This window comes from Sphingopyxis flava (assembly GCF_900168005.1).
Classification (GTDB): domain Bacteria; phylum Pseudomonadota; class Alphaproteobacteria; order Sphingomonadales; family Sphingomonadaceae; genus Sphingopyxis; species Sphingopyxis flava.
The window spans coordinates 1-177275 of the sequence record NZ_FUYP01000007.1; the positions used below are offsets into that span (position 1 = coordinate 1).

General features: G+C 63.7%; 161 protein-coding genes, 1 tRNA gene, 1 other RNA gene, 1 pseudogene and 2 riboswitches. Of the genes and pseudogenes, 121 read left to right on the top strand and 43 right to left on the bottom strand.

Annotation, left to right across the window (positions count from 1 at the left end; translation table 11 throughout):
- Window positions 1-434 (bottom strand): pirin family protein (locus B5X69_RS07135; protein WP_425441508.1); only part of this gene is annotated, 434 nt, incomplete at its 3' end.
- Here B5X69_RS07135 and B5X69_RS21895 point away from each other — a divergent pair.
- The 4 genes and pseudogenes from B5X69_RS21895 to B5X69_RS07155 all read left to right on the top strand — a co-directional run.
- Window positions 390-650: pseudogene (locus B5X69_RS21895) on the top strand (LysR family transcriptional regulator); the annotation flags it as partial. The gene B5X69_RS07135 and the pseudogene B5X69_RS21895 overlap by 45 nt on opposite strands.
- Window positions 651-734: 84 nt before the next feature.
- The gene (locus B5X69_RS07140; protein WP_245798671.1) at window positions 735-1439 is read left to right on the top strand and encodes a LysR substrate-binding domain-containing protein; all 705 of its coding nucleotides are present in this window, start codon (window positions 735-737) and stop codon (window positions 1437-1439) included.
- 1268 nt (window positions 1440-2707) lie between these two features.
- Complete coding sequence (locus B5X69_RS07145) at window positions 2708-3199, top strand: MgtC/SapB family protein (RefSeq protein ID WP_079638172.1); 492 nt, start codon at window positions 2708-2710, stop codon at window positions 3197-3199.
- A gap of 321 nt (window positions 3200-3520) precedes the next feature.
- Window positions 3521-4918: a methyl-accepting chemotaxis protein gene (locus B5X69_RS07155; RefSeq protein ID WP_079638034.1), complete on the top strand. Its 1398-nt coding sequence runs from the start codon at window positions 3521-3523 to the stop codon at window positions 4916-4918.
- On the opposite strand, the gene B5X69_RS07160 is transcribed toward B5X69_RS07155, so the two are convergent.
- The 7 genes from B5X69_RS07160 to B5X69_RS07190 form a co-directional block, all read right to left on the bottom strand.
- Window positions 4909-5334 carry a GFA family protein gene (locus B5X69_RS07160; RefSeq protein ID WP_079638035.1) on the bottom strand — a complete coding sequence of 142 codons (426 nt, stop codon included), beginning with the start codon at window positions 5332-5334 and terminating at the stop codon, window positions 4909-4911. The genes B5X69_RS07155 and B5X69_RS07160 overlap by 10 nt on opposite strands.
- A gap of 4 nt (window positions 5335-5338) precedes the next feature.
- Entirely contained in the window at window positions 5339-6184 is an 846-nt protein-coding gene (locus B5X69_RS07165) for an AAA family ATPase (protein WP_053554883.1), read from the bottom strand.
- A gap of 144 nt (window positions 6185-6328) precedes the next feature.
- A complete protein-coding gene (locus B5X69_RS07170) occupies window positions 6329-7000 on the bottom strand; it encodes a DUF6975 family protein (protein ID WP_079638173.1) in 672 nt (223 codons plus the stop codon).
- A 285-nt stretch (window positions 7001-7285) separates the two neighbouring features.
- On the bottom strand, window positions 7286-7570 hold the full coding sequence (locus B5X69_RS07175) for a PspC domain-containing protein (RefSeq protein WP_079638174.1): 285 nt from the start codon (window positions 7568-7570) through the stop codon (window positions 7286-7288).
- A 439-nt stretch (window positions 7571-8009) separates the two neighbouring features.
- On the bottom strand, window positions 8010-10016 hold the full coding sequence (rpoD, locus tag B5X69_RS07180; RefSeq protein ID WP_079638036.1) for an RNA polymerase sigma factor RpoD: 2007 nt from the start codon (window positions 10014-10016) through the stop codon (window positions 8010-8012).
- A gap of 35 nt (window positions 10017-10051) precedes the next feature.
- A complete protein-coding gene (dnaG, locus tag B5X69_RS07185; protein ID WP_079638037.1) occupies window positions 10052-11929 on the bottom strand; it encodes a DNA primase in 1878 nt (625 codons plus the stop codon).
- A 55-nt stretch (window positions 11930-11984) separates the two neighbouring features.
- Window positions 11985-12434: a GatB/YqeY domain-containing protein gene (locus B5X69_RS07190; RefSeq protein ID WP_079638038.1), complete on the bottom strand. Its 450-nt coding sequence runs from the start codon at window positions 12432-12434 to the stop codon at window positions 11985-11987.
- A 132-nt stretch (window positions 12435-12566) separates the two neighbouring features.
- Here B5X69_RS07190 and carA point away from each other — a divergent pair, with 132 nt between their 5' ends.
- The 5 genes from carA to B5X69_RS07215 all read left to right on the top strand — a co-directional run bounded on the left by carA (window position 12567) and on the right by B5X69_RS07215 (window position 18809).
- Window positions 12567-13739: a glutamine-hydrolyzing carbamoyl-phosphate synthase small subunit gene (gene carA, locus B5X69_RS07195; RefSeq protein WP_079638039.1), complete on the top strand. Its 1173-nt coding sequence runs from the start codon at window positions 12567-12569 to the stop codon at window positions 13737-13739.
- Window positions 13736-14041: a hypothetical protein gene (locus tag B5X69_RS07200; protein WP_139375700.1), complete on the top strand. Its 306-nt coding sequence runs from the start codon at window positions 13736-13738 to the stop codon at window positions 14039-14041. The genes carA and B5X69_RS07200 overlap by 4 nt, the downstream gene beginning before the upstream one ends.
- Before the next feature lie 219 nt (window positions 14042-14260).
- Window positions 14261-17581: a carbamoyl-phosphate synthase large subunit gene (gene carB / locus B5X69_RS07205; RefSeq protein ID WP_079638041.1), complete on the top strand. Its 3321-nt coding sequence runs from the start codon at window positions 14261-14263 to the stop codon at window positions 17579-17581.
- 95 nt (window positions 17582-17676) lie between these two features.
- Window positions 17677-18153, top strand: coding sequence for a transcription elongation factor GreA (greA, locus tag B5X69_RS07210; protein WP_053554874.1), 477 nt, complete (start codon window positions 17677-17679; stop codon window positions 18151-18153).
- 20 nt (window positions 18154-18173) lie between these two features.
- Window positions 18174-18809 (top strand): rhomboid family intramembrane serine protease, encoded by a 636-nt coding sequence (locus tag B5X69_RS07215; protein WP_079638042.1) that lies wholly within the window; start codon window positions 18174-18176, stop codon window positions 18807-18809.
- Between the two features lie 19 nt (window positions 18810-18828).
- Here the strand turns inward: B5X69_RS07215 and B5X69_RS07220 are convergent, their stop codons facing one another.
- From B5X69_RS07220 to B5X69_RS07240, 5 genes are all read right to left on the bottom strand, one after another.
- Window positions 18829-19389, bottom strand: coding sequence for an NUDIX hydrolase (locus tag B5X69_RS07220; protein WP_079638043.1), 561 nt, complete (start codon window positions 19387-19389; stop codon window positions 18829-18831).
- A 113-nt stretch (window positions 19390-19502) separates the two neighbouring features.
- The gene (locus tag B5X69_RS07225; RefSeq protein ID WP_079638044.1) at window positions 19503-20183 is read right to left on the bottom strand and encodes a TPM domain-containing protein; all 681 of its coding nucleotides are present in this window, start codon (window positions 20181-20183) and stop codon (window positions 19503-19505) included.
- A gap of 12 nt (window positions 20184-20195) precedes the next feature.
- Window positions 20196-21014 (bottom strand): TPM domain-containing protein, encoded by an 819-nt coding sequence (locus B5X69_RS07230; protein ID WP_079638045.1) that lies wholly within the window; start codon window positions 21012-21014, stop codon window positions 20196-20198.
- Window positions 21011-21523, bottom strand: coding sequence for a TPM domain-containing protein (locus tag B5X69_RS07235; protein ID WP_079638046.1), 513 nt, complete (start codon window positions 21521-21523; stop codon window positions 21011-21013). The genes B5X69_RS07230 and B5X69_RS07235 overlap by 4 nt, the downstream gene beginning before the upstream one ends.
- A 1-nt stretch (window position 21524) precedes the next feature.
- Entirely contained in the window at window positions 21525-22121 is a 597-nt protein-coding gene (locus tag B5X69_RS07240; protein ID WP_079638047.1) for a LemA family protein, read from the bottom strand.
- A gap of 121 nt (window positions 22122-22242) precedes the next feature.
- Between B5X69_RS07240 and mscL the strand changes: the two genes are divergently transcribed.
- Both mscL and ssrA read left to right on the top strand, forming a co-directional pair.
- A complete protein-coding gene (gene mscL / locus B5X69_RS07245; protein WP_079638048.1) occupies window positions 22243-22659 on the top strand; it encodes a large conductance mechanosensitive channel protein MscL in 417 nt (138 codons plus the stop codon).
- A gap of 38 nt (window positions 22660-22697) precedes the next feature.
- Window positions 22698-23055, top strand: a transfer-messenger RNA (tmRNA) gene (gene ssrA, locus B5X69_RS07250).
- Between the two features lie 92 nt (window positions 23056-23147).
- On the opposite strand, the gene B5X69_RS07255 is transcribed toward ssrA, so the two are convergent.
- A complete protein-coding gene (locus tag B5X69_RS07255) occupies window positions 23148-23420 on the bottom strand; it encodes a hypothetical protein (protein WP_079638049.1) in 273 nt (90 codons plus the stop codon).
- A gap of 165 nt (window positions 23421-23585) precedes the next feature.
- Here B5X69_RS07255 and B5X69_RS07260 point away from each other — a divergent pair, with 165 nt between their 5' ends.
- The 3 genes from B5X69_RS07260 to B5X69_RS07270 all read left to right on the top strand — a co-directional run bounded on the left by B5X69_RS07260 (window position 23586) and on the right by B5X69_RS07270 (window position 29429).
- Window positions 23586-25343 carry a class I adenylate-forming enzyme family protein gene (locus B5X69_RS07260; protein ID WP_079638050.1) on the top strand — a complete coding sequence of 586 codons (1758 nt, stop codon included), beginning with the start codon at window positions 23586-23588 and terminating at the stop codon, window positions 25341-25343.
- 88 nt (window positions 25344-25431) lie between these two features.
- The gene (locus B5X69_RS07265; protein ID WP_079638051.1) at window positions 25432-28410 is read left to right on the top strand and encodes a DUF2339 domain-containing protein; all 2979 of its coding nucleotides are present in this window, start codon (window positions 25432-25434) and stop codon (window positions 28408-28410) included.
- A complete protein-coding gene (locus tag B5X69_RS07270) occupies window positions 28407-29429 on the top strand; it encodes a formylglycine-generating enzyme family protein (RefSeq protein ID WP_079638052.1) in 1023 nt (340 codons plus the stop codon). Before B5X69_RS07265 ends, B5X69_RS07270 begins: the two co-directional genes overlap by 4 nt.
- Here B5X69_RS07270 and hutU read toward each other — a convergent pair.
- The 4 genes from hutU to hutI are packed head-to-tail and all read right to left on the bottom strand — an operon-like array spanning window position 29419 to window position 34599.
- Window positions 29419-31077: a urocanate hydratase gene (hutU, locus tag B5X69_RS07275; RefSeq protein WP_079638053.1), complete on the bottom strand. Its 1659-nt coding sequence runs from the start codon at window positions 31075-31077 to the stop codon at window positions 29419-29421. The two genes, B5X69_RS07270 and hutU, sit on opposite strands and share 11 nt — an antisense overlap.
- Entirely contained in the window at window positions 31074-31877 is an 804-nt protein-coding gene (gene hutG, locus B5X69_RS07280) for an N-formylglutamate deformylase (RefSeq protein ID WP_079638054.1), read from the bottom strand. The genes hutU and hutG overlap by 4 nt, the downstream gene beginning before the upstream one ends.
- Window positions 31874-33391: a histidine ammonia-lyase gene (gene hutH / locus B5X69_RS07285; protein ID WP_079638055.1), complete on the bottom strand. Its 1518-nt coding sequence runs from the start codon at window positions 33389-33391 to the stop codon at window positions 31874-31876. The genes hutG and hutH overlap by 4 nt, the downstream gene beginning before the upstream one ends.
- Entirely contained in the window at window positions 33388-34599 is a 1212-nt protein-coding gene (hutI, locus tag B5X69_RS07290) for an imidazolonepropionase (RefSeq protein ID WP_079638056.1), read from the bottom strand. The genes hutH and hutI overlap by 4 nt, the downstream gene beginning before the upstream one ends.
- Window positions 34600-34628: 29 nt before the next feature.
- Here hutI and B5X69_RS07295 point away from each other — a divergent pair, with 29 nt between their 5' ends.
- The 6 genes from B5X69_RS07295 to B5X69_RS07320 all read left to right on the top strand — a co-directional run bounded on the left by B5X69_RS07295 (window position 34629) and on the right by B5X69_RS07320 (window position 40632).
- On the top strand, window positions 34629-35978 hold the full coding sequence (locus B5X69_RS07295) for a formimidoylglutamate deiminase (RefSeq protein ID WP_079638057.1): 1350 nt from the start codon (window positions 34629-34631) through the stop codon (window positions 35976-35978).
- Entirely contained in the window at window positions 35975-36670 is a 696-nt protein-coding gene (locus tag B5X69_RS07300; RefSeq protein WP_079638058.1) for a histidine utilization transcriptional repressor HutC, read from the top strand. The genes B5X69_RS07295 and B5X69_RS07300 overlap by 4 nt, the downstream gene beginning before the upstream one ends.
- Window positions 36670-37860: an FAD/NAD(P)-binding protein gene (locus B5X69_RS07305; protein ID WP_281250923.1), complete on the top strand. Its 1191-nt coding sequence runs from the start codon at window positions 36670-36672 to the stop codon at window positions 37858-37860. Before B5X69_RS07300 ends, B5X69_RS07305 begins: the two co-directional genes overlap by 1 nt.
- Window positions 37861-38130: 270 nt before the next feature.
- A complete protein-coding gene (locus B5X69_RS07310) occupies window positions 38131-39048 on the top strand; it encodes an NAD(P)H-dependent flavin oxidoreductase (protein ID WP_079638060.1) in 918 nt (305 codons plus the stop codon).
- 19 nt (window positions 39049-39067) lie between these two features.
- A complete protein-coding gene (locus B5X69_RS07315) occupies window positions 39068-39844 on the top strand; it encodes an SDR family NAD(P)-dependent oxidoreductase (RefSeq protein ID WP_079638061.1) in 777 nt (258 codons plus the stop codon).
- On the top strand, window positions 39841-40632 hold the full coding sequence (locus tag B5X69_RS07320; protein ID WP_079638062.1) for an enoyl-CoA hydratase/isomerase family protein: 792 nt from the start codon (window positions 39841-39843) through the stop codon (window positions 40630-40632). The genes B5X69_RS07315 and B5X69_RS07320 overlap by 4 nt, the downstream gene beginning before the upstream one ends.
- A gap of 10 nt (window positions 40633-40642) precedes the next feature.
- Here the strand turns inward: B5X69_RS07320 and B5X69_RS07325 are convergent, their stop codons facing one another.
- A complete protein-coding gene (locus B5X69_RS07325; RefSeq protein WP_079638063.1) occupies window positions 40643-41494 on the bottom strand; it encodes an HTD2 family dehydratase in 852 nt (283 codons plus the stop codon).
- Window positions 41495-41616: 122 nt separating this feature from the next.
- Between B5X69_RS07325 and B5X69_RS07330 the strand changes: the two genes are divergently transcribed.
- Window positions 41617-43449: an arylsulfatase gene (locus B5X69_RS07330; protein ID WP_079638064.1), complete on the top strand. Its 1833-nt coding sequence runs from the start codon at window positions 41617-41619 to the stop codon at window positions 43447-43449.
- Here B5X69_RS07330 and B5X69_RS07335 read toward each other — a convergent pair.
- Window positions 43446-44039 carry a TetR/AcrR family transcriptional regulator gene (locus B5X69_RS07335; protein WP_245798666.1) on the bottom strand — a complete coding sequence of 198 codons (594 nt, stop codon included), beginning with the start codon at window positions 44037-44039 and terminating at the stop codon, window positions 43446-43448. The genes B5X69_RS07330 and B5X69_RS07335 overlap by 4 nt on opposite strands.
- A 684-nt stretch (window positions 44040-44723) precedes the next feature.
- On the opposite strand from B5X69_RS07335, the gene B5X69_RS07340 reads away from it, so the two are divergent.
- The 52 genes from B5X69_RS07340 to B5X69_RS07585 all read left to right on the top strand — a co-directional run bounded on the left by B5X69_RS07340 (window position 44724) and on the right by B5X69_RS07585 (window position 91877).
- Window positions 44724-47213: a DNA-directed RNA polymerase gene (locus B5X69_RS07340; RefSeq protein WP_079638066.1), complete on the top strand. Its 2490-nt coding sequence runs from the start codon at window positions 44724-44726 to the stop codon at window positions 47211-47213.
- A 93-nt stretch (window positions 47214-47306) separates the two neighbouring features.
- A complete protein-coding gene (locus tag B5X69_RS07345) occupies window positions 47307-47603 on the top strand; it encodes a hypothetical protein (RefSeq protein ID WP_079638067.1) in 297 nt (98 codons plus the stop codon).
- Between the two features lie 186 nt (window positions 47604-47789).
- Window positions 47790-48131, top strand: coding sequence for a Lar family restriction alleviation protein (locus B5X69_RS22415; protein WP_425441510.1), 342 nt, complete (start codon window positions 47790-47792; stop codon window positions 48129-48131).
- Between the two features lie 5 nt (window positions 48132-48136).
- The gene (locus B5X69_RS07350) at window positions 48137-48817 is read left to right on the top strand and encodes a hypothetical protein (protein ID WP_139375701.1); all 681 of its coding nucleotides are present in this window, start codon (window positions 48137-48139) and stop codon (window positions 48815-48817) included.
- Between the two features lie 27 nt (window positions 48818-48844).
- Window positions 48845-49255, top strand: coding sequence for a RusA family crossover junction endodeoxyribonuclease (locus tag B5X69_RS22420; protein WP_176141536.1), 411 nt, complete (start codon window positions 48845-48847; stop codon window positions 49253-49255).
- Entirely contained in the window at window positions 49252-49659 is a 408-nt protein-coding gene (locus B5X69_RS07360) for an N-acetylmuramoyl-L-alanine amidase (protein ID WP_079638070.1), read from the top strand. The genes B5X69_RS22420 and B5X69_RS07360 overlap by 4 nt, the downstream gene beginning before the upstream one ends.
- Window positions 49656-49793, top strand: a complete 138-nt coding sequence (locus B5X69_RS21370) for a hypothetical protein (protein WP_176141537.1) — start codon at window positions 49656-49658, stop codon at window positions 49791-49793. Before B5X69_RS07360 ends, B5X69_RS21370 begins: the two co-directional genes overlap by 4 nt.
- 121 nt (window positions 49794-49914) lie before the next feature.
- On the top strand, window positions 49915-50214 hold the full coding sequence (locus tag B5X69_RS07365; protein WP_079638071.1) for a hypothetical protein: 300 nt from the start codon (window positions 49915-49917) through the stop codon (window positions 50212-50214).
- 106 nt (window positions 50215-50320) lie between these two features.
- Entirely contained in the window at window positions 50321-50578 is a 258-nt protein-coding gene (locus tag B5X69_RS07370) for a hypothetical protein (protein WP_079638072.1), read from the top strand.
- Window positions 50579-50729: 151 nt separating this feature from the next.
- Entirely contained in the window at window positions 50730-52241 is a 1512-nt protein-coding gene (locus B5X69_RS07375) for a toprim domain-containing protein (RefSeq protein WP_342745790.1), read from the top strand.
- Window positions 52242-52494: 253 nt separating this feature from the next.
- Window positions 52495-52992, top strand: a complete 498-nt coding sequence (locus B5X69_RS07380; protein ID WP_139375702.1) for a dATP/dGTP diphosphohydrolase domain-containing protein — start codon at window positions 52495-52497, stop codon at window positions 52990-52992.
- Complete coding sequence (locus tag B5X69_RS07385) at window positions 52989-53285, top strand: hypothetical protein (RefSeq protein ID WP_139375703.1); 297 nt, start codon at window positions 52989-52991, stop codon at window positions 53283-53285. The genes B5X69_RS07380 and B5X69_RS07385 overlap by 4 nt, the downstream gene beginning before the upstream one ends.
- The gene (locus B5X69_RS07390; RefSeq protein ID WP_079638076.1) at window positions 53282-53587 is read left to right on the top strand and encodes a hypothetical protein; all 306 of its coding nucleotides are present in this window, start codon (window positions 53282-53284) and stop codon (window positions 53585-53587) included. Before B5X69_RS07385 ends, B5X69_RS07390 begins: the two co-directional genes overlap by 4 nt.
- Before the next feature lie 113 nt (window positions 53588-53700).
- A complete protein-coding gene (locus B5X69_RS07395) occupies window positions 53701-55743 on the top strand; it encodes a DNA polymerase (protein WP_079638077.1) in 2043 nt (680 codons plus the stop codon).
- A 43-nt stretch (window positions 55744-55786) separates the two neighbouring features.
- Window positions 55787-56227, top strand: coding sequence for a hypothetical protein (locus B5X69_RS20905; RefSeq protein WP_139375704.1), 441 nt, complete (start codon window positions 55787-55789; stop codon window positions 56225-56227).
- Window positions 56224-56496, top strand: coding sequence for a hypothetical protein (locus tag B5X69_RS20910; protein WP_139375705.1), 273 nt, complete (start codon window positions 56224-56226; stop codon window positions 56494-56496). Before B5X69_RS20905 ends, B5X69_RS20910 begins: the two co-directional genes overlap by 4 nt.
- On the top strand, window positions 56496-56915 hold the full coding sequence (locus B5X69_RS20915) for a hypothetical protein (protein WP_139375706.1): 420 nt from the start codon (window positions 56496-56498) through the stop codon (window positions 56913-56915). Before B5X69_RS20910 ends, B5X69_RS20915 begins: the two co-directional genes overlap by 1 nt.
- A 7-nt stretch (window positions 56916-56922) precedes the next feature.
- Entirely contained in the window at window positions 56923-57087 is a 165-nt protein-coding gene (locus tag B5X69_RS21375; RefSeq protein WP_176141539.1) for a hypothetical protein, read from the top strand.
- 205 nt (window positions 57088-57292) lie between these two features.
- Window positions 57293-58075, top strand: coding sequence for a hypothetical protein (locus tag B5X69_RS07415; RefSeq protein WP_079638081.1), 783 nt, complete (start codon window positions 57293-57295; stop codon window positions 58073-58075).
- Between the two features lie 230 nt (window positions 58076-58305).
- Complete coding sequence (locus B5X69_RS07420; protein WP_079638082.1) at window positions 58306-59898, top strand: phage tail fiber domain-containing protein; 1593 nt, start codon at window positions 58306-58308, stop codon at window positions 59896-59898.
- A 413-nt stretch (window positions 59899-60311) separates the two neighbouring features.
- Entirely contained in the window at window positions 60312-61874 is a 1563-nt protein-coding gene (locus tag B5X69_RS07425; protein WP_079638083.1) for a portal protein, read from the top strand.
- Entirely contained in the window at window positions 61874-62164 is a 291-nt protein-coding gene (locus B5X69_RS07430) for a hypothetical protein (protein ID WP_079638084.1), read from the top strand. Before B5X69_RS07425 ends, B5X69_RS07430 begins: the two co-directional genes overlap by 1 nt.
- A 12-nt stretch (window positions 62165-62176) precedes the next feature.
- Window positions 62177-63064 carry a hypothetical protein gene (locus tag B5X69_RS07435; RefSeq protein WP_079638085.1) on the top strand — a complete coding sequence of 296 codons (888 nt, stop codon included), beginning with the start codon at window positions 62177-62179 and terminating at the stop codon, window positions 63062-63064.
- A gap of 222 nt (window positions 63065-63286) precedes the next feature.
- Window positions 63287-64240 (top strand): major capsid protein, encoded by a 954-nt coding sequence (locus B5X69_RS07440; protein WP_139375707.1) that lies wholly within the window; start codon window positions 63287-63289, stop codon window positions 64238-64240.
- Window positions 64241-64243: 3 nt separating this feature from the next.
- Window positions 64244-64648 carry a hypothetical protein gene (locus B5X69_RS07445; protein WP_079638087.1) on the top strand — a complete coding sequence of 135 codons (405 nt, stop codon included), beginning with the start codon at window positions 64244-64246 and terminating at the stop codon, window positions 64646-64648.
- A 16-nt stretch (window positions 64649-64664) separates the two neighbouring features.
- Window positions 64665-65315, top strand: a complete 651-nt coding sequence (locus B5X69_RS07450) for a hypothetical protein (protein ID WP_079638088.1) — start codon at window positions 64665-64667, stop codon at window positions 65313-65315.
- A gap of 8 nt (window positions 65316-65323) precedes the next feature.
- Entirely contained in the window at window positions 65324-65809 is a 486-nt protein-coding gene (locus tag B5X69_RS07455; RefSeq protein ID WP_079638089.1) for a phage nozzle protein, read from the top strand.
- Window positions 65809-67626, top strand: a complete 1818-nt coding sequence (locus tag B5X69_RS07460) for a phage nozzle protein (protein WP_139375708.1) — start codon at window positions 65809-65811, stop codon at window positions 67624-67626. Before B5X69_RS07455 ends, B5X69_RS07460 begins: the two co-directional genes overlap by 1 nt.
- Window positions 67623-68105, top strand: coding sequence for a hypothetical protein (locus B5X69_RS07465; protein WP_139375709.1), 483 nt, complete (start codon window positions 67623-67625; stop codon window positions 68103-68105). The genes B5X69_RS07460 and B5X69_RS07465 overlap by 4 nt, the downstream gene beginning before the upstream one ends.
- A gap of 5 nt (window positions 68106-68110) precedes the next feature.
- Window positions 68111-68584 carry a virion core protein, T7 gp14 family gene (locus B5X69_RS07470; RefSeq protein WP_079638092.1) on the top strand — a complete coding sequence of 158 codons (474 nt, stop codon included), beginning with the start codon at window positions 68111-68113 and terminating at the stop codon, window positions 68582-68584.
- 9 nt (window positions 68585-68593) lie between these two features.
- A complete protein-coding gene (locus B5X69_RS07475; RefSeq protein WP_079638093.1) occupies window positions 68594-70735 on the top strand; it encodes a M23 family metallopeptidase in 2142 nt (713 codons plus the stop codon).
- Between the two features lie 17 nt (window positions 70736-70752).
- Window positions 70753-74631 (top strand): hypothetical protein, encoded by a 3879-nt coding sequence (locus B5X69_RS07480; RefSeq protein WP_079638094.1) that lies wholly within the window; start codon window positions 70753-70755, stop codon window positions 74629-74631.
- 60 nt (window positions 74632-74691) lie between these two features.
- Window positions 74692-75033 carry a hypothetical protein gene (locus B5X69_RS07485; protein ID WP_079638095.1) on the top strand — a complete coding sequence of 114 codons (342 nt, stop codon included), beginning with the start codon at window positions 74692-74694 and terminating at the stop codon, window positions 75031-75033.
- Window position 75034: 1 nt separating this feature from the next.
- Window positions 75035-75268 carry a hypothetical protein gene (locus tag B5X69_RS07490; RefSeq protein WP_079638096.1) on the top strand — a complete coding sequence of 78 codons (234 nt, stop codon included), beginning with the start codon at window positions 75035-75037 and terminating at the stop codon, window positions 75266-75268.
- Window positions 75269-75409: 141 nt separating this feature from the next.
- A complete protein-coding gene (gene terL / locus B5X69_RS07495) occupies window positions 75410-77179 on the top strand; it encodes a phage terminase large subunit (protein WP_079638097.1) in 1770 nt (589 codons plus the stop codon).
- Window positions 77180-79004: 1825 nt separating this feature from the next.
- Complete coding sequence (locus B5X69_RS21380; RefSeq protein WP_176141540.1) at window positions 79005-79172, top strand: hypothetical protein; 168 nt, start codon at window positions 79005-79007, stop codon at window positions 79170-79172.
- 167 nt (window positions 79173-79339) lie between these two features.
- A complete protein-coding gene (locus B5X69_RS07500) occupies window positions 79340-79522 on the top strand; it encodes a hypothetical protein (protein WP_079638098.1) in 183 nt (60 codons plus the stop codon).
- Window positions 79519-79728, top strand: a complete 210-nt coding sequence (locus B5X69_RS07505) for a hypothetical protein (RefSeq protein ID WP_079638099.1) — start codon at window positions 79519-79521, stop codon at window positions 79726-79728. Before B5X69_RS07500 ends, B5X69_RS07505 begins: the two co-directional genes overlap by 4 nt.
- A 20-nt stretch (window positions 79729-79748) precedes the next feature.
- Window positions 79749-80249 carry a hypothetical protein gene (locus B5X69_RS21385; RefSeq protein ID WP_079638100.1) on the top strand — a complete coding sequence of 167 codons (501 nt, stop codon included), beginning with the start codon at window positions 79749-79751 and terminating at the stop codon, window positions 80247-80249.
- Window positions 80250-80438: 189 nt separating this feature from the next.
- Complete coding sequence (locus B5X69_RS07515; protein WP_176141541.1) at window positions 80439-80768, top strand: DUF3574 domain-containing protein; 330 nt, start codon at window positions 80439-80441, stop codon at window positions 80766-80768.
- 97 nt (window positions 80769-80865) lie between these two features.
- Window positions 80866-81249, top strand: coding sequence for a hypothetical protein (locus B5X69_RS07520; protein WP_079638102.1), 384 nt, complete (start codon window positions 80866-80868; stop codon window positions 81247-81249).
- Between the two features lie 76 nt (window positions 81250-81325).
- Window positions 81326-81508, top strand: a complete 183-nt coding sequence (locus B5X69_RS21390) for a hypothetical protein (protein WP_079638103.1) — start codon at window positions 81326-81328, stop codon at window positions 81506-81508.
- Entirely contained in the window at window positions 81501-82022 is a 522-nt protein-coding gene (locus B5X69_RS07530; RefSeq protein WP_079638104.1) for a hypothetical protein, read from the top strand. Before B5X69_RS21390 ends, B5X69_RS07530 begins: the two co-directional genes overlap by 8 nt.
- A 182-nt stretch (window positions 82023-82204) precedes the next feature.
- Entirely contained in the window at window positions 82205-82429 is a 225-nt protein-coding gene (locus tag B5X69_RS20925; RefSeq protein WP_139375711.1) for a hypothetical protein, read from the top strand.
- 347 nt (window positions 82430-82776) lie between these two features.
- Window positions 82777-83403 carry a hypothetical protein gene (locus tag B5X69_RS07540; protein ID WP_079638106.1) on the top strand — a complete coding sequence of 209 codons (627 nt, stop codon included), beginning with the start codon at window positions 82777-82779 and terminating at the stop codon, window positions 83401-83403.
- 194 nt (window positions 83404-83597) lie between these two features.
- Window positions 83598-84047 carry a hypothetical protein gene (locus tag B5X69_RS07550; protein ID WP_079638108.1) on the top strand — a complete coding sequence of 150 codons (450 nt, stop codon included), beginning with the start codon at window positions 83598-83600 and terminating at the stop codon, window positions 84045-84047.
- A gap of 138 nt (window positions 84048-84185) precedes the next feature.
- Window positions 84186-84344, top strand: a complete 159-nt coding sequence (locus B5X69_RS21395; RefSeq protein ID WP_176141543.1) for a hypothetical protein — start codon at window positions 84186-84188, stop codon at window positions 84342-84344.
- Between the two features lie 684 nt (window positions 84345-85028).
- Entirely contained in the window at window positions 85029-85382 is a 354-nt protein-coding gene (locus B5X69_RS07565) for a hypothetical protein (protein WP_079638111.1), read from the top strand.
- 251 nt (window positions 85383-85633) lie between these two features.
- Complete coding sequence (locus B5X69_RS07570; RefSeq protein ID WP_079638112.1) at window positions 85634-86110, top strand: helix-turn-helix domain-containing protein; 477 nt, start codon at window positions 85634-85636, stop codon at window positions 86108-86110.
- Window positions 86111-86288: 178 nt separating this feature from the next.
- Window positions 86289-87275 (top strand): tyrosine-type recombinase/integrase, encoded by a 987-nt coding sequence (locus B5X69_RS07575; protein ID WP_176141544.1) that lies wholly within the window; start codon window positions 86289-86291, stop codon window positions 87273-87275.
- Window positions 87276-87356: 81 nt separating this feature from the next.
- The gene (locus B5X69_RS07580) at window positions 87357-88991 is read left to right on the top strand and encodes a sulfatase-like hydrolase/transferase (RefSeq protein WP_079638175.1); all 1635 of its coding nucleotides are present in this window, start codon (window positions 87357-87359) and stop codon (window positions 88989-88991) included.
- Window positions 88992-89225: 234 nt separating this feature from the next.
- Entirely contained in the window at window positions 89226-91877 is a 2652-nt protein-coding gene (locus tag B5X69_RS07585; protein ID WP_079638114.1) for a TonB-dependent receptor, read from the top strand.
- A 103-nt stretch (window positions 91878-91980) separates the two neighbouring features.
- Here the strand turns inward: B5X69_RS07585 and B5X69_RS07590 are convergent, their stop codons facing one another.
- Both B5X69_RS07590 and B5X69_RS07595 read right to left on the bottom strand, forming a co-directional pair.
- Complete coding sequence (locus B5X69_RS07590; protein ID WP_079638115.1) at window positions 91981-94974, bottom strand: TonB-dependent receptor; 2994 nt, start codon at window positions 94972-94974, stop codon at window positions 91981-91983.
- Window positions 94975-95751: 777 nt separating this feature from the next.
- Entirely contained in the window at window positions 95752-96186 is a 435-nt protein-coding gene (locus tag B5X69_RS07595; RefSeq protein WP_139375713.1) for an AMP-binding enzyme, read from the bottom strand.
- A 556-nt stretch (window positions 96187-96742) separates the two neighbouring features.
- Between B5X69_RS07595 and folE the strand changes: the two genes are divergently transcribed.
- Window positions 96743-97342: a GTP cyclohydrolase I FolE gene (gene folE / locus B5X69_RS07610; protein WP_079638117.1), complete on the top strand. Its 600-nt coding sequence runs from the start codon at window positions 96743-96745 to the stop codon at window positions 97340-97342.
- 207 nt (window positions 97343-97549) lie between these two features.
- Here the strand turns inward: folE and rplI are convergent, their stop codons facing one another.
- The 4 genes from rplI to B5X69_RS07630 all read right to left on the bottom strand — a co-directional run bounded on the left by rplI (window position 97550) and on the right by B5X69_RS07630 (window position 100338).
- Window positions 97550-98179: a 50S ribosomal protein L9 gene (gene rplI, locus B5X69_RS07615; RefSeq protein WP_079638118.1), complete on the bottom strand. Its 630-nt coding sequence runs from the start codon at window positions 98177-98179 to the stop codon at window positions 97550-97552.
- A 13-nt stretch (window positions 98180-98192) separates the two neighbouring features.
- A complete protein-coding gene (gene rpsR, locus B5X69_RS07620) occupies window positions 98193-98417 on the bottom strand; it encodes a 30S ribosomal protein S18 (RefSeq protein WP_003040094.1) in 225 nt (74 codons plus the stop codon).
- A gap of 11 nt (window positions 98418-98428) precedes the next feature.
- A complete protein-coding gene (gene rpsF, locus B5X69_RS07625) occupies window positions 98429-98794 on the bottom strand; it encodes a 30S ribosomal protein S6 (protein WP_037517585.1) in 366 nt (121 codons plus the stop codon).
- Window positions 98795-98952: 158 nt separating this feature from the next.
- Complete coding sequence (locus B5X69_RS07630) at window positions 98953-100338, bottom strand: Mur ligase family protein (RefSeq protein ID WP_079638119.1); 1386 nt, start codon at window positions 100336-100338, stop codon at window positions 98953-98955.
- A 132-nt stretch (window positions 100339-100470) separates the two neighbouring features.
- On the opposite strand from B5X69_RS07630, the gene B5X69_RS07635 reads away from it, so the two are divergent.
- The 3 genes from B5X69_RS07635 to fabG are packed head-to-tail and all read left to right on the top strand — an operon-like array spanning window position 100471 to window position 103054.
- Window positions 100471-101298, top strand: coding sequence for an LD-carboxypeptidase (locus tag B5X69_RS07635; protein ID WP_079638120.1), 828 nt, complete (start codon window positions 100471-100473; stop codon window positions 101296-101298).
- Window positions 101299-101342: 44 nt separating this feature from the next.
- Window positions 101343-102281, top strand: coding sequence for an ACP S-malonyltransferase (fabD, locus tag B5X69_RS07640; RefSeq protein WP_079638121.1), 939 nt, complete (start codon window positions 101343-101345; stop codon window positions 102279-102281).
- Between the two features lie 29 nt (window positions 102282-102310).
- On the top strand, window positions 102311-103054 hold the full coding sequence (fabG, locus tag B5X69_RS07645) for a 3-oxoacyl-[acyl-carrier-protein] reductase (RefSeq protein ID WP_079638122.1): 744 nt from the start codon (window positions 102311-102313) through the stop codon (window positions 103052-103054).
- 61 nt (window positions 103055-103115) lie between these two features.
- On the opposite strand, the gene B5X69_RS07650 is transcribed toward fabG, so the two are convergent.
- Window positions 103116-105233: a TonB-dependent receptor gene (locus B5X69_RS07650; protein ID WP_079638123.1), complete on the bottom strand. Its 2118-nt coding sequence runs from the start codon at window positions 105231-105233 to the stop codon at window positions 103116-103118.
- A 198-nt stretch (window positions 105234-105431) separates the two neighbouring features.
- Between B5X69_RS07650 and B5X69_RS07655 the strand changes: the two genes are divergently transcribed.
- The 34 genes from B5X69_RS07655 (at window position 105432) to B5X69_RS07820 (ending at window position 143465) form a co-directional block, all read left to right on the top strand.
- A complete protein-coding gene (locus tag B5X69_RS07655; RefSeq protein ID WP_079638124.1) occupies window positions 105432-106412 on the top strand; it encodes a cysteine synthase A in 981 nt (326 codons plus the stop codon).
- 14 nt (window positions 106413-106426) lie between these two features.
- Window positions 106427-106786: a hypothetical protein gene (locus tag B5X69_RS07660; protein WP_245798668.1), complete on the top strand. Its 360-nt coding sequence runs from the start codon at window positions 106427-106429 to the stop codon at window positions 106784-106786.
- Window positions 106783-107931, top strand: a complete 1149-nt coding sequence (locus tag B5X69_RS07665) for a Gldg family protein (protein WP_079638125.1) — start codon at window positions 106783-106785, stop codon at window positions 107929-107931. Before B5X69_RS07660 ends, B5X69_RS07665 begins: the two co-directional genes overlap by 4 nt.
- Window positions 107932-108346: 415 nt before the next feature.
- Window positions 108347-108847: a division/cell wall cluster transcriptional repressor MraZ gene (locus B5X69_RS07670; protein ID WP_079638126.1), complete on the top strand. Its 501-nt coding sequence runs from the start codon at window positions 108347-108349 to the stop codon at window positions 108845-108847.
- Window positions 108844-109824 carry a 16S rRNA (cytosine(1402)-N(4))-methyltransferase RsmH gene (rsmH, locus tag B5X69_RS07675; RefSeq protein WP_079638127.1) on the top strand — a complete coding sequence of 327 codons (981 nt, stop codon included), beginning with the start codon at window positions 108844-108846 and terminating at the stop codon, window positions 109822-109824. The genes B5X69_RS07670 and rsmH overlap by 4 nt, the downstream gene beginning before the upstream one ends.
- Entirely contained in the window at window positions 109818-110471 is a 654-nt protein-coding gene (locus tag B5X69_RS07680; RefSeq protein ID WP_079638128.1) for a hypothetical protein, read from the top strand. Before rsmH ends, B5X69_RS07680 begins: the two co-directional genes overlap by 7 nt.
- A gap of 6 nt (window positions 110472-110477) precedes the next feature.
- A complete protein-coding gene (locus B5X69_RS07685) occupies window positions 110478-112172 on the top strand; it encodes a peptidoglycan D,D-transpeptidase FtsI family protein (RefSeq protein WP_079638129.1) in 1695 nt (564 codons plus the stop codon).
- Window positions 112172-113611 carry a UDP-N-acetylmuramoyl-L-alanyl-D-glutamate--2,6-diaminopimelate ligase gene (locus tag B5X69_RS07690; protein WP_079638130.1) on the top strand — a complete coding sequence of 480 codons (1440 nt, stop codon included), beginning with the start codon at window positions 112172-112174 and terminating at the stop codon, window positions 113609-113611. Before B5X69_RS07685 ends, B5X69_RS07690 begins: the two co-directional genes overlap by 1 nt.
- Window positions 113608-114984, top strand: a complete 1377-nt coding sequence (locus B5X69_RS07695) for a UDP-N-acetylmuramoyl-tripeptide--D-alanyl-D-alanine ligase (RefSeq protein WP_079638131.1) — start codon at window positions 113608-113610, stop codon at window positions 114982-114984. Before B5X69_RS07690 ends, B5X69_RS07695 begins: the two co-directional genes overlap by 4 nt.
- Window positions 114984-116054: a phospho-N-acetylmuramoyl-pentapeptide-transferase gene (mraY, locus tag B5X69_RS07700; RefSeq protein ID WP_079638132.1), complete on the top strand. Its 1071-nt coding sequence runs from the start codon at window positions 114984-114986 to the stop codon at window positions 116052-116054. The genes B5X69_RS07695 and mraY overlap by 1 nt, the downstream gene beginning before the upstream one ends.
- Complete coding sequence (gene murD / locus B5X69_RS07705; RefSeq protein ID WP_079638133.1) at window positions 116051-117355, top strand: UDP-N-acetylmuramoyl-L-alanine--D-glutamate ligase; 1305 nt, start codon at window positions 116051-116053, stop codon at window positions 117353-117355. The genes mraY and murD overlap by 4 nt, the downstream gene beginning before the upstream one ends.
- Window positions 117352-118590 (top strand): FtsW/RodA/SpoVE family cell cycle protein, encoded by a 1239-nt coding sequence (locus B5X69_RS07710; RefSeq protein ID WP_176141545.1) that lies wholly within the window; start codon window positions 117352-117354, stop codon window positions 118588-118590. The genes murD and B5X69_RS07710 overlap by 4 nt, the downstream gene beginning before the upstream one ends.
- Window positions 118587-119768: an undecaprenyldiphospho-muramoylpentapeptide beta-N-acetylglucosaminyltransferase gene (gene murG / locus B5X69_RS07715; protein WP_079638134.1), complete on the top strand. Its 1182-nt coding sequence runs from the start codon at window positions 118587-118589 to the stop codon at window positions 119766-119768. Before B5X69_RS07710 ends, murG begins: the two co-directional genes overlap by 4 nt.
- Entirely contained in the window at window positions 119768-121198 is a 1431-nt protein-coding gene (murC, locus tag B5X69_RS07720; protein ID WP_079638135.1) for a UDP-N-acetylmuramate--L-alanine ligase, read from the top strand. The genes murG and murC overlap by 1 nt, the downstream gene beginning before the upstream one ends.
- Window positions 121195-122091 carry a UDP-N-acetylmuramate dehydrogenase gene (murB, locus tag B5X69_RS07725; protein WP_079638136.1) on the top strand — a complete coding sequence of 299 codons (897 nt, stop codon included), beginning with the start codon at window positions 121195-121197 and terminating at the stop codon, window positions 122089-122091. The genes murC and murB overlap by 4 nt, the downstream gene beginning before the upstream one ends.
- Entirely contained in the window at window positions 122088-123011 is a 924-nt protein-coding gene (locus B5X69_RS07730) for a D-alanine--D-alanine ligase (protein WP_079638137.1), read from the top strand. The genes murB and B5X69_RS07730 overlap by 4 nt, the downstream gene beginning before the upstream one ends.
- The gene (locus B5X69_RS07735; protein ID WP_079638138.1) at window positions 123008-123946 is read left to right on the top strand and encodes a cell division protein FtsQ/DivIB; all 939 of its coding nucleotides are present in this window, start codon (window positions 123008-123010) and stop codon (window positions 123944-123946) included. Before B5X69_RS07730 ends, B5X69_RS07735 begins: the two co-directional genes overlap by 4 nt.
- A 12-nt stretch (window positions 123947-123958) precedes the next feature.
- Window positions 123959-125215: a cell division protein FtsA gene (ftsA, locus tag B5X69_RS07740; RefSeq protein ID WP_079638139.1), complete on the top strand. Its 1257-nt coding sequence runs from the start codon at window positions 123959-123961 to the stop codon at window positions 125213-125215.
- 152 nt (window positions 125216-125367) lie between these two features.
- On the top strand, window positions 125368-126840 hold the full coding sequence (ftsZ, locus tag B5X69_RS07745) for a cell division protein FtsZ (protein WP_079638140.1): 1473 nt from the start codon (window positions 125368-125370) through the stop codon (window positions 126838-126840).
- A gap of 73 nt (window positions 126841-126913) precedes the next feature.
- Window positions 126914-128662 carry a tetratricopeptide repeat protein gene (locus B5X69_RS07750; protein WP_245798669.1) on the top strand — a complete coding sequence of 583 codons (1749 nt, stop codon included), beginning with the start codon at window positions 126914-126916 and terminating at the stop codon, window positions 128660-128662.
- Window positions 128659-129834 (top strand): deoxyguanosinetriphosphate triphosphohydrolase, encoded by a 1176-nt coding sequence (locus tag B5X69_RS07755; RefSeq protein WP_079638142.1) that lies wholly within the window; start codon window positions 128659-128661, stop codon window positions 129832-129834. The genes B5X69_RS07750 and B5X69_RS07755 overlap by 4 nt, the downstream gene beginning before the upstream one ends.
- 75 nt (window positions 129835-129909) lie before the next feature.
- Entirely contained in the window at window positions 129910-130569 is a 660-nt protein-coding gene (locus B5X69_RS07760) for a Rossmann-fold NAD(P)-binding domain-containing protein (protein WP_079638143.1), read from the top strand.
- A 57-nt stretch (window positions 130570-130626) separates the two neighbouring features.
- Window positions 130627-130729, top strand: a riboswitch (glycine riboswitch).
- Window positions 130730-130839: riboswitch (glycine riboswitch) on the top strand.
- A gap of 53 nt (window positions 130840-130892) precedes the next feature.
- Window positions 130893-132026 (top strand): glycine cleavage system aminomethyltransferase GcvT, encoded by a 1134-nt coding sequence (gcvT, locus tag B5X69_RS07765; RefSeq protein WP_079638144.1) that lies wholly within the window; start codon window positions 130893-130895, stop codon window positions 132024-132026.
- A 2-nt stretch (window positions 132027-132028) separates the two neighbouring features.
- The gene (gcvH, locus tag B5X69_RS07770) at window positions 132029-132400 is read left to right on the top strand and encodes a glycine cleavage system protein GcvH (RefSeq protein WP_079638145.1); all 372 of its coding nucleotides are present in this window, start codon (window positions 132029-132031) and stop codon (window positions 132398-132400) included.
- Window positions 132401-132477: 77 nt separating this feature from the next.
- Entirely contained in the window at window positions 132478-133299 is an 822-nt protein-coding gene (locus tag B5X69_RS07775) for a glycosyltransferase family 2 protein (protein WP_079638146.1), read from the top strand.
- A gap of 3 nt (window positions 133300-133302) precedes the next feature.
- Window positions 133303-134661 (top strand): aminomethyl-transferring glycine dehydrogenase subunit GcvPA, encoded by a 1359-nt coding sequence (gene gcvPA, locus B5X69_RS07780; protein WP_079638147.1) that lies wholly within the window; start codon window positions 133303-133305, stop codon window positions 134659-134661.
- Between the two features lie 32 nt (window positions 134662-134693).
- A complete protein-coding gene (gene gcvPB / locus B5X69_RS07785; RefSeq protein WP_079638180.1) occupies window positions 134694-136247 on the top strand; it encodes an aminomethyl-transferring glycine dehydrogenase subunit GcvPB in 1554 nt (517 codons plus the stop codon).
- Window positions 136248-136438: 191 nt separating this feature from the next.
- Complete coding sequence (locus tag B5X69_RS07790; protein WP_079638148.1) at window positions 136439-136888, top strand: ABA4-like family protein; 450 nt, start codon at window positions 136439-136441, stop codon at window positions 136886-136888.
- Window positions 136885-137520 (top strand): DUF938 domain-containing protein, encoded by a 636-nt coding sequence (locus B5X69_RS07795; protein ID WP_079638149.1) that lies wholly within the window; start codon window positions 136885-136887, stop codon window positions 137518-137520. The genes B5X69_RS07790 and B5X69_RS07795 overlap by 4 nt, the downstream gene beginning before the upstream one ends.
- Window positions 137521-137645: 125 nt before the next feature.
- Window positions 137646-139202 carry a fatty acid--CoA ligase gene (locus tag B5X69_RS07800; protein WP_079638181.1) on the top strand — a complete coding sequence of 519 codons (1557 nt, stop codon included), beginning with the start codon at window positions 137646-137648 and terminating at the stop codon, window positions 139200-139202.
- Between the two features lie 256 nt (window positions 139203-139458).
- Entirely contained in the window at window positions 139459-139965 is a 507-nt protein-coding gene (gene ybeY, locus B5X69_RS07805) for an rRNA maturation RNase YbeY (protein ID WP_079638150.1), read from the top strand.
- 18 nt (window positions 139966-139983) lie between these two features.
- A complete protein-coding gene (locus tag B5X69_RS07810; protein WP_079638151.1) occupies window positions 139984-140925 on the top strand; it encodes a hemolysin family protein in 942 nt (313 codons plus the stop codon).
- Between the two features lie 52 nt (window positions 140926-140977).
- Complete coding sequence (locus tag B5X69_RS07815) at window positions 140978-142132, top strand: glycosyltransferase family 4 protein (protein ID WP_079638152.1); 1155 nt, start codon at window positions 140978-140980, stop codon at window positions 142130-142132.
- Window positions 142133-142136: 4 nt separating this feature from the next.
- Window positions 142137-143465: a replication-associated recombination protein A gene (locus B5X69_RS07820; RefSeq protein ID WP_079638153.1), complete on the top strand. Its 1329-nt coding sequence runs from the start codon at window positions 142137-142139 to the stop codon at window positions 143463-143465.
- A 173-nt stretch (window positions 143466-143638) separates the two neighbouring features.
- Here the strand turns inward: B5X69_RS07820 and B5X69_RS07825 are convergent, their stop codons facing one another.
- Entirely contained in the window at window positions 143639-144049 is a 411-nt protein-coding gene (locus B5X69_RS07825; protein ID WP_079638154.1) for a GFA family protein, read from the bottom strand.
- 164 nt (window positions 144050-144213) lie between these two features.
- Between B5X69_RS07825 and B5X69_RS07830 the strand changes: the two genes are divergently transcribed.
- Window positions 144214-145905: a hypothetical protein gene (locus B5X69_RS07830; RefSeq protein ID WP_079638155.1), complete on the top strand. Its 1692-nt coding sequence runs from the start codon at window positions 144214-144216 to the stop codon at window positions 145903-145905.
- 22 nt (window positions 145906-145927) lie between these two features.
- Here the strand turns inward: B5X69_RS07830 and B5X69_RS07835 are convergent, their stop codons facing one another.
- Window positions 145928-147016: a glycosyltransferase family 4 protein gene (locus B5X69_RS07835; RefSeq protein ID WP_079638182.1), complete on the bottom strand. Its 1089-nt coding sequence runs from the start codon at window positions 147014-147016 to the stop codon at window positions 145928-145930.
- A gap of 69 nt (window positions 147017-147085) precedes the next feature.
- On the opposite strand from B5X69_RS07835, the gene B5X69_RS07840 reads away from it, so the two are divergent.
- The gene (locus tag B5X69_RS07840) at window positions 147086-148099 is read left to right on the top strand and encodes a lysylphosphatidylglycerol synthase domain-containing protein (RefSeq protein WP_176141546.1); all 1014 of its coding nucleotides are present in this window, start codon (window positions 147086-147088) and stop codon (window positions 148097-148099) included.
- Here the strand turns inward: B5X69_RS07840 and B5X69_RS07845 are convergent.
- From B5X69_RS07845 to B5X69_RS07860, 4 genes are all read right to left on the bottom strand, one after another.
- Complete coding sequence (locus tag B5X69_RS07845) at window positions 148064-149086, bottom strand: glycosyltransferase (RefSeq protein ID WP_079638157.1); 1023 nt, start codon at window positions 149084-149086, stop codon at window positions 148064-148066. The genes B5X69_RS07840 and B5X69_RS07845 overlap by 36 nt on opposite strands.
- A 108-nt stretch (window positions 149087-149194) precedes the next feature.
- Window positions 149195-151492, bottom strand: a complete 2298-nt coding sequence (gene ptsP, locus B5X69_RS07850; protein WP_079638158.1) for a phosphoenolpyruvate--protein phosphotransferase — start codon at window positions 151490-151492, stop codon at window positions 149195-149197.
- An 86-nt stretch (window positions 151493-151578) separates the two neighbouring features.
- Window positions 151579-152385, bottom strand: coding sequence for a hypothetical protein (locus tag B5X69_RS07855; RefSeq protein ID WP_079638183.1), 807 nt, complete (start codon window positions 152383-152385; stop codon window positions 151579-151581).
- Between the two features lie 31 nt (window positions 152386-152416).
- Window positions 152417-153421 (bottom strand): NAD(P)H-dependent flavin oxidoreductase, encoded by a 1005-nt coding sequence (locus B5X69_RS07860; protein ID WP_079638184.1) that lies wholly within the window; start codon window positions 153419-153421, stop codon window positions 152417-152419.
- Window positions 153422-153616: 195 nt separating this feature from the next.
- Here B5X69_RS07860 and B5X69_RS07865 point away from each other — a divergent pair, with 195 nt between their 5' ends.
- From B5X69_RS07865 to B5X69_RS07885, 5 genes are all read left to right on the top strand, one after another.
- Window positions 153617-153784: a YezD family protein gene (locus tag B5X69_RS07865; protein WP_079638159.1), complete on the top strand. Its 168-nt coding sequence runs from the start codon at window positions 153617-153619 to the stop codon at window positions 153782-153784.
- A gap of 89 nt (window positions 153785-153873) precedes the next feature.
- Window positions 153874-156306 carry a TonB-dependent receptor gene (locus B5X69_RS07870; protein WP_079638160.1) on the top strand — a complete coding sequence of 811 codons (2433 nt, stop codon included), beginning with the start codon at window positions 153874-153876 and terminating at the stop codon, window positions 156304-156306.
- Between the two features lie 435 nt (window positions 156307-156741).
- A complete protein-coding gene (katG, locus tag B5X69_RS07875; RefSeq protein ID WP_079638161.1) occupies window positions 156742-158931 on the top strand; it encodes a catalase/peroxidase HPI in 2190 nt (729 codons plus the stop codon).
- 236 nt (window positions 158932-159167) lie between these two features.
- On the top strand, window positions 159168-159746 hold the full coding sequence (locus B5X69_RS07880; RefSeq protein ID WP_079638162.1) for a septation protein IspZ: 579 nt from the start codon (window positions 159168-159170) through the stop codon (window positions 159744-159746).
- 74 nt (window positions 159747-159820) lie between these two features.
- Complete coding sequence (locus B5X69_RS07885; protein WP_217699103.1) at window positions 159821-161359, top strand: tetratricopeptide repeat protein; 1539 nt, start codon at window positions 159821-159823, stop codon at window positions 161357-161359.
- Window positions 161360-161369: 10 nt separating this feature from the next.
- On the opposite strand, the gene B5X69_RS07890 is transcribed toward B5X69_RS07885, so the two are convergent.
- Complete coding sequence (locus B5X69_RS07890; RefSeq protein ID WP_079638164.1) at window positions 161370-162620, bottom strand: aspartate kinase; 1251 nt, start codon at window positions 162618-162620, stop codon at window positions 161370-161372.
- 220 nt (window positions 162621-162840) lie between these two features.
- Here B5X69_RS07890 and ubiG point away from each other — a divergent pair, with 220 nt between their 5' ends.
- Both ubiG and B5X69_RS07900 read left to right on the top strand, forming a co-directional pair.
- Window positions 162841-163563 (top strand): bifunctional 2-polyprenyl-6-hydroxyphenol methylase/3-demethylubiquinol 3-O-methyltransferase UbiG, encoded by a 723-nt coding sequence (ubiG, locus tag B5X69_RS07895; protein ID WP_079638185.1) that lies wholly within the window; start codon window positions 162841-162843, stop codon window positions 163561-163563.
- A complete protein-coding gene (locus B5X69_RS07900) occupies window positions 163560-164162 on the top strand; it encodes a YdeI/OmpD-associated family protein (RefSeq protein WP_079638165.1) in 603 nt (200 codons plus the stop codon). Before ubiG ends, B5X69_RS07900 begins: the two co-directional genes overlap by 4 nt.
- Before the next feature lie 118 nt (window positions 164163-164280).
- Here the strand turns inward: B5X69_RS07900 and B5X69_RS07905 are convergent, their stop codons facing one another.
- From B5X69_RS07905 to B5X69_RS07940, 8 genes are all read right to left on the bottom strand, one after another.
- A complete protein-coding gene (locus tag B5X69_RS07905; protein ID WP_053554750.1) occupies window positions 164281-164952 on the bottom strand; it encodes a glutathione S-transferase family protein in 672 nt (223 codons plus the stop codon).
- Between the two features lie 700 nt (window positions 164953-165652).
- Window positions 165653-166558, bottom strand: coding sequence for a HEPN domain-containing protein (locus B5X69_RS07910; protein ID WP_079638166.1), 906 nt, complete (start codon window positions 166556-166558; stop codon window positions 165653-165655).
- Between the two features lie 218 nt (window positions 166559-166776).
- Window positions 166777-167202: a hypothetical protein gene (locus tag B5X69_RS07915; protein ID WP_079638167.1), complete on the bottom strand. Its 426-nt coding sequence runs from the start codon at window positions 167200-167202 to the stop codon at window positions 166777-166779.
- Between the two features lie 158 nt (window positions 167203-167360).
- On the bottom strand, window positions 167361-171890 hold the full coding sequence (gene gltB, locus B5X69_RS07920; RefSeq protein WP_079638168.1) for a glutamate synthase large subunit: 4530 nt from the start codon (window positions 171888-171890) through the stop codon (window positions 167361-167363).
- A 57-nt stretch (window positions 171891-171947) separates the two neighbouring features.
- A complete protein-coding gene (locus B5X69_RS07925) occupies window positions 171948-173132 on the bottom strand; it encodes a DUF2059 domain-containing protein (protein WP_079638186.1) in 1185 nt (394 codons plus the stop codon).
- Window positions 173133-173155: 23 nt separating this feature from the next.
- Window positions 173156-174598 (bottom strand): NAD(P)-dependent oxidoreductase, encoded by a 1443-nt coding sequence (locus B5X69_RS07930; protein ID WP_079638169.1) that lies wholly within the window; start codon window positions 174596-174598, stop codon window positions 173156-173158.
- A 156-nt stretch (window positions 174599-174754) separates the two neighbouring features.
- The gene (locus tag B5X69_RS07935) at window positions 174755-175552 is read right to left on the bottom strand and encodes an undecaprenyl-diphosphate phosphatase (RefSeq protein ID WP_245798670.1); all 798 of its coding nucleotides are present in this window, start codon (window positions 175550-175552) and stop codon (window positions 174755-174757) included.
- A gap of 183 nt (window positions 175553-175735) precedes the next feature.
- A complete protein-coding gene (locus B5X69_RS07940; RefSeq protein ID WP_079638187.1) occupies window positions 175736-176674 on the bottom strand; it encodes a complex I NDUFA9 subunit family protein in 939 nt (312 codons plus the stop codon).
- Window positions 176675-176869: 195 nt separating this feature from the next.
- On the opposite strand from B5X69_RS07940, the gene B5X69_RS07945 reads away from it, so the two are divergent.
- Window positions 176870-176956 (top strand) — tRNA-Leu (locus tag B5X69_RS07945).
- Between the two features lie 64 nt (window positions 176957-177020).
- Here B5X69_RS07945 and B5X69_RS07950 read toward each other — a convergent pair.
- Window positions 177021-177275: transposase (locus B5X69_RS07950; RefSeq protein WP_217699080.1), on the bottom strand; the 255-nt coding region annotated here is incomplete at its 5' end.

Genomic DNA, 177275 nt, shown 5'->3' on the forward strand with positions numbered 1-177275 from the left:
GAAGCCGCATATCCGCCTCCAGCCGATACGCCGTCGCCGTGCTGAACGCCGCACACGCCGCCGCTGAACGCGGCGACATTGTCTGTCTCATCTTCTGCGGGTGAATGATATTCCTCATGGATGATCCCGCCAGCCGCCGTCATCCACTGCACGTCGCCCGGGCCAATGACGCCGCCATTGCCAGCGGAATCCCGATGCTCGACCTCGCCATCATATACGATGGTGACGGTCTCGAAGCCGCGATGCGGGTGCTGACCGACGCCGCGTCGGTCCGTGGTCGGCTCGAAATACTGCGGACCCGCATAGTCGAGCAGCAGAAACGGACTGACGTGCCCGCCCAGCGAATTGTAGGAAAAGAGCGAACGAACGGGGAAGCCGTCGCCTACCCAATGGCCGCGATTGTTGCCGTAACGCCCGAGGATTTGTTTGGTCATGCTTTGTCTCCGTCGCGAGGCGCTCCTTGGCTTCCTCGCTGTTACGCCGAAAATAGATCTGCGACCTCGGGGCCGGAAGATTGTAAATCCCGTCGCTGCGTTCTACTTTATTACTTCGTCCAGACGGTCGATCACGGCGGCTTCGCGGCCGCCGGACGCGCGCTCGGCATTCAGAAATCCAAACTCAGCCGCCGCATCCTGCTGCTGGAGGAGCGCCTGGGTGTGCGCTTGCTCAACCGCTCGTCGCGCCATTTTTCCGTCACCGAGATTGGCCGCGAGTTCCATGATCGCTGCGTCGCCATGCTGGTCGAAGCCGAGGCCGCCGAACAGGTGATCGCGCAGGTCCGCGCCGAACCGCGCGGCGTCGTTAGGGTAAGCTGCCCGGTTGCGCTCGCCAACTTCCAGTTCGGCGCGCTGATCGCCCGGTTCATGCTCGAGAACCCCGCCGTCGAGGTGCATCTGGAAAGCAGCAACCGACGCGTCGACGTGATCGCCGAGGGCTTCGATATCGCGATCCGTGTTCGCTTCCCGCCGCTGGAGCCGACCGATCTCGTCATGCGCCGCCTTGATGAAAGCACGCAGCATCTGGTCGCTAGCCCGGCGCTGGTTACGGAGACGCTGTCATCGCCAGGCGATCTTGCTGGGCTGCCGAGCCTCGATCTCGGCCCCCCGCATCGCGAGCATTGTTGGCGGCTTGGCCATGACGATGGTCAGGAGGCGGTCATTCCGCACCGGCCGCGTCTCGTTACTGATGACATGGCGGCATTGCGCGAAGCCGCGATGGCTGGCGTGGGCGTCGTTCAGCTTCCTACGATGATGATCTGGAGAGATATAGCAGCCGGGCGGCTTGTCCATGTGCTGCCGGCCTGGCGGCCTCGCGCCGGCATTGTCCATGCGGTGTTTCCTTCGCGGCGAGGCCTGCTGCCCTCCATTCGTGCCCTGCTCGACTTTCTCGATCGCGAATGCGCGATGCAGCGCCGCGCCGCCGGTAACATAGCGTCATAGCGTTCCGCTTGACTCGCGAAGAGTTGAAAATCGGAGCTCCGGGACTTCAAAGGGCGATTATCGGTCAGCTGAGCTTCGTCACTCTGGGCGCCCGCTCTTAAAGGAACCGTTTCCGGCCTCTTGCGGGCGAACAAGGTCAGCCGCAGGCGGTTCGTCAATCAGAGATAGATGCTTTGATGTTCGGACGAGAAACCAACAATCGCGAGCGATGCCAAAGGGCTGTTTCCGCCTCTGTAGACCGGCGGCCGAGATCAGTTGCTCGCTGAGGATATAATCGTCCCCGTGCGCGACCCCGAACTCGCCGTCCGATCCGAAAGTCAGCTGCGATAGTAAGGGAACGGTCGCGCCGCGAAGAGGGCCGTGCACCCGGCAAAGCGCGCTTGGCTTCCAACTGGCAAAGGAGACGGAGAACGATGTCCGCGATACGAGTATGTCCGGAATCAAATGTCGCCCATCTTCGGGGAACGACGGCGCGCAGCTTCAATTTGAGGCGTTCCCGCCATGCATCGTCAACCGGGGGCATCGCAGCCTTGCTGCGATAACCGGCCGCCGTCGCCTCCGCCATATCTTCGCAGCAGCGGCGCGTCGTCTCATCCGGATAGGGCGTCATATCATCCAATCTGAAGCCGGTATTCCGCCGCGCCCAGCGCCGTCTGGAGTGAGCCAGGCCAGGATCTATAATGTGGCAAGAGGTCATCGACACAGCCGATTGGTGCCCGAACCTGCTGCGCACTTGGTGTGTAGACTGCGCGCTCGACGTTGACTGCGCGAGACAGCTCGCCGCGGGTTGAAGAGCTTCTACTCCAAACAACGCGGCACGACGAGCCGAACCGCGGGATTGGGGCGCGATCGAGGGATGTGGGTCCCGCCAGGAGCGGGGTGTCGCCGACATGGCGAGTCCCGGTTTGCTCTGCAAGCCCAACCCACTCTTCAAGCGAAAAGCGGAATGAAAAGGGAAGGCCGCATAATTTTTGCCGCGCTGTCTTGGATCTGAAGAGCTTCGGCAAGGCCTCCGCGCGGTCGCGAGACCGTCCCGGGAGAGGCGGCCTGTCCTTATCTTCAAGGTCATCGGGCGCGACAGCCCCGTTGAGGCTGACGTGCTGAATAATCTCCCAACTCGCCGATTCGTCTGGGATCTGGTTTGCAAACACGCTTCTCAAAGCGTGCCATTTCCGCCGGGGGAACCGGTCGCTCCTTTTCTCCTGCCCGCAGCCATCCTCTGGTTCCAGCGGCCGGAACCCTTTTTCTTCCCCTGCGCTATGGAAGCGATGGAACTCAATCCGCCGACATTGGTGCACTGGGTCGATTTCGACCTGCTGTCGCGACTGGGCGTCGCGGCGCTTCTGGGCTTGTTTCTGGGGCTCGACCGCGAGATTCGTGGCCATGCAGCCGGGCTTCGCACACACGGGCTTATCTGCTTTTCTGCCGCGATGATGACGGTATCGGTGCTTGCGCTCTATGGCCAACTGGGCAGCGGGGACCGGATGGACCCGCTCCGTATCTTCGAGGCGACCGGGGGGTTCATCGGTATTATCGGTGCCGGGCTGATCGTATTCAGTCGCGGCGAAGTGCATAATTTGACGACCGCCGCGCATCTGTGGCTGGCGGCCGTGATCGGCATTGCGTGCGGCGCAGCGCAGTGGCCGCTGGTGGTGATCGGCTGCTTCATCAGCCTTGTCATGCTGACCCTTCTGCGCATCGCTGAGCGCCGATGGGAAGGGTGCGAGGGTGAATCGGGTCGGTCGCCTGATCAAAAGTGACCGGTTTTCAACAGCTAAAATTCAAATGCGACGAGCCGCGGAAATCCGTGCGTTCCAGCTTGCAGCCCCGTCGCACTCATCATATAAATAGGGGTCTGCGAAGCGGGGGGAAGCGCGCCACGGACGCGCTCGAAAAAATAGCCGCACGCACCGGGTCGCGCGTCGGAAACGGACGTTAGCTTGGGGCTTTCCATCCACGGCATCAAGCGCCGCGCGACTTGTACCTATTCCGCTCCTTCATCCCCTCGTCGCGCGCATCTGTTGAGACCACATTAACCATTGTCGGGCATAGCGCTTACAATCAATGATTGTGGGGCGCCGATGAAACATGATCCGATCCGTCCAGCGGAACAATTGCTCGATCAGTCGGTTGCGAGCGATTGCGGGGAGCTCGCTGTCGGGTGCAGCGACGCCGCTGGACGCATCAAGCGCGCGACCGACCAGATGGACCGCCAGATCGCCGAACTGGGCCGGCTTGAGGAATATGTCGTCGCGCTCGAGGCCGATCAGCGCCAGATCGCCGATTCGACCGACGAAGCGAAGCTGCTTTCGGCGCGCGCCTGCGAGCAGCTCGATGCCGGTGCCGACCGCGTCAACGCCGCGGTCACCGAATTTCGCTCGGTGATCGACCTTGTCGCGCGGCTCGGCCAGCATGTCACCAATTTCGCCGCGGTGATGGAGCAGGTGCAGCAGGTGAGTCAGTCGATCGAGTCGATCGCCAAGACCACGAACATGCTCGCGCTCAATGCCGCGATCGAGGCCGAGCGTGCGGGCGACGCAGGCCGAACCTTTGCAGTTGTTGCCGCTGAAGTGAAGAAGCTTGCGCAGAACACGCGCGGTGCGACCGATGAAATCCGCCGCTCGATCGGCAGCCTTGCGAGCGAAGCGAGCGGTCTGGTCGCCGAAATCCAGTCAGGGGTCGAGCAATCGAGCCGTGCTGAAGCCCAATTCGAGACGATTACCGATGCACTTCATGACGCGACCCACCTTGTTGCGCTTCTTGACGACCAGAGCGACCGCATCGCGCAGTCGAGCGCGATGGTGCACGCGAATGGTGCGCGCGTCCGCGAGGCGCTTGACCGCGTCGTGACGTCGGTGCGCGACAATAGCGCCACGCTGGAGGGAACGCGCGACTCCATTCTCTCAATGGAGAATGTGTCGAACCGGATGTTCAATGCGGTGATTTCGGCGGGCGTGTCGCCGCGCGATTCGGCGGTCGCCGAACTCGCGGCGAAGGTGCGCGACGAGTTCGTGGCGCTTGCGGAAAATGCGCTTGCGCGCGGCGAACTGTCGATGGAGCAATTGTTCGACACCGACTACGTCCGCGTTCCAGGATCGAACCCGGAACGCTTCCGTACGACGCTGAGCGACTGGGCCGACCGCCACTGGCGTCCGCTTTTCGATCGTATCGTCACCGAGCATCCCGAGGTGCGCATGTCGTCGGCCGGCGACATGAACGGCTTTCTGCCGACCCACATCACCGACTGCTCGCGCGCGCCCACGGGCGATATCGAGCACGACACCGCGCATTGCCGCAACGGCCGCATTCTTTTCGATGAGACCGACGCTGCGGCCAAGCGCAGCAATGCCCCCTTCTTCATGGCGGTCTATCGCCAGGAGGGCGATGGCACCAACTATGTGACGGTGCGCAACGTCTATATGCCCGCGGTGATCAACGGCCGCCGCTGGGGCGACGTCGAGGTCGCTTATCAGCTCTGAGGCGCTGGCGGCGCTGGGGGCTGCTGCGGATACTGCTCCAACGCCGGATCGAGAAGCGCCCAAGGCGGCGCCTCGCTTGTCCAGATGGCTATCGTGGGTCTGAGCCCGTGCGCCTCGTCGAGTACGCCGAGGCGCACCGCCCGCATGTCCGGCCGGGCCGAGGAACCGCCCAGGATCGGCGTACCGCATGCCGGGCAATGGGTGCGGGTCAGTATGTTCCCGCTGTCGGCGACATAGTCGTGGCTCGCCGTTGGTCCTTCGATGCCGATGTCGGCGGCCCGGAAAACGGCATTGTGCGTTGGTCCGCCCGCTGCAATCTGCTGGCAATGCCGGCACCAGCATTGCCGCACGGCGAGCGGCTTGCCGAGGATGCGGATTTCGACCGCCCCGCACGCGCAGCGGCCGCTATATTCCATCGCGTCAGGCGCCCTGCCGGCGCGCCATGAATGCGAGCTTTTCGAACAGCATCACATCCTGCTCATTCTTGAGAAGCGCGCCGTGAAGCGGCGGAATGGCCTTGCCGACGTCGCGGTTCTGCAGGACCTCAAGCGGCATATCCTCGGCGAGAAGCAGCTTCAGCCAGTCGATCAGTTCGCTCGTCGACGGCTTTTTCTTGAGCCCCGGCACCTCGCGGACGTCGTAGAAAATGTCCATCGCCCGGCTGACCAGCGTCTTCTGGATGCCGGGGAAGTGAACCTCCACGATCTCGGCCATCGTGTCGCGGTCGGGAAATTTGATATAATGGAAGAAGCAGCGGCGCAAAAAGGCGTCAGGCAATTCCTTCTCATTGTTCGAGGTGATCACGACGATTGGGCGCTCCTTCGCGCTGATCGTCTCGTCGGTCTCATAGACGTGGAACGCCATGCGATCGAGTTCCTGGAGCAGGTCGTTCGGAAACTCGATGTCAGCCTTGTCGATTTCGTCGATCAGGAGCACGGGCAGCTTCGGGGAGGTGAAGGCTTCCCATAGCTTGCCCTTCTTGATGTAGTTGCGGATGTCGTGGACGCGTTCCTCGCCAAGCTGCCCATCGCGCAGCCGCGCGACCGCATCATATTCGTAAAGGCCCTGCTGCGCCTTGGTCGTCGACTTGATGTTCCAGGTAATGAGCGGGGCGTCGAAGGCCTTGGCGATTTCCTCTGCGAGCACGGTCTTGCCGGTGCCGGGCTCGCCCTTCACCAGCAGCGGACGGCGCAACATCGTCGCGGCATTGACCGCGACCTTGAGATCGTCGGTGGCGATATAGGCGCTGGTTCCTTCGAAACGCATCGTCGCGCAGCCTTTCCCTTAACGTGAACGTCAACTGGGATCGGCATAGCGGGGGTGAAGGGGAGGTGCAAGCGGTTGGCGTCGGAGCGCACTGCTGCGCGGAACCCCATGGCTGGTCGAGGCTTCCTGCCGCCCGGGCGTGGCTCAAGCGTGCGTGCGGCTTTCGGCCCGCGCGGCAAGCAGGTCCCAAAGGCCGCTATGCTGGGTAATAAGCTGCTGTGCGCCAAAGGCGATCGCCCGTTCGGCCGCCGGCGTATCGGCCACAAGATTGGCGAGCCGCGCCGTATCGCGCAGGTCGGGGAGGGTGCAGCGGCGGGCGGGGAGGTCGAGCCGCTGCGCGCTGATATCGAGCAGGACGCGGATCGTCCGCCAATCGAGCGTCAGCGCCACCGCAGCGCCGACCGCACAGCCGTGACGATCGGATTCGGCGAGCATGTCGAGAGCGCGGCGCTGCGCGGCCACCGCCGCCTCGCATTGATCCTGGCCATGGGTGCTCGGCATCGGGCCTGCCGCCGCGGCAATCGCGGAGAGAACGCTGCGCTCTTCGGCGAAGGCTTGCGCCGCTTCGTCCATCCAGCGGCGCGAAGCCGGGTCGACCGCCTTTCGTGCCGCACTGTCGATCACGCCCGGATAGCGACCGTGAAGCAAGCAAAGGAAATGCACGGCGTCGGCAAGATTGCGCATGGCCTCCGGACCCGTAGCGAGCGCCCCCGACCTCACATAGGGATGCGCGCCGGTGCCATCGCTTGCAACGAGCGTGTCGAGCAGCTCGGCAACGCTGCGCGCCTGGGTCCGGGGCTGGGTCGACTGGCTCAACAGCTCATCCTTGCTTGTCACGCAGAGGCAGGGCCTCTTCCTTTCGCGATCTCACCGCGTGGTCCTGTCATAGAATAACGTCGTAAACGGAGCGTTTATGAGCGGTCCGGAAATGCGGTGAAGCGTTTGCCTTCACGGCGTCTCGAAGCGGGACGGTGCAAAAAGCAAAAGACCGGCAGGCCCACAAGGGGCGCGCCGGTCCCTTCATGCGGCCCGTGGATGGCGGGGCCGCGGGGGCCGGGGCGGCAAGCGGGGAGAGGGAAGCCCGCCGCGCCCGGCTTGAAGTCAGGCGGCGAGCGCCAGGCCCGCGTCTTCCTCGATCGGATACTGCGGCTGTGCCGTCACCGCGGCAGGCGCTGCCACCGTGCGCGGATGGATCAGCCGCGAGGCAAGGACAATGGCGCCGAGCAGGGCATAGGCTGCAAAAGTCTCAATCGGAAAAAAGAAGAGCGGCGCGACGAAGGCAAGGCGCAGCCAAAGCGGATTGAAGCCAAAGTCCTGGCCCACGGCCTCGCAGATCCCGAAAAACGTGTCGCGGCGGCGGAAGAGATTGGTGGTTTCGCTGTCCATTTTATTGTCTTTCCTCTTGGCTGCGGGGTATTCCCCGATGCTCATATCCCGAGCTTCGCAAGGGGCGTGCCAAATTCGCTAATGCCTGATTTTCCGTCCGATTGACTTTCGGGACACCCTGTGGGCGGCGGAACCTCGGGGGAAATTTTCCTATCGATCGGGAAACTACGCCATCAGTCCTGTAATTTTTTCATGGCTAGAGCCTTGGGCAGGGGGAGAAGATGCCGCCGCGCGCGGGCGAGGGCGATCTTCTTAAATCCACCGTTGGGCAAAGCGGCGACCGGTTAGACCGGCCGCCGTTACTGTTCGATGAATGGCGGACGCGATCCCTCATTCCCGCTCAAGCGAGTGCGGGCGAAAGAGGCTTCTGATCCGCGATCAGCGGAAGGAAGAGGGCGTCTCGGCCCGCACGGCACGAACAAAAGGCCGGAAGGGGCGGCTACTGGTCGAGGAAGCTGCGCATCTTTCGGCTGCGGCTTGGATGCTTCAGCTTGCGGAGCGCCTTCGCCTCGATCTGGCGGATGCGCTCGCGCGTGACGCTGAACTGCTGACCGACTTCCTCGAGCGTATGGTCGGTGTTCATGCCGATGCCAAAGCGCATGCGCAGAACGCGTTCCTCGCGGGGCGTCAGCGATGCGAGAACGCGGGTCACCGTTTCCTTGAGGTTCGACTGCACCGCCGCATCGACCGGAATGACGGCATTCTTGTCCTCGATGAAATCGCCAAGGTGGCTGTCTTCCTCGTCCCCGATCGGAGTTTCAAGGCTGATCGGCTCCTTGGCGATCTTCATCACCTTGCGGACCTTTTCGAGCGGCATCGACAGGCGCTCGGCCATTTCCTCAGGCGTCGGCTCGCGGCCCGATTCATGGAGGAACTGGCGGCTGCACCGCACCAGCTTGTTGATCGTCTCGATCATATGGACCGGGATGCGGATCGTGCGAGCCTGGTCCGCAATCGAGCGGGTGATTGCCTGCCGGATCCACCAGGTGGCGTAGGTCGAGAATTTGTAACCGCGGCGATACTCGAATTTATCGACCGCCTTCATGAGCCCGATATTGCCTTCCTGGATGAGATCGAGGAACTGCAGGCCGCGGTTCGTATATTTCTTCGCGATCGAGATCACGAGGCGCAGGTTCGCCTCGACCATTTCCTTCTTGGCGATACGCGCCTCGCGCTCGCCTTTCTGGACCATGTTCACGACGCGGCGAAACTCGGTCAGGCTCATGCCCGCCGCCTGCGCGATCTCTGAAATCTCAACGCGAATGCGATCGACGGCGGCCGCCTCATTCTCGGCAAAGGCGGCCCATTTCTTGTCGATCTTGCCGACCTCGTCGAGCCAATTTTCTTCGAGCTCGCGTCCGACATAATGATCGAGGAAGGATTTGCGCGGCACTTTGTGGCGCTCGGCGAGGCGCAGCATCTGCCCGCCCAGCGCGGTCAGGCGCCGGTTGTAGCTGTAAAGCTGGTCGACCAGATATTCGATCTTGGTGCCGTGGAACTGCACGCTCTCGACCTGCGCGGTGAGTTCCTCGCGCAGCTTGTGATATTTCTTCTCCGACGTGGAGGGAAATTCCTCGCCCGCCGACAGCGATTCAAGACGCGCCTCCTGTAGCTTCTGGAACGCCTTGAAGCTCTTGGTGATCGCGGCGAATTTCTCAAGCGCGTCGGGTTTCAGCAATTCTTCCATGGCCGCGAGGCTCAGCGTATTGTCCTCGTCGTCATCCTCGAAGCTTTCGCGCTTCTTGGCGGAGCCGCCGTCTTCGTCATCTTCGTCGGCTTCGGGCTCTTCCTCGACCTCATCCTCGTCCTTGAACGAGACGCCGGCGGTCTTCTCGCTGATCTCGCCGTCGTCCTCTTCCTCATTTTCGAGATTTTCAGGAGCGGGATCCTTGGTCAGCATCGCTTCCAGATCAACGATCTCGCGCAGCTGCATGTCGCCATTGTTGAGCGCGTTCGACCATTCGATGATCGCATTGAAGGTCAGCGGGCTCTCGCAAAGCCCAAGGATCATGGTGTCGCGGCCCGCCTCGATGCGCTTTGCAATCGCAATCTCGCCCTCGCGGCTCAAGAGCTCGACCGCCCCCATTTCGCGCAGGTACATGCGAACCGGATCGTCGGTGCGATCGACCGTTTCCTTTTTCTTTTCGATCGCGGGGTTGGAGACCGAGCCCGTGCCGGCGCTGACGTCGACCTCCTCATCGGCGTCCTGCTCGGCCTCTTCCTGCACATCCTCGTCGCTCTCGACGATGTTGATGCCCATGTCGCTGATCGCCGACATGATGTCCTCGATCTGCTCCGACGACATCTCATCCTGCGGCAGCGCCGCGTTCAGTTCGTCATAGGTCAGGTAGCCGCGCTTCTTGCCGCGCGCGATCAGCTTTTTGACGTCGGCTTCGTTAAGGTCAATCAGCGGAGCGTCGGTTTCGGCGGTGTTCTTGGTGGCCATCTATCAATCCTGCCTGCGGGCAAATAAGTGGGTCGTCAGTCCCGGCTGCTGTCGGACAGCGCGGCCAGGCGGCGGGTCAAATCCTCGTCCATCGCGCGCAGTTTCTGCTGGCGCGCCAAACCTTCGTCATCCATGGTGCGCTGGAAATCCGCGGTCGCCTCGGCAAGCCGGGCACGAATTTCGGGCTGCGTCACCAGCACGCCGATATATTCATCGAGATCGCGAAGCGCGGTTTCACGCGCCTCGGCGGCCTCTTCGCCGTCTTCCAGCCGTCGGTTGAACGAGAAGTGCATTCCGTCGGCTCTGAGCAACGTCATCGCCCTATTATACACTTTCATGGGCTCCAATATGGCAAGCAAGCCCTCGCAATCAAGCCCTTCCTGGGCGTTTGCGATGTCAAGCATCACGTCCAGCAATTCCGCGTCGGCGGGATTGCCGATCGCGAGCCGCGCCAGAGCCTCATCGTGGCGCCTCAGCGCCGCGGGATAGCGCAGCAATCCGCCGAGCAGCGCTGCCATATAGGGGGCGCCGATTCCGGCTGCCCCGATCGAACGCGTCTCGGCGCCCGGCGGTTGCAATCTGGGATCGGGCGCAAAGCGCCGCGTGCCTCGCTGAGGCGGCGCCCAAGGCACGCGCGAGCTGCGCTCGGGGCGCGCTCGGGCGAACAGGGCGTCGAGGCGCTCGCGGAAGGCCTCGCGGTAATGATGACGCACATCGGCATCTTCGATCGCGTCGGCATGGCCAAGCAAGCGGGTCTTGAGCGCGGCGCGTTCCTCGGGCGTCACGAGCGGTCCTGCTCCGACCTCATGCGCCCACAGCTGCTCGACCAGCGGCTGGGCATCACCGAGCAACGCTGCAAATGCATCGGCACCGCGCGCGCGGACGATATCGTCCGGGTCCTGCCCCGCGGGCAGCGTCGCGAAGGCGAGGCTGAAGCCGGGGCGGAGCAGCGGGAGAGCACGCGCCGCGGCGCGCATCGCCGCCTTCTGACCCGCTGCATCGCCGTCGAAGCAAAGGATCGGCACCGGAACCATTCGCCATAGCATCGCGAGCTGATTTTCGGTTAGCGCGGTGCCAAGCGGCGCGACCACGTCGGCAACCCCCGCCTCAGCGAGCGCAATCACGTCCATATAGCCTTCGACGACGAGGATCCGGTTCGTCTGCCGCGAGGCGGGCGATGCCTTGTCGAGATTGAAGAGGGTACGGCCCTTGTCGAACAGCGGCGTGTCGGGGGAGTTGAGATATTTGGGCTCGCCGTCTCCCAGAATGCGTCCGCCAAAGGCAATCACCCGTCCGCGCGCGTCGCGGATCGGGATCATCAGCCGCCCGCGAAAGCGGTCGTAAGGCTCCTTGTCGTCGACGGCGATCAGCATGCCGGCCTCGACCAGCATGGCGGTGGGAAATTTCCCCAGGGCCTCCTTGAGCGCGCTGCGGCTGTCGGGGGCGAGGCCGAAACCGAAGGCGGTGCGCGTCGCATCGGAAATGCCGCGCTTTTTCAAATATTCGCGCGCCGGCGCGCCGTTGCTGCTCGAAAGCTGCTGGGCAAACCACGCGGCCGCGGCATGCGTCACGTCGCGCAGGCTCGCTTGCGCCTCCGCCTTCTTCGCTGCGCGGGGATCGGGAGCGGGGACGTCCATTCCGGCCTCTGCGGCCAGCTCCTTCACCGCATCCATGAACGACAGTCCGCGCTGATCGGTCATCCAGCGGATCGCGTCGCCATGCGCTCCGCAGCCAAAACAGTGGTAAAAGCCCTTTTCGTCGTTGATCGTGAAGCTTGGCGTCTTCTCGTTATGAAAGGGGCAGCACGCCTTATACTCACGGCCCGCGCGCGTGATTTTCACCGTGCGGCCGATCAGCGTCGACAGCGTGACACGCGATCGCAGTTCATCGAGCCATTGCGGGGTGAGGGTCATGATCTCGATATGCCCACCCCGGACCCCGCCGGCAAGCGGGGTGCGGAAAGAGGGTTCAGCCGAGCGCGGCCTTCACCCAGCCGCTCGCCTTGCTCATGTCGAGCTCGGATCCGTGCCGCTCCTTCACAGCCGCCATCACGCGGCCCATGTCCTTGAGGCTGGTCGCGCCGAGTTCGGCGACAATCGCCTTGATTGCGGCGGTCGCGTCGGCTTCGGAAAGCTGGGCGGGGAGGAATTCCTCGATGACCGCGACCTCGGCCGCCTCGGCGTCGGCGAGTTCCTGCCGCCCCCCCTGTTCATACATGGTGATCGATTCGCGGCGCTGCTTGACCATTTTCTGAAGCACATCGGTGACGAGCACATCGTCGGCGGGCGCGGTGCCGGTGCGCAGTTCGATGTCACGATCCTTGATCTTGGCCAGCATCAGCCGGATCGTGCCCAAACGCGCCTTGTCGCCCGCTTTCATCGCGGCAACCTGCGCAGCCTTGATGTCATCGCGAATCATGCGTGTCCTCTTTGCGCTGCCATGTGGGAAAGAAGCACTCTTAGCGGGAAGTTTCCAAATCCGATAGCTTGTGAATCACTTTTTTGACGCCTAGTTGGTCGGCCGTTTAGCCTTCCCTCCGGAGCAATATAAATGGCACCAGCCAACCCATCCGTCGCGCCCAGAATCCAGCCTTCGGGCGCGACCGGCGTTCTTGTCCTCGCCGATGGCACGATCCTGTGGGGTATCGGCTATGGCGCGGCCGGCGCAGCGGTTGGCGAAATCTGCTTCAACACCTCGATGACGGGCTATCAGGAAATTCTGACCGACCCCAGTTATGCGGGACAGATCGTCACTTTCACCTTCCCCCACATCGGCAATGTCGGGGCGAACCCTGAGGATATGGAGCGCGGCGTGCACGGCGCGCTCGGTGCGATCACGCGCGAGCTTCCAACGAGCCCCAGCAATTTCCGCAGCGTCCAGACGCTTCCTGCATGGATGGCCGAGCAGGGGGTGATCGGGCTCGCGGGCATCGACACGCGTGCGCTTACTCGCCGCATTCGCGACGCCGGTGCTCCGAACGGAGCGATCGCGCACAACGCGCAGGGCAAGTTCGATATCGACGAATTGCTCGCGATGGCGCGAAGCTGGTCGGGGCTCGAGGGGCTCGACCTTGCAAAGGATGTCAGCCGCACCGACACCGGCGCCTGGACCGGCGGCGCGTGGACGCTCGGACATGGCTATGCGAAGGCCGGGGGCGGCGCGCGGCCGCATGTCGTTGCGATCGACTATGGCGCGAAGGACAATATTTTCCGCAACCTTGTAAAGGCCGGTGCGCGCGTCACCGTGGTGCCTGCAACCGCGACTCTCGATGAGGTGCTGAGCCAGGATCCCGACGGCGTGTTCCTCTCGAACGGCCCCGGCGACCCGGCTGCAACGGGCGATTATGCGGTGCCCGTGATCAAGGGTCTGCTCGAGCGCGACATTCCGCTCTTCGGCATCTGTCTTGGCCACCAGATGCTGGGGCTCGCGGTCGGCGCAAAGACGGTGAAGATGCACCAGGGCCACCGCGGCGCCAATCATCCGGTCCAGCGCGCCGACGACGGCGTGGTTGAAATTACCAGCATGAACCATGGCTTTGCGATCGATGCCGCGACGCTGCCCGAAGGGGTGGTTGAAACGCACAAGAGCCTGTTCGACGGATCGAACTGCGGCATCGCGATCACCGGCAAAAAGGCGTTCAGCGTGCAATATCATCCCGAGGCCAGCCCGGGGCCGCAGGACAGCTTCTATCTGTTCGAAAAATTCGTGGGCGGCCTGAAATGAGCATGGACGATGAACTCGGTGCGCTGGCCGCTGATGCCGCAGCGCACCCGGAACGCTGGGGCGAGGGCGTGCGGCTCCACATCACCTGTGCCCGGCGCTTGCCCTATGAGGCGGTGCAGCTCGCCCACGCGCGCGGCTTTGCCGAGGCACGCGGGGTCGGGCGCCACCACCTGATATTCGAATATGAAGATGTCGTCCCCGATGCGGCATGGATCGCATCAATCGTCCGTCCCGTGCTCGCTTTCATTGCCCAGGTTGGCGGGACGAACCCGCAGATCGGCGTCGATCGGAACGGGCAGTGAGCCCGGGCACCGCGCTCGCTCAGTCGCGTCCCGCCGGGGCGGGGAAGGAGGCGCGAGGCGGCAAGGCCGCGCCGCTGCCCTCGCCGTCTTTTCACCGCCGCGGCGGGGCCGCATCGCGGCCGGCGCACCATTCTCGCCCGGCCTTCGCCTGCCGCCCTTTTGACATCCTCACCCTTTCCTTCCCCTTGCGGGGAAGCCTTTTGAAGATAGCTGCCTGAAATGCCCAAAAGAACCGACATTCAATCCATCCTCGTCATCGGCGCAGGCCCGATCGTTATCGGTCAGGCGTGCGAGTTCGACTATTCGGGGACGCAGGCGATCAAGGCGCTGAAGGAGGAGGGCTACCGGATCGTCCTCGTCAACTCCAATCCGGCGACGATCATGACCGATCCCGACCTTGCCGACGCGACCTATGTCGAACCGATCACGCCGGAAATCGTGGCAAAGATCATCGAAAAGGAGCGTCCCGACGCCGTGCTGCCGACAATGGGCGGACAGACCGCGCTCAACACTGCGCTCGCGCTTGCGCAGGACGGTACGCTCGCAAAGTTCGGGGTCGAGATGATCGGCGCCGATGCCGAGGCGATCGACAAGGCCGAGGACCGGCAGAAATTCCGTGACGCGATGGACAAGATCGGTCTCGAAAGCGCGCGCTCGGGCGTCGCGCACACGCTCGAGGAAGCGCTGAAGATTCTTGAGCGCACCGGCCTTCCCGCGATTATCCGGCCCTCCTTCACGCTCGGCGGTACCGGCGGCGGCATCGCGTACAACCGCGAGGAATTCGAGCAGATCGTCCGCGGCGGCCTGATCGCGTCGCCGACCACCGAAGTCCTGATCGAGGAATCGCTCCTCGGCTGGAAGGAATATGAGATGGAGGTGGTGCGCGACCGCAAGGACAATTGCATCATCATCTGCTCGATCGAGAATGTCGATCCGATGGGGGTGCACACCGGCGACAGCATCACCGTCGCGCCGGCGCTGACGCTGACCGACAAGGAATATCAGATCATGCGCAACGCCAGCATCGCGGTGCTGCGCGAGATTGGGGTCGAGACGGGCGGGTCGAACGTCCAGTTCGCGGTCAATCCCAAGGACGGCCGCCTGATCGTGATCGAAATGAACCCGCGCGTGTCGCGCTCCTCGGCGCTTGCGTCGAAGGCGACGGGCTTCCCGATTGCGAAGGTCGCGGCAAAGCTTGCGGTCGGCTACACGCTCGACGAGATCATGAACGACATCACCGGTGTCACGCCCGCGTCGTTCGAACCCACGATTGACTATGTTGTTACCAAGATTCCGCGCTTCGCCTTCGAGAAATTCAAGGGCGCTGAGCCGGCGCTGTCGACCACGATGAAATCGGTCGGCGAGGTCATGGCGATCGGCCGCACGATCCACGAGAGCCTGCAAAAGGCGCTGCGCGGGCTCGAAACCGGATTGAGCGGCTTCAACGTCGTCGACCGGTTGAAAGGCGCATCGCACGACCAGCTCCGCAACGAGCTCGCCCAGCCTACCCCCGACCGGCTGCTCAACACCGCGCAGGCGATCCGCGAGGGTCTGCCGCTTAAAGAGATCAACCGCGTTGCAGGCTATGACATCTGGTTCCTCGAACGCATCGCAGAGATTGTCGCGGCGGAAGAGAGTGTGTGCCGCAACGGCCTGCCGCGCGATGCCGAGGGATTGCGGCGATTGAAGGCGATGGGCTTTTCGGACAAGCGCCTCGCCTATCTTGCGCTCCAGTCGGCGAATCTGCAGCCGGGCACAAGGCGTGCGACCGCGCACGGCAGCGGGCTTATCCACGATGCCGTCAAGGCGATGACCGGCGGCGTGACCGAGGCCGAGGTGCGCGCGCTGCGCCACCGCCTCGGCGTGCGCCCGGTGTTCAAGACGATCGACACATGCGCAGCGGAGTTTCAGGCGCGAACGCCCTATCTCTATTCGACCTATGAAGCGCCGACTTTCGGCGAGGCGGAATGCGAAGCGAACCCGAGCGAGCGCAAGAAAATCGTCATTCTCGGCGGCGGACCTAACCGGATCGGGCAGGGAATCGAGTTCGACTATTGCTGCTGTCACGCCTGCTTTGCTCTGGATGAGGCGGGCTATGAAACGATCATGGTCAACTGCAATCCCGAGACGGTGTCGACCGACTATGACACCTCCGAGCGCCTCTATTTCGAGCCGCTGACCGCCGAAGATGTCCTTGAGATCCTGCATGTCGAGCAGTCGAAGGGCGAGCTTGTCGGGGTGATCGTCCAGTTTGGCGGTCAGACGCCGCTCAAGCTTGCGCAGGCGCTCTCTGACGCGGGCATACCGATCCTCGGCACCTCTCCCGACGCAATCGACCTTGCCGAGGACCGCGAGCGTTTCGCCGCACTCGTGAACAAGCTCGGTCTGAAGCAGCCCGCAAACGGCATCGCGCGCAGCCGCGAGGAAGCCGTCGCGGTCGCGGCGCGTATCGGTTATCCTGTGCTCACGCGCCCCTCCTATGTGCTCGGCGGCCGCGCAATGGAGATCGTCGACGATCAGGCGCAGCTTGAGCATTATATCGAAACCGCGGTGCAGGTTTCGGGCGACAGTCCGGTCCTGATTGACCGCTATCTGCGCGATGCGATCGAGGTTGACGTCGACGCGCTGTGCGACGGCACCGACGTCGTCGTTGCAGGTGTCCTCCAGCATATTGAGGAAGCCGGCGTCCATTCGGGCGACAGCGCCTGCTCGATCCCGCCCTATAGCCTGCCGGCGTCCGTCGTGGCCGAGATCGAGCGGCAAGCCGATGCGCTTGCGCGCGCGCTCGAGGTGCGGGGGCTGATGAACATCCAGTTCGCCGTGCAGGGGGACGAGGTCTATCTTATCGAGGTCAATCCTCGCGCGAGCCGGACCGTCCCGTTTGTCGCGAAGGCGGTGGGCTCGCCGATCGCGAAGATCGCGGCGCGCGTCATGGCGGGCGAGCGCCTCGCCGACCTGCCGAAGATCAACCGCAATATTCCGCATGTCGCGGTGAAGGAAGCGGTCTTCCCCTTCTCGCGTTTCCCCGGCACAGATCCGGTGCTCAGCCCCGAGATGAAATCGACGGGCGAAGTGATGGGAATCGACAGCGATTTCAATCTGGCCTTTGCCAAGGCACAGCTTGGCGCGGGCGACCGGCTGCCGACCGGGGGGCGATTGTTCGTGTCGGTCAAGGACAGCGACAAGCCGCGGATCATCGAGTCTGTCCGGCGGCTTGCGGACTGGGGATGGCAAGTGATTGCGACCGGCGGGACCGCCGACTATCTCGCAGGCCAGGGGATCGCTGTCGAGCGCGTCAACAAGGTTGCCGAGGGGCGGCCGCACATCGTCGACCGCATCAAGGACGGCGACGTGCAGCTGATCTTCAACACGACCGAAGGGTGGCAGAGCCTGCAGGACTCGCAATCGATCCGCGCCTCGGCGCTTGCGGCCGATATCGCCTATTACACGACTGCGGCCGGAAGCGACGCTGCGACCCAGGCCATCGGCGCACTGCGCGCGCATAGTCTTGAAGTGAAGCCTCTTCAGGACTATTATTGAGACACCGCTCCCATCCCCGACATTGACGGAAACAGCGGCGCAGCCGCCCGGCGAACTTCGCTGGCGCTGGATTATTGACAAAGGACAACAGGATAATGGCAAGCGTTGAAAAGGTACCGATGCTGGCAGAAGGCTATGAGAAGCTAAGCGCGCAACTCGCCGCTCTCAAAGCCGAGCGACCGCAGATCGTCGATGCGATCGAGGAAGCGCGCGCGCATGGCGACCTGTCGGAAAATGCCGAATATCACGCCGCCAAGGAGCGCCAGGGGCAGGTCGAAGCCTCGATCGGCGATCTCGAAGACCGGCTGTCGCGCGCCCAGATCATCGACCCGACGACGTTGTCGGGAGACCGCATCGTGTTTGGCGCGACGGTCACCCTCGTCGACGAGGACGACAAGCCGGTGAAATACCAGATTGTCGGGCAGGCGGAAGCGGACGCCAAGGAAGGCAAGATCAGCTACAACTCGCCGCTCGGCCGCGCGCTGATCGGCCGCCGCGTCGACGACGAGGTGGAAGTCACTGTGCCCTCGGGCGACAAATATTATCTGGTGACCAAGATCGAGTTCATCTGAGCGACGTCGGACCCCGCGCGATGAACCGGCAACAGGCGCCCCTGACGACGGGCTTTGCCCTCTTCTGCGTCGCCGTCGCGGTCATTCTCGCGGTGACCGGATACGAGCATCAGGCGTTCGTCGGCGCAGGCTTCATTCCGGCGCGCTTCGGCGCCGAGCTGGTCGCGCCGCCGGGGGTGATGCTGCCCTTCTTTCTGACGCCGCTGAGTTCGGCCTTTCTGCACGGCGGGGTTCTGCACCTTGCCTTCAACCTCGTCGTGCTCTTGTTCATCGGCCGCCAGCTCGAACCGCCGCTGGGTTCGGCGGCGACCGCCGCGCTGCTGGCCGCGGGTGCCTATGCGGGGTCTTTCGCGCAATGGCTTGCGGATCCGGGCTCGACAGTCCCCGTGGTCGGCGCGAGCGGAGCCATCTCCTCGCTGATCGCGGTCTTCGCGCTGATTTTCAGCCGCTCCGAAGCGCCGGCGATTGGCCCGATCCCGAGCCACTGGGTACGCGCGCTCTGGCTCGCCGCGGCGTGGATCGGCGTCCAGCTTCTGCTCGGCTTTGCAGGCGGCGCGGGCTTCGGTTCGATTGCGATCTGGGCGCATGTTGGCGGCTTCATCGCCGGACTGCTGATGGCGCGCCCCCTGCTCCGGTGGCGGTTCGGGGGGCGGTAGAGAATTCGGCCTCCCGCTTTTATGGGAGGGGGGCCGGGGCACCCAGCAACCCGCCCGCGAGCAGCATCGCGACCCTCACGTCGATCCCGCAGCCCTCGGCGCGCTTTTCGGACACAAAGGACTCGATCTTGGCCAGCGGCACGCGGTGGACGATGATGTCTTCGTTATCGACCCCGCCGCCCGGGCCGACCTTCGTGAGCCCCGTCGCGACGAGCAAGGTAAAGCTTTCGCTCACCATGCCCGGGGAGCTGAAGAATTCGCCGACCATCTGCCAATGCGAAGCGCGGTAACCCGTTTCCTCTTCAAGTTCGCGTTCGGCGGCGGTTTCGGAGGCTTCGCCGGCGCAATCGTCACCGACCAGCCCTGCGGGGAGTTCAAGGCAGTTGCGACCAAGCGGCACGCGATATTGCTCGACCAGGATCACATGACGCCCGTCCGGTGCCTCGTCGATGGGGAGGATTACCGCGGCATGAATGCCGCGCGAGCGCGACACATATTCCCACATTCCCTGCTGCCTGACGGTGATGAAGCGGCCTTCCCAGCGTGTCTCTATGGGGGTGCCGGGGGCAGGGCGGGTCATGGCAATTCCTTTCAGGAGGGAATGACGCTCATCCGGCTCGATACGGGCCTGCCGGCGAGAGGGGGGGCAAGCCCCGCGCTGCGCTTTGGCGAGCAAGGGGGAGCGGAAGGCGGCTAAATTTCGATCAGGCGGTCGGGCAGTTCGTTGGGATTGTCTTCGCCCTTCGGGAAATGTTCGGCAAGGACGATCCCCATCCGGCGCACTGCCTCGGCCATGCCCGCGCCCGGCTTGCCTTGGCGAACCTGCTCGATCAGCGCTTCCATCGCGTCGCCCCACACCGCCGGCGCGACCTTGGCGGCGATGGCGTCGTCGGCAACGATGTCGGCCCGATGCTCGCGCAGGCTCACATAGAGGAGCACGCCGGTACGCCCCAGCGTCTTCGCCTCGGCGCCGACCTTGAAGAGGTCGACCGCGCGGACCCGGACGCGCGCCGCGAGAATCGCGCGCGGCGTGAGCGCGATCCGTAGCGGCCGCCAGAGCAGGATCAGCCACACGCCGATCCATTTGAGGACGCCGATCGCGATCACTGTCCCCAGCCACTGGTTCGCGGTCAGCTCGTGCCCCCAGCCGCCCGTCAATCGGTCGTAGAGGCCCTGGTAAAATTCGGGGAAAAGCGCGATCACCGACATGGCAAGAAAGGCGAGGACGCTCGCCCAGACGAGCGCGACATCATCATAATCGTTCGACTGCCCCGCAATGACGGTGACGATCTCGCCGCTCGTATGCGCCTCGGCTGCAGCGACCGCGGCGGTAACGAGGCCATGGTCGGCTTCGCTGACGTGACTGACTTTCATGGCCTTCTTCCCCTACCAGCCACCCGAAGCGCCGCCACCGCCGAAGCTGCCGCCGCCCCCGGAAAAACCACCGAAGCCGCCGCCTCCGCCGCCCCAGCTGCCGCCGCCCCACGACGAGCCCCCGCCGCTACCGCCGCCCCAGTCGTCATGGCCCCAGATGATGATCGGGGCGCCGCCCCACGGCCGGTGCCGACGGTGGCGCTTTCCGCGCCGGCCGAAGCTACTCAGCATCGGCAGAATGAAGAAGAAAAAGACGATGAAGCCGACGAAGATCAGCCCGCCGATATCGCCATCGTCGGCGCGGTCGCGCTCGGCCTGGTCGGCTGCCGCGGCGCGCGCCGCGGCTTCTTCGGGCGGAAGCTCGACCTGCTCTGCGATCGCATCGACGCCGGCCTGGATACCGCCGGGATAATCGCCCTGCTTGAACCTCGGCGTCACCTGATCGCGGATGATCCGGCCGGCGAGTGCGTCGGTCAGCACCGGTTCGAGACCGTAGCCGACAGCAATGTGCATCCGCCGCTCGTTCGGGGCGATCAGGAAGACGACGCCGTCGTCGGCCTCCTTGTCGCCGATCCCCCAGGCGCGGCCGAGCTGATAGCCATAATCGGCGACGTCGCGGCCCTCGAGGCTGTTGACCGTCGCGACCACGAGTTGGTGCCCGCTCGTCCTTTCGAGCTCTTCGAGCTGCGCATTGAGCGCGGCTTCGCGGTCGGCCGGAATGATCCCGGCCTCATCGACGACGCGCGCTGTGAGCTTCGGGAAATTTTGCGCGGCCGCCGGGGAGGCGGCAAGCGCCAGACCAAGGGCCCAGCCGAGCAGCAGCGCTCTCATCGCGTTTCTCCCGTCTGCGCGGCAATCGCCTCGACCCCGTCGAAGAGACCGCCGGCATAATCACCCTTTGCGAAATAGGGGGTCATCCGCTGGACGATCTTCAAAGCCTTGGCGTCGGTCAATATTGTCTCCATCCCGCTCCCCGTCGCGATGCGCATTTGCCGTTCGCTGGGCGCAATCAGGATCAGGATTCCGTCGTTGCGGTCGCTGTCGCCGATCCCCCACCGATTGCCGAGGCAGGTGCCGAAATTGTCGACCCGCGCGCCGCTGAGGCTCGCTGCCGTGACCACGACCATCTGGTGCTGTGTCGCCTTCTCGTAGCGCGCCAGGCGATCGGCAAGGCGCGCCTCCGTGCGCGAATCGAGCAGGTCTGCCGCGTCGGTGACCCGGCCCTGGGATGCCAGCTGCGGCACGCCCTTGCACGCGGCGCTCTCGCGCGCGGCGCCTGCCTTGCACCCGCCAGCGGCCAGCAGGATCGCGAATGGAAGGGCAAGGGCGGCGCGGCGCATCCTATTGCCCGAAGTCGACCTTCGGCGCCTCGTTCGCGTTGGGGCTGATCGCCTTGTAGGGCGTCATCGGCTTTGCGCCGTGGACGATCTTCGCGCCGATGATGTCGGGGAAGGTGCGGATCGTCGTATTATAGTCCTGGACCGCGCTGTTATAGTCCTGGATCGAGATGTTGATGCGGTTCTCGGTGCCTTCGAGCTGCGTCATGAGGTCCGCAAAGCGCGCCTGGCTCTTGAGGTCGGGATATTGTTCGACCGTGACGAGCAGACGGCCCAATGCGCTCGACACATTGCCTTGCGCCTGCTGAAACGCCTGCACCTTGGCAGGGTCATCAAGGTCGTCGGTCGAGAGCTTGACCTGCGTCGCCGAGGCGCGCGCCTGGATCACGCCTTCGAGCGTCGACTGCTCGATCTTCGCGGCGCCCTTCGCCGTTTCGACGAGGTTGGGGATCAGGTCGGCACGCCGCTGATAGGCTGCCTCGACATTCGCCCACTTGGCCTTGGCGGCCTCTTCCTTGGTAGGAACGCTGTTTATGCCGCAGGCGGACAGGCTCATCGCGGCGACCGGCACGATCATCCAGCGGGCGGAACGAAAGCTCATGGATCAGTCTCCCTCCAGCGGCGTTTTGCCGCAACAACACACATAATAGGAAGCCGCTTGCCTTTGCGCAATCGCCGCGGCACCAATTGGCGCTCCGCCCAATTTGCCGGGGAGTGTGAACATGTTGAACGAATTCAAGGAATTTATAGCCAAGGGCAATGTCATGGACCTCGCGGTCGGTGTCATTATCGGCGGCGCCTTTGCCACCATCACCACGTCACTGACCGAAGACCTGATCATGCCGTTCGTTGGCTGGTTGTTCGGCGGGGTGGATTTCTCGAGCAAGTTTATCCTGCTCGGAGGCGTTCCCGAAGGCGTTGCGGCCACCGATTATGCCAAGCTCAAGGAAGCGGGCGTCGCGATGATCGGCTACGGCGCCTTCATCACCGCGGTGATCAATTTCCTGATCCTCGCCTTCATCATCTTCCTGCTCGTCAAATGGGTGAACCGCGTCATGCGCCGTGGCCCCGACGCGCCTGCGGGTCCGAGCGAAGTCGATCTGCTCACCGAAATTCGTGATGAACTGCGAAAAAAATAAGGGAGTTGAGCCTCTTTCGAGATGAAAATCCCGCGTGCGCCCTTTCCAAGTGCGGGCGGGTTTCCTATATCGGTTGAGCCGGTTTCGATCGGCTATGAGGATAAATGGTGTCGTGGAATAGACACAGCGGACCCGGGGGCAGTACCCGGCGGCTCCACCACAAACCCGCACGCTTTCGAAGGGGTGCGCGGGCTTCTGACGGGGCCGAACCAGGATCGACGTGTGTTCAAAGACGGTGCTTTCTTCCGGGCTGAGTAACCCGTTAAAGGCTCAAAACCAATAAGTGCTAACGATAACGAAGCACTCGCTCTTGCTGCCTAACCGATAAGCCTCACGGCCTAAGGTTAGACAAATAGAACGCGGTTCGGACCGAACCGGGCAACAGAATCGGATACCAGCGGCTGGGGACGAGCCGGGCAACAGAATCGTCCCACCTTCCCATTATTCATCAAACGGGCGCCGGGACCGACCGCGTTTCCTATCTTGCATCAATAGCCAGGCGGATCGCTCGCGGGGAAGGATTCGTCGCTTGCCTGGTCCACCTCATCCCACGCACGAACTGCGGGATCGCGCATCGCATCGGGTCCCGCCGAACGCGTCTGGGCGAAATTCTCAGGATCGGTTTCGGCGCTTGAGAAGGCGGCCGCATGGCCATCGTGACGCGCGCGGCGCCGCCAACGCCATAGAGCAAAGACCCCCGCGCCCGCGGCGAGCGTCGCGGTGAGAACGGGGAGGGCGAAGCGGCGAATAGCTGGCTGCATGGGGGCCCTTTCAGCGAAGGTGGCGCCGGATTATCGCGCCGATTCCTACCGCGTCAATCCTTTCGCAGGGGCCGCGCGAGTCGCGGCTTGCCTTCATCGGGTTTCTCATCGAAACTCGTTAGCGAATCCGGCACAGCGACCGGCCAAGGCATCGAGGAGACGAGGATGGCGAAGGACATGCCCGGCGAGCCGGTAGTGCCGCTCGATCCTGCCTGGCCCAAGATGTCACTGGACGAGGCGACCGCCGTGCTCACCGCGCCGGGCGCGCGGTTCGAAATGGATACGGCTGTGATCCGCGGAAATGTGACGCGCGTCTGGAAAAATGCGCCGCACGATCTCGGTGCGCTTCTCGACCTTTCGCGAACGCATGGCGAGCAGCTCTTCACCATTCTCGACACCGAGCGCGTAAGCTTCGAGGCGAACTACCGCGCCGCCTCCGCTTTTGCCCAGACGCTCATGAGCTTTGGGGTCGGCAAGGGTGACCGGGTTGCTTTCGCGATGCGCAACCTGCCCGAGTGGCCGATGATCTTCTTTGCGGTCACATCGATCGGTGCGATCGCGGTGCCGCTTAACGCCTGGTGGACCGGCGGCGAGCTTGCTTACGGAATCCAGGATTCAGAAGCGAAGATACTGATCGTCGATGTGGAGCGCTACGAGCGGGTCCGCGAGCATCTTGCCGCGCTGCCGGCGGTCGAGCGGCTCATCGTCGCGCGCGCGGGCGCGCCGATAGCGGGCATGATGGCGCTTGAAGATATGGTGGGCGACCCCAAGGGCTGGGCCGGGCTACCGGACGCGGAGCGTCCCCGCGCTGATCTTGCAAGCGACGATGATGCGGCGATCTTCTATACCAGCGGGACGACCGGCCAGCCCAAAGGGGCGCTGGGCACCCACCGCAACCTCGTCACCAACATATTGTCGGGCGGTTTTTCCGCAGCGCGCAGCTTCCTGCGCCGCGGCGAGCCGGTGCCCGAACCGACTCCGCGCACGACGCTGACCGTCATTCCGCTGTTTCATGTCACTGCCTGTTCGGCGACGCTGATGGGCGCGATGGCGGCGGGCAACACCCTGATCTTCATGCGCAAATGGGACGCGGCCCGTGCGATGGAAATCATCGAGCGCGAGAAGGTCAGTGTGACCGGCGGCGTCCCGACAATCGCCTGGCAGCTCATCGAACATCCGGACCGCGCCAAATATGACCTCTCGTCGCTGGAAGCGATCGCCTATGGCGGCGCGCCCTCGGCGCCCGAACTTGTAAAGCGCATCTACGAAGAGTTTGGCGCGCTGCCAGGCAATGGCTGGGGGATGACCGAAACGATGGCGACGGTCACTTCGCACGGCGCTGAGGATTATCTCGCGCGCCCGACGAGCGCCGGCCCGCCGGTCCCCGTCGCCGACCTCGAGATCCGCGCCGAGGACGGCGTAAGCGTGTTGCCGGTGGGCACGGTGGGTGAGCTTTGGGCGCGCGGGCCGATGATCGTGAAAGGCTATTGGAACAAGCCAGATGCCACCGCCGAAACCTTTGTCGGCGGTTGGGTGCGCACCGGCGATCTTGCCAGGCTCGACGACGAGGGTTTCCTCTATATTGTCGACCGCGCGAAGGATATGGTGCTGCGCGGGGGCGAGAATATCTACTCATCAGAGGTCGAGAACGCCCTCTACGAGCATCCGGCGGTGACCGACTGTGCGGTCATTGGCATCCCGCACCGCACGCTCGGCGAGGAGCCCGCGGCGGTTGTCCACCTCGCCCCCGGCGCGCACGCGAGCGAGGCCGAACTGCAGGACTGGGTGCGCGCGCGACTTGCGGCGTTCAAGGTGCCGGTCGCCATCCACTTTGTTCCCGAAACACTGCCGCGTAACGCCAATGGAAAGATATTGAAGAAGGATCTGAAGACGCTGTTCGCGGATCGGGAGATGGCGGCTTAGGAAGTATCCCCGTTCAGCGCGCCGGATAAACGCTATGATTCCCCTTGTCGCTTGATAAAAGCGTGCGGGAGCTGAAGGGGGCCGCGTTTTGGAATTGCTGGCGTTTCTGGCGCTTATCATCTTCTTTGTCCTGTTGATGGACGCACGAAGCCGCCTGAAGCGGGCGGAGGCGACGCTGCAGGAAGCCGCGAAGCGGATCGGCGCGCTGCAGCGCCACACCGGGTTGCTCCCGCCGAAGGCCGAGGAACCACCGCCTCCCGATACGTCGCTCCGCACGGAACCGCCCGAACCCGTTTATCCGCGGGCGGCGGTCGCAGGCGCGCCGATGCCATCGGTTGCCAAGGATGTCCGCGAGGAGGTTCCCAAGACTCATTCGCAAGGCAGGCCCCCAGCCGCACCGCGCCCTACGCCTAAATCGCAAATCGGATCCGAAGCGGCCCCGCCGCGGCGCATAGCGTCGCGGTTCGAAGATCTGTTCGGCAAGACTCTGCCGATCTGGGCCGGCGGGGTCACGCTCGCGATCGCAGGGGTTCTCATCGTCCGCTACGCAATGGACGCGGGCTTCTTCGCGCGGGTCTTTACCCCCGGCGTCCAGATCGCCGCAGGGCTCCTCTTTGGTCTCGTGCTGATCGGGGGCGCCGAATATGCGCGGCGAAACGACGCGCGCCTGCGCGACGTGCGCGTGCCGCAGGCGCTGGCGGGCGCCGGCGTGGCGACGCTTTATGCCGCGATCATGGTGGCCGCCAACATCTATCTGCTCATCGGACCACTGCTGGCCTTTGCGGCGCTTGCGCTCGTCACCGCCGCTTCGCTTGGGCTGTCGCTTCGCTTTGGTCCGCCAAGCGCAGCGCTTGGCCTTTCCGGCGGCCTTGCTGCGCCTGCGCTCGTCGGCGCCCTCGCGCCCGATGTGCCGCTGATCGCGGTGTATCTCGCGCTGACGATCGCGGCGCTCGCCGGGGTCGCGCGGATACGGCGCTGGCCGTGGCTGGCACTCGCCGCGCTGATCGGCGGTGCAGCATGGGGGCTGTGGATGGTGCTCACCCAGCGCGCCCTCGATGCGCTTGGCTCCTTGTCGATCGGCGGGTTCGTCCTGTTGCTCGCGATTGCGATCCCGATGCTGTCGTTTGAGGGACCGCGGGCCGCGCTGCTGCGCACGGCGTCGGCGATCGTCGGCGCCCTCCAGTTGGCCCTGCTCGTTGGTTATGGCGGGTTTGCACCGCTTCATTGGGGCCTTTTCGTGCTGATTGCTGCATCGGCGCAGTGGCTCGCTTGGCGCGAGGCGGGCTTTGCAATCGTCCCGACGATCAGCGCCGCCTTGTCGCTGTTGCTGCTCGCGGCATGGCCGGACGCAGCGCCTTTCTGGTTCACCCTCATTGGCCCGGCGCTCCTCGCCGTTCACGCCCTTCCGCTCCTCGCCCGCCTCTGGGGTGGGCCAGGGATGCTGCGGCGCGCGCTCGAGCTGTGCGCGATCGCGATCGCAATGCCTGCGCTAACCAAATGGCAGCTCTGGGGTATCGGCGATGCAGCACTTGCGCTCGTTGCGCTCGGCGGCGCGGCACTCGCGGGAGTGGGGATGGCGCGTGGCTGGCGCCTCGAGGCGCGCCTCGCCGACAGAAGCTTTTCCTTTCTGACCGCCGCCGCCGGAGCGCTTCTCGCGCTGGCGATCCTCCTTCTCCTGCCGCGCTGGATGGCGCCGCTCGCCATCGGTCTGGTCGCGGGAGCAATGCTCTTTTTTGGCAAGACGGCTGGCGATCGGCGGATCGAGCCTGTGGCGACAGTCTTTCTCGGCGCGGCGATGCTCGCTCTTCTCGCGGCGCCGCTGGCATTCGCGGAACTGCCGCGGCTCGTCGAGGGCGCGAGCGGCGGCGCGGGGCAAGCCTTCCTGCGCTGGGCGGGCGTCGGCGCGGTCGCCGCCTTGTTCGCGGTGCGCGGCGAGGGGGCGATCGTCCGGCGCCTTAGTCAGTTCACCGCAGCGCTGCTTGCCTATGGCGCCTTCGCCCAGATCGCCTCGGCGGACTGGCTGATGCTGGTCCCCGCGCTCGGCGGCGGTGCGGCCCTGCTGACGGCGCGGCGCGTTCCGCTTGCGCGCGTCGATACAGCGGCGCTTGGTTTTGCGGCTCTGAGCCTTGGCTGGGCCGTTTGGCCGATCGGCGCGTGGTCGTCCGCGGCGCTGCTCTCGCTCGCCGGGCAGCCGATGCCCATTAATGCCGCCAGGCTCCCTGCCGACGGGCTGGTGCTGCGGCTCTTCCTTCCCGCGCTGGCGTTCGGCGTGCCGCTCTGGTGGGTCCGCGGTGCCTTGCCGCGCTGGTCGCTGCTGGCCGCGCTCTGCGCCTGCATCATCGTCGGCGGCGTCGCGGTCCACAGTCTATATCGCCTCGGCTTCGCGGCGCTCGCCGGCGGCGACTTTGTCGCGACCGGAATCGCGCAGCGCCTCCTATGGGAGGCGCTTCTGATTGGCGGCGGCTGGCTCGCGAGAGAGCGTGGGATGTTGGCGCTCGCGCGGCCGCTCGTGATCGCGGGCACGCTCCATGCGTTTGTCTATGGCCTTCTCCTCCATAACCCGCTCTGGGCCGGCCAGGCGGTTGGCGGCTGGCCTCTCATCAATCTCCTTGCGCTGCTGTTCTTCATGGCGGGGGCTGGGGCGGTGCTCGCGCCGCGGCTCTTCCCTTCCGCCTCTGCTTCGCTCGAGCGCGGGGTTCAGATCGTCCTGATGCTGCTCGTCGCGGGATTCGCCTGGGCAACATTGCGCCAAATTTTCCACGGTAGCCTGCTCGTCGAGCCAGGCGTCGCGCCCGCGGAGAATATCCTGCGATCGCTGCTCATCCTCGCGCTCGCGATCGGCTTCCTCCTGTGGGGAATCCGCACCGCGCGCCATGACTGGCGCATCGCTTCGCTCTTGCTGATGCTCGGGGCGGTGGGCAAGGTGTTCCTGTTCGACGTCTCTGGGCTTGAGGGGCTGCTGCGCATCGGCTCGTTCGTGGCGCTCGGCTTCAGTCTGATCGGCATCGGCTGGCTCTACAGCCGTCAGCTGGCGGGCGCCTCGTCCCCGCAGAGAGGTAATCCATGATCCGTTCGCCGCTTTTTCCTGCCTTGGCCCTCACGGTGCTGGCGAGCGCCGCCGCATGCAGCAACGGCGATGTGCCGGTGGAGCGGCAGGCGGCCGCGGGCGCGCGTCATTGCCCGGCGATCGGCGACGCCCCGGTTCATCTGCCCGGCGGCAGCTTCGCCATGGGTGAGGACGATGTCTATGCCGAGGAGGGGCCGGTGCGGCAGACGCGGGTTGATGGCTTCTGGATTGACCGGCACGAGGTCACCAACCGCCAGTTCGCCGCCTTCGTAAAGGCGACCGGTTACATCACCGTCGCCGAAAAGCCGGTCGACCCCAAGCAGTTCCAGGTTCCGGCCGACCAGATTCCGCCCGATATGCTGAAACCGGGTTCCGCAGTCTTCACCCCACCCGAATTCCCGTCGAACAATTACAATGACTGGTGGAAATATGTCCCCGGCGCAAACTGGAAGAAGCCCTATGGCCCGGACGGTCCCGACTGGGTACCGAACGAGCCCGTCGTCCACCTCGCCTGGGACGATATGGTCGCATACGCCAAATGGGCGGGCGGGCGCATCCCAACCGAGGCCGAGTGGGAATATGCGGCGAGTGCGGGCAAGCCCTCGCGCAACGTCCAGCCCACCGAGGCGAACAGCTGGCAGGGCTCCTTTCCCAACTACAACGCCGAAGCCGACGGCTTCAAAGGCGTCGCGCCCGTTGGCTGCTATCAACCCAATGCGAACGGCCTTTACGACATGGTCGGCAATGTGTGGGAGGTCACGTCCGATTTCTTCCGCCCTGGCCACGACCCCGCGGACCGCGACAATCCGAAGGGCCCCGACGAAGACCAGGCCTATGACCCCTTCAACCCCGGCATGCCCTCGCGCACCGTGAAGGGGGGCAGCTATCTCTGCGCGCCCAATTATTGCCAGCGCTACCGTCCTGCCTCGCGTCAGGGGCGGGATCCGGGCCTCGGTACCAGCAATGTGGGTTTTCGCCTTGTCTACGACGGGCCGCCGGCGCGGCCCGTCAACCAGTGATCGCGGGCAGGTCGAGCCCTTGCTCGCGTGCGCAGGCGATGGCTTCGGCATAGCCTGCATCGGCGTGGCGCATCACGCCGGTCGCGGGGTCGTTCCACAGAACGCGGCCGAGGCGCTCGGCAGCCTCATCGCTGCCGTCGGCGACGATCACCATGCCAGCGTGCTGCGAATAGCCCATGCCGACACCCCCGCCGTGGTGGAGCGACACCCAGGTTGCGCCGCTCGCCGTGTTGAGCAGCGCGTTGAGAAGCGGCCAGTCGCTGACCGCATCGCTGCCGTCGCGCATCGCCTCGGTTTCGCGGTTGGGGCTCGCAACCGATCCCGAATCGAGATGATCGCGGCCGATCACGACGGGCGCCTTGAGTTCGCCCTTTGCGACCATCTCGTTGAACGCGAGGCCGAGCCGGTGGCGCTCGCCGAGCCCCACCCAGCAGATGCGCGCGGGCAGGCCCTGAAACTGGATGCGCTCGCGCGCCATGTCGAGCCAGCGGTGGAGATGCGCATTGTCGGGGAGGAGCTGCTTCACCATGGCGTCGGTCTTGTAGATATCTTCCGGATCGCCCGACAGCGCGGCCCACCGAAAGGGGCCGACGCCGCGACAGAAAAGCGGGCGGATATAGGCAGGAACGAAGCCGGGAAAAGCGAAGGCGTCGGTGACGCCCTCATCAAAGGCAAGCTGGCGGATATTATTGCCATAATCCACCGTCGGCACGCCGGCCTTCCAGAAGGCGAGCATCGCGCGCACATGCACCGCCATCGAAGCGCGCGCTGCGCGGTCGACCGATTGCGGGTCGCTCTCGCGCTTCGCGAACCATTCCTCAAGGCTCCAGCCCTGCGGCAGATAGCCATTGATCGGATCGTGGGCCGAAGTCTGATCGGTCACCAGGTCGGGGCGCACGGCGCGGCGCACAAGTTCAGGATAGACATCGGCGGCGTTGGCGCAGAGCCCCACCGAGATCGGTTCTTTGGTCCGCTCGATCATTTCTAGCGCCTCGTCGAGGCTTTTCGCCTCGACATCGAGATAGCCGGTCTCGAGCCGCATCGCGATCCGGCTCGGCTGGCATTCGATTGCAAGGCAGCTCGCGCCGGCCATCACCGCCGCGAGCGGCTGTGCGCCGCCCATGCCGCCCAGCCCGGCGGTCAGGATCCAGCGGCCTGAAAGGTCGCCGCCATAATGCTGGCGCCCTGCCTCGACGAAGGTTTCGTAAGTACCCTGAACGATCCCCTGGCTGCCGATATAGATCCAGCTTCCCGCGGTCATCTGACCGTACATCATCAGGCCCTTCTTATCGAGCTCGTGGAAATGATCCCATGTCGCCCATTTGGGGACGAGGTTCGAATTGGCGAGCAGCACACGCGGGGCGTTGCGGTGCGTCCTGAACACGCCCACCGGCTTTCCCGACTGGATAAGGAGCGTTTCATCGTCCTCAAGGCGCCTCAGCACCTCGATGATGCGGTCGAAGCACTCCCAGTCGCGCGCTGCGCGGCCGATGCCGCCATAGACCACCAGCTCGTGCGGTGCCTCGGCAACACGCGGGTCGAGATTGTTCATCAGCATGCGCAGCGGCGCCTCGCTCAGCCAGCTCTTGGCATTGAGCTCGGGACCGGTTGGCGCCGCGATGCGGCGCTGATTGTCGAGGCGGGTCATGGCCGTCCTTTCGCAAAGGCGAGCGCGGCTGCGAGGAGCTGACGCAGCACGGGTCGGATGGGGGGATGGGGATCGATCGGAGGCGGCCAATCGAGCTCGGAGAGTATCTCCGGCTCGGCCATATAGCCTCGCATCGCGAGCTCCATCTGGATCGCGTGAACGCCGTCTTCGGGGCGGCCGTAATGGCGGGTCGTCCAGCCCCCCTTGAAGCGTCCGTTGACGACATGGCTTTTGCCGCTTGCCGCACAGATATTCGCGATCGCGGCTTCAAGCTCCTCGGCGCAGGTCACGCCGCCGTTGGTGCCGATGTTGAACTGCGGCAGCTCGCCCTCGAAAAGGCGCGGCACGCGGCTGCGTATCGAATGCGCGTCATAGAGGACGACGCGGCCATGCGCATCGCGCAAGCGCGCGAGCTCGGCCGATAGCGCCTCATGATAGGGTCGGTGATATTGCTGAAGGCGCCGGGTGATCTCGGCTTCATCGGGGACGCCGAAACGATGGAGCGGAGCGCCGTCGAAGGTCGTGCTCGGACAAAGCTCGGTCGTCGCCTGGCCGGGGTAGAGCGACGCGCCCGAGGGATCCCGGTTCATGTCGACGATGCTGCGCGAGATATCGTTCGCAATGAGCGTCGCGCCCATGTCGGCCGCGAAGGCGTAGAGGTCTTCGATCCACCAGTCGGTGTCGAACAGCGCGCGCGCGGGCGAGATGAACTGGTCGTCGAGTCCGGCGAGGTCGGTGCCGCCGTGCGCGAAGGCGACGACGAGCGGCTCGGTGCCGCGCCGGATCCTAGGCCCGTTCATGGCGCGACCCCGGGGAGATCGAGCGCTGTGACGAGGGCGCCCGAACGCACGAGCGCAATCGCGGCCTCCATGTCGGGTGCCATGTAGCGATCGCCCTTCAGGGTCGGCACGGCAGCGCGCAGCCGCTCCCGCACGGCCTCGATCGGGGGGCTCGACGCGAGCCCGGCGTGGAAATCGCAGCCCTGCGCGCCGGCGAGCAACTCGATGCCGAGGATCGCGTCGACATTCGAGGCCATAGCCTCGAGCCGACGCGCGCCGTGCGCTGCCATACTGACATGATCCTCCTGATTGGCCGAAGTCGGGATCGAATCGATGCTCGCGGGCATTGCGCGCTGCTTGTTCTCGGAAACCAGCGCCGCGGCGGTGACCTGCGGGATCATGAAGCCCGAATGGAGCCCGGGTTCGGGAGTCAGAAAGGCGGGCAGGCCTGAGAGCGCCGGGTCGACCAGCATGGCAATGCGCCGCTCGGCGAGGCTGCCGATCTCGCACAAAGCCAATGCGATCATGTCCGCGGCGAAGGCCACGGGCTCGGCGTGAAAGTTCCCGCCCGATAGCGCTTCGTCGGTTTCAGCGAAGATCAGCGGATTGTCCGATACGCCATTGGCCTCGATCGTGAGCGTCGCGGCCGCCTGCCGCAGCAGGTCGAGCACGGCGCCCATCACCTGCGGCTGGCAGCGCAGACAATAGGGGTCCTGGACGCGCAGGTCATCGACGCGGTGCGACGCGCGGATCGCCGAGCCTTCCATCAGCGCGCGCAGCGCCGCTGCGGTCTCGATCTGACCCTTGTGACCGCGAAGTTCGTGGATGCGCGCGTCGAAGGGTGCGTCGGATCCCTTGGCGGCCTCGGTCGAGAGAATTCCGGTGACGAGCGCGCTGCGATAGAGACGCTCGGCCTCGATGAGCGCGTGGAGCGCATAGGCGGTCGAGAATTGCGTGCCGTTGAGCATCGCGAGCCCTTCCTTGGGGCCGAGGGCGACGGGCGCGAGCCCGGCGTCCGCGAGCGCTGCTTCGGCCGGACGCCGCTCGCCCTTCACGAACACCTCGCCCACCCCGATCATCGCTGCGGTCATATGGGCGAGGGGAGCGAGGTCGCCCGAGGCGCCGACCGACCCCTGCGCCGGAACCAGGGGGATCAGGTCGCGGTGCAGCATCGCCTCAAGCAGGGCGACGGTGGCGGGGCGGACGCCCGAGGCGCCGCGCGCGAGGCTTGCAAGTTTCAGTCCCATCATGAGCCGTACGACCGGAACCGGCGCAGGATCACCCACGCCTGCAGCGTGACTGAGGACAATATTGCGCTGAAGCGCGGTCAGATCGGCGTCGTCGATGCGCACGCTCGCGAGCTTTCCAAAGCCCGTGTTGATCCCGTAGACGGGCGTGTGATGCGCAAGGATGCGGGTCACTGCAGCGGCGCTTTCGGCGATCAGAGGAGCGGTTGCGGGATCGAGGGTCGCGGGCGTTCCGCCCCGCAGGTCGCGCCACGCCGCGATCGTCATATGTCCCGGCTCGATGATCATTGTGCGTCCTTGATGCGCTGATGAAGCGGGTTGAGGCCGATGCGGTAAACGAGCTCGGCGGGGTCGGCGGTGTTCCAGATCGCAAGGTCACAGGCCTTGCCGGCCTCGAGCGTCCCGATCTCGGCCGACAGGCCGAGCGCTGCCGCAGCGTTGACGGTGACCCCGCGCAGTGCTTCTGTCACGGTCAGTCCGAACAGCGTCGCACCCATGTTGAGCATCAACAGAAGCGAGCTTGTCGGCGAGGTGCCGGGGTTGCAGTCGGTCGCGAGCGCGATCCGCACCCCGTGGCGCCGCATGGCCCCGACGGGGGGCAGACGCGTCTCGCGCATGAAATAATAGGCGCCGGGCAAGAGCACCGCGACCGTCCCAGCCGCCGCCATCGCACGAACGTCCTCGTCGCTTGCATGTTCAAGATGGTCGGCCGAGAGTGCGCCGCGCCGCGCGGCGAGTGCGCTGCCATGGAGCGCCGACAATTGCTCGGCGTGGATCTTGACCGCCAGGTCATGGACTTCGGCCGCTGCGAACACCCGCTCGCACTGGGCGGGCGAGAAACCGATCCCTTCGCAAAAGGCGTCGACCGCGCTCGCGAGCGGCGCCGCGGCGGGAATCATCTCGCGGACGACGAGGTCGATGTAGCCGTCGCTGTCATCCGCATATTCGGGAGGCAGCGCGTGGGCGCCGAGGAAGGTCGGCGCGAGGCGGATCCGGCGCGCACGGGCGAGTGCGTGAGCGGCGCGGAGCATCTTGAGCTCGCTCGCGGTATCGAGGCCATAACCCGACTTGATCTCGATCGTCGTCACCCCCTCGGCGATCAGCGCATCAAGGCGAGGGAGCGCCGTCTCAACCAGTTGGGCCTCGCTTGCCGCACGCGTCGCGCGCATTGTCGAGACAATGCCCCCGCCCGCACGGGCAATATCCTCATAGCTCGCGCCCTCAAGCCGCATCGCCCATTCGCTCGCGCGGCTTCCGGCGTGGATGAGATGGGTGTGGCAGTCGATCAGTCCCGGCGTGATCAGCCGTCCTTCGCAATCGAGCGTTCGCGCCGCGCCCGCGGGCGCCTCCTTCGCAGGCCCCGCATAGACGATGCGGCCATCGTGCGCCGCGACAACGCCATCGTCGACCAGGCCGAGGTCGTCGCCGGTCATCGTCGCGAGTCGGGCATTTTTCCAGCAAAGGTCCATCTGGACAGTGTCGTGCAAGCCGGTCATTATGTCTAGACATAATATGAAGGACTCGCATGACGGCATATTGGTTCGAACGCGCCTTTATCGGCGATCGCTGGCAAGCCGAGGTACGGCTCACCGTCGCCGAAGGCCGCGTCGCGTCGATCGAAACCGGCGTCGCGGCGCAGCGCGGCGACGAACGCCACCAGGCGGCTCTGCCCGGCTTGTGCAACGTTCACAGCCACGGCTTTCAGCGCGGTATGGCTGGCCTTTCTGAGCGGCAGAGCCGCGCAGATGACAATTTTTGGAGCTGGCGCGAAATCATGTATCGCTTCCTCGACCGGCTCACGCCCGAGGACGTCGCCGCGATCACCGCGCAGGCTTATGCCGAGATGCTCGAAACCGGCTTCACTCGCGTTGGCGAATTCCATTATCTTCACCATGATCCAGCAGGTGCGCCCTATGCCGATCGTGCCGAAATGGCGGGCGCGATCGCAGCGGCGCGCGCGGCGAGCGGGATCGGGCTGACACTGCTGCCGGTCTTCTATGCGCACGGCGGCTTCGGCGGGGCACCGCCGGCCCCGGGCCAAAGGCGCTTCCTCTCGAGCATCGACGAATTTGCCGCGCTCTTCGATGCGGCGCGCGGCAAGCTTTCCGGCGATGATCGGATCGGAATTGCGCCGCATTCGCTGCGTGCGGTGACGCCGGAGGAGCTCGCAGCGCTGCTCGTCCTGTCGCCGACGGGTCCGGTCCATATCCACGCAGCCGAGCAGTTGAAGGAGGTCGAGGACTGCGCCGCGTGGAGCGGCGCGCGCCCGGTCGAATGGCTGCTCGCCAATGCAGGCGTCGACGAGCGCTGGTGCCTTGTTCACGCGACGCATCTGACCAGCCCCGAAATCCGCGCGCTCGCGCAAAGCGGCGCGGTTGCGGGGCTGTGTCCGGTGACCGAGGCCAATCTTGGCGACGGCATATTTCCCGGGGCCAGCTATCTCGCGGCGGGCGGACATTTCGGGTTCGGTACCGACAGCAATATCCTTATCGATGCGGCGCAGGAGCTGCGCGCACTTGAATATTCGCAGCGCCTCGCGCACCGGGCGCGCGCCTTGCTTGCGGACGCGGACATGCCCTTCGTCGGCATGCATCTGTTTGTCCGGGCGCTCCACGGCGGCGCGCAGGCGCTGGGCGGATCGGGGGGACTTGCCATTGGCGAAGCGGCGGACATGGTGTCGCTCGATATGGATCACCCCGCCTTTGCCGGCGCTGATGATGCCACTCTTATAGACCGCTGGATATTTGCGGCGCGCGCCGGGGCTATCGACTGCGTCTGGCGCGCTGGCGTCAAGCGCGTCGAGGCAGGGCGGCACCTCGATGCGGAGGCCATCGCTGCCAGCTATCGCTCTTGCCTTGCGCGACTTCTTGCATGAATCCCGCAAGGCGGATCCGCGACGAGATTGCAGCCTCGATCCGCTCGGGCACCTGGCGGCCGGGCCACCGCATCCCGACCGAGCAGGAGCTTGCCGCGCACTATGGCTGCGCGCGCGCAACGGTCAGCAAGGCGCTCAGCGAACTTGCAGCGTCGGGGCTGATCGAAAGGCGTCGCAAGGCCGGATCCTTCGTCGCCCACCCGCCGGTTCATTCGGCGGTGATGACCGTCCCCGACCTCAGCGAGCTGGTTGCGTCGCGCGGGGAGGCCTATCGCTGGCAAGCTCTAACCATCGAACGCGCGGCGGGCGACGGCGACCTTTCGAGGCCAGCGCTGGCGATCGAGGGCATCCATTTCGCCGGCGATCATCCGTTCGCGCTCGAACAGCGGCGCATCGCGCTCGGCGAGGTCGCTGGCGCGGCGGACGCCGATTTCGAGGCGCAGGCTCCGGGAACGTGGCTGCTCGCGCATATCCCGTGGACCGAGGGGCGCCACGTCATCCGGGCGGTGACGCCCACGCGCAAGGAGGCAAGATTGCTCGGGATAAGCCCTTCTCTTGCTTGCCTTGAACTCGATCGCACAACCTGGCGCGCCGCGCGGATCGTCACCCGCGTCCGTCAGCTCTTTCGGGGGGATCGTTTCGATCTGATCGCCGAATTCCGTCCGGGCCCTGAAAGCGCAAGGCCTGGCTGATTGCCTTTGCATTCTCAACTAAATTTGCCGAACGTCCCGATCACTTCTGCGAGTGGCTGGCTCGCCGCGGCCTCGGCTGCGAAGGCGCGTTTGTCACTCGCGCCGTCTATGGGCGCTACCTGCGCGAGGCGCTCGGCGCGGCGATGGAGCGTTACGGCCGCCGGCTGAAGCTTGTAGATGACGAGGTGCTCGACATCGAGGAGCGGGGCGGCCGCGTGACGCTTGGTCTCGTCAATGGCGGACGGATCGAGGCCGATTGCGCAGTGCTCGCGGTCGGCAATCTGCCGCCGCACGATCCTCCTGCGGTTGCGGACGGGCGGCTGCCGGCCCGCATCTATGTCGGCGATCCCTGGGCGACGCCTTTCGAGGAAGGGCTTGCGCCTGGCGCCCCGGTTCTGGTGATCGGAACGGGGCTGACGGCGCTCGACGTTATCCTGCGGCTCGTCAGCCACGGTTTCGATGGTCCGATCGTGGCCATGTCGCGGCGGGGCCTCCGCCCGCATCGCCACGTCGAGAATTTGCCGCGACCGAAACCCGTTCTGGCCAAGCCTGCGCCCGAACTCTCCGCGCTCGTCCGTTGGGCGCGGCGCGCAGCGCGCACTACCGACTGGCGGCTGGTCGTGGATTCGCTGCGTCCGATCACCCAGATGATGTGGGCGTCGGCCGATGGACCGAAGCGCGCGCGCTTTCTGAGGCACCTGCGTCCCTTCTGGGACGTGCATCGTCACCGCCTGGCCCCATCGGTTGCCGACCGGATCGACGCTCTCGTCGCCTCAGGTCAGCTATGCTTCGAGCCCGGAAAGATCGCGAAAGTCTCGGCGACTGAGAGTGGGGCAGCGGTGGAGTGGCGTCCGCGCGGGTCGGACGAGCTCAAGATCCTCCATGTCGCGCGTATGATCAATTGCACCGGGCCGCAGGGCGATTTGCTGCGCTCATCCGATCCGCTCGTCCGGCGAATGCTCGCGGCGCGGCGCATTCGGCCCAATGCGCTGCGGCTCGGTCTCGATATCGACCGCGAAGGCCATGTCATCGACGGCCACGGGCGGGCTTCGGAGCATATTCTGGCGATCGGGCCTATGACGCGAGGCGATCATTGGGAAGTGGTCGCGGTCCCCGATATTCGCGTCCAGGTGAGCGCGCTTGCGCGGCGGCTGGTGAATGCGCATTGGATAGCCGGCGAGGAGCTCTGAGCTGGATCGAAAACCCCAGGACGCGGCGCTGACACCCTTTGTCCCCCGTCCGCCGCGCTTGGCAGCCGCGACGGGGGACGAGGTTCTATGTGCACAAATAGAACATTTAGAGAACAAATTCGCCACGTCAACCCCCGATGCCAGCGTTGTCGCATCCCCTTTGTAGGAAAGCTTGTCCACCTCCGGTTGACGTAAAGGTAAACTTGTCTATCCGGCTTGATAGAGATCGGGGCGCGACAGGCTCCGGCAGGAGAAGGGAAAGCGCAGGCGATGTTCGACAATATGGCGCTGCCGCTGATGTGCGCCCCGATGAGCTTTGCCTCGTCGCCTGTCCTCGCCGAGGCCTGCTGCAAGGCGGGAGTGATCGGCGGCTGGCAGGGCGGGACCTATACGCCGCTTGAGGAATTCGAACGCTATCTTGAGGGTCTTGCCGACATTGGCGGCGCGCCGCCGATCGTCAATCTGCCCGCGCGCATCGCAGGCGAGGAGACGGGGGAGCCCAAGCTTGCGCTTCTCGAAAAGCACCGCGCCCCGCTCGTCCTTTGCAGCCTCGGCAATCCGGCAGCGCTGATCGAGCGCGTCCACGGCTGGGGCGGCAAGGTCGTGCAGGATGTGACGACAATGCGCCATGCCGAAAAGGCGATCGAGGCCGGCGCGGACGGGCTGATGCTGACGTGCGCGGGCGCGGGAGGCCACACCGGATTTCTGACCCCCCTGGCGTTCGTTCCGGCCGTTCGCCGCATCTATGATGGTCCGCTGATTGTCGCGGGAGGCATTGCCGACGGCGCGGGTATTGCAGCCGTGCTTGCGCTCGGCGGCGACATTGCTTGCATGGGGACCCGGTTCATCGCGACTCCCGAGAGCGGCGTTGTAGACGGGCATCGCGCGATGATTCCCTCGACCGGGATCGACGAGATCGTCCTTGCATCGGCGATGAACGGCGTTCCTGCCAACTGGATGCGTCCCTCGATCGAAGCGGTGGGGCTCGACTATCGGACGCTCCCCAAGGAGCGCACCGCCATGCCCGAGGGCGTGCTGCCGTGGCGCGATATCTGGAGCGCCGGGCAGAGCGTTGCCTTGATCGACGCAGTCGAATCTGTTGCCGATCTCGTCGCGCGTCTGACGGCGGAGTTTGAACAGGCCGGGATCGGCATCGACTGGCGCGCGCGTCTTGCACGCCTCAAGTGAATGGAGCCTTGAAAGAAACATGAGCAATGTCCCGCAATTTGATCTCTCCGGCCGCGTCGCGCTGGTGACCGGCGCCTCTTCGGGCCTCGGTGCAGGTTTTGCAAAAGTGCTTGCGGCCGCGGGAGCGAAGGTGGTTCTTGCAGCGCGCCGCGCGGACAAGCTCGCCGAGCAGGTAGCCGAGATCGTGGCCGCGGGCGGCGAGGCGGTCGCCGTCGCGCTCGACGTGACCGACGAAGCATCGACCAAGGCGGCGTACGACGCTGCCGAGGCCGCCTTCGGTCCGGTCGACACGATCGTCGCAAACGCGGGCGTTGCGACCGAGAAACTGGCGCTCGGCCTGTCGGCGGACGAGGTCGACGGTCTGCTCGCGGCGAATGTCCGCGGCGTTTTCCTCACCGTGACCGAGGGCGCGCGGCGACTTGAAGCTGCGGGAAGCCGCGAAAAGCAGCACGGCCGCATTGTCATCATCGGGTCGATCACGGCCGACAAGGTTTTTCCTGCAACCTCGGTCTATGGTGCGACCAAGGCCGCGGCGCGCCACATGGGCAAAGCCTTTGCGCGCGAATGGGCGCGGCGCGGGATCAATGTGAACATCATCCAGCCTGGCTATTTCGAGTCCGAGATGACTGCCGACCTGTTTGCCAGCGAGGCGGGGAGCAAATTCGTTGCCACCTTCCCGCGCCAGCGCTTGCGGCCGCCGAGCGATCTCCACGCGCCGCTGCTGCTTCTTTGCTCGGACGCGGCGCAGGGCATCACCGGCGCGGTAATTACCGTCGATGATGGACAGACGCTATGAGCTGCGAACTTCTGATCGAAACCCGCGGGCAGATCGAGATTGCCACGCTCAACCGGCCCGAGCGTCTCAACGCCCTCAATGAGGGGCTGGTCGACGAACTCAACGCCTATTTTGGTGCGCTCGCCGAGCGCAAGGAGATACGCGTGGTGATCCTGCGCGGGGCAGGACGCGGCTTTTGCGCCGGACTCGACATCCAGGAGGATCGCTCGTCGGACGAAACCCCGGTGCTTCGCACACTGCGCACCCAGACGAGCATCGGCAATATCTACCGCAAGATGCGCGCCTGCCCGCAGCCGATCGTCGCGCTCGGTCATGGGGCCGCTGCAGGGGGCGGTCTGTCGCTGCTGCTCGCGTCAGACGTGCGCTACGCTGCGCCTTCCTTCCGCTGCAACGCCGCCTATATCCGCATCGGCCTCGGCGGCTGCGACATGGCGTCCAGCTATTTCCTTCCCCGCCTCGTCGGCGCCAGCCTGGCCTCGGAAATGATCCTGACCGGGCGCTTTATCGATGCCGAGCGCGCGCTTGGCGCTGGGCTGATCAGCGAGATCGTCGACGAGGACAAGCTGCTTGATCGCGGTCTCGCGCTCGCGGACGAAATGCTGGCGACCAGCCCCTGGGGGCTTCGGCTTTCCAAGCAGGCGCTCAATCTCAATATCGACGCGCCGAGTCTTGAGGCAGCGATGGCGATCGAGGACCGTCAGCAGGTGATATTATCCGCGACCGAGGACCATAAAGAGGCGCTCGCTGCCTTCCTCGGCAAACGCACGCCCAGCTACCGCGAGCGCTAGGTTCGGGGCGTCAGCGCGCACTCGCCGCCATGATCGTGCCCCCATCGGGGCCGATCGCGGCGAGCGCCCACCCGTCCTCTGCCGGGCGGCCGACGAGATAAAGCGGTTCGCCGGCAAAGGCTGGCGCCTGCGCGCGCATCGTGAACGCGGCGAGCGCGTTCGCGCCAAGCTCGCGCTGTGCGAGATCGAGGAGCAGGGTTGCGGTCAGCGGACCGTGAACGACGAGACCGCGATAGCCTTCCGCCTCGGTCGCATAGGGCCGGTCGTAATGGATGCGGTGGCTGTTGAAGGTGAGCGCGGAATAGCGAAACAGCATCGCCTCGGTTGGGACGATTGTCCGTTGCCATGTCCAATCCGAAAGGTCTGGCGCCTCGGCGGCGGGAGCGGAGGCAGGGGAGGCCGGCAGCGCCCCGGCGGCCGCAGCCTCGCGAAACACGATTGTCTGTCGTTCGCGGACCGCGGTGACGCCGTCGGCCAGCGTGTCATGGTCGACCTCGACAAATACGAGCTCGCCGCTGCCCCCCCTCTTCTCCCGGATCGTTGCTATGGTCGAGCGCCGGATGACCGATGCTCCTGCCCGGATCGGTGCCAGGAAGCTTACGTCGCTTGCCGCCCACATCCGGCGGGGGAGGGCAATCGGCGGCATGAAGCTGCCCTCGGCATCGACGCGCAGCGGATGGCCATCAGCGCCGAGCGCGGCGGTCGGAGCGTCGGGGAGGCAAAGGCACCAGTGAATCGCCTGCGCCGCCGTCTCGCCAGTTTCGGCACTGTCGATGGTCGCGCGGAACCGAGCCAGCGCGGCGGGGGTCAGCCGATCCTCTTGTTCGAAACTCCGCCCGATCCACCGGTCCCAGTTGCTCATGCCATCTCCATCGCTTCTGTCCTCAGGCGCAAAGCACGGAAACGGCCTTCCTGCCAAGGCGCGATTGACTTAAGAATATATTGACATATCCTGTGCCAATATATTGTCGGGGAGATCGGGTCATGCCGTCGACGTTCGCATGGGGGGTGAACCGGCGGCGGGGCGCGCGGCGCGCGGCAGCACTGGCATTGGGCATTTCGCTTCTTGTCTCGCCGCTCGCCGCCGCCCCAGCTCCGGCGCCTGCGGGTCACCCCAACATCGTCCTCCTTGTCGCCGATGACTGGGGCTTTTCGGACGTTGGCTCGTTCGGGGCAGGCTATGCAACGCCCAATATCGACGCGCTCGCCCGCGCAGGCGTGCGATTCTCGAATTTCCACGTCTCGGGCTCCTGCTCGCCGACGCGCGCGATGCTGCAGACAGGGGTCATGAATCACCGCAGCGGGCTCGGCAACATGCCTGAGACGATCCCCCCCGAGCATGTAGGAAAGCCCGGCTATGACACGGTGATGAACCACCGCGTGGTGACGATCGCCGAGATGCTGGGCGCAGCGGGCTATCGCACCTACTTCACGGGAAAATGGCATCTCGGCAGCGATGCCACGCGCTTGCCCGGCGCGCGCGGATACGACCGGGCTTTCAGCCTCGCCGATGCGGGCGCCGACAATTTCGAGCAGCGCCCGATCGAGGGCATGTATGACGAGGCGCGCTGGACCGAGGATGGCAAGCCTGCGACGCTGCCCAAGAATTATTATTCCTCGCGCTTCGTCGTCGACAAGATGATCGACTATATCGACAGCGGCGCGGCGAGCGGCCGACCCTTCCTTGCGTCCGTGAATTTCCTGGCCAATCATATTCCGGTGCAGGCGCCCGACAGCGACATTGCGCGCTATTCGGCGATGTATCACGATGGTTGGACCGCGCTTCGCGAAGCCCGCGCAAGGCGTGCAGCGGAGCTCGGTATCGTCCCGGCGGGCGCGCCGAGGGTGACCATGGCGACGACCCCCGACTGGTCGAAGCTGAGCAAGGATGAGCGCAAGGCGGCGGCGCGGGTGATGCAGGCCTATGCGGGCATGGCGAGTGCGATGGACCGCGAGGTGGGCCGGCTGGTCGCCCATCTGAAGGCGACCGGCCAATATGAGAATACGGTCTTTGTCTTTCTTTCGGACAATGGGCCCGAGCCGACCGATCCCTATAACCGGCTGCGGAACCGCATTTTCCTGAACCTCGCCTATGACACGTCCTTCGCCAATATCGGCCGCCGCAACAGTCTGAGCGCCATCGGCCCCGGCTGGGCGAGCGCCGCGGCCTCGCCGCTGTCGGGCTACAAGTTCAGTGCCGCCGAGGGCGGTCTGCGCGTGCCGCTGATCATCGCCTGGCCCGGCAATGGAAGGGTGCGCGCGAGCGTCATCAGCAATGGCTTTGCGCATGTCACCGACATTGTGCCCACCCTTGCCGAGCTTGCTGGCGTTCCGCTCCACGGCGGGACTTGGAACGGGCGCGCGGTCGAACCCGTTGCGGGACGCAGCCTCGTTCCGATGCTGGAAGGCATGGATGGCAGTGTTCACGGCGATGCTCCGCTCGGCTATGAGCTGTCGGGAAATGCGGCGCTGTTCCGGGGCGATTACAAGCTGGTGCGCAATCTGCCGCCGACCGGCGATGGCCAGTGGCGGCTCTACAATATCCGGACCGACCCCGGCGAGACGCAGGACCTTGCGGCCGCCATGCCCGATCGCTTCGCCGCGATGCAGGCCGATTACCGCAGCTTCGCGAAGGAGAATGGCGTTCTTGACATGCCGCCGGGCTACACCGCCGACGCGCAGATCAACCGCTATGCGTGGGAACAGCAGGGCCGGAAGCGTGCGATCCAGGCGGGGGCGGTTCTCGCGGCTATCGTTGCGGTGTTGATCGCGTTGATCCGGGTCTGGCGCCGGCGGAGAAAGGCCCCGAAGCGCTAAAACTCCGGCATCGCGGCAATCAGCGCCGCGACCATATGGGTCAGCACCGATCCCGCATCCTCGCGCGTCAGCGCCTGGTCCCGGCGGAGCGCCCGCCAGGTCTGGAAGGACAAGGCCGCGATCAGCGCCTCGACCCGGATGCGGTCGGTCTGAACGCTGTCGGGGAGCAAACGCAGCACCAGATCGCGCTCGAGCCGCACCACGCGCGAATATTCCGCCATGAGAAAGGGCGATTGATAGCGCTTGATGTTCGCAGCAAGGCGGAACGGCAGCATGGTTTCGAAAACCTGGATGCGCCGCTGGCTAAGGTCGCGCAGGTTCGCCCGCCAGTCGCCACCGTCATATGGCGCCGTGACGATCGGCATGACCCGCTCGGCAATCGTCGCTGAAATCTCGCTGTAGAGCGAGTCCATGTCGTCGAAGTGGCGAAAGACGGTGCGCAGACCGACGCCCGCTTCCTCGGCGACGCGCGCCGCGCTTGGCATCGGGTCGCCCGCCTCGATCAGCGTCAGCATCGCGCCGACGATGCGGCGCCGGCTGGTCATGCTGCGCAAGCGGCGCCCGTCGAGTGGTTTTGGCGCCGCTGCCACGGATTTCGCCCTGATCGTCATCACCTTTACGCAGACCCGAGTTGAAGCGCCGGGTCAAGCCCGATGCCGAAGCGGCTTGCACCCATTCTAATATAATGACACATATAGTTATAAGGACGGCCCAGAACTCCTAGACTTTCGACGCAATTTGTCCCGGTGTGCCACCGAGGTGTGCCAGTGCACAGCCCACTGGCGCACTTTGGCGCACTGTGGCGCACACATTGTCACGATATGATGCGCCGCATTTATTACTGTTTCCGAGGTAGACCAGGTGGACACTCGTATGCTCTGGGACCTCAGCGCGGACGCGCGCGGGGGTTTGAACATACGCAATACCTGGCTGACCTGAGGATGGGTGGGCAACCCTCAGCAAGAGTGACAAAACGCCCACATACAATACATCAAAATTCGCCCTGATGTTAATTTAGGCTCACTACGCGGGGAGGGCGCTAGCCCTACCCTATAGATACATAAGGATAACATAAGGAACCCATATCGTGCTCTCAGTGATACCTTCCGCGCTCGCGCGTGTGCTCCTTCTGATCCTTCCTGTTTTCCTTGTGATCCTAGGCGTGGTGACTGGAGCGCACATTGGTGAGTGGATGGCCGGCTGGTTCGTCGGTTCGCTTCTTTGGCTGGGCCTCTTGGACAGAGCCGCCATCACCCCACAGAAAGGAGACAAGAATGAGTGACGCTCGTGAGCTAATCCGACGCCAGCTTGTACTTGAAGATGAAGCCCATACCCTGGGCGCAGCCCGCTACAGACAGACTAGACCCATGCCGTGGAAGGACGAAACGGGCCTCGCTGATGAGGAGGCAAACCTCCCACCGGGCCAGCAACTCATTAAGTTCGCCACAGAGCCGACCGCTGCCCTCATTGCTGAGAGGGTCGAGGCTGCCCGAGAGGGTGCTGCTGGTCGTCGTCTGTCGGCAGTAAAATGGTTGGAGCTGGCCTCGCCCGAAGAGGTCGCGTACATCGCCGCCCGCGTTGCAGTCAATTCGGCGGCGCGAGTGGACAGCTTCCAAACCACGGCGGCGCTCGCCGGGGACGCGATCATAAATCATGTGGAGATGTTGCTCTTCCAAGAGAAGAACCCAGCGGGATACGTGGGTCTGATCCGAGCGAACTACCGCCGCACTCGCGGCTCAGCCAAGCGTAAGGAGGCCCTGCGAAAGCTATTGGCCAATGAGGAGGCGCGAATAGCAATTCCCAAAGCTGAGAAAATCCAGCTTGGGGCCTTTGCGTTGGAGGCACTTGTGGACGCCACCGGTCTCTTCTCACTCGACCGCGTTCCTGACCACAGAGGGGACCGCGTGTATCGCATTCAGCCCACTGAAGCGGTTGAGGCGTGGTTGGAGAAGCAACACGCGCGGTGCGAGCTCCTAGAGCCACTGCACATGCCCATGATTGTCAGGCCCAAACGCTGGCGGTCCCTGACCGTAGGTGGATACCTGACGTCGCCTGGGCATAACCCTACTGCGTTCATCAAGGCGCCCCGTAATGGCGGTCCTGGTGGGGACGCTGCGGCAACTCGGGACTACCTACGCCAACTAGCGAACCAGGACCTCAGCGAAGTGTACAAGGCGGTCAACCATATCCAAGAGACCGCCTGGGCGATTAATAAGCCCATCCTGGCTATCGTCCGTGAGGTGTGGGACAGTGGCGGGTCGCTTGCGGGTCTTCCGCCTCGGCTGGACAAACCGCTGCCGGCTCGTCCACATGACATTGACACCAATGAGGAGGCGCTGGCGATCTGGAAAAGAGATGCGGCGCGCGTCTACGAGGAGAATGCAGCCAACCGCTCGCAGCGCTTCGGTGTTCAGCAACGCCTTTGGATGGCCGAACGGTTCGCCAACGAGGACGCTATATGGTTCCCACACTCCCTGGACTTCCGTGGTCGCGTCTACCCGACACCTGCCGTGGGGTTCTCCCCGCAGTCCGACGACCTCGGCAAGGCACTCCTAAAGTTCGCCGTAGGTAAACCTGTCGGCCCCACTGGTGGGTACTGGCTGGCTATCCATCTGGCTAACCTCTTCGGGGTGGATAAGGTGTCCTTCGGTGAGCGCGTCGAGTGGGTAGGGGAACATGCTGCCCAGATCATCGACAGCGCGCTTAACCCGCTCGACGGTGAACGGTTCTGGACTACCGCAGACAGCCCATGGATGGCCCTGGCGGCCTGCATGGAGTATGTCGGGTTCCTGGATCAGGGTGAGGACTTCATCTCGCACCTGCCGATCCCGCTCGACGGTAGCAACTCCGGCCTGCAACACTTCAGTGCTCTATTGCGGGACCCTGAAGGCGCCGCTGCTGTCAATCTGGTACCCTCAGGGGAACCCCAGGACGTCTACTCCGTGGTGGCCGAGAGAGCGCAGGCCGTGGTGGACGCGGATGATGATCCCGACGCCGCGCCGTGGAAGAACGGCAAGGTGACCCGAAAGGTCTCCAAGCGCCCGACCATGACCTACGTGTACAGCGCGACCCGCTTTGGGATGCAGGACATGGTGTGGCAGACTCTCCAAGAGATCGATGCTGCTAACGCCGCGCGAGGTGAACAGCCGCACCTGGAGGGGGCAGACAACTATGAGGCCGCGCGCTATCTGAGCCATGTGCTCTATGGCGCTATCGGTAACGTGGTTTCTGCTGCCCAAGGCGCCATGGACTGGCTCCGAGAGGTGGCCAAGGTGGCGTCTGACGCCGGCCAGGCCATCCAATGGACCGCACCTGACGGGCTCCTAGTCCGCCAGTCGTACCGCAATGTCTATGGCAAGCGGATTAAGGTGCACTGGCAGGGCCGCCGCCTTCAAGTTACGTTGGCCGTCCTGGGGTCCGCACTGGACACCCGAGGGCAGACTAACGGGATCGCCCCAAACTTCGTGCACTCACTCGACGCTGCGCATTTGCGCGCCGTCGCGCGCGCTGCAAAGCGGGCGGGGATCGACAGCTTGGCCGTCATTCATGACAGCTTCGGCACACATGTAGCTGACACGGACAAACTCGTCCGGCTGCTGCGTGACACGTTTGTTGCACAATATGAGGATGACATACTGATGGATTTCTACAATGAGGTAGTGGCGCAACTGCCCCCAGCATGGGCCAGAGAGGTTCCGCCGCCGCCACAGAAAGGAGACCTGGACCTGAATGAGGTCCGCCACTCGTCATATCTGTTTGCATAATAGTCATCATAAGAGGACAATCCTTCTGAGTTAATTAGGGCTCACTACTCGGAGACCTGAACCATTTTCTGGGCCCGCCTGTGAAGAGAGTTTATGACAATACACCCCTCGTGGGAGGCCAAGCCGGCCTCCATTCGTTTCGCCCTGGCCGCCTCGGCGGTCGTAGGTGATATCCGAGAACCCGCGGTGGCCATTCTGGATCGCCTCCAGCGATACCCAGCGGCCAAGCAGATCGAAGCCGCTATGGCTGCCGCGGTGGTTCTCGCAACCTCGGTGGGACTCGACGCCCACGACCTAGTGACCAGAGCCAAGCGGCAACTGGTCGATCTTGAAGCAACCGAGACGTCCTTCCTGGCCCTCGCTGATTACGCGAAGGGAGAGCTGAAGTGATTGAGCGCCTTCTACGCCGCGCGCGGGTCGAGCGTCAGCGTTATGGTGAGGTGTCGGTGGACACTTTGGCCCTCCTGGATGCCGAGGGGTATCTCTTGGAGTACCTAGAGGACGACCTTGAGAGCGGCGCTTAAGGAGTTTCGTCGTCGATCCGCGCTCAGCCTGGACGGGCCTTACGCCACCGACATGCGGGAGCTGACGGTCGGCCAGCCCGCCCCGCCACCCAAACCGCCACAACGATCCGCCTGGCAGCGTAAAGGACCCTTGGTTCAGCTAGAGCCATGCCCGTTCTGTGGCGGCGAAGCGGAGGTTTACAGCGTTGCCGGCTCCTACGGCTATTACGCCTCCAAGACGGGGGTGCGGTGCACAGATGAGCACTGCCACGTGCGTCCATGGGTCGCGTTCGATGATGAAGAGTACGACTGGAATGTGCGCAAACATGTTGCCGTCAACTCTTTGGAGAAGGCGGTCCAAGCCTGGAATACCCGCATTCCCCTTAACAAAATTCCTAACACAAGGAGCACCTAATCTAAATGCTACGTGCCCGTAACGATTACCCCCTGATGCACACGCCCCGCGGCGTTGCCATCTGGCCGGCGCTCAATGAGCCGGACTTCAAGTACAAGAAAGAATTTGGCGAATACCATGCTCGCATCCGGCTGGAGCCGGGAGCACCTGGGCTCGCGGAGCTCATTGAAGCCGCCGAGGCTATCCGTGATGAAGCCTATGACGCCAAGGTCGAGGAGCTGACCCGCCAGAAGAAGGGTGCGCTGCTGAAGCAGCTTACCAAAGCTGACGTCATCAAGCCCGAGATCAATCAAGAGGACGGCGAAGAGACCGGCTTCCTGGTACTCCGCGCTGCCGCTTCGGCGGGCGGTAAGAAGAAGGACGGCTCGACCTTCACCAAGCGTCCCCACCTTTTCAACTCGCAGGGTCGCCCGTTGAAGAACCCGCCGCCCATCGGCAGTGGATCAGAGCTGATCCTGAGCGTACGCCCCATGGATTATGAGACCGATGGCGGGAAGACTATCGGTGCACGTTTCGAGCTTGAAGCGGTCCAGGTTCTCAAGGCCGTCTCCTTCGGTGAGCGGTCGGCTTCGGATTATGGCTTCTCTGCCGTCGAGGATGCTGATGTGGTCGAGGACCAGGAAGGCAACGCCTACGGCTTCCAGAACCAGGGCGGTGACGCTGATGAAGGTCCCGACGATTTCTAAGGAAATCGCGGACGTCACCTGTCTGACGTGGAAGTAACCCACAGCTTCTTCCTCCCAGTCACTCCTAAAGCCACCCAACGGTCCCGCTGCACTTGCCGGGGCCGTTACCCATCGGTTTACACCGACCCGGCCTATAAGGAGTGGCGCGCGGGGGTCGTCGAGGCGCTCAATAAGCTCGCACAGTACGAGGACTTTTCGCCCTACCGCGAGCAGAATGTCCGCTTTGAGATGGAGGTCGTGGTCACCAAGCCACGCACATCGAAGCGCACCCGCCCTCGCGGGGACGCCGACAACTACGAAAAAGGTGTCTGGGACGCCATCACCGCTTCGGGACACTGGTGGGCTGACGACGATCAGATCGTCGAGAACCGCACAGTGAAGCGTTGGGCTCAGCCCGACGAACCCGAAGGGTATCATATAAGGATTACATTCCTATGAGGAAGATCACCGATATTGTGATCCACTGTTCAGCCACCCCCGAAGGCAAGGATTTCGGCGCGGCGAGTATCGACCGCTGGCACAAGGAGAGAGGGTGGGCCGGGATCGGCTACCACTATGTGGTCAAACGGGACGGTACGATTGAGCCGGGACGACCGCTGGAGAAGGCGGGAGCGCACGTCGCGGGCCATAACGCCAACTCGGTCGGCATCGTCTACATCGGCGGGCTGGCCAAGGACGGCAAGAAGGCCAAGGACACCCGGACCCCCGAGCAGAAGACCGCACTGCGGACAATCGTAGCAGAGATGCGCCGTCGCTTCCCTGAGGCGCGCGTTCTCGGACACCGGGACTTCCCCGGCGTTCGCAAGGACTGCCCCTCGTTTGACGTGAGGACCCAACTGTGAACGACCCAATCGTCCTTCTTCTCGCCGCTTTGGCGGTTCTGATCCCCGTCGCGGTGTGGCCCGTCGCGGTGTGGGGTGGACTGCGTTTAGTCGAGAAAATCCTCGACGAGATCGCAGACACGAGTGGTCTGTAACTGGAGCAGCTATGAGCACTCTCTTAGAGTACGCAGCCGCCTTCCTTGGCGGCGTCGTGGTGACACTCGGCGTCCTCGGCTTCATGCTTTGGCGTACAGCTAGAAACCTGAGGCTCTGGTGATGCGTCGTCGATCCACATGGGTTGAGATCGTCGCGTCTCACCTGGCCGTCCGTGGTCATATCTCCGAAGGTTCGGCGCTGATCGAGTACGGACGCTTCCGTCTTGGTGACGCGATTTACCGCCTACGCAACGAGAAGGCGCACCTCCTGCCGGAAGGCATGGAGATCGTGACCATCCACAAACAAGATACGCAAGGAAATCGCTATGGCGAATATCACCTCGTCCCGCAGGGGACGCAAAGGACCGCGAACCAAATCATTCAAGCCCGATCCGAAGCGGCTGAGGCCGCTGCGCTATAAGACCGCCCTCGGGCTGGCCTTTGAGGGGCTCATGGAGCGGCTGGGTATCAACAGTCCGCCCGCCCCCACCAAGGTGATTGCCGCCTGGGAAGGGACGCGGTGAGGCTTGGTTTTGGAATTGTATAACCCTGAGCGGCTCGCAAAGTTAATCAATGCGGGCCGCGCGGCGGACCTGATTGTCCGCGTTGCCGAGCTTGAGACCCTCCGCAAAGAGGCTGAGGCCTCTCGCCCGCTCCTACTGAACTTCCCAGGAAACCCGGAGCCGGTCGGCGTTCCTAACACCATCGCCGGCACGGTCATCGGAGCCATCATAGCCGCCTTGGAGAAATCCCTGGAGGATACACTAGCTGAAACACGAAACTGATAGCGCGTTGCTCCACAAGGGGCCGTGCGATTTCTGTGGAAGCTCTGACGCCAGAGCCCATTATGACGATGGCCATAGTTTTTGTTTCGCCTGCCCTGAAGAGACCGCGTATCAGCCCGCAGATGACCAGCAGCGCGAGGCGTCAGCGCCTTTGCCCAGCGATCTACTCCGAGGAGACCACGCGCCTCTCCGCGCTCGCGGCCTGACCCTAAAGACCGTCGAGCAATACGACTATCGGGTCGGGACACACAACGGCGAGACAGTGCAAATTGCCCCCTACCACGACGCCTCGGGGCGGGTGGTGGCGCAGAAGGTTCGCCCTCGCGACAAGAGCAAGATGCACTGGCGTGGCAAAAAGAAGTCGGCGCTGCCACTCTTCGGCCAGTCTAAGTGGAAAGCCGGTGGCCGGATGATCGTGGTCACCGAAGGCGAGCTGGACGCGATGAGTGCGGCGCAAGCCATGGGGAACACCTGGCCTGCCGTATCCATCCCTGACGGCGCCCATAGCGCTGCCAAGGCGGTCGCCAAGGCGGCTGACTGGTTGGAGAGCTTTGAGCGGGTCGTGTTCATGTTTGACATGGACGACGATGGCCAGGAGGCGGCTGTAGAGGCTGCTGCGATCATCACCCCCGGCAAGGCCTATATCGCTTCGCTTCCCCTCAAGGACGCCAGTGATATGCTCCAGGCGGGCCGCGCGAAGGAGATCGTCAACGCTGCGTGGAATGCCCGAGAGTACCGCCCTGACGGTATCCTCGACGTGGCCGCGCTGCGTGAGAAGGCGATCCTTCCTCCGTCATATGGCCTGCCGTTTCCCTTCCCGTCGCTCACTAAGGCGACTTATGGGATACGTCGCGGGGAGCTCATCGGCTACGGCGCGGGGGTCGGGACCGGTAAGACGACGCTGTTCAAGCAGCTCATGCTTACCACGATGTTCCCCGACATGATCGAGCCGCATGATGACCTGCCGGTGACCCTTACAGGGCCGCGCAAGGTTGGGGCGATCCTCCTGGAGGAAAACCCGGTCAAAACTTTGCGGACCCTGGCGGGCATGAGGATTGGCGTTCGCGTCCACGTCCCTGGCGTGGAGTTTGATGAGGCCGCCCTCCGTCACGCTATCGACGAGATGGACGGGCTCTTCTTTCCCTACAATCACTTTGGGGCGAAGGACTGGGCCAGCGTCAAAGAGCGCATCCGCTACATGGTGTTGGGCTTGGGCATCAAGGATATCTTCCTGGACCACCTGACCGCACTCATCGCGCACGAAGAGGACGACCGCAAGGCGCTCGACGCCATCATGTCGGACCTCGCGTCGATGGTGGAGCAGTACGACTTCACGCTGCATTTCATCTCACACCTTACCACTCCGAAGGGCACCGCCCACGAGGAAGGCGGGCGTGTGTTGGAAAAGCACTTCACCGGGTCACGGGCAATCGCTCGCTGGGCCCACAATCTTTACGCGCTGGAGCGCGATAAACAGGACCCCGACAGCCCCACGATCTTCCGCATCCTGAAGGAGCGCGAGACCGGTGACGCCACTGGCGTGACCTTCGGGCTGGCCTACGACCGAGACACCGGTCTGTTGCGAGAGGTCGAGCTAGAGGAGAATAGATTTGGGTTCACCGACCAATCCGCTGGAGGGTCAACCGAAGACGAGGATTTCTAAAGCCGCGGACCACGCTGATGACTGCGACTGGCATCTGGACCAATACCCCTGGGAGTGCACCTGTGGTGCCGCGTGGGCGGAATACAGACCACGCCGAGACGGAGAACCGCCTGCGGATTACGTTCCCGGCAGTATGGTCGATGTTCGTAAAAACCGGCTCACCAGGGACTGGGTACGCATTAGTTGGGAACCTTATTGGAACTCGCGCGCCGTCTATCGTTACCAGCCCGCCCCTCCGAAAGGCACAGTGGGTGTGGACGCGCTTCGCGAACAAATTGACCCGTCAATTACTGACTGGGGCGAGCCGCTGCCCGCTTCTCCGAAAGGCACAGTGGGTCTGGACGGCTCAATCAGCGGGCGGCGCGCGAGCGTTGTGATCATGGATGATATTGAGGCAGATAACCGCTCATCGCTTCCTGAGGATGACGGTGACCGCCTAGCTTACCCGATGTTCGACGGGCTACTGGCCTACTTCCCCAACGCCCTCGCAGAGGTCGCCATGGTGTCCATGATTGGAAACCAGCAGCACAATCCTGGCCAGCCCATGCACTGGGCGCGAGGCAAGTCTACTGACCACGCCAACAAGGCCGTCCGCCATCTGGTTGACCACGGCAAGCGTGACGCCCGCGGCGTCCGCCACACGGCTCGTGCTGCCTGGCGCATCCTGGCGCTCCTCCAAGAGGAGATCGAGCGGGACGAAGGCCGGCCCCTGTCTCGTGCATCGCGCGCCCCGGAGCCTGATGAAGCGTGATGCTCTACCTCGCTCTCGCGGGGGCGAGCTTCGTCTTCGTGTTCCTGAAGGCCTTCCAGCAACGGAATGTCGCCTTCGATAACTACATCGCAGTGATGCCCATCAGCATCATGATGGCCTCCGTAGAGGTCTTCACGATCACCAAGGTGGCCGCCGCAGGGTGGCAGATAGGCGTGGTCCTATCTGTTGGCACGGCCAGCGCTTTGGGCGCCATCTCCGCGATGCACCTCCACAAATGGCTCTTTGCCGATGGCGGCCCGCGCCGCTTCTTCAACAAGGAAAAGACTGAATGAACATTCGGGGTATCATTTCCCGCATCATCGCCGCCGTCCTCGGCTTCATCCGCCCCTCGGTCGCGAAGATCGTCAAGCAGTTTGAGGCCATCCAAGCGCGGCTGGATAAGCTGATTGCGCTGCACGAGCATAAGCTCGACCGCATCGACATTGATCTTGAGGCCTCAAAGGCCCGAGCGCGCGCCGCCGCAGAGCGTGAAGAAGAGCGCCGCTTCGGACTGTATCAGGACCGTGACCGGCGCGTCAGTGAGCTCGAACGAGCCCAGCGCGTTCGCGATAAGATCAACAGCCTCATTAGTTGATCCCTGTCCCCGCCATATTTGGATGAACTAGAGGGGGAAAGCTCCGCGGAATTAACCTTTCGCCGCGTCGAGCCGGGGCCCCTCTGCCCACATTCCTACAGATTGGAGGTCGGATGCTAGTCTTCGACACCGAAGGTGATGGGTTCGTGGAGGACATGTCTAAGCTCCATTGCTTGAACATTATCGACCGAACCACCGGAGCACGGCTCCGCTTCAATGACCACCCTGAACTAGCCGCACGTCCCCCTGACGGTTCCCTTGAGGAAGGCGCAAGGCTCCTTATGGAAGCCGAGGAGATCGGCGGTCACAACATCATCGCCCATGATATTCCAGCCATCCAGAAGATTTTCCCTTGGTTCGCCCCTAAGGGCCGCGTGAAGGACAGCTTAGTCTACTCGCGCGTTATCTGGACGGACCTCAAGGATATCGACTTCAAGGCTATACGGCGCCGCAAGCGCCCGCCTGAGTTTGAGAAGCGTCACCTGATAGGGCGACACTCGCTGGAAGCCTGGGGTTATCGTTTGATGGCCTATAAGGGTGACTATGGCCCGATGATGGAAGAGCGCGGGAAGGCGTTAGGCCTGACCGGCGATGACCTTCTGGCCTACGTCTGGGGCACCTTCAACCCCGAGATGGATGATTATTGCGAACAGGACTGCGAGGTCACGGTCAAGCTCTTTGAGAAGATCGAAGACACCGGCTACTCTGAGGAGAGCCTGGAGCTAGAGACCCAGGTAGCCAAGATCATCGACATGCAGAGGGCCTATGGGGTCCTCATCGACGTGCCTGCCGCGGAGCGGCTGGCCGGAGAGATGACCGCGGCGCTAGCCTCGCTGGACGAGCAGCTTCGTGCGGCTTTTCTGCCATGGTATGCGCCGGTCGTCGAGAAGGGGCGGGTGGCTGTCCGTCAGCCCTCTCGTCGCTCCTGGATCAAGGGCGTAACGTCCGACGACGAGATCGTGAAGTTCCCTGTAGACGCGGGCGCAAGCTACTGCCCGGTGAAGCTGGTGGAGTTCAAGGCGTCGTCCCGCGACCACATCGCTGACAGGCTGAAGAAGCTCTACAGTTGGCAACCCCAGGAGTTCACGCCATCGGGCAAGCCGAAGGTGGACGAAACCACCCTAGACGGCCTCGACTTCCCACAGAAGCGGCTCCTGCTGGACTATCTAGTGATAGCCAAAAGCCTGGGGACGCTGGCTACCGGGGACAAGTCGATCCTGAAGTTCGTTGGCAAAGACGGGCGGATGCACCCGAAGGTCAACTCCAACGGGGCGGTGACGGGCCGCATGACGCACTATGACCCCAACGTAAACTTCCCCAAGGTGAAACCAGGGGAAGACGGTAAGCCTCTCCTCGGGGTGGCAGGCGGCTTCGGTGTCGAGCTGCGGTCGCTAGTGACCGTCCCCAAGGGCCGAAAACTTGTTGGCGTAGACGCCGAGGGCTTAGAGGACCGGATGCTCGCCCACCACATGGGTCGGTATGATGGCGGGGCGTACACCGATACCCTTCTAAATGGTGACAAGAAGAAGGGGACCGATAACCACTCGATCACGACGCGGCTCATTGGGCTGAACCTCCGCGATAGCGGCAAGCGCTGGCGCTATGCCTACCTCTACGGCGCCGGCAACTGGAAGCTGGGTGCTATCCAGTATGACGACATGACTGAAGAGCAGCGCGAAGCGTTCAACGCCAAGTACCCTCCCGGCAAGCCGAGGAATGACGCCCTCACGCGCTTGGGCGCGGCGGGCAGGAAGAAGATCGAAGTCGGCTTCCCAGCCCTCGGAGCCCTTCAGGCCAAAATCCAGGAGAAGGCGCGGTCTGGATCGCTTCGCGGTCTGGACGGGCGCAAGCTGCACGTTCGCGGACAGCACTCGGCGCTCAACACACTCCTCCAGGGAGGTGGCGCCATTGTGATGAAGAAGGCGCTGGTCCTGGCTTACGAGGCCTTCACGGCCAAGGGTTGGGAGTTCGGGCGCGACTACGCATTCGTGCTCAACGTCCATGACGAGTTCCAGATTGAAGCAGAGGAGCATATTGCGAAAGAGATCGGGGCGATTGCCGCCGATGCCATCAGGCAAGCCGGCGAAGCCTTCAACCTCCGCTGCCCGCTCGCGGGTAGCCAAGATATCGGGGACAACTGGGCTCTTACGCATTGACCTTATGATACAACATAGAAGTGGCGGCTGACGAATGCGTCGAGTGAAATCACGCCTACGCCTGGAGCCCAGTGTTAAGCAAAAAACGAGAGCTTCAGTAAAACGCGCGACTCCCCAAAAGCCACGCAAGGTCTACGAGAAAGACCCCAGAGCTGACCTTTTCTGGAACGCCAAGCGCCGAGCCCGAAAGGCCGGCATCCCCTTCACCATAACCATGGATGACATTGTGATCCCGAGCCACTGCCCAGTGCTCGGTATCCCGGTCTTTCGCATGACGGGCTCGAAAGGGGGCGGGGATAACTCGCCCTCACTCGACAAGATCAACCCCAACCTGGGGTACGTGAAGGGAAACGTGATCGTCATTTCAGGGCGGGCGAACCGGCTGAAGGCCGACGCCTCAATCAAGGAGCTGCGCGATATCGCCAGCTTCTACGCAACGCTGCGCCGCGGGGTCCGCGTGACCGGCGCTAAGGAGATTACATGACAACGCGAGCTGAAGTCTACGCAGCCCTCGATACGGAGCGCGCCTATCAGGACGCCTTATGGACACCAGAGACCACGATTAGTGGCGGGCTGCATACAGTCACCGAGTGGCTTGTCTACATGGACAGTTATCTTCGGGAGGCGTTTGACCAAGTTTCACGCGGCCCAGACCCTGCGGCAACGCTGGCGGCGCTAAACACCGTCAGGAAAATAACAGCCATGGGTGTCGCGTGTATGGAGCAAAATGGTGCTCCGGTTAGGAAATCGTGATGCCTGACCTCCCCTACCGCAAGGTGGCCGGGATTTCCCTTTTCGTGATCGGGGCTTTGGCCCTGTTGTGGTTCTTCTTCATCCGCCCAGAGGCGGCCCTGAAGGACGCAGCGATTAACCGCGCGGACCGTACAGTGGCCGAGGCCCAAACCGAGGCGGCCAAGGATACCGTCCGCATCATAGTGGACCATAACGCCACCGTAGAGACCATCCAAAGTAGAACCGAGGTTACCAATCGTGACATTCAATCCGCTCCGGGAGCTGCGCAGGAAATTGATCCTGCTGTTCACGCTGCCGGTATTCGCGCTCTCTGCCTGCACCACGGTCGTGACGAGCCTACATGCGCCGTCCTGCTTCACCGAGATGGTGGAAGCGAGCGGGCTCCAGGAGCCGACACCTCACGCGCCGTTACCCAGTGAGCCCTCAGTGGGCGCCTGGGTTACCTACGGGAACACTGAGGGCGGCCAGCTAGATATCGCCAACGCTGACAAGGTGGCCATCGTCGGGATTGGCAAGACGTGTGACCGGTGGGCCAACGAGGCCAAGAAGAAGCTGGAGAAGCGTGGTCTCTTTAAGAGGATATTTGGATGAGCCGAGCATCATATATCTATCTACTTGGCCCTGATGGATACGGGGACCACTACGGGTTCACGGTAAAGCACGAAGCGCAGGCCTTCGCCCGCCGCGCAATGCTTGACGGGTATAATCTTCCCGATGTTGTATCACGCATTCCTGATGGTGGTTCACGCACAGGCAGGGCCCCGAAGACCATGACCTTAGAAGAGTTTATCAACTCTTGAGCCTCACCCTCCTAATCGACGCCGACCTAATCGCCTACGTTGCCTCAGCGGCCACACAAAAGGCCTACGACTTTGGCGATACGGTCGCCGTCTGGCATGACTTTGAGGAAGCCAAGACCGCAGCCGACTGGGAAATCCAGAAGATCATCTCCAGGTTGGACCCGGATGACGTGACCTTGTGTTTCTCGGACGACTTCAACTCATTCCGCAAGGATCGGATTGACCCGACCTATAAGGGAAACCGGGTGGGCGAGAGGCCTGAGGAGCTCTACCCGCTCAAGGAGTGGCTTAAGGGAACCTACGAGAGCGCTTATCGGCCCGCACTGGAAGCCGATGACGTCATGGGGATCATCGCTACGGACCCTTCGCGATCCGATGAGCGCATCATTGTGTCAGCCGACAAGGACATGATGACCATCCCCGGTCTCCTGTATCGCCCGCAACTGGACACAGACCTGCGCCGGAAACCCCCTATCCTGACCATAACCCCCCTTGAGGCTATCCGCTTCCATTTCTGGCAGGCCATCGTGGGGGACCAGACTGACGGCTATCCTGGCGCCCGAGGTGTCGGCAAGCTGTCCCCCTGGGCCCAGGACGTGCTTGAGGCCGAGAGTGAAGAGGAGGCCTGGGATGAGGTCCTAGGCGCTTTCTCGTCTGTAGGGCTGACCGAAGAGGACGCCGTGCGGCAGGCCCGCCTGGCCCGCATCCTACAGCATCAGGACTATGACGGAACCCGCCCGATCCTCTGGCTTCCGCCTTATATTCCAGAGGTTTGTTAATTTAGTCTCCCTACTCGGAGACCCAGAAGCTCCCCGTTCTACAAACGGTATAACAAGAAAACTCCGAGGCCTCCTGCCGTCTGCCGCAGGGGGCCTTTTTTCGTTCCCAGCCTGTGGGTGAAATTAAATCCAAGGACGCGGGTTACAGACACCTTCCCGACCGATGTGACGGACATGAATGACACTCATGGCGGGTTAATCGGTCAATTATGATGCGTTGAGGATACTTAATGAGCACAATTGCCCAGTACACTGGGGATGGCGCGACCAAGCAATTTGATATTACTTTCAGCTACAGAGATAGTGAAACTGTAAAGGTTAGCGTTGACGGTGTGGCGACAGCTTACACTTTCGTCAACCCCAGTCGCGTTGAGCTTGACGTCGCGCCGAGCTCGGGGGCTGAAGTCCGGGTCTACCGTGAGACTAACGTCGCCACTCCTGTGGTGGATTTTGAAGATGGCGCAATCATCCGCGCCTCCGACCTTGATGAAGCTGTCGGCCAGGTCCGTGACAGAGCGGAAGAGCTTGGCAGCGAGACTTCGGCGCTCAGTGCTCGGGCACTATTGATGCCCGCAGGTGAGACCGCAGCCACCCTCCCAGACCAAGCATCGCGGAGCGGTAAGTTTCTAGGCTTTAGTCCAATTGATGGCGCTCCCGTGGCTGCCGAAGGTACGAATACAGCCGATTTGCTTCGGCCTGACCTCGCTTCCACCGACAGTGATAAGGGTGCTGCGTTGGTCGGCGTTGAAGGCGGCGGCACAGTTCAGGACGCATTATCCGGTCTCCCCGATAGTCTGCACTATCAGGCGCCGACGAGTTCGAACGTCTCCGGTTTTGATATGGATTTCCGCGCAGGCCAAGGAGGAACATCGCCCGTAGCCGGTACAATCCACGACTACACCGACGCTAGTCGGACGTGGCAGCTCGATAAAGTCGGCGGCAGCATCGGTACGGGTGGCTATGTGCTGGGGCTTCGGCGCGCGAATAATCATATTCGCCGCCCCGACAAGCCAGGGACCTATATCAGCGAGGCAGGCTTCCTGCGCTGCTCCTACGACCGGTTCACCCAGACCGCCGAAGTCACCGGCTCGATCAGTGGCAATGTCCTCACGGTCACGGACGTGGCCTCAGGCGCGCTCGCGGTTGGTAGTTTCGTTGAGGGCTCCGGGGTTGAAGAAGGGACGACGATTGCCGCGCTTGGCACCGGCACCGGAGGGACTGGTACCTACACTGTTGCGGTTCGGGGAAATTCCGCCGCCACACAGACGGTCGCAAGCACGACGCTGACCGGTAAGACGAAATCGGAAGTTTTGGCATTCTACGTTGATCAGACTGGCGGCTTCGGCTGGTCTACCGATCCGGCCAAGATGACGACAGCAAAGGCTAACGGAGCGAGCTACGCTTTCCAGTTGACCGCCAGCAACGAGCAGCAGTTCCTCCTATCGCTGACCTCGGCATCAGGTCAGGTGCTGACAATCCAGGACGCGGTAAGCGGGACGCGCACCGACTTCGTTAGTCCGGCTGGCCAGACCAGCGGAATGCGCTTTCAGGCAACGGCGGGCGGGATCGACCTCGCGCCTGCGACGAACCAGCCGATCACTATGCGAGGCCGCGCTGTCCCCGACGCCAACAACAGCTACTACCTCGGGACGTCAGCGGCAAACTGGCTGCGCGTCTATGCAGATGCTTACTATGTCGGCGGCACGAAGGTACTGGGGGCGCAGCAGGCCGCCATTGCGGACAGTGCTGGAGGCGACGAGCAGACTAAGATCAACGAGATACTCGCAGCAATGCGCGCGCACGGACTGATCGCAGCAACATGATCGCCAATTCAAACCCCCTGAGAAAGTCTAGTGACAAAGTTACCGCTAACAACGCCAGAGCTCATTGACTTTCTCGATGAGCTCATACCGGAGCCGGCGCCCCTCCCTGGGGACAGCCATGAAGCCGTCATGTACGGCGCAGGCCGTCGCTCTGTGGTGCGGCAGTTGCGGGCTTTGCAGGAGGGCGGCGTTCCCGAACCATTAAAACAGAAACGAGGTGCAGGGCGTGTGCATCGTTAAGACGCCAAAAATCAAGGAGTCCACCACTCCTGGGAAAGACAAGCCTCTTCCGATCCTGCGTAACACGTTGCTCGACGGTATCGACCCTTCGACGCAAGCACTAAGGATCGGGCGGAACAATCTCAGGATTGACCGTGCCCCGCCCACCGCCTCCACGGCATTGCGGATAGCGAGTGGCCCAGAAGGCTGACGGGCTGAGGTCAGGTGAGGCGAAAACCCGATATGAGCAGCTAAAGAGGGCGCGTGAGAATGTTCTTACGCAGGCTCGCGAAGCTGCACGTCTCACCATTCCGGGGCTCGTCCCCGCGGAGGGGGCTACAGACCCCCACCAAGTTTCAGAGCAGCCGTACACCGCCAATGGCGCGCGTTTCGTCAACAACCTCTCAGCTAAACTGCTGCTGGCACTGTTCCCCCCTGAGCGACCATTCTTCCGTCTCGATATTGGCCCTGACGTGGCCGAGGAGATGGGGGCGGCTTATGGAGAGGCCCAGGAGAAGCTGGCGGATATCTCACGGCGAGCCATGGTGCTTGCCGAGGATAGCGCCTCGCGCACAATCTGGATGGAAACCCTCCGTCACCTTGTTGTGGCAGGGAACGCCCTTGTGTATCAACCCGATGATGGGACGCAGATGCGCATGTGGCGCATTGACCAGTTTGTGGTGGTTCGCGGTCGTGATGGTCTCCTCCAGGAGGCGGTCATCAATGACAAAATCTACCCCAGCGAGCTCAGTGAAGAGGTCCGCGCGGCCTGCAACGTCAAGTACGATCCCAGCAAGCCGGACCAGAACGATCCTGTAGACCTATACACCCATATCTACCTCAACGGTGACCGTATGGAACACTATGAGGAGATCAATGGGATTGAGGTCCCCGAAAGCCGCGGCTCGGTGGAGCGCAAGAGCGGCGGATGGCAGGCCCTTCGGTGGCAGGCTGTCCCTGGGTCAGATTACGGTCGTGCCTATGTGACCGAGTACGCTGGCGACTTCCTAAGCCTGGAAGACGCCCACAGCTCCATCCTGAAGTTCGCCATTGAGGCTGCCCGCATCCTCCGCTTCGTGGACCCCAACGCGGGCATCGACGTTGAAGAGGTGACGCGCGCTGAGAGCGGCGATTTCCTGACAGGCATGATTGATCGTGTCCAGACGCTTCAGCTCGACAAGAACCAGGACTTCCAGATCGTCTGGAACCAGGCACAGAGCATCGAGCGCAGGCTCAGCCAAGCATTCCTGATTGCCTCTAACGCCATCCGCGATGCGGAGCGTGTGACGGCAGAGGAAATCCGAGCCATCGCGCAGGAGCTGGAAGACAGCCTCGGCGGGACCTACACGGTCCTCTCTGCTGAGGTTCAGCGGCCTTACGCGAGCCGCCTTCTCTATATCCTGTCGAAACAGAAGAAGGCACCTAAGCTCCCAGAAAGCGTCTCAGTGGTCATCGTGACGGGCTTCAACGCCCTCGGACAGAACCACGAGAGTGCGGCCCTCAAGGGCTGGCTAATGGACGTCAGGGATGCGCTAGGCGAGGCATGGATCAGTCAGAACCTGGATGGCCAGGCTGTCGCATTACGCCTCGGTGTAGGCCGTGGTGTGGTTGACGTAAGCAAGCTCATCAAAGCTGCTGAAGATGTGGCTGAGGACGCCCAGGCGGGCGCCTTGACACAGGCCGGTATCAGTGCCGCCCCTCAGATTGCCAAAGGTGTAATCGACGCGGCATCGGCGGCTAATCAAGAAGGAACCTAATGAGCAAGAAACCCAGCCAGACGGCGCCCGCAGAGGCGCCTGAGGCTCCCACAGAGGCTGCCTCCGAGGTAGCCCCTGAGGTTGCCCCTGAGGCCAGCCCCGAGGCTCCCGCAGAGGATACCCAGGAAGACGCCGCAGAGGCACCTGAGGCCGCCCCAGAGAGCACAGGACGTGTCGTAGAGGATCACACCGAGGAACCCTTCCCGGAAAGCGAAAGCTCGCCCTACGACCGCAAGCCCAAGGTCGAACGCACCGAACGTAACGGGCGTGTCATTGAGACCTATCTGTAAGGGAGCCGCCAATTGGCAGACGAATTGAACAATGAGGAAGGCCAGAAGCCCGCAGCGGGTGAAGGCCTTAGCGATGAAGTTGCGCGCCTTGCGGCTATTGGCCGTGGCGAGCTCGACCCTAACGCTTCCGTAGAGGACCCAGACGACTCCCAGAAGGGAGTTCCTGAGCGCCCTGCGGACGTCCCTGAGAAATTCTGGGATGCTGAGAAGGGCGAGATGCGCGCAGACGCTATCCTCAAGAGCTATCTGGAGCTCGAAAAGAAGTCCAAGAAGGCAGCCGAAGAGGCCGCCGCCAAGGAGAAAGCGGAGAAGGATAAGGGCAAGAAGGGTGAAGGCGAGGGCGAAGAGCCCGCTGCGCTCGACCCTGGTCTCCTCACGTCCGCGCAGGAAGAGTGGGCCACCTCGGGTGACCTCTCGGAAGAGACCCGCGAGAAGATTATAGCGGGCGGCATTCCTGAAGAGCTCCTGGACACCTACTTGGAGGGCGTTAAGGCTCTCTCCGCATCTCTCACTGCCAAGGTCTATGAGGCCGCTGGCGGGGAGGAAGATTACAAGGCCGCGGTTGAATGGGCACGTGAGAATTGGACTGACGCGAAGGTCACCAAGTTCGACGCGGCGCTGGATGACCCCGATCTTATGCCGGTGATGGTCAACGCTCTGATGAGTGACTACCGCGCAGTTTCGCCCGGTGAGGGCAAGCTGACGCGCCAGCAAGGTGGGGCGCCTACGGGCGACCTCTACTATGATGCCGAAGAGTTCACCAAGGACTTGGCGGCGGCTGATGCAAAGAATGATGCTCTCGCGCGCCGTAAAGCCGTCGAGAAGCTCCAACGGTCCAAGAAGGCTGGCACCCTGAAGCACGTAACTCCGCGCTCCGGGGCTGCCAAACTTCTAGGCTAATAGAACACCCGAGGCCGTCAGATACGGCACACTACGGGTTCAGACCATCGCGAGGTCTGACAGCGCACAGGGGCGCCCGCTGGTCACTACGGCGCCCCACACTACCCGAATACCAAAGACAATCCCCGTACCGGGACCGGCTGAGGCCGACAATCCCAACGCCAGCGGTGGACCTGAGGAAAGGGACACAAGAAACCCAACCTCCAATAATGATAAGGAAAAATGGCTAATAGCAACCCTTCCCGCCCCGGTCTTCGTGAGGGCGGATCGGACGCGCTTGAGCTGATGCTCGACGTCCGCGGTGGTGAAGTTCTCACCGCGTACAACGCAGCGGTCGTGATGCACGATAAGCACAAGACCCAGTCGCTCAAGGGCGCCAAGTCGGTGAAGTTCCCGGCATTCTGGAACGCCACCGCCGAATATCACACCCCTGGCGTTGAAATCCTCGGTGGGTCGATCCCGTCGCAGGATATCACCGTCACTCCTGACGACAAGCTCATCAGCGCGGTCTTCGTGGCTGACGTCGATGAAGCGCTGTTCGATGTTGATGTTCGTTCTCCGTATACCGAAGCCATCGGTCGCGAGCTCGCAGAGCACTATGACCGCAACGTGATGCGCGCCATTCTGGTCGCTTCGCGCGCGGGTGCGCTCTTTACGGGTGACCAGGGCGGCGGCTCGCTCACTGACGCTAACTTTGCATCGAGCGCTACGGCGCTGTTCGATGGCATCAGCGAAGCCAAGGAGCTCATGGACACCAAGCGTGTCCCTGTGGACAGCCAGCCGGTCTATGGGGTTCTCCCCACGGCCCAGTGGTACATCATGGCTCGCTCGGATCGGAACCTGAACCGCGACTATAACGGCGGCCAGTCGGATATTCGCCGTCACGTCTTGACGACTATTGACGATGTTCAGATCACCAAGTCGAACGTCGCCAACGGTGTGTTTGGCGTCAACAGCTCGTCGGATACGAAAATCCCGAGCTATTACCGCATCAATGCCGCCAACTCGCGCGGTATTGTCTTTACCCCCTATGCAGCCGCCTCGGTTGTGGTGCAGGACCTTGGCTTCCAGATGGTTGACCAGCCCGAGAAGCAGGGTGTCCTTCTTATTGGACGCCGCATGGTCGGCACCCGCGCTCTGCGCTCCAAGGCCGCTGTTGAGCTGAAGATCGCGTAAGTCATGGCTAATGTGACCACTCTCCGCGACGACAGCCTTCCCATCCTGTCGAGCGCCGCGGCGCGCATCTCCAAGGTCGTGAGCCTTGCGAGCGATGCCGCCGATAGCGGTGACACGATTGAAATCTTCGGATTTCCGACGACTGCGCGTGGGAAGATCGTTGACGCGCAACTCAGGGTCTCGGCCACGCTAGGTGCGAGCTGCACTGTTCAGCTTCGCGTTAATCGTGGCGGGTCCAGCACGGCGATCACCGCAGCTACGACTGCGGGCGGTGCGTCGAAAGTTACGGGCGTCGCTCAGGCGAGCGTACCGTTTGAAATCCAGGGCGGCGATATCGTCGAGCTGGTTGTGGCTGGTGCAGACATTGCTGCTGCCGCCACGGCATCGGTCGATCTTCTGATCGCCTAAAAGCACCCAGCGGGGGATGGCTACGGCTGTCCCCCGTTTTTTCATTTTTTGGGAGACCTACACCTTGTCAACCCTCCTCGCTCCCTCAACGGAGCTTGAGGCCGTCAACCGCATGTTGGGCAGCATCGGGCAGACGCCGGTAAACACCCTTGAGGTCTCCGGCATTCCAGACGTTACGCGCGCGCTTCGGTTCCTCAGGGAAACCCTGAAGGACCTTGAGGCTGCCGGATGGTCCTGGAACACTGACCGCAATTATCAACTTCAGCCGGACCCTGACGGCTACATAGCGATCCCCACAGGTGCACTTGAGGTGGACCCTGAGGACGTCTCGTTAAACGTCTCGATCCGCCGCAACCCTGAAACCGGCGACCTGTCGCTCTATGACGCCGACGAGCAGACCTTCGTGTTTGAGGAGCCTGTAGAGGTCTCCGTCATCTGGGGCTTCCCATTCGAGGACGTGCCTCAGGCAGCGCGCACCTACGTGGCCATCGCAGCCTCGCGCAAATTCCAAGCCCAGACGGTCTCGTCCTCGTCGCTCGATAAGTTCAACGAAATGGACGAGCAGCGCGCCTGGAACCTCCTCAAACGGATGGAGCGCCGGGTTCGTGACACCAACGTATTCCGCGTCAACGCTTCTGCACAGCGGGCGATGCGCCGTCGCTTCTAAGGATATCCATGTCACTCACTACCAGGACGATTTCCTCGTTGCTTAACGGGGTCTCGCGCCAGCCTGCGATCCTCAGGTCTCAGGACCAGACAGAAGATGAGATCAACACCTGGGGCGATATTGCCAGAGGCCTAGGGCGTCGCCCGCCCACCAAGCATATTGCGGACCTGGGCGTGTCTGACGCAGAGGGCTCCTTCATCCACCACATCAACCGAGACACGAGCGAGCGCTACGTGGTCATCATCAAGGACGGAGACCTACGGGTCTTTGACGCCACCGATGGTGCCGAAAAGACGGTCGCGTTCCCGTTCGGTAAAGCCTATCTGGCGGGCGTTGAGGGCGCCTTCAAGGCTGTCACGGTCGCTGACTTCACGTTCATCGTAAACTCCTCCATCACCCCGGCATTAGGTGCCGTAGGTGACGATGAGGAAACCCCTCCCGCCTACTACCTCCCCGGAGGTTACCGCGTGTGGGGCGAGGGAATGGGCATCTAATGGCTATTACCAATCCCTCAGGTCTCGATGACGGTTACAATAACGATACCGTAGGTGGCGGCTCCGGTGCCGCGGGTAATTCTCCCGGAGGTAACACAGGGGGCTCAGGAACTACCCCTTACGTCCCCGGAGGCACCAATGGCCTCACCGGGTGTAAGCAGAACCCCGCCGCAGGAGAGACACTGGCCGGAACCGTCCAGCGCTATGAGAACCTCCCTGAGACTGTCCCCTCCGGGGGCGTCTACCAGGTGATGGGCTCCGTGGAGAGCAACTTCACGTCCTACTACGTGCGCGGTGATGGTACTACCTGGAATGAGGCGGTCCGTCCCGGTCTCAAGAACCTCATCGACCCCCTAACGATGCCACACGCCCTCGTGCGTAAGGCTGATGGAACCTTTGAATTCGCCCCGTTCTGCTGGAAGCCCCGGCAGGTGGGCGACACCGTGACCAACCCGGCGCCGTTCTTCATCGGGCGGCCCATCCGGGACGTGTTCTTCTACCAGAACCGCCTAGGGTTCCTCACTGACGAGAGCGTCGTGTTCTCGGCTGCGGGGGATTATGGGGAGTTCTGGCGTAGGACGGTTCTCGACTACATCGACAGCGACCCCATAACGGTCTCAGCTACGTCCAATGACGTGGCCCTGCTGGACTTCGCAGCCACCTTCAATGATGGCATCGTGTTGTTCTCGGGCCAGAAGCAATTCTCCCTATCTAACGGGGAGGCCGGCACCACGGCTACCAGCCTGGAGATCAACCCGGTGACCAGCTACAAGCTGGCCCAGGGTGTCCGTCCGGTTCCCAATGGGGAGACCGTAATCTTCGCCACCGAACAAGGCGGCTACACTGCGATCCAGGAGTACACGCGCCTAGACGGGCGTGACGCCACGGATGCCGCGGAGATCACCGCCCACGTCCCAGGGTTCATCCCACAGGGTGTCTCAAAGATCATCCCGGCCCCAGAGCTAAACACCATCGCCCTCGTGATGGCCAACTCGGACAACCCTGAGCGGCTCTACATCTACCAGTACTACTGGGATGGGGACCGTAAGATCATCTCTGCGTGGCGTCGGTGGAGCCTTGCGGGCGCTCAAGTGCTCTCAGGGACGGCTGTGGACGGCAAGCTGTTGCTTGTGGTCCGGCGCAATAACAAGGCCTACCTGGAGAGTATCGACCTCCAGCCAACGGCTGTGTCAGAAGCCCAGGAGCATCTAATCTATCTGGATCGTCAGGTGACGCTCTCGGGCGTCTATGATGCCGAGACGGATACCACCACCTTTACGTTCCCATACGAGCCCGAGCCTTCGCTCCTTCGCATGGTCCGAACGCTGGGCGATGCGTACCCTGAGAGTATCATCCAGGGTGCATCCATCACAGTCGATGGGTCTACGGTTACGGTTGCAGGTGACGAGAGCCACGCCTCGGTGACCGCGGGCGAAGCCTACAAGACTGCCATGAGGTTCTCTCAGCAGTTTCCCCTAGACTACCAAGGGAAACCCCTAACGTCCGGCAGGCTCCAGCTAAGGACCTTTATGGTGACCTTTGTAGACACCCCGTTCTTCACCGCTGAGGTGCAGCCTTATGGGCTGTATGCCAACATCGCGGATGAGGATAAGCGGCACGTCTATCAGATCACTGGGCAGCGTTTGGGCGAGGCCCAGATGCTCACCGGCAGTCTCAGTTACTACTCAGGAAGCCAGCCCTTTTCGGTGGAGGCAGACGCCTCCCAGGCACTCATCACCCTCATCAATGACACCCCCTTCTCCTCGTTCTTCGTGAGCGCGGAATGGGAGGGGCTCTATTATTCGAGGGCTCGTTGAGTGCCCGCGCAGTTCCCTTCAGCGCTCTCCCTGACGATACCCTGGCGGAAGCCATAAGGTACGTTGGGGAGAACCTGAGGGAAGCCGATGTGGCCGAGATTAGGGCCACCATGGTCGGGGACCCGGCTGAGATCCTCCAGGCGTCTGCCATGGGCTCTACTCTAGGGTGGGTCATGGTGAACGCTACGGGTCTCCCTGTGGCTCTCTTTGGTGTGGCACCGCACGGCATCCCTGGCGTAGGTGTGCCCTGGATGGTCGCCACCCCGGAGGCCCTCAAGGAGCGGCTCTCCTGGGCACGGCAGACGCGCCGGCACGTAGATGAGATGCTTGAGGTCTTCCCGACCCTAACGAACCACATAGACGCCCGTAACGATGCCTCATTGGATTGGCTCCTATGGGCGGGGTTCGACCTAATCGACGCCAAGTCAAACCACGGCCCCGAGGGTCGGCTGTTTCTCCAGTTTATGAAAGCAAGATAACCAGCATGTGCATTCCAGCGGTAGCCGCCGCGGCGCTCGTTGCCGCTGGCACCACGGCTGTCAGCGTTGTGGCTAACAACCAGGCGGCCAAGGCTGCGAACAAGGCGTTGAACCAGCAGAACATCGCCAGAAAGAAAGAGATTGACCGCGCCGCAACGGCTGAGATCAATGATCGACTGCGCGAGATGCGGCGAGAACAAGCCAGGATCGTGGTCGCAGCCGGTGAGAGCGGGCTGAGCTTGAATAGTACGTCCGTTGAAGCCCTGCTGCTTGATAGCATGATGCAGGCCGAGCTCGCCAACGATACCTCCCTGGCAAACCGAGAGAGCCGTAAGCTCGCCTCAGATGCTGAAACCCAATCCCGTATGCAGGCCAAGACGACGCTGCTGGGGGCGGGGCTCCAGATTGGACTGGCTGGCGGGTCCGCGGCCCTTGGCGCATCAGGTCGTCAGCGCGCGGCCACCAACGCCGGTAACTAAGGATAACCAATGGCAGACCTAGCGAAACGCGAAGCACCCATTATGGCCCGCCGTCGCGGCACAGATAACCGCGACTTCACACTACCCTCCCAGCGAGAAACACGGCGTCCCCGTAATGAGATCAACGCCCCGCTGGTAGGTCGCAACTCAAGTGAGGCCCAGCGGCTCGCTGATATCCTGGGCGTAGCTGAGCAAGCCGGCAATCAGGCGGTCTCCTATATCGAGCAGCTTGAGGGCGAGAAGCGTGATGAGCTGCGGGCCCAGGGGCGGGCTGCGGCCCTAAGTGGCCAGGAAGCTGACCCTAAGCTCGCCAAGGCGCGGGCCTATGCGCAAGGCTACTACACCATTGGCGCCCAGCGCGCGGTCCTCGAAATGTCGGATCGCGTCCGTGAGAAGCTAGATGCTCTCCTCTTTGATGAAGAGAACCCAGCAACCCCCGAGGACGTCATGTCCCTCCTTGAAGGGGAATTTGGCTCCCTCGCAGTAAACGAGGACGGCACTCCACGTGACTTCGGGGACCCCATGGCCAACCGTGCGGTTCTCGCAGGGATGGAGAAAATCCGCAACGAGGTGGTGCCGCAGGCGCTCAACTACATTGCCAAGCGGCAGAACGAAAAGGCCATCGACAATATCGCCTATGTGGCGGCCCGAGGGGAAATCCCAGGGTTCCTTGTGGAAGCCGATACCTCTAGCATAAAGGCTGTCCCTCTCCCGCCCTCAGAGGCCCGTCAGGACGGCACAGAGCCCGCCGCAGCCCCACAGATAGGGGCACAGACGCGAGGCCTCCTGAAGCCGTTCGCGGGCTTTAACGCCACCCCTACGTCCAAGATAGGGGCTCCTCGTGGCGGCGGTAGGTCACACAATGGCGAGGACTTCCCGACGCCTGTGGGTACCCCTGTGGTGGCCCCTATGGGCGGCAAGGTGGTCAAGGTGTACACCAACAAGACTGGCGGTAAGCAAGTCCTGGTCCAGATGGACAATGGCGATACGGTTGGCTTTGCTCACTTGAGCAAGTTCTCTGTGAAGCCAGGTCAGCGCGTAGAACGCGGTCAGGAGCTGGCGCTCTCGGGTAACTCCGGGGCGAGCACTGGCCCCCACGTCCACATGACGGTCACCGTAGATGGCCAGAAGGTCTCACCGTCCAGGTACTTCAATGACAACCTCGCGGCAGACGCAGGTGTCCCTGGAGCCAACGAGGACCCGAATTTCAGGCCTGCGACGTTCCGTGAGCGACTAGATCCCCCGAAGGTCGATTTTGAAGTGCTCGTCAAACAGCGCCCTCCCGGCGTGTCCATGACGGACTTCAAGAAGGGCATTATCGGCTCCTTCATTGACCGCGCGTGGGACGATGGCAACACCGGGCTGTTGCTCGGTCTGGCCCAGTCTATGCGCGCGGACGGTACGCCGTCCTTCAACTCCGCGGAGCGAGCTGCGCTTCGTGAGGCGGCGCGCCAGATCGGTGACCGAAAGCTGCTTGAAGCCGAGCGTGAGAAGAGGCGGGTCTATGACGAGAACCTGGATGCGTTCGCTGAGGCCGCGGTCGAGGGCAAGGATTGGTCGGATCAGCGCATCCGTGATCTAGTGGAGCAGGGGGTCTTCGATCCCCAAGTTGCCATGAGGATCATCGAAGGGCGCGAGAACGAGCGCATTGCCGATGAGCGGTATCTGCGCTCAGAGGAACGCGCAGCCCGTCAGGAAGCTGACCTCTATTATGACCAGCAGACGGCGGCCTTGGAGCGCGAGCGCGCCCTGGGCATCCCGAGCGAGGGTGGTGGGGATTATGAGGCGGATAAGGCTCGGCTTGATGCCGGGTACTTTGGCCCGCCAGAGGACCCCAAGTCCATCCTGAGGTTCCGCCGAGCGCGGGCCGCAGCGCGGGCCATGGTCGAGGAAACCACCAAGCGCACCCCTGCGGGTGTCGAGGTGGGCGCCATGATCGACAAGGAGTTCCCACAGAATATGGGCTCCGGCTGGATCGGCGCTCGTTTGAAGGGTGACGCTCTGGCTCGCCGTAATCGGTTCGTCCAGTTCTATGAGAGCCATATCCAGGCGGGCAAGGACCCCCACACGGCCTACCGTCTGGCACACGAGGACCTTGAACGGGTGGATCAGCGCAGAATGCGTGAGCTACGCGCCCGCGCGAGGCAATAACTTAGCAGGAGAAAGCGATGCCCCTCACTCCCGAGGAGCAGAGAGAGCTCGAATATCTGGAGGGTCTGTACGGCCCCCAGACGGCTGAAGAGAAGGGCGCCGAGAGGGCGGACACCTTCCGCAAGGTGGCCAGCAAGCCACGACAGGCAAACCCTACCCGGCCATTCTCGACTATCCGCGCCATCGGCGGGGGCATTCGCATTGCTGCGCAAGGCCTATTTGATACCTGGATGGACCAGGAGGTGGCAAAATACTCAGGCAGTCGCCTCCTGGAGACCCACACCGGCAACAATATCGTTGGATCGGCGCTCGGTAATAACTTCCTGGGCTCCACCCTGGTTACAGCTTTGGGCGTTCTCCGCGAGAGCACTACAGATAAGCCTCTGCCCAAGTATCGCCCTATCGTACTCCCGAAGTTCAAGGGGGAAGATGAGGCTGGTTGGGCTGAAAACGCAGTCCGCTCAATAACCTCCTTCGCGGTCCCATATGTTGGCTTCCTGAAGGCCACCTCAGCCCTCCGTGGCGCGAGCCTTCTGGGTCGGCTGGGGCAGAATATAGCTGCCGGGGCGGCGGCGGACTTCGTCCAGTACGATCCCCTGGGCGGGAACATGGCGAATGTCCTGCGTGATGGTTTCGGGCTCGATAATGCGATGCTCGATAGCCTCGCTTCGGAAGAAGATGATGCTGCGATGCTTCAGCGGTTCAAGGCCGCGGCGGCTGGCGCCCCTCTCGGGGTCGCTGGTGACCTCTTCTTTGAGGCTGGCGGTCGCCTCCTGAAGGCATACCGCGGTTGGAAGGGCACTGTTGATGAGGCCGCGGCAATCGTGGAGAACGCGAAGCGTGGCCCAATCGTCCTCGACGAACCCAAAGCCCTCACAGTCGCTACCCGCGAGGTCACTGAAACCGGTGACACCGCTGCGGCAGGCGCTCGCAGGGCTGCGGATGATGGGGAAATCCCTGTGGTCGAGGCTGATGAGGTTCTGGACCCGGTGGAGGCCGAGCTTGGCTTCAAGTCCCGCGAATTCGACGACTTCGATGACGTGCTGGACTTCCTCAAGTCCAAAGCTGGGCAGGCCGATCTAAGCGACGAAGCCCTAGAGCGGCTCGCGAAGAACCTTCTGGAGGGCGATCCTGAGAACGCGCTGGCGCGTCTTGGCATTGATCCTCTGAAGATCGACTTCTCCAAGTGGGATGACGCGGCTGTGCTAGGTCGCCTCCACAAAGGCCTGGCCGAGGTCTATGAAACCCTGGCCTCACGGCTGGGGCGGTCCAATATTCGGGTCTCTGAGCTCGCCATCGTGCGCGGCGCAGAGGCGTTGGGCTCCGATCCAGGGGTCCTAAAGTCCCTCTACCGCGCCACAGAGAACCTCCCAGAACTCCTGATGGGCGCCCGACTGTTCGTAGGGGCTCACTCAGCGAAACTCCTGTCCACCGCACAGGCCGCCCTGGCGGACCTTAAGGCCGGCAGAGGCACCTCAGAGGCCTGGGATGCGTTCCTGGAGGCCTTCTCCCGCCACGCCTACTACATGGGCTCCATTAGGGGCGCGGGGAGTGAGGTCGCGCGGGCCCTAAGGTCCCTGCAAATCACCCCTAGCGCCGGCAGGCGTGAGGCACAGCGGTCCCTGGCGGACGCAGAGGCGTCTGAGGCCGCGCTCCAGGCGAGCGAAGGCTCGCTATTCGGTGACGCCGCGGAGACCTTTGCGGAAACGCTGGTGACAGACGCGGACAAGATCGCCGCCCTGACGCGCCTTATCGAACTCAGGGGTGACGCAGGTGAACTTTCGCGCTCCGTGCGGCAACTCATGGCCGGATCGGGCAAGAGGATCACTGAGGCCTATAAGGAAACCGTAGGTAACCTCTTCACGACCGCTACAGGTGTGGCCAACACGCTCTCCGGGGTGTCCTTCCTGGCCCTCAATGGGATCGGTAAGGCCGCTGCGGCGGTCGCGAGGCTACCTAGCCTCGCTGTGGGGGGCCGGCAGGCCTTTCAGGCTCGTAGGGCTCTCTATGAGGCCTGGGCGTACAATGAAGCGCTGGTCTCCGGCTGGGGCACTGCCTTCCGGCAAACCTGGAAACTCCTCCAGAGGGAGGGTCTCTCCGAAGCGGCTATCAACCTGGACGGGTTGGGACTGAATAAGCTGGCGGCAAGGGCCGCGAGCAAGTCTGCGGACGCCGCGAGCAGTATGGTCGAACACTTTGAGCGCGCTGACGTGGTGCACACCAAGCGGTTCGCCCTCACTACGGCAGAAACGAGAGCCCTGACCAAATGGGCCGAGGAGAATGCCGGCCTGAAAGTGTTTGAGCTCGGCCTCAAGGGGCTCATTCGCGCAACTAGCGCCGCAGTTAATGCTGCGGGCTCCGCTTCGCGCGCTGGCACCACTCTCCTGATTAACGCTCCTGACCAGCTCGTCGGCACCGTAGGTGCTCAGGCGGGCGCCAAGGCGCGGGCAGTCCAGCTAGCAGCCGCCGAGGCCGCTGAGATGGGGCTGGAGGGCAAGCAGCTTGGGGAATACCTCAAGGCGCGCACTGTGCAGCTCTATGGCGATGGCCCTGAGCACTGGGGCCCTGAGGCGGCGCTGAATGGCGAACGCCACGCTATGGCGCGCGCAGGGGAAACTGAGGCCAGGATGGTCTTGTTTCAGGATGATCTAGAGACAGATGGCTTCCGAGCCATCAGCGGTCTGGTCGCCCGTAGTGGTGGGATCGTCACCTCGACGATCCTCCCATTCTTCAGGACCCCCGCACGTATCATAGAGCGCACTGCAATTGACTTTACGCCTCTCGGCCTGGTCAAGGCCCGCATCCGTAAGGCTATCGCAGCCGGTGGATCGCAGCGTGATGAGGCGCTGGCGCGCATGTCGCTCTCAGCCGTCCTCATGGTCGCCGCATTCAACCTTGCGGACCAGGAGGCTGACGGCGGGCGCACCATTGTGGGCAATGACGGCGGCTTTAGGAGCACCGCAAGGGATGCAAAGCGCCCAGCGTACTCCATAAAGATCGGTGACGACGCCATAGAGTTCAACAGGCTCGACCCTCTGGGTACCCTGCTGGGCCTAGCGGCTGACCTTAGGGAGTTCTATGACGCCTTGGAGGATGCACCGCAGCGCGACAGCGTGATGAGCGAGGCGCTCGACGCCATCTTCTGGTCGATCACCCGGAATATCCTAAGCAAGTCCTGGATGGCCTCGCTGGATGGGCTGGTCGATATCGCTACGGCGAAGGAGGCGGGCGAAGCTGACGACGCTTGGCGGCGCCTGGCTGTCAATGCCGCGGGCCGTCTGGTCCCTGCGGCTGGCGTCCAGAAGTCCGCCGAGGCTATCGAGGACGGCACCATGCGGGAAGCCCGCACGTTCGTTGATGGGCTCCTTAGGGCGTCCATTGGGGCGGATACGCTCCCGATTAAGCGTGACTTCCTGGGCAGGCCCATCAAGCAGACAGAGACAGAGAGGCTGATCGGCCTCAAAGGCGGCATCCAGGCATGGGAAGGCGATGATCCTCTCAATGCCGAGATGGCCAAACTGTCGCTGAGTACTGCGAAACCCGCGTGGACGCAGGACGGCGTGACGCTCAACCCGACCCAATACTCTCGCTTCCTGGAAATCCGGGGGCAAGAGACAGTCGATCCAGCCACCGGGCTGACGATGCAGCAAGCCTTGGAGCAGCTTATCCAGATTGATGGATATGACGAGCTCCCCAGGGCCGCCAAGATCGAAGCCTGGAGGGAAGTCATCCACGGCTATACGGCCCTTGCGAAGGGGCAGATGGTCGATGAGTTTCCAGAGCTGGGCCGTGAGTGGCTCAAGACGCACATCTGGGCTGAGGCTGCGAAGCAAGGGTGGCAACCTGAGCAGCGCGACCGCGAGCTGGCGAAGCTCAAAGCGGCCCTCGGACTATAACAAGAACCAGGGGAGGGGGCTAAGAACCCTCTCCCCTCTAACCCATTGAGATTGAATGAAATGAAACTCGAAACCAGCGCCTTCCTGGAGGCGGCCTGGGACTTTATCAAGGCAATTCTCCCCGGTGGTTTCGGGGCGGCGGTGGCGGTGGCTATGGATCGCACGGCAACTTTGGGCCGGCGCTTCGTTCAGTTCGCCGTTGGTATCATTGTCTCCTACTATGTGGGCGCTGCGATCATCGAATTGACCAGCTTCGGGCCCATGGTCCGCCAAGGCATCTCCTTCACGGTCGGCATGGTCGCTTACCAGAGTGTCCCCGAGTTCACCTCGGCTACCGCAAAGACCCTTGCGGACGTCCCGCGGGACCTGTGGGCGTGGGTCAAGAAGAAAATCGGAGCCTGACGTGAGCCGCGCGAGCGAAAATGCCCTCGATAAACTCCACGAGCTGGTCGCAGAGACCCTCATGGCGGGCCTTAAGGCGGAACAAGTCTCCCCACAGATGATCGCGCAGGCCATCAAGTTCCTTAAGGACAACGGAGTGGATGCCCCGGCGTCCTCCAAGCGTGTCTCCAACCTGGAGCAAGCACTCATGGAGCTCGATCCAGACGACTTTGAGCTGCGCGCAGGGCTCCAATAAGCACTTGCCTCTATTTTGCCCTCAGGAGCCCGTAGAGACCACATGACGTCTCCAGGCTACTACCCTAGCGCGGCACCCTGTGATCGCGCTGTAGGGCCCCTCTGAGGGCAAAATAGAGCATATAGGGACTATCATCTTACCGTGACTGACCAAAGCCTGACCGCCGAGGGGCGGTTGAAGGCCTCCTTCACCCTCTTCCTGATATATGTCTGGGTAAGGGTCCTTCGGCTACCAAGACCCACCCGCGTCCAGCTCGACATTGCTGACTATCTGGCCAATGGCCCGAGGCGCCGGTTCATTGCCGCCTTCCGCGGGGTCGGGAAAACGTTTCTTTCGGCGGCCTATATCGTGTGGCGGCTGTGGAATAACCCGGACGCCAAGATCATGGTGGTCTCGGCCAACGAGCGCTTCGCGGCGAAGATCGCTGCATTCATCCACACGATCATCAATGCTGAGGACGTAGTGTCCCTGGAGCCGGTCCCCTGGTCCGAGCTCAAGGCGCGCGCCAAGCAGAAGAACTCCACCATGGAGTTCGACGTAGGGCCCGCAATGCCCGATAAGGATTACTCAGTGTCCGCCTTCGGGATCACTGGGCAGATCACTGGTGGCCGCGCTGACCTCATCCTCTTCGATGACATTGAGGTTCCCAATAACTCCGAGACGGAAGCCATGCGTGAGAAGCTGGTGGACCGTGCTGCGGAGGCTGCGGCCATTCTGAAGCCTGACGGTGAGGTCGTGTACCTCGGGACCTTCCAGTCCATGGCGTCGATCTACCGCAACCTGCGCTCTAAGGGCTATGGGATGCGGCTGTGGCCGGCGCGCTACCCCACCAAGGACAAGCTGCACCTCTATGAGGACACCCTGGCGCCCCTCCTGAAGGAGGACATTGCCCAGGACCCAGGGCTGATGACGCCTGGGGCTTCTAGCCTCGGAGGCGCCCCCACGGACCCCGCACGGTTCACTGAGCTAGACCTCATGGAACGTGAAGTAGAGTGGGGTTCCGGTGGGTTCCAACTCCAGTTCATGCTCGATACGTCCCTCGTGGACGCCGATAGGTTCCCCCTAAAGACCCGCGATCTAATCATTATGGACACCGCAAGGGACGTAGCGCCCATGAGGGTGGCCTGGGGGTCTGCACCTGAGCAACTCGTAAAGGACATGGATAACATAGGGTTCGATGGGGACCGCATGTTCCGGCCCATCTACAAATCCCAGGAGTGGGTGCCATACACCGGCTCCGTCCTGGAGATCGACCCCTCGGGTACGGGTACCGATGAGACTGCATATGTGATCACAAAGTTCCTAAATGGTCACGTATATGTGAGAAAATGGGGAGGCTATGTGGATGGCCACTCAGACGCCACCCTACGGGCCCTTGCAGAGATCGCTAAGGAGGAGGAGGTCAACCTTATCCGGGTTGAGGCCAACTTCGGTGACGGCATGTTCTCCCGTCTCCTGGAGCCTCACCTCCGCAAGATCGGCTACATCGTCCCCATAGAGGACCATAAGGTCCACGGAAAGAAGGAAGAGAGGATCATCGCAACGGTTCGCCCCGCATTGCAGGCGCACCGGATCGTAATGGACACCTCGCTGGTTCGTCAGGACCTGGAGGAGGCCCGCTCAGGGTCCCATGAGGGCCAGGGCGTCTCCAAGGCGGAACGCTCGGGGCTGTACCAGCTCACCCATATGTCAGCCGCTAAGGGCGCCCTGAGGAAGGACGACCGGATAGACGTGCTGAGCAACGCCCTGGCATACTGGGCGGAGTATATGGGGGCGGATGCTGAGGAGGCGGAGCGTAGAGCGGAGGCTAAGGCGACCGCTGAGTTTGAGAAGGCCCTCTTCGGGTCAGCCATCCTCCCCATCCACACCCGACCTACCCATAGAGCCCGCGGCAGGGGGAGACGGAGATGATCCGGTACCTCCTGTGCTTGGGACTGGCTATTGGGTTCCTGGTATGGGGCCTCGCCATTGGGAGCTCCTGGCAGGGGATCATGATTATCCTTGCTGGGTGGCTCTCTGGGAGGCTGTGGCCCCGCAGTGTCCGCAATACGACACATTCTTCGGACACCGACCACACCTTACATTTTGGGCTGAGGATAAACTCATAGTATAGGTCAGGGGTATCATAGGGGTACCTTAGGGGCACATCGGGGTACGTCAGGTGTACCTTATGTGTAGTATATGTATATAGACCCATAAACTATCACATAAACTATCACATAAGGTATCACTTAACGTATAACATAAAGATAACATAAGGGCCCCTCCGATTAGTGAGCCCTAATTGACAGACCACCCTTGTAAGCCGCCCTATAGCTGGTCTTAGGGCCTTGGGCCCCTGGGTGGTCTCGTACCCAGGTACGGCGCCTGGGTGCCATCTGGTCTTCCTGAGCGGGACATTATGTGTACCATAGGGTGTCCGTGGGCCTCAATCTTCCTGAGCGGTAAATTTGCCCTCAGAGGGCCCTTACAGCGCAGAGAGGGTCTCCAGGCTACTGCCCTACCAGGGGTGTCCGTAATGGCTCTCTACGGGCTCCTGAGGGCAAAATAGAGCATATTGAGATGATGGTCTCCCTATGATGAGGGACCGGATCGTTTTTGGTGCATAAATCTGAGGGCCCATATACGCGGGGCCATCTCGGGCGTTCCCCCCCTTGGGGGTGGCCGGGCCGCGGGCCTCCGCTGGCGCATTTGCTTGGCACGACTAGGCGCGGCGGGGCGCTTTTCTGCGCGTTTAATGGCACAATGGGGGCGATTATGGCGCACGAGGTGGGCTCGAAGGGCGCACGAGGTGGGCTCGAAGGGTGCACGAGGTGCCGCCGGGATTGGATCGGCTGCCCGTCTGCCTCCCCCTGATTTTTTTCGATTGCCTATAGCCTGCGTCCCCATATCGCGCCCCTAGCGTTCCCTAGGGAAAACCCGTCATCACAAGAGGACAATCATCATGGGTTGACAATGGGCTCCAACAGGTCCAGATTAATGGCTGTCAACGGCTTCCAGCCACCGACGCCCGCCGACCGGTCCCGCAAACGGGGCATAGGTTACGGGAACCGCATGGACACCATCGCTAGGCGATGCTCTGCCAGTAAGGCGCTTCCCTACGGACCTAGCAGGAAGGCAAGGCTAACCGCGTTTAGCAGTCAGTAGCTCCGGCTCGCGGCGTAAGACTAAACCGGCGAGGTCTCAGGCATCAGGGCCAACGGCCTGTTGACACAAATCATGGCCCGCCGCGCCCAACGGCAAGCGGACCTAGGGTAACCGCCAAGGCTACCTGATAGGTGAATTGACACCTAACCGGCCCTGATTGCCGCCTTGGCCTAGTTAGCGGATTGGTGGAACCATCGCTGACGTCCCCTAGCGCGGTAAGAGACGACCGCGCCAGCTCGAAGTCACAGTAGGGTGGCAATGGGGGTGTCTGTCGAGTAGGCCCATGTTTGCGACGCTAGAGGACCGACTACAGACGTCACGGCGGGCGCGGAGCCATGCCAATGTCATTGCGGGTCCTTGCTTCCCTTAGGGGTTCGCCGTGTGGCGGTAATTGCAAACGAAAAGGGAAATCCCTGTCCTACGCGATAGCAAGCTAATGGGGGCAGGGGGTTTCCATGACGGCACATAATCAGCCCTTGGCGCTAACTAGACGAACTCCAAACTTGGGTAGGATTAGCTGACCATGCCGCGCGGTTATGTGCCGTCATGTGAACCTTATGTTCCCTGATAGTCATCATAGGAGGACGTTATGGCTGTCGAGACAATCGACGTAACGCCCACATGGTCCGGCATCCTGCCCGCTCTCCTAGCGGCGCATGAGAACGGCACCTTTGAGGGGCGCAAGATCGCGCAAGCCGAATTGGAGCGCATGGCGGCCATTGCTGACAAGTATGTCGCTGAGCACAAGGAGGATTGAGCTATGGCGCATCCTGCCTACGCAATCGGCTGGTCCGATTGGATACGCCGCGAGCAGCCTAATGCTCGTTATGTTTACTCGCCGGATCAAATGACGCGCTATGCGTACTCGAAAGGGTACGAGGATGCGGCGCGCCGGGATCGCAAGGCTTATGGGAGGGTGGCGCGATGACTGGCAACCCGTTCAAGCCCGGTGACAGGGTTTCTGGCACCTTCTGGGGCGAGCCCTTCACCGGAGACGTTATCGAAGTGCGCTCTGATCGCCTCCTGTGGGTGCGCCGTGATGGCCGGACGCATCAGGAATGGTTTCACACCGGAAGCCTCACGAAAATTGAGGAGGGCGGACAATGAGCACCTACGCAATCGCCGGGGGTTACAGTTTCACGCCTATGCGCGTCGGTGTCCTCCTAACGTCCCCTAGAGGAGACGAGATGTTTTTCCAGCCCGGTGACGCCGCGGCGCACCTCTTGGATACGATAGAGGCACTTGACGAGATCGAGGACGATGATCTTCGCGCGTGGCTCTCGGAGATCGTTTTGGGAGATTATTTTCCCTAAAGGCATCATAGGAGGACGTTATGCCTAAGAAATTGGGGCTCACCAAGGATGAGCTTATTGCGCTGAACCCATGCTCTCTGGAGGATCGTCTTGCGCTGTTTGGGAAGCGGGACCGGCTAACGGTTCGGCAAGCCATTAGAGCTGGCGCCACGGTTTCCGATATTCTGTGGGTCGCGCGCCGCCTGAACCTGCGAGATAAGATAGTTGCGTTCGCCGAGCGCGTGGTTGACGAAGTAGCACATTTGAAGGACCGCAGGGCCACCGCCTACGCCGCGGCCTACGCCGCCTACGCCGCCGCCTACGCCGCCGACGCCGCCGCCTACGCCGCCGACGCCGATCTCGCCCCCGCCGATGCCGAAGCCGCCGACGCCGCCTACGCCGCCCGCAAGGCCGCCTACGCCGCCGCCAAGGCCGCCGCCAACGCCGCCGACGCCGACACTGCCAGCGCCTGCGTCTGGCGACAGGCTCGGCAAGACATGATCGCGCGCCAGAAGCAGCTCCTTATCGAAATTTTCGGCTAGATCATCATAGGAGGACGATTGTGCCCTTGCGTTTTTCCAATAGGCACGATATGATGACCGTCATCACAGGATAACTAATACCTGACGTGCCGGTGAGAGACCGGCAGTTGGGATGAGGGGTCGGGCGTGTCCTCCCCGTCGCCAGACGGCTCGACCCCTCAAATGATCCTCTCACCACAGGAGGTTTGCGTGGAATACACACATATCAGCCGCATCTATTTTGGCATGGCTATCCCGTCCGGTGGCGCAGTCTCAAAAGAAGACTGGGCTGCATTTGAGGCCGAGAATATCGCGGCCTACTTTCCAGACGGATACACCGTCCTGCCTGCTGAGGGCGCATGGCGCGACACCGACACCGGCCAAACGATACATGAGCCGACTATTGTCGTTGAGGTGGCGCATGATGGGTCGGCACAGACGCAGGCGGCCATCCGAATAGTCGCCACGATCTATAAGACCCTGTTTCACCAGCAAGCGGTCATGGTCCAGACGGCGCGCGCCGAGGTGGGTTTCATCTGAGGTCATCATAAAGAGACAGTCTCGATATCAGGGCTTGGCTGCGGTCGAGCCCTCTTACCGACACTGTTGTCGGGCTCAGAATATAGGAGTGAATTGCATGACTACCATTACCCTCGCTGACGCCACGACCGGTGTCGGCTCAATCTCAAAGATCGACCAGTTTGCCAATGTCAGTGACGAAGGCGTGAAAGCTAAGGATCGTTATGCGCTCCATGTGGTCGATCCTTTCGTTCGGGACTTCCTCGGTGTTCGTTCGGAACGGATCGACGCGGCTGTTCGCGGGGCTGGCGTGGACCCGGAACGCGTTTTCTATGAGATCATCCGCTTGGGTGAAGAAGACTACGCGTCTGCCAAGGATGAAGACGGTTTGCCGCTGGATTTGGCTGACAGGGCTGAGGAAATCTGGGTCGCCGCGTTCGGTGACGATAACGATCCTGAAGGCGTCCACCTGAAAGACGTCAACTTCATCCGCGTTGCATAACACCGGGAATGTTAGGGGTGGGCGTTGGTTGTCTGGGTTGTCCACCCCTTTCATTCACGATGTAGGGAATATCACTATGGCAAGAGAGATGGATCAGTATGACGCGGTGATGATCGCTGAGGGCGTCATAGAGGTGCCTGAGGAGCGCTACCTGCAAGCGTGGCAACAGCTCCACGATACCGGGCTCGCGTATCAACTTCAGGGCTGGTTCGGGCGCATGGCGCAGGCTTTGATACAGGAGGGCAAAATCAATGGATAATGTGATTGAGAAGGCACCGCATGAGTGCGCTGACGTGCCGCTTTGTCCGGCCTTCAACCAACTTATCCTCGCCATCGCGCGGGACCTCATGCCTGAAGGCTGGGACGTGATCCCCGATGCGCCAGATAGCTTAGAAGAGCTGCGCGAGTACTACGTAAAGCATGGTCGCGTGGCGGTAAATGTCGAGAGCCGCCACGGCTGCACAGTTGGTGACCCTGAAGTGCACTATGCATTCCGTGCGTGGCACGATCTGATCCACGTCTGCAACCCGAACGAGGCGGCATTCACTCTCGACGGTGAGAAGTACGCAGCCAACGCGCACCGAGAGGAAATCTATCGTCGCCTTGGCTACACGCCGGAGGCCACCTTCTTTGGCGCGCTCATCGAGATCGAGATCGTGGCACAGAACGCGCATGTGCTGCGGCTTGGCTACTGGCCGGAGGACCCGCGCGCTTTCGCGCTTCGCTGGCTCCATGATCGTGGTTTTGAGGCGCCGCGCAGCATCGCAGCATAGGAGCAGGCCGATGGAAATCTTGGTGATCGGACAGGATGACGCCGCAACGTGCCCGGTATGTGGAAAGCGGCTGGACGTATGCGACAGACCCATAAGCCACGACGCTGGCGGCCCTGTTTACGCCGGCACGTGCCCTGAGCACGGCGCCTTTAACTGGCAAGTCGAGGAAGAGGAATAACACGATGCCTCGTATCGCAACTGTCATTAACAGCTTTATCCATGATTTTGGAGCGGGAACAAATAACCTGACTGTCAACGTCCCTGCTGGCGCTGTCTGCCATTGGCACGAAGAAAATCAGTGCTGGTATGTTGATGCGACACAAGTTGAAGCGTTCGCCCGCCACGATGCGATCTACAGAGGGATTCCGGTCTCTTTGGACAATTTGGCGCTGGATCGCCGCTCTTGATGATCGGACAGGATGACGGCGCCTTTAACTGGCAAGTCGAGGAAGAGGAATAACACGATGGATTTTCAGACAGCAAAGCGGGCTATCCTGGCCGCCGCCGCATCCTGCGGCTGTAGCGTGGTTGAGGCTGGCTCCATAACGATCAGTCCTGGGCCCTGTCACGGCGGACGCATCGCCCTCGCATCGGTTCGTGGCGCAGATGGGAGGGAAATCCTGCGCGTTTACACAGATGACGATGTGCGCGCGCTGGTCGCCAGCCAACCCATCGCCGCCGAGTTCGCGGCTAACGTCAGGCGGTCCCTAGCGGCGGCCTAGTAGCTCACGATCATCATAGGAGGACCATCACCATGTTGAGCGTTGCCAAACCTGCGGCATTACCGCCGCGCTATGTCGGGCCCGGAAAGCTGATCGCGCCGGGGAGCGGTATCATCAAAACCAAGAAGGCGTTGAAAGACGCAGGGTTCGAGGTGCTCGGCATGGGGGCACATCAAGTAGCGCTGGCGAAGCCTCGCGGGCGCCGTGTTGTCAAGTTCGCGGCGGGCTACGCTACGGGGGCTTGGTCTGCGATAGAGATGTTCAAGGCGCACCCTGAGATTGACGAGTTCCCACGCATCTTTGGGGTTGCCGAGTTGCGTGGTGGGGTTTGGGCTGTTGAGATGGAGAGGCTGGTGCCTGACGGAAACGGAGGTCAAGGCTGGGAAATTGACGGCGAGATGGATTCCGGCGCGTGGGAAGACGTGGCCGACATATGGGGTCACCACATCGCGAATGCTTTTGAGGAACACTGGGATGGCTTTATCGACCTGCACCACCAAAACTGGATGCTTCGCGGCGACACTCCGGTCATTATCGACCCCTTCAATAGCTGGGATGGGATAGACGAACCTGCGACAGCTCGCGCGTTGACCACGCTTGGTACTCGTCGTGGGTCATATCGTGGGTCGCCGGAGACTTTCTGGCGCGGTATCCATTAATCACCATAAGGAGACCATCATCATGGCAAAAAGCGAAGTCAGGCTGACCACCGAGGACGGTGGCCGCCTAGTGCTGGGCATCCTTTGGGAGGCCCTACGGAACAATAACTACCCTAAGGCCACCAAGGAGCAACTCTTGGGGACGATACGATCCATTGAGGCGGATCATGGGTTGGAACCAAGGAGATATAATCATGGGCAGTGAAGCATACGAGAAGATCAAGGCTGGGCTGGAGGAGGCGCTGGTGCTGGCCGAGGCTGAGCAAGAAAAGGAAGCGCGAGAGTTAGCTACCAGCGAGGGCTTCACCTATTGGCCAGGAGGCGTGAACCCACCGGCTGACTGGGATGGTGGGGAGCTTTTGTTTCGTTCCGGGGTCACTTGGCGCCGTCCTCGCCGCGCGAGCGTTAAGTGGTCGCACGAGAGTAGCGGACTTCCACGATACGCACACATCATAGGGTACCACAAGAAACCCGGTGAGCCCCTATGGGAGCCCCTGTCAAGCGCGGAGAACTACGCCATACGTCAGGCACTTTGGCGGCTTGTGAAAGACGACTATACCGGCCTCGCCCGTACAGCCGATAAACTCTACGATGCGCTCACCAACGGCGGGCGCCGCCTCGGCGTCACCTGCGACCCTGTCTAAGGATCATCATAACGGGAGTATCATCATGTCGCCCCTTATCCAATTCATGATCACCCTCGCGGTGGCCATGATGCTCCTCTCAGTGGCCGGCGCGGCTTTCGTAAGGTGGCTCGCGTATCGCTGCGGGGAGACGCTCTGATGTTGTCCGCTCTGCGTGAAACACTGGCCGCCATAGCGGCTGTCTTTGAGGTCCTCCAGCAGATCGCGCTGGTCATCGGCGGCATCGCCGTGGGCGCGGTCCTGATCTGGGTCATGCTGTGCCTTGGGGTGATCCTCAAGGGGATTTATGGAAAGTAGGAGAAGAGCTGTGCTTAACAAACAGGAGGTCTTTGACCTCGTGCTTAATCACCTGCGTCAGCAGGGCAGACCCGCGCTTAGGATACACGGCCTTTGCGCTTACCGCGCGCCTGACGGGGCCAAATGTGCCATCGGCGCTCTCATCGCAGACGAGTATTATGATCCGGGGATGGAAGGCTTCGGCGTCACTGACAAGTTTAATAAGGGTCGCACTAGCCCGGTAATTAATGCGCTGCGGCGGAGTGGCTGGGCGGTGGAAACTGAGCAAGACTTCGACTTTCTCCACCATCTCCAGACCTTCCTACATGACCGTCCGTCAGCCGAGGATGCCTTTATGGTGGAAGTGGAGCGAGCAGCCACCGAGATAGCCGCGACATACGGGCTTACATACGTCGCCCCAGGGAGCCCGCAATGAGCGCCTTAGGCTCCGGCTGGGATAGTGCCCATCGTAAACTAAAGGAGACCGAGGCGGCACTTGAGGTCGCACTCAGTGCCCTCAGGAAGATACGCCTAGGGCACCCTTGTGATCTGCCGCATGTCATCGCGCAGGTGGCCCTGGAGGAGGTCGCCGGGGCGCGCCCGTCCGGCTCGCTCATCCTAAAGTGACAGTCTCGATATCAGGGCTTGGCTGCGGTCGAGCCCTCTTACCGACACTGTTGTCGGGACAAGTGAAAGGTAACTGAAATGAACGTCAATACGCTTACGGCCTCTGTGCTTACGCCTTACGGCGCCGATCCCATCGGCACCAAGCGGCCCATGCTGGATTTCCAGGACCCCGCCAATGCGGATAAAATCCTTCCCTCCTACAAGCGCGCTGGGAATCCCATCTCCAGCCTCTTGGGGGTGCCGCCTTTTGGTTCGCAAGACCCGCGTGCCGCTGCATATGAGTTCCGCCGTGAAGTCATCACCTTCATCGCGGCTGACGATGACGGCACAGGTGGCGAGGCCTGGGCTGCTTTCTGGGACGAAGACGGAAACGTCCCGGACGAGAACGGCGAGCTCTCGCATGAAAACGTAACGATGACCCGCATCGCCTGAGCCATGTGGTTGGGGGCAAAACCTTGGGCCAGACACTACCTGCGCCCAAGGCTGTCCCATTTTGGAATAGGTAACCGATTGCAAGCACCGACAAAATAGGTATGATGATTATCTATACGTAGGGAAAATATAACTAGGGTTGCAATATCGGCCACTATGGCTATGTTGTGTGCCGCACTACGCGCTTGAGCGTAGTCTAGCGGCGCTCTATGGGGGACAGGAGCATCGGATTATGGAAGGGATTGTGTATCATGACTATGGAGACGCGAACCCCGCGAGCAGAAGCGAAGAGGCCAAAAGAGAACATGACGAAACAAAACGGGCTCTACGAATACGTAAAGCCATTGGCCAGCTTATCGGCTGGAATGCTTTACCTGGCCCAGGCGGGCCACGAGAAGCTCACCATAAACCAGGCAGTGTTCTTTCTTCTGGTGGCCGCTGCTGATGCTCGCGGGTCGCCGTTGACGCTTCAGGAAATCCTGGAGAACTCTGACGGCGCACTTAGCCCTGGCATTAAGAATAGCTATAAGGCTCTTCTTGAGGTCAACACGCGCACAAGTAACGAGCGCTATGCTCTCGGCTGGATCACCCGCGAGGTCGATCCTAACGACGAGCGTCAGAAGTATCTCCGGCTCACCAAGAAGGGCCGCGAGGTAGCGATGGCGGTCATGTTGGCCACCGGCCAACTCAAGCCTAGACACATGGGAGCAGAACATGAGCTTACCTGAGCTTAAGCGTAAGCCCTCGGGCGTCTACTACCTCGACCTCCGTTCGCAAGGCCTTGGCCGTGTGTCCCTCCAGACACGCGACCGGGCCACTGCGGTTGAGAAGCGGAGGGACATTGTCCTCGGTGTCGAGCCCATTAAGCCTGCCGTAAAGTCACCTCAAGGTGAAAGTGTGTATACCATGCGCGAGTTGCTAGAGCGCGCTGAGGTGACGATCTGGCGGGATGCGAAGGGCCAGGCGGGCGTTAGGTCGAACGTCAAGATACTCAGTGATCTTGTCGGCCACGAACCTGTGTCCGCCATGACCTTCACGCGGCTGGAGAAGCTGGTGGAGGACATGCGCGCGCTGGACTATGCGCCTGCCACCATCAAGCGCAAGATGGCTATGATTGGACGCGCGCTGAAGGCGGCCACCGAGTGGACCGACCCGAGCGGCAAGCCCATCCTGGACCGGCTGCCGAAGATGCCCACCATCTACGTCCGTAACCAGAAGGATCGCATCCTCTCCTATGCTGAGGAGGAGGCAGTCTTCGCTGCCATCGAGAAGCGGCGCCAGGAACAGCCTACCAGGCCGTGGGCCCGCTTCGCAGCGCTTATCCGCTTCCTCCTGGACACAGGAGCTCGCCTTGGTGAGGCGACTGGGATCGGGCCCGATAATGTCACGACCGTCAAGGACGACATGGGTAGCGATGTGCGTCTGGTTACGTTCGCGCGCTATCGCACCAAGAACGATAAGCCTCGGTCGGTCCCTCTGACCGCGGCGGCTGCGGCGGCCCTCGATAGTCGTCAGGACGATCTTGGTATAGACCCGGAGACCGGTCAGTGGATTTATTTCCCCTTCAGGCAGAACGGCGCCTGGTACATGTGGGGCAACATCAAGGACGATCTAGCTGAGCTCGGCTTCAATCTCTCGGACGTCACCCTGCACACCATGCGCCACACCTGTCTGACGCGACTAGCACAAGGGGGTATGGACCTCCTGCGGTTGCAGATGTGGGCGGGCCACTCGGACCCGAAGATCACCGTGGACCGGTACCTGCACCTGCGTCCTGCACAGCTACTTGGCGGGCTGGATATTCTCCAAAATTCCAATGACACTAATCATGTTATGGGGAACATCACTTTAGCTGGTGCTAACCGCGCCGAAAACCAGCCACTGCGCCATTGAAAAATGTTGGAGTTCTGGGCAACTTGTGACACATATAGTGCCATAAGTTTTCGGTACATGATCGTGCGGGGCGAGGGATCGATGAAGAAAAGATGGATCGTGCTCGGCCTCGCCGCCCTGCTCGGTGCGGGCGCCTATCAGGCGTTTGAGGCGAACAAATATCGTCTGCCGGGCCTCATTGCCGACTGGCGCGATCCGGTGCAGCCCAACCGGCCCGTCGTCTGGCAACAGGGTCCGGGAGTGCCCGCCGAGGCTATACAGCCTCCGAACATCATCCTCATCGTCGCGGACGATCTCGGCTGGAATGACATCAGTCTTCACGGCGGGGGCGTCGCGGGCGGGAGGGTTGAGACCCCGAACATCGATGCCATTGCGCGCGAGGGGGTGGAATTCACGACAGCCTATGCCGCCAACGCGACCTGTTCGCCGTCGCGCGCAGCGATGATGACCGGGCGTTATCCGACGCGCTTCGGCTTTGAATATACGGCGGTTCCGGTCGAGTTCGCCGAGAATCTGACCCACGGCAGCGGAATCGGCCCGCTGAAACCGGTCTTTCACCAGGAGCTCATCACCCCCGATATTCCCGATTATCCCGATATGGGCGTGCCGCCGGGCGAAATTACGATCGCGGAGGCCGTGAAAGCGGCGGGCTATCACACGATCCACATCGGCAAATGGCATCTGGGCGAAGCGCCGCGGCTTCAGCCGCAGGCCCAAGGTTTCGACGAAAGCCTCGCGGTGCTCGCAGGCGGCGCCAAATTCCTGCCCGACGACGACCCCGACGCGGTCAACGCCAAGCTGCCGTGGGACCCGATCGACCGCTTCATCTGGGCCAATCTGCGCCACGCGGTAAGCTTCAATGGCAGCGAGCGCTTTCACCCCAAAGGGCATATGACCGATTATTTCGCGGAGGAGGCGATCAAGGCCATCCGGGCGAACAGAAACCGTCCCTTCTTCCTCTATCTCGCCTTCAACGCGCCCCACACGCCGCTCCAGGCGACGAAGGCGGATTATGCGAGGCTGTCGCAGATCAAGGACGAGAAGACGCGCGTTTATGGCGCAATGATCGCGCAGCTCGACCGCCGTATCGGCGACGTGATGGCCGAACTCAAGCGCGCGGGGATCGACGACAATACGCTCGTCATCTTCACCAGCGACAATGGCGGTGCCTGGTATAACGGCATCCCCGACCTCAACGCGCCCTACCGCGGGTGGAAGGCGACCTTCTTCGAGGGCGGCATCCGCACCCCCCTGTTCATGCGCTGGCCGGGCCGCATCGCTCCCGGTACCGCGCGCGCCGACTTGACAGGCCATATCGACATTTTCGCGACGATTGCAGCGGCAGCCGGGGCAAAGATGCCAACCGACCGGGTGATGGATGGTGAGAATATTCTCGCGGGGCCTGCGGCGCGCGAGGCCCTCTATTGGCGGTCGGGCGACTATCGCGCCGTGCGTGCAGGCGACTGGAAGCTTCAAGTGACGAAGCGGCCCGAAAAAGTCCGTCTCTACAATCTGGCAACCGACCCTACCGAACAGCACGACCTTGCAGCGGAAGAGCCCGAGCGCGTCGCGCAGCTTCGCGCGATGATCCTGGCGCAGAACAAGGGCATGGCAAAGCCGATCTGGCCAGGTCTTGTCGAAGGGCCGATCCGTATTGACGTCCCGATGAATGCGCCGTGGAAAGACGGCCAGGCTTATGTCTACTGGACGAACTAGGCGAACGCTTGGACGCGCGGTCCGGCCGCTGCCGGCTTTAGGCTTGCGCGCGGTCCTGCTCCTCTTTTTCGTAGAGCAAACTGTTGCCATTTAGTCACAAAGGCTTGGCGAAATCTCTGCGTTTCCGCGCATCGCGTTGACCTTGGCGGGCGGCGTATTACATCCCTCAGTCACTGGTGAAGCATCTCCTCCTGAGGCCACAGGGCCCCGGGCTTCGCCGGCTGGAGAGATTTGATGACTTTGCGCAACCTTTTGCTGGGCGCCACCATGCTTTGCGCCGCAACGCCCCCTGCTTTCGCTTTCGCCCAGGACAGCGCCCCCGCCGGCGACGCCGCGGCGCCCGCCGATACGGTCGATACCGTCGATTATGGGAACGACATCATCGTTACCGCCTCGAAGCGGTCGCAGACGCTGCAGGACACGCCGGTCGCCGTCTCGGTGACCTCGGCTGCGGACCTTGAAAATTCGCAGATCCGCGACCTCATCGATCTGCAAAGTTCGGTCCCCAGCCTCCGCGTCGGGCAGCTTCAGTCGAGCGCCAACACCAATTTCATCATCCGCGGTTTCGGCAACGGCGCGAACAACCCGGGCATCGAGCCCTCGGTCGGCGTCTTCATCGACGGTGTTTACCGTTCGCGCTCGGCCGCCCAGATCGGCGACCTGCCGAATGTCGAGCGCATCGAGGTCCTTCGCGGTCCGCAATCGACGCTGTTCGGAAAGAATGCCTCCGCGGGGGTGATCAGCATCATTACGCGCAAACCGCAGTTCGAATTCGGCGGCTCGCTCGAGGCGAGCTATGGCAATTATGACGCGGTTGTCATCAAGGGCGACATAACCGGACCGATCAGCGACACGATCGCTTTTTCGATCGGCGGCAATTACAACCGCCGCGACGGCTACGCGCGCGACCTCAACCTCGACGCCGACGTCAACGATCGCAACCGCTGGGGTGTCCGCGGCCAACTGCTGTTCGAGCCGACCGACGCGCTCTCGATCCGCCTGATCGGCGATTATGACAAGATCGACGAAAATTGCTGCATCGCCGGCAACGTCGTCGCCGGCCCGACCGTCGCGATCACCAACGCGCTGGTGGGCGGTCGCAGCGTCGACGCGAACAACCCTTTCTCGTACGACGTCTACAACAATTTCCTGTCGACCAACCTGATCAAGAATTACGGCGGGTCGGCCCAGATTGACTATGACCTTGGCAATATGGCGCTGACCTCGATCACCGCGTACCGCGAGGTTCGTGCCGACGCCAACCAGGATTCGGACTTCACGAGCGCCGACCTCATTGGCCAGAAGTCGGACGATACCGCGATCAACACCTTCACGCAGGAACTGCGTCTGGCGTCGGATTTCGACGGCCCGCTCAACTTCCTGGTCGGCGGCTATTATTTCCACGAGAAGATCGACCAGCACAGCCAGATCTATTTCGGCGACGACTTCCGCCCTTATGGCAATGCGCTGATCCAGACGGCCAGCGGCGGTGCCCTCAGCGTTCCGGTGCTCGAGGGCACGCTCGGCGCTCTTGAGGGCGACCCCGCGAAATATGCCGGCTCCTTCTTCCGCGCCGGCGACGGCATGGACGAATATTACCGCATGAAGAACACCGCCTGGTCGATCTTCGGCACGGTCGACTTCGAAGTCACCGACCGCCTGACCGTCACGTTCGGCGGTAACTATACGAAGGACAAGAAAAGGTTCGCGACCGACGTCACCAGCACCGACGTCTTCTCGGGCATCGACCTCGACGCTGCCGCCTACGCGCCGTTCCGCAATACGCTGCTCTTCCAGGGCGGTCTGGCCCAGCAGGTCGGCGAAGTGCTGGGTCTGGGGCGGTCGGCAACTGCGGGTGAAATCGGTGCCTTCGCCGGTGCCAACCCGGCCGTCTTCGGTGCGATCTCGACGGCCGTGCAGGCCTTTGCCAATGCCAACCAGAATAACCCCGCGGCAAACCCGCTGAATCCGCTGAAGGCGTTCCAGTTCCTGCCGCCGTTTCTCAATCTTCCCAACGCGGTCGAACCCGGCAAGACCAACGACAGCGACTTCGCGTGGAGCGCGCGCGCGGCCTATGAGCTGACCGACACGGTCAACGTCTATGCGACCTATGCGACCGGCTTCAAGGCGAGCTCGGTGAACCTGTCGCGCGACAGCCGTCCGCTGGCGTCTGACCTGCCCGCGATCCTCGCGGGCGGCCTCGGAACGCCGAACCTCGTTGCCGGCACGCGCTTTGCCGGTCCTGAAGAATCCGAAGTCTATGAATTCGGGCTCAAGGGTCAGTGGTCCGTCGCGGCCGTCAACCTCGCGGTGTTCAAGCAGTCGATCAAGGGCTTCCAGTCGAACATCTTCACCGGCACCGGCTTCGCGCTCGCCAATGCGGGCAAGCAGTCCACCTGGGGCGTCGAGTTCGACGGGTCGGTGCGTCCGGTCGACGGGCTCAACCTCACGCTCGCGGTGACCTGGCTCGACCCCAAGTACGACAGTTTCACCGGTTCGGCCTTCGGCGATATTTCGGGTACCAAGCCTTCGGGCATTCCCGAGCTGTCGGCGGCGATGGGGGCGACCTATACCGCCCGGGTCGGCAACGGAAACCGAGCCATCTTCCACGTCGACTATCTTTACGAAAGCCCGACGCGCCTGGTCGACGGCCTGCAGGGCTTCCCGGCTGGATTCTCCGACCAGTTCAAGCGTGAGGTGAACCAGCTCAACGCGTCGTTCACCTTCGCACTGAACAACGGGCTCGAGCTCGGTGTCTGGGGCCGCAACCTCACCAATGCGCGCTATCTGACGACGATCTTCCCCGCTGTCGCCCAGTCGGGCAGCGTTTCGGGTTATCCCAACCAGCCGCGCACCTATGGTGTGACCGGTCGCTTCAAATTCTGATGGCAACGGGCGGCGACCCTTCGCTGCCCATCGTCAAGGCAAAGAAAAACCCCGGTCCCTCCGTCGAGGGGCCGGGGTCTTTCTTTGGGGCTGTCCCTTCAGATCAGAAGCGCACCCCCGCCGCGATGCCGTAGCGCCGCGGTTCGAGCGTGAAGATGTTGGTGTAGTTACCCGACGACTGGTCGGTGATGTAAAGGCCGGTGACGCTGTTCGCGTCGAAGATGTTCTGGATGAACCCCTTCACGAACCATTTGTCGTCGGCCCCATTCAGCTGCAGCTGCGCATTGACCTGGGCATAGCCTTTGATCTTATTGACGTTGCCGTTGAAGATGCTGCCGTAGCTGTCGCCCGTGTAAGCAAGGTCGAAGCGCGGGACGAGGGTCATGTCGCCCAGATGCGCGGTATATTGGATGCCCGCGCTGAACTTGTAATTCGGCGCCTGCGGCAGCTTGTTGCCATTGATATTGACGGGAATGCCGGCCGAGAAATAGTCGATACCCCCAAACAAGGCCGGATCGAGATCGCCCGCTGCGAAGGCGCCGCTCGCAGCCGCTTCCAATATGCCGCAAACGCTATATGCGCCGGTCGAGGCGATCCCGCTGTTGGCCCCGAAGCCGGTCGTTCCCTGCAGCCCCGCACCCGGACGGATGTCATTGCCGTTGTAGACGCCGTTCTGGTCAAGATCGATGCCACTGTTGATCACCGCATTGACCGTGTTCACAAAGGCATTGACCCCCGCGGCATTGCCGGACGATGAGCCCACCGCGCAGTTGGCGGCGTTGGTGATGTCCTTGATGATGACCGCATCGCTGCGGCCGCCGCCAAAGTCACGCGGGTTGCTGGTGAACTTGTCGCTCGACACCTTGGTGTGCAGATAGCTGAAGCCCAGGTTGACGACCCAGTCAGGATCGGGCCGGATCATGGCTTCGGCCTCGAAGCCGTAGATGTCGGCGTCGACATTATCGTTGACCGCAGTGCGGGCGACAATCTTGCTGAGCTGCAGATCCTTGTACTTGTAATAGAAGGCCGTGAGGTTGAGCTGCAGCGCGCCATTGCCAAAGGCGTTCTTCGACCCGATTTCAAAAGCGTCGACCTGCTCGGGCGAGAAGGATTCCGGCACCGCGAACACGGGTTGCAGTGGCGGGTTGATGCCGCCTGATTTGTAGCCGCGTGAGTAGGAGGCGTAGAGGAGATTGTCCTCGGTCACCTTGAAGTCGATCACCGCGCGGCCGGTCCATTCGTTGAACTTGACCGTGCGGCCCTGGATGATCTGGTTTCCGGGCGTGCCGGGGTCGGCATCGAAGCTCCCCACGAACGGTGAATCGAACGCGGTGCCGGTCTGTCCGAAGGGCACGAGGAAGCTCGCAAGCGTCGAGCGCGCGAGCACGCTCTTCTTGTCATTGTTGTAGCGCAGGCCGGCGGTCAGTTTCAGCCGGTCGTTCACCTCGAAATAGGCTTCGCCGAAGAGACCGTAGGATTTGATCTTCAAATCGTCGGTGTTGTTGCGGAAGAAGGGCGTGCCGAGATAGGAGGGCGGCAGCCCGGCCGCATAGGCGCTGAACGCTCCGAGGACACCCGTCAGATAGTCGATCGGGAAGGCGTTCACATAATAGCTGTTCTCGGTCAGGTGATAGTTGGCATAGATGCCGCCGAGCAGGAAGTTGAACGGCCCATCGAGGTCGCTGGTCAGGATCGCCTCGGTCGACCAGCTGCTATTATACTGGTTTGACCGATCGAACTGGAGCGATTGGTCGGAACAGATGCTATTGCCGCCAAAGCTGCCGAAGCCCGCATCATCCGAAAGCGAGGTGCACAGCTGTCCGGTCGGCCCGTTAGGGATGATCGATGCCGCCACCGGCGCGAGATAGGCCGAGATACCGGGAATGAGACCGTCGAGCGCTCCGCTTGCACCCAGTTGAAGGAAATTGAGGCCGCTCGCATAGAGCGACCGGTCGCCGACATTGCTGTTATAGTCCTGCTGGGCTTCGAGCTTCACCTTCTGATACTGACCTGAGACCTGCAGCGAGACGGGGCCGAAATTATGTTCGATCTGGCCCTGCAGGATGAGCTCGCTGGTGAAATAGCTCGGCGTATAGGCGGTGTTCACGACCCGGGAATCGGCCGGAATCGTCGTATTGGCGTAGACATCGGGACCATAGAGGCTGCCGAGCGCGAAAATCGTCGGGATGCCGCGGATTGCCAGGAACTCGCGTGACGTCAGCGCCGCGGTAAAGGTTGCGTTGCCATTGAACGGCGAATTGTCGAGCCGGGTGTTGAGGCAGCCCAGAATACCGGTCGGGTCGCGCTGGCAAAGCTGCTTCTGGATGCGGGTGCGCTTGTCCTTTTCGCGGAAATAGGACGCCATCAGGTCGATCGTCGTGTCAGGGGTCGCCTCCCAGCGCAGCGAGCCGCGCACCGAATAGAGGTCGCGGTCATCGATACGGGTGTTGAGGAACGTGTTCTTCGTATAGCCGTCCCGATTGAGATAGATGCCGGCGACGCGAAAACCCGCGGTGTCACCCAGCGGGATGTTGATCATCGCCTTGCCCTTCATCGAGTCATAATTGCCATATTCGGCTTCGGCCGACCCTTCGAAGGTTCCGAGCCTCGGCTTGGCGGTGATGACGTTCACCACGCCCGAGGTTGCGTTACGGCCGAACAATGTGCCTTGTGGGCCGCGCAGCACTTCGACGCGCTCAAGATCGAAGAATTCGGTTTCGAAAAGGCGGGTCGAAAAGAGCGGGTCGCCGTTGAGATGGATAGCCGTCGCGCTGTCGCAGGTTGTGCCGACGCAAAGGTCGCCGATGCCGCGGATGGTGAAGCTCGCGCCGGTGAAGTTGGTCTTGGTGAAGGTAACATTCGGCAGCGTCAGTTGCAGGTCAGACGGTGTCTTGATCTGCTGCGCCTCCAGCGCTTCGGACGAAAAGGCGCTGACGGCGATCGGCACGTCCTGCAGACGTTCCGACTGGCGCTGCGCGGTTACGACGATCTCGCCGCCGAATGCATCGCGCGTATCATTGTTCGAATCCTGGGCAAACGCCGGTGTCGTAACCGCCATCGCCAGTACCGAGGTTCCGATCAGTGCCTTGAACTTCATCTATTGCCTCCCTTTTTCAATCCCGCGAGGTGCAGGACCGCCCAACGTCAATTTGTGGTAAGGGGAAGGGGCGTGACCGGGCACAGCAAAGCGCACCGGATCCGTTCGACCCGGTGTTGGCCTATATCCCACCTGCCAGCTAAGCTGGTCATCGTCCTCTCCCACCGGCGTCGGGGAATACGCCGGCCTCTCCGGATTACGGCCCGCTTGGGCGAGCTCTGTAATGCGTCAAAGGTGCGCCGAGTTTACGAAAGCGTCAAGTCACTTGTTCGCCAAGGTAAAGAGGCAGAATATCGCGCAACTCCAACGAATAAAAAGGTCCCGATTCCGCAACGTAAACTTGCCCTGAGGGCCGAAATTCTTGTGCTCCCGGCCTTGCGCAAGGGCGCCGATTGGGCCGGTATGTGCGACATGAAAGCAACAGTAAAATGGGGGCAGCCACGCAGGCTGTGGGCCTCGGTGACGATGGCCAGGTCGCGATTTTTCCGGAACAGGCCGCACGGGACCTCGCATCGAAGGGCCGCCTCGCTTCTGCAGGGACGAGGTCGCAGAACACCGGATGCGCGCGAAGGTGCCTTGCACCTCCGGAAACCTGTCGTGAACTCATTGGATGGATTGCGGGAGCAGCGGCTCGCAGTCGGCGGCCACAATGGTAGTATGAGCGAGCAATTCGGGCGCGAAACTGATCGGTGGGAGCGGGGCGTCGACGGCGGATTGACATGGACCTGACCGAGCAGATGGCGCCCCCGCGCCCTTCGGCGGCCCTCCGCTGTCCGGTTAGCTTTCCTGGGCCTGTACCAGATAATTTTCTCGCAGCACATGTTTGCGGATCTTGCCCGAGGGATCGCGCTCCAGCCTCGCCACGCTGACAATGTGCCGCGGAACCTTGTAGCTCGCGATGGCCTTGCGAAGTTCGCCCCGCAGGGCTTCGCCATCGAGGCGGTCCCCCACCACAACGGCGACCAGCGCCTCGCCGAACTCCGGGTCGGGAATGCCGAAGGCTGCGCAATCTTCGATGCCCGGTAAGGAGAAGAGCGCCTTTTCCACTTCCGCAGGATAGATATTGACGCCGCCGGATACGACCATGTCGCGGGCTCGGCCCGCTCGGCTCGCGTCGATGTCCTGCCGGTTCACGGCCCCCGTTTTCCCGGGAGAAGAACTCGAGGTGCACATCTGGCTGGCGGGGAGCGACGCGCTTTCCTTCCGGGTCATGGTACCCGCCCGCGCCCTGGTGGTCATCGACCGCGGGCACGCACGGATTGCTCCGCCGGCATAGCCCGCCCGTCGTCCATCGCAGGGTGCGGGCACGCATCGCCTTCCCATGGCTGCAGGCTTCAAAGATGACGAAAAAGGGCAATCGAACGGTAACGATGGCGGGCGCATATGGGCCGGTCCTGGAGACCGGTCGGGCCGCGGGCTGGCAAAGCCCGCAGGCCGTTCGCCATCTGGTTTCCTGTGCCGCGACGATTGTGCACGCGCAATGCCGGCTCCAGGGCCGAGACAAGCGTTCTTCAGCAGCGTTATGATGGGATTACCGCCGCGGTGCGGTTCCCCTGCCGGCGGCGCGGGACTTCAGGTGCCAAGGCGTTCCCCGCCGATCGTGAGCCGCCGAAAGACGAGAGTATCGCGGGGCTCCAAAAGATCAGATTTGCGATTTTTCCGCAACGTAAACTTGCCCTGCTGGTCGAATTTCTTGTGGTCCTGGCCTTGCGCAACGCGCCGATTGGGCCGACATGTGCCGCATGAATGCAACAGGGAAAGCGGGGTAATGATAGAGGATGTCGAACTGGGTGAGGATGGCAAGATCGCCGTTCCGGATCACGTCGCAGAGGCTGTTCGCACGCTGATCGAATGGGCCGGCGACGATCCCACGCGCGAAGGATTGTTTGATACCCCGAAGCGCGTCGCGCGCGCGTGGAAGGAATATTGCCAGGGCTATGGCGAGGACCCCTCGGCCCATTTGTCGCGCACGTTCCAGGAAGTCGGCGGCTATGACGAGATCGTCCTGCTTCGCGATATACCGTTCCAGTCGCACTGCGAACATCATATGGCGCCGATCACCGGCAAGGCGTCGATCGCTTACCTGCCCAAGGACCGCGTCGTCGGCATTTCCAAGCTCGCACGCGTCCTCAATGGCTTTGCAAAGCGGCTGCAGGTGCAGGAGCGGCTGACCGCAGAGGTCGCGCAGTGCATCTGGGAAAATCTTCATCCGCAAGGCGTTGCCGTCGTGATCGAAGCGCAGCACGGCTGCATGACCGGCCGCGGCGTTCGCACGCCCGGGGTTGGCATGGTCACCAGCCGTCTCCTCGGCTGCTTCCTCGATGACGAGCGCAGCCGCAAGGAAGTGCTGAGCTTGATGGGCTATTGAGCGCCGAGGCGAGGAAGCGCGGCCCCCATCCATGGGCGGATCTTTCGGCGGCGCGCTTTGGTCGCGCCAAAGGTGTCGGCCTGATGGGCGCGGCCCGTTCAGGCCGGGCTTTGCGGCCAGAATATCTCTCCGCCCTGAGCGCAAAGAAAAAGGCCCCGGAAACGCAGGGTTTCCGGAGCCTTTTTTTCGTCTCGCAAGAGAAGAAGCTTAAGCTTCTTCGCCTTCGTCGGCAGCCGGAGCTTCCTCGGCGGCGGTTTCCGACGGCGCCGCAGCGTCTTCGAACTCGTCTTCGCTGTCGGGTTCGAGCGCAACCGCAGCAGCGGCAGCCTGTTCTTCCTCGAACATGGCGGCGATGACGTCGATGCCCTGGCTCTGCATTTCAGCCTCGTCAGGCGAGCGCGCGACGTTGACGCCGACGGTCACCACGACTTCGGGGTGCAGCTTCACCTTGACGTCGACGAGGCCGAGCGACTTGATCGGGCGCTCGAGCTCGACCATCGCCTTGGTGACGCCCTCGACGCCGTCTTCGGTCAGCGCCTCGACGATGTCGCGCACCGAAACCGAACCATAAAGCTGGCCGGTGTTCGACGCCTGGCGGATGAGGACGACCTGCTTGCCGTCGATGTCCTTGGCGCGGCCTTCGGCAGCGCCGCGCCGCTCGGCGTTGTCCGCCTCGATCTTGGCGCGATTTGCCTCGAACAGCTTCCGGTTAGCCTCGTTTGCACGAAGCGCCTTGTTGTTCGGGAGCAGATAATTGCGGGCAAAGCCGTTCTTGACGGTGACGACGTCGCCGATACCGCCCAGTTTCTCGATGCGCTCGAGCAGGATGATTTCCATGACGCTGCCCTCCTTACTTCACGATGTAGGGGAGCAGGCCGATGTGGCGGGCGCGCTTGATCGCCTTCGCCAGCTCGCGCTGCTTCTTGGTGGACACCGCGGTGATCCGCGACGGGACGATCTTGCCGCGCTCCGACAGATAGCCCTGGAGCAGACGAACGTCCTTGTAATCGATGACCGGCGCGTCCTTCGCGCTGAAGGGGCAGGTCTTGCGGCGACGGAAAAAGGGTCGTGCCATTGTGCTGTTCCTTATTCTTCGCCGTCGCGGTCACGGCCACGGCCGCCGCGGCGTTCCTGCTTGCGCATCATCACCGAGGGACCCTTTTCGAGTTCGTCGACCTTGATGGTGAGCCAGCGGATGATATCTTCGTTGATCGCTGCCTGACGCTCGATCTCTGCGATGGCTTCGCCCGAGACTTCGGCCGACAGCATCACATAGTGACCCTTGCGGTTCTTCTGGATCTTGTAGGCGAGCTGCTTGAGGCCCCAGGTCTCGGTCTTGTGGACCGTGCCCTTATATTCGCCAATGACGTTGGTGACGGTTTCCGCCAGCGCATCGACCTGAGCCTGGCTCAGATCCTGACGCGCAATAAAGACATGCTCGTAAAACGGCATGATTTGCGTCCTTCGATTTGGCCGATCGCTGATTTCGCGCCAATCGCGAAACCCCTCCGGCTGTCGTCCGGCTTTGCGTACCAGTGCAAAGCAAACGGGGCGAACGGCACAAGGCCTCGCCCCGAATGCGGGCGCCTATACAGATTCGCGCGGAGAAATCAAGCGCGGGCGAGCTTTTCGAGGAGTTCGTGCCCGAAGTCGGTGAGCGTGTCGTCGCGTGCGCCGAGGATCAGGATGCGGTCGCCCCGCCTCGCCTCGCCGAGCATCGCCGCGCCGCATTCTTCGCGGGTGGCAAGATGCACGGCGTCGCGTCCGTCTCCCACGATGTCGGCGACGAGCGCCTCGCTGCCGGCGCTGCGCTCGACGGTGCCGCCAAAATAGACGGGATCGCTGACAAAGAGCCTGTCCTTCTCCCGCATCCCCTTGACAAAGCTCGCGGCGAGTTCCTTGCCCATCTGGCGCAGCGGCCCATAGCCGTGCGGCTGGAAGAAGAGGAGCACGCGCCCTGGCAGTTCCGCCGCAGCGGCGAGGGTCGCAGCCACCTTGTCGGGATTGTGCGCAAAATCGTCGATCACGGTGACGCCGCCTGCCTGCCCGAGCACCTCATAGCGCCGCGCGAGGCCCGCAAAATCGGCGAGCGCGGCGACCGACTGGGCGAGGGGAATATTGACCGCGCGCGCCGCGGCGATCGCGGCAAGTGCGTTGGCGGCATTGTGGCGGCCGGGCATCCGCAGCCGGACCTCGTGGCTGTCCCCGGCGAAATGCACATGGAAACGGCATCCATCGGCGAGCGGTTCGAAACCGCTCCCCCTCACCGCCGCCGCGTCGGAGAAACCGAAGCGCAGCACATTGCCTCCGCCAAGCAGCGGGGCGGATTCAGGATCGTCAGCGTTGATGACCGCGACCCGCGCCTTCGCCGCAAAATCGCCGAACAGCTGGTGCAGTTCAGCAAGGCTCTTGTGGTCGAGACTGATATTGGTGACCACTGCGACGTCGGGGCGATAGAGCGCGATCGAACCGTCGCTCTCGTCGACTTCGCTGACATAGGTCCCCGTGTCGCCGACCAGCGCGCTTGCAAAGGGGGTGTCGGGACGCGCAAAATTGCGCATCACCGCGCCGTTCATCACCGTAGGTTTGCGACCGGCGCTTTCGAGGATCCAGCCGATCATGCCGGTGACGGTCGACTTGCCGCTCGTCCCGCCGATGCCGATCGCGCGTTCCGCCTCGTTGAACAGCGCGGCGTTGAGATCGGCCCGGGTGAGGCGCGCAAGGCCGAGCGCCTTTGCTGCCGCGACGTCGGGAACATTGTCCTCGACCGCGGCCGAGGCGACGAGCGTCTGCCCGGCGGCGATGCCGCTCCCGTCCTGCGGAAAGAGCGCGATGCCGCGGCTTTCGATCCAGCCGAACTTTGTGGCCGAGCGGCCCTGGTCACGGCTCCGGTCGGAACCTGCGACCGAAGCACCGCGCGCAGCCACGATCATTGCCAGCGGCAGCATGCCCGACCCGCCGATGCCGCAGAAGAAATAGGATTTGTTTTCGGCCATCGCGCGGCGTTATGGCTTTGGCGATGGCTTTGCAACCAGCGCGGCAACCTTCATCTGTCCGCATCGTGCAGCATCCTCGGCAAACCGTTACGCCTCGATGCGCGGGGCGGAGCGAGTATAAAGGTTAACGTCATGCGGATCGGTATTGTCGCCCCCTCCACTCCGATCCTGCCAGACGACGCCGAAGCCGTGCGCGCGATTGCCGCGATCGGCTATCCGGGCGTCGAACTCATTTTTGACGAACAATGTTTCGCGGTGCACGGCCATTTCGCGGGCGAAGACGGGCATCGCTTCGCCGCCCTGGTCGAAATGGCGAACCGCCCCGACATTGATGCGCTCTGGTTCGCGCGCGGCGGCTATGGCGCGTGCCGCATCGCTGCGGATGCGGTCGCCGCGATGACCCCCGCGGCGCGCGGCAAGGCATTTCTCGGCTATTCCGACCAGGGCAATCTTCTCGCCTGTCTCTACCGCGAGGGCTTCGATCATGTCGCGCACGGACCGATGGTCGCCGATATCCGCCGTGAGGGGGGCGAGGGCGCAGTACAGCGCGCGCTCGACTGGCTCGTCGCGCGCGATCCGGCAGCGTGCGAGCCCGGGCTCGAGCATGGCGCACGCCACGCCGCGTTCAATCTGATGACATTGTCGATGCTGCTCGGCACGCCCCTCGAGCCTGACCTTTCCGGCCATGTGCTGCTCGTCGAAGAGGTGAGCGAATATCTTTACGCCTTCGACCGCGCCTTCTTCCATGTCGCGAGCGTGCTCGCGCCGCGCGGGCTTGCGGGTCTTCGCCTTGGCCGCGTCAGCGACATTCCAAAGAATGACCGCCCCTTCGGCCTCGAGGCGGAGGATATTGCGCGCGGCTGGTGCGCGCGCACCGGCATCTCCTGGCTCGGCCGCGCTGATATCGGCCACGATGCGGCGAACAAGGTCGTGCCCTTCGGCTTGCATCGCGCCAGGTGAGGGAATAGGCGCGGGCCGGATAAAGAACAGGCAGGGGACGCAATATGCGTGCATTCATTTTTCCGGGTCAGGGCAGCCAGACGGTCGGCATGGGCAAAGCGCTTGCCGACGCGTCGCCGGCGGCGCGCGAGGTGTTCGAGGAGGTCGATGAGGCGCTCGGCCAGAAGCTCTTCAAGCTGATGAGCGAGGGGCCCGAGGACGAACTCACCCTCACCGAAAACGCTCAGCCCGCGATCATGGCAAACGCGATCGCAACATTGCGCGTGCTCGAAAAGGAAGGCGGGGCGACGCTTGCCGCCAATGCCGATTATGTCGCGGGCCACAGCCTCGGCGAATATAGCGCGCTCTGCGCAGCCGGGGCATTCGACCTTGCAACAACCGCGCGCCTTCTCAAGACCAGGGGGCAGGCGATGCAGAGGGCGGTTCCGGTCGGCGTTGGCGCGATGGCGGCGCTGCTCGGCGCCGATATCGAGACCGCGCAAAAGCTTGCGGATGCAGCGGCCGAGGGCGAGGTCTGCACCGTCGCCAACGACAACGACCCCTCGCAGGTCGTGATCTCGGGCCACAGGGGCGCGGTTGAGCGCGCCGTGGCACTCGTCAAGGATTACGGCATAAAGCGGGGCGTGCTGCTGCCCGTCTCCGCGCCCTTCCACTGTCCGCTGATGCAGGCCGCTGCCGACGCAATGGCCGAGGCGCTCGGCGCGAATCCGCCTGCCGCGCCGCTCGTCCCGGTGATCGCGAATGTGACGGCAAGCCCCGCAAGCGATGCCGACACAATCCGCGACCTTCTGGTCGCCCAGGTGACTGGCCGCGTTCGCTGGCGCGAAAGCGTCGGCGCGATGGAAGCGATCGGCGTTGGACAGTTCGTCGAACTCGGCGGCAAGATTCTCTCGCCCATGGTCAAGCGCAGCGCGTCGGGCGAGGTCGGAACGGTGAGCGTGATCTCGATGGACGATATCGAAGCGCTGCTGAAGGCGCTTTGAGGCTTTTTTTCCGATTTCAGGAGAGTAGAATGTTCGACCTAACCGGCATGACCGCGCTCGTTACCGGCGCTTCGGGCGGCATCGGATCCGCGATCGCTGCGGCGCTTGCTGCGCAAGGCGCGCGGCTCGCCGTGTCGGGGTCCAATGCCGACAAGCTCAATACCTTTCGCGAAATGCTCGGCGGGGATCATGTGGCACTGCCGTGCGATCTCGGCGACGCTGCCGCGGTCGATGCGCTGGTGCCTTCGGCGCTCGAGGCGCTCGGCGGCACGCTCGACATTCTCGTCAACAATGCCGGCGTGACGCGCGACAATCTGATCCTGCGGATGAAGGACGAGGAATGGTCGGATGTCATCCGTATCAACCTCGAGGCCAATTTCCGCCTGGCGCGCGCCGCAGCCAAGCCGATGATGAAGGCGCGCTTCGGTCGCATCATCTCGATCACCAGCGTCGTCGGCGCGACGGGCAACCCCGGGCAAGCCAATTATGCTGCTTCGAAGGCTGGCGTCACTGGCATGACCAAGGCGCTTGCGCAGGAGCTTGCGAGCCGAAATGTGACCGTCAATTGCGTCGCACCCGGCTTTATCGCGACCGCGATGACCGAAGTCCTGCCCGACGCGCAGAAGGAAGCGCTCAATCAGCGCATTCCCGCGGGCCGGATGGGCGAGGGCAGCGATATCGCCGCTGCTGTCGTCTATCTCGCGTCCAAGGAGGCCGGTTATGTGACCGGCCAGACGATCCATGTGAACGGCGGGATGGCGATGCTCTCCTGAATGCAAGCGAGCCGGGCCCGGCAGGGCCCGGCCCGATCCTCGCGGGCGCGCAGAGGAGGGGTTAGAAGCTCGCGCGCGCCGTGACGCGGAAATCGCGCCCGGCCAGCGGCACATAATCCTTGGTGAAGCTCGCATGGCGGCGCGCCTCGACGTCGAAGATATTGTTCGCCGACAGGCTGAGCGTCAGATTCTGCGCGTCGCGAAGCGGGCGCCAGTTCAGCGATGCATTGACGAGTGTAAAGCCCTTGGTCGGGGTTTCAAATTGCGCGACCCGGCGCTGACCATCGGTCCACTCGACCTCGATGCGCGCATCGAGACTTTCGCTTTGCGCCTCCATGCCCCCGAGCACGCGCAGGGGAGGTATCCGCGGCACGTTGCGGTCGAGCCCGGCGCCCTTGATCCTGGCGCGCGTCATGTCGGCGGTGACGTCGCCGACGATGTTGAACCCGCCGAGCTGCGCGAGCCGCGCGCCCGCCTCCGCCTCGAACCCCCAGACGCGCGCGGCGCGCTGGAAATATCGGAAGACGGGAAGCTCGTCCTCCTCGGCGCCGGTGGCCGCCGAATAGATGAAATTGTCGAACCAGTTCGCATAGCCCGTCAGGCTGAGATTGAAGGCACCGGTCTTGAGCTTGAACGAGGCCTCGGTCCCCCAGTTCGATTCACGCTTGAGGTCGGGGTTGCCGAGCTCGAAGCTCTGCGTTGCGATGTGGGGGCCGTTCGACAAGAGTTCCTCGGCTGACGGCGCCCGCACGGCGCGTGAGGCCGACAGTCCGAACTTTGCGCCCTCGAAAATCTCATAGGTGAGACCAAGTGCGCCCGAGACGCTGCCGAAACTTCGTTCAAATCCCAGCGCCGGCGCCCGGACACTGGTCTTCTCGTAGCGAGCAGCCGCCTCAAGACCGAGCGGGCCGGAGCTATATTCCTGCAGCGTGAACAGCGCGAACTGGTCGGTGAGGGTGCGCGGTACGAATGCCTCCGCGCCGACCGCATCGAGATCGCGGTGGCTATACTGGACGCCGCTCGCGCCGCGCCAGCCGCCGCGGTCGCTTTGCGCCAGTTCGATCCGGCCTTCGACGCCCTGGTTGGTGAAGATGGTGCCCACCTCGTCGCCTTCAAACTCGGTGTGCCTATAATCGGCAAAGCCTGCACGGATGCGCAGCTTGTCGAACAAGCCATCACCCAGTTCCACTTCGCCGCGCAGGTCGGCGCGCCATTGCTTCATGCCGATGGTAACGGGGCCTTCGCCATGGTCGTGGCCGCCGTCTTCGCCTTCGCCTTGATGATCGTGGGCTGTAGCGGGGCGCTCGGGGACGCCGTAGAGGGTGTCGAAATAGCCAAGGGAAATGCCAAGCTGCCCGCCATCGTTGATGAGCGCCAGCCCGCCGCCCGCGGTCCAGGTCCGGCTCTGCGTATTGTCGATCCTGCCGCGCCTTCCCGCCTCTGCCGATCGTTCGGCGGCTTCGTCGGCATGTCCCTCCTCGAGCTCTTCTGCTGCAAGTTCGAGAAGAGCGCTTCGAATTCCGGGTCCGTAGACGAAGCCGCCGCTGCGCATGTCGCCCGTCTTGCGCCAGCTTGCGTCGACGTGCGCGACGATCTGCGGGGTGAGCGCGATGTCGAGCGAACTCCCGATATTCCGGTCGTCCGCCGCACTCGCATAGCCGCCGATCGCGTCGACATGGACGTGGTCCGCGGGCACTTTGCGCGGAATCCTGCGGTCGAACAGATTGACCGCCCCGCCGATGGCCTGGCTGCCGAACAGGAGGACGGCAGGCCCGCGCAGGATTTCGACGCGCTCCACGGTCAGCGGGTCGACGGTCACTGCATGGTCGGCGGAAGTGTTCGACGCGTCGATCGACCCGATCCCGTCGGTCAGAACCTTGACGCGCTCGCCTGCAAAGCCGCGAAGGACAGGGCGCGAGGCGCCGGGTGAGAAGCTGGTGGCCGAGACGCCCGGCTGACGGGTAAGCGTGTCGCCGATCTGGCCGCGCATATCGCGCGCGAGCTCGTCACCTTCGAGCACCGATACATTGCCGAGAATGTCGAGGCTGCGAACATAAGGGGCGGTGACGACGATCGCGTCGCCCGTATGGACATCGTCGTCAATTCCTGTCTCCTGCGCAAGAGCGGGGGCAGCAAGGAGGAGGGCGAGGGTCAGAAAGGAGGCGGGGAGAAGGCGCATGCGGGAAGGATTCCTGTGTTTACTGGCTTTCGCTGGGGGGTGCCCAGTAATGATATATTGTTACAGGCACAACCCCTCGGTTTGGTTTTGACCTGCCGTTCGTCCCTGCTTGCGGCGCGCTCGTCGACAAAGGCAAGTCTCGGCGGGGGCAAGCGAAGCTGTCTTGCGATGGATGGGGTGCGGGCTTAGATCAGGGACATGATCATTGCGGAAAACAGCCTGGACCTGATTGGTCACACGCCGCTGGTGCTCCTCAAGGGACCGAGCGAAGCGACCGGATGCGAAATCTGGGGCAAGTGCGAATATGCCAATCCGGGCGGATCGGTGAAGGATCGCGCCGCCCTTTATATCGTGCGCGACGCCGAAGCGAATGGAAGCCTGCGGCCCGGCGGGACAATCGTCGAGGGGACGGCGGGGAACACGGGCATCGGCCTTGCGCTCGTTGCCAACGCGCTTGGCTACAAGACGATCATCGTCATGCCCGACAATCAGAGCGCTGAGAAGATGGCGACGATCCGCGCGCTCGGCGCCGAACTCGTCCTCGTGCCGCCCGCGCCCTTCGCGAACCCAGGTCATTTCGTCCACACCTCGCGCCGCATTGCCGAGGAAACCGACAATGCGATCTGGGCCAACCAGTTCGACAATATCGCAAACCGCAAGGCGCATATCTTCGGCACGGCCGAGGAGATATGGGAGCAGATGGGCGGGCGCATCGACGGCTTCACCTGCGCTGCCGGGACCGGCGGAACGATTGCCGGGACGGGTCTCGGGCTGAAGGCGAAGAATGAAAAGATCACCGTGGCCCTCACCGATCCGCACGGCGCAGGCCTTTACAACTATTACAAGTGCGGCGAGCTGAAACCTGTGGGATCGAGCGTCGCCGAGGGGATCGGCCAGAACCGCATCACCGCCAATCTCGAAGGCGCGCCGATCGATACGCAATTTCGCATCTCCGATATCGAAGGGCTCGCTGTCGTGCGGCAACTGCTCAACGAAGAGGGGCTGTGCCTTGGCCTTTCGTCGGGCATCAACGTCGCGGGCGCGATGGCCCTTGCGCGCCAGCTCGGACCTGGCAAGCGCATCGCAACCATCCTTTGCGACAGCGGGTTTCGCTATCTCTCGACGCTCTACAACCCCGAGTGGCTGGCGAGCAAGGGACTGGCGGAGGATCAGGCGTGAGGCGAGCGGGCATTTTGACCGAAACCCCTGCGAAGGCGCCCGCCGCGGCGGCGACGCCCGAGCATGATACGATGCGGCGGCTGCAGATTGGCGTCGCGGGCCTCGTCATCGTGCTGTTGCTCGTCGGTCTCGCCGGGCTGATCGGCGAGCGGGCGCGCGAAAAGGCGGCGGCCGACGCGCCCGTGTCCACCGAGGTCAAGATGCCGGGCGACCCCTCGAAGGCACCGAGCGCGCCGCTTGAGGAACTCGGCGTCCAGCCGGTGTCGAAGGACGAGAATGAGGCGGTCGCGGTGAAGATTCCGCAGACGGTTCCGACCGTCCCCGACCTGCAGCCCGACCCCGAATTGCAGCGCGCGCGCCAAGCCAAGCAGTGATTGCGCGCCTGCGCCCGCTTTGCATTGCGGCGCTGCTTCTTTTGCTGACCTGGCTAGCGGGCAGCCAGCGCGCGCTCGGCCGTGTCGATCCGGCGCTGGCGCTGCCGCTCCTTCCCTTGCCGATGCTGCTGCTCGCCCTGTGGCAGCGCGATGATCCGCCCGGCCTCAAGAAGCGCACGATCATTGCGGTGCTGATTGCCATTGCGGTCGGGCAGGGCACGCTCGCCGCGCTCCTGGCCGGGCGCCCGGGACTGGGCCAGATCGCGCTCATTCTTGCCGCAAGCTGCGTGGCCAGCTTCTTGTTCGAGGCGACCATGCGGCGGCGCAAATCGAGGCGCTTCCTTCGGGTCCTGGTCGCCGTGCTCGCGGCCGCGGTCTGGTTTGTCGCCAGCCATGCCCTTCTTGCGCGCCTCTACCGCGCGCCAGCGCCCCTGACGGGGGCGCCGGTCGTCACCATGCTCACCGGCCTTCCGCTCCGCTGGGCAGGAGATGATTTGCCTGAGATGATCGCGGCCGGCGCGCAGGACGATCCCGCGCTTTCACGGATCGAAGCGGACGGACCGGTCCTGCTCGTGGACAGTCTTGCCGACCATGTTCCGCGCCCGGGGGGCACGCTTCTGCTTGCACACCCGCGTGCGCTCGCCCCGCGCGAGCTTGTCGCGGTCGATGCTTTCGTGCGCGGAGGCGGCCGCGCGGTGATCCTCGCCGACGCGCTCTCGGGCTGGCCGGCCCGACACCCGCTCGGCGATCCGCGCAATCCGCCGGTAACCAGCCTTCTGACGCCTTTGCTCGATCATTGGGGCATAACGCTGGGCGCTGCGCCCGTCGGCGAGCGAGCCGCCGAGGCTCATGATGTGGACGGCCGCAGGCTCCGGCTCTTCAGCGCCGGGCGCTTTGAACGTCTTCCGCCCGGCTGCGCGACTTTTGCAGGAGAGCGCATCGCGCAATGCCGGATCGGCGCGGGCGAGGCCTGGCTGGTCGGCGACGCCGACCTGCTTTTCGCGCCCTTGTGGCAGCCGGCGGTCCGAGGTGCAGACCATCTTCGGCGCGCCGACACGATGGAGTGGCTGGCCGCGCACCTGCGCGGGGAGGATGCGGCCGCCGCACTGCTCAACCCGATCTGGGTCCGCGCGCCTCGATCCTGAAACTTGCTTTCCGCGTCGCGGGGAAGCGCCCCGCAGGACGCTGGAGCCCTTCATGCGCCGTCTTTTCTTCTCGGCCGAGCGCAGGGGATGGCTTTGCTCCAAGGCGTCTCGGCCGCGCCCCCGGCAAAGCTGGGTGCCCGCGTCCCGGCCCATCCGGCCCGGTCGGCTCAAGCCTCCCGCGCCGCGGTTTGCGACCCGGAACGATCCCCCGCGGCCCCGTTTCCATTTAATATTGCGGCAAATTGGGGCCGGATTCCCCAATTCACCCTAATTTTCCCCTTTCCACCCCGATCCATAGTTGATAGGCAGGAATCGGAGAGGGGCAATCTCCGCCTGAGTCTTTCGCTTCGGAATCCTGCGATTCCGGCGACAGGGAAGTATTGCCCGGTGGCGCGAGGAAACGGGGGCGACAGCGATGGCGATTGTGACGCCCGGCCGGTACTCGGGCACCAATTTCGCCGCGATCGACGGCAAGGGACGCATCGCCGTGCCCTCGCAATTCCGCAACAATGTGCCCCTCAATGCGGACGGTCAGCGCGTGCTATGGGTAGGTTTCCACGAGAAACTGCCCTGTCTGGTCGCTTATGGACACGACCAATATGATCGCCTCTCCGACGAGATCGAGCGCGATCGCGCGGCAGCGCTCGCGCGCAATCTCGACTTTGACGAGGATGAGGCGTTCAAGCAGCGCTTCAGCTACACCGAGGCCTATACGCTCGACGACAGCGGGCGCTTCCTTCCCAATTTCACTGCGCGCGACCGCGTCGGCGATGCCGGCGCGACCGCCTTTGTGGGTTCTGGACGGCGCTTCGAAATCTGGTGGCTGCCGACGCTTGCGGACTGCGCCGAGGCGGATCCGGTGCTCCGGCGTCTCGCCGCCAATTGGGCCGAGACGAAAGGGAAGGGACGCAAATGAGCGAGCTTCCCCGCGATCCCCGTCACGACCCGGTGCTTCGCGAAGAGGTGATCGCCGCGCTGGCGATCACGCCCGGCGAGCGCCACGCCGATGCGACCTTCGGTGCCGGGGGCTACACCCGCGCAATGCTCGCCGCCGGTGCCGCGGTGGTCGCCTGCGATCGCGACCCCGACGCGATCGCCGAGGGGCAGGCGCTGGTCGCCGAGGCAGGCGGCAAGCTGACGCTGGTTCACGGGCGCTTCGGTGAGATCGACCGGCTGCTCGGCGAGCGCGGGATCGAGGCGGTCGACGGCATCGTCTTCGACATCGGCGTTTCCTCGATGCAGCTCGACCGTGACGAACGCGGCTTCTCCTTTCAGAAGGACGGCCCGCTCGACATGCGCATGGCGCAGGAAGGCGAAAGTGCTGCCGACTGGCTCAACCGTGCGGACGAAGCCGAGATCGCCGACGTCCTTTACCATTACGGCGACGAGCGCCAGTCGCGCCGCGTGGCGCGCGCGATCGTCGCCGCGCGGCCCTTGTCGCGCACCGGCGAACTGGCCAGCGTCATCCGCAAGGCGCTGCGCCATCCTCCCGGGGCTCCCAAGGACCCTGCGACGAAAAGCTTTCAGGCGATCCGCATTCACATAAACGCCGAACTTGACGAGCTTAAGGCGGGGCTTGAGGCGGCCGAGCGGCTGCTGCGCCCGGGCGGCCGCCTCGCGGTGGTCAGCTTCCACAGCACCGAAGATCGGATCGTGAAATCTTTCCTGCGCGAACGCAGCGGTGGCGATGTCCGCGCTTCGCGCCACCGGCCCGCGCTCGCCCCTCCGGCGCGGGCCGCAACTTTCCACCCCCCGGCCCGCAAGGTGCGTCCGGGCAAGGCCGAGGAGGCGCGCAACCCGCGTGCCCGGTCGGCCACATTGCGTAGCGCGGTCCGCACTGCCGCTCCCGCCTGGTCGGGCGGCACGACGACAAAGGAGGCAATCTCATGCTGATGGCGGCTCGCAAGCTCCAGGGAATCGGCCTGGTGCTTCTAGTTCTGATCTTCGCAATGATGCTCTACCCTGTATCGCTCAAGGTGGCGGCGACGCGCAGCGAGCTTGCGCAGATCAACAAGCAGATCGCGAGTGCACGTGACAATATCCGCTACCTCGAATCCGAGCTCGCGGTGCGTGCCTCGATGCGCCAGCTCGAGCAGTGGAATGCGGAAAGCTTCGGCTATTCGGCGCCGACCGCCGAACAATATCTCTCAAGCGAACGCCAGCTCGCGTCGCTCGACCGTCTGCCGCGCGCGAAAGGTGCGAATGATGTCGCGCCGGTGCTGATGGCGATGGTGAGCCCCGTCGCCGCGCCTGCTTCCGCCGAGCCCGCGCCTGCCGCCGCCGAGCCCGCGCCTGCCGCGACCGCGGCGGCCGTGAAGCCTGCTCCTAAAAAGGCAGCGGCGACCAAGGCGGCAGCGCCCAAGCCGATCCAGCTTGCCCAGGCGGACACTCAAGCGGCTGTCCGCGCCGACACGTCGCCCCGCCTGGCTCATAGCCGCCGGCAGGAACAGCTGCGCTTGATCGAAGATCAGCTCCTCTCTGATTCGACCCTCGCGGCGCTGAAGCGCGGCGCGGCGGCGGAAGCTGCGGGGGGCCGGTAAGGCGCAATGAACACGCTGGTCGTCCGTCCGGCAAGGGTTCGAACCGCGGGGGTGCGGCAGCAGATTTTGCTGACCGCGCAGCAGCGGCTGATGATCCTGATGCTGCTTTTCATGGCGGCCCTTTTTCTCATTTCGCTGCGGCTTCTCTATTTTGCCCTGTTCGACACCGGCTCGGGGCATGGCTCGGCCTCGACCGCCTTCGTGCCCGCGCGCGCCGACATCGTCGACCGCAACGGTGTGCCGCTCGCGCGCACGATCGACGGCTACTCGATCCGGGTCGTGCCCGAAAAGCTGCTCAACGACCCTGAATATCTGGCGGGCGAACTGCACCGCATCTTTCCCGACATGCCGCGCGAGGATCTGCTTGCCAAGCTGACCGGACCGCGCCCCACCTATATCCGTCGCCGCGCGCTGCCCGACCAGGTCGCCGCCGTAAACGCGATCGGCGACATCGGCTTCGACTTCCCGCGCGAGAAGGAGCGCCTCTATCCGCAGCTGACCTTGGCGGCGCATGTTCTCGGCTTCACCAATGCCGATGGCCAGGGCGTCACTGGAGTCGAGGGCGCGTTCGAGAACCGGCTGACCGACAAGGCAACCCGGGGAGAGCCGCTTGCGCTGTCCATCGATGCGCGCGTCCAGGGCGTGCTCGAAAGCGAATTGGGCTCGGCTGTGACCAATTTGGAAGCGGTCGGCGGGGCGGGCATCATCCTCGATGTCCATACGGGCGAAGTGCTGGCGATGACTTCGCTGCCTACCTATAATCCGAACAAGCTGGTCGGCGGCAATATGGCCGCACGCCGCAACGCGGTGACCTATAATCTTTACGAACTGGGCTCGACCTTCAAGCCGCTGACCGTCGGCGCGGCCATCGACAATGGTGTCGTGACGAGCATGGCAAAGCGGTACGATGCGACCAAGCCGCTGGCGATTGCAGGTTTCCGGATCCGCGATTCGCACATGATGAACCGCTGGCTCAACGTGCCGGAAACGCTCATCCACAGCTCGAACATCGTGACCGCGCAGATCGGCGACGAGCTTGGCCGCGAGAAGATGGAGGAATTGTTCCGCAACCTCGAATTCGACGGGCGCCCGAAAATCGAACTCAAGGAACGCGCCTTTCCGCTGTGGCCGAGGGACTGGGGACGCGTCACGACGATGACGGCAAGCTACGGCCACGGTATCGCGGTGACCCCGCTGCATCTTGCCAGCGCCTATGCCGCGCTGGTCAATGGCGGCATCTACCGCCCCGCAACCGTGCTCAAGCTCGGCGACAAGACCCCGCCGCAAGGACGCCGCGTGTTCAAGGCATCGACCAGCGCCCGGATGCGCCAGCTTTTGCGTCTGATCGTGTCCGACGGCACCGGGCGCCGGGCCGACGCGCCGGGCTTTCGTGTCGGCGGCAAGACGGGCAGCGCCGAAAAGCCGGGCGCGGGCGGCTATCGGCGTCACTCGCTCGTCTCGACCTTTGCCGCCGCCTTCCCGATGGACAAGCCGCGCTATGTCGTGCTCGTGATGATCGACGAACCCAAGGGCAACGCCTTCAGCTTTGGCCAGCGCACCGCGGGCTATACGGCAGCGCCGGTGGTGAAGCAGGTCGTAACGCGCGCGGGTCCGATGCTTGGCGTCTTTCCTGACGAGAGCCGCGACGTCGACGTGTCCGAGCTCACTCCACTTCTCTGGAAGAACGGGAAAGCGGACTGATGCGTCTCGCGGCGCTGATCGACTCTCCGGCTCCCCTCAACGCCGACCCTGTGGTCACCGGCCTCGCCATCGACCATCGCAAGGTCGCGCCGGGCACGATCTTCGGGGCCTTTGCGGGCGCGAAATTCAACGGCGAGGATTTCATTCGCGCCGCTGTCGAAGCCGGCGCGGTCGCTGTCGTTGCGCGGCCCGAAGCCCGCGTCGAGGGCGCCGTGCACATCGCTGACGCCAATCCGCGCCGCGCCTTTGCGCAAATCGCTGCCCGCTTCTTCCGCCGCTTTCCCGCGACCTGCGTCGCGGTCACCGGCACCAACGGCAAGACCTCTACGGTCGAGATGACGCGCCAGCTCTGGCGGATGGCCGGCTTCAATGCCGCCTCGGTGGGCACGCTCGGCATCACGACTTCGAACGAGCGCGCCTCGACCGGACACACGACGCCTGACATCGTCACCTTCCTCTCCAACATGTCGGGGCTCGCCGCCGAGGGGGTGACGCATGCTGCGTTCGAGGCCTCGAGCCACGGCCTCGACCAGTATCGCACCGAGGGGCTGCCGGTGAAGGCGGCCGCCTTTACCAATCTCAGCCATGATCACCTCGATTATCATGGCACGATGGAGGCTTATCTCGCGGCCAAGCTCCGGCTCTTTTCGGAGGTGCTCGAGGCGAGCGGAACGGCGGTCGTCTGGACCGACGATGCCTATTCGAAGAGGGTGGTCGATGCGGCGCGCGCGCGCGGCGCGGCGCTGATGACGGTGGGCGCCGAAGGCGACGCGCTTCGCCTCATGTCGCGCGAGCCGACGCAGCTCGGGCAGTCGCTTGTCATTGCGGCGGGCGATCTCACGCAGAAAGTCAGCCTGCCGCTCATCGGAGCCTATCAGGTTGCCAATGCGCTTGTCGCTGCCGGCCTCGTCATCGCGACCGGTGGCGACACGCAGCGCACGCTTGCCAATCTTGCGCGGCTTCAGCCGGTGCGCGGGCGCCTTGAGCGTGCGACCATCACCCGCGCGGGCGCGCCGGTCTATGTCGATTATGCACATACCCCCGATGCGATCGAGGCCGCGCTCGACGCGCTGCGCCCGCATGCGCGCGGCCGCCTGATCCTGGTCTTCGGCGCCGGCGGCGACCGGGACAAGGACAAACGCCCTGAAATGGGCCGGATCGCTGCCAGAAAAGCGGATCTCCTCATCATCACCGACGACAATCCCCGCGGCGAGGATCCTGCGCTGATCCGGGCCGCCATCGCTAAAGCGGCGCCAGGGGCCGAGGTGATCGGCGACCGCCGCGCCGCGATTTCCGCCGCGATCGCGCAGGCGGGCGCCGACGACATTATCTGCATCGCGGGAAAGGGGCACGAGCAGGGCCAGATCGTGGGGGCAGGCGCCGACATGCGCGTCATCCCGTTCGACGATGTCGATGTCGCCCGGGAAGCGGCAGCATGACGCCGCTCTGGACCGCGCGCGCGATTGCGGCCGCAACGGGCGGTACGGCGAGCGGTGACTTCACCGTGCAGGGCGTTGCGTTCGATTCGCGCGAAGTTACGAAAGGTGACCTGTTCATCGCCATGAGGGGCGAGGAGACCGACGGCCACAAATTCATCGAAAAGGCGATCGCTGCGGGGGCCGCCGGAATCGTCTGCGAGACCGCGGTCGACCATCCCCATGTCCAGGTCACCGATAGCGTTGCTGCGCTGAACGCCCTTGGCGCCGCGTCGCGGGCGCGCTGTCATGGCCGGGTCATCGGCGTCACCGGCTCGGCGGGCAAGACCGGGACCAAGGAGGCGCTTTTCGCCGCCCTCGATCGCTTCCGTCCCGGCAAGGCGCACCGCTCGGTCAAGAGCTACAATAATCATGTGGGAGTGCCGCTCAGCCTCGCGCGCATGCCGTCGACCGCCGATTACGGCATTTTCGAAATGGGGATGAACCATGCAGGCGAGCTTGCGGCGCTGACCCGCATGGTGCGGCCGCACGTCGCCATTGTCACCACGATCGCGCCTGCGCATATGGAATATTTCGGCAGCGAAGAAGCGATCGCGGATGCGAAGGGCGAAATTTTCGAAGGGCTTGAGCCCGGCGGCACAGCGATCCTTCCCTTCGACAGTGTGCATTACGACCGGCTGCGCGCAAAGGCGCAAATGCACGCCGCGCATGTCGTGAGCTTCGGTCTCGGCGAGGGCGCCGACGTGCGGGCGGTCGACTGGCTGTCCGACGGGCAGGGCGGATCGCTGGTTACCGCGCAGGTGCAGGACGCGCTGCTCTGCTTCACCATCGCGCAGGCAGGCGCGCACTGGGTTTCCAATGCGCTCGCGGTGCTGGCCGCGGTCAAGGCGGTCGGCGGCGATCTTCCCGCCGCGGGCCTTGCTTTTGCCGAAATGGCAGGCCTTGCCGGACGCGGCGCGCGGCATCGCATCGCTGCGCAGGGCGGCACGATCCTCCTCATCGACGAAAGCTACAATGCCAATCCCGCATCGATGGCGGCGACCATCGGCCAGCTCGGGGACGAATCTGCCGGTCGCAAGGTGGCGATTCTCGGCGCGATGAAGGAGCTCGGCGCGGGCGCAGAGGCCTATCACGCCGGCCTTGCCGATCCGCTCGTCGCAGCCGGAGTGCAGTTCGCCCTGCTCGTGGGCGAAGAGATGGCCCCGCTCGCCAAAGCACTTGAGGGGCGCATCGATTTCGAGCATGTGCCCGGCCATTCGGCCGCGGCCGCGCGGCTCCGGGACGTGATCCGCGCCGGCGACGTCGTGCTGGTCAAGGGATCGAACAGTGTCGGCCTGTCGCACGTCGTGACGGCGCTGACCAACGGGGATTATTGATGCTGTACTGGCTGGCGGAATGGCTTGGCTTTCCGGGGGCGCTCAACCTTATTCGCTACCTGAGCTTCCGCTCGGGAGCCGCGGTGGCGACCGCGCTGATCATCGGGCTGTGGATCGGTCCCCGCTTCATCCTGATGCTGCGGATGCGGCAGGGAAAGGGGCAGCCGATCCGTGACGACGGGCCGCAGAGTCATCTTGCCAAAAAGGGCACGCCGACGATGGGCGGGCTGATGATCCTCATTGCGCTGATGATATCGGCACTGCTCTGGATGGATCTGTCGAACCGTTTCGTCTGGGCGTGCATCTTCGTCTCCGGCGGATTTGCCGTCGTCGGTTTTCTCGACGATCTCGACAAGGTGACCAAGGCGAGCCACAGGGGGATTCCGGGGCGGGTCAGGCTGCTGCTCGAATTTGCAATCGCCGGCATTGCGGTTCTGCTGATCGTCTCGCGGACCGGCACCGACCTTTATCTGCCCTTCTTCAATGACATCTATGTTCCGCTGGGTCCGCTCTACTATGTCTTTGCGATGGTGCTGATCGTCGGTTTCGGCAATGCGGTGAACCTGACCGACGGGCTCGATGGGCTTGCGACCTTTCCGGTCATCATTGCAAGCCTCGCCTTCCTCGTCATCGTCTATCTCTCGGGCAACGCAAAATTTGCAGCCTATCTCGGCATTCCGCATGTGCCGGGCGCGGGCGAGCTTGCGATTTTTGCCGCCTCGATCATCGGAGCCTGCCTCGCCTTCCTGTGGTTCAATGCGCCTCCCGCCGCCGTCTTCATGGGCGATACCGGCTCGCTTGCACTGGGCGGGGCGCTCGCGACCATTGCGGTGACCGCGCAGCACGAGCTGGTGCTCGTCCTCGTCGGGGGGCTCTTCGTCGTCGAGGCGCTCTCGGTGATCATCCAGGTCTTCTGGTACAAAAGGACCGGCAGGCGGGTCTTCCGCATGGCGCCCATCCATCATCATTTCGAACAGCTCGGATGGCCCGAATCCACCGTCGTCATCCGCTTCTGGATCGTCTCGATCGTCCTCGCGCTCGCGGGGCTCGCGACGCTCAAGCTGCGGTGATTACCGCGCGCGCCTTTGCCGGTCGCCGCTACGCGGTGCTGGGACTGGCGCGCTCGGGGCTGGCGACCGTCGAGGCGCTTGTCGCTAGCGGCGCCGGGGTCACCGCCTGGGACATGCGCGAGGATGCGCGCGACGCGGCGATGGCGCTGGGCGCGGACATCGGCGATCCGCTGGAAATTGATCTTGTCGGCTTCGCCGGCGTCGTCGTCTCGCCGGGCGTGCCGCTCAACCGCCACCCGATCACTGCCCATGCGCGTGCGGCGCACGTGCCGGTGATCGGTGACATTGAACTATTCGCCGAGGCGCGCGCGGATCTTCCCCCGCACCGGGTCGTCGGCATTACCGGCACCAACGGCAAGTCGACGGTCACCGCGCTTGTTACCCATATGCTCGAAAGCGCGGGCGTGCCCGCGTTGATGGGGGGCAATATCGGTCTGCCGATCCTCGCCCGCGATCCGCTTCCCGAAGGCGGGGTCTATGTTCTCGAGTTGTCGAGCTATCAGATCGACCTCGCGCACAGTCTCGCAGCGGACGTTGCAGTGCTCACCAACATCACGCCCGACCATCTCGACCGCTATGATGACTTTGCAGGCTATGCAGCGTCAAAGGCCCGTCTGTTCAGCCTTCAGCACAAGGATCAGGTCGCGATCGTTGCGATCGACGATGACCGGTCGAAGAGTATCGCAAGTCACATCAGCCACCGACTTTTCCGCGTTTCGGCGAAGGACGTCGACCCTGCCGACCAGGCGCGCTGGCCTGCGCTGCAGGGGCCGCATAATGCGCAAAACGCGGTGTGCGCGATCGCGGTGTGCCGCGTGCTGGGGCTCGATGACACGGCGATCGAACAGGGGCTTGCAACATATCACGCGCTCCCGCATCGGATGGAATTGGTCGGCGAAGTCGCTGGCGTCCGCTGGTTCAATGACAGCAAGGCGACCAACGCGGCTTCCGCTGCACCGGCGCTGGCGGCGTTTCCGCCGGCGCCGGACCAGCGTCTGCACTGGATCGCTGGTGGGCAGGCAAAGGGGGACGGGCTCGAGGCGTGCCGCCCCTGGTTCGGCCATGTCAAACGCGCCTATCTGATCGGCGAGGCGATGGAGGGCTTTGCGGCGGAAATCGGCGATGCCATCCCCGTCGACCGCGCCGGCGATCTTGCCACAGCGGTCGCCCATGCGGCTGCATCGGCCGAGAGCGGGGACATTGTCCTGCTTTCGCCGGCCTGCGCCTCATTCGACCAGTTTCTCGATTATGCGGCGCGCGGCGACCAGTTCCGCAGCCTCGTGCGGGGGCTTTCCGCATGAAGGGGGGGATCGATCATATGGACAGGGCAGGCGAGCGGCCAATTATCGCGACCACGCGCAGCGTCAAGCGCCGCGGCCCGCGCCTCAGCCGCGCCGACCGCACGCCGCTTGGCCTGTGGTTCTGGGAAATCGACCGGGTGCTGCTGCTGCTCGTCTCGATGCTGATCGCGATCGGTCTCGTCGCGGTCGCCGCGGCCTCCCCTGTCGCGGCGCAGAAGCTCTCGACGACCACCGCGAGCCTTGATCCACTCTATTATTTCTATCGCCAGCTGATGTGGGTGATTGTCGGCGTGCCGGTCATGCTCGGCATCTCGATGCTGCCCAAGCCGCAGGCGCGGCGCTTCGCCATCTATGGGACGATGATCTTTCTCGCGCTGCTCTTTCTCGTTCCGCTGATCGGCACCTCGGTGAACGGCGCGCAGCGCTGGATCGGGAGCGGCATGTTCCGACTCCAGCCCTCGGAGTTTCTGAAGCCCTTTTTCGCGGTCTCGCTTGCGTGGGTCCTCTCGCTTCGTCTTCACGACCAGAGCTTGCCCGTTGTACCCTTGTCTTTCGTTCTGACCGGCGTCATCGCGGTGCTTCTCATGGCGCAGCCCGACCTTGGCCAGACGATCATCTTCGCAGCAAGCTGGTTCGTGCTTGTGCTCGTGGCCGGCCTTTCGATGCGGATCATGGCGGGGCTTGGCGTCGCAGGGCTCATCGGGCTCGTTCTTGCCTATTTCTTCTATCCGGTGGCGCAGCAGCGCATCAACATCTGGCTCTTTGCCGAGGGCGACAGTTTCCAAGTCGACAAGGCCCATGCGACGCTCACCGCGGGCGGGCTGATCGGCACCGGCCCGGGCGCGGGGCTTGCCAAATTCCAGCTTCCCGAGGCGCATACCGACTATATCTTCTCGGTGATCGGCGAGGAGTTCGGGATCATCGCGTGCATCGCGATCGCAGTGCTCTATCTCGCAATCATCGTCCGCGTGCTTGTCCGCCTGCTCGACGAGGAAGACAGTTTTCTCATTCTTGCGGTCTGCGGGCTCGTCGCACAGTTCGGGGGGCAAGCGGTGATCAACATGGCGGTTAACACCCAGCTCTTCCCGTCAAAGGGCATGACGCTGCCCTTCATCAGCTATGGCGGCTCGTCGATGCTCGCCCTATCGATCGGTATGGGTTTGCTCTTGTCGCTGACCCGGCGAAACCCCTATGCGGCGCGCGTGTCGATGACCCGCAACTGGAACCGTAAATGACCGCGACGCGCCACTTCCTCCTCGCCGCCGGCGGCACCGGCGGGCATATGCTGCCTGCCTATGCACTGGCAGGAGAACTGATCGCGCGCGGTCACCGCGTCGCGCTGGTGAGCGACGATCGCGGTCTCAAAATCCCAGGCGCGCCAGACGAGGTTGAAACCCATGTCCTGCCGGCCGGGCGCGTCGCGGGTGGCCCTGTCGGCTGGGTCAAGGCTGCGCTCGCAATACGCAAGGGGCGCCGGCAGGCGATCGAACTCATCCGCGCCTTCGACCCCGCTGTCGTCGTCGGCTTCGGCGGCTATCCGTCGCTCCCGAGCCTGCTTGCTGCGCGCGCGACCAGGACGCCGAGCCTGGTTCACGAACAAAATGCGGTGCTCGGCCGCACCAACCGGCTGATGGCGCCGCGCGTCGATGCCATCGCTGTTGCCTATCGCAATATCTACCGCTTTCCCGAAAAATGCGAGCTGAAGCGCCATCTTACCGGCAATCCGGTGCGCGAAGAGATCGTCGCGATCCGCGAGGAGGGGTTCCCGCCGCTGCCCGAGGACGGCATTTTCCGGCTGCTCGTGGTTGGCGGCAGCCTCGGCGCGACGGTCTTGAGCGAGGTGGTGCCGGCCGCGGTGGCGATGCTGCCGCGTGCGCTGCTCGATCGCCTGCAGGTCGTCCAGCAGGCCCGCGAGACCGATCTCGACGCGGTGCGCGCCAAATATGCCGAACTCGGCGTTGCGGCCGAATGCGCGCCCTATATCGCTGACTTTCCCGACCGGCTGCGCTGGGCGCACCTTGTCATTGCACGCGCGGGGGCCTCGACGGTGGCCGAACTCGCCTGTGCCGGACGCCCCGCAATCTTCGTCCCCTATCCGCACGCGATGGACGACCACCAACGCTTCAATGTCGCCGATCTTGTGGAGGCGGGCGGCGCGCAGTCCTTTGCCCAGGCGGACTTCACCCCCGCCAATGTCGCAAAGCAGCTGCAGCGCATGGCGCTTGAGCCCGGCGCCATCGAGGCGGCGGCGGACAATGCGGCGCGCTGCGGCCTGCCCAACGCGACGCGCGATCTTGCCGACCTGGTCGAAAGCTTCGCGCCGCCGCCGCTCATGGATGTGATCCGCGTCGGGGCCAGCACGAAGCGCGCGGCAGCAAGCGGCGTCGCGGCGGCGCGGCGGGAGGCCCGTTGATGCGCGGCGTTGCGACCGATATCGGCGTCATCCATTTCATCGGCATCGGCGGCATCGGCATGTCGGGCATCGCCGAGGTGATGCACAACCTCGGCTATCAGGTCCAGGGGAGCGACATTGCCGAAAGCTATGTCGTCGAGGGTCTTCGCAAGCGCGGGATCAAGGTCGCGATCGGCCATGCGGCCGAGAATGTCGAGGGGGTGGCGGTCGTCGTCACCTCGACCGCGGTCAAGCGCGGCAATCCCGAGGTCGAGGCCGCGCTCGCGCACCGCATCCCGATCGTGCGCCGGGCCGAGATGCTCGCCGAGCTGATGCGCCTCAAATCGACCGTCGCCATCGCGGGCACGCACGGCAAGACGACCACGACCAGCCTGGTCGCTGCCCTGCTCGATGCCGGCGGGATCGACCCGACGGTTATCAATGGCGGCATCATCAACAATTATGGTTCGAACGCGCGGCTCGGCGCGTCGGACTGGATGGTGGTCGAGGCGGACGAGAGCGACGGCAGTTTCCTGCGTCTCGATGGCACGATCGCGGTCGTCACCAACATCGACCCTGAACATCTCGACCATTATGGGAGCTTTGACGCAATCAAGGCGGCCTTCGTCGAGTTCATCGAAAATGTGCCTTTCTATGGCGCCGCGATGCTCTGTCTTGATCACCCCGAGGTACAAGCGATCATCCCGCGCATCCGCGATCGCCGTATCGTGACCTATGGCTTTTCGGCCCAGGCCGATGTGCGCGGTACCAATGTGACGCCGGGTCCCGACGGCAACCGCTTCGACGTCGTCGTGCGCGAGCGCGAGGGTGTGAGCCGGACGATCGAGAATATTCAATTGCCGATGTCGGGACGCCACAATGTCCAGAATGCGCTCGCGGCGATTGCGGTCGCGCTGCATATGGGCGTGAGTGACGCGACGATCGCCGCGGGCTTTAGCGGGTTTACCGGGGTCAAGCGCCGCTTCACCCGGGTAGGCGAAATCGCGGCGGATGGCGGCGTCATCACGGTCATCGATGATTATGCCCATCATCCGGTCGAAATTCGCGCCGTCCTTTCCGCCGCGCGCGAAGGGGCAGGGGCGGGGCGCGTCATCGCCGTCGTCCAGCCGCATCGCTTCACCCGCCTGCGCGATCACATGGACGAGTTCCAGCAGGCCTTCAACGACGCCGACATGGTCCTCGCGCTTCCCGTCTATGCGGCAGGCGAGACCCCCATCGAGGAGGTGTCATCGGCTGTCCTCGTGGCGGGACTGCGCGACCGCGGCCACCGCCACGCGGCGACCGTTGCCGATGCGGCTGCGCTCGCTGCGGCCGTCGCCGCTGCGATCCGTTCGGGCGCCATCGGTGCGGGCGACCGGATCATCTGCCTTGGCGCCGGCGATATTACCAAGGTCGCGGCAGGTCTCGCGGCCGCGGTGGAGGCGGCATGAACGCCGCCGTCCTTCCTGCCGTCCGCGGCAAGCTGACCGCAAAAGCCCCGCTTGCGCCGCTCGTCTGGTTCAAGTCCGGCGGCCCTGCCGACTGGCTGTTCGAGCCGAAGGACGCTGAGGATCTTGCCGATTTTCTGCGCGATCTCGACCCCGCGGTCCCGGTGATGGCGCTTGGGCTCGGCTCGAACCTCATCATTCGCGACGGCGGCTTTCCGGGCGTGGTCGTCCGTCTTGGAAAGGCCTTTGCCAAGGTCGAGCCGCTCGATGCCGTGACGCTGCGGTGCGGCGGCGGGGCGTCGGGCATTCTCGTTTCTTCGACAGCGCGCGATGCGGGGATTGCGGGATTTGAGTTCCTGCGCTCGATCCCTGGCACCGTCGGCGGCTTTGTCCGCATGAACGGCGGCGCCTATGGCAGCGAGGTCAAGGATATATTGGTCGAGGCCGATGTTGTGCTGCGCACCGGAGAGCGCCGCACGCTCGCGACTGCCAGGCTTGGCTACACCTATCGCCATAGCGAGCTTCCCGAGGGGGCGGTGGTTATTGGGGCGACCTTTCGCGGCCGGCCCGGTGAACCTGCCGACATTCAGGCCGAGATGGACCGCATCTCGGCGAGCCGCGAGGCGGCGCAGCCGCTGCGATCGAAGACCGGCGGTTCGACCTTCAAGAATCCCGAGGGCCGCAAGGCCTGGCAGCTCGTCGATGAGGCGGGATGCCGCGGCCTCAGGGTCGGCGGCGCCGAGGTCAGCGAGAAGCACACCAATTTCCTCATCAACACCGGCAGCGCGACGAGCGGGGACATCGAGAGGCTCGGCGAGGAAGTGCGCCGGCGCGTCAAGGCGAAGAGCGGTATCGAACTGGAATGGGAGATTCAGCGCGTGGGGAAGGCGGAATGAGCCGGGGGCCGTGGCATGTCGCCGTCCTGATGGGCGGCTGGTCGGCCGAGCGCGAGGTTTCCTTGATGAGCGGCAATGGCGTCGCCGACGCGCTCGAAAGCCGCGGACACAAGGTCACGCGTATCGACATGGACCGCGACGTGGCGCGCAAGCTCGCCGAGGCGAAGCCCGACATCGTGTTCAACGCCCTTCATGGCGTCCCGGGAGAAGATGGGACCGTCCAGGGCATGCTCGATCTCATGGGGATCAAATACACGCATAGCGGGCTTGTCACCTCGGTCATCGCGATCGACAAGGAATTGACGAAGCAGGCGCTCGTGCCGCATGGCATCCCCATGCCGGCGGGGACCATGGTGGACAGCGAAAGCCTGTTTGCAAGCGATCCCCTGCCGCGTCCCTATGTGCTGAAGCCGGTGAACGAAGGATCGTCGGTCGGGGTCGCGATCGTCCGGGACGACAGCAATTACGGCAACCCGATCGCGCGCGGCGCCGTGGGGCCGTGGCGCGAGTTCGACCGTCTGCTTGCCGAGCCCTTCATCAAGGGACGCGAGTTGACTGTCGCGGTGCTCGGCGATCAGGCGCTCGGCGTCACCGAGCTGCGCGTCAAATCGGGTTTCTACGACTATGACGCCAAATATACCGATGGACTCACCGAGCATGTCTGCCCCGCCGATGTACCCGACAATATTGCCGAGCGGATGAAGCAGCTCGCGGTCGAGGCGCACCGTCTCTTGGGCTGCAAGGGTGCCTCGCGCTCCGATTTCCGCTGGGACGATGAGCAGGGCCTTGCCGGCATCTTCCTGCTCGAGGTCAATACCCAGCCGGGCATGACCCCGCTCAGCCTTGTCCCTGAACAGGCCCGGGCTATCGGCATCGACTATGCCGAACTCGTCGAACGCATCGTGGAGGAAGCGTTATGAGCAGCACGCGGATCAAGCGCGCGAAGGCGCCGCCGCGCCGCCCCGCGCGCGCGCCGAAGAAGCGCCGGAGGGTCAAGACCTCGCGCATCGACGCGGTCATCAACGCGCTGCCGATCAGTCCGCCGACACTGCAGCGCATCGCCAACTGGACCATCGGTCTCAGCCTCGCCGGCGTCCTTGCGCTTGCCGCGCACGCAACCGGGGTCACGGCGAAAGTTCAGGAGGAATGGGCGCAAGCGGTCGGCCGCGCGGGTTTCCAGGTCAAGAAGGTCGAGGTCGTCGGTGCCGAACGGATCGACCGGCTCAAGGTCTATGACATCGCACTTGCGCAAAAGGATCGCTCGATGGCGGCGGTCGACCTTGAGGATGTTCGCCGCGACCTCATGAAATATGGCTGGATCAAGGATGCTCGCGTATCGCGCCGGCTGCCCGATACGCTCGTCGTCGACATCGTCGAGCGCACCCCGGCGGCAATCTGGCAGAATGGCGGGCGCCTGTCGCTGATCGACGAGAAGGGCGTGGTGCTCGAGGCGGTGAGCGTCGCGACGATGCCTGACCTCCCGCTCGTCATCGGGCCGAAGGCAAATCAGCGCTCGCAGGATCTTGACCGCCTGCTCGCCGAGGCGAGCAGTCTCAAGGAGCTTCTCGCGGGTGCGACCTGGGTCGGCAATCGCCGCTGGGATTTGCGTTTCCGCAGCGGGGAAACGCTGTCGCTGCCCGAGGGCGAGGCCGAGGCGAAAGAAGCGCTGGCCAAGTTCGCGCACATGGACGGCGCCAACCGCCTCCTGGGGCGCGGCATATTGCGTTTCGACATGCGCGATCCGGCCAGGTTCGTGCTACGCCTGCCGCACGAGGGTCAGGTGGCGCCCGCAAAGCTCGACGCCGCGCGCGAGGCGGCCGACACCCTCGCCGTGAGCAATGCTAACGAAGGATAGGGACCCAATAATATGGCGCCGCCGCGCATCGAGAAGATCATCACCGCGCTCGACGTCGGGTCGTGGAAGGTCTGCGCGCTGATCGCGGGCCAGGCCGCCGACGGACAACTGCACGTTCTTGGCACCGGCCAGCGCGAGAGCCGCGGCGTCCAGCGCGGCTATGTTGCCGATATGGAACAGACCGAACATGTCGTGCGCGAGGCGATCGAGCAGGCCGAGCGTATTGCGGGGCTCAACATCGACGATGTCTGGGTAGCCTTCTCGGCAGGCGGCCTTGTCAGTGACGTCGCGCCGATCGAAAGCGAATTGGGCGGCCACCGGATCGAGAAGGAGGATGTCGACGATCTCCTCGCGGCGGGGCGCGCAGGCATTGACCCTGAAGGCCGCATGATCCTCCACGCCCAGCCCGCGCTCTACACGATCGACGGTCTTACCGGCGTCAAGAATCCGATCGGGCTTCACGCCGACCGCCTCGGCGTCGACATCCATATTATCATGGCCGACGGTGCGCCGGTGCGCAACCTCGAGGCGGCAGTGCGGCAGGCGCATCTCGACGTGAACGCGGTGGTGGCATCGCCGATCGCGGCGGGGCTCGCCTGCCTCTCCGACGAGGAGCGCGATCTTGGCGTCGCTCTGGTGGAGCTTGGCGCAGCGGTGACGACCGTCTCGCTTTATGCCGGGGGGATGCTCGTCGAAATGGCGTCGCTGCCCTTTGGCGCGAGTGACATCACGGACGATATTGCATCGGCATTCGGGATAAGGCGGAGCCAGGCGCAGCGGCTCCAGAGCTTCTATGGTTCGGCCTCGGCGAGCCCGCGCGACAATAATGAGATCATCGAGCTCGATCCGGGGGCGCCCGCGGGCAGCGAATCCCCGCGTATCACGCGCGCGCAGCTCGTGTCCGTCATCCGCCAGCGCCTCGATGCGATGATGGGCGAGATTGGCCGGACGCTCAAGGACCTTCATTTCGTCGGCCCCATCGGCCGCCAGGTCGTGCTCGTCGGCGGCGGCGCCGACTTGAAAGGCATCGCCGACTACACGCAAAGCGCGCTCGGCCGCGCCGCGCGCATCGGGCGACCGCGGGGCTTGCACGGCCTGCCCGATGCCCATTCGGGACCGGCTTTCGCGACGCTCGCGGGTCTGGTTCTCTATGCAGCGTCCGATCCGGTCGACCTTCGAGATCTGCCGATGATGGCGCAGGATGTCTATCGCCCCAAGGGTGCGTCGATCCTGCAGCGGCTGGTCACGGCATTGAAAAGCAGCTTTTGATAGGCGCGACGTGAAAAGGTTAATTTTTTGGGTGATTCCAGCGTCACAATAGTGCAATGCGGTCGCAGGAATCCGGGCGGCGGGACCACCGCCTGTTTGGGTCGCATGGTGAGGCTAGCGGCTGAGGTTCGCCGCTGCAGGGAGATAAGTTGATGAGCATCGATATTGGTCCGCCACAGGTCGATGAATTGAAGCCGCGCATTGCGGTCATCGGCGTCGGCGGCGCGGGGGGCAATGCCATCGCCAACATGATCGCCGCCCGGGTCGAGGGTGTCGATTTCGTGGTTGCGAACACCGACGCGCAGGCGCTCAACGCCTCGCCCGCCGAGCGGCGCATTCAGCTTGGGACGCAGATCACGCAGGGCCTCGGCGCAGGGTCGCGGCCCGAGGTTGGGCGCGCTGCTGCCGAGGAGAGTATCGCGCAGGTCGAAGAGGCGCTGAACGGCGCGCACATGTGTTTCGTCGCGGCGGGCATGGGCGGCGGCACCGGCACCGGTGCAGCGCCGGTCATCGCCAAGGCGGCACGCGACCGCGGCATTCTCACCGTCGGCGTCGTGACCAAGCCCTTCACCTTCGAAGGCCAGCGCCGCATGCGCTCCGCCGAGGCGGGCATTGCCGAGCTCCAGGATCATGTCGACACGCTGATCGTCATTCCGAACCAGAATCTCTTCCTTGTCGCCAATCCGAACACGACCTTCAAGGAAGCGTTCAGCATGGCGGACGAGGTGCTCCAGCAGGGCGTGCGCGGCATCACCGACCTCATGGTCATGCCCGGCCTCATCAACCTCGACTTCGCCGACGTGCGCAGCGTGATGCGCGAGATGGGCAAGGCGATGATGGGCACTGGCGAGGCCGAAGGCGATGGCCGCGCGCTCGAAGCGGCGCAGAAAGCGATCGCCAACCCGCTGCTCGACGGTGTGTCGATGGCGGGCGCCAAGGGCGTGATCGTCTCGATCGTCGGCGGCGAGGACATGCGCCTCATGGAAGTCGACGAGGCCGCGAACCATATCCGCGAGCTGGTCGATCCCGATGCGAACATCATCTGGGGCAGCGCCTTCAACGAGAATCTGGAAGGCAAGATCCGCGTCTCGGTCGTCGCAACCGGTATCGACGGCACGGGCGATCCCGCGGCGGCAGCGCCCGCAACCCGCAGTTTCTCCTTCGCCCCCGCGCGCACGGCGGCGCCGGCGCCTGCTCCCGCCCCGATCGCCGAAGAGGTGATCGAGCCGGTAGCCGAGGAGGCGCCCGCGGCCGAGCCAGTGGCTGACAGCGATCCGGCACCGGGCTTTTCGCTCGGCGGACAGGCCGAGCCCGGGGCGCCGCAGGCGATGCCAGAGGAAGAGCCGATGGAGCTTTCCCAGGTTGCAGCGACCTATGACGACACGGCCGATGAACTCGTTCTTGGCGAACCTGCAGCTGCGGCGGCCGAGTATCGGCCGGCGCCTGCCGCGCCTGCGCCGATTGCCGAGGAAGCACCGCCGCGTCCGATCGGCGGCGGAACCCTGTTCGAGCGCATGTCGCGCCTTTCGCGCGGAGCAGTCGCCCCCGAGGGCGACGGCGCTGCTGCGGACAAGGACGAGGGGGTCGATATTCCGCGCTTCCTGGGCCGACAGAACAACCAGTAACAGGGCTCTTGGGCCGCCGCACACGGGCGGGGCGGCCCGGAAACGGGATGATGGGCCCATGTGGCGATTGCAGATGACCGGGCGACATGGCGCATTCGCGCTGCTGTTGCTGTCGGCGGTCGCTACAACGCCGTCGCAGGCGATGCAGGCGGCACAGCCTGACCCTGCCACGCGCGCCGCCATGGAAAGGCGCACCGCTGCGCGCACGATGCTCTCGTCGGCGCTCGCGCGCATTGCCGCCAATTCCACCGATGCCAAGGCGCTCCTTGATGCCGGGCGCGCCTCGATCGCGCTCGAGGATTACCGCGCCGCACTCGGTTTCCTCGTCCGCGCTGAACAGGCGGCGCCGCGCGACGGTGCGGTCAAGGCCGCACTCGGATCGGCGATGGTCCATATGGAAAACCCGACGCGCGCGCTCGACTATTTCGGCGAGGCGCAATTGCTCGGGGCTCCCGAACGGCTGTTCCTCGCCGACCGGGGGCTCGCCCGGGACCTTCTTGGCCAGCAGGATGCCGCGCAGCGCGATTATCAGCTGGCGCTGTCGATCGCGACCGATGACGAAGTGACCCGGCGCTATGCGCTGTCGCTCGGGATCAGCGGCGAGCCCGATCGCGCGATCCAGATGCTCGGGCCCCAGCTCCGCCAGTCGGACCGCGGTGCGTGGCGGCTGCGCGCGATGATCCTGGCGATGAACGGCCGCGACAAGGAGGCGACCGACATCGTCAATGCGACGATGCCGGCCGCGCTCGCGCAGAATATTCTACCCTATCTGATCCGCATGGACCGCCTCAATCCTGCGCAGCAGGCAGCAGCCGCCCATTTCGGGCGCTTTCCGGCGGGAGAGCTCGGACCTGCGCGCAAAGCCGTGCAGGTGGCCTCGGCGCCAGCGCGGGCCGCCGCGGCATCTCCCCGGCGCGGATCGGGGAGCCGCCGTGCTGCCGCCAGGGAACCTATGCCAGCACCAGCGCCGGCGCCTGCAGCTGTTCGCAGCCCGGCCCCCGCCCCAGCGCCGACGCCGGCCCCCGCAGCCAAGCCGGCGCCCAAACCCGCGCCAACGCCGACACCCGCGCCCGCCGCTGCACAGCCGCAGCCTCAGGCGGTGAGACCGGCCCCCGCCGCAGCGTCGCCAGCACCGACCCAGGCGCCGCCAGGGCGAAGTGCTGCATCCCGGCCCGCTCCGATCGGCGTCGCGATCCGGCGCGATAGCGGGCCCGTCGGCCCCGGCTTTTCGATTGCCGACGTTGGAAAGAGCACCGCGCCCGCCGCCGCAGCTTCCGCGGCCGCCGCCGCGTCTCCGTCTCCTGCCTCCGCTGCCCCGGCAGCGGCGCCGCTTGCTTCGCTCGCCGATATCGTCAGTTCGATCGAAATTCCTCCCGAAGAAATGGCGCGGCCCGACAATGCGGTCGGAGCCGCGACGCTCGCCAAGCTCCTTGAGGACAAGCGAAAGGCCGAAGCTGCCGAAGAGGCGAAGCGCGCGAAGGAAGCGGCCGCCGCCAAGGCGAAGGCCGAGGCCGACGCGAAGGCCAAGGCCGAGGCCGAAAAGAAAAAGGCGAACCCTGCGCGCATCTGGGTGCAAATCGCGACCGGGGCGAACCTCAAGGCCCTGGCGTTCGATTACAACCGCTTCGCAAAGCGCAACGCTGCGCTCTTCCAGGGCAAGTCGGGGTCGACCGCCGAATGGGGCCAGACCCGCCGCTTGCTCGTTGGTCCGTTCAAGGACCGCAAGGCGGCGCAGGACTGGCTCGCCGACTATAAGAAGGCGGGCGGCGACGGCTTCCTCTTCGCCAGCGAGGCGGGCGAAGCCGTCGAACCGATCAAGTGAGCAACATCGCGCCCTGCGCCAGCGACCCGGCGCATTCGCGCGGCCGCTATCATGACGAGCCCGGACGGGTCGTGCGCGGGCCGCGCGACGCTTTCCAGCGCGACCGCGACCGCATCATCCATTCGATCGCCTTTCGCCGGCTGCGCCACAAGACGCAGGTATTTGTTGCGCCCGACGGCGATCATTACCGCGTTCGGCTGACCCACAGCATCGAAGTGGCACAAATCGGTCGCGGCATCGCTCGCGCGCTCGGGCTCAACGAGGATCTGACCGAGGCCCTCTGCCTTGCGCACGATATCGGTCATCCGCCTTTCGGCCATGCCGGAGAGCATGCGCTGAAAGCAGCGATGCAGGCGCATGGCGGGTTCGACCATAATGGCCATACGCTGCGCACGCTCGCGCGCCTTGAATGCCCCTATCCCCGCTTTGATGGCCTCAACCTCAGCTGGGAGACGCTCGAAGGGCTCGCCAAGCACAATGGGCCCGTGCGCCATCCGGGCTGGGCGCTCGCGGATATTGACGCTGAGTTTCCGCTCGAGCTTGCGACCCACGCGAGTCTCGAAGCGCAGGTCGCCGCGGTCGCCGACGACATCGCCTATGACAATCACGATATCGACGATGGGCTGCGCGCGGGTCTGCTCGATCTCGACCAGCTGATGGGGCAGCCCTTTGTCGCGGCCAATTTTGCGGGTGTGGAGCAGCGATTCCCCGGCGCCCCGCGCGAGAGGATGCTGCGCGAACTGGTGCGTGACCAGATAGGGGTGATGGTCAATGACGTGATCGCCGCAACCGCCGCCAATGTGGCGGATGCGGGCGTGGAAAGCGCGGCCGAGGTTCGCGCGGCGGGCCGCACCTTGGGCGGCTTTTCGCCGGAACTTGCGCGGCAGGAGCGCGATCTCAAGCGCTTCATGTACGCCAATCTCTATCACCACCCCTCGCAGCTCGCAGCAGCCGACGCCGCGCGGCAGGTCGTGAGCCGCCTCTTTGCCGCCTATGCTGATGATCCGCGCCGCATGGGCGATGACTGGGCTGCGCGCCTTCCCGGTACGCAAACCGCGATCGTGCGCTACATCGGCGACTATATCGCCGGCATGACCGATCGCTTTGCCGTAGACCGCTATGCGGAGATATTTGGCCGCGAGGCGGTCCCCGAGGCGCTGCGCCATGTGTGAGGCGCGCGCCGATTGCTGTTGCAGCCTTGGAGATACGCATGTGCCATTAGCGCGCGGGGCTGATAGAGAAGCGCGATGAGAGAGGATCATCCGAAAATTCTGCTGGTCGGTGCGACCGGCCTCGTCGGACGCAGCTTTGTCCACGAGGCGGGTGAGCTGTCGCTCACCATCCTTGCGCGCCGCGACCCGGGCGATCTGCCCGACCGCCACCTTCGGCTCGTCGCGCCGGGCGAACGCTGGGCGGACATGATCGCGGGCGAGCAGCCCGAAGTGCTGGTCTCCTGCCTTGGGACCACCATTCGCGCGGCGGGCTCGCAACCGGCGTTTCGCGCGGTCGATCACGACCTCATCCTCTCCGCCGCGCGCGGCGCGCGGGAGGGCGGCGCGGCGCGAATGATCGTTGTGAGCTCGGTTGGCGCGTCGGCCAGGAGCCGCAATTTCTATTTGAGAACCAAGGGCGAAACCGAAGACGGCCTGCGCGCTCTCGGTTTCGACCGGCTCGATATGATCCGTCCCGGTCTGCTCACCGGCAAGCGGCCGGGCCCGGCGCGACTAGGGGAGGGCATTGCGATCGCGGCGGCGCCCCTGTTCGACGCGCTGCTTGTCGGATCGCTTCGCCGCTATCGCTCGATTCCCGCCGAAATCGTAGCCAAAGCGATCGTCACGCTCGCGTCCCGCCGTGAAAGCGGCTCCTATGTTCACGAAAACGACGCCATCCGCGCGCTCGCCGATTGACTCTGAGAAAGCGCGCCGCCAAGGCTCAGCCGTCTGCCGGGACCCGCAGGGGATTCGGCCGGCCGCGCGGGAGAGCGCGCGGCGCGGAGCGATCCGCGCCTCGCCACCGAAGGAGCAACCGCCCCGGAAACTCTCAGGTTCGCAGGACCGCGCAGGCTGGAACGGACACTCTGGAAAGCGTTTCGGCCGTGCCGGAACCACCGAAGGGGTAACCTTGGGGGCGCATCCCCCGAGGGAAAACTCTCAGGTTCCCGTGACAGAGGGGGCATGGCGACGCGGCGGCACGAGGCCGCGCCTCGCTGTGTCAACGACGGGAGACTGATATGACGACAAGCGAACAGACGGGCGAAGAGACCGCCCCTATCGGCACCCTGCCGCTCGATGCCTGGCACCGGGCAAAGGGTGCACGGATGGTGGAATTTGCCGGCTACTGGATGCCCATCCAGTATGAAGGCATCATGGCCGAGCATCTGTGGACGCGCACGAATGCGGGGCTGTTCGACGTCAGCCATATGGGACAGCTTCTGCTGAGCGGCGAAGGCGCCGCCGAGGCGCTCGAAGCGCTCGTTCCCGGCGATATTTCGGCGCTGAAACCCGGCCGGATGCGCTACTCGCTGCTGCTCGCCGACGATGGCGGGATTCTTGACGACCTCATGATCACCGGCGGCGAGCAGGGTCTCTACATGGTCGTCAACGGCGCGGTGAAATGGGACGATATCGCCCATCTGCGCGAGCATCTGCCCGACGAGATCGGGCTCAACCATATGGATGAGCAGGCGCTCCTCGCGCTGCAGGGGCCTGAGGCCGCCGCGGCGCTCGAGCGGCTGGTTCCGGGCGTCGGCGCGCTGGTGTTCATGCAGGCGGACGCCTTCGACTGGAACGGCGTGCCGCTTGGTATCAGCCGGTCGGGCTATACGGGCGAGGACGGGTTCGAGATTTCGGTGCCCGCGGCGCATGCCGGCGTGCTTGCCGACGCGCTGTGCGCGATGGACGAGGTAAAGCCCATCGGCCTTGGTGCGCGCGATTCGCTGCGGCTCGAGGCGGGGCTCCCGCTTTACGGGCATGACCTCGACCCTGCGACCGATCCCGTCGAGGGCGATCTTGCCTTTGCAATTTCCAAGCGCCGGCGAGAGGAAGGCAGCTTTCCGGGTGCCGCGCGCATCCTCGGCCATCTGGCCGACGGCGCTCCGCGCAAGCGCGTCGGGCTGCTCGTCGACGGCAAGCTGCCCGTCCGCGAGGGCTCCAAGCTTTTCGACGGCAACAGCGAAGTCGGCGTCGTGACCTCGGGCGGTTTCGCGCCGAGCCTCGGCGCGCCGATCGCAATGGGCTATGTGCCCACCGGCCTCTCCGCGACCGGCACGGCGCTTGCTGCCGAGGTGCGGGGGAAGCGCGTGCCCGTGACGGTCGCCGCCATGCCATTCGTTCCGCACAAATATGTCCGTAAACAGGGAGGCTGACGATGCCGCGTTACTATACCGAAGAACATGAATGGGTTGACGTCGATGGCGAGGTCGCGACGGTCGGGATCACCGACTTTGCACAAGGCCAGCTTGGTGACATCGTCTTTGTTGAAGTGCCCGACACCGGTACCGAACTCAGCGCGGGCGGCGACGCGGCGGTGGTCGAATCGGTGAAGGCAGCGAGCGACGTCTACGCCCCTGTCGACGGCGTGGTGACCGAGGGCAACAGCCAGCTCGAAGAAGACCCCGCGCTCGTCAATAGCGACCCTGAAGGCGAAGGCTGGTTCTTCCGCATGACGCTGTCCGACAAGAGCCAGCTCAACGGTCTGATGAACGCTGCCGCCTACAAGGAATTCTGCGACAGCCTGTAAGTCATGCCCCTCCCGTCGCGGGAGGGGGGAGATAGGTTCATGACGTCTCTCGCCATCCTCTCGGTCGGGCCGGCGGCATGACTGCCGCAGCACCCGCTCCTGCCGATTGCCGGCCGATGATTGCGACCGCGATCTATGCGGGCGCGCAGGGCGGCTATGTGCGCGCGGCGCTCGCGCTGGCGATGGCGGGGGCCGCACGCGCGCTGCCCCTCCGCTTCGAATTCATCCTGCATGAGGCGCAGGTCCACCGGGCGCGCGACTTGCTGGCCAACATCTTCCTTAAGAGCGACTGCACGCATCTGCTCTTTATCGACGACGATGTGGATTTTGCCGCCGACGATGTGTTCGCGATGCTCGCCGCGATGGCGGAGCGTCCCGACTGCGCGATCCTCGGCGCGCCGGTGCCGCGCCGCGTCGTGAACTGGGCGCAGGTGGCGCGCGCTGCGGGACAAGGGCTCGCGCGGAGCAACCCCGGCGATCTTGCAGCCTTTGCCGGCGATTTTGCGCTGAGTTTCCTCAACCCCGCGCAGTCGTTCAAGCTGAATGAACTGGTCGAGCTGACGCAGCTAGGCGCCGCCTTCATGCTGGTGCGGCGCGACGTGATCGAAACACTCTGCGCGCGGCACGGCGATCTCGCCTTCCGCGTCGACGCGCGCGATCGCGAAAATGCCCGCGTTGGCGAAGAGGTGCACAGCCTGTTTATGCCGATGATCGAGCCTGAGGGCCGCCGGCAACTCTCCGAGGATTATGCCTTCTGCTACCGCGCGCGTGCTGCAGGTTTCAGGATCTGGCTCGCTCCCTGGGTCCGCACCGCGCACAGCGGCCCTGCGACCTTTCGCGGATCGCTTGCCGATCTCGCGCCGCTTTTTTCCGATAACCCCGTTTCTTCGCCGGAGTAATTCATGCGCTACCTGCCTCTCACTCCCGCCGACCGCAGCGCGATGCTCGCGGCGGTCGGCGCGTCGTCGATCGACGATCTGTTCGTCGACGTCCCTGAAGCGGCCCAGCTTGCAGGACCCATTGCCCAGCTGCCGATGCACGCCAGCGAGCTTGCGGTCGAGCGGCATATGGCGGCCCTTGCGCAGCAGAATCGCGCCGCGGGCGAGGGACCCTTCTTCCTCGGCGCAGGCGCCTATCGCCACCATGTGCCCGCGAGCGTCGACCATCTCATCCAGCGCGGCGAGTTCCTGACCGCCTATACACCCTATCAGCCCGAGATTGCGCAGGGCACGCTCCAGATGCTGTTCGAGTTTCAGACGCAGGTCGCGCGCCTCTTCGGCACCGACGTTGCCAATGCCTCGATGTACGATGGTTCGACCGCCTGCTGGGAAGCGATCGTGATGGCGCGGCGGGTGACGCGGCGCGGCAAGGCCCTGCTCTCGACGGGGCTGCATCCCCATTATCGCAGCGTTGCGCGCACGATGGCGAAATATACCGGTGACGTCCTCGTTGACGGCGACCCGAGCCTCGATGCCGCCACCGACTGGAGCGCGCTCGCCGCGGCGGTCGACACGGAGACGAGCTGCGTCGTCGTCCAATATCCCGATATTCTTGGCCGCCTCGACGACATGCGCGCGCTTGCTGGTGCGTGTGAGGCAGCCGGTGCGCTTCTGATTGCGGTGGTGACCGAGCCGGTCGCGCTTGGCCTCATCCTGGCGCCAGGCGAGATGGGCGCCGACATCGTGGTTGGCGAAGGGCAGTCGATCGGCGTTGGCCTTCAGTTCGGGGGTCCCTATGTCGGGCTTTTCGCCTGCAAGGCCAAATATGTCCGTCAGATGCCGGGGCGCCTGTGCGGCGAGACGCTCGACGCCAATGGCAAGCGCGGCTTCGTGCTGACCTTGTCGACCCGCGAGCAGCATATCCGGCGCGAAAAGGCGACGAGCAATATCTGCACAAACTCCGGATTATGCGCGCTCGCTTTCAGCATCCACATGACCTTGCTCGGCGAAGCGGGCCTGCGCCGCCTCGCGGCGATCAACCACGGCCGGGCCAAGGCCGCGGCGGCCGCGCTTGCGAAAGTGCCGGGCGTCTCGGTCATGAACAGCGGTTTCTTCAACGAATTCACCCTTGTCCTTCCAAAGGCGGCGCGACCCGTCGTGCACGAGCTTGCCGAGAGGGGCGTCCTGGGAGGCGTGTCGCTCGGCCGCCTTTATCCGGGCAATGAGGGCCTCGCGAACGGTCTCGTCGTTGCCGTGACCGAAACCGTGACCGAAGCGGATATCGCCGCCTTTGCCGCGGCGCTGAAGGAGGTGCTGGCATGACCGCGCTCAACCGCGCCGGGTGGCGCCCCGAAATGAACGCCGGCGGCGCCGACGACAATGTGACCTTCACCGGCAACCGCGCGCTGATGCTCGAAGAGCCCTTGGTCTTCGAGATCGGCTCGAGCGAGACCACCGGGGTCGATTTTGACGAAGAGGCGCCCGCTGCCGACTTCGGCGCGCTCGCGCGTTCGGCGCCGATCGGCCTGCCGGGGCTCAGCGAGGGCGAAGCCGTGCGTCATTACACGCGCCTCAGCCGCCAGAATTATGCCATCGACCTTGGCCTCTTCCCGCTCGGCAGCTGCACGATGAAGCACAACCCGCGCCTTAACGAAAAGGTCGCCCGGATGCCGGGCTTTGCCGATGCGCACCCGCTGCAGCCCCAGGAGACAGTGCAGGGCGCCTATGCCGTAATCCACGATCTTGCCGAGTGGCTCGTCACGCTCACCGGCATGCACAGCATCGCCATGTCGCCCAAGGCCGGCGCGCATGGCGAGCTTTGCGGCATCTTGTGCATCAAGGCAGCGCTCCAGGCGCGCGGCGAAGACCGGAGGGTGCTCCTCGTCCCGGAAAGCGCGCATGGTACCAATCCTGCGACGGCGGCTTTTGCAGGCTTCAGCGTGGAGGATATTCCCGCGACCCGCGAGGGCCGCGTCGACCTTGCTGCGCTCAAAGCCCGGCTCGGCCCCGATGTTGCCGGGGTCATGATTACCAACCCCAACACCTGCGGCCTGTTCGAGCGCGATCTCAAGGCAATTTCGGACGCGGTCCACGCGGCGGGCGGCTATGTCTATTGCGACGGCGCCAATTTCAACGCGATCGTCGGGCGTGTGCGCCCTGGCGACCTCGGCGTCGATGCGATGCACATCAACCTGCACAAGACCTTCTCGACCCCGCATGGCGGCGGCGGCCCGGGCTCGGGCCCCGTGGTGCTGTCGGAGGCGCTCGCGCCTTTTGCGCCGCTGCCTTTCGTTGCGAAGGAAGGCGGCCGGTTCCGGCTGATCGAAGAGGAAAGCGCGGGCGAGGATCATCCCGAAAGCTTTGGCCGCATGACCGCTTTTCACGGCCAGATGGGCATGTTCACGCGCGCGCTCGCCTATATCCTCAGCCACGGCGCCGACGGACTGCGCCAGGTCGCCGAGGATGCGGTGCTCAATGCCAATTATATGCTGCGGGGCCTTGAGGATGTGCTCGACGCGCCATTTGCGGCGTCGGGCCCGTGCATGCACGAGGCATTGTTCAGCGACAAGGGGCTCGCCGAGGGCTTCACGACGCTCGACATCGCCAAGGGGCTGATCGACGAGGGCTACCACCCGATGACGGTCTATTTTCCGCTCGTTGTCCACGGCGCGATGCTGGTCGAACCGACCGAGACCGAATCGAAGGCGGTGCTCGATCAGTTCATCGGCGCGCTGCGCAGCATCGCGATGCGGGCAAAGAATGGTGACCCGGCGCTTAAATCGGCGCCGCATTTCGCCCCGCGCGCGCGGCTCGACGAGACGATGGCGGCGCGCAAGCCCATACTCGCCTGGAACGAAGCTGCAGTGGCGCCCGGCACGCCCTCGATGAGCGAGATCGGTGGGAGCTGAGCGGCGCGCGGGATACGCGTCCCCCCGATTTCGCTCATGCGAACAAGTCGGGGGACGCGTCTCGGCCTTACGCTGTAATGGGCGCTGTGCGGACTTTGCGCGGCGCGATAGGACCGCTAGGTCAGAATGTGCGTTCGCCAGGGCGCAAGCGCGCCGCGGCCTCTCGCGGCCGAGCGAGGGAGGGAGCCTAAATGAGCTGGAACAGCCTTTATCTTGTCACCAATTATTGGGCGCTCGCGGGCTGGCTGGCGCTCGCCTTCGCGCCGCGCAGCCCGCGCATCCTCTCGGCGATCCTTTATGCAGGCGTTGCGCTGCTTTGTCTCGTCTACACGGTATTGATCGCTGGCTTCCTTGCCGGCGGCATCGACCCCGGCGGGGCAGGGAGCGGCGATTTCTCCTCGCTGGCCGGGGTGATGAAGCTCTTCGATGCCCCCGGCGGCGCGGCTCTCGGCTGGACGCATTATCTCGCCTTTGACCTCTTCACCGGCATGTGGATCGCGCGCGATGCCGACCAGAAGGGCTTCAGCCGGATCGTCCAGCTTCCTTTCCTGTTCCTGACGCTCATGGCGGGACCGGTGGGCCTGCTTGCGTGGCTCATCGTTCGCGAACGGCGGGCCCGGGCGCTCGCCAAGGCGCAATGAGCCCGGGGCCCTGGAGGCCGGAGGAAGGCGGCTCCGGGGCGAAGCGTCACGCGCCGGCGACGCTGCGCAATCGCGATGCGATCGTCGGCGTTCTTGCCGAATGGCTACCGCGCGCGGGCCTTGTGCTCGAAGTCGCGAGCGGGTCGGGCGAGCATATTGTCCACTTCGCCGCGGCTTTCCCTGCGCTCGATTGGCAGCCGAGCGACCCAGACGAGGCCGCGCTCGCCTCGATTGCGGCATGGAGCGCCGAGGCGAGGCTTGCGAACCTCGCCCCGCCCATCCGGCTTGATGCGGCCGCTCCCGACTGGCCGCTCGATCGCGCCGACGCGCTTCTCTGCATCAACATGGTCCATATCAGCCCGTGGTGCGCGACGCTCGGGCTTTTCGCCGGAGCGGCGCGTCTCCTCGCGCGCGGCGCGCCGCTCATTCTCTATGGCCCCTATATCGAGGCGGGCGTGCCCACCGCGCCGAGCAATCTCGCCTTCGACGCGAGCCTTCGCGCGCGCGACGCCGAATGGGGGCTGCGCGCTCTCGAGGCGGTAAAAGCCGCAGCGCTCGAGGCCGGCTTCGCCTTCGCCGCGCGGCAGGCGATGCCCGCCAACAATCTGATGCTCCTTTTACGTCGCATCTGACGTCCGCCTGCCCGCGGCCGGCGCTGTGCGCTTAGCTTGCGAAGGGTGGCGCTTGCCAAGGCTGCTACTCCGTTGTTATCAAAACTGAGAATGGCGCAAAAGCGCCTCCCGGGAGAGAAATGAGCATGAGCGACATCGCGGACCTTCTAACCTTCGACCAGTTCATCACCCATTGGGCGAAGGAGCGGCCTGATCGCGTCGCGATGCGCGAGGACGACCGGGTGATGACCTATGGCGATCTTGATGAGCGGACCGCGCGCGTCGCGAGCGCGCTTCTGGCCGCGGGGCTTCAGAAGGGTGACCGGATTGCCTGGATCGGGAAGAACAGCGATCTTTATTTCACCCTCTTTTACGGCGCGGCGCGCGCGGGGATCGTGATGGCGCCGATCAGCTGGCGCCTGGCGCCCGCCGAATGGGCGTTCATCGTCAATGACACGCGTGCGAAGATCGTCTTCACCGGCCCTGGCTTCGAGGCGGCGGCGGATCAGCTTGCAGCCAAGCTCGATCATGCGCCCCGGATCATCGGCGCCGAGGCGGCGCGCGCGATGATCGACGACGCAACGCGTACCGACTTCGCGCCGTCGGGGCCCGACGATGCCGTGCTCCAGCTCTACACATCGGGCACGACCGGGAACCCCAAGGGCGCGGTGCTCACCAACACCAATCTTTTCGCGCTGCGCAAGAATTCCGCCAATCTCGACATGCCCTACACCCAGTGGGAAGACGACGAGGCGGTGCTCGTCGCGATGCCCTGCGCCCATATCGGGGGAACCGGGCTTGGTATCATGGCGCTCGCCGCGGGACTTCCGGGCGTGGTGCTCGCCGAATTCAATCCCGACGGCGTGTTCGACGCCGTCGAGCATCATGGCGTCACGCGCTTTTTCATCGTTCCCGCCGCGCTCCAGATGCTGCTCCTTCATCCGCGCTGCGCGAGCGTCGATTACAGCCGCCTCAAATATATTCTCTATGGCGCTGCGCCGATTCCGCTCGACCTTTTGCGCCAGTGCATCAAGATGTTCGGTGCGCAGTTCATCCAGGCCTATGGGATGACCGAGACGACGGGCACCATCTGCATGCTTCCGCCCGAGGACCATGATCCGGAAGGCAACAAGCGAATGCGCTCGGCGGGCAAGCCGCTTCCCGGCGTCGAGATCAAGATCCTCGGCCCTGACGGCAAGGAGGTGCCAACCGGCGAGGTGGGTGAGGTCGTCACCCGCTCGTCGAACAATATGCAGGGCTATTGGAACCTACCTGACGCGACCGCCAAGACGATGACCGCCGACGGCTGGATCCATACAGGCGACGCGGGGTACATGGACGAGGACGGCTATCTTTATATTCATGACCGGATGAAGGACATGATCATCTCGGGCGGGGAGAATGTTTACCCGGCGGAGGTTGAAAGCGCGATCTACGGTCACCCCGCGGTGCAGGAAGTCGCCGTGATCGGCATTCCCGACGCGAAATGGGGAGAGACCGTGAAGGCCGTCGTCGTTCCGAAGCCCGGCATGGCGGTCGAAGAGGACGACATCATCGCCTGGACCCGCGAGCGCATCGCCGCCTTCAAGGCGCCGCGCAGCGTCGACGTGATCGAGGCCCTGCCGCGCAACGCCTCGGGAAAGATCCTACGCAAGGACCTGCGCGCGCCTTATTGGGAGGGCTATGAGCGGATGGTGAACTAGCGCCGGCTGCGGCCCGTCACCTGTCCCATCGGGCCGGTCCAGGATGAAGGCATTACGCCGTCGCCGCGCGGGCCCGTCCCCGTCATGCCGACCCTTCGCATTTTTCGCTGTCCTGCAAAGGAGCGCCGCGATAGCGTGGATCGATGATGATTGCGCGCACTCCCGTCCCTGTCCCTGCGACCAGCAGGCCATATTCTTTCAGCACGATGATGATAGCTTTGGGGCATGCGAGCTCCGGTGCATCGGGACGTTCGGCGTGCTGAGCGTCGAAACTTGCGCGGCGGTGCCATGGCCCGAGAATCTCGACTGGGAGGCGCGCGCCGCCGAGGCTGCCGCAGCCGCGCTTGCGCTCACCCCCTATGCGCCGCTTGCCGATGCGGCGCCGCTCGTGGAGATAGCCGTGCGGCTCACCGACGATGCCGAGGTGCAAGCGCTCAACCGCGACTTTCGGGGCAAGGACAAGCCGACCAACGTGCTCTCCTTTCCTCAAGTGCAAGCCGACCTCCTGCCAAGCCTATCGAACAGCGACGATGGCGAGATCTTGCTCGGCGATATCGTGCTCGCGCGCGAGACCTGCGCGCGCGAGGCGGAGGAAAAGGGAATTCCGCTTGCCGATCATGCGACGCACCTCATCGTCCACGGAACGCTCCACCTCATCGGCTACGACCATATGGACGATGTGAGCGCGACCGCGATGGAGGCGCTGGAGGTGAAAGCGCTTGCGTCGCTGGGCATCGGCAATCCATATGGCGGCGAGCAATAGGAAGGATCAAAGCGCATCATGCCCGACGAGCAGGGATCTTCGAACCGATCGGAAGAGGACAGTAGATCCGGCCTGTTGGCCGGGCTCAAGGCATTGTTGTTCGGGGGCGACAAGGAACCGTCGCTGCGCGAACAGATCGAAGACGTCATCGACGAGGCCGAGGAGGATGGAGCCGAACGCCGGGGCAGCAGCATTGTCGGCGACCTTTCGCCGATCGAACGCAAGATGCTCCGCAACCTCCTTCATTTCGGGGAGCAGACGGTTGACGACGTCGCCGTCCCGCGCGCCGACATCATCGCGATCAACGAGAGCGCGCCTTTCGAGGATATTGTTGCGCTCTTTGCAGAGGCGGGGCACAGCCGCCTTCCGGTCTACCGCGAAACACTCGACGAGGTCGTGGGGATGATCCACGTCAAGGACGTCTTCGCGGTGCTTGCCGATGGACGCACGCCGCCGCCGCTCCTCGACCTCATCCGACAGCCACTTTACGTCCCGCAGTCTATGGGCGTGCTCGACCTGCTCGCCGACATGCGCGCGCAGCGCACCCATCTTGCGATCGTGATCGACGAATATTCGGGCACCGAGGGGCTCGTGACGATCGAGGACCTGGTCGAGGAAATCGTCGGTGAGATCGAGGACGAGCATGACGACGAGCCGGTCACTCTCTTTGCGCCGGGCGACAATGGCTGCTGGGAGGCCGACGCGCGCGCCGAGCTCGATGATATCGGCGAGGCGATCGATCCGCGGCTTGCCGAGATCGAGGAGGATGTCGACACTGTCGGCGGCCTCGCCGCGGTGCTCGCGGGTCATGTGCCCGAAGTCGGCGAGATCCTTGTCCACCCGAGCGGATGGCGGATCGAGGTGACCGAAGCAGATGAACGCCGCGTCCACCACTTGCGTCTCCACCCGCCGCTCGAGGTCGACCTTGAGGCCTCGTCGGACCGCGGAGAGCCCTTCTAGGGACCGCGCGGCGCCGTTGCCTTTGGCGGGCGATGCGATTAGCGCAGGCGCAATGGACGTTTCCGATCTTCGCATCGCGCTGTTCAGCGGCAATTACAACATGACCGTCGATGGGGCGAACAAGGCGCTCAACCGCCTTGTCGGCTATCTCCTGAGCGCGGGCGCGGCGGTGCGCGTCTATTCGCCCACTGTCGAAAATCCCGACTTTGCGCCGACCGGCGAACTCGTCAGCGTGCCGTCCATCGCGATACCTGGGCGCAGCGAATATCGCATCCCGCTTTCGCTCTCCGCCCGTCTGCGCGAGGATCTGGCGATGTTCGCGCCGAATATCCTCCATATCTCAAGCCCCGACCGCGTCTCGCGGCAGGCCGCCGCCTGGGCGCGGCGGCGGCGGATCCCCGTTGCCTGTTCGGTCCACACGCGCTTCGAGACCTATTTTCGCTACTATAACCTCTCCTTCCTCGAACCGCTCGTCGTCGCCTGGCTGCGGCGCCTCTATCGCCGCTGCGACGCGCTCATCGCCCCTTCGGAAAGCTTCGCGCAGGTGCTGCGCGAACAGCGGATGAACTATGATATCGGAATCTGGACCCGGGGGGTCGAGCGCGACATCTTTCACCCCGGGCGCCGGGATGCGATGTGGCGCCAATCGTGGGGCATCGCCGAGGAGGTGCCCGTCATCGCCTTTCTCGGCCGGCTGGTGATGGAAAAGGGGCTCGACGTTTTTGCCGACACGATCGACGTCCTGCGCCGCCGCGGCGTGCCGCACGAAGTGGTGGTGATCGGCGAGGGCCCCGCGGGCGACTGGTTCGAATCGCGGCTGCCGCACGCCAAATTCGTGGGCTTCCAGGGCGGGGAGAACCTCGCACGTGCCCTCGCATCATGCGACATGCTGTTCAACCCTTCGGTCACCGAAACCTTTGGAAATGTCACGCTCGAGGCAATGGCATGCGGCCTTCCGGTGGTCGCGGCACGTGCAACGGGCAGCGCGAGCATCGTCAAGCACGGGCAGACGGGCTATCTCGTCGCGCCGGGCGCGATCGGCCTGTTTGCCGATGATCTTGAACATTATTGCCGCGATCCCGCGCTGCGCGGCGCCCACGGGGCAGCGGCGCTCGCGGAAAGCCGCTCCTATCAGTGGGATGCGATCAACCAGGCGGTTGCCGACACCTATTTGCGCCTGATCCGCCAGAAGCAGCGGCGGGCCTGAAACCATGGCCGGGGATCTGTTTGGGGACGATGTGCCGGCGTCATCCTCGGGCAGCGCGCCCGGACCCGTCCCGCTGGCTGAGCGGCTACGGCCGAAGCGCCTCGGCGATGTCGTCGGGCAGGAGCAGCTGACCGGCCCGGACGGCGCGATCGGCCGCATGGTCGGGGCAGGACAATTGTCGTCGATCATCCTGTGGGGGCCGCCCGGCACCGGCAAGACCACGATCGCGCGTCTGCTCGCCGAAGCGGTCGGAATGCGCTTTGCTCCGCTGTCGGCGGTCTTTTCCGGAGTCGCAGATCTCAAAAAGGCCTTCGCCGATGCCGAGAAGATGGCCGCCGCTGGCCAGCGCACATTGCTTTTCGTCGACGAGATCCACCGCTTCAATCGCGCCCAGCAGGACGGCTTTCTTCCCTTCGTCGAGCGCGGGACAGTGGTGCTTGTCGGAGCGACGACCGAAAACCCGAGCTTTGCGCTCAACGCCGCGCTGCTGAGCCGCGCGCAGGTTCTCGTGCTGCACCGGCTCGATGAGGCTGCGCTTGCGACATTGGTCGACCGGGCCGAGGCCGAGGTTGGGCGGGCGCTCCCGGTCACGGACGAGGCGCGCACGGCGTTGGTCGCGAGCGCCGACGGCGACGGGCGCTTTCTTCTCAACCAGGTCGAGACCTTATTTGCCGCGGCGATCGACGCGCCGTTGGATGCCGCCGAGCTTGCGCAATTTCTTCACCGCCGGATGCCCGTCTACGACAAGGACCGTGACGGACATTACAATCTTATCTCGGCGCTGCACAAGGCGATGCGCGGCTCGGACCCGCAGGCCTCGCTCTACTGGCTCGCGCGCATGCTCGTTGCAGGGGAGGAGCCGCTCTATGTGCTCCGCCGCATCACCCGCTTTGCAAGCGAAGATATCGGACTTGCGGACCCGCAGGCCCTCGTCCAGTGCATTGCGGCGAAGGACGCCTATCAGTTCCTCGGCTCTCCCGAAGGCGAGCTCGCGATCGTGCAGGCGTGCCTCTACTGCGCAACCGCGCCCAAGTCGAACGCCGCCTATGCGGCGCAAAAGGCGGCCTGGGCAGCGGCGCGCGAAACCGGAAGCCTCGCGCCGCCTGCAAACATACTCAACGCCCCGACGAAACTGATGAAGGACCTGGGCTATGGCGCCGGCTACAGCTACGACCATGACGCGCCGGAGGGCTTTTCGGGCGACAATTACTGGCCCGGCGAGATGAGTCCCGCGATCTTCTACCGTCCCGTTGATCGCGGCTTTGAAAAGCGCATCGCCGAGCGGATCGCATGGTGGGATGCGAGACGGCAGGGGGGCGCAAAGAGAGATTGAGGCCGCGGTTCGGTAGCGGGAGCGACGCCGTCGCCTTCGCCTGCACGCTGCCACGTCGCCATGGCGCCCTTCTGCGGACACGCCCGCGATCCCAAATGCGTGGGAGCGCTCATCCAGCGCGCCTGGTGCGACCGCGCGAACAATGCGTAGCGCGCCGCCTTCGGCCCCAAGCCTTAGCCTGGATAGCGTTCGAAGCTCGGCATCTCATCCAGCCTTTCCATCCAGCCGATGCGCTCAGCGGTCTGAATCTGTACCTGGGCCGGGATCAGATCGGGATTGTCGAGCGTCGCGGTCTGGACGTCGATCTGGCCGGGAAAGACCTGCTCGTTCGTGTAGAAAAGCCCCGTCCCGCATTTACCGCAGAAATGGCGGCGGCCATGTTCGGACGAAGCGTAAATCTTGGGCGCGCCGCTCACCTCGACCGCGTCCTCGCTGACCATCGCCCATCCAACCAGCGGCGCTCCTGCGTGCCGGCGGCAATCCTGGCAATGGCAGAGTGCATGATGCGCGACGAGGGTGGGCATCGAGTATCGGATGGCGCCGCAGTGGCACTGGCCGGTGGCGCGGGTCGGGGAATCAGTCATGGCATTCTCCCTCGGGAGATAGAGAACATAACATAAACATCTGAATTTGGCAACGCGCGTTTCGCGGGCGAGCAAGGTCACTGGTTAACCAGAAATTAGCTCTGTCCGTGCAGGTAGAAAGGATGCGGACAGCGCAACATGGCCTAAGTGCTCCAAGGGGGAACGTGATCGCGGGAGAAGGTCTGTTTCGCGTCACCTTCAGGCGGATCGCCGCTCTGACGATTCTTGCCTTCGTCGTTTCCGCGCTGCTCGGACCCGCGACAGACCTCAGCCTCTTCTTACTCCACCGCCAAGACCGGTGGCTGCTGCTCAGCGGCAGTTTGCTCTTTGCAATATGCAGTTGGAAGTTGCCCATGCGGCGGGCGCCCCTCGAGGGCTCATGGCGTATCGCGCTGGCAGGCACGACGGGTATGGCGCTGATGACGTGGGCCGGCCACTACTGGATATTGTCCGCCTATGACATGAGCCGCGACGAGCAGATGGCGGTCTTCGATGCTGCTGTCTTTGCGCGCGGAGCTTTCGCGGCGTCTCTCCCGGAGATGTGGGGACATCATTCCGACCTGCTCAACACGATGTTTATGTATAAGGCGGACCCACGCGCCGCTTGGATCTCAGACTATCTCCCATTAAATGCCGCCTTTCGCGCGCTCATCGGATTATTAGCGACCCCGACGCTCTCCGGCCCACTGATGACCCTCGTGGGCGGCCTTGCCCTTTGGAGCTGCACGCGGCGAATATGGCCGGACGATCGCGAGCCTGCGATGATCGGTCTGCTTCTCTATGCCGGATCGGCGCAGATCCTCGCTAACGGGATGACGGCTTACGCGATGCCTGGGCACCTGGCACTGAATCTCGTCTGGCTGCGCTTGTTTCTGCATAAGACGTGGTGGGCGGATTTCATGGCGCTTCTTGTCGGATTTCTGGCCGTCGGGCTCCATCAGCCTATCATGCATCCCATTTTCGCCGCGCCGATCCTGTCGCTGCTGTTGCTTGAGAAAAGCTGGCGGCGGGCAGCATTCTTTTTCGGCGGTTACCTTACAATCGGTGGTTTCTGGTATCTTTGGCCGTCATGGATGGCGTCACTCGTGCAAATCGATCCGTCGGGTTTTGGGGGAGGCAGCGCGGACTATTTGAACCGCCTCACCTCTGCGCTGGAAAGGGGGGGCGATTTGAGAGCTGCTGACATGATGGCCAATCTCTTGCGCTTTGTCGCTTGGCAGCATCTGCTGCTGATCCCCTTGGCGATCGCCGGACTTGGCGCCATGCGTGGTGAACGGTTGCCCGCGGCGCTGGCAGGGGGCATCGTCCTGACCATAACCGTCATGGCGATCATTCTTCCCTATCAGGGGCACGGCTTCGGCTACCGCTATCTTCATGGCCTTATCGGAAATTTCATTCTTCTCGCGCTCTTCGGCTGGAGGTCGCTGGGCGAGGCTTTGCCGCGCTGGCGACCGCTGTTGATCCGCACGAGCCTCGCAGGTCTGGTGATCTTGCTGCCCGTGCAGATGTGGATGGCGCACGCCTTCTACGCCGCTCCGGCCCACGTTTCCGAGCAGGTTGACCAGGTAGACGCCGATTATGCTGTCATCAGCGCAAGCGACGCTCCTTTCGCCGCCGACCTCGTTATCAATCCGCCGTATCTCGACAAACGGCCGCTGCGTTTGCTGCGCGAAGCGATCGACCCTGAGGCGGCGCTGGCGATATGCGCAAGCCAGCCCTCGATTGCGCTAATCAGTGCCAGCATGACCGAACCGATGGCGGCCTATTATGGTTTTGGTCGCGGAAAGGCTGACGACGCCGCCGAACGAGAGGTCGCGCAGATGCTTCGTCGCGCCGGATGCAAGATAGGGGGATGAACATTTCAGGATTTTAGCGGCTCTATGCGCGGGGCCGCAGGACTTCTTCGATCAGTGCGGCATATTGCCTCGCCGTGGCCGCCAAGCTGAAATGAGCGATGACCGCTTCGCGGAGGGCGATCGGATCGGATTCTTCCTGAAGGACGTTAGTGACAGCCGCCTTCCATTGAAAAACTATGGCATCGGGCCAGTCGAGGTCGATGGGCAGGACTGCTGCGAGGGGCAGTCGGGGGTGGGCTGCCTGCCGGCTCGCGATCACGGGGGTTCCGCACGCCAAACTCTCAGGGACGACAAGGGGTGTGCCCTCGCTGTGGGCGGGAACGATGACAACGCGCGCACGCGCATAAAGCCGAGCGATCTCACCTGTATCAGGCCGTTCCACTGCTTCAATATTGCTTTGCTTCGCCTGGTTTGGGACGGCCGGGCCGAAGCCTGCGCAGACGAAACGGCACTCAGGCATCAGGGGAGCGAGACGTTCCACGAGACCGACACCCTTCTTGTCGACGAATCGGCCGACGAACAAAATATCGATGTCCCGTTTCACGTCCTGAAGGGTGAATTGAGAGGTGTCGATACCATTCTCGATGACCTTGATATCGCGTCCGCTTGCAAGATGCGACAAACTGTCCCGCTTGGCCCCCGTGACAGCCACCGAGCGGGTGGCAGACCGTAGCGATGGTCCCACAACCAGAAAGTTCGCTATGGATTGTGCGACCCGCATGAACACTGATGGACTGTGAACCCAGCCGCTGTGCTTGATGAGGATGGTGGGTTTGCCTCGCCGCGCGGCGACCCATTGGGCGAGCAAGTTTGTGAGATAGAGGTTGTCGTGCAGAACCACGACATCGGCTGTCCGCACGGCTTTCGCGAGCGCATGCAAGTCTGCAGGATGGGGAAAGAGGAAGGGAAGACCGCTCAGGCGCTCGGCGAGGCCGCTCGCGCGTAACGCCAGCGTTCGATACCCCGGTCGGTCTGGTGGTGGACCATGCGCGGCCAGCGTCACGGAGAATCGCCCGTCCTCCGCCAATCGTCTGGCAAGGTCATCGGCGACGCGCTCGAGACCGCCGCCATGATCGATGAAATGGCTGGAGATCATCAGCAATTTGGGCATATGCCTCTATTGGCTCTGTTGGTGAAAATGGGAAGCAATTGTTGTGGGGGCATTCCGGCTTTGCAATTAATGCCGCCATCGTGGCCCGAAAGGCTCCAAGGGCGGCGCTGGGGAGGGGCGGCCGCGACTCTCCTCCTCGCGGTTCTCCTTGTCTGGCTTGCGATGCGCTTTGGCGACCTTCGCTGGCACGATGTTGACGGACTGGTTCGCGAACATGGTCTGATATTGGGCGCTATCGCCATCGTTTCGATCGGGGGCCAATCGGTGGTCGGCGCGGTAAAATGGCGTTTGCTGCAGCGACATTTCGTTCAAGTTGACAGGCGCGAGCCCTCGCTCGCTATGCTGACCTTCTATTCGGCCCTGACCGCGCTCGCGGCGCAGGTGATACCGACTTTTCTCGCCAGCGGGGCAGTTCGCGGCGCCGTCACCCGCCTCCATCTCGAGGGCAGCTTCCTCCAAGGTGCCGGCGTGACCATTTACGACCAGCTATTCGACGTAGCGATCCTTGCCCTATGCTCGGTTGCAGCCCTGTCGCTGTTTCTCGTTGGTGTAGACCCCCCGGCGATCATCGCTATCGTCGCGCTGGCCTTGGCCCTCCTCTTGCTCGGGGCTTCGCCGCTTTTCCGGTCGGTGCCCCCATTGTCCGCAGCGCTCCGATTTCTACCGGCCCGCGTCCCCGGTGTGGGGAGGGTTCGGCAAGCTTTGGAATTCGCCCGCGAAAAAGGGCTGGACAAGCCTGACACGACAGTGCGGCTCCTCTCGCTGAGCATCCTGCGCTATCTGTTTGTCGCTCTCCGTTCGGTTGCGGCAGTGCTCCTGGTCGCGACCGGTCTCAACTGGGCCTCGGCGTCGTTTGGCTTTGCAGTCGTCCAGGGGTCAGCGCTCGCCGCGCTGACCCCTGGCAATTTGGGCATCACCGAATGGGGCTGGGCCGCGATTGCGGAGTTGCTCCACCTTCCTGGGGGATCGGTAATCGTCGCGATCCTGGTTCTGCGTATCGTGAACATTCCCGCCACGCTAGCGGTCATGCTCTTGAGTGCCATGGGTCTATCGGGCCGTCGGGCCGCAGCCGACTTGCCCTAGCCGGCTGTCCTTTGCGTGCGGTCCCGGGACCTGGAAATAGTGCAGCAGCTTAACCTCTTTCCGTCCGCGCGTGACTGTGTCGAGAATTAGCCCGCTGAACAGGCTGAGCGAAGCGAGGATCATGGTTCCGGTCGCCAGGACCGCTGTGGGGAGGCGGGGGACGCTGTGGCTGCGCATATATTCGACGATAACCGGGTAACCGAGCACCAATGACAGGCAGAAGAGCGCGAGCGAGATCGAACCGAAGAGGAAGAAAGGCCGTTCCTGCTTGAGTAGCGTGACGATCGTCCAGAGGATGCGAACCCCGTCGGAGACTGTCTGCAGCTTGCTTTCCGATCCCTCGATACGGTCTTTGAAGCGCGTCGGCATCTCGCTGGTCGGCATACCGAGTTGTAATGCATGGATTGTGAGCTCGGTCTCGATCTCGAATCCCTGCGACATCTGAGGGAAGGATTTCACAAAGCGGCGCGAGAATGCGCGGTAGCCGCTGAGCATGTCGCTGAAACTGCCACCGAATATCGCACGCACGAGGCGGGTCAGCATCCGGTTGCCAAACTCGTGCGCAGGGCGATACGCTGTGCCACTCACATCGGTGCGCGTTCCCACCACCATGTCGAGACCATCGTCAAGGAGGCGAGTGAGAAGCTGAGGTGCGGCCGCTGCGTCGTATGTCTCGTCCGCATCGCACATGATATAGATATCCGCTTCGATATCGGCGAACATGCGGCGCACGACATAGCCTTTGCCCTGACGAGGCTCGCTTCGCACGATGGCCCCGGCGGCGCGGGCAATCGCTGCTGAATTGTCGCGGCTGTTGTTGTCGTAGACATAAATATCGGCGTCGGGCAGCGCGGCGCGAAACCGCTCGACGACCGCGCGGATGGCCAGACCCTCATTATAGCAAGGCAGTAGAACGGCGACGGTCGGCGGTTCGCCGGGCTGCTCGACCCGGTGCGCCGCTTCGAACGGCCCGACGCGTATATACATGACAATACCCCCAACGAACCCCGCCAACTTGTTGCGGAAAGCTAGAGGGAATTGGTTAAGAACGGCTTAGGAAGCGGCGATAACGGTTCGTCGCGGTCCGCCAGGCGTTTAGTCCCCCAGGTCGACGCCGTTGGCTTCTGCCCAAGCCTGATACTGACTGCGCGGGTTTGCCGCAGGCCGTGCCAATATCGCAGGCATATCCTGGCGGAGCGCGGCGAGGTTGAGCGAGCGGATCATCGCTTTTGCGGGGCCGACACCCGCGGGCGTGATCGACAATCGGTCGATGCCGAGGCCGAGAAGGGCCATCGCCTCCAAGGGGCGCCCTGCCATTTCGCCGCACACGCCGAGGGTCACCTTGCTGCCCTCGACCAGCTTCACCACGCGCGCAAGATAGCGCATCACCGTCGGCGACAACCAGTCGTAACGTTCCGCAAGCCGCGGATGCGCGCGGTCGGCCGCGAAGAGGAACTGGGTGAGATCGTTGGTGCCGATCGACAGGAAATCGAGGTGCGGCAGCATCAGGTCGAGCGTCTCAACGAGCCCCGGCACTTCGAGCATCGCGCCATAGCGGATCGCTGCCGGCAGCTTCTTGCCGCGGCTTGCGAGCCAGGCGCGCTGGCCGATGAAGAGGGAGCGCGCCGCTTCATATTCCCAAGGCTCCGAAACCATCGGGAACATAACATGGAGCGTGCGTCCCGCGGCCGCCTCCATCAGCGCGCGGGCCTGCACCTTCAAGAGCCCTTCGCGATCGAGCGCGAGGCGCAGCGCGCGCCAGCCCATCGCGGGGTTTTCCTCAAGCGCATTCTCGTCGACATTCATATAAGGCAGCGCCTTGTCGCCGCCGATGTCAACTGTGCGGAAGATCACCGGACGGTCGCCCGCGGCGTCGAGCACGTCGCGGTAGAGACGCTGCTGCCGCTCGCGCTGGGGTAGCGTTGCCGACACGAGGAACTGGAATTCGGTGCGGAACAGCCCGATGCCGCGCGCCCCGGTGAGATCAAGCGCGGCGACATCTTCGCGCAAGCCCGCATTGATCATCAGCTCGATCGAGACGCCATCCCTGGTCACCGCGGGCAGGTCGCGAAGCGCCGCGAGATTGGCGCGGCGCTTCTGCGAGATTTCAAGCTTGGCGTCGAACGCGTCGAGCAGCGCCTGCGTCGGGCGCACCTGCAGCGTGCCGGCGCCAGCGTCGAGGAGCAGCATATCGCCTTCGCGGATCGATGTGCGCACGTCGCGTACGCGGCCGAGCACCGGCACACCCATTGCGCGCGCGACGATTATGACGTGCGCGGTGAGCGATCCTTCTTCGAGAACGACCCCCTTCAGGCGGCGGCGGTCATATTCGAGAAGCTCAGCCGGACCGAGGTTGCGCGCGATGAGGATCGAATCCTGCCGAAGACCCATTTGCGCCGCAGTGCCCATCTGCCCCGACACGATGCGGATCAGCCGGTTCGAAAGATCCTCAAGATCGTGCATGCGGTCGCGCAGCAAGGGGTCATCGATCTGGCGCATGCGCATGCGCGTGCGCTGCTGCACGCGCTCGATCGCAGCCTCGGCGGTGAGGCCGCTGTCGATCGCCTCGTTGATGCGCCGCGACCAGCCCTCGTCATAGGCGAACATCTTGTAGGTCTCGAGCACCTCCTCATGTTCGCCGCCGATGCCGAATTCCGCCTGGCTTGCCATGCGGTCGATCTGCTCGCGCATCTTGTCGAAAGCTGCGTAGACGCGGTGGCGTTCGGCCTCGATATCGTCAGCGACCGTGTGCTCGATGGTGATCCGCGGCTGGTGGAAGACCGCGATGCCCTGACCCATGCCGTCGACGAGCTTCTGGCCGGTCAGCCGCTGCGTCGACTGATCGGCAGCCGCGGCGTCGATCCGTGCGGTGGTGTCGATGAGATCGGCATTGGCGATGAGCTCGGAGAGCACCATCGCGACCGTCTGGAGCGTCTCGATTTCGATCTCTTCGTAGCGCCGCGGGTCGCTGTGCTGGACGCAGAGCACCCCCACGGCCTGCTCGCGGCGGATGATCGGGACCCCGGCAAAACTGTGGAACAATTCCTCGCCCGTCTCGGGGCGATAGGAAAAGTCGGGATGCGCCGCAGCCTCGTCGAGATTGAGCGTTTCGATATGCTCCGCGATCGTGCCGACCAGCCCCTCTCCGAGCGCGAGGCGCGTGACGTGCACGGCTTCCTGCTTGAGGCCGCGCGTCGCATAAAGCTCGAGCGACCCGTCGCGTAGAAGGTAAATCGAACAGACTTCGCTGTGGAGGCATTCGCCGATGATGCCGACGACCTGGTTGAGCTTGCTCTGCGCGTTGGTCCGCGCTGCCATGACCTCGTGGAGCCGGGTCAGAATGGTGCGGGCTGACTGTGCGGCGGTCGAGGGCGGGGGCGGGGCGTTGGTCATATAAGCGCCCTGCTAACAGATGCTTTCGCCCAGCGCCATCGCCCGCCGCGCTAATTCGATCAGCTATTCATGACGCGCGCGGGCGGTCAGCGGGCGGGATCCACCGGTCCCGCCGCGGCCGCCGGCGGGGCGGGGTCCGAGGGCCCTATAGGGGCAGGTCCCACCGGAGCAGTCCCTAGAGGGGCTGCGGGGCCTGCCGCGGCCGGTGCCGTCGTTGTCGGCGGGGTGTAGTAAAGCGTTGCGACCGGGGGCACCCCATATTTTGCGTCCCAGGCGGCGAGATCCGCCTGATATTTGGCATAGGCCTCGTAGAAATCGAGGAAGGGCTCGTCGAGCCGGGCGAGCTGCGCCGGCGCCTGGTCGATGAGCTGCGCGCTCGGCGTGGTCGAGACGATCTGCGCGACCTCGTTGGCGCGGGCGCAGAAATCGCGCTGGGCGGGCGGCTGAGCGAAATAATTGAAGAGCTGCGTCGACAGCTTGTCGCGCGCCGCCGTCCCGTTGGTTCCCATTTCCTTGCCAAGCTGCTTGATCACGTTCGCCTCGGTCGAGCGGATCGTTTTGGCGTGGTTTTTGATGATATTGTTGTAGGCGGCGACGAGGGGCGCTTCCTCGAGCCCCCGGCACCCGATCGCAGCGACATTGAGTGCGATCTTGACTTGCCAGAAGGCGCGGTCGCCGGTGACATTGCTATTCGCCGTGATGAACCGGCCGTCGAGCCCGCGCATCGGGAGGATCTGGGTCGCCGAGGCCTGGTTCGGGGGCACCGGACGCGGAGGCACGATGATGACCGGCGGCTCGGGTGGCGGCGGCGGCGGCGGCGGGGGTGGCTTGGGAGCGCAGGCGGCGACGCTAGCGAGCAGCCCTATGGCAATGATCTTACGCGACAAATTCATCATACTCTCCCCACCCGCATAATATGCGGCATCAACCCCGAGCGTGCAAGGCGGCTTCGGCCTGCCCTACCAACGCCGCGATGATGGCGGCGGCGCTCTCTTCCTGAGTTACCATACCGACAGATTGCCCTGCCATTAACGAGCCGCCCTCGACGTCGCCGTCGATCACCGCGCGGCGGAGCGCGCCCGCCCAATAATGTTCGATCTGGAGCTGCGCCTCGTTCATGTCGACCTTCCCCGCATCGAGGAGGTTTGCAACCTCGCGCTGCTTTGCCGTGAAAGCCTCGGTCCCGCTGTTCTTGAGCGCGCGCACCGGGATTACGGGCAGCCGCGGGTCGATCTGCACGCTCGCGACCGCGTCGCGCGCCGAGGCGCGGATGAAGGCCTTCTTGAAAGCGGGATGCGCAATGCTCTCGGTGGCGCAGACGAAGCGCGTGCCAAGCTGAACCCCCGAGGCGCCCATTTCGAGGTAGGCGGCGATCGCCTCCCCCCGGCCGATGCCCCCGGCGACGAAGATGGGAAGCTCGGACGCGAGTTCGGGCAGGATTTCCTGTGCGAGCACGCTTGTCGAGACAGGCCCGATGTGGCCGCCTGCTTCCATGCCCTCGATCACCAGCGCGTCGACGCCCGATCGCATCAGCTTCTTTGCAAGCGCAAGCGTCGGCGCAAAGCAGATGACCTTGGCGCCCGAGGCCTTGATCGCCTCGAGGCTGCCCTTGGGCGGTAGGCCTCCGGCGAGCACGACATGGCCGACGCCTTGCCTTGCGCACACGTCAATGAGCTCGAAGAGCTGCGGGTGCATGGTGATGAGGTTGACCCCGAAATTGCGCGTTGCGAGCGTCTTTGTCGCTGCAATTTCGGCGTCGAGAAGTTCGGGCGTCATCGCGCCGCAGGCAATGACGCCAAAGCCGCCTGCATTGCTGATCGCGCTTACGAGATGTCGCTCCGAGACCCAGCTCATGGCGCCGCATAAAATGGCATAATCGCAGCCCAGAAGCTCGGTCCCGCGCGCCATTAGTTCTGTCATTTTGCTCATCATGAGCGCCTTTGCCAGCACATGCGCGCGGGCGCAATGGATTGCGCAGGCGAGGGCGGCGTGAGCGCGCAAAACCCGGTCGCTCGGCTCGGCGCGGCAATCCGTCCTTTGGGCGCAGAAAGCAAAACAATCATTGTCAACTAAAACAGTTGGAATATGCTTTTGCGGCGAATCCACGAAAGGAAAGGATGTCCCATGTCCACGAACGATCAGGACGCGAGCAGGCGCGATGCGCTGCCGCGTGCGATCCAGACCGTGCTCGAGGCGCTCGACAAGCTGCGCTTTGGCGCCATCCAGCTCACCGTTCACGAAGGAAAGCTTGTGCAGGTCGATGTGACCGAGCGCCATCGCTACCCGAACTGACACTCTAGCTCCCGATGGGGGCCCGTCCCCCTTTACCGGCCGCAGACCGGACCACCGGATGTGGCAATTTCCATGCAACAGGAATTGCCATGACTGCCAAATATCCTTCTACGCGCCGGCGCATCCCGGCGACTTCGTTGACCTTGTCGTTGATCCTGGCTTTTGCGGCGCAGCCCGCCGCGGCCGAGGACGCAGGCGCCGATACCGCTCCAACCTCTGCCCATGCCGGCACCGCCCCTCAGGTCGAGGGAGGCAGCTATGGCGGCGACATCGTTGTCACCGCGCGCCGCCGCGCCGAAACCGCCCAGGACGTGCCGATCGCCATTTCGGTGGTCGCGGGCGACCAGATCGACAATACCGGCAGCTTCAACGTCGGGCGGCTCCAGCAGCTTGCGCCGACGCTGCAATTTTACTCATCGAACCCGCGCAATTCGGCGGTCAACATCCGGGGCATCGGGGCGCCGTTCGGCCTCACCAACGACGGGATCGAGCAGGGCGTCGGTATCTATGTCGATGACGTCTATTATGCGCGCGTTGCCTCGGCGACCTTCGACTTTCTCGATGTCGCACAGATCGAGGTGCTGCGCGGGCCGCAAGGAACGCTCTACGGCAAAAATACCACCGCGGGTGCGATCAACATAACGACCAACCAGCCGACCTTTGATTTCGAGGGCAAGGCTGAGCTGAGCATCGGCAATCTCAATTTCAAGCAGGCAAAGGCCGCCGTTTCGGGTCCGCTCTCGGACAATCTCGCGGCGCGCGTTGCCATCTCGGCGACCAGCCGCCGGGGCACCCTCTATAATGTCACCACCGACCGCTGGATCCAGAGCCAGGACAATATTGGTCTGCGCGGCCAGTTGCTGTGGCGACCGACCGACAATCTCGACATCACATTGACCGGCGACTGGAACAAGCAGGACGCGGTGTGCTGCGGATCGGTCTTTGTGGCGGTCGGAGAGACGCAGCGCCCGCTCAATCGCCAATATGCCGCGCTCGCAGCAGCGCAGGGCTATGTCGTCCCCAGCACCAACCCTTACGACCGGCTGACCGACCTCGATGCCAATCTCAATGCCGGCAATCAGATCGGCGGGGTCGCGCTGCGCGTGAAGTGGGACGTGGGGCCGGGCACGCTGACCTCGGTCACTGCGTGGCGCTATTGGGACTGGCAGCCCGAAAATGACCGCGACTTCACCGGTCTGCCCGTTGTCACCAAATCGCAGAACCCGTCGCAGCAGAACCAATATACCCAGGAACTGCGCTACAATCATTCGGGCAGCCGCTTTGATTTCGTCGTCGGCGGCTTTGCCTTTTATCAGCGGATCGACACGCAAGGGACCGAGCAGCATGGGCCGGCGTCGAGCCGCTGGACGCTCAATCCGACGAGCGCGCTCTCGAACGACCCCTCGGTGCTCGATGGCCTCACCGCGATCAACACCCAGTATCTGAAGAATACGAGCCTCGCGCTCTTCGGGCAGTTGAGCTGGAAGATCAGCGACAGCTTCACGATCCAGCCCGGCGTGCGGCTGAACTATGACAAGAAGGACGGCTATTATCAGCGGCTCGTCTATGCCGGCGACGGCTCTGCGGTCACTGCCGAGCTCACCGACGCGGTATCGGTCGCGCGGCTTGGGGTGTTCAGACCGCAGGAATATTCGCCCTCGTTCAGCGACTGGAACTTCAGCTACGATCTAACCGCGACCTTCAAAGCCGCGCCCGATATCCTTCTTTATGCGACCTACGCAAAGACGTTCAAATCGGGCGGCATCAACCAGAATGGCGTACCGAGCGGCGCCGATGGCAATCCGCTGCTTGCCGCCGCGACGATCAAGCCTGAATCGGTCCAGCATTATGAGGCGGGTGCGAAAGCGGAATTCTGGGACCGGCGCGGGACGTTCAACCTCTCGATCTTCCGCACCGACATCAAGGATTATCAGGCCAATGTGAACAATGGCCAGTTCGGTGTGCTGCGCGGCTATCTTGCCAATGCGGGCAAGGTCCGCACGCAGGGGGTCGAGGCGGATTTCTCGATCCGGCCGAGCGAACGCTTCCGCGCCTACGCCAATGGGGCCTATACCGATGCCAAATATGTCCGCTTCATCGACGCGCCCTGCCCGCCTGAACTGTCAGGCGGCAGCAACAGTCCGCCGAACTGCGATATTTCAGGCCAGCGGCTGCCCGGCGTTTCGAAATGGGCCTTTTCCTTCGGTGCCGAGGTGAATGCACCGGCGAAATTGCTGGCGCAGGACGGCGAAGTCTATTTCGGCTATGACGGCAGCTACCGATCGAACTATTCATCGAACGCCTCGCCTTCGGCCTATACGTGGATCGACGGCTATTCGCTCTCGAACTTCCGCGCAGGCTTCCGAACCGAGGATGGCCTCGATATCTACGCCTGGGTCAGGAACGCGTTCGACAAAAAATATCTCGAGCAATTGTTTGTCGGCCCGGGGAACACGGGTCTCATCACCGGCCTTCCGGGCGACCCGCGCACCTGGGGGGGAACGATCAAGGCGCGCTTCTAAGCGAGGCCGCAAAAAAGGGGAGCCGTCCCGGCCGGGGCGGCTCCCTATTTGTTTGCAGCCGGGCAGCCGGCCGCTCAAGGGGCGGCGATCCTGCCCGTCGCGGGGAGCTGTGCTGTTCTTCTGCTGAGCGCCCCGCCATCCTGCTCCTGCAATCCAATTCCCGCGGACGGGTCTCGCGCTGATTCTGTCGCCTGGCCGGGCGCGCTTGCGCGCTCCCCCATTGATCGGCCCGGTCAATCACTCAATCCATCTTATTCGGTTTTTCGGAAGCGCCGGCTCAGGCCTATCCTCGCCTTCCAAAGCGAAAGGATGGTCTTGTCGACTCACGCCTTGCCGAGCCGACGCCGCCTCTGCGGCCACCGCCCCCCGCGCTCTTGCGCGGGAGGGCCTGCTTCACGCCATCCCCATCAACGATAGCGAGAGAGGAGAGACTGTATGAACGACCCAACCCCCATCGAATATGCGACGGGCTGTCCGGCCGGCAAAAGCCGGTTCCGCGGCCTTCTGGGCCGCACCAACAAGGATTGGTGGCCCGACGCCCTCCCGGTCGACATCCTGCACCAGGGCGGGGTCTCGCCCGACCCTCTGGGTCCGGATTTCGACTATGCCGCCGCATTCAACTCGCTCGACTATCAGGCGCTCAAGGACGATCTCAAAGCCTTGATGACCGACAGCAAGCCGTGGTGGCCCGCCGACTATGGGCATTATGGTCCCTTCTTCATTCGCATGGCGTGGCACGCTGCGGGCACCTATCGCACCGCTGACGGCCGCGGGGGAGCGAACAGCGGGCAGCAGCGCTTTGCTCCGCTCAACAGCTGGCCCGACAATGGCAATCTCGACAAGGCGCGCCGCCTCCTTTGGCCGATCAAGCAGAAATATGGCAACAAGATCAGCTGGGCGGACCTCTTCATCCTCACCGGAAATGTCGCGATCGAATCGATGGGCGGTCCGGTGTTCGGTTTCGGGGGCGGCCGCAAGGATGTCTTCGAGCCCGAGCGCGACATCTACTGGGGCGCCGAGGAGCAGTGGGTGAATGAGGGCGTCCAGACTCGCATCGACCCCGACAAGCAGCTCGATCTTGAACATCCGCTTGCCGCGATCCAGATGGGCCTCATCTACGTCAATCCCGAAGGGCCCGGCGGAAACCCCGATCCGCTGCAATCGGCGCGCGATATCAAGATCACCTTTGAGCGCATGGCGATGAGCCCTGAAGAGACGGTGGCGCTGACCGCTGGCGGACATACCTTCGGCAAGGCGCACGGCGCAGGCGATGCAAGCCTTGTCGGCGCGGCACCCGAAGGCGCGGACATCACGCTGATGGGTCTTGGCTGGTCGTCGACCTTCGAAACCGGGGTCGGCGCTCATGCGATCACGAGCGGGATCGAGGGGGCGTGGGTGAACACACCCACTGAATGGTCGGAGAATTATTTCCGCCTGCTCCTCGACTATGATTATGAGCTCGTTCGAAGCCCCGCGGGCGCGCAGCAGTGGCAGCCGATCAATCAGAAGGAAGAGGATATGGCCCCCGACGCCCATAACCCGGGCAAGAAGGTGCCGACGATGATGACCACCGCCGACATGGCGCTCAAAATGGATCCTGAGCTACGGCAATATTCGGAGAAATTCCGCAATGATCATGAGGCGTTCAAGGACGCTTTTGCACGCGCCTGGTTCAAGCTTTGTCACCGCGACATGGGCCCCAAGGTGCGCTATCTCGGGCCCGAGGTGCCCGACGAGGATCTGATCTGGCAGGATCCGGTTCCAGCCGGAACCATGCCCTCCGATGCCGAGGTTCTAGCGTTCAAGAGCGCGATACTGGGCTCGGGGCTTGCGATCAGCGAACTCGTGAAAGCGGCCTGGGCCTCGGCCTCGACCTTCCGCAAGAGCGATTTTCGCGGCGGGGCCAATGGCGCGAGGGTGCGCTTGGCGCCGCAAAAGGACTGGGCGGTCAATGATCCGGAAGAGCTTGCCAAGGTGCTCGCCAAGATCGATGAACTGCGCGGGTCGCTCTCGATGGCCGACGCGATCGTCCTGGCAGGCTCCGCGGCGGTCGAAAAGGCGGCGCGCGATGCGGGCTATGCGATCGACGTGCCCTTCACGGGCGGGCGGGGCGATGCGAGTCAGGAGTGGACCGACGTCGAGAGCTTCGAGGTCATGGAACCGCAGGCCGATGGCTTTCGCAACTATCTGAAATCGCGGCACAGCGTGCGCACCGAGGAGCTTCTGCTCGATCGTGCTTCGCTGCTCGGCCTCTCGGCGTCCGAAATGACCGTGCTGCTGGGCGGCCTCCGGGTGCTGGGCGCGAACCAGGGAGGGAGCCGGAATGGCGTGCTCACCAACCGGGTCGGCCAGCTTACCAATGATTTCTTCGTCAACCTCCTCGACATGGACACGATCTGGGAGGTCGTGGACACGAGCGGGGACGAGGAGTTCATTGGCTACGACCGCGCTGGACGCGAGGAGCGCTGGCGCGCCACGCGCACCGACCTCATCTTCGGTTCCAACTCGCAGCTTCGCGCGACGGCGGAAGTTTATGCCGAGAAGGGACATGAGGAGAAGTTCGTGCGCGACTTCGTCAAGGCTTGGGTGAAGGTAATGAACGCCGATCGCTTCGACATCGCGTGACCGGCGGCGCGGGGAGCCGCCCGGCTCGCGGCTTGCGCGCTCGCGCCGCCAATAGGGCGCGAGCTTGAAGAGGCATGAAAACCGCCGCGTCGTCCCTGAGGGGCGGCGCGGCTTTTTCTCTTTGAGCGTACCAACCGCCCCGAGATCTCCTTAAATGTTTACACTGTAAAGTTTGCCTTGACCCGCCATCCTCTCGATGTTTACAATGATAACATTGACGCAGAAAGGACGGATCCATGAAACCCTTGCTCTATGCAATCGGCCCGCTGCTTTTCGATTCGCTCGGCGTGATCGTCTTTGCGGTGCTGCTCGCACTCCACCTCGATCTCGTCACCGCGACGATCGCCGGCACCGCAGCGGCGTGCGGCGTCGTCTTGTTCGAGATCGCGCGCGGCCGCGCTGTCGCCGCGCTCCAGTGGATCAGCCTTGCGATGGTGCTCTTTTCTGCCGCTGCGACCATGCTCACCGGCGATCCTCGCTTCGTGATGGTGAAGCCCTCGATCGTCTATCTGATCGTTGGCGCAGCGATGCTGCGTCGCGGCTGGATGAACCGGTATGTCCCGCCCGCCGATCTGCCGCTCGTCGGCGATGTGATGGAGCGCTTCGGCTTCATCTGGGCCGGGATGATGTTCGCGACCGCGGCCGCGAACCTCGTCATCGCATATGTGTTCACGCCCTGGTGGCCGGCCTTCATCGGCATTGTCCCGCTCGCCTCGAAGGCGCTGCTCTTTGCGGTGCATTTCACGATCGTCCAGCTCGTCGGCCGCGCGCGGACGCGCCGGGCGAGCAAGCTTGAGATTTGCGCAGCCCAATAGTTGCCCGCGCCGCTTCCCCTCCGGCCGGCGAGAAGCTAGGCTTTGCGAAAGAGAGGATGAAGGGGGAAGGGACTTTGAAGACATTGGGCTTTTGGGCCGCGCTGGCGATCGCTCTTTTGCTAGGGACGGCGCCGGCGCGGGCCGAATGGGTCGAGGCCCGTACGCATCATTTTGTCCTGGTGACCGACAGCGACAAGGCGGCGGCGCGCGCATTTGCAGCCCGCCTCGAACAGTTCGACGCTGCGCTGCGCCAGCTCTACGGTATCGCGGATATCCCCGATCTTCATAGCCGGCCGGTCACCATCTATGCGCTCGCCCCAGAGCAATTCTTCAAGGTCTGCCGCTGTCCCGGCGTGCTCGGCTATTATTCGCGCCCGCTCACCGGGCCGCGGATCATCGCGATCAGCGATCCCAAGGCGGATCGCAAGCTCAAGCTCGGGGATCTGCACTCGCAGGCGCTCATGCTGCATGAATATAGTCACCATTTCATGTTGACCAATTTCCCCGGCGCCTATCCCTATTGGTATGTCGAGGGCTTTGCCGAGTTCAACGCCAACGTCGATTTCCAGGAAGATGGATCGATCGTGCTTGGATATCCCGCCAATTATCGCGGGTCGGCGCTGCTGGGCGGTTCGAGCCTGCCGCTGCGGCGTCTCATTGCGCCCGAGCAATTTGGCTATGGCGAGAACGTCAATCTGAACTATGGCCGCGCCTGGCTCCCCACCCATTATCTGATGCTGCGTCCGCAGCGCGCGGGCCAGCTTGACCGCTACCTTGCCGGCATTCGGGCGGGTCAATCGAGCTTTACGGCCGCCAAGGAGGCATTCGGGGACTTCGCGGCGCTCGACGATGAGCTCGACGCCTATATGAAAGGCGATCTTGCGCCGCCGCTGCGCATTCCGGCTGCAGCGGCGGCGGCAGAGGTTCGGATCCGGTCGCTCTCGGCGGGCGAAGCCGATTTGCTCGAGCTCTGGCTCACCATGAAGGATGGGATCGCCAAAGGCTATCGCAAGGGATTTTCCCTCAAGGCCGAACGCGGCGCGGGCAAGCATCCGGATGATGCCGCCGCGCAGGTAATGGCGGCCGAAGTCAGCTTCATGGCCGAACGCTTTGCCGAGGCCGAAGCGATGGCAGACCGGGCGCTCGAGCTTGAGCCCAAATCCGACCGGGCCATGCTGCTCAAGGGGCGGCTCGCTGTCCAGAAAGCTCTTGGGGCCGCGCCCGGCGATCTTGCCGGATGGAGCGCAGGACGCGAGTGGTTCGTGCGCGCCAACCGCGCGAACCCGCAATCGGTCGAGGCCTTTTATCGCTATTTCGGAAGCTATGCCTGGGCCGGTGCAAAAGCGCCCGGCGGCGCGATCCAGGGATTGATGCGGGCATCAGTCCTTGCTCCTGAAAGCGAGCAGGTCGCGGTTTCGCTCGCGCTTCAAAAGTTGCGCGAGGGGGAGGGCCGGGCGGCGCGGTCGCTCCTGATACCTCTCGCGTCCGCGCCCCATCGTCCCCGCGACGACAATGTCGCGCAGAAGATCATCGATCAGATCGACGCAGGCGAGACGAAGGAGGCGGCCGCAGCGCTTCTTCTCCTCGAAGCCAAGGTGCGCGGTCCCTATTGAGGGGCTTGCCTCAGTCGGCGGCGTCTAGGCCATAGGCGGTATGGAGGACGCGCACGGCGAGTTCGATTTCGTCCTGGTCGATCAGTACGCTGACCTTGATTTCGCTGGTCGAGATCGCCTGGATGTTGATGCCGCGGTCCGCGAGCGCGCGGAACATCGTGCTCGCGACGCCCGCGTGGCTCTTCATTCCGACGCCGACGACGCTGATCTTGGCGACCTTGTCGTCGCTCAATATCCGGTTGAAGCCGATCTTCTCTTTCGCGCCTTCGAGAAGGTCGATCGAGCGCAGGAGGTCGGTGGCGGGGACGGTGAAGGTCACGTCGGTCTCGCCCTTGTCGCGGCCGACGTTCTGGATGATCATGTCGACGTTGATCCCGGCGGCCGCGAGCGGACCGAAGATGTTGGCGACGCCGCCCGGCTTGTCGGGCACCCGCGTGACGATGATCTTGGCTTCATTCTTGTCGTGGGCGATGCCGGTGATCAGCTGCCGTTCCATCTGATGTTCCTCTATTTCCTCGTCACTGACGATCATCGTGCCGCGCTTTGGCGCCTCGTCGCCCTCGACGAAGCTCGAGAGCACCTGCACCCGGACGCCTTCCTTCATTGCAAGCCCGACCGAACGCGTCTGGAGAACCTTGGCGCCGACGCTCGCGAGTTCGAGCATCTCTTCATAGGTCACATAGTCGAGCTTTCTCGCGCGCGCGACGATGCGGGGGTCGGTCGTATATACACCGTCGACGTCGGTGTAGATGTCGCAGCGATCGGCCTTCAGCGCCGCGGCGACGGCGACCGCGCTCGTGTCCGATCCGCCGCGGCCGAGCGTCGAGACGCGCCCGTCCTCCATCAGACCCTGAAAGCCCGGTATCACGGCAACTTCGCCCTTGGACATGGATGCGGAGAGCGCGGCCGTGTCGATGTTTGAGATGCGCGCGCGGGCGTGCGCTTCCTCGGTACGGATCGGAAGCTGCCAGCCGAGCCAGCTGCGGGCCGGTGTCCCCATTGCCTGGAGCGTGAGCGCAAGGAGCCCCGAGGTCACCTGCTCGCCGCTCGCGACCACGACGTCATATTCGGCAGGATCATAGCGGGGGTTCGCCTCGCGGCAGAAATTCACCAGCCGGTCGGTCTCGCCCGCCATCGCCGAGACGACGACTGCCACCTCATTGCCGTGCGCCACCTCGCGCGAGACGAGCTTCGCCACGGTGCGAATCCGCTCGGTGCCCGCCATCGACGTGCCCCCGAATTTCATCACGATCCGCGCCATGTCGCCCCGCTTTCCTGTGCTGGTTTCCGCCGCAACTTTTCGAAGATTTCCGCGGCGCGCCGCTGTTACGGAAGGGGGGGCAATATGGCAAGGCGATGATCCTCCCGCCGCGATATATTTTCTTGTGCCAGGCCAAAGAAAGGCGCGAATGGAAGCTGCTGCGACGCGCGGGGCGGCAATTTTCTTGCGCGAGGCTCCGCTCGGTGCCACATCATTTGCCATGACTGCCGCGACGATCAACCCGCGTGAGGCTGCCCATTTCGGCGCGCTCGCTGCCGACTGGTGGAACCCCAAGGGGTCCTCGGCAATGCTCCACAGGCTGAACCCGGTTCGCCTCGCCTATATCCGCGACCAGATCGACGCTCACTGGCATGTCGACGCGCGCGAACGCCATCCGCTTCAAGGCCGCCGCGCGCTCGACGTCGGCTGCGGCGCGGGGCTGCTCGCCGAGCCGCTCGCTCGCCTCGGCGCCGCGGTGACGGGCGTCGATGCAGCGCCCGAAAATATCGCGGCCGCGCGCGAGCATGCAGCGGGGCAGGGGCTTGCCATCACTTATTTCGCTGGCGAACTGACAAGCCTTCCCCCGCAGACATTCGACCTTGTGACCGCGATGGAGGTCATCGAGCATGTCGCCGACCCCGCCGCCTTTGTGGCCGGGCTCGCCGCGCGGCTTGCGGGCGATGGGCTGATGATCCTCTCGACGCCCAATCGCACGGCGGCCTCGAAGCTCCTCCTGGTCGAAGCCGCCGAGCGCATCGGCGCTGTTCCCCGCGGGACGCACGACTGGGACGCATTCTTGAAGCCTGAGGAACTCACCGCGCTGCTTGAAGGCGCGGGGCTCAAGGTCGTCGATCGCACCGGGCTTTCGCCATCGCCAGCAAGAGGGTTCAAGCTTGGCGGAAGCGAGGCGCTCAACTATCTGATCGCCGCGCGGCACGCATGACGAGCGGCGGACGCGACCCGCGCGTCGACGCCTATATCGCCAAAGCCGAGCCCTTTGCGCGAGCCATCCTCACCCATGTGCGCGCGCTCGTGCACGCGCATGCTCCTCGCGCCGAGGAGACGCTGAAATGGGGGGTGCCGCATTTTGTGCTCGGCGAACAGAATCTCGCGGCGATGGCGGCGTTCAAGAGCCACGCAAGCTTCGGCTTCTGGCGGGACGAGGAGGTGACGGGCGCCGCGCGCAAGGAGGGGGCGATGGGAAGTTTCGGCCGACTTGCGTCGCTTGCCGACCTCCCCGATGATGAGGTGCTCGCAGCCATGATCGCAAAAGCGGTCGCGCTCGCGGCCGGGGGCCAACCCAAGCGGGCAAGGTCGGCGCCCAAGGCGGCGCTCGACCTGCCACAGGATCTCGGCGCAGCCCTCAAGGCGCACGCGGCGGCTGCGGCGCATTGGGACGCTTTTTCGCCGGGCAAGCGGCGCGACTATATCGAATGGGTACTCGAGGCCAAGCGTGAGGAGACACGCGCGCGCCGGATCGAAACGATTGTCCAGCAGGTCGCCGAGGGCAAGGACCGGAACTGGAAATACAGGAACCGCTGAGCCGACAAGCCGGCCGCGCATGTCGCCCGCGGGCGATCGATGCCGGGAGACAAGCCTTCCTTTTCGACGCTGCGCTGCAATCACCCCCGCCCCCGCGCGGAGGCGGGCCAAGGTCCGTCTAGAAATCGACGTCCTCATAATATTTGGGCGGACTGACGATCTCCATTCGCTCGGCAAGCAGCGGGCGAAAGCTCGGGCGAGATTTGAGGCCCGAATACCAGCCCTTGGTCTGCTCGTGCCCGGTCCAGTCGATCCCGCCAAGATAGTCGGCAACCGAGATGTGCGCTGCGGCGGCGAGGTCGGCTAGGCTCATCGTCGCGCCGGCAAGCCAGGTGCGGTGGTCGATCAGATAATCGACATAGTCGAGATGATTGTTCGCCGCCTTCATCGCCTCACGGAGCGCACCCGCGTCGGGCGGCTGGCGGTGCACAATGCGTTTTTGCATCCGCTCGAAGAGAAGCGGGCCGGTGACTTCATAATAGAAGTCCTGATCGAACCAGGCGACGAGACGGCGGATTTCGGCGCGGTTTGCCGCGGTGCCGTTGATCATCGCCTTCGTCTCGACGGTCTCCTCGAAATATTCCGCGATCGCCGCGCTGTCGATCAGGACCTGGCCGCGCTCCTGGTCGACCATGACCGGCGTGCGGCCCGCCGGGTTGAGGTCGATGAACTCGTCGCGGCGCTCCCAGGGCGACTCGCGCACCAGCTCATAGCCCACGCCCTTTTCGCCGAGCAGAAGCCGGATCTTGCGCGAAAAGGGGCATAGAGGAAATTGATAGAGTTGCCACATGGGATCGGCATAGCGGCACGAGGGCCGGGGGTGCAACGACTATGGCGCGGTCCGGTCTGGACGAGGAACATTTATGCACCGCTATGCCGCGCTCGACATAGAGGAAATTATGCCGAGCGGCCGACTATGCCGAGTGGGCGCGAGGCGCCCCCGTTTTCGAGCAAGTTTGCGATGCTCGGCTCGGCATTTTCCTCCTCACGCGGATCCCGTGCGTGGCGGAACTGCGATGATTACTGATGCTCATTTGGGCGCAAGCCGGGCGGTCAGGGCCTGAGAGCGGCCCCTTCGGCGACAGGCCCATCTTCTATGTCGATTGGCTTCGGCAGCGTGGTTACATCCGAGTGGTTTGCCATCGGGCTTTGAGCCTCGCGCGTGATTTTCCGATATGGTTTGACGCCACCCGCGCCAGCCGCGGTGACATCCGGGAGGAACTCGTCACAGGATATCTCGCCGAGCGGTCGCGGCACCGTCCGAGATACCGAGGGGATTCCTTGGCGGTGGCCCGGTCGTTGTCGGTGCGCGAGACGAACGCGATAGCGCCCGCGGCGGATACGCCCCGGGATCCACGCGAGGATATTTTTCAGGCCTACAGCCTGTACATGGAACGCGTTCGTGGCCTCGCGCCAACATGCATTGCAAGCCACATCGGGTTTCTTCGTCCATTCCTGCGCGAGTTGAGGATCGCCCCTTCCTCGGCGGGCTATAGCCCCGCCTTCTGGCGCAAGCCATCGAGCCATTCGCGCGACACCGTCTCCACTATGTCGCGCAAGCGTGTCACTGCTGCCCGGATCGCCTGTAGATCGTCGCCGTCGATGGCATATGCAGCCGAGTAGCGCGCCTCGACATAGGCGCGTTTCGCCAGCTCGAAGCGCCGGCGATCGACCTTCGTCGCCCTCGGCCAGGCTTCGACGAGCCGCGGCTCCCGGTCCTCGGCCAGCGAACGCAAGAACTTCAGATTATGCGAGCGCGGAACGTACAGACAGCGAGCGAGAAGATAGCAGATGTATGCACGCTCAGCTGCCTGATGCAGAGTGAATGCGGCAAGGTTCGGGTTGCTTCTTTTGCGGTAAAGCTCGGCACCCGCGAGAAGATCATCGATGGCGTGGTACCATTGATTGAAATAGCCGCTCGCCATCTCATAGGCATCGGCCGCCGTCAGTGGCATCGGGGCGGCGAGTTCGCTGCCGGGAAGATCGTACAGAATGACCCCATCGCGCGCGATGTCGACCCAAAAATATTCGCCGCGCTTCAGCGCCCGGTTTACCTCGTCGAGGGTGTGGACGATGATGTTCACCGGTCGCGCGATCGCGGTATCGCGCAGGATCTTGTCCTCCGCAACATACCAATATTCCGCGATTTCGGTGAGGTCTTCGTGGCTGACGATGATCAGCAGGTCATAGTCCGATTGATAGCCGTTCTCGGGATCGTCGACCCAGTCACCGCGACTATAACTGCCGAAGAGGACAATCTTCCGGACCTTCCCGTTCTTCTTCCACGGCTGCGTCGCGCGCGAAGTCGCAACGGCAAATTCGTCCATCAAAATTCGGGTCGCCAGCGCCAGTTCTTCCTGCTGCGCCAGCGGGAGATGATCGACATCGCTCTTCATGTCCTAGAGTCTCGCCATCTTCATGTCCGGTGGCAAGGCCTCATTGCGGTCGGGCGGTGTCGATTACCCGAGATCGGATGCCAAAGACTATGCCGAGCCGATCACCGCCAAGTTGCTTGAAAACGGGGCCGTCTCGCGCCCGCTCGGCATAGTCGGCCGGTCGGCATAAGCAGCGCGCCGACACGCGCGCGCCTCGCGCGCGGGAGGGCCCAAGGCGCTCAGCGCCGCGCGTCTTCGCGTTCGCGTTCCCACTGCGCGGCCATGTCGCGCGCCATATCCGTGAGCACGGGCGCATAAGCTGCGACTGCGGCCGCCATATGCCCGGCCATGCGGGTGCCGGCGCGTACGTCGCGGCCGAGGCGCTCGCCATAATCGGGATCGCGCCCTGCAAGTTCGCCGAGCGTCGCGTCGGGCGGGATGTAAGCGGCGTCCGCTTCGGGGTCGACGCGTGCCACGGCTTCGGCGAGCGGGCCGACGTTGAGCCGCATCAGCGCGCCGACGAGCGCGGCGACCGTATCGGCCATCTGGTCCTGCGCCGCAGGGTCATTGAGGACCGCGAGCGCGTCTCCGTCGGCAGCCGCGGCAGGAAGGGGCGCAGCAAGCATGATGAGGGGGAGGGCAGCGAGGGACAGGCGGCGGGTCATGTCATCATCCTTCCAAAGGGACGCGGAAGACAAGCGAAGCTGCGCCCTATAGACGGACGACGCTTTCGCTGCGCTGAACGCTGCCGGCAGTGCGACGGACCGCGCCGCGTCTGCGCCGAACTCCGCGCCGCGCCGGGCGGCGCGGCGCAGTTCCTGGGCTATTCGGCGGCGACGACGGTATCGATCTTTGCGTCGCTCAGCGGATGGGCGAGGCGGGGGAGCATTTCCTTGGGGCAGATCTGCCAGAACTGGTCCTTGCGGATATCCCAGTCCGCTAGGATCTCGGCCGACCATTTGCTGCCCGTCGCCTGCGCATGGTCGGCGATCAGATCTTTGAGGACCTTTTCCCAATGCGCACTTTCGAGGCGCTGCCAGACGATCGATTCGCCATTCGCCCGGCGCTCGAAGCTTTCGTCGGTATCGAGCACAAACGCCATGCCGCCGGTCATGCCTGCGCCGAAGTTCGAGCCGACGGGGCCAAGGATCACGGCTGTGCCGCCGGTCATATATTCGCAGCCGTTCGCGCCGCAGCCTTCGATAACGACATTGGCGCCCGAATTGCGCACGGCAAAGCGTTCGCCCGCCTGGCCTGCCGCGAGCAGCGTACCCGCGGTCGCGCCATAAAGGACGGTATTGCCAACGATGCTGTTGTGCTGACTGACGAGCGGGCTCGACACGGTGGGCCGCACGATGATGCGGCCGCCCGAGAGCCCCTTGCCGACATAGTCATTGGCATCGCCGAACACTTCGAGCGTGATGCCCTGGCAGAGGAACGCGCCGAGCGACTGTCCCGCGGTGCCGCGCAGGCGGATCTCGATATGACCCTGCGCTAGCCCCGTCATACCGAAGCGCTGCGTGACCTCGGCCGAGAGGCGCGTGCCGACGGCGCGGTGCGTGTTGCGAACATTGTAGGTGAGCTGCATTCGCTCGCCGCGCTCGAAGAGCGGCCGTGCATCGTTGAGGATCTGCGCGTCGAGGCTGTCGGGAACAGGGTTGCGGAAATGCGGCCCCTGCGAGCGGCGTTCCTCGTCGGGCGCGTCGACCTTGGCGAGGATCGGATTGAGGTCGAGATCGTCAAGATGCTCGGCCCCGCGGCTGACCTGGCGGAGGAGCTCGGTGCGGCCGATGACCTCGTCAAGGCTCCGACAGCCGAGCTTGGCGAGGATTTCGCGCACCTCTTCGGCGATGAAGGTCATGAGGTTGATGACCTTCTCGGGCGTGCCGGTGAACTTGGCGCGGAGCTTCTCATCCTGCGTGCAGACGCCGACCGGGCAGGTGTTCGAATGGCATTGGCGCACCATGATGCACCCCATCGCGACGAGGCTCAAAGTGCCGATGCCATATTCCTCGGCGCCAAGGATTGCCGCGATCACGATGTCGCGCCCGGTCTTGAGACCGCCGTCGGTGCGCAGCCGGATCCGATGGCGCAGGCCATTGAGCGTCAGCACCTGGTTGACTTCGCTCAGCCCCATCTCCCATGGCGTGCCGGCATATTTGACGCTCGTCTGGGGCGAAGCGCCGGTGCCGCCGGTGTTGCCTGAGACAAGGATCACGTCGGCATGCGCCTTGGCGACGCCCGCTGCAACGGTGCCGATGCCCGCCGAGCTCACGAGCTTCACGCAGACGCGCGCGCGCGGATTGATCTGTTTCAGATCATAGATCAGCTGCGCCAGATCCTCGATCGAATAGATGTCATGGTGCGGCGGCGGGCTGATCAGCATGACGCCGGGCGTCGCGTGGCGGAGGCGAGCGATGAATTCGGTGACCTTGAACCCCGGAAGCTGGCCGCCTTCGCCGGGCTTGGCGCCCTGTGCGACCTTGATCTCGATCTCGTCGCAGGCGCCAAGATATTCGGCGGTGACGCCGAAGCGGCCGCTCGCGATCTGCTTGATATTGCTGTTCGCATTGTCGCCATTGGCATAGGGGCGGTAGCGCTCGCTTGCTTCGCCGCCTTCGCCCGACACGGCCTTCGCGCCGATGCGGTTCATCGCGATCGCGAGCGTTTCATGGGCTTCAGGCGACAGGGCGCCGAGCGACATGCCGGGGGTGACGAAGCGCTTGCGGATCTCGGTGATCGCCTCGACGCTGTCGAGCGGCACGCCTTGCGCGGGATAATTGAATTCCATCAAGTCGCGCAGATAGACGGGCGGCAGGTCGGCGACCCCGCGCGCGAACTGGAGATAGGTCGAATAGCTGTCGGTCGCGACCGCGGTCTGCAAAAGATGCATCAACTGCGCCGAATAGGCGTGCGTCTCGCCGCCCGCGCGCTGGCGGTAGAAGCCGCCGACGGGGAGCGTCGTCACGCGCGTGTCGAACGCCGCCTCGTGCTTGTCGGTCGCGTTGATGAAGAGCGACTGATAGCCTTCGCCCGAAATCTTCGCCGGCATGCCGGGAAAGAGGTCGTTGACGAGCGCGCGCGAGAGGCCGACGGCCTCGAAATTATAGCCGCCGCGATAGCTGGAGATCACCGCGATCCCCATCTTTGCCATGATCTTGAGGAGGCCGTCGTCGATCGCCTTGCGGAAGCGATTGCGGCACTCGGCAAGACTGAGCTCGCCGAACAGCCCGCGCGCCTGACGATCAGCGATCGTCGCTTCGGCGAGATAGGCGTGCACGGTGGTTGCGCCAACGCCGATCAGCACCGCGAAACTGTGGGTGTCGAGCACCTCGGCCGAGCGGACATTGATCGAGGCGTAGCTGCGCAGCCCCTTGCGCACGAGGTGCGTATGGACTGCGGCGGCCGCGAGCACCATCGCGACACCAACGCGCTCGGGGCCGATATTCTGGTCGGAAAGGAAGAGCTCGCTGCGCCCGGCGCGCACCGCATCTTCCGCCTCGCGGCGGATGCGCGCGATCGCGTCGCGGAGCGCCGACGCATCGCCTCCGACCGGGAAGGTGCAGTCGATGTCGGCAACCGCGTCGCCGAAATAGGCGCGAAGCCGATCCCAGTCGTCGCCGACGAGCACCGGCGAACCCATGACGAGAACATGCTCGCTCTGCCCCTTCTCATCGAGGATGTTGGCAAGGTTTGCAAAGCGCGTCTTGAGACTCATCACATGCCGCTCGCGCAAGCTGTCGATCGGCGGGTTGGTGACCTGGCTGAAATTCTGGCGGAAAAATTGCGCGACGTGGCGCGGCTTGTCCGAGATGACCGCGAGCGGCGTGTCGTCGCCCATCGATCCGACGGCTTCCTTCGCATCCTCGACCATCGGCGAGAGGATGAGTTCCATATCCTCCATGGTGAGCCCGGCTGCAACCTGGCGGCGCAGGAGTTCATGGCGGTCCCACTCGGCAAGGCTCGACTTCCCCCCCTTGGGCAGGTCGGCCATCGTGCGAAAACCCTTGACGCGCGCCGCATAATCCTGCGCGCTCGCGATCTTGTCCTTGATGGCGCGGTCGTCGTAGAGCGTGCCTTCATCGAGATCGACGGCGATCATCTGCCCAGGGCCAAGGCGGCCCTTCTTGCGGATGCTCGCTTCGGGAAGCAGCACCATTCCGCTTTCGGAGCCGACGACGAGCAGATTGTCGGCGGTGAGCGTGTAGCGCAGCGGACGAAGTGCGTTGCGGTCCATCCCTGCAACGGCCCAGCGGCCATCGGTCATCGCGAGCGCGGCAGGACCGTCCCACGCCTCCATGACGCTTGCAAGATAGGCGTACATCGCCTTGTGCGCTTCGGGAGCGTCCGGGTCGCTCTCCCACGCCTCGGGGACGAGGATCAGCTTGGCGGTCGGGGCATCGCGCCCCGCGCGGCACAAGGTCTCGAACACAGCATCGAGCGCCGCCGTATCCGACGCGCCCGCCGGGATCACCGGCTTGATATCTTCCGAATGCTCGCCGAAGGCGAGGCTCGCCATCTTGATCTCGTGGCTCTTCATCCAGTTCCGGTTGCCGCGGATCGTGTTGATCTCGCCATTGTGTGCGAGGCAGCGGAAGGGCTGGGCCAGCCACCATTGCGGGAAGGTGTTGGTCGAATAGCGCTGGTGAAAGATCGCGACCCGGCTCTCGAACAGCTTGCTCGTGAGATCGGGATAGAAGTCGGCGAGGCTCTCGGCGAGAAACAGGCCCTTGTAGATGATCGAGCGCGCCGAGAGGCTACAGACATAGAAATCGGCGATTTGCGCTGCGACGACCTTCTTCTCGATGCGGCGGCGCACGAGGTAGAGCTGCTTTTCAAACTCGTCGATCGACTGTTCGCCGGGCAGCGGCCCCGCGATCATGATCTGCTCGATCTCGGGGCGCGTGCGCTGCGCCTTGTCGCCGATCACCGAGACGTCGACCGGCACCTGGCGCCAGCCATAGATGGTGTAGCCCGCCTCGATGATCTCGGTCTCGACGATCGTGCGGCATTCCTCCTGCGCGGAAAGATCGGTGCGCGGCAGAAAGATCATGCCGACGGCGAGACGGTTCGGGCGCACCTTGTGGCCCGATGCCGCGATCGCATCGTCGAAGAAGCGCTCGGGAAGATCGACATGAATCCCCGCCCCGTCACCGGTCTTGCCGTCGGCATCGACTGCGCCGCGGTGCCACACCGCGCGCAGCGCCTCGATCGCCGCCTCGACGACGCGGCGCGATGCCTTGCCGTCGGTCGCTGCAACCATGCCGACGCCGCAGGCATCGGATTCAAGGTCGGGGCGATAAAGGCCTTCGGCAGCAAGCCGGGCATGTTCAGGTGTGGGAAAATGGGTCATGCTATTGTTCCTGGCGGGATCCTCGCCCCCGGCGGTGACCGGGCGGGCGAGCGCTCCTTAGTCTGTCGGTGGCAGTTTCTTACGGGCCTTGGCGACCGCCTCCTCCTGCGCTTCGAAGGCGGCGGTGGAGGCGTTATTGGCGGCCTCCTCGAGCGCTTCGACCCGCTGGCGGTCGGCATCGGACCAATTGTCGCGGTCATAGGCGGGATCGTAATAGGCGTCGGCGGCCGCAGCCGCTGCGGCGTCGGCGGCCTCCTCTGCAACATCGTAAGCGCCATTGGCTTCAGCCTCCGCAGCGGCCGAAGCCTCATCCCACGCCGCCTCGTCGCCAGCCTCGCCAATCATCGCGTCCGCGGTTTCCATCTCGCCGCTCATCAAGTCGCGGTTGTCCTTGAGCGTCTGGACATTGACCTTCATGAGCTTTGCAAGCTTCTTCATCTCGGCGTCGCTGAGGTCGGCGAGACCCTTTTCCTTGGGCAGATCCTTGAACTGCCCCTCGATGGCCGGCGCACGGTCGAGGAATTTGGTGACCATGGGCGGGATCGCCTTCACCACCGCAAGCATGACTTCCGGATCGGCCTGAAGCGCGAGCGCTTCACCCGAATAGGATTTGCCCGTCGGGGTGGCGAAGAAGCTGTTGAGTTCGCTGAGCTGGTCGGCCGAGAATTTGCGGGCATAGGCCTTGGCGAGCCCTGCGCGCATCGGCGCCTCGATATCGGCAAGTGCCTCGCTGACGAGCGGCTGGACGACCTTGATGGCCTGCTCCTCGCGCTCCTTGCGGTGCGGGTCGAAGATGTCGGCGGCGGCATTTTTGGTAGCCTCGTCGAGCGCTGCGATCTTTTCGCTGTCGATCCCTGTCTTGATCGAGAGCATCAGGTCGGAGTTGCTGCCGGTTTCCGCGAGCAAGGTGCGCAGCATTTTCCCGTAAAGATTGTCCATCATCTTTTCGAGACTGCCGTTCGGGATCAGCGCGGCGGTCGTGCCCTCGGCGAGCGTCAGCCGCGCCGGGTCGATCGGCGGGAGGTCGCTCGTGTCGAACATCTTCTCGATGATCGCGATCGCCGCGTCCATTTCCTGCTGCATCTTCGCCTTGGAATCGGCGAGCGATGCTTCGCTCCCGGCGCCCGCCTCCCAGACCGCCTCATCGGCAAGTGCTTCGGCCGCGGGCGCTTCCTGCGCCGCGGCGGAAACGGGCGCGACGAGAATCGTGCCGGCAAGCAAGATGGATTTCCAGGTCGACATAGGTGTTTCCTTCCCCCTGTTGGTCAGGCAGCCTTCCTCTCGCTTTTGGCTTTCGCCTTCAACCATTTCGACATCGCCTCGCTGACGTCGCGCCCGTCGCGAATGCCCCAGACGACGAGGCTCGCGCCGCGCACGATGTCGCCTGCGGCAAAGACCCCCGGAAGGCTGGTCATCATCGTCTGGTGATCGACGCGCAGCGTGCCCCAGCGCGTGACGCTGAGATCGGGCGAACCGAAGAGCTGCGGCAGTTCCTCAGGATCAAAGCCCAAGGCCTTGATCACCATGTCGGCGGGAAGGTCGAATGCGCGGCCGGGGTCGGGTTCAGGGCTGCGGCGGCCGCTCGCATCCGGAGCGCCGAGGCGCATGCCCTTGACCGCCACTTCCTTGACCGAGCTGTCGGCGGTGAAGCGCTCGGGAGCAGAGAGCCAGACGAACTCGACGCCTTCCTCTTCGGCATTGGCAACCTCGCGCTGCGAGCCCGGCATATTGTCGCGGTCGCGGCGATAGAGGCACTTGACCGATCTTGCGCCCTGGCGCACCGCGGTGCGCACGCAGTCCATGGCGGTGTCGCCGCCGCCAATCACGACGACATGCTTGCCCGCGGCGTTGAGGCGGCCGTCCTCGAATTCTGGGACGGCATCGCCAAAGCCCTTGCGATTGGAAGCGATGAGATAGTCGAGCGCGGCGATGACGCCCGCGGCTTCATTGCCGGGCACATTGATCTCGCGCGCCTTGTAGACGCCGGTTGCGATCAGGATCGCGTCGTGCTTCGCGCGGAGCGCATCGAGCGTCGCATCGCGGCCGACCTCGAAGCCGAGGTGGAAATGAATCCCGCTCGCTGCGAGCCGCTCGACGCGGCGCATCACCACGTCCTTTTCGAGCTTGAAGCCCGGGATGCCGTAGGTGAGGAGCCCGCCAGCCCGGTCGTGGCGGTCGTAAACATGCACCTCATGCCCTTCGACACGCAGATATTCGGCTGCCGTAAGCCCCGCGGGACCCGCACCAATGATTCCGATCGATTGTCCTGTCGCAGGACCGGGGTAGATCGGCTCGACCCAGCCTTCGGCCCAGGCCGTATCGGTGATATATTTCTCGACGCTGCCGATCGTCACTGCACCGTGGCCCGAAAATTCGATCACGCAGTTCCCTTCGCAGAGGCGATCCTGCGGACATATGCGGCCGCAGATCTCGGGCATCGTCGAGGTCGCGTTGGAAAGCTCATAGGCTTCGCGCAGTCGCCCCTCCGCGGTGAGGCGCAGCCAGTCCGGGATATGGTTGTGCAGCGGGCAGTGAACCGAGCAATAGGGGACGCCGCACTGCGAACAGCGCGCGGCCTGTGCGTCGGCGTCCGGCGCCGCGTAGCGTTCGGCAATTTCCTTGAAATCGCGCGCGCGCTCTTCGGGCGAGCGCTTGTCGGGGTAGGATTGTTCGCGCCCCACAAACTGGAGCATGCGTTCGGCTGCCATGCATATTCCCTTCGTTGGGAGCCGGATGCATGCTCAGCCGGGGTCTGTCACGGGAGAAATGAGATATAGGTCATAATAGCTGACCTTAAAATATCGAAATTTAGTCTCTCCCGAGGCGTACGAAATATTCTTTCGCGATTTAGTATCGTTTCGGACCTATCTCAGCGCCAGCCATATAAGCGCGGCACCGCCAATGATGATCCGGTACCAGGCAAAGGGCGCGAAGCCGTAGCGTGTCACCACGGCCAGAAACGCCTTGATCACTGCCCAAGCGACGATGAAGGACACGAGCGCCCCCACGCCGATGAGGCCAAGATCGCCGCTTGTAATCGCGTCGCGGTGCTTGAAGAGCTGCAGCACGGTCGCACCGCTTAGCGTCGGCAATGCGAGGAAGAAGCTGAACTCGGCGGCGGTCTTGCGGTCGACGCCGAGCGACATCGCGCCCATGATCGTCGCGCCCGAGCGGCTGACGCCGGGGATCATCGCGAGGCACTGGACGAGACCCACGAGAATCGACTGGCGCGTCGTCAGAGCGGCGACTCCGCCGCTTTCGCGCGGCTTGGCAAAGCGTTCGACGAGGAGAATGGCAAAGCCGCCGATGACCAGCGCCCAGGCGACGACAACCGCATTTTCGAGCAATAGCTCGATCTGGTCGCCGAAGGCGAGCCCGAGGACCACGGCGGGGAAGAAGGCGAGGAGCAGGTTGCGAACAAAGGCGATCGCGACCGGATCGCGCCGGAAGAAGCCCACGAACATGTCCCAGAAAAGGTGGCGATAGAGAACGACGATCGCGAGGATCGCACCAGGCTGTATGGCGATGTTGAACACCGCCCATTTGGAGGCATCATAGCCGAGCAGTTCGGTAGCGAGGATCAGATGCCCCGTTGAGGAGACGGGCAGGAATTCGGTGAGCCCCTCGACGATGCCGAGGATGATTGCGGTCAGCCAGATCAATGAAAGCTTCCTTTGGCGGCGGGGGAGCGGACGGGGCAGGGCAGGGGCATGCGCGAATGTCCTGATGGGGAGACTATGCGAAAGGGCGCCCGACATGTGCCGGACGCCCTGTCCTTGAACGTTCTTAGGCCGCAGCCTTCGCTTTTGCCAAGCTTTGGGATGACGGCAAAACGCCGCTTCGCCTCACTGCGCCGCAATTCCCGCGAAGCGCCCATGACGGCGATATTGGACGAGCCAGCCTTCGGCGACGGAATCAAGCGATGCCGGCGCGATCCCTAACGCGGAAAAGCCTTCAGCCCCGGGCGCCACGACATTGTCCGATTGCAGCATCAGCCATTGATCTTTCGTGATCGGCGCGCCGGGCAACCAGCCAAACCCGCTTGCAAGCGCAGAGGCGATCGCGTCGGGCAGCTCGACGAACAGGCGCTTGCGCCCGGTCGCTTCGGCGATCCAGTGCATGAGCGCCGCCATCGAGAGTATCTGCGGCCCGCCGAGCTCGAAAATGCGGCCCGAGACTGAGGCGTCGAGCGCCGAGACAACCGCGTCCGCGACGTCGCCGACATAGACAGGTTGAAACTTTGCAGCGGGCGCAATCACGGGGATGACCGGCGACAGGCGGATCATCGCGGCAAAGCGATTGATGAACTGATCCTCGCGGCCGAAGACGACCGAGGGACGAAGAATGACGGTGCCGGGGAAGGCCCCGCGTACAGCGGCCTCGCCCTCGGCCTTACTCCGCCCATAGACCGACGGGCTATCGGGATCCGCGCCAATGGCTGAGAGGTGAACGAGCGTGCGGGCGCCGGCCGACTGAACCGCTGCTGCGACGTTGCCCGCGCCAGCGGCCTGCACGGCCCGCATGTCGTCGAAGCTCCCCGCGAGGTTGATCACGGCGTCGCTTCCCGCAACCGCGCGCGCGGCGCTCGTCGTGTCGCGGACATCGCATGCAACGAACTGCGTCTGGCCTAGTCCGCCGAGCGGCTTGAGATATGTTGCGGATCGGGGTGCGCGCTGCGCGATGCGAACGCGGGCCCCGCGGGAGAGCAGCCTTTGCACGACGTAGCGGCCGATGAAGCCGCCGCCGCCCAGCACCGTGATCAATTGCCCGTCGAGGTTCCGCATATCATCCATCCGTGATTCTGTTCCGGCGCTGCGCGCCGCGCGGCCTCCCCATGCCGCGAAGCGCCGTGCGGGGCAAGGGGCGGCGCCCGCCATGCCGGTGCGAAATGGTCGCCCTGAAAGAAAATATCCTGCATCACACCTCCGTGCGGTTGACAAGCGACAGGCCACGCCGCTAAGCGCCCGCTCCTACCCCGTGCCCAGATGGCGGAATTGGTAGACGCACCAGCTTCAGGTGCTGGCGATCGCAAGGTCGTGGAGGTTCGAGTCCTCTTCTGGGCACCATTTGTTCTCATCAGAACGTTCCAAAACATTGGGCTCTTCCCCGTGAACGGGGGATGAGGGTGGATCAGACCCGATTGATGACGCCATTCCAACCGCAAAGAGCGAGCACGCGCAAGCGGTAGTTGTGAAAGTTGCGGAAGCCGAACGCGCGGCGCGAGATCATCTCCATCTTTGTGTGAAAGCCCTCGGTGATTCCATTGTTCCTGGAAAAGCGCCACATGCGCGCGACGGGCTCGAGCCAGCTGGTCAGGGTATCGGCGAGGGACTTGAGGGGGCTGGCGGCGAACTGATCGATCAGCCTGAGCAGGTCGGGGATAAG

What these genes read in the sequence shown, in the direction of transcription:
- B5X69_RS07140 (WP_245798671.1), top strand. Translation starts at nt 735, where the DNA reads ATGCTGGTCGAAGCCGAGGCCGCCGAACAGGTGATCGCGCAGGTCCGC.
- B5X69_RS07145 (WP_079638172.1), top strand. Translation starts at nt 2,708, where the DNA reads ATGGAACTCAATCCGCCGACATTGGTGCACTGGGTCGATTTCGACCTG.
- B5X69_RS07155 (WP_079638034.1), top strand. Translation starts at nt 3,521, where the DNA reads ATGAAACATGATCCGATCCGTCCAGCGGAACAATTGCTCGATCAGTCG.
- B5X69_RS07160 (WP_079638035.1), bottom strand. Translation starts at nt 5,334, where the DNA reads ATGGAATATAGCGGCCGCTGCGCGTGCGGGGCGGTCGAAATCCGCATC.
- B5X69_RS07165 (WP_053554883.1), bottom strand. Translation starts at nt 6,184, where the DNA reads ATGCGTTTCGAAGGAACCAGCGCCTATATCGCCACCGACGATCTCAAG.
- B5X69_RS07175 (WP_079638174.1), bottom strand. Translation starts at nt 7,570, where the DNA reads ATGGACAGCGAAACCACCAATCTCTTCCGCCGCCGCGACACGTTTTTC.
- rpoD (WP_079638036.1), bottom strand. Translation starts at nt 10,016, where the DNA reads ATGGCCACCAAGAACACCGCCGAAACCGACGCTCCGCTGATTGACCTT.
- dnaG (WP_079638037.1), bottom strand. Translation starts at nt 11,929, where the DNA reads ATGACCCTCACCCCGCAATGGCTCGATGAACTGCGATCGCGTGTCACG.
- B5X69_RS07190 (WP_079638038.1), bottom strand. Translation starts at nt 12,434, where the DNA reads ATGATTCGCGATGACATCAAGGCTGCGCAGGTTGCCGCGATGAAAGCG.
- carA (WP_079638039.1), top strand. Translation starts at nt 12,567, where the DNA reads ATGGCACCAGCCAACCCATCCGTCGCGCCCAGAATCCAGCCTTCGGGC.
- B5X69_RS07200 (WP_139375700.1), top strand. Translation starts at nt 13,736, where the DNA reads ATGAGCATGGACGATGAACTCGGTGCGCTGGCCGCTGATGCCGCAGCG.
- carB (WP_079638041.1), top strand. Translation starts at nt 14,261, where the DNA reads ATGCCCAAAAGAACCGACATTCAATCCATCCTCGTCATCGGCGCAGGC.
- greA (WP_053554874.1), top strand. Translation starts at nt 17,677, where the DNA reads ATGGCAAGCGTTGAAAAGGTACCGATGCTGGCAGAAGGCTATGAGAAG.
- B5X69_RS07215 (WP_079638042.1), top strand. Translation starts at nt 18,174, where the DNA reads ATGAACCGGCAACAGGCGCCCCTGACGACGGGCTTTGCCCTCTTCTGC.
- B5X69_RS07220 (WP_079638043.1), bottom strand. Translation starts at nt 19,389, where the DNA reads ATGACCCGCCCTGCCCCCGGCACCCCCATAGAGACACGCTGGGAAGGC.
- B5X69_RS07225 (WP_079638044.1), bottom strand. Translation starts at nt 20,183, where the DNA reads ATGAAAGTCAGTCACGTCAGCGAAGCCGACCATGGCCTCGTTACCGCC.
- B5X69_RS07230 (WP_079638045.1), bottom strand. Translation starts at nt 21,014, where the DNA reads ATGAGAGCGCTGCTGCTCGGCTGGGCCCTTGGTCTGGCGCTTGCCGCC.
- B5X69_RS07235 (WP_079638046.1), bottom strand. Translation starts at nt 21,523, where the DNA reads ATGCGCCGCGCCGCCCTTGCCCTTCCATTCGCGATCCTGCTGGCCGCT.
- B5X69_RS07240 (WP_079638047.1), bottom strand. Translation starts at nt 22,121, where the DNA reads ATGAGCTTTCGTTCCGCCCGCTGGATGATCGTGCCGGTCGCCGCGATG.
- mscL (WP_079638048.1), top strand. Translation starts at nt 22,243, where the DNA reads ATGTTGAACGAATTCAAGGAATTTATAGCCAAGGGCAATGTCATGGAC.
- B5X69_RS07255 (WP_079638049.1), bottom strand. Translation starts at nt 23,420, where the DNA reads ATGCAGCCAGCTATTCGCCGCTTCGCCCTCCCCGTTCTCACCGCGACG.
- B5X69_RS07260 (WP_079638050.1), top strand. Translation starts at nt 23,586, where the DNA reads ATGGCGAAGGACATGCCCGGCGAGCCGGTAGTGCCGCTCGATCCTGCC.
- B5X69_RS07270 (WP_079638052.1), top strand. Translation starts at nt 28,407, where the DNA reads ATGATCCGTTCGCCGCTTTTTCCTGCCTTGGCCCTCACGGTGCTGGCG.
- hutU (WP_079638053.1), bottom strand. Translation starts at nt 31,077, where the DNA reads ATGACCCGCCTCGACAATCAGCGCCGCATCGCGGCGCCAACCGGTCCC.
- hutG (WP_079638054.1), bottom strand. Translation starts at nt 31,877, where the DNA reads ATGAACGGGCCTAGGATCCGGCGCGGCACCGAGCCGCTCGTCGTCGCC.
- hutH (WP_079638055.1), bottom strand. Translation starts at nt 33,391, where the DNA reads ATGATCATCGAGCCGGGACATATGACGATCGCGGCGTGGCGCGACCTG.
- hutI (WP_079638056.1), bottom strand. Translation starts at nt 34,599, where the DNA reads ATGACCGGCTTGCACGACACTGTCCAGATGGACCTTTGCTGGAAAAAT.
- B5X69_RS07295 (WP_079638057.1), top strand. Translation starts at nt 34,629, where the DNA reads ATGACGGCATATTGGTTCGAACGCGCCTTTATCGGCGATCGCTGGCAA.
- B5X69_RS07300 (WP_079638058.1), top strand. Translation starts at nt 35,975, where the DNA reads ATGAATCCCGCAAGGCGGATCCGCGACGAGATTGCAGCCTCGATCCGC.
- B5X69_RS07310 (WP_079638060.1), top strand. Translation starts at nt 38,131, where the DNA reads ATGTTCGACAATATGGCGCTGCCGCTGATGTGCGCCCCGATGAGCTTT.
- B5X69_RS07315 (WP_079638061.1), top strand. Translation starts at nt 39,068, where the DNA reads ATGAGCAATGTCCCGCAATTTGATCTCTCCGGCCGCGTCGCGCTGGTG.
- B5X69_RS07320 (WP_079638062.1), top strand. Translation starts at nt 39,841, where the DNA reads ATGAGCTGCGAACTTCTGATCGAAACCCGCGGGCAGATCGAGATTGCC.
- B5X69_RS07325 (WP_079638063.1), bottom strand. Translation starts at nt 41,494, where the DNA reads ATGAGCAACTGGGACCGGTGGATCGGGCGGAGTTTCGAACAAGAGGAT.
- B5X69_RS07330 (WP_079638064.1), top strand. Translation starts at nt 41,617, where the DNA reads ATGCCGTCGACGTTCGCATGGGGGGTGAACCGGCGGCGGGGCGCGCGG.
- B5X69_RS07340 (WP_079638066.1), top strand. Translation starts at nt 44,724, where the DNA reads ATGAGTGACGCTCGTGAGCTAATCCGACGCCAGCTTGTACTTGAAGAT.
- B5X69_RS07345 (WP_079638067.1), top strand. Translation starts at nt 47,307, where the DNA reads ATGACAATACACCCCTCGTGGGAGGCCAAGCCGGCCTCCATTCGTTTC.
- B5X69_RS22415 (WP_425441510.1), top strand. Translation starts at nt 47,790, where the DNA reads ATGCGGGAGCTGACGGTCGGCCAGCCCGCCCCGCCACCCAAACCGCCA.
- B5X69_RS07350 (WP_139375701.1), top strand. Translation starts at nt 48,137, where the DNA reads ATGCTACGTGCCCGTAACGATTACCCCCTGATGCACACGCCCCGCGGC.
- B5X69_RS07360 (WP_079638070.1), top strand. Translation starts at nt 49,252, where the DNA reads ATGAGGAAGATCACCGATATTGTGATCCACTGTTCAGCCACCCCCGAA.
- B5X69_RS07365 (WP_079638071.1), top strand. Translation starts at nt 49,915, where the DNA reads ATGCGTCGTCGATCCACATGGGTTGAGATCGTCGCGTCTCACCTGGCC.
- B5X69_RS07390 (WP_079638076.1), top strand. Translation starts at nt 53,282, where the DNA reads ATGAACATTCGGGGTATCATTTCCCGCATCATCGCCGCCGTCCTCGGC.
- B5X69_RS07395 (WP_079638077.1), top strand. Translation starts at nt 53,701, where the DNA reads ATGCTAGTCTTCGACACCGAAGGTGATGGGTTCGTGGAGGACATGTCT.
- B5X69_RS20910 (WP_139375705.1), top strand. Translation starts at nt 56,224, where the DNA reads ATGACAACGCGAGCTGAAGTCTACGCAGCCCTCGATACGGAGCGCGCC.
- B5X69_RS20915 (WP_139375706.1), top strand. Translation starts at nt 56,496, where the DNA reads ATGCCTGACCTCCCCTACCGCAAGGTGGCCGGGATTTCCCTTTTCGTG.
- B5X69_RS07420 (WP_079638082.1), top strand. Translation starts at nt 58,306, where the DNA reads ATGAGCACAATTGCCCAGTACACTGGGGATGGCGCGACCAAGCAATTT.
- B5X69_RS07430 (WP_079638084.1), top strand. Translation starts at nt 61,874, where the DNA reads ATGAGCAAGAAACCCAGCCAGACGGCGCCCGCAGAGGCGCCTGAGGCT.
- B5X69_RS07440 (WP_139375707.1), top strand. Translation starts at nt 63,287, where the DNA reads ATGGCTAATAGCAACCCTTCCCGCCCCGGTCTTCGTGAGGGCGGATCG.
- B5X69_RS07445 (WP_079638087.1), top strand. Translation starts at nt 64,244, where the DNA reads ATGGCTAATGTGACCACTCTCCGCGACGACAGCCTTCCCATCCTGTCG.
- B5X69_RS07450 (WP_079638088.1), top strand. Translation starts at nt 64,665, where the DNA reads ATGGCTACGGCTGTCCCCCGTTTTTTCATTTTTTGGGAGACCTACACC.
- B5X69_RS07455 (WP_079638089.1), top strand. Translation starts at nt 65,324, where the DNA reads ATGTCACTCACTACCAGGACGATTTCCTCGTTGCTTAACGGGGTCTCG.
- B5X69_RS07460 (WP_139375708.1), top strand. Translation starts at nt 65,809, where the DNA reads ATGGCTATTACCAATCCCTCAGGTCTCGATGACGGTTACAATAACGAT.
- B5X69_RS07470 (WP_079638092.1), top strand. Translation starts at nt 68,111, where the DNA reads ATGTGCATTCCAGCGGTAGCCGCCGCGGCGCTCGTTGCCGCTGGCACC.
- B5X69_RS07475 (WP_079638093.1), top strand. Translation starts at nt 68,594, where the DNA reads ATGGCAGACCTAGCGAAACGCGAAGCACCCATTATGGCCCGCCGTCGC.
- B5X69_RS07480 (WP_079638094.1), top strand. Translation starts at nt 70,753, where the DNA reads ATGCCCCTCACTCCCGAGGAGCAGAGAGAGCTCGAATATCTGGAGGGT.
- B5X69_RS07485 (WP_079638095.1), top strand. Translation starts at nt 74,692, where the DNA reads ATGAAACTCGAAACCAGCGCCTTCCTGGAGGCGGCCTGGGACTTTATC.
- B5X69_RS21380 (WP_176141540.1), top strand. Translation starts at nt 79,005, where the DNA reads ATGGCTGTCGAGACAATCGACGTAACGCCCACATGGTCCGGCATCCTG.
- B5X69_RS07500 (WP_079638098.1), top strand. Translation starts at nt 79,340, where the DNA reads ATGACTGGCAACCCGTTCAAGCCCGGTGACAGGGTTTCTGGCACCTTC.
- B5X69_RS07505 (WP_079638099.1), top strand. Translation starts at nt 79,519, where the DNA reads ATGAGCACCTACGCAATCGCCGGGGGTTACAGTTTCACGCCTATGCGC.
- B5X69_RS21385 (WP_079638100.1), top strand. Translation starts at nt 79,749, where the DNA reads ATGCCTAAGAAATTGGGGCTCACCAAGGATGAGCTTATTGCGCTGAAC.
- B5X69_RS07520 (WP_079638102.1), top strand. Translation starts at nt 80,866, where the DNA reads ATGACTACCATTACCCTCGCTGACGCCACGACCGGTGTCGGCTCAATC.
- B5X69_RS21390 (WP_079638103.1), top strand. Translation starts at nt 81,326, where the DNA reads ATGGCAAGAGAGATGGATCAGTATGACGCGGTGATGATCGCTGAGGGC.
- B5X69_RS07530 (WP_079638104.1), top strand. Translation starts at nt 81,501, where the DNA reads ATGGATAATGTGATTGAGAAGGCACCGCATGAGTGCGCTGACGTGCCG.
- B5X69_RS20925 (WP_139375711.1), top strand. Translation starts at nt 82,205, where the DNA reads ATGCCTCGTATCGCAACTGTCATTAACAGCTTTATCCATGATTTTGGA.
- B5X69_RS07540 (WP_079638106.1), top strand. Translation starts at nt 82,777, where the DNA reads ATGTTGAGCGTTGCCAAACCTGCGGCATTACCGCCGCGCTATGTCGGG.
- B5X69_RS07550 (WP_079638108.1), top strand. Translation starts at nt 83,598, where the DNA reads ATGGGCAGTGAAGCATACGAGAAGATCAAGGCTGGGCTGGAGGAGGCG.
- B5X69_RS21395 (WP_176141543.1), top strand. Translation starts at nt 84,186, where the DNA reads ATGTTGTCCGCTCTGCGTGAAACACTGGCCGCCATAGCGGCTGTCTTT.
- B5X69_RS07565 (WP_079638111.1), top strand. Translation starts at nt 85,029, where the DNA reads ATGAACGTCAATACGCTTACGGCCTCTGTGCTTACGCCTTACGGCGCC.
- B5X69_RS07570 (WP_079638112.1), top strand. Translation starts at nt 85,634, where the DNA reads ATGACTATGGAGACGCGAACCCCGCGAGCAGAAGCGAAGAGGCCAAAA.
- B5X69_RS07575 (WP_176141544.1), top strand. Translation starts at nt 86,289, where the DNA reads ATGCGCGAGTTGCTAGAGCGCGCTGAGGTGACGATCTGGCGGGATGCG.
- B5X69_RS07580 (WP_079638175.1), top strand. Translation starts at nt 87,357, where the DNA reads ATGAAGAAAAGATGGATCGTGCTCGGCCTCGCCGCCCTGCTCGGTGCG.
- B5X69_RS07585 (WP_079638114.1), top strand. Translation starts at nt 89,226, where the DNA reads ATGACTTTGCGCAACCTTTTGCTGGGCGCCACCATGCTTTGCGCCGCA.
- B5X69_RS07590 (WP_079638115.1), bottom strand. Translation starts at nt 94,974, where the DNA reads ATGAAGTTCAAGGCACTGATCGGAACCTCGGTACTGGCGATGGCGGTT.
- B5X69_RS07595 (WP_139375713.1), bottom strand. Translation starts at nt 96,186, where the DNA reads ATGACCCGGAAGGAAAGCGCGTCGCTCCCCGCCAGCCAGATGTGCACC.
- folE (WP_079638117.1), top strand. Translation starts at nt 96,743, where the DNA reads ATGATAGAGGATGTCGAACTGGGTGAGGATGGCAAGATCGCCGTTCCG.
- rplI (WP_079638118.1), bottom strand. Translation starts at nt 98,179, where the DNA reads ATGGAAATCATCCTGCTCGAGCGCATCGAGAAACTGGGCGGTATCGGC.
- rpsR (WP_003040094.1), bottom strand. Translation starts at nt 98,417, where the DNA reads ATGGCACGACCCTTTTTCCGTCGCCGCAAGACCTGCCCCTTCAGCGCG.
- rpsF (WP_037517585.1), bottom strand. Translation starts at nt 98,794, where the DNA reads ATGCCGTTTTACGAGCATGTCTTTATTGCGCGTCAGGATCTGAGCCAG.
- B5X69_RS07630 (WP_079638119.1), bottom strand. Translation starts at nt 100,338, where the DNA reads ATGGCCGAAAACAAATCCTATTTCTTCTGCGGCATCGGCGGGTCGGGC.
- B5X69_RS07635 (WP_079638120.1), top strand. Translation starts at nt 100,471, where the DNA reads ATGCGGATCGGTATTGTCGCCCCCTCCACTCCGATCCTGCCAGACGAC.
- fabD (WP_079638121.1), top strand. Translation starts at nt 101,343, where the DNA reads ATGCGTGCATTCATTTTTCCGGGTCAGGGCAGCCAGACGGTCGGCATG.
- fabG (WP_079638122.1), top strand. Translation starts at nt 102,311, where the DNA reads ATGTTCGACCTAACCGGCATGACCGCGCTCGTTACCGGCGCTTCGGGC.
- B5X69_RS07650 (WP_079638123.1), bottom strand. Translation starts at nt 105,233, where the DNA reads ATGCGCCTTCTCCCCGCCTCCTTTCTGACCCTCGCCCTCCTCCTTGCT.
- B5X69_RS07655 (WP_079638124.1), top strand. Translation starts at nt 105,432, where the DNA reads ATGATCATTGCGGAAAACAGCCTGGACCTGATTGGTCACACGCCGCTG.
- B5X69_RS07670 (WP_079638126.1), top strand. Translation starts at nt 108,347, where the DNA reads ATGGCGATTGTGACGCCCGGCCGGTACTCGGGCACCAATTTCGCCGCG.
- rsmH (WP_079638127.1), top strand. Translation starts at nt 108,844, where the DNA reads ATGAGCGAGCTTCCCCGCGATCCCCGTCACGACCCGGTGCTTCGCGAA.
- B5X69_RS07680 (WP_079638128.1), top strand. Translation starts at nt 109,818, where the DNA reads ATGCTGATGGCGGCTCGCAAGCTCCAGGGAATCGGCCTGGTGCTTCTA.
- B5X69_RS07685 (WP_079638129.1), top strand. Translation starts at nt 110,478, where the DNA reads ATGAACACGCTGGTCGTCCGTCCGGCAAGGGTTCGAACCGCGGGGGTG.
- B5X69_RS07690 (WP_079638130.1), top strand. Translation starts at nt 112,172, where the DNA reads ATGCGTCTCGCGGCGCTGATCGACTCTCCGGCTCCCCTCAACGCCGAC.
- B5X69_RS07695 (WP_079638131.1), top strand. Translation starts at nt 113,608, where the DNA reads ATGACGCCGCTCTGGACCGCGCGCGCGATTGCGGCCGCAACGGGCGGT.
- mraY (WP_079638132.1), top strand. Translation starts at nt 114,984, where the DNA reads ATGCTGTACTGGCTGGCGGAATGGCTTGGCTTTCCGGGGGCGCTCAAC.
- B5X69_RS07710 (WP_176141545.1), top strand. Translation starts at nt 117,352, where the DNA reads ATGAAGGGGGGGATCGATCATATGGACAGGGCAGGCGAGCGGCCAATT.
- murG (WP_079638134.1), top strand. Translation starts at nt 118,587, where the DNA reads ATGACCGCGACGCGCCACTTCCTCCTCGCCGCCGGCGGCACCGGCGGG.
- murC (WP_079638135.1), top strand. Translation starts at nt 119,768, where the DNA reads ATGCGCGGCGTTGCGACCGATATCGGCGTCATCCATTTCATCGGCATC.
- murB (WP_079638136.1), top strand. Translation starts at nt 121,195, where the DNA reads ATGAACGCCGCCGTCCTTCCTGCCGTCCGCGGCAAGCTGACCGCAAAA.
- B5X69_RS07730 (WP_079638137.1), top strand. Translation starts at nt 122,088, where the DNA reads ATGAGCCGGGGGCCGTGGCATGTCGCCGTCCTGATGGGCGGCTGGTCG.
- B5X69_RS07735 (WP_079638138.1), top strand. Translation starts at nt 123,008, where the DNA reads ATGAGCAGCACGCGGATCAAGCGCGCGAAGGCGCCGCCGCGCCGCCCC.
- ftsA (WP_079638139.1), top strand. Translation starts at nt 123,959, where the DNA reads ATGGCGCCGCCGCGCATCGAGAAGATCATCACCGCGCTCGACGTCGGG.
- ftsZ (WP_079638140.1), top strand. Translation starts at nt 125,368, where the DNA reads ATGAGCATCGATATTGGTCCGCCACAGGTCGATGAATTGAAGCCGCGC.
- B5X69_RS07750 (WP_245798669.1), top strand. Translation starts at nt 126,914, where the DNA reads ATGACCGGGCGACATGGCGCATTCGCGCTGCTGTTGCTGTCGGCGGTC.
- B5X69_RS07760 (WP_079638143.1), top strand. Translation starts at nt 129,910, where the DNA reads ATGAGAGAGGATCATCCGAAAATTCTGCTGGTCGGTGCGACCGGCCTC.
- gcvT (WP_079638144.1), top strand. Translation starts at nt 130,893, where the DNA reads ATGACGACAAGCGAACAGACGGGCGAAGAGACCGCCCCTATCGGCACC.
- gcvH (WP_079638145.1), top strand. Translation starts at nt 132,029, where the DNA reads ATGCCGCGTTACTATACCGAAGAACATGAATGGGTTGACGTCGATGGC.
- B5X69_RS07775 (WP_079638146.1), top strand. Translation starts at nt 132,478, where the DNA reads ATGACTGCCGCAGCACCCGCTCCTGCCGATTGCCGGCCGATGATTGCG.
- gcvPA (WP_079638147.1), top strand. Translation starts at nt 133,303, where the DNA reads ATGCGCTACCTGCCTCTCACTCCCGCCGACCGCAGCGCGATGCTCGCG.
- gcvPB (WP_079638180.1), top strand. Translation starts at nt 134,694, where the DNA reads ATGAACGCCGGCGGCGCCGACGACAATGTGACCTTCACCGGCAACCGC.
- B5X69_RS07790 (WP_079638148.1), top strand. Translation starts at nt 136,439, where the DNA reads ATGAGCTGGAACAGCCTTTATCTTGTCACCAATTATTGGGCGCTCGCG.
- B5X69_RS07795 (WP_079638149.1), top strand. Translation starts at nt 136,885, where the DNA reads ATGAGCCCGGGGCCCTGGAGGCCGGAGGAAGGCGGCTCCGGGGCGAAG.
- B5X69_RS07800 (WP_079638181.1), top strand. Translation starts at nt 137,646, where the DNA reads ATGAGCGACATCGCGGACCTTCTAACCTTCGACCAGTTCATCACCCAT.
- B5X69_RS07810 (WP_079638151.1), top strand. Translation starts at nt 139,984, where the DNA reads ATGCCCGACGAGCAGGGATCTTCGAACCGATCGGAAGAGGACAGTAGA.
- B5X69_RS07815 (WP_079638152.1), top strand. Translation starts at nt 140,978, where the DNA reads ATGGACGTTTCCGATCTTCGCATCGCGCTGTTCAGCGGCAATTACAAC.
- B5X69_RS07820 (WP_079638153.1), top strand. Translation starts at nt 142,137, where the DNA reads ATGGCCGGGGATCTGTTTGGGGACGATGTGCCGGCGTCATCCTCGGGC.
- B5X69_RS07825 (WP_079638154.1), bottom strand. Translation starts at nt 144,049, where the DNA reads ATGACTGATTCCCCGACCCGCGCCACCGGCCAGTGCCACTGCGGCGCC.
- B5X69_RS07835 (WP_079638182.1), bottom strand. Translation starts at nt 147,016, where the DNA reads ATGCCCAAATTGCTGATGATCTCCAGCCATTTCATCGATCATGGCGGC.
- B5X69_RS07840 (WP_176141546.1), top strand. Translation starts at nt 147,086, where the DNA reads ATGCCGCCATCGTGGCCCGAAAGGCTCCAAGGGCGGCGCTGGGGAGGG.
- B5X69_RS07845 (WP_079638157.1), bottom strand. Translation starts at nt 149,086, where the DNA reads ATGTATATACGCGTCGGGCCGTTCGAAGCGGCGCACCGGGTCGAGCAG.
- ptsP (WP_079638158.1), bottom strand. Translation starts at nt 151,492, where the DNA reads ATGACCAACGCCCCGCCCCCGCCCTCGACCGCCGCACAGTCAGCCCGC.
- B5X69_RS07855 (WP_079638183.1), bottom strand. Translation starts at nt 152,385, where the DNA reads ATGAATTTGTCGCGTAAGATCATTGCCATAGGGCTGCTCGCTAGCGTC.
- B5X69_RS07860 (WP_079638184.1), bottom strand. Translation starts at nt 153,421, where the DNA reads ATGAGCAAAATGACAGAACTAATGGCGCGCGGGACCGAGCTTCTGGGC.
- B5X69_RS07865 (WP_079638159.1), top strand. Translation starts at nt 153,617, where the DNA reads ATGTCCACGAACGATCAGGACGCGAGCAGGCGCGATGCGCTGCCGCGT.
- B5X69_RS07870 (WP_079638160.1), top strand. Translation starts at nt 153,874, where the DNA reads ATGACTGCCAAATATCCTTCTACGCGCCGGCGCATCCCGGCGACTTCG.
- katG (WP_079638161.1), top strand. Translation starts at nt 156,742, where the DNA reads ATGAACGACCCAACCCCCATCGAATATGCGACGGGCTGTCCGGCCGGC.
- B5X69_RS07880 (WP_079638162.1), top strand. Translation starts at nt 159,168, where the DNA reads ATGAAACCCTTGCTCTATGCAATCGGCCCGCTGCTTTTCGATTCGCTC.
- B5X69_RS07890 (WP_079638164.1), bottom strand. Translation starts at nt 162,620, where the DNA reads ATGGCGCGGATCGTGATGAAATTCGGGGGCACGTCGATGGCGGGCACC.
- ubiG (WP_079638185.1), top strand. Translation starts at nt 162,841, where the DNA reads ATGACTGCCGCGACGATCAACCCGCGTGAGGCTGCCCATTTCGGCGCG.
- B5X69_RS07900 (WP_079638165.1), top strand. Translation starts at nt 163,560, where the DNA reads ATGACGAGCGGCGGACGCGACCCGCGCGTCGACGCCTATATCGCCAAA.
- B5X69_RS07905 (WP_053554750.1), bottom strand. Translation starts at nt 164,952, where the DNA reads ATGTGGCAACTCTATCAATTTCCTCTATGCCCCTTTTCGCGCAAGATC.
- B5X69_RS07910 (WP_079638166.1), bottom strand. Translation starts at nt 166,558, where the DNA reads ATGAAGAGCGATGTCGATCATCTCCCGCTGGCGCAGCAGGAAGAACTG.
- B5X69_RS07915 (WP_079638167.1), bottom strand. Translation starts at nt 167,202, where the DNA reads ATGACCCGCCGCCTGTCCCTCGCTGCCCTCCCCCTCATCATGCTTGCT.
- gltB (WP_079638168.1), bottom strand. Translation starts at nt 171,890, where the DNA reads ATGACCCATTTTCCCACACCTGAACATGCCCGGCTTGCTGCCGAAGGC.
- B5X69_RS07925 (WP_079638186.1), bottom strand. Translation starts at nt 173,132, where the DNA reads ATGTCGACCTGGAAATCCATCTTGCTTGCCGGCACGATTCTCGTCGCG.
- B5X69_RS07930 (WP_079638169.1), bottom strand. Translation starts at nt 174,598, where the DNA reads ATGGCAGCCGAACGCATGCTCCAGTTTGTGGGGCGCGAACAATCCTAC.
- B5X69_RS07940 (WP_079638187.1), bottom strand. Translation starts at nt 176,674, where the DNA reads ATGCGGAACCTCGACGGGCAATTGATCACGGTGCTGGGCGGCGGCGGC.